Annotated in this window: 216 protein-coding genes and 3 pseudogenes (1 of these 219 cut by a window edge); 104 read left to right on the top strand and 115 right to left on the bottom strand. The window is 61.7% G+C overall.

Annotation, left to right across the window (positions count from 1 at the left end):
• A protein-coding gene (locus D906_RS05975; protein WP_019096652.1) for an ABC transporter substrate-binding protein crosses the window boundary here: on the top strand, positions 1 to 1293 show its 3' portion. 315 nt of this gene lie to the left of the window's left edge; 1293 of the gene's 1608 nt are visible here — the last part of the coding sequence; the start codon falls outside the window, past its left edge; the stop codon is at positions 1291 to 1293.
• Positions 1294 to 1421: 128 nt separating this feature from the next.
• On the opposite strand, the gene radC is transcribed toward D906_RS05975, so the two are convergent.
• Positions 1422 to 2102: a DNA repair protein RadC gene (radC, locus tag D906_RS05970; protein WP_025754242.1), complete on the bottom strand. Its 681-nt coding sequence runs from the start codon at positions 2100 to 2102 to the stop codon at positions 1422 to 1424.
• Positions 2103 to 2229: 127 nt separating this feature from the next.
• On the opposite strand from radC, the gene coaBC reads away from it, so the two are divergent.
• From coaBC to argB, 4 genes and pseudogenes are all read left to right on the top strand, one after another.
• Positions 2230 to 3441: a bifunctional phosphopantothenoylcysteine decarboxylase/phosphopantothenate--cysteine ligase CoaBC gene (gene coaBC, locus D906_RS05965; RefSeq protein WP_016712699.1), complete on the top strand. Its 1212-nt coding sequence runs from the start codon at positions 2230 to 2232 to the stop codon at positions 3439 to 3441.
• A 5-nt stretch (positions 3442 to 3446) separates the two neighbouring features.
• Positions 3447 to 3902: a dUTP diphosphatase gene (dut, locus tag D906_RS05960; RefSeq protein ID WP_016712700.1), complete on the top strand. Its 456-nt coding sequence runs from the start codon at positions 3447 to 3449 to the stop codon at positions 3900 to 3902.
• A gap of 144 nt (positions 3903 to 4046) precedes the next feature.
• Positions 4047 to 5414, top strand: a pseudogene (locus D906_RS05955) (phosphomannomutase/phosphoglucomutase); the annotation flags it as partial.
• 30 nt (positions 5415 to 5444) lie between these two features.
• Positions 5445 to 6350 (top strand): acetylglutamate kinase, encoded by a 906-nt coding sequence (gene argB, locus D906_RS05950; RefSeq protein ID WP_004575216.1) that lies wholly within the window; start codon positions 5445 to 5447, stop codon positions 6348 to 6350.
• A gap of 70 nt (positions 6351 to 6420) precedes the next feature.
• Here the strand turns inward: argB and pyrE are convergent, their stop codons facing one another.
• Positions 6421 to 7062 (bottom strand): orotate phosphoribosyltransferase, encoded by a 642-nt coding sequence (gene pyrE, locus D906_RS05945; RefSeq protein WP_016712702.1) that lies wholly within the window; start codon positions 7060 to 7062, stop codon positions 6421 to 6423.
• Positions 7063 to 7142: 80 nt separating this feature from the next.
• Here pyrE and D906_RS05940 point away from each other — a divergent pair, with 80 nt between their 5' ends.
• Positions 7143 to 7922, top strand: coding sequence for an exodeoxyribonuclease III (locus tag D906_RS05940; RefSeq protein WP_003253401.1), 780 nt, complete (start codon positions 7143 to 7145; stop codon positions 7920 to 7922).
• A 63-nt stretch (positions 7923 to 7985) separates the two neighbouring features.
• On the opposite strand, the gene rph is transcribed toward D906_RS05940, so the two are convergent.
• Positions 7986 to 8708 carry a ribonuclease PH gene (gene rph, locus D906_RS05935; protein WP_019096649.1) on the bottom strand — a complete coding sequence of 241 codons (723 nt, stop codon included), beginning with the start codon at positions 8706 to 8708 and terminating at the stop codon, positions 7986 to 7988.
• Positions 8709 to 8936: 228 nt separating this feature from the next.
• Here rph and D906_RS05930 point away from each other — a divergent pair, with 228 nt between their 5' ends.
• Positions 8937 to 9800 carry a YicC/YloC family endoribonuclease gene (locus D906_RS05930; RefSeq protein WP_019096648.1) on the top strand — a complete coding sequence of 288 codons (864 nt, stop codon included), beginning with the start codon at positions 8937 to 8939 and terminating at the stop codon, positions 9798 to 9800.
• A gap of 13 nt (positions 9801 to 9813) precedes the next feature.
• Positions 9814 to 10434: a guanylate kinase gene (gene gmk, locus D906_RS05925; RefSeq protein ID WP_016712705.1), complete on the top strand. Its 621-nt coding sequence runs from the start codon at positions 9814 to 9816 to the stop codon at positions 10432 to 10434.
• 35 nt (positions 10435 to 10469) lie between these two features.
• Here the strand turns inward: gmk and D906_RS05920 are convergent, their stop codons facing one another.
• From D906_RS05920 to D906_RS05910, 3 genes are all read right to left on the bottom strand, one after another.
• Positions 10470 to 12011, bottom strand: a complete 1542-nt coding sequence (locus D906_RS05920; RefSeq protein ID WP_016712706.1) for an APC family permease — start codon at positions 12009 to 12011, stop codon at positions 10470 to 10472.
• Positions 12012 to 12130: 119 nt separating this feature from the next.
• Complete coding sequence (locus D906_RS05915; RefSeq protein WP_019096647.1) at positions 12131 to 12898, bottom strand: gamma-glutamyl-gamma-aminobutyrate hydrolase family protein; 768 nt, start codon at positions 12896 to 12898, stop codon at positions 12131 to 12133.
• A gap of 4 nt (positions 12899 to 12902) precedes the next feature.
• Entirely contained in the window at positions 12903 to 14285 is a 1383-nt protein-coding gene (locus D906_RS05910; protein WP_003253387.1) for a glutamine synthetase family protein, read from the bottom strand.
• Between the two features lie 204 nt (positions 14286 to 14489).
• Between D906_RS05910 and D906_RS05905 the strand changes: the two genes are divergently transcribed.
• From D906_RS05905 to D906_RS05885, 5 genes are all read left to right on the top strand, one after another.
• A complete protein-coding gene (locus D906_RS05905) occupies positions 14490 to 15362 on the top strand; it encodes a LysR family transcriptional regulator (protein ID WP_019096646.1) in 873 nt (290 codons plus the stop codon).
• Positions 15363 to 15611: 249 nt separating this feature from the next.
• Entirely contained in the window at positions 15612 to 15875 is a 264-nt protein-coding gene (rpoZ, locus tag D906_RS05900) for a DNA-directed RNA polymerase subunit omega (protein ID WP_003253383.1), read from the top strand.
• A 59-nt stretch (positions 15876 to 15934) separates the two neighbouring features.
• Positions 15935 to 18043: a bifunctional GTP diphosphokinase/guanosine-3',5'-bis pyrophosphate 3'-pyrophosphohydrolase gene (gene spoT / locus D906_RS05895; RefSeq protein ID WP_019096645.1), complete on the top strand. Its 2109-nt coding sequence runs from the start codon at positions 15935 to 15937 to the stop codon at positions 18041 to 18043.
• A 23-nt stretch (positions 18044 to 18066) separates the two neighbouring features.
• Positions 18067 to 18447, top strand: a complete 381-nt coding sequence (locus tag D906_RS05890) for a RidA family protein (RefSeq protein ID WP_003253379.1) — start codon at positions 18067 to 18069, stop codon at positions 18445 to 18447.
• Between the two features lie 60 nt (positions 18448 to 18507).
• Positions 18508 to 19239 (top strand): hypothetical protein, encoded by a 732-nt coding sequence (locus D906_RS05885; protein ID WP_019096644.1) that lies wholly within the window; start codon positions 18508 to 18510, stop codon positions 19237 to 19239.
• Positions 19240 to 19363: 124 nt separating this feature from the next.
• Here the strand turns inward: D906_RS05885 and D906_RS05875 are convergent, their stop codons facing one another.
• On the bottom strand, positions 19364 to 20221 hold the full coding sequence (locus D906_RS05875; RefSeq protein ID WP_027614808.1) for an SDR family oxidoreductase: 858 nt from the start codon (positions 20219 to 20221) through the stop codon (positions 19364 to 19366).
• A 189-nt stretch (positions 20222 to 20410) separates the two neighbouring features.
• Here D906_RS05875 and exbB point away from each other — a divergent pair, with 189 nt between their 5' ends.
• The 6 genes from exbB to D906_RS05845 all read left to right on the top strand — a co-directional run bounded on the left by exbB (position 20411) and on the right by D906_RS05845 (position 27145).
• A complete protein-coding gene (gene exbB, locus D906_RS05870; protein WP_019096642.1) occupies positions 20411 to 21400 on the top strand; it encodes a tonB-system energizer ExbB in 990 nt (329 codons plus the stop codon).
• A 3-nt stretch (positions 21401 to 21403) separates the two neighbouring features.
• Positions 21404 to 21832, top strand: a complete 429-nt coding sequence (exbD, locus tag D906_RS05865) for a TonB system transport protein ExbD (protein WP_003253367.1) — start codon at positions 21404 to 21406, stop codon at positions 21830 to 21832.
• Complete coding sequence (locus D906_RS05860) at positions 21829 to 22560, top strand: energy transducer TonB (RefSeq protein ID WP_016489831.1); 732 nt, start codon at positions 21829 to 21831, stop codon at positions 22558 to 22560. Before exbD ends, D906_RS05860 begins: the two co-directional genes overlap by 4 nt.
• Positions 22561 to 22654: 94 nt before the next feature.
• Complete coding sequence (locus D906_RS05855) at positions 22655 to 23581, top strand: hydrogen peroxide-inducible genes activator (RefSeq protein ID WP_016712714.1); 927 nt, start codon at positions 22655 to 22657, stop codon at positions 23579 to 23581.
• A 3-nt stretch (positions 23582 to 23584) separates the two neighbouring features.
• Complete coding sequence (gene recG / locus D906_RS05850) at positions 23585 to 25663, top strand: ATP-dependent DNA helicase RecG (RefSeq protein WP_019096641.1); 2079 nt, start codon at positions 23585 to 23587, stop codon at positions 25661 to 25663.
• A 78-nt stretch (positions 25664 to 25741) separates the two neighbouring features.
• The gene (locus D906_RS05845; RefSeq protein WP_019096640.1) at positions 25742 to 27145 is read left to right on the top strand and encodes an aminoacyl-tRNA deacylase and HDOD domain-containing protein; all 1404 of its coding nucleotides are present in this window, start codon (positions 25742 to 25744) and stop codon (positions 27143 to 27145) included.
• Between the two features lie 33 nt (positions 27146 to 27178).
• On the opposite strand, the gene D906_RS05840 is transcribed toward D906_RS05845, so the two are convergent.
• The 4 genes from D906_RS05840 to rubA form a co-directional block, all read right to left on the bottom strand.
• Positions 27179 to 27553, bottom strand: coding sequence for an SCP2 sterol-binding domain-containing protein (locus tag D906_RS05840; protein WP_010955807.1), 375 nt, complete (start codon positions 27551 to 27553; stop codon positions 27179 to 27181).
• Between the two features lie 148 nt (positions 27554 to 27701).
• Positions 27702 to 28001, bottom strand: a complete 300-nt coding sequence (locus D906_RS05835; RefSeq protein WP_027609974.1) for an HU family DNA-binding protein — start codon at positions 27999 to 28001, stop codon at positions 27702 to 27704.
• A gap of 187 nt (positions 28002 to 28188) precedes the next feature.
• Positions 28189 to 29337 (bottom strand): NAD(P)/FAD-dependent oxidoreductase, encoded by a 1149-nt coding sequence (locus D906_RS05830; RefSeq protein WP_027614807.1) that lies wholly within the window; start codon positions 29335 to 29337, stop codon positions 28189 to 28191.
• Between the two features lie 16 nt (positions 29338 to 29353).
• Positions 29354 to 29521: a rubredoxin RubA gene (rubA, locus tag D906_RS05825; protein WP_019096637.1), complete on the bottom strand. Its 168-nt coding sequence runs from the start codon at positions 29519 to 29521 to the stop codon at positions 29354 to 29356.
• 129 nt (positions 29522 to 29650) lie between these two features.
• Between rubA and D906_RS05820 the strand changes: the two genes are divergently transcribed.
• Together D906_RS05820 and ubiA are read left to right on the top strand one after the other, a co-directional pair.
• On the top strand, positions 29651 to 30208 hold the full coding sequence (locus D906_RS05820) for a chorismate lyase (RefSeq protein WP_019096636.1): 558 nt from the start codon (positions 29651 to 29653) through the stop codon (positions 30206 to 30208).
• A complete protein-coding gene (gene ubiA / locus D906_RS05815) occupies positions 30208 to 31098 on the top strand; it encodes a 4-hydroxybenzoate octaprenyltransferase (protein ID WP_016712720.1) in 891 nt (296 codons plus the stop codon). The genes D906_RS05820 and ubiA overlap by 1 nt, the downstream gene beginning before the upstream one ends.
• Before the next feature lie 33 nt (positions 31099 to 31131).
• Here the strand turns inward: ubiA and D906_RS05810 are convergent, their stop codons facing one another.
• Positions 31132 to 31500, bottom strand: coding sequence for a hypothetical protein (locus D906_RS05810; RefSeq protein ID WP_016712721.1), 369 nt, complete (start codon positions 31498 to 31500; stop codon positions 31132 to 31134).
• A 171-nt stretch (positions 31501 to 31671) separates the two neighbouring features.
• On the opposite strand from D906_RS05810, the gene phoB reads away from it, so the two are divergent.
• The 3 genes from phoB to D906_RS05795 all read left to right on the top strand — a co-directional run bounded on the left by phoB (position 31672) and on the right by D906_RS05795 (position 35231).
• Positions 31672 to 32361 (top strand): phosphate regulon transcriptional regulator PhoB, encoded by a 690-nt coding sequence (gene phoB, locus D906_RS05805; RefSeq protein ID WP_003253341.1) that lies wholly within the window; start codon positions 31672 to 31674, stop codon positions 32359 to 32361.
• Between the two features lie 48 nt (positions 32362 to 32409).
• On the top strand, positions 32410 to 33717 hold the full coding sequence (phoR, locus tag D906_RS05800; protein ID WP_019096633.1) for a phosphate regulon sensor histidine kinase PhoR: 1308 nt from the start codon (positions 32410 to 32412) through the stop codon (positions 33715 to 33717).
• Between the two features lie 173 nt (positions 33718 to 33890).
• Positions 33891 to 35231, top strand: coding sequence for a hemolysin family protein (locus D906_RS05795; RefSeq protein WP_016712723.1), 1341 nt, complete (start codon positions 33891 to 33893; stop codon positions 35229 to 35231).
• Positions 35232 to 35243: 12 nt separating this feature from the next.
• On the opposite strand, the gene D906_RS05790 is transcribed toward D906_RS05795, so the two are convergent.
• The 8 genes from D906_RS05790 to D906_RS05755 form a co-directional block, all read right to left on the bottom strand.
• Entirely contained in the window at positions 35244 to 36140 is an 897-nt protein-coding gene (locus tag D906_RS05790; RefSeq protein WP_019096632.1) for a M23 family metallopeptidase, read from the bottom strand.
• A 114-nt stretch (positions 36141 to 36254) separates the two neighbouring features.
• A complete protein-coding gene (locus D906_RS05785; RefSeq protein WP_027614806.1) occupies positions 36255 to 37151 on the bottom strand; it encodes a response regulator in 897 nt (298 codons plus the stop codon).
• Between the two features lie 163 nt (positions 37152 to 37314).
• Positions 37315 to 38085: a phosphate signaling complex protein PhoU gene (gene phoU / locus D906_RS05780; protein ID WP_019096631.1), complete on the bottom strand. Its 771-nt coding sequence runs from the start codon at positions 38083 to 38085 to the stop codon at positions 37315 to 37317.
• A gap of 59 nt (positions 38086 to 38144) precedes the next feature.
• Positions 38145 to 38978 (bottom strand): phosphate ABC transporter ATP-binding protein PstB, encoded by an 834-nt coding sequence (pstB, locus tag D906_RS05775; RefSeq protein ID WP_012274853.1) that lies wholly within the window; start codon positions 38976 to 38978, stop codon positions 38145 to 38147.
• A gap of 72 nt (positions 38979 to 39050) precedes the next feature.
• Entirely contained in the window at positions 39051 to 40667 is a 1617-nt protein-coding gene (gene pstA / locus D906_RS05770) for a phosphate ABC transporter permease PstA (RefSeq protein WP_156866896.1), read from the bottom strand.
• A gap of 71 nt (positions 40668 to 40738) precedes the next feature.
• Positions 40739 to 43027 (bottom strand): ABC transporter permease subunit, encoded by a 2289-nt coding sequence (locus D906_RS05765; RefSeq protein WP_019096629.1) that lies wholly within the window; start codon positions 43025 to 43027, stop codon positions 40739 to 40741.
• 139 nt (positions 43028 to 43166) lie between these two features.
• A complete protein-coding gene (locus D906_RS05760; RefSeq protein ID WP_019096628.1) occupies positions 43167 to 44165 on the bottom strand; it encodes a phosphate ABC transporter substrate-binding protein PstS in 999 nt (332 codons plus the stop codon).
• 153 nt (positions 44166 to 44318) lie between these two features.
• On the bottom strand, positions 44319 to 45608 hold the full coding sequence (locus tag D906_RS05755) for an MFS transporter (RefSeq protein ID WP_019096627.1): 1290 nt from the start codon (positions 45606 to 45608) through the stop codon (positions 44319 to 44321).
• Positions 45609 to 45970: 362 nt separating this feature from the next.
• On the opposite strand from D906_RS05755, the gene D906_RS05750 reads away from it, so the two are divergent.
• Together D906_RS05750 and D906_RS05745 are read left to right on the top strand one after the other, a co-directional pair.
• On the top strand, positions 45971 to 46369 hold the full coding sequence (locus D906_RS05750) for an acyl-CoA thioesterase (RefSeq protein WP_016712731.1): 399 nt from the start codon (positions 45971 to 45973) through the stop codon (positions 46367 to 46369).
• Positions 46370 to 46440: 71 nt separating this feature from the next.
• Complete coding sequence (locus D906_RS05745) at positions 46441 to 47337, top strand: D-hexose-6-phosphate mutarotase (RefSeq protein ID WP_016712732.1); 897 nt, start codon at positions 46441 to 46443, stop codon at positions 47335 to 47337.
• Positions 47338 to 47399: 62 nt separating this feature from the next.
• On the opposite strand, the gene D906_RS05740 is transcribed toward D906_RS05745, so the two are convergent.
• From D906_RS05740 to D906_RS05720, 5 genes are all read right to left on the bottom strand, one after another.
• Positions 47400 to 47933 (bottom strand): DUF3299 domain-containing protein, encoded by a 534-nt coding sequence (locus D906_RS05740; RefSeq protein ID WP_161751323.1) that lies wholly within the window; start codon positions 47931 to 47933, stop codon positions 47400 to 47402.
• A 48-nt stretch (positions 47934 to 47981) separates the two neighbouring features.
• Positions 47982 to 48227 carry a GlsB/YeaQ/YmgE family stress response membrane protein gene (locus tag D906_RS05735; RefSeq protein ID WP_010955824.1) on the bottom strand — a complete coding sequence of 82 codons (246 nt, stop codon included), beginning with the start codon at positions 48225 to 48227 and terminating at the stop codon, positions 47982 to 47984.
• A gap of 99 nt (positions 48228 to 48326) precedes the next feature.
• Positions 48327 to 49409, bottom strand: a complete 1083-nt coding sequence (locus D906_RS05730) for a 5-(carboxyamino)imidazole ribonucleotide synthase (protein ID WP_016502259.1) — start codon at positions 49407 to 49409, stop codon at positions 48327 to 48329.
• Between the two features lie 10 nt (positions 49410 to 49419).
• The gene (gene purE, locus D906_RS05725; protein WP_009684500.1) at positions 49420 to 49911 is read right to left on the bottom strand and encodes a 5-(carboxyamino)imidazole ribonucleotide mutase; all 492 of its coding nucleotides are present in this window, start codon (positions 49909 to 49911) and stop codon (positions 49420 to 49422) included.
• A 171-nt stretch (positions 49912 to 50082) separates the two neighbouring features.
• Positions 50083 to 51015 carry a LysR substrate-binding domain-containing protein gene (locus D906_RS05720; protein ID WP_161751324.1) on the bottom strand — a complete coding sequence of 311 codons (933 nt, stop codon included), beginning with the start codon at positions 51013 to 51015 and terminating at the stop codon, positions 50083 to 50085.
• Positions 51016 to 51197: 182 nt separating this feature from the next.
• Between D906_RS05720 and aspA the strand changes: the two genes are divergently transcribed.
• The 4 genes from aspA to D906_RS05700 all read left to right on the top strand — a co-directional run bounded on the left by aspA (position 51198) and on the right by D906_RS05700 (position 56058).
• Entirely contained in the window at positions 51198 to 52622 is a 1425-nt protein-coding gene (gene aspA, locus D906_RS05715) for an aspartate ammonia-lyase (RefSeq protein WP_025754235.1), read from the top strand.
• A 180-nt stretch (positions 52623 to 52802) separates the two neighbouring features.
• Positions 52803 to 53795, top strand: coding sequence for an AraC family transcriptional regulator (locus tag D906_RS05710; RefSeq protein WP_019098451.1), 993 nt, complete (start codon positions 52803 to 52805; stop codon positions 53793 to 53795).
• 116 nt (positions 53796 to 53911) lie between these two features.
• On the top strand, positions 53912 to 54955 hold the full coding sequence (locus tag D906_RS05705; protein ID WP_027614805.1) for a histone deacetylase family protein: 1044 nt from the start codon (positions 53912 to 53914) through the stop codon (positions 54953 to 54955).
• Positions 54955 to 56058, top strand: coding sequence for a polyamine ABC transporter substrate-binding protein (locus D906_RS05700; RefSeq protein ID WP_016712740.1), 1104 nt, complete (start codon positions 54955 to 54957; stop codon positions 56056 to 56058). Before D906_RS05705 ends, D906_RS05700 begins: the two co-directional genes overlap by 1 nt.
• Before the next feature lie 101 nt (positions 56059 to 56159).
• Here D906_RS05700 and D906_RS05695 read toward each other — a convergent pair whose 3' ends face one another.
• Positions 56160 to 57689 (bottom strand): PLP-dependent aminotransferase family protein, encoded by a 1530-nt coding sequence (locus D906_RS05695; protein WP_019098450.1) that lies wholly within the window; start codon positions 57687 to 57689, stop codon positions 56160 to 56162.
• A gap of 91 nt (positions 57690 to 57780) precedes the next feature.
• On the opposite strand from D906_RS05695, the gene D906_RS05690 reads away from it, so the two are divergent.
• From D906_RS05690 to D906_RS05680, 3 genes are read left to right on the top strand one after another with little or no spacing between them, the layout of a single operon-like run.
• A complete protein-coding gene (locus D906_RS05690; protein ID WP_016712742.1) occupies positions 57781 to 58410 on the top strand; it encodes an FMN-binding negative transcriptional regulator in 630 nt (209 codons plus the stop codon).
• 11 nt (positions 58411 to 58421) lie between these two features.
• A complete protein-coding gene (locus D906_RS05685; RefSeq protein ID WP_019098449.1) occupies positions 58422 to 58868 on the top strand; it encodes a GNAT family N-acetyltransferase in 447 nt (148 codons plus the stop codon).
• A gap of 7 nt (positions 58869 to 58875) precedes the next feature.
• Positions 58876 to 59547 carry a GNAT family N-acetyltransferase gene (locus D906_RS05680; protein WP_019098448.1) on the top strand — a complete coding sequence of 224 codons (672 nt, stop codon included), beginning with the start codon at positions 58876 to 58878 and terminating at the stop codon, positions 59545 to 59547.
• Between the two features lie 85 nt (positions 59548 to 59632).
• Here D906_RS05680 and oadA read toward each other — a convergent pair whose 3' ends face one another.
• Both oadA and D906_RS05670 read right to left on the bottom strand, forming a co-directional pair.
• Positions 59633 to 61441 (bottom strand): sodium-extruding oxaloacetate decarboxylase subunit alpha, encoded by a 1809-nt coding sequence (gene oadA, locus D906_RS05675; protein ID WP_019098447.1) that lies wholly within the window; start codon positions 61439 to 61441, stop codon positions 59633 to 59635.
• 11 nt (positions 61442 to 61452) lie between these two features.
• Positions 61453 to 62868, bottom strand: coding sequence for an acetyl-CoA carboxylase biotin carboxylase subunit (locus tag D906_RS05670; RefSeq protein WP_016712746.1), 1416 nt, complete (start codon positions 62866 to 62868; stop codon positions 61453 to 61455).
• Positions 62869 to 63072: 204 nt separating this feature from the next.
• Here D906_RS05670 and D906_RS05665 point away from each other — a divergent pair, with 204 nt between their 5' ends.
• Positions 63073 to 64020: a LysR family transcriptional regulator gene (locus D906_RS05665; protein WP_161751335.1), complete on the top strand. Its 948-nt coding sequence runs from the start codon at positions 63073 to 63075 to the stop codon at positions 64018 to 64020.
• On the opposite strand, the gene D906_RS05660 is transcribed toward D906_RS05665, so the two are convergent.
• Entirely contained in the window at positions 63962 to 64180 is a 219-nt protein-coding gene (locus D906_RS05660) for a PA3496 family putative envelope integrity protein (RefSeq protein WP_080578095.1), read from the bottom strand. The genes D906_RS05665 and D906_RS05660 overlap by 59 nt on opposite strands.
• A gap of 132 nt (positions 64181 to 64312) precedes the next feature.
• Positions 64313 to 65179, bottom strand: coding sequence for a transcriptional regulator HexR (hexR, locus tag D906_RS05655; protein ID WP_003253273.1), 867 nt, complete (start codon positions 65177 to 65179; stop codon positions 64313 to 64315).
• A gap of 103 nt (positions 65180 to 65282) precedes the next feature.
• Between hexR and zwf the strand changes: the two genes are divergently transcribed.
• The 4 genes from zwf (at position 65283) to D906_RS05635 (ending at position 70499) form a co-directional block, all read left to right on the top strand.
• A complete protein-coding gene (gene zwf, locus D906_RS05650; protein ID WP_019098445.1) occupies positions 65283 to 66725 on the top strand; it encodes a glucose-6-phosphate dehydrogenase in 1443 nt (480 codons plus the stop codon).
• Between the two features lie 96 nt (positions 66726 to 66821).
• Positions 66822 to 69008 carry a DNA helicase II gene (gene uvrD, locus D906_RS05645; protein ID WP_019098444.1) on the top strand — a complete coding sequence of 729 codons (2187 nt, stop codon included), beginning with the start codon at positions 66822 to 66824 and terminating at the stop codon, positions 69006 to 69008.
• A gap of 110 nt (positions 69009 to 69118) precedes the next feature.
• On the top strand, positions 69119 to 69976 hold the full coding sequence (locus D906_RS05640) for a Tim44 domain-containing protein (protein WP_016712750.1): 858 nt from the start codon (positions 69119 to 69121) through the stop codon (positions 69974 to 69976).
• Between the two features lie 115 nt (positions 69977 to 70091).
• Complete coding sequence (locus tag D906_RS05635) at positions 70092 to 70499, top strand: SMI1/KNR4 family protein (RefSeq protein ID WP_019099164.1); 408 nt, start codon at positions 70092 to 70094, stop codon at positions 70497 to 70499.
• Between the two features lie 154 nt (positions 70500 to 70653).
• Here the strand turns inward: D906_RS05635 and D906_RS05630 are convergent, their stop codons facing one another.
• Positions 70654 to 72414, bottom strand: a complete 1761-nt coding sequence (locus D906_RS05630) for a cation:proton antiporter (RefSeq protein ID WP_019099165.1) — start codon at positions 72412 to 72414, stop codon at positions 70654 to 70656.
• 342 nt (positions 72415 to 72756) lie between these two features.
• Here D906_RS05630 and D906_RS05625 point away from each other — a divergent pair, with 342 nt between their 5' ends.
• Positions 72757 to 73242 carry an acyl-CoA thioesterase gene (locus D906_RS05625; protein ID WP_016712753.1) on the top strand — a complete coding sequence of 162 codons (486 nt, stop codon included), beginning with the start codon at positions 72757 to 72759 and terminating at the stop codon, positions 73240 to 73242.
• Here D906_RS05625 and pdxY read toward each other — a convergent pair.
• Positions 73239 to 74111 (bottom strand): pyridoxal kinase PdxY, encoded by an 873-nt coding sequence (gene pdxY, locus D906_RS05620; RefSeq protein ID WP_019099166.1) that lies wholly within the window; start codon positions 74109 to 74111, stop codon positions 73239 to 73241. The two genes, D906_RS05625 and pdxY, sit on opposite strands and share 4 nt — an antisense overlap.
• Before the next feature lie 120 nt (positions 74112 to 74231).
• Here pdxY and D906_RS05615 point away from each other — a divergent pair, with 120 nt between their 5' ends.
• Complete coding sequence (locus D906_RS05615; RefSeq protein ID WP_016712755.1) at positions 74232 to 74624, top strand: DUF3301 domain-containing protein; 393 nt, start codon at positions 74232 to 74234, stop codon at positions 74622 to 74624.
• On the opposite strand, the gene D906_RS05610 is transcribed toward D906_RS05615, so the two are convergent.
• The 3 genes from D906_RS05610 to zigA are packed head-to-tail and all read right to left on the bottom strand — an operon-like array spanning position 74625 to position 77468.
• On the bottom strand, positions 74625 to 75596 hold the full coding sequence (locus D906_RS05610) for a GTP-binding protein (RefSeq protein ID WP_027614804.1): 972 nt from the start codon (positions 75594 to 75596) through the stop codon (positions 74625 to 74627).
• Positions 75597 to 75636: 40 nt separating this feature from the next.
• Positions 75637 to 76263 (bottom strand): DUF1826 domain-containing protein, encoded by a 627-nt coding sequence (locus tag D906_RS05605; RefSeq protein WP_019099168.1) that lies wholly within the window; start codon positions 76261 to 76263, stop codon positions 75637 to 75639.
• Entirely contained in the window at positions 76260 to 77468 is a 1209-nt protein-coding gene (gene zigA, locus D906_RS05600) for a zinc metallochaperone GTPase ZigA (protein ID WP_019099169.1), read from the bottom strand. The genes D906_RS05605 and zigA overlap by 4 nt, the downstream gene beginning before the upstream one ends.
• Positions 77469 to 77582: 114 nt before the next feature.
• Between zigA and D906_RS05595 the strand changes: the two genes are divergently transcribed.
• Positions 77583 to 77963 carry a hypothetical protein gene (locus tag D906_RS05595; protein ID WP_019099170.1) on the top strand — a complete coding sequence of 127 codons (381 nt, stop codon included), beginning with the start codon at positions 77583 to 77585 and terminating at the stop codon, positions 77961 to 77963.
• A gap of 25 nt (positions 77964 to 77988) precedes the next feature.
• On the top strand, positions 77989 to 78894 hold the full coding sequence (gene folE2, locus D906_RS05590; RefSeq protein ID WP_019099171.1) for a GTP cyclohydrolase FolE2: 906 nt from the start codon (positions 77989 to 77991) through the stop codon (positions 78892 to 78894).
• Here the strand turns inward: folE2 and D906_RS05585 are convergent.
• Positions 78878 to 79405, bottom strand: a complete 528-nt coding sequence (locus D906_RS05585; protein WP_016712761.1) for a DUF3617 domain-containing protein — start codon at positions 79403 to 79405, stop codon at positions 78878 to 78880. The genes folE2 and D906_RS05585 overlap by 17 nt on opposite strands.
• A 132-nt stretch (positions 79406 to 79537) precedes the next feature.
• Between D906_RS05585 and cls the strand changes: the two genes are divergently transcribed.
• A complete protein-coding gene (cls, locus tag D906_RS05580) occupies positions 79538 to 80977 on the top strand; it encodes a cardiolipin synthase (RefSeq protein ID WP_019099172.1) in 1440 nt (479 codons plus the stop codon).
• A 36-nt stretch (positions 80978 to 81013) separates the two neighbouring features.
• Here the strand turns inward: cls and cfaB are convergent, their stop codons facing one another.
• A complete protein-coding gene (gene cfaB / locus D906_RS05575; protein WP_025754226.1) occupies positions 81014 to 82198 on the bottom strand; it encodes a C17 cyclopropane fatty acid synthase CfaB in 1185 nt (394 codons plus the stop codon).
• A 207-nt stretch (positions 82199 to 82405) separates the two neighbouring features.
• On the opposite strand from cfaB, the gene lpdA reads away from it, so the two are divergent.
• Positions 82406 to 83806 carry a dihydrolipoyl dehydrogenase gene (lpdA, locus tag D906_RS05570; protein ID WP_016712764.1) on the top strand — a complete coding sequence of 467 codons (1401 nt, stop codon included), beginning with the start codon at positions 82406 to 82408 and terminating at the stop codon, positions 83804 to 83806.
• 54 nt (positions 83807 to 83860) lie between these two features.
• Here the strand turns inward: lpdA and glmS are convergent, their stop codons facing one another.
• The 21 genes from glmS to rpmH form a co-directional block, all read right to left on the bottom strand.
• Positions 83861 to 85696 carry a glutamine--fructose-6-phosphate transaminase (isomerizing) gene (gene glmS, locus D906_RS05565; protein ID WP_016712765.1) on the bottom strand — a complete coding sequence of 612 codons (1836 nt, stop codon included), beginning with the start codon at positions 85694 to 85696 and terminating at the stop codon, positions 83861 to 83863.
• Between the two features lie 3 nt (positions 85697 to 85699).
• The gene (locus D906_RS05560; RefSeq protein ID WP_016712766.1) at positions 85700 to 86476 is read right to left on the bottom strand and encodes a DeoR/GlpR family DNA-binding transcription regulator; all 777 of its coding nucleotides are present in this window, start codon (positions 86474 to 86476) and stop codon (positions 85700 to 85702) included.
• 189 nt (positions 86477 to 86665) lie between these two features.
• Entirely contained in the window at positions 86666 to 88033 is a 1368-nt protein-coding gene (glmU, locus tag D906_RS05555) for a bifunctional UDP-N-acetylglucosamine diphosphorylase/glucosamine-1-phosphate N-acetyltransferase GlmU (protein ID WP_027614802.1), read from the bottom strand.
• Between the two features lie 122 nt (positions 88034 to 88155).
• A complete protein-coding gene (locus D906_RS05550; RefSeq protein WP_010955886.1) occupies positions 88156 to 88575 on the bottom strand; it encodes a F0F1 ATP synthase subunit epsilon in 420 nt (139 codons plus the stop codon).
• A gap of 43 nt (positions 88576 to 88618) precedes the next feature.
• Positions 88619 to 89995, bottom strand: a complete 1377-nt coding sequence (gene atpD / locus D906_RS05545) for a F0F1 ATP synthase subunit beta (protein ID WP_027614801.1) — start codon at positions 89993 to 89995, stop codon at positions 88619 to 88621.
• A 27-nt stretch (positions 89996 to 90022) separates the two neighbouring features.
• Positions 90023 to 90883 carry a F0F1 ATP synthase subunit gamma gene (atpG, locus tag D906_RS05540; RefSeq protein WP_003253195.1) on the bottom strand — a complete coding sequence of 287 codons (861 nt, stop codon included), beginning with the start codon at positions 90881 to 90883 and terminating at the stop codon, positions 90023 to 90025.
• 48 nt (positions 90884 to 90931) lie between these two features.
• Positions 90932 to 92476, bottom strand: coding sequence for a F0F1 ATP synthase subunit alpha (atpA, locus tag D906_RS05535; RefSeq protein ID WP_016712768.1), 1545 nt, complete (start codon positions 92474 to 92476; stop codon positions 90932 to 90934).
• A 21-nt stretch (positions 92477 to 92497) separates the two neighbouring features.
• Positions 92498 to 93034, bottom strand: coding sequence for a F0F1 ATP synthase subunit delta (locus D906_RS05530; RefSeq protein WP_003253191.1), 537 nt, complete (start codon positions 93032 to 93034; stop codon positions 92498 to 92500).
• 12 nt (positions 93035 to 93046) lie between these two features.
• Positions 93047 to 93517: a F0F1 ATP synthase subunit B gene (locus tag D906_RS05525; protein ID WP_003253189.1), complete on the bottom strand. Its 471-nt coding sequence runs from the start codon at positions 93515 to 93517 to the stop codon at positions 93047 to 93049.
• A 56-nt stretch (positions 93518 to 93573) separates the two neighbouring features.
• A complete protein-coding gene (gene atpE, locus D906_RS05520) occupies positions 93574 to 93831 on the bottom strand; it encodes a F0F1 ATP synthase subunit C (protein WP_003097235.1) in 258 nt (85 codons plus the stop codon).
• Between the two features lie 142 nt (positions 93832 to 93973).
• Positions 93974 to 94843 carry a F0F1 ATP synthase subunit A gene (gene atpB, locus D906_RS05515; protein WP_003260030.1) on the bottom strand — a complete coding sequence of 290 codons (870 nt, stop codon included), beginning with the start codon at positions 94841 to 94843 and terminating at the stop codon, positions 93974 to 93976.
• Positions 94844 to 94859: 16 nt separating this feature from the next.
• Positions 94860 to 95267, bottom strand: a complete 408-nt coding sequence (locus D906_RS05510; protein WP_011536507.1) for a F0F1 ATP synthase subunit I — start codon at positions 95265 to 95267, stop codon at positions 94860 to 94862.
• 149 nt (positions 95268 to 95416) lie between these two features.
• Positions 95417 to 96289 (bottom strand): ParB/RepB/Spo0J family partition protein, encoded by an 873-nt coding sequence (locus tag D906_RS05505; protein WP_016712770.1) that lies wholly within the window; start codon positions 96287 to 96289, stop codon positions 95417 to 95419.
• 9 nt (positions 96290 to 96298) lie between these two features.
• The gene (locus D906_RS05500; protein ID WP_012274913.1) at positions 96299 to 97090 is read right to left on the bottom strand and encodes a ParA family protein; all 792 of its coding nucleotides are present in this window, start codon (positions 97088 to 97090) and stop codon (positions 96299 to 96301) included.
• Positions 97091 to 97108: 18 nt separating this feature from the next.
• Positions 97109 to 97759 (bottom strand): 16S rRNA (guanine(527)-N(7))-methyltransferase RsmG, encoded by a 651-nt coding sequence (gene rsmG, locus D906_RS05495; protein WP_027614800.1) that lies wholly within the window; start codon positions 97757 to 97759, stop codon positions 97109 to 97111.
• Positions 97756 to 99648, bottom strand: coding sequence for a tRNA uridine-5-carboxymethylaminomethyl(34) synthesis enzyme MnmG (gene mnmG / locus D906_RS05490; protein WP_027614799.1), 1893 nt, complete (start codon positions 99646 to 99648; stop codon positions 97756 to 97758). The genes rsmG and mnmG overlap by 4 nt, the downstream gene beginning before the upstream one ends.
• 546 nt (positions 99649 to 100194) lie before the next feature.
• Entirely contained in the window at positions 100195 to 101565 is a 1371-nt protein-coding gene (mnmE, locus tag D906_RS05485; protein WP_027614798.1) for a tRNA uridine-5-carboxymethylaminomethyl(34) synthesis GTPase MnmE, read from the bottom strand.
• Positions 101566 to 101653: 88 nt separating this feature from the next.
• Positions 101654 to 103336: a membrane protein insertase YidC gene (gene yidC, locus D906_RS05480; protein WP_019099414.1), complete on the bottom strand. Its 1683-nt coding sequence runs from the start codon at positions 103334 to 103336 to the stop codon at positions 101654 to 101656.
• Between the two features lie 2 nt (positions 103337 to 103338).
• A complete protein-coding gene (gene yidD, locus D906_RS05475; protein ID WP_015268406.1) occupies positions 103339 to 103584 on the bottom strand; it encodes a membrane protein insertion efficiency factor YidD in 246 nt (81 codons plus the stop codon).
• Complete coding sequence (gene rnpA, locus D906_RS05470; protein ID WP_016712775.1) at positions 103577 to 103981, bottom strand: ribonuclease P protein component; 405 nt, start codon at positions 103979 to 103981, stop codon at positions 103577 to 103579. Before rnpA ends, yidD begins: the two co-directional genes overlap by 8 nt.
• A gap of 13 nt (positions 103982 to 103994) precedes the next feature.
• On the bottom strand, positions 103995 to 104129 hold the full coding sequence (gene rpmH, locus D906_RS05465; protein WP_003253163.1) for a 50S ribosomal protein L34: 135 nt from the start codon (positions 104127 to 104129) through the stop codon (positions 103995 to 103997).
• 595 nt (positions 104130 to 104724) lie between these two features.
• Here rpmH and dnaA point away from each other — a divergent pair.
• From dnaA to gyrB, 4 genes are read left to right on the top strand one after another with little or no spacing between them, the layout of a single operon-like run.
• A complete protein-coding gene (dnaA, locus tag D906_RS05460) occupies positions 104725 to 106251 on the top strand; it encodes a chromosomal replication initiator protein DnaA (protein ID WP_019099413.1) in 1527 nt (508 codons plus the stop codon).
• A gap of 40 nt (positions 106252 to 106291) precedes the next feature.
• Positions 106292 to 107395, top strand: a complete 1104-nt coding sequence (gene dnaN / locus D906_RS05455) for a DNA polymerase III subunit beta (RefSeq protein ID WP_019099412.1) — start codon at positions 106292 to 106294, stop codon at positions 107393 to 107395.
• Positions 107396 to 107410: 15 nt separating this feature from the next.
• Positions 107411 to 108514, top strand: coding sequence for a DNA replication/repair protein RecF (gene recF / locus D906_RS05450; RefSeq protein ID WP_016712778.1), 1104 nt, complete (start codon positions 107411 to 107413; stop codon positions 108512 to 108514).
• Positions 108515 to 108518: 4 nt separating this feature from the next.
• The gene (gene gyrB / locus D906_RS05445) at positions 108519 to 110939 is read left to right on the top strand and encodes a DNA topoisomerase (ATP-hydrolyzing) subunit B (RefSeq protein ID WP_016712779.1); all 2421 of its coding nucleotides are present in this window, start codon (positions 108519 to 108521) and stop codon (positions 110937 to 110939) included.
• 60 nt (positions 110940 to 110999) lie between these two features.
• Here gyrB and D906_RS05440 read toward each other — a convergent pair whose 3' ends face one another.
• Both D906_RS05440 and D906_RS05435 read right to left on the bottom strand, forming a co-directional pair.
• On the bottom strand, positions 111000 to 111407 hold the full coding sequence (locus tag D906_RS05440; RefSeq protein ID WP_016712780.1) for an RcnB family protein: 408 nt from the start codon (positions 111405 to 111407) through the stop codon (positions 111000 to 111002).
• Positions 111408 to 111535: 128 nt separating this feature from the next.
• Complete coding sequence (locus tag D906_RS05435; RefSeq protein ID WP_019099411.1) at positions 111536 to 112828, bottom strand: sigma-54-dependent Fis family transcriptional regulator; 1293 nt, start codon at positions 112826 to 112828, stop codon at positions 111536 to 111538.
• A gap of 222 nt (positions 112829 to 113050) precedes the next feature.
• Here D906_RS05435 and D906_RS05430 point away from each other — a divergent pair, with 222 nt between their 5' ends.
• From D906_RS05430 to D906_RS05420, 3 genes are read left to right on the top strand one after another with little or no spacing between them, the layout of a single operon-like run.
• Positions 113051 to 113935, top strand: a complete 885-nt coding sequence (locus D906_RS05430; protein WP_027614797.1) for an MBL fold metallo-hydrolase — start codon at positions 113051 to 113053, stop codon at positions 113933 to 113935.
• A gap of 39 nt (positions 113936 to 113974) precedes the next feature.
• On the top strand, positions 113975 to 115246 hold the full coding sequence (locus D906_RS05425) for an FAD/NAD(P)-binding oxidoreductase (protein ID WP_019099409.1): 1272 nt from the start codon (positions 113975 to 113977) through the stop codon (positions 115244 to 115246).
• On the top strand, positions 115243 to 116061 hold the full coding sequence (locus tag D906_RS05420) for a sulfite exporter TauE/SafE family protein (RefSeq protein WP_019099408.1): 819 nt from the start codon (positions 115243 to 115245) through the stop codon (positions 116059 to 116061). Before D906_RS05425 ends, D906_RS05420 begins: the two co-directional genes overlap by 4 nt.
• On the opposite strand, the gene D906_RS05415 is transcribed toward D906_RS05420, so the two are convergent.
• Positions 116050 to 116937 carry a LysR family transcriptional regulator gene (locus D906_RS05415; RefSeq protein ID WP_019099407.1) on the bottom strand — a complete coding sequence of 296 codons (888 nt, stop codon included), beginning with the start codon at positions 116935 to 116937 and terminating at the stop codon, positions 116050 to 116052. The genes D906_RS05420 and D906_RS05415 overlap by 12 nt on opposite strands.
• A gap of 162 nt (positions 116938 to 117099) precedes the next feature.
• On the opposite strand from D906_RS05415, the gene D906_RS05410 reads away from it, so the two are divergent.
• Positions 117100 to 118746 (top strand): GMC family oxidoreductase, encoded by a 1647-nt coding sequence (locus tag D906_RS05410; RefSeq protein ID WP_025754221.1) that lies wholly within the window; start codon positions 117100 to 117102, stop codon positions 118744 to 118746.
• A gap of 96 nt (positions 118747 to 118842) precedes the next feature.
• Positions 118843 to 120462, top strand: a complete 1620-nt coding sequence (locus D906_RS05405) for an MFS transporter (RefSeq protein ID WP_027614796.1) — start codon at positions 118843 to 118845, stop codon at positions 120460 to 120462.
• A 177-nt stretch (positions 120463 to 120639) separates the two neighbouring features.
• On the opposite strand, the gene D906_RS05400 is transcribed toward D906_RS05405, so the two are convergent.
• Genes D906_RS05400 through glyQ form a run of 4 tightly spaced genes read right to left on the bottom strand, consistent with a single transcriptional unit; the run spans position 120640 to position 124998 of the window.
• Positions 120640 to 121425, bottom strand: a complete 786-nt coding sequence (locus tag D906_RS05400; protein ID WP_027609961.1) for a 1-acyl-sn-glycerol-3-phosphate acyltransferase — start codon at positions 121423 to 121425, stop codon at positions 120640 to 120642.
• Between the two features lie 46 nt (positions 121426 to 121471).
• The gene (gmhB, locus tag D906_RS05395; protein ID WP_016712789.1) at positions 121472 to 121999 is read right to left on the bottom strand and encodes a D-glycero-beta-D-manno-heptose 1,7-bisphosphate 7-phosphatase; all 528 of its coding nucleotides are present in this window, start codon (positions 121997 to 121999) and stop codon (positions 121472 to 121474) included.
• Positions 122000 to 122002: 3 nt separating this feature from the next.
• Positions 122003 to 124054 carry a glycine--tRNA ligase subunit beta gene (gene glyS, locus D906_RS05390; protein WP_019099403.1) on the bottom strand — a complete coding sequence of 684 codons (2052 nt, stop codon included), beginning with the start codon at positions 124052 to 124054 and terminating at the stop codon, positions 122003 to 122005.
• Positions 124051 to 124998, bottom strand: a complete 948-nt coding sequence (gene glyQ, locus D906_RS05385) for a glycine--tRNA ligase subunit alpha (protein WP_003253126.1) — start codon at positions 124996 to 124998, stop codon at positions 124051 to 124053. The genes glyS and glyQ overlap by 4 nt, the downstream gene beginning before the upstream one ends.
• 83 nt (positions 124999 to 125081) lie before the next feature.
• Between glyQ and D906_RS05380 the strand changes: the two genes are divergently transcribed.
• Together D906_RS05380 and D906_RS05375 are read left to right on the top strand one after the other, a co-directional pair.
• Entirely contained in the window at positions 125082 to 125633 is a 552-nt protein-coding gene (locus D906_RS05380) for a DNA-3-methyladenine glycosylase I (RefSeq protein WP_016712791.1), read from the top strand.
• 41 nt (positions 125634 to 125674) lie between these two features.
• A complete protein-coding gene (locus D906_RS05375; protein ID WP_016712792.1) occupies positions 125675 to 126562 on the top strand; it encodes a lysophospholipid acyltransferase in 888 nt (295 codons plus the stop codon).
• A 120-nt stretch (positions 126563 to 126682) separates the two neighbouring features.
• On the opposite strand, the gene D906_RS05370 is transcribed toward D906_RS05375, so the two are convergent.
• From D906_RS05370 to def, 5 genes are read right to left on the bottom strand one after another with little or no spacing between them, the layout of a single operon-like run.
• Complete coding sequence (locus D906_RS05370) at positions 126683 to 126991, bottom strand: tetratricopeptide repeat protein (RefSeq protein WP_019099402.1); 309 nt, start codon at positions 126989 to 126991, stop codon at positions 126683 to 126685.
• 11 nt (positions 126992 to 127002) lie between these two features.
• The gene (gene trkA, locus D906_RS05365; RefSeq protein WP_016712794.1) at positions 127003 to 128376 is read right to left on the bottom strand and encodes a Trk system potassium transporter TrkA; all 1374 of its coding nucleotides are present in this window, start codon (positions 128374 to 128376) and stop codon (positions 127003 to 127005) included.
• Between the two features lie 23 nt (positions 128377 to 128399).
• Entirely contained in the window at positions 128400 to 129710 is a 1311-nt protein-coding gene (rsmB, locus tag D906_RS05360; RefSeq protein WP_019099401.1) for a 16S rRNA (cytosine(967)-C(5))-methyltransferase RsmB, read from the bottom strand.
• On the bottom strand, positions 129707 to 130639 hold the full coding sequence (gene fmt, locus D906_RS05355; RefSeq protein WP_027614795.1) for a methionyl-tRNA formyltransferase: 933 nt from the start codon (positions 130637 to 130639) through the stop codon (positions 129707 to 129709). The genes rsmB and fmt overlap by 4 nt, the downstream gene beginning before the upstream one ends.
• A gap of 60 nt (positions 130640 to 130699) precedes the next feature.
• Positions 130700 to 131206 carry a peptide deformylase gene (def, locus tag D906_RS05350; protein ID WP_016712797.1) on the bottom strand — a complete coding sequence of 169 codons (507 nt, stop codon included), beginning with the start codon at positions 131204 to 131206 and terminating at the stop codon, positions 130700 to 130702.
• Positions 131207 to 131487: 281 nt separating this feature from the next.
• Here def and dprA point away from each other — a divergent pair, with 281 nt between their 5' ends.
• From dprA to D906_RS05325, 5 genes and pseudogenes are all read left to right on the top strand, one after another.
• Positions 131488 to 132519, top strand: a complete 1032-nt coding sequence (dprA, locus tag D906_RS05345; protein WP_371262224.1) for a DNA-processing protein DprA — start codon at positions 131488 to 131490, stop codon at positions 132517 to 132519.
• 42 nt (positions 132520 to 132561) lie between these two features.
• On the top strand, positions 132562 to 133119 hold the full coding sequence (locus D906_RS05340) for an L-threonylcarbamoyladenylate synthase (RefSeq protein ID WP_016712799.1): 558 nt from the start codon (positions 132562 to 132564) through the stop codon (positions 133117 to 133119).
• Positions 133120 to 133197: 78 nt separating this feature from the next.
• A pseudogene (locus D906_RS26745) lies at positions 133198 to 133479 on the top strand (hypothetical protein); the annotation flags it as partial.
• Between the two features lie 283 nt (positions 133480 to 133762).
• Complete coding sequence (locus D906_RS05330) at positions 133763 to 134047, top strand: type II toxin-antitoxin system Phd/YefM family antitoxin (RefSeq protein WP_019099397.1); 285 nt, start codon at positions 133763 to 133765, stop codon at positions 134045 to 134047.
• Entirely contained in the window at positions 134013 to 134321 is a 309-nt protein-coding gene (locus D906_RS05325; protein WP_081735815.1) for a Txe/YoeB family addiction module toxin, read from the top strand. Before D906_RS05330 ends, D906_RS05325 begins: the two co-directional genes overlap by 35 nt.
• A gap of 153 nt (positions 134322 to 134474) precedes the next feature.
• Here D906_RS05325 and D906_RS05320 read toward each other — a convergent pair whose 3' ends face one another.
• On the bottom strand, positions 134475 to 135452 hold the full coding sequence (locus tag D906_RS05320) for an NADPH:quinone reductase (protein ID WP_025754217.1): 978 nt from the start codon (positions 135450 to 135452) through the stop codon (positions 134475 to 134477).
• Positions 135453 to 135587: 135 nt separating this feature from the next.
• Here D906_RS05320 and hemF point away from each other — a divergent pair, with 135 nt between their 5' ends.
• Together hemF and aroE are read left to right on the top strand one after the other, a co-directional pair.
• The gene (hemF, locus tag D906_RS05315; protein WP_027614794.1) at positions 135588 to 136499 is read left to right on the top strand and encodes an oxygen-dependent coproporphyrinogen oxidase; all 912 of its coding nucleotides are present in this window, start codon (positions 135588 to 135590) and stop codon (positions 136497 to 136499) included.
• A 25-nt stretch (positions 136500 to 136524) separates the two neighbouring features.
• Positions 136525 to 137349: a shikimate dehydrogenase gene (gene aroE, locus D906_RS05310; protein WP_019098073.1), complete on the top strand. Its 825-nt coding sequence runs from the start codon at positions 136525 to 136527 to the stop codon at positions 137347 to 137349.
• A gap of 304 nt (positions 137350 to 137653) precedes the next feature.
• Here the strand turns inward: aroE and D906_RS05305 are convergent, their stop codons facing one another.
• The 3 genes from D906_RS05305 to betC form a co-directional block, all read right to left on the bottom strand.
• Complete coding sequence (locus D906_RS05305) at positions 137654 to 139219, bottom strand: SulP family inorganic anion transporter (protein ID WP_025754215.1); 1566 nt, start codon at positions 139217 to 139219, stop codon at positions 137654 to 137656.
• Between the two features lie 158 nt (positions 139220 to 139377).
• Positions 139378 to 140301 (bottom strand): choline ABC transporter substrate-binding protein, encoded by a 924-nt coding sequence (gene choX, locus D906_RS05300; RefSeq protein ID WP_027609958.1) that lies wholly within the window; start codon positions 140299 to 140301, stop codon positions 139378 to 139380.
• Between the two features lie 14 nt (positions 140302 to 140315).
• On the bottom strand, positions 140316 to 141833 hold the full coding sequence (betC, locus tag D906_RS05295) for a choline-sulfatase (RefSeq protein ID WP_019098076.1): 1518 nt from the start codon (positions 141831 to 141833) through the stop codon (positions 140316 to 140318).
• Positions 141834 to 141941: 108 nt separating this feature from the next.
• On the opposite strand from betC, the gene D906_RS05290 reads away from it, so the two are divergent.
• A complete protein-coding gene (locus D906_RS05290) occupies positions 141942 to 142841 on the top strand; it encodes a LysR family transcriptional regulator (protein ID WP_025754213.1) in 900 nt (299 codons plus the stop codon).
• A 23-nt stretch (positions 142842 to 142864) separates the two neighbouring features.
• A complete protein-coding gene (locus D906_RS05285; RefSeq protein WP_016712807.1) occupies positions 142865 to 143197 on the top strand; it encodes a DOPA 4,5-dioxygenase family protein in 333 nt (110 codons plus the stop codon).
• Positions 143198 to 143308: 111 nt separating this feature from the next.
• Here the strand turns inward: D906_RS05285 and trpA are convergent, their stop codons facing one another.
• The gene (gene trpA, locus D906_RS05280) at positions 143309 to 144118 is read right to left on the bottom strand and encodes a tryptophan synthase subunit alpha (RefSeq protein ID WP_027609957.1); all 810 of its coding nucleotides are present in this window, start codon (positions 144116 to 144118) and stop codon (positions 143309 to 143311) included.
• The gene (gene trpB, locus D906_RS05275; protein WP_015268451.1) at positions 144115 to 145332 is read right to left on the bottom strand and encodes a tryptophan synthase subunit beta; all 1218 of its coding nucleotides are present in this window, start codon (positions 145330 to 145332) and stop codon (positions 144115 to 144117) included. The genes trpA and trpB overlap by 4 nt, the downstream gene beginning before the upstream one ends.
• Before the next feature lie 110 nt (positions 145333 to 145442).
• On the opposite strand from trpB, the gene D906_RS05270 reads away from it, so the two are divergent.
• Positions 145443 to 146339, top strand: a complete 897-nt coding sequence (locus D906_RS05270; RefSeq protein WP_027614793.1) for a LysR family transcriptional regulator — start codon at positions 145443 to 145445, stop codon at positions 146337 to 146339.
• Here D906_RS05270 and D906_RS05265 read toward each other — a convergent pair.
• A complete protein-coding gene (locus D906_RS05265) occupies positions 146336 to 146659 on the bottom strand; it encodes a YqjD family protein (RefSeq protein ID WP_016712811.1) in 324 nt (107 codons plus the stop codon). The genes D906_RS05270 and D906_RS05265 overlap by 4 nt on opposite strands.
• Before the next feature lie 151 nt (positions 146660 to 146810).
• Here D906_RS05265 and D906_RS05260 point away from each other — a divergent pair, with 151 nt between their 5' ends.
• Positions 146811 to 147026 (top strand): dodecin, encoded by a 216-nt coding sequence (locus tag D906_RS05260; protein WP_003253076.1) that lies wholly within the window; start codon positions 146811 to 146813, stop codon positions 147024 to 147026.
• 101 nt (positions 147027 to 147127) lie between these two features.
• Positions 147128 to 147349, top strand: coding sequence for a DUF1161 domain-containing protein (locus tag D906_RS05255; protein WP_025754212.1), 222 nt, complete (start codon positions 147128 to 147130; stop codon positions 147347 to 147349).
• Positions 147350 to 147386: 37 nt separating this feature from the next.
• On the opposite strand, the gene D906_RS05250 is transcribed toward D906_RS05255, so the two are convergent.
• A complete protein-coding gene (locus D906_RS05250; RefSeq protein ID WP_025754211.1) occupies positions 147387 to 148391 on the bottom strand; it encodes an LLM class flavin-dependent oxidoreductase in 1005 nt (334 codons plus the stop codon).
• A gap of 154 nt (positions 148392 to 148545) precedes the next feature.
• Between D906_RS05250 and D906_RS05245 the strand changes: the two genes are divergently transcribed.
• Both D906_RS05245 and D906_RS05240 read left to right on the top strand, forming a co-directional pair.
• The gene (locus tag D906_RS05245) at positions 148546 to 148971 is read left to right on the top strand and encodes an OsmC family protein (RefSeq protein WP_027614792.1); all 426 of its coding nucleotides are present in this window, start codon (positions 148546 to 148548) and stop codon (positions 148969 to 148971) included.
• A gap of 73 nt (positions 148972 to 149044) precedes the next feature.
• A complete protein-coding gene (locus D906_RS05240) occupies positions 149045 to 149278 on the top strand; it encodes a DUF1161 domain-containing protein (protein ID WP_016712815.1) in 234 nt (77 codons plus the stop codon).
• A gap of 35 nt (positions 149279 to 149313) precedes the next feature.
• Here D906_RS05240 and D906_RS05235 read toward each other — a convergent pair whose 3' ends face one another.
• Together D906_RS05235 and D906_RS05230 are read right to left on the bottom strand one after the other, a co-directional pair.
• Positions 149314 to 149727 (bottom strand): hypothetical protein, encoded by a 414-nt coding sequence (locus D906_RS05235; RefSeq protein ID WP_019098083.1) that lies wholly within the window; start codon positions 149725 to 149727, stop codon positions 149314 to 149316.
• Between the two features lie 55 nt (positions 149728 to 149782).
• Positions 149783 to 150196: a hypothetical protein gene (locus D906_RS05230; RefSeq protein WP_016712817.1), complete on the bottom strand. Its 414-nt coding sequence runs from the start codon at positions 150194 to 150196 to the stop codon at positions 149783 to 149785.
• 85 nt (positions 150197 to 150281) lie between these two features.
• Between D906_RS05230 and D906_RS05225 the strand changes: the two genes are divergently transcribed.
• The gene (locus tag D906_RS05225) at positions 150282 to 151355 is read left to right on the top strand and encodes an aminopeptidase (protein WP_027614791.1); all 1074 of its coding nucleotides are present in this window, start codon (positions 150282 to 150284) and stop codon (positions 151353 to 151355) included.
• A gap of 33 nt (positions 151356 to 151388) precedes the next feature.
• Here D906_RS05225 and D906_RS05220 read toward each other — a convergent pair whose 3' ends face one another.
• Positions 151389 to 152039 carry an HAD family hydrolase gene (locus D906_RS05220; protein WP_025754209.1) on the bottom strand — a complete coding sequence of 217 codons (651 nt, stop codon included), beginning with the start codon at positions 152037 to 152039 and terminating at the stop codon, positions 151389 to 151391.
• 59 nt (positions 152040 to 152098) lie between these two features.
• A complete protein-coding gene (locus tag D906_RS05215) occupies positions 152099 to 152647 on the bottom strand; it encodes a gamma carbonic anhydrase family protein (RefSeq protein ID WP_016712820.1) in 549 nt (182 codons plus the stop codon).
• 102 nt (positions 152648 to 152749) lie between these two features.
• Here D906_RS05215 and prlC point away from each other — a divergent pair, with 102 nt between their 5' ends.
• The 6 genes from prlC (at position 152750) to D906_RS05185 (ending at position 161029) form a co-directional block, all read left to right on the top strand.
• The gene (gene prlC / locus D906_RS05210; protein WP_232889095.1) at positions 152750 to 154801 is read left to right on the top strand and encodes an oligopeptidase A; all 2052 of its coding nucleotides are present in this window, start codon (positions 152750 to 152752) and stop codon (positions 154799 to 154801) included.
• On the top strand, positions 154798 to 155079 hold the full coding sequence (locus D906_RS05205; RefSeq protein WP_019098084.1) for a YheV family putative zinc ribbon protein: 282 nt from the start codon (positions 154798 to 154800) through the stop codon (positions 155077 to 155079). Before prlC ends, D906_RS05205 begins: the two co-directional genes overlap by 4 nt.
• Positions 155080 to 155189: 110 nt before the next feature.
• Positions 155190 to 157184 carry a M3 family metallopeptidase gene (locus D906_RS05200; RefSeq protein ID WP_027614790.1) on the top strand — a complete coding sequence of 665 codons (1995 nt, stop codon included), beginning with the start codon at positions 155190 to 155192 and terminating at the stop codon, positions 157182 to 157184.
• Positions 157185 to 157254: 70 nt separating this feature from the next.
• Positions 157255 to 158313: a PA0069 family radical SAM protein gene (locus D906_RS05195; RefSeq protein WP_019098086.1), complete on the top strand. Its 1059-nt coding sequence runs from the start codon at positions 157255 to 157257 to the stop codon at positions 158311 to 158313.
• 273 nt (positions 158314 to 158586) lie between these two features.
• The gene (locus D906_RS05190) at positions 158587 to 159306 is read left to right on the top strand and encodes a carbonic anhydrase (protein WP_016712825.1); all 720 of its coding nucleotides are present in this window, start codon (positions 158587 to 158589) and stop codon (positions 159304 to 159306) included.
• 190 nt (positions 159307 to 159496) lie between these two features.
• Positions 159497 to 161029 (top strand): SulP family inorganic anion transporter, encoded by a 1533-nt coding sequence (locus D906_RS05185; RefSeq protein WP_027614789.1) that lies wholly within the window; start codon positions 159497 to 159499, stop codon positions 161027 to 161029.
• A gap of 76 nt (positions 161030 to 161105) precedes the next feature.
• On the opposite strand, the gene D906_RS05180 is transcribed toward D906_RS05185, so the two are convergent.
• Positions 161106 to 161747: a hypothetical protein gene (locus D906_RS05180; protein WP_019098088.1), complete on the bottom strand. Its 642-nt coding sequence runs from the start codon at positions 161745 to 161747 to the stop codon at positions 161106 to 161108.
• A gap of 369 nt (positions 161748 to 162116) precedes the next feature.
• Between D906_RS05180 and coxB the strand changes: the two genes are divergently transcribed.
• The 4 genes from coxB to D906_RS05160 are packed head-to-tail and all read left to right on the top strand — an operon-like array spanning position 162117 to position 166358.
• The gene (gene coxB, locus D906_RS05175) at positions 162117 to 163244 is read left to right on the top strand and encodes a cytochrome c oxidase subunit II (protein ID WP_019098089.1); all 1128 of its coding nucleotides are present in this window, start codon (positions 162117 to 162119) and stop codon (positions 163242 to 163244) included.
• A gap of 43 nt (positions 163245 to 163287) precedes the next feature.
• Complete coding sequence (gene ctaD / locus D906_RS05170; RefSeq protein ID WP_016497403.1) at positions 163288 to 164877, top strand: cytochrome c oxidase subunit I; 1590 nt, start codon at positions 163288 to 163290, stop codon at positions 164875 to 164877.
• 10 nt (positions 164878 to 164887) lie between these two features.
• Positions 164888 to 165454, top strand: a complete 567-nt coding sequence (locus D906_RS05165) for a cytochrome c oxidase assembly protein (protein ID WP_016712829.1) — start codon at positions 164888 to 164890, stop codon at positions 165452 to 165454.
• A 16-nt stretch (positions 165455 to 165470) separates the two neighbouring features.
• A complete protein-coding gene (locus D906_RS05160) occupies positions 165471 to 166358 on the top strand; it encodes a cytochrome c oxidase subunit 3 (protein WP_019098090.1) in 888 nt (295 codons plus the stop codon).
• A 110-nt stretch (positions 166359 to 166468) separates the two neighbouring features.
• Here D906_RS05160 and D906_RS05155 read toward each other — a convergent pair whose 3' ends face one another.
• Positions 166469 to 166672, bottom strand: coding sequence for a twin transmembrane helix small protein (locus tag D906_RS05155; RefSeq protein WP_019098091.1), 204 nt, complete (start codon positions 166670 to 166672; stop codon positions 166469 to 166471).
• A gap of 52 nt (positions 166673 to 166724) precedes the next feature.
• Here D906_RS05155 and D906_RS05150 point away from each other — a divergent pair, with 52 nt between their 5' ends.
• The 5 genes from D906_RS05150 to D906_RS05130 are packed head-to-tail and all read left to right on the top strand — an operon-like array spanning position 166725 to position 170608.
• Positions 166725 to 167462: an SURF1 family protein gene (locus D906_RS05150; RefSeq protein ID WP_027614788.1), complete on the top strand. Its 738-nt coding sequence runs from the start codon at positions 166725 to 166727 to the stop codon at positions 167460 to 167462.
• Entirely contained in the window at positions 167431 to 168012 is a 582-nt protein-coding gene (locus D906_RS05145) for a hypothetical protein (protein ID WP_025754204.1), read from the top strand. Before D906_RS05150 ends, D906_RS05145 begins: the two co-directional genes overlap by 32 nt.
• A gap of 9 nt (positions 168013 to 168021) precedes the next feature.
• Positions 168022 to 169101, top strand: coding sequence for a heme A synthase (locus D906_RS05140; RefSeq protein WP_025754203.1), 1080 nt, complete (start codon positions 168022 to 168024; stop codon positions 169099 to 169101).
• Complete coding sequence (gene cyoE, locus D906_RS05135) at positions 169086 to 169979, top strand: heme o synthase (RefSeq protein WP_019099212.1); 894 nt, start codon at positions 169086 to 169088, stop codon at positions 169977 to 169979. Before D906_RS05140 ends, cyoE begins: the two co-directional genes overlap by 16 nt.
• Entirely contained in the window at positions 169976 to 170608 is a 633-nt protein-coding gene (locus D906_RS05130; protein WP_019099211.1) for an SCO family protein, read from the top strand. Before cyoE ends, D906_RS05130 begins: the two co-directional genes overlap by 4 nt.
• 67 nt (positions 170609 to 170675) lie before the next feature.
• Here the strand turns inward: D906_RS05130 and D906_RS05125 are convergent, their stop codons facing one another.
• From D906_RS05125 to D906_RS05115, 3 genes are all read right to left on the bottom strand, one after another.
• Complete coding sequence (locus D906_RS05125) at positions 170676 to 171446, bottom strand: MetQ/NlpA family ABC transporter substrate-binding protein (protein ID WP_016712836.1); 771 nt, start codon at positions 171444 to 171446, stop codon at positions 170676 to 170678.
• Positions 171447 to 171510: 64 nt separating this feature from the next.
• Complete coding sequence (locus D906_RS05120; RefSeq protein WP_010951513.1) at positions 171511 to 172182, bottom strand: methionine ABC transporter permease; 672 nt, start codon at positions 172180 to 172182, stop codon at positions 171511 to 171513.
• Positions 172182 to 173189 (bottom strand): methionine ABC transporter ATP-binding protein, encoded by a 1008-nt coding sequence (locus D906_RS05115; protein WP_019099210.1) that lies wholly within the window; start codon positions 173187 to 173189, stop codon positions 172182 to 172184. The genes D906_RS05120 and D906_RS05115 overlap by 1 nt, the downstream gene beginning before the upstream one ends.
• A gap of 226 nt (positions 173190 to 173415) precedes the next feature.
• On the opposite strand from D906_RS05115, the gene katE reads away from it, so the two are divergent.
• Positions 173416 to 175551, top strand: coding sequence for a catalase HPII (gene katE, locus D906_RS05110; protein ID WP_019099209.1), 2136 nt, complete (start codon positions 173416 to 173418; stop codon positions 175549 to 175551).
• Between the two features lie 114 nt (positions 175552 to 175665).
• Here katE and D906_RS05105 read toward each other — a convergent pair whose 3' ends face one another.
• From D906_RS05105 to zur, 4 genes are all read right to left on the bottom strand, one after another.
• Complete coding sequence (locus D906_RS05105) at positions 175666 to 176373, bottom strand: PA5502 family lipoprotein (RefSeq protein ID WP_019099208.1); 708 nt, start codon at positions 176371 to 176373, stop codon at positions 175666 to 175668.
• Positions 176374 to 176500: 127 nt separating this feature from the next.
• Positions 176501 to 177283 (bottom strand): zinc ABC transporter permease subunit ZnuB, encoded by a 783-nt coding sequence (znuB, locus tag D906_RS05100; RefSeq protein ID WP_019099207.1) that lies wholly within the window; start codon positions 177281 to 177283, stop codon positions 176501 to 176503.
• Positions 177276 to 178049, bottom strand: coding sequence for a zinc ABC transporter ATP-binding protein ZnuC (gene znuC, locus D906_RS05095; protein WP_019099206.1), 774 nt, complete (start codon positions 178047 to 178049; stop codon positions 177276 to 177278). Before znuC ends, znuB begins: the two co-directional genes overlap by 8 nt.
• The gene (zur, locus tag D906_RS05090; protein ID WP_019099205.1) at positions 178046 to 178531 is read right to left on the bottom strand and encodes a zinc uptake transcriptional repressor Zur; all 486 of its coding nucleotides are present in this window, start codon (positions 178529 to 178531) and stop codon (positions 178046 to 178048) included. The genes znuC and zur overlap by 4 nt, the downstream gene beginning before the upstream one ends.
• Positions 178532 to 178549: 18 nt before the next feature.
• Between zur and D906_RS05085 the strand changes: the two genes are divergently transcribed.
• A complete protein-coding gene (locus D906_RS05085; RefSeq protein ID WP_050587716.1) occupies positions 178550 to 179506 on the top strand; it encodes a zinc ABC transporter substrate-binding protein in 957 nt (318 codons plus the stop codon).
• Between the two features lie 112 nt (positions 179507 to 179618).
• Here D906_RS05085 and D906_RS05075 read toward each other — a convergent pair whose 3' ends face one another.
• Entirely contained in the window at positions 179619 to 180569 is a 951-nt protein-coding gene (locus D906_RS05075; protein ID WP_016712843.1) for a homoserine kinase, read from the bottom strand.
• A 69-nt stretch (positions 180570 to 180638) separates the two neighbouring features.
• The gene (locus tag D906_RS05070) at positions 180639 to 180926 is read right to left on the bottom strand and encodes a DUF2782 domain-containing protein (RefSeq protein WP_013970316.1); all 288 of its coding nucleotides are present in this window, start codon (positions 180924 to 180926) and stop codon (positions 180639 to 180641) included.
• A 75-nt stretch (positions 180927 to 181001) separates the two neighbouring features.
• Between D906_RS05070 and polA the strand changes: the two genes are divergently transcribed.
• Positions 181002 to 183749, top strand: coding sequence for a DNA polymerase I (polA, locus tag D906_RS05065; RefSeq protein ID WP_025754201.1), 2748 nt, complete (start codon positions 181002 to 181004; stop codon positions 183747 to 183749).
• A gap of 412 nt (positions 183750 to 184161) precedes the next feature.
• Here the strand turns inward: polA and yihA are convergent, their stop codons facing one another.
• A complete protein-coding gene (yihA, locus tag D906_RS05055) occupies positions 184162 to 184794 on the bottom strand; it encodes a ribosome biogenesis GTP-binding protein YihA/YsxC (RefSeq protein ID WP_019099202.1) in 633 nt (210 codons plus the stop codon).
• Positions 184795 to 184995: 201 nt separating this feature from the next.
• Here yihA and D906_RS05050 point away from each other — a divergent pair, with 201 nt between their 5' ends.
• The 7 genes and pseudogenes from D906_RS05050 to D906_RS05020 all read left to right on the top strand — a co-directional run bounded on the left by D906_RS05050 (position 184996) and on the right by D906_RS05020 (position 192107).
• Positions 184996 to 185298, top strand: coding sequence for a cytochrome c5 family protein (locus D906_RS05050; RefSeq protein WP_016712845.1), 303 nt, complete (start codon positions 184996 to 184998; stop codon positions 185296 to 185298).
• A gap of 31 nt (positions 185299 to 185329) precedes the next feature.
• Complete coding sequence (locus D906_RS05045; RefSeq protein WP_016712846.1) at positions 185330 to 185947, top strand: cytochrome c; 618 nt, start codon at positions 185330 to 185332, stop codon at positions 185945 to 185947.
• Between the two features lie 151 nt (positions 185948 to 186098).
• Entirely contained in the window at positions 186099 to 186731 is a 633-nt protein-coding gene (dsbA, locus tag D906_RS05040; RefSeq protein ID WP_019099201.1) for a thiol:disulfide interchange protein DsbA, read from the top strand.
• 34 nt (positions 186732 to 186765) lie between these two features.
• Positions 186766 to 187598: pseudogene (locus D906_RS05035) on the top strand (endonuclease/exonuclease/phosphatase family protein).
• Between the two features lie 27 nt (positions 187599 to 187625).
• Positions 187626 to 189554, top strand: a complete 1929-nt coding sequence (locus D906_RS05030) for a GGDEF domain-containing protein (RefSeq protein WP_019099199.1) — start codon at positions 187626 to 187628, stop codon at positions 189552 to 189554.
• Between the two features lie 81 nt (positions 189555 to 189635).
• Positions 189636 to 190424 carry an N-acetylmuramoyl-L-alanine amidase gene (locus tag D906_RS05025; RefSeq protein WP_019099198.1) on the top strand — a complete coding sequence of 263 codons (789 nt, stop codon included), beginning with the start codon at positions 189636 to 189638 and terminating at the stop codon, positions 190422 to 190424.
• A 78-nt stretch (positions 190425 to 190502) separates the two neighbouring features.
• Positions 190503 to 192107, top strand: coding sequence for an EAL domain-containing protein (locus D906_RS05020; protein ID WP_019099197.1), 1605 nt, complete (start codon positions 190503 to 190505; stop codon positions 192105 to 192107).
• Positions 192108 to 192146: 39 nt separating this feature from the next.
• Here the strand turns inward: D906_RS05020 and D906_RS05015 are convergent, their stop codons facing one another.
• A complete protein-coding gene (locus D906_RS05015) occupies positions 192147 to 193928 on the bottom strand; it encodes a KinB sensor domain-containing domain (protein WP_019099196.1) in 1782 nt (593 codons plus the stop codon).
• Entirely contained in the window at positions 193925 to 195271 is a 1347-nt protein-coding gene (gene algB, locus D906_RS05010; RefSeq protein WP_019099195.1) for a sigma-54-dependent response regulator transcription factor AlgB, read from the bottom strand. The genes D906_RS05015 and algB overlap by 4 nt, the downstream gene beginning before the upstream one ends.
• Before the next feature lie 211 nt (positions 195272 to 195482).
• Between algB and D906_RS05005 the strand changes: the two genes are divergently transcribed.
• The 6 genes from D906_RS05005 to D906_RS04980 all read left to right on the top strand — a co-directional run bounded on the left by D906_RS05005 (position 195483) and on the right by D906_RS04980 (position 200871).
• Positions 195483 to 196304 carry a BON domain-containing protein gene (locus D906_RS05005; protein ID WP_019099194.1) on the top strand — a complete coding sequence of 274 codons (822 nt, stop codon included), beginning with the start codon at positions 195483 to 195485 and terminating at the stop codon, positions 196302 to 196304.
• A gap of 174 nt (positions 196305 to 196478) precedes the next feature.
• Positions 196479 to 196769: a hypothetical protein gene (locus tag D906_RS05000; protein WP_019099193.1), complete on the top strand. Its 291-nt coding sequence runs from the start codon at positions 196479 to 196481 to the stop codon at positions 196767 to 196769.
• Positions 196770 to 196811: 42 nt separating this feature from the next.
• Positions 196812 to 196973, top strand: coding sequence for a DUF1328 domain-containing protein (locus tag D906_RS04995; protein ID WP_003252966.1), 162 nt, complete (start codon positions 196812 to 196814; stop codon positions 196971 to 196973).
• A gap of 2 nt (positions 196974 to 196975) precedes the next feature.
• The gene (locus D906_RS04990) at positions 196976 to 197446 is read left to right on the top strand and encodes an inhibitor of vertebrate lysozyme family protein (RefSeq protein WP_016712856.1); all 471 of its coding nucleotides are present in this window, start codon (positions 196976 to 196978) and stop codon (positions 197444 to 197446) included.
• Positions 197447 to 198191: 745 nt separating this feature from the next.
• Positions 198192 to 199520 carry a glutamate/aspartate:proton symporter GltP gene (gene gltP, locus D906_RS04985; RefSeq protein WP_016712857.1) on the top strand — a complete coding sequence of 443 codons (1329 nt, stop codon included), beginning with the start codon at positions 198192 to 198194 and terminating at the stop codon, positions 199518 to 199520.
• Positions 199521 to 199641: 121 nt separating this feature from the next.
• On the top strand, positions 199642 to 200871 hold the full coding sequence (locus D906_RS04980; RefSeq protein ID WP_027614786.1) for a nucleoside recognition domain-containing protein: 1230 nt from the start codon (positions 199642 to 199644) through the stop codon (positions 200869 to 200871).
• Here D906_RS04980 and D906_RS04975 read toward each other — a convergent pair.
• The 9 genes from D906_RS04975 to D906_RS04935 form a co-directional block, all read right to left on the bottom strand.
• Entirely contained in the window at positions 200853 to 201488 is a 636-nt protein-coding gene (locus tag D906_RS04975; RefSeq protein WP_019099191.1) for an ABC-type transport auxiliary lipoprotein family protein, read from the bottom strand. The two genes, D906_RS04980 and D906_RS04975, sit on opposite strands and share 19 nt — an antisense overlap.
• On the bottom strand, positions 201485 to 202423 hold the full coding sequence (locus D906_RS04970; RefSeq protein WP_019099190.1) for an MlaD family protein: 939 nt from the start codon (positions 202421 to 202423) through the stop codon (positions 201485 to 201487). The genes D906_RS04975 and D906_RS04970 overlap by 4 nt, the downstream gene beginning before the upstream one ends.
• A 3-nt stretch (positions 202424 to 202426) precedes the next feature.
• Entirely contained in the window at positions 202427 to 203218 is a 792-nt protein-coding gene (locus tag D906_RS04965; protein ID WP_027614785.1) for an ABC transporter ATP-binding protein, read from the bottom strand.
• Complete coding sequence (locus D906_RS04960; RefSeq protein WP_027614784.1) at positions 203215 to 204348, bottom strand: ABC transporter permease; 1134 nt, start codon at positions 204346 to 204348, stop codon at positions 203215 to 203217. The genes D906_RS04965 and D906_RS04960 overlap by 4 nt, the downstream gene beginning before the upstream one ends.
• 114 nt (positions 204349 to 204462) lie before the next feature.
• Positions 204463 to 205485, bottom strand: a complete 1023-nt coding sequence (locus D906_RS04955) for a DUF5924 family protein (protein WP_019099188.1) — start codon at positions 205483 to 205485, stop codon at positions 204463 to 204465.
• Positions 205486 to 205580: 95 nt separating this feature from the next.
• Positions 205581 to 206987, bottom strand: coding sequence for a pitrilysin family protein (locus D906_RS04950; protein WP_027614783.1), 1407 nt, complete (start codon positions 206985 to 206987; stop codon positions 205581 to 205583).
• Positions 206988 to 207015: 28 nt separating this feature from the next.
• A complete protein-coding gene (locus D906_RS04945; protein WP_019099186.1) occupies positions 207016 to 208674 on the bottom strand; it encodes a Na/Pi cotransporter family protein in 1659 nt (552 codons plus the stop codon).
• A 198-nt stretch (positions 208675 to 208872) separates the two neighbouring features.
• Complete coding sequence (locus tag D906_RS04940; RefSeq protein ID WP_016712866.1) at positions 208873 to 209643, bottom strand: TerC family protein; 771 nt, start codon at positions 209641 to 209643, stop codon at positions 208873 to 208875.
• 71 nt (positions 209644 to 209714) lie between these two features.
• Positions 209715 to 211022 (bottom strand): CitMHS family transporter, encoded by a 1308-nt coding sequence (locus tag D906_RS04935; RefSeq protein ID WP_016712867.1) that lies wholly within the window; start codon positions 211020 to 211022, stop codon positions 209715 to 209717.
• A 267-nt stretch (positions 211023 to 211289) separates the two neighbouring features.
• Here D906_RS04935 and D906_RS04930 point away from each other — a divergent pair, with 267 nt between their 5' ends.
• Positions 211290 to 211691, top strand: coding sequence for a GFA family protein (locus D906_RS04930; protein WP_019099185.1), 402 nt, complete (start codon positions 211290 to 211292; stop codon positions 211689 to 211691).
• 6 nt (positions 211692 to 211697) lie between these two features.
• Here the strand turns inward: D906_RS04930 and D906_RS04925 are convergent, their stop codons facing one another.
• From D906_RS04925 to D906_RS04880, 10 genes are all read right to left on the bottom strand, one after another.
• Positions 211698 to 213653 carry a DUF4105 domain-containing protein gene (locus D906_RS04925; RefSeq protein ID WP_019099184.1) on the bottom strand — a complete coding sequence of 652 codons (1956 nt, stop codon included), beginning with the start codon at positions 213651 to 213653 and terminating at the stop codon, positions 211698 to 211700.
• Complete coding sequence (locus D906_RS04920; RefSeq protein WP_012316830.1) at positions 213650 to 213970, bottom strand: DUF2388 domain-containing protein; 321 nt, start codon at positions 213968 to 213970, stop codon at positions 213650 to 213652. The genes D906_RS04925 and D906_RS04920 overlap by 4 nt, the downstream gene beginning before the upstream one ends.
• A 36-nt stretch (positions 213971 to 214006) precedes the next feature.
• Positions 214007 to 214300, bottom strand: coding sequence for a DUF2388 domain-containing protein (locus D906_RS04915; RefSeq protein WP_027614782.1), 294 nt, complete (start codon positions 214298 to 214300; stop codon positions 214007 to 214009).
• An 87-nt stretch (positions 214301 to 214387) separates the two neighbouring features.
• Positions 214388 to 214705, bottom strand: coding sequence for a DUF2388 domain-containing protein (locus tag D906_RS04910; RefSeq protein ID WP_016712871.1), 318 nt, complete (start codon positions 214703 to 214705; stop codon positions 214388 to 214390).
• Between the two features lie 304 nt (positions 214706 to 215009).
• Positions 215010 to 215225 carry a DUF1127 domain-containing protein gene (locus tag D906_RS04905; protein WP_003256968.1) on the bottom strand — a complete coding sequence of 72 codons (216 nt, stop codon included), beginning with the start codon at positions 215223 to 215225 and terminating at the stop codon, positions 215010 to 215012.
• 403 nt (positions 215226 to 215628) lie between these two features.
• Positions 215629 to 217122, bottom strand: coding sequence for an acetyl-CoA hydrolase/transferase family protein (locus D906_RS04900; protein ID WP_016712872.1), 1494 nt, complete (start codon positions 217120 to 217122; stop codon positions 215629 to 215631).
• A gap of 186 nt (positions 217123 to 217308) precedes the next feature.
• Positions 217309 to 218745, bottom strand: a complete 1437-nt coding sequence (locus D906_RS04895) for an NAD(P)(+) transhydrogenase (Re/Si-specific) subunit beta (protein ID WP_019099183.1) — start codon at positions 218743 to 218745, stop codon at positions 217309 to 217311.
• 2 nt (positions 218746 to 218747) lie between these two features.
• The gene (locus D906_RS04890) at positions 218748 to 219062 is read right to left on the bottom strand and encodes an NAD(P) transhydrogenase subunit alpha (RefSeq protein WP_016484308.1); all 315 of its coding nucleotides are present in this window, start codon (positions 219060 to 219062) and stop codon (positions 218748 to 218750) included.
• Positions 219063 to 219073: 11 nt separating this feature from the next.
• On the bottom strand, positions 219074 to 220195 hold the full coding sequence (locus D906_RS04885) for a Re/Si-specific NAD(P)(+) transhydrogenase subunit alpha (RefSeq protein WP_019099182.1): 1122 nt from the start codon (positions 220193 to 220195) through the stop codon (positions 219074 to 219076).
• A 434-nt stretch (positions 220196 to 220629) separates the two neighbouring features.
• Entirely contained in the window at positions 220630 to 221529 is a 900-nt protein-coding gene (locus D906_RS04880; protein ID WP_026020486.1) for a LysR family transcriptional regulator, read from the bottom strand.
• 161 nt (positions 221530 to 221690) lie between these two features.
• Here D906_RS04880 and D906_RS04875 point away from each other — a divergent pair, with 161 nt between their 5' ends.
• Together D906_RS04875 and D906_RS04870 are read left to right on the top strand one after the other, a co-directional pair.
• Positions 221691 to 222872 carry an acyl-CoA dehydrogenase gene (locus tag D906_RS04875; protein ID WP_019099181.1) on the top strand — a complete coding sequence of 394 codons (1182 nt, stop codon included), beginning with the start codon at positions 221691 to 221693 and terminating at the stop codon, positions 222870 to 222872.
• A gap of 14 nt (positions 222873 to 222886) precedes the next feature.
• On the top strand, positions 222887 to 224107 hold the full coding sequence (locus tag D906_RS04870; protein WP_019099180.1) for a CaiB/BaiF CoA-transferase family protein: 1221 nt from the start codon (positions 222887 to 222889) through the stop codon (positions 224105 to 224107).
• Positions 224108 to 224311: the final 204 nt, after the last annotated feature.

Genomic DNA, 224311 nt, shown 5'->3' with positions numbered 1-224311 from the left:
TTCAAGCCAAGTCGCGAACTGAATGCCGACGACGTGCTGTTCAGCTTCCAGCGCATGCTCTACCCGGCCCATGCCTGGCACAAGACTGCACCGGGCGGCTACCCGCATGCCCAATCGCTGCAGCTGGGTAGCCTGATCAAGGCGATCGAGGCACCGACACCGAATACCGTGCGCTTCACCCTCAGCCACCCGGACGCCACCTTCCTGGCCACCCTGAGCATGGGCTTCGCCTCGATCTATTCCGCCGAATATGCCGACAAACTGCTGAAGGCCGGCACGCCGGAGAAGCTCAACAGCCAGCCAATCGGCACCGGGCCTTTCGTGTTCCAGCGTTTCCAGAAGGACGCCGTGGTGCGCTACCGCGCCAACCCGGACTACTTCGCCGGCAAGCCGGCGGTCGACCCGTTGATCTTCGCCATCACCACCGACGCCAACGTGCGCCTGCAGAAGCTCAAGCGCGGCGAATGCCAGGTCGCCCTGTCACCCAAGCCACTGGACATTGCCGAAGCGGGCAAGGACGGCACCCTCAAGGTGGCCAGCACCCCAGCGTTCATGACCGCCTTCGTCGCCATCAACAGCCAGCACCCGCCGCTGGACAAACCGGAAGTGCGCCAGGCCATCAACCTGGCTTTCGACAAGCAGGCCTATCTCAAGGCCGTGTTCGAAGATTCCGCGGTGGCCGCCAACGGACCCTACCCGCCCAATACCTGGAGCTACGCCAAGGACCTGCCCGGCTACCCGCTGGACCTGAAGAAAGCCAAGGCGTTGCTGACCAAGGCTGGCTTGGGTGAAGGCTTCAGCACCACGATCTGGACCCGCCCGTCCGGCAGCCTGCTCAACCCCAACCCCAGCCTCGGCGCGCAGATGCTGCAGGCTGACCTGGCCAAGATCGGCATCAAGGCTGAAATCCGCGTGATCGAGTGGGGCGAGCTGATCCGCCGCGCCAAGGCCGGCGAGCATGACCTGCTGTTCATGGGTTGGGCAGGCGACAACGGCGACCCGGACAACTTCCTCAGCCCGCAGTTTTCCTGTGCGGCGGTCGAGTCGGGGACCAACTTCGCGCGCTTCTGCGACAACCGCCTGGACCAGTTGATCAGCGCCGGGCGTACCACCAACGACCAGAGCGTGCGCAGCCGGCTGTACCAGCAGGCGCAGACGCTGATCCAGCAGCAGGCGTTGTGGGTGCCACTGGCGCACCCGACGGCGGCTACCCTGCTGCGCCAAGGGGTTGAGGGGTACCAGGTGAACCCGTTCGGGCGGCTGGATTTCAGCAAGGTGTCGGTGACACGGTAGGTATTGGGGTGCCCGCCTTGAGGGGTGTGGCGCCTGGGAGATCGAGCGCCGCACGGGCGGCGCTCGATCTCCCAGGCGCCACACCCCTCATGACGGAAACCTGACAGCCCTGCCCCCATTGACCTGCCTCAGGCCACAATCCACCCATGCTCAACCATCGACAACGGCTCCCCATCGCCAATGATGATGTGATCCAGCACCCGCACATCGATCAATGCCAACCCGCGCTTCAGCAACAAGGTCAGATGCACATCGTCCTGGCTCGGTTCACTGTTGCCTGAGGGGTGGTTGTGGCAAAGGATCAACGCCGCCGCGTTATGCAGCAAAGCCCGCCGCACTACCTCCCGCGGGTAAACACTCGCCCGGTCTATCGTGCCCCTGAACAGGATCTCGAACGCCAACGGCCGGTGCTTGGTGTCCAGAAACAGGCACCCGAACACTTCACTGGCCTCATGCCGCAGCATGGCCTTGAGATAACGCCGCACCGCCGCTGGCCCATCCAGAGCCTCTGCGCGCTTGATGTTCTCACCCAGATAACGCCGGCCGATCTCCAGCAGCGCCTGTAACTGTGCATACTTCACGGCCCCGATGCCCGGCTCGCGCAGCAGCGCGTCGCGCTCGGCCTCCAGAAACTGCCTCAGCCCGCCAAAACGCATCAGCAGCCCCCGCGCAAGGTCCAGTACATTGCGCCCGGCCACCCCTGAGCCCAGCAGCACGGCAAGCAATTCGGCATCCGTGAGTACCGCCGCACCACGCTGCAACAGCTTCTCCCTCGGCCGCTCTTCAGCCGGCCACTCCCTGATATTCATCCCCGCCCCCTGCCCTTGCTGCGGCCCATTTCGACCCTGTGTTAATCTATTTCGCCTCGTACATGCGACGTTCTGCCGCAGGCATTTCGAACGTCGCCGCCCGCTCTCACTGGAAAAAGGCAAGCCTATGCAGCGGCTGTATCGCAAGCGCATCGTTCTCGGCGTGGGTGGCGGCATTGCCGCCTACAAAAGCGCCGAGCTGATTCGCCGACTCCTGGAGCACGGCGCGCAGGTGCGCGTCGTCATGACCCGTGGTGGTGCCGAGTTCATCACCCCGCTGACCCTGCAGGCGCTGTCGGGCCACCCGGTGCACATGGACCTGCTCGACCCTGCCGCCGAAGCAGCCATGGGCCATATCGAACTGGCCAAGTGGGCCGACCTGGTGCTGATCGCCCCGGCCACCGCCGACCTCATGGCGCGCATGGCCCAGGGCATGGCCGACGACCTGCTGACCACCCTGGTACTGGCCACCGACGCCACCGTCGCCGTGGCCCCGGCCATGAACCAGGCCATGTGGCGCGACCCGGCCACCCAGGCCAACCTTGAGCTGCTCAAGAGCCGTGGCATTCAGGTATTCGGCCCGGCCTCCGGTAGCCAGGCCTGTGGCGACGTGGGCCTGGGCCGCATGCTCGAAGCCACCGACCTGGCCTGGTGCGCCGCAGAAAGCTTCAAGCGCCAGGCACTCACCGGCAAACACGTATTGATCACCGCCGGGCCGACCCAGGAAAACATCGACCCGGTGCGCTACATCACCAATCATAGCTCCGGCAAGATGGGCTTCGCCCTGGCCGAAGCGGCTGCCGAAGCCGGGGCTCGGGTGACCCTCGTCACGGGCCCGGTGCACCTGCCAACCCCCGACCGGGTCAGCCGCATCGACGTGGTCAGCGCGCGGGACATGCTCGCGGCCTGTGAAGCAGCCATGCCATGCGACCTGTTCATCGCCTCGGCAGCGGTCGCGGACTACCGCCCGGAAGTGGTTGCCACACAAAAACTGAAGAAAGATCCTACGACCGGCGACGGCATGCTGCTGCAGATGGTGCGCAATCCCGATATCCTTGCCACCATTGCTGGCCGCAGCGACCGCCCGTTCAGCGTCGGCTTCGCCGCCGAAACCGAACACCTGCTCGATTACGCCACGCGCAAGCTCAAGGACAAGAACCTCGACCTGATCGTCGCCAATGATGTGGCCAACCCCAGCATCGGCTTCAACAGCGAAGAAAACGCCTTGACCGTGATCGACCGCCAGCAGCACCAGACCCTCTTCGCGCAGACCAGCAAGGGCAAGATCGCCCGGCAACTGGTCGCCTTCATCGCCGAACGGCTCAACCAGGTTCAATAAGTTACATGCACGCTCTTCAAGCCAAGATCCTCGACCCACGCCTGGGTTCCGAATTCCCCCTGCCGACCTACGCCACCCCTGGCTCCGCGGGCCTGGACCTGCGCGCCCTGCTCAAGGAGGACACTGTCCTTGAGCCAGGCCAGACCCTGCTGATCCCTACCGGCCTGTCGATCTACATCGGCGACCCGGGCCTGGCGGCGGTGATCCTGCCGCGCTCGGGCCTGGGCCATAAGCACGGCATCGTGCTGGGCAACCTGGTCGGCCTGATCGACTCGGATTACCAGGGCGAGCTGATGGTGTCGTGCTGGAACCGCGGCAACACGCCATTCACCATCGCCGTTGGCGAGCGTATCGCCCAGCTGGTGCTGGTGCCGGTGGTACAGGCCCATTTCGACATCGTCGAAGCCTTCGATGAAAGCCAGCGTGGTGCTGGCGGCTTCGGTCACTCCGGCAGCCACTGAGCCGGCAAATGACCGTTCAGGCCAAGGATGGCGAACTCTCTGGCGAAAGCACCGTCCAAGCGTTCAGTTTGCGCCTGCCCAGAAAGCCTTTGACTAATGGAGCTTCCAGAGATGAACGACATGGCCCACCTGGTCCCCGCCGCATTGCCCGACAGCATTTTCCGCGCGTATGACATCCGCGGCGTGGTCGGCAAAACCCTTCACGCCGAAACCGCCTACTGGATAGGCCGCGCCATCGGTGCGCAAAGCCTGGCCCAGGGCGAACCGCAGGTTTCGGTCGGCCGTGATGGCCGCCTGTCCGGCCCGATGCTGGTCGAACAGCTGATCAAGGGCCTGGTCGATGCCGGCTGCCACGTCAGCGACGTCGGCCTGGTGCCCACCCCGGCCCTTTACTACGCGGCCAACGTGCTGGCAGGCAAGTCGGGCGTGATGCTGACTGGCAGCCACAACCCGTCGGACTACAACGGCTTCAAGATCGTCATCGCTGGCGACACGCTGGCCAACGAACAGATCCAGGCCCTGCTCACCCGCCTGAAAACCAACGACCTGACCTTGGCCGAAGGCCGCGTGGAAAAGGTCGAGATCCTTGACCGCTATTTCCAGCAGATCGTCGAGGACGTGAAGCTGGCGAAAAAGCTCAAGGTGGTGGTGGACTGCGGCAACGGTGCCGCTGGCGTGATCGCACCGCAATTGATCGAAGCCTTGGGCTGTGAAGTGATCCCGCTGTTCTGCGAAGTAGACGGCAACTTCCCCAACCACCACCCGGACCCGGGCAAGCCGGAAAACCTTGAAGACCTGATCGCCAGGGTCAAGGAAACCGGCGCCGATATCGGCCTGGCCTTCGACGGCGATGGCGACCGCGTCGGTGTGGTGACCAATACCGGCAGCATCGTCTACCCCGACCGCCTGCTGATGCTGTTTGCCCAGGACGTGCTGGCGCGCAACCCTGGCGCCGAAATCATCTTCGACGTCAAATGCACCCGTCGCCTGACCCCGCTGATCGAACAGCATGGCGGCCGCGCACTGATGTGGAAGACCGGTCATTCGTTGATCAAAAAGAAGATGAAACAGACAGGCTCGCTGCTGGCCGGCGAGATGAGCGGTCACATCTTCATCAAGGAACGCTGGTACGGTTTCGACGACGGCATCTACAGTGCCGCACGCCTGCTGGAGATCCTCAGCAAGGCCGGGCAAAGCGCCGAAAACCTGTTTGCCGCCTTCCCGAACGATATTTCCACGCCGGAAATCAATATTGATGTGACCGACGAGGGTAAATTCAGCATCATTGATGCACTGCAACGCGACGCCGACTGGGGCGAAGCCAACCTGACCACCATCGACGGTGTGCGGGTCGACTACGCCCACGGCTGGGGCCTGGTTCGCGCCTCCAACACCACCCCGGTGCTGGTACTGCGCTTCGAGGCCGACAGCGACGCCGAATTGCAACGTATCAAGGATGTTTTCCGTACCCAGTTGCTGCGGGTTGCCCCTGAGCTGCAACTGCCGTTCTGACCGACTATCTGTTCCTTACAGGAGCCCTGCATGACCCTCGATCGCGATGCCGCTTCCCATGTAGCCGAGGTTTTGTCCGAAGCACTGCCTTACATCCGCCGCTTTGTCGGCAAGACCCTGGTGATCAAGTACGGCGGCAACGCGATGGAGAGCGAGGAGCTCAAAACCGGCTTCGCCCGTGACATCGTGCTGATGAAGGCTGTGGGCATCAACCCGGTGGTGGTCCACGGTGGTGGCCCGCAGATCGGCGACCTGCTCAAGCGCCTGTCGATCGAAAGCCACTTCATCGACGGCATGCGCGTCACCGACTCGGCGACCATGGACGTGGTGGAGATGGTGCTGGGTGGCCAGGTCAACAAGGACATCGTCAACCTGATCAACCGCCACGGCGGCAGCGCCATCGGCCTGACCGGCAAGGACGCGGAACTGATCCGCGCCCGCAAGCTGACCGTCAGCCGCCAGACGCCCGAGATGACCACCCCGGAAATCATCGACATCGGCCACGTGGGCGAAGTGGTGAGCGTGAACACCGATCTGCTGAACATGCTGGTGAAGGGCGACTTCATCCCGGTCATCGCGCCGATCGGCGTGGGTGCCAACGGAGAGTCGTACAACATCAACGCCGACCTGGTAGCAGGCAAGGTCGCGGAAGCGCTGAAAGCCGAGAAGCTGATGCTGCTGACCAACATCGCCGGTTTGATGGACAAGCAAGGTCAGGTTCTGACCGGCCTGACCACCGAACAGGTCAACGAACTGATCGCGGACGGCACCATCTACGGCGGCATGCTGCCGAAGATCAAGTGCGCACTGGATGCGGTGCAGGGCGGCGTGAACAGCTCGCACATCATCGACGGCCGTGTGCCGAATGCTGTGCTGCTGGAAATTTTCACCGACAGCGGCGTGGGTACCCTGATTACCAACCGCAAGCCGCGCTGATCGGCCGAAACGGGCGACAAAAAAAGGCGACCTTCACAAGAAGGTCGCCTTTTTCATTTCCAGGCCAGGATCAGATCCCGTACTGCGCGCGGTAAGCCTCGACAGCCGGCAGATGCTGCTTCAGCTGAGGGTCATCTGCCAGGAACTCCAGCACCTGGGTCAGCGAAACGATGCTGACCACCGGGATACCGAAGTCGCGTTCCACTTCCTGGATCGCCGACAGCTCGCCATTGCCACGCTCTTCGCGGTTCAGCGCGATCAGCACGCCGGCGGCCTTGGCCTGCTGGGCGTTGATGATCTGCATGACCTCACGGATGGCAGTACCGGCGGTGATCACGTCGTCGATGATCAGCACGTCACCGGCCAGTGGCGCACCCACCAGGCTGCCGCCTTCGCCGTGGTCCTTGGCTTCCTTGCGGTTGAAGCACCAAGGCACGTCGAGCTTATGCTGGTCTGCCAGGGCCACGGCAGTGGTCGCCGCCAACGGAATACCCTTGTAGGCCGGGCCGAACAGCACGTCGAACGGGATCTTGCTGTCGACAATGGCTGCGGCATAGCACCGCCCCAGTTCGGCCAATGCAGAACCGGTGTTGAACAGGCCGGCATTGAAGAAATACGGGCTGGTACGCCCCGATTTCAGGGTGAATTCACCGAAACGCAGTACCCCGCGATCGATGGCAAAACGGATAAAGTCGCGCTGATACGGCTGCATGAATAGTCCCGGACACCACGGATTTAGCTAAATGGGTTGAGCTCGGGTATCATACACGCACGAGATTTTTGGGGCCATTTATGCGGATCATCAGTGTGAACGTAAATGGCATTCAGGCTGCGGCCGAGCGTGGTTTGCTCAGCTGGCTGCAAGCCCAGAATGCCGACGTCATCTGCCTTCAGGATACCCGCGCCTCGGCCTTTGAACTCGATGACCCAGCTTTCCAGCTCGATGGCTATTTCCTTTATGCCTGCGACGCGGAGGTGCCTGCCCAAGGTGGTGTGGCCCTTTATTCGCGCATGCAGCCCAAGGCAGTCATCACCGGCCTGGGTTTCGAGACAGCCGACCGCTACGGGCGTTACCTGCAAGCAGATTTCGACAAAGTCAGTATTGCCAGCCTGCTGCTGCCTTCGGGCATGAACGGCGACGAAGACTTGAACCAGAAGTTCAAGTTGATGGACGACTTCGCCAAGTACCTGGACAAGCAGCGTCGCAAGCGTCGCGAGTACATCTATTGCGGCTCGTTCTACGTGGCGCAGCAGAAGCTCGACATCAAGAACTGGCGTGACAGCCAGCAGTCGCCGGGCTTCCTGGCGCCGGAGCGCGCCTGGATGGATGCGATCACTGGCGAGATGGGGTACGTCGATGCCCTGCGCGAAGTCAGCCGTGAAGGCGACCAGTACAGCTGGTGGCCGGACAACGAGCAGGCCGAGATGCTCAACCTGGGCTACCGGTTCGACTACCAGATCCTCACGCCAGGCCTGCGCCGTTTCGTGCGTAACGCCCGCCTGCCGCGTCAGCCGCGCTTCTCCCAGCATGCGCCGCTGATCGTGGACTATGACTGGACGTTGACCATCTAAGCGCGTTGCTCAGATACAAAAAAGCCGACAGTAATGTCGGCTTTTTTGTATCTACGAAATCAGTCAGTCCGCCAGTGCAGCCTGCTGCAGCTCGAAGATTTCGGTCATGCCCTTGTGCGCCAGCGCCAGCATGGCGTTGAAGTCTTCAGGCTGGAACGGCGCACCTTCGGCAGTGCCCTGCACCTCGATGAAGCCACCGGCGCTGGTCATGACCACGTTCAGGTCGGTTTCGGCGGCGGAGTCTTCCAGGTAGTCCAGGTCGAGCACGGCTTCGCCCTGGTACATGCCCACCGACACGGCAGCGATCATGTGCTTGAGCGGGCTGCCGGCCTTCAGGCCACCACGCTTCTTGATCACCGCCAGCGCATCGCACAGGGCGACCATGGCACCGGTGATGGACGCGGTACGGGTACCGCCATCGGCCTGGATCACGTCGCAGTCGACGTACAGGGTGATGTCGCCCAGCTTGCTCATGTCCAGCGCGGCGCGCAGCGAACGGCCGATCAGGCGCTGGATTTCCAGGGTGCGGCCACCCTGTTTGCCACGGCTGGCTTCGCGCTGGTTACGCTCACCGGTAGCACGCGGCAGCATGCCGTATTCGGCGGTCAGCCAGCCTTGGCCTTGGCCTTTCAGGAAGCGCGGTACACCGTTTTCAACGCTGACCGTGCAGATGACCTTGGTGTCACCGAACTCGACCAGTACCGACCCTTCGGCGTGCTTGGTGTAGTTGCGGGTGATGCGGATCGAGCGGAGCTGATCGGCGGCGCGACCACTTGGACGTTTCATCTGGGATACCTGTACTGGGACCTTGAATCTGCCGAGCATTATAGAGCCCGCAGCCCGGGGAAGACATGCCTATTGTCGTACCCGCCACAGCCCGTCGCCTTTTCCTACTGGCGCGGCCGCCCGTCGGTAACATAGGCAGATTGGGCGCCACGGCCCCACTGCGCTACAATCCTGCGCCTTGCAGCCGAGAGGCTCCCACCGTTCATTCAACTAAGCGAGGTACTCCCCATGGTGCACAGCATGACCGCTTTTGCTCGTGTCGAGCGCGCCGGCAGCCAAGGCACCCTGATCTGGGAGCTGCGTTCGGTCAACCACCGTTACCTGGAACCGCACCTGCGCCTGCCAGAGGCCCTGCGCGACCTCGAAGGCGCCGTACGTGAAGGCCTGCGCCAGGGCTTGTCGCGGGGCAAGGTGGAATGCACCTTGCGCCTCAACGAAGACAGCAACGGCAAGCCACTGAAGGTAGACCGCGAGCGCGCCGCGCAGCTGGTTGCCGCCGCCGAGGAAGTGGCCGGCCTGATCAAGCAGCCAGCACCCCTGAACCCGCTGGAAGTGCTGTCGTGGCCTGGCGTGCTGGTGGCCGACACCAGCGACCCGCAGGCACTGAACGCCGAAGCCATGGCGCTGTTCGACGAAGCCCTGGCCGAACTCAAGGCCGGTCGCCTGCGCGAAGGCCAGGAACTGGCCCGGCTGATCAACGAACGTCTGGACAGCATGTCCAGTGAAGTCACCACCCTGCGCGCCTTGGTGCCGCAGATGCTGGCGGCGCAGCGGCAGAAAATTCTCGACCGTTTCGGCGACATGCAAGCCGAGCTCGACCCACAGCGCCTCGAACAAGAGATGGTGCTGCTGGCGCAGAAGAGCGACGTGGCCGAGGAGCTCGACCGCCTCAGCACCCACGTCACTGAAGTGCGCCGGGTCCTCAAGGGTGGCGGTGCCGCAGGGCGTCGCCTGGACTTCCTGATGCAGGAACTCAACCGCGAAGCCAACACCCTCGGCTCCAAGGCCTTCGACCCACGCAGCACGCAAGCGGCGGTCAACCTGAAGGTATTGATCGAACAGATGCGTGAACAAGTACAGAACATCGAGTAAGGCCACCCCGACCATGAACCACAGCAGCGGCACCCTCTACATCGTTTCGGCCCCTTCGGGCGCCGGCAAGACCAGCCTGGTAACGGCCCTGACCAAGGACGACCGGCAGATCCGCGTTTCGGTCTCGCACACCACCCGCGCCATGCGCCCGGGCGAGGAACACGGGGTGAACTACCACTTCGTCGTCCACGAAGAATTCAAGGCGCTGATCGCGCAGGGCGACTTCCTGGAGCATGCCGAAGTGTTCGGCAACTTCTACGGCACCTCGCGCAGCGCGCTGCAGCAGACGCTGGATCAGGGCTACGACCTGATCCTGGAAATCGACTGGCAAGGCGCCCAGCAGGTGCGCAAGCTGATGCCACAGGCACTGTCGGTGTTCATCCTGCCACCGAGCCAGGAAGCGCTACGCCACCGCCTGGACGGCCGTGGGCAGGACAGCGAAGAAATCATTGCCGGGCGCATGAAAGAAGCGGTCAGCGAGATGGTGCACTACGACGAGTATGACTACGTGATCATCAATGATGACTTCGACGTGGCGCTGGAGGATTTGAAGGCGGTGTTCCGCTCGAATCGCTTGCTGTTGAAGAAACAGCAACAACGTCATGCGACGCTTCTGAAGCAAATGATCGGCTGAAAAACGAGTTGGGGCCGCAGAGCGGCCCCAACTATTTATTCCTGCAGTGGCAAGGTAGCCTGCTGACGCAGAGTCGCCCCCAGGAAGTAAGCCGGCGCGCGCATGCGCGACAGCATCATCAGCCCGATGCCCAGCACCGAGATGATCGCGGCAATCACGAACACCAGCCCCAACCCACCCACATGCGAGCCACTGCCGAAGTCCGGCGAGGCGCTGTCGATGGCAGTCCGTACGAAGATCACCGACAGGATCACCCCACCCACCAACGGGCACAGGCCGCGCATGATGAAGTGGCGCAGGCTGTCGAACAGGCTGCCACGGAAATACCAGACGCAGGCAAATGCGGTCAGCGAATAATAGAAGCAGATCATCATGCCCAGCGCGGTGATGGTATCTGCCAACACGTTCTCGCTCAGGCTACGCATGGTCACGTAGAACAGACCTGCTGCCAGGCCTGCGCAAATAGTGGCGTAGCGCGGGGTTTGCGAACGTGGGCAGACGCTGGCGAACTTCGGCGGCACCGCACCGTAGTACCCCATCGCCAAGAGGGTCCGCGCCGGCGCCACGAAGGTCGACTGCAACGACGCCGCCGTACTGGCCAGCACGGCAATGGACATCAGGATCGCCAGCGGCCCCATGACCGGGCCGGCCAGGTGGGCAAAGACGTTCTCCTGGATGCGCGGGTTGTTCAGGCCAAGGCCCGTTTCGCTGATACCGGCAAACTGCAGGGTGGCGATGGCGGTGAACAGGTACAGGCCGAGGATCAGCATCACGGTCCAGGTGGCGGCCTTGCCCGGCACCTCTTCGCTGCCCACCGACTCCTCGCTGACGGTCAGGCATGTGTCCCAGCCCCAGAAGATGAAGATCGAAAGCGACAGCCCGGCGGCAAAGGCCGAGAACGACTCGACACCGAACGGGTTGAACCAGGCGAAATCAAACGCCAGCGGTGGCGGCGCGGTGGTACCGCCGAAGGCGGCGACGGCAAAGCCGATCAACACCACCAACTGCAAGGCCACCAGGCCATACTGCACGGTCATGGTGGTGGCGATGCCGCGACAGCAGATCCACACCGCCAGGGCGATGAACACGCAACAGGTAACGATGTTGATCAACAGGTTATCGGCCAACGCCGCCAGCTCATGTTTGCCGGTGATCTGGCCCAGGAACAGGTAGAAGAAGTCGACTGCAACCCCTGCCAGGTTCGACAGCACGATGGTGGTGGCAACCACCAACCCCCAACCGCCAATCCAGCCGATCATCGGGCCGAAGGCACGTGCCGACCAGGTGAACGATGTACCGCTGTCCGGTTCTGCCGAGTTCAGCTCGCGGTAGCCCAAGGCCACCAGCAACATCGGCAGGAAGCCGACGATGAACACGGCTGGCAGGTGGGCACCGACCTCGCGCACGGTCGGGCCAAGGGCGCCGGTGAGGGTGTAGACCGGGGCGATGGTGGAAATGCCCAGCACCACGCTGGCCAGCAAGCCCAAACGGCCCTTGGCCAGGCCTTTGCTGCGCTGAGTGTTGCCCGCGTCGGCTGCCACGTCGGGTGGGCGGCCGGCTTCTGTGTAATTGCTCATGAGTATTTGCCGTAAATTTTGGAATTGTTTTCACAGGCCTTGCGTACAAGGCCCGCTTTCACTCATTGAAAGCTTGCTGTCGGGGACAAGTCATCCGAGACCTTCGGCTGACGTCAGAATCATTCCTGCCGTGCGCCCTCCCGTGCTGCGTAGGCAATGCAGGCCTCGCGAAACGCCTGAAACAGGCGTAGCGAGACCGGGTTTTCGTTGAAGCGCCACTCCGGGTGCCACTGCACACCGAGCACAAAGCCCGGCGCATCGGGCATGGACACTGCTTCGATCAGGCCATCCGGGGCCCGTGCCTCGACGCGCAAGCCGGGGGCCAGGCGGTCGATGCCCTGGCTGTGCAACGAGTTGACCTCGAACTGCGCCGCCAGACCCAGGCGCTCGAACAACCCGCCAGGCTCGATGCCGACCGGGTGACGAGGGCCGTATTGCACCTCCAGGGGTGCGTCCTCAGGTTCGCGATGATCAAGGTAGCCAGGCAGCTCCTGCACGCGTTGGTGCAGGCTGCCGCCAAGGGCCACGTTCAGTTCCTGATAGCCACGGCAAATGCAGAACACCGGCACACCGGCGGCAATCGCCGCCTGCAGCAGTGGCAAGGTCAGCCGATCACGCGCCAGGTCGTGCCGGGTACCCGCCACGCTGGGGGCGCCATTGTAATGATGCGGTTCGATATTTGAAGGCGAGCCTGTAAAAACAATGCCGTGCAGACAGGCCAGCAGCGCCTGTGGGTCGCTGCCTCCGTCGCGGGCCGGCAAGATCAGCGGCAAGCCGACAAAGCCGGCCGCCTCGACATACTTGTCGCCTACCGTGTGCGACGAGTTCTTCCCCACCTGCTGGCGGCAGGCGCTGACACCGATCAAGGGGACCGCAGTTGCGCTCATGGGCTTACACCGTGTGCAGGTACCAGTTGTACTCAAGGTCGGAAATCGACACTTCGAACTCGGCCAGTTCGCTTTCCTTGCAGGCCACGAAGATATCGATGTAGTCCGGGCTGATGTATTGGTTGAGGACTTCGCTGTCGTCCAGCGCGCGCAGGGCATCGCGCAGGTTGTTCGGCAAGCTTTGCTCCAGCTGTTCGTAGGAGTTGCCTTCGATCGGCGCCTCCGGCTCGACCTTGTTGGTCAGCCCGTGATGCACGCCGGCCAGAATGGCTGCCAGCATCAGGTACGGGTTGGCGTCGGCGCCAGCCACACGGTGCTCCAGGCGCACGTTGTCGCTGCTGTCGGTGGGCACGCGTACGGCCACGGTGCGGTTATCCAGGCCCCAGCTTGGCGCATTGGGCACGTAGAACTGCGCGCCAAAGCGGCGATAAGAGTTGATGTTCGGGCACAGGAACGCCATCGACGCCGGCATGGTTTCCAGCACACCACCGATGGCGTGGCGCAGCGTGTCGCTTTGCAACGGATCATCACTGGCAAAGATGTTCTTGCCGGTTTTCTTGTCCAGCAACGAAATGTGTACGTGCAGGCCATTACCTGCCTGGCCCGGGTAGGGCTTGGCCATGAACGTGGTGTCCATTTCATGGTCGTAGGCCACGTTCTTGATCAGGCGCTTGAGCAGGATCGCGTAATCACAGGCCTTCAGCGGGTCGGCCACGTGGTGCAGGTTGACTTCGAACTGCGCCGGGGCGCTTTCCTTGACGATGGCGTCGGCGGGCAGGCCTTGTTCCTTGGCGGCTTCAAGCATGTCCTGCAGGCAGTCGGCGTATTCATCGAGATCGTCGATCAGGTACACCTGGGTCGACTGCGGGCGTTTGCCGGAAATGGGCGAACGCGGCGGCTGCGGGCGACCGTTGAGGTTGTCCTGGTCGATCAGGTAGAACTCCAGCTCGAACGCCGCGCAGATATCCAGGCCCAAGTCGTCGAACTTGCTCACCACCTGGCGCAACACTTCGCGCGGGTCGGCGAAGAACGGCTGGCCATCCAGCTCGTGCATGGTCATCAGCAACTGGGCCGTGGGGCGCTTCTGCCACGGCTCATCCGACAACGTGCCCGGGATCGGGAAGCAGATGCGGTCGGCATCGCCGATGTCCAGGCCAAGGCCGGTGCTCTCGACGGTGGAGCCATTGATGTCCAGGGCGAACAGCGATGCGGGCAGGTTGATGCCCTTCTCGTACACCTTGTGCAGGCTGGCCCGCTCGATGCGCTTGCCACGTACCACGCCATTCATGTCGGAGATCAGCAGGTCGACGTACTGCGTGTCCGGATGGGCCTGGAGGAAGTCATTCATCTCGCTGGAAGAACTGGCGCACGGGGTTACCGACGTCATGGTGTACATCCTTTGATGTGCTGCGGCGATGTGGGATACGGCTGGCGCCTCACGGGCGACGATGGTTGCAGCTGTTGTTCTTTTCACTTTCCCATCGTGGGGACTGGTTACCCGACCGGGCGCATTGATTCCGGGGGGCCGTTTCACTATAAAATGGCCCTGACGCAACAGACATTGGCAATTCGGCAAGCAGAGCGTGCACCAATGCAATATCAGATCACCCACGCGGACCTCTCCCTGGTCCTGGCACTGGAGCGGGGCCGCTCGCTGGCCAAGGCCGCCGAGCTGCTGAAAGTCGATGTTTCGACAGTATTCCGCTCGATCCGCCGGCTGGAGTCGGCGCTGGGCACCGCCTTGTTCGTCAAGAGCCGCAAGGGCTACCTGCCGACCGACACCGCTCAGGCGCTGGCCGAGCAGGCCGAACGCGCGGAACAGGCACTGGAGGCGGCGCGCATTGCCATGACCAGTGGCGAGCAGGTGGTAAGCGGCACGGTGCGGCTGACCTGTACCGAGGCGGTGATGCACAGCCTCTTGCTGCCGGCGCTGGCCGAGTTCATGCCCAACTACCCGGCGTTATCGCTGGAGATGGGCACCTCCAACACGTTTGCCAACCTCAGCCGGCGCGATGCCGACATCGCCCTGCGCCTGACCAACACGCCACCGGAGCACCTGGTGGGCCGCAACCTGGGTTCTACCTCCTATGTCGTCTGCGGCCAGCCACAGTGGCGCGAGCGTCTGGCCGAGTCGCCCGCCAACGTGCCGTGGATCGCCCCCGATGACTCGATGGTGGACCACCCTACGGTGGTCTGGCGCAACCAGCAGCACCCGGGGCTGAGTCCGCGCTATCAGTGCAGCAGCATGTCGACCATCGCCCAACTGGTGACCGCTGGCCTAGGCGTGGCGGCGCTGCCGGATTATATGGTGCATGCCCTGCCGGGCGTGGATGCGCTGAGTGGGCCGCTACCGGGTTGCGACACCCAATTGTGGCTGCTGACCCGGCCGGACTGCCGGGCGCTGCGCTCGGTGCAGACCTTGTTTGAAGAGCTTACGCCGCGGTTGCGTGGCGCGATGCTCTGAGGTTATCGTCGAGTTCAGGTTTGAGGCTGTCTGTTCCGGCCCTTTCGCGGGCTTGCCCGCTCCCACAGGTAAAGCGGCGGCGGTGAGAAATGGGCAGAACTTGTGGGAGCGGGCATGCCCGTGAAGAATTCCACACCGATCCACCCGACAAAACAGCGCTTCCCTATTGGCTGGTGAATTTTTATACTATCGAGTCCGCCTGCCCATTACTGGGCTGCACGCCCACCGCATTTGCTACTGAGGAAGACCATGGCCCGCGTAACTGTTGAAGACTGCCTGGAACACGTGGATAACCGCTTTGAGCTGGTCATGCTCTCGACCAAGCGCGCTCGCCAGCTGGCGACCGGCGGCAAAGAGCCACGCGTTGCGTGGGAGAACGACAAGCCAACCGTTGTTGCCCTGCGTGAAATCGCCGAAGGCATTGTCACCAACGAGTTCATCGCCGCTGAAGAGATCGTCACCGAGGATCCGGTGTTCGCCGCGTTCGAGGACGAGAACAACGAGGCTGTCTGATTGATGCCAGGTCGACGTCGCACGGCGCAAGGCCCTCTTCCTCCGCAGGAGGTGAACCCATGCCGGGTATAGAAGCCTTGGCCGAACGGCTGTCGACCTATCTTGGCCCCGAACAGGTCAACCTGGTCCGCCGCGCCTATTTCTACGCCGAACAGGCCCACGACGGGCAGCGCCGCCGCAGCGGCGAGCCCTACGTGACCCACCCGCTGGCCGTGGCCAGCATCCTCGCCGACATGCACATGGACCATCAAAGCCTGATGGCGGCCATGCTGCACGATGTGATCGAAGACACCGGCATCGCCAAGGAAGCCCTCAGCCAGCAATTTGGCGAGACCGTGGCCGAACTGGTCGATGGGGTCAGCAAACTGACCCAGATGAACTTCGAGACCAAGGCCGAGGCGCAGGCCGAAAACTTCCAGAAGATGGCCATGGCCATGGCTCGCGATATCCGCGTGATCCTGGTCAAGCTGGCCGACCGCCTGCACAACATGCGCACCCTGGAAGTGCTGTCTGGCGAAAAGCGCCGGCGCATCGCCAAGGAAACCCTCGAAATCTACGCCCCCATCGCCAACCGCCTGGGCATGCACACCGTGCGCGTGGAGTTCGAGGACCTGGGCTTCAAGGCCATGCACCCGATGCGCTCGTCGCTGATCCACCGGGCGGTGAAAAGCGCACGCGGCAACCGTAAAGAGATCGTCGCCAAGATCGAGCACTCGCTGGCCAACTGCCTGGCCGCCGACGGCATCGAGGGCGAGGTCAGCGGCCGGCAGAAACACCTCTATGGCATCTACAAGAAGATGCGCGGCAAGCGCCGTGCCTTCAACGAGATCATGGACGTGTACGCCTTCCGCATCATCGTCGACAAGGTCGACACCTGCTACCGCGTGCTCGGCGCCGTGCATAACCTGTACAAACCGCTGCCCGGTCGCTTCAAGGACTACATCGCGATCCCCAAAGCCAACGGCTACCAGTCGTTGCACACCACGCTGTTCGGCATGCACGGCGTGCCCATCGAAATCCAGATCCGCACCCGCGAAATGGAAGAGATGGCCAACAACGGCATCGCCGCGCACTGGCTGTACAAGTCCAACGACGACGAGCAGCCCAAGGGCAGCCACGCCCGTGCCCGTCAGTGGGTCAAGGGCATCCTTGAACTGCAGCAACGTGCCGGCAACTCGCTGGAATTCATCGAAAGCGTGAAGATCGACCTGTTCCCGGACGAGGTCTACGTGTTCACGCCCAAAGGTCGCATCATGGAGCTGCCCAAAGGCTCCACGGCTGTCGACTTCGCCTACGCGGTGCACACCGACGTGGGCAACAGCTGCATCGCCTGCCGCATCAACCGCCGCCTGGCGCCGCTGTCCGAGCCGCTGCAAAGCGGCTCGACGGTGGAAATCGTCAGCGCACCGGGCGCACGGCCGAACCCGGCCTGGCTCAACTTCGTGGTCACCGGCAAGGCGCGCACGCACATCCGCCACGCCCTCAAGCAGCAGCGTCGGTCCGAGTCCATCAGCCTGGGCGAACGCCTGCTGAACAAGGTGCTTACCGGCTTCGACAGCAGCCTGGAGAAAATCCCCCAGGAACGCATCCAGTCGATCCTCGCCGAGTACCGCCTGGAACTCATCGAAGACCTGCTCGAAGACATCGGCCTGGGCAACCGCATGGCCTACGTGGTTGCACGTCGCCTGCTGTCGGCCGAAGGCGAGCAGTTGCCGGCGCCGGAAGGCCCGCTGGCGATCCGTGGTACCGAAGGCCTGGTGCTGAGCTACGCCAAGTGCTGTACGCCGATCCCGGGTGACCCGATCGTCGGCCATCTGTCGGCTGGCAAAGGCATGGTCGTGCACCTTGAGAACTGCCGCAACATCAGTGAAATCCGCCACAACCCGGAGAAGTGCGTGCAGCTCTCCTGGGCCAAGGACATCGCGGGCGAGTTCAATGTCGAACTGCGTGTCGAACTGGAGCACCAGCGTGGCCTGATCGCCCTGCTGGCCAGCAGCGTCAACGCCGCCGACGGCAACATCGAGAAGATCAGCATGGACGAACGCGACGGCCGTATCAGCGTGGTCCAACTGGTGGTCAGCGTGCACGACCGCGTGCACCTGGCGCGTGTGATCAAGAAGCTGCGTACCCTGACCGGTGTGGTCCGCATCACCCGCATGCGTACGTAGTCCGCCAACCGCAAGGAGTCATCATGAGCAAGACCGTCATCAACAGCGACAAGGCCCCAGCTGCCATCGGCACCTACTCGCAGGCGATCAAGGCCGGCAACACCGTGTACATGTCTGGCCAGATCCCGCTGGACCCGAAGACCATGGAGCTGGTCGAAGGCTTCGAAGCTCAGACCGTGCAAGTGTTCGAGAACCTCAAAGCCGTGGCTGAAGCCGCTGGTGGTTCGTTCAAGGACATCGTCAAGCTGAACATCTTCCTCACCGACCTGAGCCACTTCGCCAAGGTCAACGAGGTGATGGGCCGCTACTTCGAGCAGCCTTACCCGGCCCGCGCCGCCATCGGCGTTGCCGCGCTGCCGAAAGGCTCCCAGGTCGAAATGGACGCCATCCTGGTCATCGAATGATGCCCTTGGTGACGGGCACCCCGCCCGTCACCCCTCCCTCTTCTGCAAGGTTATTCCCTCATGCGTCAAGCACTGCCCCTCACACTGGCAGCCCTGCTTCTGGGCGGCTGCGCCAGCCACAAACCCGAAGACTTCAACGGCACCTGGATCAACCAGGACGCCATCACTGCGGCCGTCAAGGGCAGCAGCCTGCGCCAGGCGCTGAACGAGCACGGCCCGGTGTTCGAGTGGAAACTCGACGTTGCCAGCCAGCAGGCCAGCTACAGCAATGGTTTCGAGGCCGCTGACGGCCAGTTGAGCGCCAACGACAAGCAGTGGCAGGCCAGCTTCGAAGGTGGCCAGACCGAGCAGTTGTCGCTTGATGGCGATGAACTGCTGACCGTTGATCAAAGCGGAGCCAAGCAGACCTTCGTACGCGCGAAGGCACCGGCTACCGCCAATGCCCCGCTGGGTAGCAGCTTCGAGAAGGCGCTGTACCAGGCCTACCTGGGCGGCGACTGGAAGATCACCGAAGGCCAGGGCAAAGGTGCCAGCGTGCGCTTCAGCGACACCGGTAACGTTACCGGCCTGCCCGGGCCGGACCGTTTCGCCCTGTGCCTGGCGGGCGATTGCGCGACCATGGGCGGCAGCAATGACAGCCTGTGGCTGGAGCGTAACCAGCGTGGTGCGCCGTTCATCATCAAGCGTGATGGCGGCAAGCTGGAGATTTTCCAGGCAGTGAACCGTGCACAACCGGATGAAATGCCGGAGCTGGCGGCAGGTAAGCGCCAGTGGGTGCTGGAGCAGAATTGAAGTCGAACGCGGTCCCTGTGGGAGCGGGCTAGCCCGCGAACACCGGCGAAGCCGGTGCCATACACCGCGTTGCATTCTTCGCGGGCTTGCCCGCTCCCACAGAGACTCGCATCAACCTCGGCGATTAGCCCTTCCCTTCCAGAATCGCGGCATACCCTTCCTTGTAACTCGGATACACCGGTACCCACCCCAACGCCCGCGCCCGGGCATTGCTGCAGCGTTTGCTGCCAGTACGCCGCACCCGCTGCTCATCAGACCACTCGGTAACCCCCATGTACGCCCTCAGCCAAGCCACCACATCGGCCAGCGGTGCCGGGTCGTCATCGACGCCAATGTAATAGTCGTCCAGCGCCTTGCCGTCGGCATCGGCCTGCAGCAGGTGGGCCAAAAGGCTGGCAGCATCCTCAGCATGAATACGGTTGCCATACAGCGGCGGCTCCTCGGCGACGCGGTAACCCTGGCGCGCCTGGCTCAGCAGCCACTCGCGGCCTGGGCCATAGATGCCGGTCAGACGCACCACGCTTGCCGGAATGCCGCTGGCCAGCGCCAGCTGCTCGGCCTCCAGCATCACCCGCCCGGAATAACCTTCAGGCTCGGTGGCTGCACCTTCTTCGATCCATTCACCGTCTTTTTGGGCATACACGCTGCTGCTCGATACAAACAGCAGGCGACGCGGGCGCTGGCCTCGCTCGGCCAGCCACGCCAGCACATGGCGCAAGCCGTCGACGTAGGCCGCCTGGTAACCCGCCTCGTCGTGCTGGCTGGCCGCCACGCAGTACACCAGGTAGTCCAGCGAGCCCTGCGGCCAGGCTTGCGGAATTGCAGGTTCCGCCAGGTCGGCGGCAACCGGTGCAATACCCGCAGGCAGTTGCCCGACAGAACGGCGCAGGCCGCTTACCTGCCAGCCTTTGGCCAGCATCTGCTTGGCAAAACGCCCGCCTACATCACCACATCCCACCACCATCACGGATAGGTCTGACATCACAAAACTCCCTAGACCAATTGATCAGCCCGGCCACGCTACACGATGGGCGGCTAGACCATAGGCGAAAAAAGCAACAAGATTACTTTTGTTAACAAGAATTACTTGCAATAATGGCGACCAATTTGTTCTCGGCCTATCTCGAGGCCTTGGAGAACGTCCACTTTTTCTTCATCAGGTCCGGCCAGCATGACACGTACTCAACCTTCCGCTTCGCCAACCCCGTCGCGCGCCTGGCGCGCCATCGCCGCGCTGACACTCAGCCTGGTGCTGGCCCCGGTGGCCATGGCCGATGAGCCAACCGCCAATGCCGCTACACCAGCCGCTGCTTCCGCTCCGGCTGCTAAAGCTGCCCCGGCGGCACCGGCTGTGGAAGGCCAGGCTCCCGCTGGCGAAGTACAAGCTGCCGCCCCGGCAGATTCGCAGGTTGTGGGTGATCCCGCTACCGATGCACTGGTTGAAGACACGTCCCTGGGCATGGCCCACGACCTGTCCCCGTGGGGCATGTACAAAAACGCCGACATCGTGGTGAAGATCGTCATGATCGGCCTGGCTATCGCCTCCATCATCACCTGGACCATCTGGATCGCCAAAGGCTTCGAGCTGATGGGCGCCAAACGTCGCCTGCGTGGTGAAATCGCCCAGCTGAAGAAGTCCACCACCCTGAAAGAAGCCAGCGAAGTCTCCAAAAAGGAAGGCACCCTGGCCCACACGTTGGTTCACGACGCCCTCGAAGAGATGCGCCTGTCGGCCAATGCCCGCGAAAAAGAAGGCATCAAGGAGCGCGTCAGCTTCCGTCTGGAGCGCCTGGTGCACGCCAGCGGCCGTACCATGAGCAGCGGCACCGGCGTACTGGCAACCATCGGTTCCACCGCGCCGTTCGTAGGTCTGTTCGGTACTGTATGGGGCATCATGAACAGCTTCATCGGCATCGCCAAGACCCAGACCACCAACCTGGCCGTGGTCGCCCCCGGCATCGCCGAAGCCCTGCTGGCCACCGCCCTGGGCCTGGTCGCAGCAATCCCGGCCGTGGTCATCTACAACGTCTTCGCCCGCTCCATCGCCGGCTACAAGGCCCAGGTGTCCGACGCCTCCGCCCAGGTACTGCTGCTGGTCAGCCGTGACCTGGACCACCAGGGCAGCGAGCGCGCCGCCCCGCACATGGTGAAAGTGGGGTAAGCCATGGGCCTGCATCTCAACGAAGGTGGCGACGACCTCGCCGAAAACCACGAAATCAACGTTACGCCGTTCATCGACGTGATGCTGGTGCTGCTGATCATCTTCATGGTCGCAGCCCCCTTGGCCACGGTCGACATCAAGGTCGACCTGCCGGCCTCAACCGCCAAACCGGCGCCGAGGCCTGAAAAACCGGTGTTCGTCAGCGTCAAGGCCGACCAGAAGCTGTACGTCGGCGACGATCAGGTTGCTGCACCCGACCAGCTTGGCCCGATGCTCGATGCCAAGACCAAGGGTGACAAGGAAACCACCATCTTCTTCCAGGCTGACAAAGGCGTGGATTACGGTGACTTGATGGAAGTGATGAACAACATGCGCGCGGCCGGCTACCTCAAGGTCGGTCTGGTAGGTCTCGAGACGGCAGCCAAGAAATGACAAAAACGCGCTCTAACATGGCGCGCTACGGTGGCAGCCTGGCGATCGTGCTGGGCGTGCACGTGGTCGCCGTGCTGCTGACGCTCAACTGGTCGGTGCCCCAGGCCATCGAACTGCCACCGGCAGCCATGATGGTCGAGCTGGCGCCATTGCCGGAGCCTGCGCCACCACCGCCCCCGAAAGCGGCGCCGCAGCCACCGGCACCGGTCGAGGAACCGCCGCTGCCGAAGCTGGCCGAGGCACCCAAGCCCAAGATCGCCATTCCCAAGCCGCCCAAGCCGAAGGCCAAGCCACAGCCGCCCAAGCCCGAGAAAAAGCCTGAGCCGCCGAAGGAAGCACCACCGACCGAACAAACGGTAGACGCACCGCCCAGCAACACGCCGCCGCAGAAGTCCGCGGCACCGGCGCCGAGCATTGCGTCCAACAGCAACGCCCTGCCGACCTGGCAGAGCGACCTGCTGCGTCACCTGGCCAAGTACAAGCGTTACCCGGAAGACGCGCGCCGTCGCGGTCTGCAGGGCATCAACCGCCTGCGCTTCGTGGTCGACGCCGAAGGCAAGGTGGTGTCGTACTCCATGGCTGGTGGCTCGGGTAGCGCCGCACTGGACCGGGCGACGCTGGAAATGATCCGTCGGGCCGGCACTGTACCCAAGCCGCCACCCGAGTTGCTGAACAATGGCACGATCGAAGTCGTGGCACCGTTCGTCTACTCGCTGGACCGCCGCTGAGACTTTTGTTTCTGTCACAAATCGGCAAGTCTGATAACGTGCGTCTATCGATTGCAGCCGCTATGCTGGGCCCGCAACTTCATGGACGCACGTTATGACCCTCACAGAATTACGCTACATCGTCACACTCGCCCAGGAACAGCACTTCGGCCATGCCGCCGAACGCTGCCACGTGAGCCAGCCGACCCTGTCGGTCGGTGTGAAGAAGCTCGAGGATGAGCTTGGCGTTCTGATCTTCGAACGCAGCAAGAGCGCGGTGCGCCTGACCCCGGTCGGCGAAAGCATCGTCGCCCAGGCGCAGAAGGTACTGGAGCAGGCCCAAGGCATTCGCGAACTGGCCCAGGCCGGCAAGAACCAGCTGACCGCCCCGCTCAAGGTCGGTGCCATCTACACCGTCGGCCCCTACCTGTTCCCGCACCTGATTCCGCAACTGCACCGCGTAGCGCCGCAGATGCCCCTGTACATCGAAGAAAACTTCACCCACGTACTGCGCGAAAAGCTGCGCAATGGCGAACTGGACGCGGTGATCATCGCCCTGCCGTTCAACGAAGCCGACGTGCTGACCCTGCCGCTGTACGATGAGCCGTTCTGCGCCCTGATGCCGGCCGACCACCCGTGGACGGCGAAAAAGACCATCGACACCGCCATGCTCAACGACAAGAGCCTGTTGCTGCTGGGTGAGGGCCACTGCTTCCGCGATCAGGTACTGGAAGCCTGCCCGACCCTGAACAAGGGCGGTGAAGGTTCCAAGCACACCACGGTCGAGTCCAGCTCGCTGGAAACCATCCGCCATATGGTGGCATCAGGCCTTGGCGTTTCGATCCTGCCGCTGTCGGCGGTGCACAGCCACCACTACGCCCCTGGCATCATCGAGGTCCGCCCGCTGACGGCGCCGGCGCCGTTCCGCACCGTGGCCATCGCCTGGCGTGCCAGCTTCCCGCGGCCGAAGGCCATCGAGATCCTCGCAGATTCGATCCGCCTGTGCTCGGTCGCCAAAGCCCCTGCGGAACAACCGGCCTGAGTCATGAGTGAGCTGTCGAAGGTCCCGGTCACGGTACTCAAGGGTGTTGGCGAGGCCATGGCGGAAAAACTCGCCAAGGTCGGCCTGGAGAACCTGCAGGATGTGCTGTTCCACCTGCCCCTGCGCTACCAGGACCGCACCCGCGTGGTGCCGATTGGCCAATTGCGCCCCGGCCAGGATGCCGTGATCGAGGGCGTGGTCAGCGGCGCCGACGTGACCATGGGCAAGCGACGTAGCCTGGTGGTGCGACTGGGAGATGGCAGTGGCGTGCTGAGCCTGCGCTTCTACCACTTCAGCAACGCACAGAAAGAAAGCCTGAAACGCGGCACCCACTTGCGCTGCTACGGCGAAGCCCGCCCCGGCGCTTCGGGCCTGGAAATCTACCACCCGGAATACCGTGCACTGAATGGCGACGAACCACCGCCCCCGGTCGAGCAGACGCTGACACCGATCTACCCGTCCACCGAAGGCCTCACCCAGCAACGCCTGCGCCTGTTGTGTCAGCAGAGCCTGGGCCTGCTTGGCCCGCGCAGCCTGCCTGACTGGCTGCCTGACGAGCTGGCCCGGGACTACCAACTGGCGCCGCTGGACGATGCCATCCGCTACCTGCACAACCCGCCGGCCGATGCCGACCTCGACGAGCTCGCCGAAGGCCAGCACTGGGCCCAGCACCGCCTGGCCTTCGAAGAACTGCTGACCCACCAGCTGTCGCAGCAACGCCTGCGCGAAAGCCTGCGTAGCCTGCGCGCACCGGTACTGCCCAAGGCCAAGCGTCTGCAAGCGCAGTACCTGGCCAACCTGGGCTTCCAGCCGACTGGCGCGCAGCAGCGGGTGGCCAACGAAATTGCCTATGACCTCAGCCAGCACGAGCCGATGATGCGCCTGGTGCAGGGCGATGTGGGGGCAGGCAAGACCGTGGTCGCCGCGCTGGCCGCGCTGCAGGCGTTGGAAGCCGGCTATCAGGTGGCCTTGATGGCACCCACCGAGATCCTCGCCGAACAGCACTACATCACCTTCAAGCGCTGGCTCGAACCACTGGGCATCGAAGTGGCCTGGCTGGCCGGCAAGCTCAAGGGCAAGGCCCGGGCAGCTTCCCTGGAACAGATCGCCAACGGCGCACCGATGGTGGTCGGCACCCACGCGCTGTTTCAGGAAGAGGTGAAGTTCAAGCACCTGGCCCTGGCGATCATCGATGAACAGCACCGTTTTGGCGTGCAGCAACGCCTGGCCCTGCGCAAGAAGGGCGTGGCCGGCGAGCTGTGCCCGCACCAGTTGATCATGACCGCCACGCCTATTCCGCGCACCTTGGCGATGAGCGCCTACGCCGACCTGGACACCTCGGTACTCGACGAGCTGCCGCCTGGGCGCACCCCGGTGAACACCGTGCTGGTAGCCGATAGCCGCCGCTTCGAAGTGGTCGAACGGGTACGCGCCGCCTGCGCCGAGGGCCGCCAGGCTTACTGGGTTTGCACCCTCATCGAAGAGTCTGAAGAGCTGACCTGCCAGGCGGCCGAAAGCACGTATGAAGAACTTGGCAGCGCCTTGGGCGAACTGCGTGTGGGCCTGATCCACGGTCGCATGAAGCCTGCGGAGAAAGCCGAGATCATGGCGCAGTTCAAGGCCGGTGAATTGCAGTTGCTGGTTGCGACCACGGTCATCGAGGTAGGCGTGGACGTGCCCAACGCCAGCCTGATGATCATCGAAAACCCCGAGCGCCTTGGCTTGGCCCAGTTGCACCAGCTGCGCGGCCGGGTTGGCCGGGGCAGTGCCGTGAGCCATTGCGTGCTGCTGTACCACCCGCCACTGTCGCAGATCGGCCGCGAGCGCCTGGGGATCATGCGCGAGACCAACGACGGCTTCATCATCGCCGAAAAGGACCTGGAGCTGCGCGGCCCGGGCGAGATGCTGGGGACCCGCCAGACCGGCCTGCTACAGTTCAAGGTCGCCGACCTGATGCGTGACGCCGACCTGTTGCCAGCGGTGCGCGACGCCGCCCAGGCCCTGATCGCGCGCTGGCCGGAACATGTCAGCCCGTTGCTCGACCGCTGGCTGCGTCATGGCCAGCAATATGGGCAAGTGTGACGCCAGTCCCAGAATGGATCCAGATTTGCTCGCAGGCTGGTTATACTTCGCGTTTAAAAGAATCAGTGGATACGGACCATGACTGAAGTTGCCCTGGACACCGCAACCCCACACGCACCCTCTGTCATCAGGCTGCTGCTCGACAAGGTCGGCGTCGCCTACCGCGAGGTGGCCGAGCACCCGCACCTTCCTGCGACTTCGCGGGTGCAAGCAGTGCTTCTCGACGACGAGGTCGGCGCCCTCATGGTGCTGTTCCCGCAGAGCCAACTGCTGGACCTCAACCGCCTGGCCGAACTGACCGGGCGCAAGCTTACCGCCGTGTCGGTGCCGCGCTTGAAGCAGATGCTCGACAAACACCAGCTCAAGGCCCTGCCAGGCATTCCGGCGCTCACCAGCTCACCGTGCCAGTACGAGAAGAGCCTGCTCGACGCCGAAACCGTCTATATCCAGTCGGGCGAAACCGGCCTGCTGCTGGAAATCGAACGCGCGCACTTCAAGCGCATGCTGGCCAAAGCCAGCGCCAGCAGCTTCGGTCAGGAAATCGAGGCCATCAGCCCCAACCTCGACCGCCCCGATGACGACACCCGGGAAATCACCAATGCCGTGCAGGCCTTCACGGCCCGACGCATCCAGAAGCGCCTGGAAGAAACCATCGAGATCCCACCGCTGGCCGATACCGCGCAAAAGATCATCAAGCTGCGGGTAGACCCCAACGCCAGCATCGATGACATCACCGGCGTGGTCGAAACCGACCCGGCGCTGGCGGCCCAGGTGGTGAGCTGGGCGGCTTCGCCGTACTACGCCTCACCCGGCAAGATCCGCTCGGTGGAAGATGCCATCGTGCGCGTGCTGGGCTTCGATCTGGTGATCAACCTGGCCTTGGGCCTGGCGCTGGGCAAGACGTTGAGCCTGCCTAAAGACCACCCGCAGCAGGCCACACCGTACTGGCAGCAGTCGATCTACACCGCCGCAATCATCGAAGGCCTGACCCGTGCCATGCCGAGGGCAGAACGCCCCGAGGCCGGGCTAACCTACCTGGCCGGGCTGCTGCACAACTTCGGCTACCTGCTACTGGCGCACGTGTTCCCACCGCACTTCTCGCTGATTTGCCGCCATCTGGAGGTGAACCCGCACCTGAACCACACCTACGTGGAACAGCACCTGCTGGGCATCAGCCGCGAACAGATCGGCGCTTGGCTGATGAAGTTGTGGGACATGCCGGAAGAACTGTCGACCGCGCTGCGTTTCCAGCACGACCCGGCCTATGACGGCGAGTACTCGGCATTCCCCAACCTGGTGTGCCTGGCCACCCGGCTGCTGCGCTCGCGAGGCATTGGTTCGGGGCCGATGGAGGAGATCCCTGACGAGTTGCTGGAGCGCCTGGAGATTACCCGGGACAAGGCGGAAGATGTGGTGAACAAAGTGCTCGAGGCCGAGAACCTGTTGCGCGAACTGGCTTCGCAGTTTCACGCACCGCATTGATTTTTCTGGGGCTGCTTTGCAGCCCCGGCAATTTCAGCCTTTCTTCTTCGGCTTCAGGTACTTCATCAACCCCTGGAACCACATCACCAACGCCGGATTGCCCTTGATCTGGATGTGCTTGTCCTGAATCCCCTGCATGAACGCCAATTGCTTGTTACCCGCCTGCATCGTGGCAAAGCCATAGGCCGCGTCCTTGAAGGCAATGGCGAAGGCAGGCTGCGGGTGTGCGCCGCCCTTGCTGCTGATGCGTTCGTTATTGACGATGAAGTGCCGGGCGACCTTGCCGTCCAAGGTCTGCATCTGGAACACCAGGTCCTTGCCCTTGAGCTGCTGCTGGAATGCCGGGTTGTTACGGCTGGCCCTGGCCATCAACAGCCCCATGGCCCAGAGAAGAAAGCGGAACTTCATCAACGCGCCTCGAATGAAAAGTGACTGAGGCGCGCAGTCTATACTTTTCCAGAACTATTTATGCAAGTTCGAAACATTTTGCCTACAGAAAGCACAACGGGCGCCCTGAGGCGCCCGCTTGGCTGACACTGGGTTTGTCAGAAGGCGATCACTTGCCTTTTTTGGCCGGCTTGACCGGGGTGTTGACGCTGTCGCGCAGGTTTTTGCCTGGCTTGAACGCCACGGTGTTGCTGGCTTTGATCTTGACCGGCTCACCGGTTTGCGGGTTCTTGCCGGTACGCGCGCCGCGATGACGTTTTTCAAAAGTGCCGAAACCGACCAGGGTCACGGTGTCCTTGTCCAGGGCGCCGGTGATGCTGTCGAGAATCGCGTTCAAAACCTGATTGGCCTTTTCCTTGGTCAGATCGGCCTTATCGGCGATGACGGCGGCGAGTTCTGGTTTGCGCATAGTGAAGCCTCTTTGACGGAATTCTTGTTGTTATGCCGTGCTGCCTTTGGGAGCAGCGCTCAAGGCACCGCAGGCTCTAATCTGCGGCAGACGGAAGTGAGAATGGCACGAGCTCCGGGGACGCGCCAGTATCTGGGCGGCCATTGTGTGGGCAACAACAGGATAAAACCGACAGAACACCCTCTATTTACGCCATTAGGGCTGGCAACTGACGATTCAGCGCCAGCTTCTCCATCACCGCTTTCCCGGTCAGGGCGTAGCCCAGCAAGTTGCCGTCTGGGCCGTGGCAGAGCACCTTGAGGTCACTGCCCTGACCATCCACCTGCCAAGTGCCTTCGTGGCCCATGGGCGGCGGCGAAACCACCAGCGGGCAGGCCGGGGTTTTTACCGTGACCGGCATCGGCCCATACGCGACCGCCGTCGGCTTGCCGGCCAGGGTTTGCGCCAGCGCCCGGGCACAGCTCATCAGTGGCATCACGTAGAGCAGGTTGATGCCATCGACCTCGGCACAGTCGCCGAGGGCGAAGATGTTGGCGTGGGATGTACGTAACTCGCGGTCTACGCTGACGCCACGGTTGGTCTGCAAGCCGGCTGCGGCAGCCAGGTCGGTGCGCGGGCGAAGGCCGATGGCCGAAACCACCAGGTCGCAGGCGATCACGCTGCCATCCGACAGGTGCGCCTCCAGGCCTTGGGGCACCTGCTGCAAGCGGGTCAACACCGGGCCCAGGTGGAAGCACACCCCCAAGCCCTCCAGCCCGGCTTGCACAGCCGCCGCAGCGGCCGGGTGCAGCAGGGTCGGCATCACTTGCTCACATGGCGCCACTACCTCCACCTGGAAGCCACCCAGGCTCAGGTCGTTGGCGAACTCGCAGCCGATCAGGCCGGCACCGAGAATCAGCACGCGCTGCTTGCCGACAGCGGCAGCACGGAAGCGCGCGTAGTCTTCGAGGTCGTTGATCGGGAATACCAGATGGCCGCCGTCGCCTTCTATCGGCACCTGCACGGTCTGCGCCCCCCAGGCCAGCACCAGGTCGCGGTACTCCACGGCCTCTTCGCCGATCCACAGGCGCTTGTGGCCTGGGTCGATGCCGCTGATACGGGTATGGGTGCGGATCTCGGCATTCAGCTGTTCGGCCATTGCGCCTGGCTCGGCCATGACCAGGCCGTCGGCGTCTTTCTGCTTGGCAAAGCCCATGGAGAGCATGGGCTTGGAGTAGGAACGACCATCGTCGGCGGTGATCAGCAGCAACGGCGTCTGCGTATCGAGCTTGCGAAATTCACGCGCCAGGTTGTAACCCGCAAGGCCGGTACCGATGATTACCACAGGGGACGTCATGTCGTGCTTTCCTCGGTTAGCCGATGAAGATCATTTCAAAGTCGCTTTTGCCAACCCCACAGTCAGGGCACAGCCAGTCTTCAGGCACATCTTCCCAACGGGTGCCGGGGGCGATGCCGTCGTCGGGCCAGCCTTCGGCTTCGTCGTAGATCAGGCCACAGACAATACATTGCCACTTTTTCATCAGGTCTTTTTCCTTGGTGGAACTCAGGCTTTATCGGGCCGGTAGCTGGCCCTGTTTCATGCATTATGCAAGCAGTCAGGGCAATCATGCTAAGCTCGCCGCCTCTCTGGTTGTAACAAGCAGACCGACGTGTCGTACGAATCCCCGCAAGCAGCCGCTGTCGCGTGGCTGCCGTATTCACAGCTGGCGACCGGCATCGACCAGCCCACCCTTGACTGGCTGTTCGACGAGGGCTCGCTGACCCGCCGCCTGACCCGCCTCTCCAACGATCACTTTTCCGTCACCCCGCTGTTCGAGGGCTGGCAGCCACTGCGCGATGACGAATGCCAGGCGCTGGGCATTGCCGCTGGCGCCGAAGGCTGGGTGCGCGAGGTGTACCTGCGTGGCCATGGCCAACCTTGGGTGTTCGCCCGCAGCGTCGCCAGCCGCAGCGCCCTGGAGCGCGGCGGGCTGGACCTGGAAACCCTGGGCAGCCGCTCGCTAGGCGAATTGCTGTTCTGCGACCAGGCGTTCATCCGCCACCCGATTGAAGTGTGCAGTTATCCACAGGCCTGGCTGCCGACCGAAGCCACCCGCGCAGCACTGTGGGGCCGCCGCTCGCGCTTCGAACGGGGCGGCCTGGAGCTGTTGGTGGCAGAAGTGTTCCTGCCGGCATTGTGGCAAGCGGCCAAGGAGGACAACCGCTGATGTACCTGCAACTGCTCAAGTCGCTCAACCGCCTGCACCCGCGGGCCTGGGACTTCGTCCAGCTCAGCCGCATGGACCGGCCGATCGGTATCTACCTGCTGCTGTGGCCAACCCTGTCGGCGGTATGGATTGCCGGCAACGGTTCACCTACCGTGGCCAATGTGCTGATCTTCGGCCTTGGCGTGGTGCTGATGCGCGCTGCGGGCTGCTGCATCAACGATTTCGCCGACCGTAAGGTGGATGGCCACGTCAAGCGCACTGCCGACCGGCCTCTGGCCAGTGGTCGAGTACGGCCACGCGAAGCGCTGGCGCTGTTCGCCATCCTGGTCGGGGTGAGCTTCCTGCTGGTGCTGTGCACCAACAGCCGCACGGTATGGCTGTCGTTCGGCGCGGTGGCGCTGGCGTTCTGTTACCCGTTCATGAAGCGCTACACCTATTACCCGCAGGTGGTGCTGGGGGCGGCGTACTCCTGGGGCATTCCCATGGCGTTCACGGCAGCGGGTGGCGAACTGCCGGCCAGCGCGTGGCTGCTGTATATCGCCAACCTGCTGTGGACGGTGGGTTATGACACCTACTACGCCATGGTCGACCGCGATGACGACCTGAAGATCGGTGTGAAGTCGACCGCGATCCTGTTTGGCGACGCCGACCGCACCATTATCCTGACCTTGCAGCTGCTGTCGCTGGGCTGCCTGTTGCTGGCAGGCAGCCGCTTCGACCTGGGGGGCTGGTTCCACCTGGGACTGCTGGGTGCGGCAGCGTGCTTTGCGTGGGAGTACTGGTCGACGCGCAAGCTGGACCGGGAGTCGTGCTTCAAGGCGTTTCTGCACAACCACTGGGCGGGGATGCTGGTGTTCATTGGCGTAGTGTTGGATTACGCGTTGCGCTGAATATGTCGGGGCCGCGAAGCGGCCCCGACAATCTCAAGGCTTGGCGACGTGCCAGACGTCCTTCACGCCATCACCGGTCATGTCACCGGCCTTCTTGTCCTTGACGAAGGTGTACAGCGGCTTGCCGTCGTAGGCCCACTGCATCGAACCGTCATCACGCTTGATCTGCGTCCACTTGCCCTCGGCCTTTTCGCCATCCATCACCTTCAACGGCGGCCAGTTGGTGGCGCAATCGCCATTGCACATCGACTTGCCTCCCGCATCCTTGTCAAAGGTGTACAGGGTCATGCCGGCATGATCGACCCACATGCCGTCCTTCTCCATGGCATGTTGGGCCGACGCCACCCCCGGGAGCGCCAGCGCAGCGAAAAGGGCCATCCAGCTCAGCGTTTGTCGTGTCATTGGATTCACCATTATTTCGGGGGGATTGAGTTCGAGTCGCCGCAACTGCGGCCCTCTCAAGCCTAGTTCAGTCACGGAATGTCGCCAGAACGGCCAACACCCTGTCACACAGCTGCAATAATTCCGTTATCTAATGCGGGCCAAGACACCGTATCCAGGAGAGGTTTGAGCATGGTAGGCAGGAACATTCTGATCGTCGACGACGAAGCGCCCATTCGCGAGATGATCGCCGTTGCCCTGGAAATGGCCGGCTATGACTGCCTGGAAGCGGAAAACTCCCAACAGGCCCATGCGATCATCGTCGACCGCAAACCGGACCTGATCCTGCTCGACTGGATGCTGCCAGGCACCTCCGGCATCGAGCTGGCCCGCCGCCTCAAGCGCGACGAGCTGACCGGCGACATCCCGATCATCATGCTTACCGCCAAGGGTGAAGAGGACAACAAGATCCAGGGCCTGGAAGTGGGTGCCGACGATTACATCACCAAGCCGTTCTCGCCGCGTGAGCTGGTGGCGCGCCTGAAAGCCGTGTTGCGCCGTACCGGTCCGAGCGACAGCGAGGCGCCGATCGAAGTTGGCGGCCTGCTGCTGGACCCGATCAGCCACCGCGTCACCATCGACGGCAAGCCGGCCGAGATGGGCCCGACCGAATACCGCCTGCTGCAGTTCTTCATGACCCACCAGGAGCGTGCCTACACCCGCGGCCAGTTGCTGGATCAGGTATGGGGCGGCAACGTCTATGTCGAGGAACGCACGGTCGACGTGCACATCCGTCGCCTGCGCAAGGCGCTGGGTGAAGCCTATGAAAATCTGGTACAAACCGTCCGGGGCACTGGCTACCGCTTCTCGACCAAGAGCTGATCGAGTTCAAAAGCGCCACGCTGCACGTTGTTGTACAAGGACCGTCAATTGAACCAAAACTGGCACGCGACCCTGATTCGCCATCTGCTGTTGCTGATTACCGTCTGCCTGATCGGCGGGCTGGCCAGCGGCTACTATGGCTGGAGCCTGGCCATTGGCCTGGCCCTCTACCTGGGCTGGACCCTCAAGCAACTGCTGCGCCTGCACGACTGGCTGCGCAATCACCAACCCGATGAGGCACCGCCCGATGGTTACGGCCTCTGGGGCGAGGTGTTCGACAGCATCTACCACCTGCAACGCCGCGACCAGCGCGTGCGTGGCCGCCTGCAGGCCGTGATCGACCGGGTACAGGAGTCCACCGCCGCGCTGCGCGACGCCGTGATCATGCTCGACAGCGATGGCAACCTGGAGTGGTGGAACCGCGCCGCCGAGACCCTGCTGGGCTTCAAAACCCCACAGGACGGCGGCCAGCAGGTAACCAACCTGGTGCGTCACCCGCGCTTCAAGGAATACTTCGAAGCGGAGAATTACCTCGAACCGCTGGAAATCCCCTCGCCCATCAACGACCGCATGCGCGTGCAACTGCACATCACCCGCTACGGCAACAACGAACACCTGATGCTGGTGCGCGATGTCACCCGCATTCACCAGCTGGAGCAGATGCGCAAGGACTTCGTCGCCAACGTGTCGCACGAGCTGCGCACGCCGCTGACGGTCATCACCGGCTACCTGGAAACCTTGCTGGACAACGTCGAGGACGTGAACCCGCGCTGGAGCCGCGCCCTGCAGCAGATGAGCCAGCAAGGCTCACGCATGCAAACGCTGCTCAACGACCTGCTGCTGCTGGCCAAGCTGGAAGCCACCGATTATCCGTCGGACAACCAGCCGGTGGCCATCGATGCCCTGCTCACCGCCATCAAGAATGACGCCCAGGCTCTGTCCGGGCCACGCAACCAGCGCATCAGCCTGGAAGCTGCGCCCGGCGTCAAACTGAAGGGCAGCGAGTCGGAGCTGCGCAGCGCCTTTTCCAACCTGGTATTCAACGCCGTCAAGTACACCCAGGACGAAGGCAACATCCGCATCCGCTGGTGGGTCGATGCCCAGGGTGCGCATTTGTCGGTGCAAGACTCGGGGGTGGGCATTGACGCGAAGCACTTGCCCCGCCTGACCGAACGCTTCTATCGGGTGGACTCCAGCCGCGCGTCGAATACCGGTGGCACCGGGCTGGGGCTGGCGATTGTGAAGCATGTGCTGATGCGCCATCGCGGCAAGCTGGAAATCAGCAGTGTGCCGGGGCATGGCAGTACCTTTACCTGTCACTTTGCGCCGGCACAATTGGCCAACGGCGAGGTTTGATATTGGGGCTGCGGTGCAGCCCTTCGCGGGCGCGCCCGCTCCCACAGCGACCGCAATAAATCCGCCACCCTTTGCTTTTACGGCTCCAGCCGCTACATTGGATCCCCTGTGCCAGCAAAAGCTGGCACTTTTTTTCTCTCTATCTCTAAGACGGACCCCGTAAAAACTCCATCATGGACCCTTCCCCTGGTATCAGCCTCACCTCGTTATTCGCCGATTTCGGCATGATCATCTTTGCCTTCCTGCTGGTGCTGCTCAACGGCTTCTTCGTTGCCGCCGAGTTCGCCATGGTCAAGCTGCGCGCCACCCGCGTCGAGGCCATCGCCGAGCAGCACGGCTGGCGCGGTAACATCCTGCGCAAGGTTCACAATCAGCTCGACGCCTACCTGTCAGCCTGCCAGTTGGGCATTACCCTCGCCTCGCTGGGCCTGGGCTGGGTCGGTGAACCGGCGTTTGCCCACCTGCTCGAGCCGCTGCTGGCGTACTTCGGGGTCGACTCGCCCGAGCTGATCAAAGGCGTCTCGTTCTTCGTCGCCTTCTTCGTCATCTCGTACCTGCACATCGTGGTCGGCGAGCTGGCGCCCAAGTCCTGGGCCATCCGCAAGCCAGAGCTGCTGTCGCTGTGGACCGCGGTGCCGCTGTACCTGTTCTACTGGGCAATGTACCCAGCCATCTACCTGCTCAATGCCAGCGCCAACACCATTTTGCGTATTGCCGGCCAAGGCGAGCCTGGCCCGCACCACGAGCACCATTACAGCCGTGAAGAGCTGAAGCTGATCCTGCACTCCAGCCGTGGTCAGGACCCAAGCGACCAGGGTATGCGCGTACTGGCGTCGGCCGTGGAAATGGGCGAGCTGGAGGTGGTCGACTGGGCCAACTCGCGTGAGGACATGGTCAGCATCGACGCCCATGCGCCGTTGAAGCAGATCCTGGCCCTGGTGCGCCGCCACAAGTTCAGCCGCTATCCGGTGTATGACGCCGAGCGCGAAGAGTTCACCGGCCTGCTGCACATCAAGGACCTGCTGCTGGAGCTGGCCGAGCTGGAGCACTTGCCCGAAACCATCGACCTGGAAGACCTTGCCCGCCCCCTGGAGCGCGTGTCGCGGCACATGCCGCTGGCCCAGTTGCTGGAGCAGTTCCGCAAGGGCGGCGCGCACTTCGTGCTGGTGGAGGAAGCCGACGGCAAGGTTATCGGCTACCTGACCATGGAAGACGTGCTGGAAGTGCTGGTAGGCGATATCCAGGACGAGCACCGCAAGACCGAACGCGGCATCCTCGCTTACCAGCCAGGCAAACTGCTGGTACGCGGCGACACACCGCTGTTCAAAGTCGAGCGCCTGCTGGGGGTCGACCTCGACCACATCGAGGCAGAGACCCTGGCCGGGCTGGTCTACGAAACGCTCAAGCGCGTGCCTGAAGAAGAGGAAGTGCTTGAGGTCGAGGGGCTGCGCATCATCATCAAGAAGATGAAAGGGCCCAAGATCGTGCTGGCCAAGGTGCTGAAGCTGGACTGATGACGATATCGGTCAGGGGTTGCCGGCAGTGAAGTCCGGTAACCCGCTGATCGGCCTGTCGAACCGGTAAGGTATCGACTCCAGCGCCAGCCCCACATTGCGCTGCACCACGAAATGCAGGTGCGGCCCGGTGCTGTTGCCAGTATTGCCCGACTTGGCCAGTACCTGCCCCTGCCGTACCCGCTGCCCCTGCGCCACCACCACTGAACCGCGCATCAGGTGCAAGTACACGCCCATGGTGCCGTCCGGGTGCAGGATCCTGACGAAATTCCCTGAAGGGTTGGTTCCCCGCCCGCTCTGGGTGTTTTCCGTCTTCACCACCACGCCTTCGCGCGCCGCAATGATGGTGGTGCCTTCAGGCATGGCGATGTCCATGGCGTAGCGCCCCTTTGGCCCAAAGTGGCTGACACGCCCGTTAGGGCCCTGAGTGACGCGGAACGGCCCGCCAATCCAAGGGAATGTGTAACGGAAGCCCTGTGGCCGCATGCCCGGGTCCCCCATGGCCTGCAGCAGGGTCGAGCGGTAGTTCAGCAGCAGCCCGGGGCGCCCCCGGAGCACACTGAGCATTTGCGTGGTACGCGGCGGCAGCAAGCGGCGCACGATGCGCGGAGCATCACCGCCTTGCGCGTTCACCAGATTGTCCAGTCGCAACTCGACCTCCACGGGTACATGCAGTTCGTTGCGCGCCGAAAAGCTCACGCCACCGTCGAAGGTCCTGGCGTTCAACAGCACCTGGCCCTCCAGCGTTTCGACCATGGGCTCGCGCAGCACCAAGGGCTTGGCGCCCGGGCCTGGCCGGTCGGAATAGGAGACCACACCGGAATCGTCGGTGATCTTGTAGAGGGTCACACCCAGGCTCGACGCCGAGACCATGAGCAATGCACAGAACAGCAGCAGGCGCGTGGGCATGATGGTGGCTTTTTGACAGTTTTGATGTCTCGAAGCCTAGCAGCGGGTTTTGCGGCGGGTATTGCAGTTGGTCGGATGGCGCAGGAGCAGCACTGTGCTGCCCCTGCTTTGGCGTCAAGCGCCGGGGGTGAAATGCTTCTGTGCAGTGCCACGGGCAATCAAGCGCGACAGGTAATCGAGCTTCTGGGCGTCCTGATCGACGAACTTGAAGGTCAACTGCAGCCAGTCGCTGTCGGGCTTGGGCTCCAATGCCGCGACAGCATGCAGGTAGCCGTTCAACCGCGCGACTTCAGCGCTCTCACCCTGCTCCAGGTCCAGCACCGCACCTTCCAGCACCTGCGGCAGCGCTTCGCTGCGGCGTACCACCAGCAAGGCCTCCTTCAAGCTCAGTGCCTTGATCACACAGGGCTGCATGCCGCTGGCCAGTCGCAACTGGCCCTGGCCACGCCCGGTCGGTGCGGGGGCAGGTGGCGTGGGGGCTGCGGCAAATGGCTTGATGGCAGCCGGGGCCGGTGCGGGGGCCGACACCTTGGCCGCTTCTGGTTTGCCCCCTGTCAGGGCACTCAGCGAATCATTGGCAAACGCCGAATTCACCCGCGCCGGGCCGCTGGCCATCAGGCTGTCGAGCTTGCCGATCTTGGTCAGGGCCTTTTTTACCTTGGTCAGCAGTTGCTCGTTGGTGAACGGCTTGCCGACAAAATCGGAAACACCCGCCTGGATCGCCTGAATGACGTTTTCCTTGTCGCCACGGCTGGTCACCATGATGAACTGCAGGTTTTTCAGCGCAGGCTGCTGGCGGCACCAGGTAAGCAGTTCCAGGCCCGACATTTCCGGCATTTCCCAGTCGCACAGGACCAGGTCGAACGCTTCCTTGTCCAGCATGGCCATGGCCTTGCGACCGTTGACCGCGTCGTCGATGGCCATGCCCGGGAAGGCACTGCGCAGGCATTTGCGGACCAGGTCACGGATAAACGGCGCGTCATCCACGACCAGCACATTCACTTTACTCATCGATACTCCTTCTGAACCCCGACTAGCCTACTGCCAAATAATGGCCATTTGCTACAACCTGGTCACGCCGGGACTTCTTCACATCGTTCGCGGGTGCCTGCAGGCGCTCGACCGCAAACGAAAACGCCCGGCCAAGGCCGGGCGTCGATGCTCGGGAGCAACCTTAGTTATCGTCAGATTCGCCCGAAACATTAGCCTTTTCGCCATCAGCGACAGCTGTGCCCTGCACTTCTGCTGTCATGCGCTTGAGGCCCATGTGACGTACGTCGGTGCCGCGCACCAGGTAGATCACCAGCTCGGAGATGTTGCGCGCATGGTCGCCAATTCGCTCCAGCGAGCGCAGAACCCAGATCACGCTCAGCACCCGCGAAATAGAGCGCGGGTCTTCCATCATGTAGGTCACCAGCTCGCGCAGCGCGGTCTTGTATTCACGGTCGATGGTTTTGTCGTACTGAGCCACCGACAACGCCAGGTCGGCGTCGAAGCGGGCAAAGGCGTCCAGTGCATCACGGACCATGTTGCGCACCTGGTCACCAATATGACGAACCTCGACGTAGCCACGCGGCGACTCACCTTCTTCGCACAGCTGGATGGCGCGACGGGCGATCTTGGTCGACTCGTCACCAATACGCTCCAGGTCGATCACCGACTTGGAGATGCTGATGATCAGGCGCAGGTCCGAGGCGGCCGGCTGGCGGCGGGCAAGGATACGCAGGCACTCCTCATCGATGTTGCGCTCCATCTGGTTGATCTGCTCGTCAACCTCGCGCACTTGCTGGGCCAGGCCAGAATCGGCTTCGATCAGCGCGGTGACCGCGTCGTTGACCTGCTTTTCAACCAGCCCGCCCATGGCCAGCAGGTGGCTGCGCACCTCTTCGAGCTCGGCGTTGAACTGCTGGGAAATGTGGTGCGTAAGGCTTTCTTTGTTGATCATCGTTTTGTCCTTTGGTAACGCAGCCCTGTAGGAGGCCAGGTGCTCATCACGAGCGCCGCTTAACCGTAGCGACCGGTGATGTAGTCTTCGGTCTGCTTCTTCGCCGGGTTGGTGAACAGGGTGTCGGTATCCCCGAATTCGACCAGTTTGCCCATGTACATGAACGCGGTGTAATCCGAAACACGGGCCGCCTGCTGCATGTTGTGGGTCACGATGACGATGGTGTACTTGGATTTCAATTCGTAGATCAGCTCTTCGACCTTCAGGGTCGAAATCGGGTCCAGCGCCGAGCACGGTTCGTCGAGCAGCAGCACTTCCGGCTCCACGGCGATGGTGCGGGCGATGACCAGACGCTGTTGCTGGCCACCGGACAGGCCCAGCGCCGACTCATGCAGGCGGTCCTTGACCTCGTCCCACAGGGCTGCGCCCTTCAGCGCCCACTCGACGGCTTCGTCGAGCACACGCTTCTTGTTGATGCCCTGGATACGCAGGCCGTAGACCACGTTCTCGTAGATGGTCTTGGGGAACGGGTTGGGCTTCTGGAACACCATGCCCACACGGCGGCGCAGCTCGGCCACGTCCTCGCCCTTGCGGTAGATGTTGTTGCCGTACAGGTTGATGGCGCCTTCCACGCGGCAGCCGTCAACCAGGTCGTTCATGCGGTTGAAGGTGCGCAGCAGGGTAGACTTGCCGCAGCCGGACGGGCCGATGAAGGCGGTCACGCGTTGCTTGGGGATGTTCATGCTGACGTCGAACAACGCCTGCTTGTCGCCGTAGAACAGGCTCAGGCCAGGTACTTCGATGGCCACGGTTTCTTCGGCCAGGCGCAGGCTCTGCTTGTTGCGGCCCAGGGCAGACATGTCGATGCCGTGGGTATGGGAATCTTGCTGCATGGTCTACTCCATACGCTATCAATTCGTTTCAAAGGGCCGCCCGGCTGGTGGGCGGCACGCTTGCAATCAGGGTCAGCTGTCGAGGGCCTTGTACTTCTCGCGCAGGTGGTTACGGATCCACACGGCCGAGAGGTTGAGGGTCGCGATCACCAGCACCAGCAACAGCGCAGTGGCATACACCAGCGGCCGCGCGGCCTCGACGTTCGGGCTCTGGAAGCCGACGTCATAGATGTGGAAGCCCAGGTGCATGATCTTCTGATCCAGGTGCAGGTACGGGTAGTTACCGTCCACCGGCAGCGACGGCGCCAGCTTCACCACACCCACCAGCATCAGCGGCGCGACTTCACCAGCGGCGCGGGCCACGGCGAGGATCATGCCGGTCATCATGGCCGGGCTGGCCATGGGCAAGACGATCTTCCACAGCGTTTCGGCCTTGGTCGCGCCCAGGGCCAGCGAGCCTTCGCGCACGGTACGCGGAATACGCGCCAAGCCTTCTTCGGTGGCCACGATCACCACCGGCACGGCCAGCAGTGCCAGGGTCAGCGATGCCCACAGCAGGCCCGGGGTACCCAGGGTCGGTGCCGGCAGCGCTTCAGGGAAGAACAGGCGGTCGATCGAGCCACCCAGCACGTAGACGAAGAAGCCCAGGCCAAACACGCCGTAGACGATCGCCGGCACGCCGGCCAGGTTGTTCACGGCAATGCGGATCAGCCGTGTCACCGGCCCCTGCCTGGCGTACTCACGCAGGTAGACCGCAGCCAGCACGCCGAACGGGGTGACGATCACGGCCATGATCAGGGTCATCATCACGGTGCCGAAAATGGCCGGGAAGATACCGCCCTCGGTGTTGGCTTCACGCGGGTCGTCGCTGAGGAACTCCCAGACCTTGGCGAAGTAGGTACCCAGCTTGGTGAAGCCGGACATGCCGTTCGGCTGGATGGCATGCACCACCTTACTCAGGTTGATTTCCACTTCACGGCCGTTGCCATCGCGGGCCACCAGGCTGTCGCGGGCAAAGGCCTGGTGCAGGCCGGTCAGGCGGTCTTCGATGGCCTTGTAGCGGCTGTTCAGCTCGGCGCGGTCGGCGTCCATGTCGGCCTGGGCAGCGGCGTCCAGCTTGCCGTCCAGCTCCAGCTTGCGGGCCTGCAGGCGCAGGCGCTCAAGGCCATGGTTGATGGCGCCGATGTCCTTCTTCTCAAGCTGCTGCAACTCGCCGTTGAGCTGGTTGGCGCGCTTGAGGCGGGCCTGCAGTTCGTGCCAGGCGGCAGGGCCTTCGGCCACCACGCGCCCTTCTTCCTTGACGCTGACCAGGTAGCCGTAGAAGTTGCCCCACTCGCGGCGTTCCAGGGCGATCAGGTCGGCCGGGCGTTTTTCGTCAACCAGCCAGTCGCCGACCACCCAGGTAAAGTCGCTGCCATTGAGGTCGCGGTTACCAATCTTGATCAGTTCACGGGTCATGAACTCCGGGCCCTGGTCTGGTACCGGCAGGCCGGCACCCTTCAGGCGGGCGCGTGGCACTTCTTCCTTTTGTACCACTTCGCCGATGACGACGTGGTCAGCCTGGCCCGGCACCTTGTAGGTGGCCTGTACAAGATCGGCCGGCCAGAAGTGGCCCAGGCCGCGCACGGCAATCACCGCCAGCAGGCCGACGGTCATGATCACCGCCATGGCCACCGCGCCGCCGCTCATCCAGACGCCGGGGGCGCCGCTCTTGAACCAGCCTTTGAGGGAATCCTTTTTCACGGATCGCTACCTTTCTATCAAAGCGACGAGTATTTCTTGCGCAGACGCTGGCGAATCAGCTCGGCCAAGGTGTTCATCACGAACGTGAACATCAGCAGCACCAGAGCGGCCAGGAACAGCACGCGATAGTGGCTGCCGCCGACTTCCGATTCCGGCATTTCCACGGCCACGTTGGCGGCCAGGGTGCGCATGCCCTCGAACAGGTTCATCTCCATCACCGGGGTGTTGCCGGTGGCCATCAGCACGATCATGGTCTCGCCCACCGCACGGCCCATGCCGATCATCAGCGCCGAGAAGATACCCGGGCTGGCGGTGAGGATGACCACGCGGGTCAGGGTCTGCCAGGGCGTCGCGCCCAGGGCCAGCGAGCCCAGGGTCAAGCTGCGCGGCACGCTGAACACGGCGTCTTCGGCAATGGAATAGATGTTCGGGATGACTGCAAAGCCCATGGCGATACCCACGACCAGGGCGTTGCGCTGGTCATAGGTGATGCCCAGATCGTTGGTGATCCACAGCCGCATGTCGCCGCCGAAGAACCAGCTTTCCAGGTGCGGGCTCATGGTCAGGGCGAGCCAGCCGGTGAACAGAATGACCGGAATCAGGATCGCCGCCTCCCAGCCATCCGGCACACGCAGGCGAATCGACTCCGGCAGGCGGGTCCAGGCGAAGCCGGCCAGCAGGATGCCAACCGGCATCAGCAGGAACAGGCTGAACACGCCCGGCAGGTGGCCTTCCAGGTACGGGGCCAGGAACAGGCCGGCGAAGAAGCCAAGGATTACCGTGGGCATCGCTTCCATCAGTTCGATCACCGGCTTGACCTTGCGGCGCATGCCCGGGGCCATGAAGTAGGCGGTGTAGATGGCGGCGGCGATGGCCAGCGGGGCGGCCAGGATCATCGCGTAGAACGCGGCCTTCAAGGTACCGAAGGTGAGCGGCGACAGGCTCAGCTTGGGCTCGAAGTCTGTGTTCGAGGCGGTCGACTGCCAGACGTATTTCGGCTCGTCGTAGTTCTCGTACCACACCTTGCCCCACAGCGCGCTGAAGGAAATTTCCGGGTGCGGGTTGCGCAGGCTCAAGGGCAGCAGTTTGCCGCCTTCTTCGATGATGATGCGGTTGGCGCGTGGCGACAGGGCCAGGATACCTGGGCCTTCGGCAGCCGGCTCGACCAGCAGGGTGCGGTGCGCGGTGCTGTGGAACACGCCCAGCTTGCCGTCTGCGTCCAGCGCGATGAAGCCTTTGCGGCGCTCTTCCGCGTCGATCTGCACGATAGGCGCCTTGCCCATCTGGAAGGTACGAATTTGCTTGAAGCGCGACTCGCCGTCCGGGTCGCGGGCCATGAACCACTGGGCCAGGCCGCCTTTGGAGTCACCGATGATCAGCGAGATGCCGCCAACCAGCTGGGCCGTGGCGGTGATTTCGGTATCGCCGCTTTCAGACAGCTTGTAACGGCCGTTGAGGCTCTTGTCGCGCAGGCTGAACACGTCGGCAGTGGCGCGGCCGTTGATCACGTAAAGCCACTGCTGGCGCGGATCGATGAAGATGTTCTTCACCACTTCGGTCATTTGCGGCAGTTCGATGCGGTTCTGCTCGGTGGTGACCTCTTCGGTCATCATGTTTTCCGTGCGGGTCAGCTCCAGCACCTGCAGATGCGCGCCGGTGGAGCCGGCCAGCAGCAAGGTGTCGCCATTGACGTTGACGCTGACGTGCTCCAGCGCACGGCCCTGTTCGTCGAGCACGAACGGCTGCTCGCCGTACGGGTAGTCGATGCCTGGGCTAATGGTTTTCTTGTTGTCCGGGTAGGTGATCTTGTAGGTGTGGTGGAACACCAGCGCCTGGCCATTGGACAAGCCCAGCACCACCAGCGGGCTACCCGGCTGGTCGGCACTGATCGACGTAACCTGGGTGCCTGCCGGCACAGGCAGGTCGACACGTTTGAGCTCGTTACCGGTCTTGGTATCGAAGAACAATGCCTGGCCCTTGTCCGAAACTCGCATCCCCACCAGGTTCTGCTCTTCTAGCGCGATCATCAGCGGCTTGCCGGCATCCTGCTGCAGCCAGGTTGGCGCCAGGGCTTTCTTGCTGGTCAGCTCGGCGCCCTGGAACAGTGGCAGCACCACATAGGCCAGGTAGAAGAAGATCAGGGTGATGGCCGCCAGAACGGCAAGCCCGCCCACCAGTACATACCAGCGGGTCAGGCGGTCCTTGAGCGCACGCATGCGGCGCTTGCGTTGCAACTCGGGCGTATTGAAATCAATGCGCACGGGCTGGGAGTTTTGGGTCATGTTGGAATTGGCCAGATCATTCATGCGCACACCCTAGCGGTCCCGTGTGACAAAAACATTACAAAGTGGTGACGCGCGAAAGCCCGCCGCACAGGGAACCTGGCTTCGGACTGGAATTTCGTGGAAGAGGCCGGGCATCGGCACCGGCCTCTTCTTCAGTTACTTACTTCTTTGCAACGCTACCGGCGTGCGACAGGCCCAGGTCAGCCAGGGTCTTGTCGACGACTTTGGCCGGCAGCGGGATGTAGCCATCCTTCACCACGACCTGCTGGCCAGCTTGCGACAGCACCAGCTTGACGAACTCGGCTTCCAGCGGGGCCAGAGGCTTGTTCGGGGCCTTGTTGACGTACACGTACAGGAAGCGCGACAGCGGGTAGGTGCCGTTCAGAGCGTTGGTTTCGTTGTCTTCAACGAACTCGCCGCCTTCTTTCTTGGCCAGGGCTACGGTTTTGACGCTGGCAGTCTTGTAACCGATACCCGAGTAGCCAATGCCGTTCAGCGAAGAGCTGATCGACTGCACCACCGAAGCCGAGCCAGGCTGTTCGTTGACGTTAGGCTTGAAGTCGCCTTTGCACAGGGCTTCTTCCTTGAAGTAGCCGTAGGTGCCCGATACCGAGTTGCGGCCGAACAGCTGGATTGGCTTGTTGGCCAGGTCGCCGGTCACACCCACGTCGCCCCAGGTCTTGATTTCGGCTTTGCCACCGCACAGGCGAGTGGAAGAGAAGATGGCGTCGACCTGAGCCATGGTCAGGCCCTTGATCGGGTTGTCCTTGTGCACGAACACGGCCAGGGCGTCGACAGCAACCGGGATGGCGGTCGGCTTGTAACCGTACTTCTGCTCGAAGGCCTGCAGCTCGACGTCCTTCATCTTGCGGCTCATCGGGCCGAGGTTGGCGGTGCCTTCGGTCAGCGCGGGTGGCGCGGTGGAGGAGCCGGCCGCCTGGATCTGGATGTTTACGTTCGGATATTCCTTCTTGTAGGCCTCGGCCCACAGCGTCATCAGGTTCGCCAGGGTGTCGGAGCCAACGCTGGAGAGGTTGCCCGAAACACCGGTGGTCTTGGTGTAGGTCGGGATCGCAGGATCGACAGCGGCTACCGCGTTGGCGGTTGCAACGCCAGCGGCGGCAAAGGTGAGGGCCGCCATCAAACGCTTCAGTTTCATGCCTTGCTCCTAGCAGGAATATGGGGGTGTTGGATGGAACGGGCCCAAGTATCGGCAGGCCGCATGAACACGATATGACTTCATTGTGACAATTGGATGAAAGGCCATCACTGTAAGCAGGTCTGGCCTTTTCGCGGGTAGCCTCGAAGCAGATCAGCGCTTATTGGCGAGCAAGTACAGGCCCACGGCCAGACCAACGGCACACAGCCCCGCCACGTAGTAGGCCGGCGCCATCGGGCTCACCTTCAGCAGCGCCGTCACCACCATCGGTGTCAGCCCGCCGAAAATCGCGTAGGCCACGTTGTACGAGAACGACAGCCCGCTGAAGCGCACCGCCGCCGGGAACGCCTTGACCATCACATAGGGCACAGCGCCAATCACGCCCACGCACAGGCCAGTCACCGCGTACAGCGGGAACAACAGCTCAGGCCGGGTCGGCAGGCTGTGGTAGAAGGCCCAGGAACTGGCCAGCAGCAACAGGCTGCCAATCACGAACACGCGGCCCGCACCAAAGCGGTCGGCCAGGCTGCCGGCGCCGATGCAGCCAAGGCTGAGCAGCACGATCGCCAGGCTGTTGGCCTTGAGCGAGTCGGTCGGGCTGATGTGGTAGAAGCTCTGCAACAGCGCCGGGGTCATCAGGATGACCACCACGATGCCGGCCGACAGCATCCAGGTCAGCAGCATCGACAGGATGATCGGGCCACGGTGGTCACGCAGCACGGCCCGCAGCGGCAATTCCTCGGCCAGCGCCTTGCGCTGCTGCATTTCGGCGAACACTGGCGTTTCGTGCAGCCAGCGGCGCAGGTACACCGAGAACAGGCCGAACACACCGCCGAGCAGGAACGGAATCCGCCAGGCGTAATCGGCCACTTCTTCGGCGCTGTACACGCTGTTAATCAGGGTCGCCACCAGCGAACCCAGCAGAATGCCCGCCGTCAGGCCTGCAGTCAGGGTGCCGCAGGCGTAGCCGGTGTTGCGCGCAGGCACGTGTTCGGACACGAACACCCAGGCGCCCGGCACCTCGCCACCGATGGCCGCGCCCTGGATCACGCGCATCAGCAGCAGCAGGATCGGCGCCCACATGCCAATTTGGGCATAGGTTGGCAGCAGGCCCATGATCAGGGTCGGCAGGGCCATCATGAAGATGCTCAGGGTGAACATCTTCTTGCGCCCCAACAAATCACCGAAGTGGGCCATGATGATGCCGCCCAGCGGCCGCGCCAGATAGCCGGCGGCGAAGATGCCGAAGGTTTGCATCAGGCGCAGCCACTCGGGCATGTCGGCCGGGAAGAACAGCTTGCCGACCACTGTGGCGAAGAACACGAAGATGATGAAGTCGTAGAACTCCAGCGCACCGCCCAGGGCGGACAGTGAAAGGGTCTTGTAGTCACTGCGGGTCAGCGGCCGCGAGGGCTGCTCGATACTGCTGGGCACGGAAGTCATCGCTCGTTGTTCTCTTTGTAGGGCATGCAGGCCGCTTGGCACGCGGCTTCTGGATTAGGGGACACGCGAAGATAGCAAATAGCCGAGCTGCGCTGAAAGCGATACAAAATCCCTACACATATTCATGAATGCGCGGTCGTCGCTGGCCGTTATGCTCTATATACTGGCAGTTCGTAGGAAAAGGTTGCCCCTAACGTGGGATGATGTGCGAAAACGCCGGTCAGTATTGTCAGACGGTTTCGCAGAGTTTCCCTACGGCCGCCCAGTGAAACGAAATCGGCGTAGTATGTTTCAAGCTGAATCGTTTACCCGGCCTTTGCGCCACACCAACGAAAAGCGTCACGGGTCAGAGGCCCCATCGCATGATTGAGCTCGAACAAGAAGATCCAATCCCACAAGGCGACCTGGCCTTGCAGATCACAGCATTGCCGCGCGAGACCAACGGCTTCGGCGACATCTTCGGCGGCTGGCTGGTTGCCCAGATGGACCTGGCCGGCACCGCCATGGCCAGCCGCGTCGCCGGTGGCCGCGTGGCTACCGTGGCCATCGACCGCATGGCCTTCCTGGTACCGGTCGCGGTCGGCGCGCAGCTGTCGTTCTATACCCAGACCCTGGAGATCGGCCGCAGCTCGATCCGGATGATGGTCGAAGTGTGGAGCGACGACCCGCTGTCCAGCGAATGGCGCAAGGTTACCGAAGCGGTATTCGTCTTCGTCGCCATCGACGGCAGTGGTCGTACCCGGTCTGTGCCTCGTCGCTAAGCCTCGCCGGCGGTAAACTCATTGCATGTGCCCGGGTCCAAGGCCCACTGGCAACCAATGAGATGAATGCAATGGCTACCTACCAGGTCGTAACCGAGCAACATGGCGAACTGAACTGCTGGCGTATCAGCAGCGACCGCGCCGAACTCCTGATCGCCCAGCAAGGCGCACAGATCCTCAGCTACCAGCGGGTCGGCGAGCCGCCGCTGCTGTGGCTGAGCGACCAGGCCATCTTCCGCCAGGGCAAGTCGGTTCGCGCCGGGGTGCCGGTGTGCTGGCCGTGGTTTGGCAACTTGCAGCGCAACCCCCAGGCCGTGCAGGCCATGTACCACGGCGAGCAGGCACCAGCTCACGGGCTGGCGCGCTCACGTGACTGGCAGTTGCTGGGTATAGAGGAAGCGGGCGACGGCCTGCGTATCGAGTTCGAGCTGCCTGAGGCGCAGGGCGACCTGCCCGGGTGGCCCCATGACGTCGAGCTGAAGCTGGTGGTGGAGCTGGGTGACGAGCTGAAGCTGAGCCTGACCAGCCGCAACATGGGTAATACCCCGGTTACCATCAGCCAGGCGCTGCATAGTTACTTTGCAGTTAGCGATGTGCGTCAGGCGCGGGTCGAAGGGGTCGAGGGGCTGGGCTATATCGAGACCCTGGCTGACTGGGAACAGCGCCAGCAGCAAGGGCCGCTGGCGTTTGCCGGGGAGACGGACCGGATCTACCTCGATACCCCGCAGACGCTGAGCATTGTCGACCCGCATTGGAGCCGGCGGATTACCTTGACCAGCAGCGGGTCGCGCTCGGCGGTGATCTGGAACCCATGGACCGAGCGGGCCAAGGAGCTGGCAGACATGGCTGATGACGGCTGGCAGCGGATGCTGTGCATCGAGACGGCGAATGTGTGGGATGACCTGGTGGAGCTGAGGCCAGGGGCGAGTCACTCGCTAGGCGTCGTGATCGGCTGTGAAATGATCTGAGTTTTACAGTGGTTTTGCCGGCCTCTTTACGGGCTTGCCCGCGAGGAGGCCGGTGCAGGCAATCAGAGGTCTGCATCCTCCACCACCCTCACCTTCCCCGCATCCAGCGCATAGGCCGCGTCGGCCAGGTCATTGCTGACCTTTTCCACCTTAAGCGTGCCGCTGACCCACAGCGGTGTGTAGATGTCATCGATCTTCAGTCCTTTCGGGTAGCGCACCAGCACCAGCTGGTTCGGCGGCGGTGGCGGCACATGGATGCACGCCCCAGGGTACGGCACCAGGAAGAACAGCGTGCTGTTGCCCTTGGCGTCGCTTTCCAACGGCACGGGGTAGCCGCCCAGGCGAATGTCCTTGCCGTTCATGGCTGCCACGGTCTTGGTCGAGTACATCACCGCCGGCAGGCCCTTGCTCTGTTTCAGGCCACCCTTGTCGGTAAAAGTGCCCATGGCTTCCGGTGAGTTGTGGTCGATTTCGGGCATTTGCTCGAGCGCCTTCTGGTCCGACTTGGGCATCAACTCCAGCCAGTCGGTTTCAGGCAGTTCGGCATGGGCCAGGGCGCTGGCCAACAGCAGGGGGACAAGGAAAAAGGCACGCATGGAAATGCTCGGCAACTCGGATGAATTGCCGGGCATTCTAACCAGTATTCAGCGTTTCTTGATGAATCCGTAGATCACCAGAAGGACCACGGCACCGACCAGCGCGCCAAAGAAGCCCGCTGCCTGTCCGGCCTGATAGATGCCCAACGCCTGGCCGCCATAGGTGGCCAACAGGGAGCCGGCAATACCCAGCAGGATGGTCATGATCCAGCCCATGCTGTCGTCGCCCGGCTTGATGAAGCGGGCCAGCAGGCCGACGATGAGGCCGATGAAGATGGTTCCAATGATGCCCATGGCAATCCCTCTGCAGTTCGAAGATGGAACAAGCCAAAGCCTAGGCAGCGTTTTGGCTTGTTGCCATCTTCAGAGGGCAAGCCGGTGGTAGAAGTTCGATCAGTTGCTGATCAGGGCTTCTACTTCGGCAATCTTGCGCTCAAGGGTAGCCATGTCGTGGCAGCGCAGGGTGGCGTGGCCAACTTTGCGGCCGACCTTGAAGGCCTTGCCATAGTGGTGCAGGTGGCAGTCACCAATGGCGACCACTTTATCTACAGCTGGCACTTCACCGATGAAGTTGAGCATCGCACTTTCGCCCACCTTGGCAGTCGAGCCCAGCGGCAGGCCGGCAACGGCGCGCAGGTGGTTCTCGAACTGGCTGCATTCGGCGCCTTCGATGGTCCAGTGCCCGGAGTTGTGCACGCGCGGGGCGATTTCGTTGGCCTTGAGGCCACCGTCGACTTCGAAGAACTCGAAGGCCATCACACCTACATAGTCCAGTTTTTGCAGCACGCGGCCCACGTAGTCTTCGGCCAGGGCCTGCAGCGGGTGCGCCTGGCTGGCCACCGAAAGGCGCAGGATGCCGCTTTCGTGGGTGTTGTGCACCAGCGGGTAGAAGCGGGTTTCGCCATCGCGGGCACGCACGGCCACCAGCGACACTTCGCCGGTGAACGGCACGAAGCCTTCCAGCAGGCACGGCACGCTGCCCAGCTCGGCGAAGGTGCCTACCACGTCTTCAGGCGTACGCAGTACCTTCTGGCCCTTGCCGTCGTAACCCAGGGTGCGGGTTTTCAGCACGGCCGGCAGGCCGATGCTGGCCACTGCGGCGTCCAGGTCTGCCTGCGAGAGAATGTCGGCGAAGGCCGGGGTCGGGATACCCAGGTCGCGGAACATGCTTTTTTCGAACAGGCGGTCGCGGGCGATGCGCAGCGCTTCGGCGCTGGGGTAGACCGGCACGAACTGCGAGAGGAAGGCCACGGTCTCGGCCGGGACACTTTCGAACTCGAAGGTGACCAGGTCGACTTCGTCGGCCAGCTGGCGCAGGTGATCCTGGTCGCCATAGTCGGCACGCAGGTGCTCGCCCAGGGGCGCGGCGCAAGCGTCCGGCGCCGGGTCGAGGAAGGCGAAGTTCATGCCCAGCGGGGTGCCCGCCAGAGCCAGCATGCGGCCCAGCTGGCCGCCACCGATTACACCGATCTTCATGGGTTGAGCCTCAAGCCTGGCGCGGGTCTGGGTTGTCCAGCACGGTGTCGGTCTGCTCCGTGCGGAACTGCTTCAACGCCGCGTGGAACTGTGGGTACTTGGCGCCCAGGATGCTGGCCGACAGCAGCGCAGCGTTGACGGCACCGGCACGGCCGATGGCCAGGGTGGCAACCGGCACGCCGGCTGGCATCTGCACGATCGACAGCAGCGAATCGACGCCCGACAACATCGACGACTGGACGGGTACGCCCAGCACTGGCAGGTGGGTCTTGGCGGCGCACATGCCTGGCAGGTGAGCTGCGCCACCGGCACCGGCGATGATCACCTCGATGCCACGGCCTTCGGCCTCCTCGGCATACTGGAACAGCAGATCCGGGGTGCGGTGGGCGGAAACCACCTTCACTTCGTAGGGAATGCCGAGTTTTTCCAGCATATCGGCGGTGTGGCTAAGGGTGGACCAATCGGACTTGGAGCCCATGATCACGCCAACCAGTGCACTCATCGTCGAGCCTCTTCGCTTGTGCGCCCTTGGGCGCGTCAAAAAACAACAAGCCACGCGGGACGACCGGCGTGGCTTGTTTGCTGATCAGGACCGGACGCATCCGGTCGAAAGGCCGCGCAGTATACCGTAAGGTGTTGCGTTTAAGGCACCCCGGCGACCAACTGTCGCCCCTTATTTTTCGGGGCTTTGGCTGACTTTTGGGTCAACCGCCGCCGCACCTTCCAGCTTGCGCCACAACAGCCGTACGTTGGCCTTGCGTACCAGGGCGCAGCGGTACAGGCGGATCTCCAGCGGCACATGCCACTGACTGCCGCCGCAGATGGCCAGTTCGCCCCGCTCCAGCTCGCCGCGCATCGACAGGCGCGGCACCCAGGCGATGCCCATGCCTTCCAGCGCCATGCTCTTGAGACTGTCGGCCATGGCGGTTTCGTAGACGGTGGTATAGCGCAGGTTACGCTGGCGCAGCAGCAAATTGACCGAACGCCCCAGGAACGCGCCTGCGGTATAGGCCAGCAGCGGCACGCTGCCCTCGCCTTCCAGATCGAACAACGGTTTGCCTTCGGCGTCCACGGCGCACACCGGCAACATTTCGGTGGTGCCCATGTGCAGCGACGGGAAGATCTCGGCATCCATCTGCAAGGCCGCGTCCGGGTCATAGAACGCCAGCATCAGGTCGCAGCCACCTTCGCGTAATGCATGCACGGCATCCCCGACGTTAGTCGCAACCAGGCGGGTGGCGATGTTCAAACCGTCGTTGCGCAACTGGGCCACCCAGCGGGGGAAAAAGCCCGATGCAAGGGAGTGCGCCGCCGCCACCTGAACGACCTCGCCCTGCCCACCTTCAAGGTGATGCAAATGGCGGAGAATCTCGCTCAACTGGTCGACAACCGTACGCGCCGTGACAAGAAAAAGCTGCCCGGCCTCAGTCAGTTCGATCGGTGTGCGGGAACGATTCACCAACTGCAGGCCCAACGCCGCCTCCAGGCTGCGAATGCGCCGGCTGAAGGCCGGTTGGGTGACGAAACGCCGCTCTGCAGCCTGGGAAAAACTGCGGGTGGCAGCCAGCGCGCTGAAATCTTCCAGCCATTTGCTTTCAAGGTTCACGAAGCACATCTCCCGGCATGCACCAAAATGGAACACGCTCGAATGTCAATTGGCGTCACATGAAACACTATGCCGTTTGTGCATAGGTTAGCGTGCAACAGCATTGGCCGCAAAATCACCTTCAGGCCTAGGATTGGCGCCATTCCGGCATGTGCCGGGTCAAAATCGAGATGATATACATCATGTCCTCCGCTGCATCGTTCCGCGTCGAAAAAGATCTGTTGGGTACCCTTGAAGTTCCTGCTGATGCCTACTACGGCATCCAGACCCTGCGCGCTGCCAACAACTTCCACCTCTCCGGCGTTCCGCTGTCGCACTATCCGAAACTGGTAGTCGGCCTGGCGATGGTCAAGCAGGCAGCTGCTGACGCCAACCGTGAGCTGGGGCACCTGAGCGATGCCAAGCACGCCGCGATCAGCGCAGCCTGCGCACGACTGATCAAGGGCGACTACCACGAGCAGTTCGTGGTGGACATGATTCAAGGCGGTGCTGGTACTTCCACCAACATGAACGCCAACGAAGTCATCGCCAACATCGCGCTGGAGGCCATGGGCCACCAGAAGGGTGAGTACCAGTACCTGCACCCGAACAACGATGTGAACATGGCGCAGTCGACCAACGACGCCTACCCGACCGCTATCCGTCTGGGCCTGCTGCTGGGTCACGACGCGCTGCTGGCCAGCCTCGACAGCCTGATCCAGGCCTTCGCTGCCAAGGGTAAGGAATTCGACCACGTACTGAAGATGGGCCGTACCCAGCTGCAGGACGCCGTGCCGATGACCCTGGGCCAGGAGTTCCGCGCCTTCGCCACCACCATGACCGAAGACCTGCAGCGCCTGCGCTCGCTGGCTCCGGAACTGCTGACCGAAATCAACCTGGGTGGTACTGCCATCGGTACCGGCATCAACGCCGACCCTGGCTACCAGGCCCTGGCCGTACAGCGCCTGGCAATCATCAGCGGCCAGCCGCTGGTGCCGGCTGCCGACCTGATCGAAGCCACTTCCGACATGGGCGCCTTCGTGCTGTTCTCCGGCATGCTCAAGCGTACCGCCGTCAAGCTGTCGAAGATCTGCAACGACCTGCGCCTGCTGTCCAGCGGCCCGCGCACCGGCATCAACGAGATCAACCTGCCAGCACGTCAGCCAGGCAGCTCGATCATGCCAGGCAAGGTCAACCCGGTTATCCCGGAAGCCGTCAACCAGGTGGCCTTCGCCATCATGGGCAACGACCTGGCCCTGACCGTCGCCGCCGAAGGTGGCCAGTTGCAGCTGAACGTGATGGAACCGCTGATCGCCTACAAGATCTTCGACTCGATCCGCCTGCTGCAACGCGCCATGGACATGCTGCGCGAACACTGCATCGTCGGCATCACCGCCAACGAACAGCGCTGCCGTGAACTGGTCGAGCACTCGATCGGCCTGGTCACCGCCCTGAACCCGTACATCGGCTACGAAAACGCCACCCGTATCGCCCGCGTTGCCCTGGAAACAGGCCGTGGCGTACTGGAACTGGTGCGCGAAGAGAAGCTGCTGGACGAAGAGATGCTCAACGACATTCTGCGTCCGGAAAACATGATCGCTCCCCGTCTGGTTCCGCTGAAGGCGTAACCCGGCTGCTGCAAACAGTCTCACCAGGTTAAGGGACTAGACACCTCTCAACCTTTCAAGGCCCGAGCCTATGCTTCGGGCCTTTTTTTTGCCCGCAAAACAAGCGGCGCGAAGACCGCTTGCCGATATCGGCACACTACTTGCTCGATAATGCGTCCCAGCCCAACGGGATTACCCAGCATGCTGCACAGCCACCTCACCACCCTCAACGCGGTTTCGCTGATCCTCAACGTCTTCCAGGCAGACGGTTGCGAGGCATCAGCGCTGCTGGCCGGCAGCGGCATTGGCCCGTCAGACCTGGGGCACGCCGATGCGCGCATCACCACCCAGCAGGAACTGCAGGTGTGCGCCAACGCTGTGGCCCGGCGCGAGGACATCGGCCTTGAACTGGGCCGGCGCATGCACGTGTCGTGCTACGGCATGCTCGGTTACGCATTGCTCTCCAGTGCCACTTTGGGTGACGCCTTGCGCCTGGCGCTGGCATATCCGGCACTGCTGGGAACAGTGTTCAAGCTACGTTTGATCGAGGACGGCCAGCGGGTCTGGCTAAGTGCCAGCGACTGCCACGACAGCCCGGCGCTGAGCGCATTCAACGCGGAGTTCTGCCTGGTGTCGCTGAAAGTCATCTGCGACGACTTGCTTGGGCGCCCACTGCCTCTGCTAGGCGCCCGTTTCGAACACTCGCGGCCCGGTTACCACGCGCTCTATGCCGGTGCATTCCAGTGCCCGGTGGGTTTCGACGCTCAGGACAATGCCTTGGCGTTTGAACGGCGCTGGCTGGACAGGCCACTGCCGCTGGCCGATTCGATTACCCACAAGGCCATGAGCGAACGCTGCCGGCGCCTGAACCTTGAGTTCACGGGCCGGCAGGCCTGGCTGGGGCGGATTCGCCAGCTGCTGGCACAGCAACTGGACGCCGCGCCTGGGCTGGAAGGGTTGGCGCGGCAGATGAATTGCTCGTCGCGCACCCTGCGCCGGCATTTGCAGGCGCTGGGCAGCAGTTATCAACAGCTGCTGGACGAGTTGAGGTTCGAGCGGGCCAAGCAGTTGTTGGCTGATGAACAGATGCCGATCTATCGCATTGCTGAGACCTTGGGGTTCAGCGAGACCGCCAGTTTTCGCCATGCGTTCCAGCGTTGGAGTGGTGTAGCGCCCAGCCACTTCCGTGGTTGACCAGCTACGGCCAAAGAGCTTGGCCACATCGATCCCCTTTTGGCCGTTTGCGTCGTTCTCCGCTATTGACCTGCCCATGACAATGGACCCACGCCAGTATCCAACGGAGAACAACAATGCTGACGATCTATTCCGATGATCACCGCCTGCACCACGGCCGCTGCGAGCTGATCGACGGCAAGCTGATGCCCTGCTTCGAAATGCCTTCGCGCGCTGACCATGTGCTCGACCAGGTAAAAAAACGCAACCTTGGCGACATCCAGGGGCCTACCGACTTCGGCCGCGCGCCGTTGCTGCGCATCCACAGCGCCGACTATCTCGACTTCTTCGAAGGCGCCTGGGCGCGCTGGGCCGCACTGGGCCAGGAAGGCGACCTGCTGCCGTTCACCTGGCCTGCTCGCACCTTGCGCCAGGTAAAACCCACCGGCCTGCATGGTGAGTTGGGCTACTTCAGCTTCGATGCCGGCGCGCCGATCACCGCCGGTACCTGGCAGGCCGCCTACAGCGCCGCCCAGGTCGCCCTCACGGCCCAGGCGGCAATCCAGCAGGGCGCCCATTCGGCCTTTGCCCTGTGCCGCCCACCGGGGCACCACGCCGCCGGCGAAGTCATGGGCGGTTATTGCTACCTGAACAACGCCGCCATCGCCGCCCAGGCCTTCCTGGACCAAGGCAAGCGCAAGGTCGCCATCCTCGACGTCGACTACCACCACGGCAACGGCACCCAGGACATCTTCTACAGCCGCGACGACGTATTCTTCGCTTCGATCCATGGCGACCCGCAGGACGAATTCCCGTTCTTCCTAGGCTATGCCGACGAAACCGGCGAAGGTGCCGGTGAGGGCTGCAACATCAACTACCCGCTTCCGGCCGGCAGCGACTGGGCGGCCTGGAGCGCAGCCCTGGAGGATGCCTGCCAGCGCATTGCCCGCTATGACGCCGACGTACTGGTGATCTCGCTGGGTGTGGACACCTTCAAGGACGACCCAATCTCGCAGTTCAAGCTGGACAGCCCGGACTACCTGGAAATGGGCAAACGTATCGGCCAGCTCGGCAAGCCGACCCTGTTCGTGATGGAGGGCGGCTACGCTGTGGAAGAAATCGGTATCAACGCGGTCAATGTGCTGGAAGGCTTCCAGCGCGCCCAGCCAGGAGCCCGGTAATGGTCCGACTCAAGCGTCTACTCGCCCCGTTCATCGCTGCCACCTTGTTCACCGGTGCCCTGCATGCTCAAGCCGAGCAGCGCACACTGCGTGTGTATAACTGGTTCGACTACATCACCCCGCAGACCTTGACCGATTTCAAGCAGGACAGCGGGGTCAAGCTGATCTACGACATCTTCGATACCAACGAGGCGCTGGAGGCCAAGCTGCTCACCGGCAACTCCGGCTATGACGTGGTGGTGCCGTCCAACGTGTTCCTCGCCAAGCAGATCGAAGCCGGGGTGTTTCAGCCGCTGGACCGCAGCAAACTGCCGAACTGGCAACACCTGGACCCGGCGCTGATGAAGCTGATCGAGGCCAACGACCCGGGTAACAAGTACGCGGTGCCCTACATGTACGGCACCGTGCTGATCGGCTTCAACCCGGCCAAGGTCAAGGCAGCGCTCGGCGACAACGCCCCGGTGGACAGCTGGGACCTGATCTTCAAGGAGGAGAACATCGCCAAGCTCAAGCAGTGCGGCGTGGCGCTGCTCGACTCGCCTTCGGAGATTCTGCCGCTGGCCCTGCAGTACTTGGGTTTACCGCCGAACAGCGACAAACCGGCCGACTACAAGAAGGCCGAAGCGTTGATGCTGAAGATCCGCCCACACATCACCTACTTCCATTCTTCGAAGTACATGGCAGACATCGCCAATGGCGATATCTGTGTGGCGGTGGGTTACAGCGGCAGTTTCTCGCAGGCCGCCAACCGCGCGCGCGATGCCAAGAACGGCGTGGTGGTGGACATGCGCCTGCCCAAGGAGGGTGCGCCGATCTGGTTCGACATGCTGGCGATTCCAAAGAATGCGGCCAACCCGGAAGATGCCCACACATTCATCAATTACTTGCTACGGCCTGAGGTGATTGCGCCGATCAGCGACTTTGTCGGTTATCCGAACCCGAACAAGGATGCGACTGAAAAGGTCAGTCCGGCGATTCGCAACAATCCCAACCTGTACCCGACGGCGGAAGCGATGGCCAAGCTTTATACCCTCAAGCCCTTGGCGCGGGACGCAGAGCGGGCCAGAACCCGGGCCTGGACCAGGATCAAGTCCGGAACCTGAGTCGCCTGCTTCGCGGGCATGCCCGCTCCCACATTGATCGCATTACAACCGGACTCTGTGGGAGCGGGCGTGCCCGCGAAGGGCCGCACAGCGGCCCCAATTCACTTTTTCCAAACCTTTCGCAATTTCATCAAGGCTTCGGCAATCTCCCCCTCCGGCACCGCCGCAAACCCCAGCACCAGCCCCGCTCGCTTATCCACAGGCACCTCGCTGTCCGCCAACCAGAAATTACTTAGCGGCGTCACCTCTAAACCCACTGCTTCAGCCTTTGCCACCAGTTCCTGCTCCCGCGCAAAGTTATCCACATCCACCTTCACATGCAGCCCCGCCGCCACTTCCGGCATCTCGCCCAACCCGGGAATATCCACAGGCCAGCCAGCCTTGAGTACGTTACGTCGACTCAAAGCGGCCTTGCGCATACGGCGGATATGCCGCTGGAAATGCCCGCGCGCCATGAATTCGGCCATCACGCACTGGCTGCTGACTTCCGAATGCCGCACGGCCAACGCCTTGCCCTGACTGAATCCCTGCACCAGTTGCGGCGGCAGCACCAGGTAACCCAGGCGCAACGCGGGGAACGCAATCTTGCCGAAGGTGCCGACGTACAGCACCCGACCGTGCCGGTCGAGCGCCGCCAACGGAGCCAAGGGCGCACCGCTGTAGCGGTACTCGCCGTCATAGTCGTCCTCGATGATCCAGCCATCGTTGCGTTCGGCCCACGCCAGCAACGCCAGGCGCCGCGCCAGGCTCATGGTGACCCCGGTCGGGTATTGATGGGCCGGCGTGACATACGCCAGCCGGCAGTTCGCCTGCTGACCGAGCAGACGGCAGTCCATGCCCTCTTCGTCCACAGGCACGCCATGCAACGTGGCGCCAGCCAGCGCAAAGGCATGCCCGGCCGCGCGGTAGCCGGGGTTTTCCACAGCCACACCGTCACCCGGCTGCAACAACAGCTGTGCACAAAGGCTGATGGCTTGTTGTGCACCACTGGTGATCACAATTTGTTCAGCCATACAACTTAGCCCACGCGAACGGCGCAGGTAGGCCGCGATCAACTCGCGCAAAGCCGGCTCGCCTGCCGGGTCACCGTAACCCAGCTGCGCAGGGGATGGTTTACGCCAAAAACCCGCCTGCAGCTTGGCCCAGACGTCAAAAGGGAACAAGTCGAATGCCGGAATGCCGACCCGAAAGGCACGGGGCGCACCACTTCTTGGGGAGGGTAAGTGGTTACTTTTCAGGCGCTGTAAAGGCGCAGATAAACGCCGTTCGCTGGATAAATCCTCAGTATTTTCTGCGGAAAATGTGGATAAACCTGTTGATAAGCCTCGGGATAACCCTGTGGATATTTGTGTGGATATTTTTGGCAGCCGACTTACGTAAGTACCATCTCCAACTCGGCTTTCGATGTAGCCCTCCGCATACAATTGGTCATAGGCGCGCACCACACTGTTGCGTGACAGCGCCAGCATGACGGCCAGGTCGCGAGTGGCTGGTAGCCGTGTTCCACTGCTCAGGCGCCCATCCAGCACCCGCGCACGCAATGCCTGGTACAGCTGCTGACTCAGCCCACGGCGTCGATCAAGGGCGATCCCGGCAGGGTCGAATGGCAGTGTGAAGGGGCGCTCGCTCATGGCATTGGACCTATCAAATCAGGCAGTAATGGCTCTTACCCAGAACCAATAGCCTGCCTAGGATGGAACCATTCGACAAGGACCAAGCCCTATGTACAACAGCAAGCCGCATCAGGAGCACGACCTCGGCCGCCTGCACCAGCATATGCTCGACACCCGCCTGGCTGTCCTGGTCAGCCACGGCGATCAGGGGCTGCTGGCCACGCACCTGCCAGTGCTGGTCGATACCACCGAAGGCGAATTCGGTACGGTCTATGCCCACCTGGCCCGGGCCAACCGCCAATGGCAGGACCTGGCACAGGGTGTCGAAGCCTTGCTGGTATTCCCCGGCGCCGATGCCTATGTCAGCCCCGGCTACTACCCGAGCAAGGCTGATAACCCCAAAGTCGTACCTACCTGGAACTATCTGGCCGTGCACGCCTACGGCACAGCCGAGGTGATCCATGATACCGAGCCGCTGCTGGCGATCGTCAGCCGCCTGACCGACCGCCATGAACAGGGCCGCAGCGAACCGTGGAAAGTCACGGACGCCCCTGCCGACTACCTCGATGGCATGCTCCGCGCCATCGTCGGCATCCGCCTGCCCGTCGCCCGTCTGCAAGGGGCACGCAAGCTCAGCCAGAACCGTTCCGATCAAGACATCGCTGGCGTGCGCGAAGGCCTTAGCGCCAGCGCCGATCAGCTGGACAACCAACTCGCGGCGCACATGCGCCAACTCTGAAGGAATAGCCCATGTCCAGCGTTACCCTACGCCCTGTCACTGCCCAAGATCACGCGGCCTGGCTCGCCCTGTGGCAGGCCTACCTGCACTTCTACGAAAGCGAACTGGCCGATGAAGTCAGCCTGAGCACCTGGCAACGCCTGCTCGATCCGAACGAGCCCACCCATTCGACCCTGGCCTGGGCCGATGGCAAGGCGGTAGGCATGGTCAACTTCATCTACCATCGTTCCAACTGGAGCATCGAGAATTCCTGCTACCTGCAGGACCTGTACGTGGACAGTGCGCAGCGGGGCCTGGGCATTGGCCGCCAGCTGATCGAGCACGTCTACGCCACAGCCAAGGCCAACGGCTGCATCAAGGTGCACTGGCTGACCCACGAAACCAATGCCACCGCCATCAGCCTGTATCAGCAGGTTGCCGAACGCTCGGGCTTCATCCAATTCCGCAAAGGTTTGTAGGCCGAACATGACAGACGCATTGAACTGGAAACCCGCCGCAACGCCCCAGGCCGAACCCATTGAAGGCCGCTTCATCCGCCTGGAAAAGCTCGACCCGGCGCGCCATGGCGACGCCCTTTGGGACGTGCTGCAAGGCCCGGCATCCGACCCGGTGCTATGGGACTACCTGCCTTATGGGCCGTTCACCGAGCGTGCCGCCTTCGACCGTTGGCTGGAGGGCAACGCCGCAGGCCGCGATCCGCTGTTCTACACCGTCATCGACCGCCCCAGCGGCCAGGCACAGGGCATTCTGAGCCTGATGTCCATCGTACCCGACCACGGGCGTATCGAAATCGGCCATATCGCCTTCGGCGCCGCCATGCAGCGCACACCTAAAGGAACCGAGGCGGTGTACCTGCTGGGCAAGTTGGCCTTCGAACTGGGCAACCGCCGGCTGGAGTGGAAGTGCAACAACGCCAACGCCCGCTCCAAGCGGGCGGCGGAGCGGTTTGGCTTTGTTTACGAAGGGGTGTTCCGCAAGCACCTGGTGGTGAAGGACCATAACCGCGATACGGCCTGGTATTCGATTACCGATGAAGAGTGGCCAGCGGTGGCTGCCGGATTCGAGCGGTGGCTGGGAGAGGAAAACCAGCAGCCGAGTGGGCAGGTGCAGACACTTGAGGCATGCCGCAAAGGCTGAGTCTTGTATGGGCCATCAGGTTCAGCACAAAAAAAGGGGAGCATTCGCTCCCCAGAGGTAAACCGCTTGTAGATGAGCGCTTAAATCAGCCCTCGATCTCGATCAGGATTTCACCCGGCGTTACACGGTCGCCCTTGGCCACATGAATGGCGACGACCTTGCCGGCGATGGCCGCCTGCACTTCGGTTTCCATCTTCATGGCTTCGGTGATCAGCACGGCCTGGCCGGCCTTGACCAGGTCGCCTTCCTTGACCAGCACATCGACGATGTTGCCTGGCATGGTGGTGCTGACGTGGCCTGGGTCGGTGGCTTGCTTGCGCTTGCTGCCGCCGCCGCCAACGAACTCGTTGAGTGGCTCGAACACCACTTCTTCCGGCATGCCGTCGATCGACAGGTAGAAGTGACGCTTGCCTTCGGCCTTAACGCCCACGCCGGTGATATCGACGCGGTAGGTTTCGCCGTGCACGTCGATGACGAACTCGGTCGGCACGCCTTCACCGCCCGGGGCGGCTACGGCGCCGGCCTCCGGAATCGGCAGCAGGGCTTCTGGCGTCAAGGTGCCGGCTTCGCGCTCTTCGAGGAACTTTCGGCCAATGTCAGGGAACATGGCGAACGTCAGCACGTCTTCTTCACAATGAGCCAGGGCGCCGATGTCGGCACGCAGCTTGGCCATTTCCGGCTTGAGCAGGTCGGCCGGGCGTACGTCGATCACTTCTTCGCTGCCGATTGCCTGACGGCGCAGCTGCTCATTCACCACGCCCGGGGCCTTGCCGTAACCGCCTTGCAGGTACAGTTTCACCTCGTTGGTGATGGTCTTGTAGCGCTCGCCAGCCAACACGTTGAAGAATGCCTGGGTGCCAACGATCTGCGAGGTCGGGGTTACCAGCGGCGGGAAGCCAAGGTCTTCACGTACACGTGGGATCTCGGCCAGCACTTCGTTCATGCGGTTAAGCGCACCCTGCTCTTTCAGCTGGTTGGCCAGGTTGGAGATCATGCCGCCCGGCACCTGGTTGACCTGCACGCGGGTGTCCACGGCGGTGAACTCGCTTTCGAACTGGTGGTACTTCTTGCGCACGGCGTAGAAATACAGGCCGATTTCCTGCAGCAGTTCCAGGTCCAGGCCGGTGTCGAATTCGCTGCCCTTGAGCGCAGCCACCATCGACTCGGTGCCTGGGTGGCTGGTGCCCCAGGCGAAGCTGGAGATGGCGGTGTCGATGTGGTCGGCGCCGTTTTCAACTGCCTTCAGCTGGCACATGGCAGCCAGGCCGGCGGTGTCGTGGGAGTGGATGAATACCGGCAGGGATTGCTCGGCCTTCAGCGCCCTGACCAGCTCGCCAGTGGCGAACGGCGTCAACAGGCCGGCCATATCCTTGATCGCGATCGAGTCGCAACCCATGGCTTCCATCTGTTTGGCCTGGGCTACAAAGGCGTCGATGGTGTGCACGGGGCTGACGGTGTAGGCGATGGTGCCCTGGGCGTGCTTGCCAGCGGCCTTGACCGCTTCAATGGCCACGCGCAGGTTACGCACGTCGTTCATGGCGTCGAAGATGCGGAACACGTCGATGCCGTTGACCGCTGCCTTGGCGACGAAGGCCTTGACCACGTCGTCGCTGTAATGGCGGTAGCCCAGCAGGTTCTGGCCGCGCAGCAGCATTTGCAGGCGGGTATTGGGCAGGGCTGCGCGCAGCTTGCGCAGGCGCTCCCACGGGTCTTCTTTCAGGAAGCGCACACAGGCGTCGAAGGTGGCGCCGCCCCAGACTTCCAGCGACCAGTAGCCGACTTTGTCGAGCTTGTCGCAGATCGGCAGCATGTCTTCGGTGCGCATGCGGGTGGCCAGCAAGGACTGGTGGGCGTCGCGCAGGATCGTGTCGGTAACGTGGATTTTCTTGGACATTATGGGGTTCCTCACAGGCCTGCGTGGGCGGCGATGGCGGCGGCGATGGCCAGGGCCAGCTCTTCGGGTTTGCGCTTGATCGAGTAGTTGGTCAGTTCAGGGTGGCTTTCGACGAAGCTGGTATTGAACTGGCCGCTACGGAATTCCGGGTTGCGCAGGATTTCCTGGTAGTACGCGGCAGTGGTCTTCACCCCTTGCACGCGCATGTCGTCCAGGGCCCGCAGGCCGCGGTCCATGGCTTCTTCCCAGGTCAACGCCCACACCACCAGCTTCAGGCACATGGAGTCGTAGAACGGCGGAATGGTGTAGCCGGTATAGATTGCCGTGTCGGTACGCACGCCCGGGCCGCCGGGGGCGTAGTAACGGGTGATCTTGCCGAAGCTGGGCAGGAAGTTGTTTTTCGGGTCTTCGGCGTTGATGCGGAACTGCAGCGCGTATCCGCGGTGCTGGATATCTTCCTGCTTGACCGACAGCGGCAGGCCCGAAGCAATGCGGATCTGCTCACGGACGATGTCGATACCGGTGATTTCCTCGGTGATGGTGTGCTCCACCTGCACCCGGGTGTTCATTTCCATGAAGTACACCTCGCCATCGGCGAGCAGGAACTCCACGGTACCGGCGTTCTCGTAGTTCACGGCCTTGGCCGCACGCACTGCCAGGTCGCCGATGTAGGCGCGCTGCTCGGGGGTGAGCTGCGGGCTTGGGGCAATTTCGATGAGCTTCTGGTTACGGCGCTGGATCGAGCAGTCGCGCTCGAACAGGTGCACCACGTTGCCAAAGCTGTCACCGAGGATCTGCGCCTCGATGTGCTTGGGGTTGACGATGCACTTTTCCAGGAACACCTCGGCCGAACCAAAGGCCTTGGTGGCCTCGGAAATAACCCGTGGGAAGTTCTGTTCCAGTTCTTCACGGCTGTTGCAGCGGCGGATACCACGGCCGCCACCACCGGAAGTGGCCTTGAGCATCACCGGGTAACCGATGCGGTCACCTTCGCTCAGGGCTTCATGAATATCGGCAACGTTGCCTTCGGTACCCGGGGTTACCGGCACACCGGCGGCGATCATGGTGCGGCGCGCTTCGGTCTTGTCGCCCATGCGGCGAATCACGTCGGCAGCCGGGCCGATGAACTTGATCCCGCGCTCTGCGCAGATCTCCGCCAGTTCGGCGTTTTCCGACAGGAAACCATAGCCTGGGTGCAGGGCATCGCAGCCGGTTTCCACAGCCAGGTTCACCAGCTTGCGCGGGTTCAGGTAGCCAGCCAGCGGCTCGGCACCAATGCTGTGTGCCTCATCGGCGCGCTTGACGTGCAAGGCGTGACGGTCGGCGTCGGAATAGATCGCTACCGAGCGAATGCCCATCTCGGCGCAGGCACGCACGATCCGAACTGCGATTTCACCTCGGTTGGCGATCAGGATTTTTTTTATCACTGGAGTCTTCCCAAAGCCGTAGGAACAGTCGAGCCGGTTCTACCGGTCGGCGCGTGACCAGACGTTGCTGGCCAGTCGCGTATTCACCCTAGCGCTGTAGGTCGATAAACAAAAATCAATATTTGTTAGAGGCTGTATTAGCAAAAGCTTATAGTGCGGTTACAAGGTGTTGCCAACGAGTCGATAAAAATGCGTAAGTCCTTGATGCGTATGACTTTGCGTCAATTGCAGATCTTCAACGAGGTGTGCGATTTGCGCTCGTACAGCCGCGCGGCGGAAGAGATGGCACTGACGCAACCCGCCGTTAGTCTACAGATCCGCCAGCTCGAAGAGCTGATTGGCCAGCCACTGTTCGAGTACGTAGGCAAGAAGCTGTACCTGACCGAGGCGGCCGAAGCCTTGCAACGCGCCAGCCGCGACATCTTCGGGCGGCTGGAGAGCCTGGACATGCAGCTGTCGGACATGCAGGGCTCACTGCAGGGGCAGCTGAAACTGGCGATCGAGTCCAGTGCCAAGTACTTCGTGCCACACCTGTTCGCCGCCTTCAAGCAGCGTCACCCGGAGGTCAACCTGACCCTGACGGTGGTCAACCGCGCCCAGGCCATTCGTCGCCTTTCGGATAACCGCGACGACCTGATCATCATGTCGATGGTGCCGCAGGACATGGGCCTGGAATTTCTGCCATTCCTCAACAACCCAATCGTGGCGGTGGCACCGCCCGAACATCCGCTGTGCAAACTGGAGCAGTTGCGCCTGCAGGACCTGGAGCCTCATACCCTGCTGGTCCGCGAGCAAGGTTCGGGCACACGCAAGGCGTGCGAGGAGTACTTCAAGGACAAGCGCGTACACTTTACGCAGACGCTGGAAGTGGCCTCTGCCGATGCCCAGCGCGAATGCGTGATCGCCGGCCTGGGTGTCGCCTTGCTGACCCGCCATGCAGTCAACCTGGAGCTGGCCACTGGTGTGTTGAGGGAGCTACCCGTAGAAGAACTGCCGCTATACCGGAGCTGGTGCGTGGTGCAGGCCAAGGCCAAGCGGCAGTCGCCGGTGGCCTTGGCGTTTTTGGCGTTCATCCGCAGCGAACGTGCGTTGATCAGCGCGCTTGTTGAACGTTTTTCGGGGAAGCTGCCGACGACGTCTGCCATACCGTGAGCGCTTGCAGCTCGGGGTAGTCTGCCAGGTCGCGGAGCAATTGGCGTTGGTCGCAATAGACCTCGATCGCGCGGCGGTACTCCATGCGGCGCTGATCCTTTTCCTGCTGTTTGCGAGCCTTGGCGTTGGGTTGGTAAGTACCTTCGTGGTCGCGTGCCATTGCCTGTCTCCCAGATAGGATGCGGGAGTTTCAGACTGGCCTGGATGGTTTACGGTTTGGCGGTGGAATGGTGACAAAACAATGAATTTTTACTGCCTGTGCCGGCGACAGGGCCAGTACAGGCAATGCAGATCAGTCGTCTGTAGCCTTGATCGACTTGGGCGACAAACGCAGGCTGCGCAAGCTGCGTTTAACGCTTTTCAGGTGGTTGACCAGGCTCGGCCCACGCGCCATCGCCACGCCCATGGCCAACACGTCGATCACCACCAGGTGAGCGATACGCGAGGTCAGCGGCGTGTAGATTTCGGTGTCTTCATGCACGTCGATCGCCAGGTTGACCGTCGACAACTCGGCAAGAGGTGTCTGGCTGGGGCACAGGGTAATCAGGTTGGCACCGCTCTCACGCACCAGGTTGGCGGTGATCAGCAAGTCCTTGGAGCGGCCCGACTGGGAAATGCACACCGCCACATCACCCGGTTTCAGGGTAACCGCCGACATCGCCTGCATGTGCGGGTCGGAATACGCGGCGGCGCTGAGCAACAGGCGGAAGAACTTGTGCTGGGCATCGGCCGCCACCGCACCGGACGCGCCAAAGCCATAGAACTCCACGCGTTGCGCCTGGGCCATGGCACTCACCGCCTGCTGCAGCGCCTGCGGGTCGAGGTGCTCACGCACTTCCATCAGGGTATGCAGGGTGGTGTCGAAGATCTTCAGGCTGTAGTCGGCAACCGAGTCGTCTTCATGAATGGCGAACTGCCCGAAACTGGCCCCCGCTGCCAGGCTCTGCGCCAGCTTCAGCTTGAGGTCCTGAAAGCCCGAGCAACCGATAGCCCGGCAGAACCGCACGATGGTCGGTTCGCTGATACCCACGCTGTGTGCCAGGTCGGCCATGGAACTGTGCATGACGGCAGCCGGGTCGAGCAGCACGTGGTCGGCCACTTTGAGTTCCGATTTGCGCAGCAGGTGGCGCGATTGGGCGATATGTTGCAACAGATTCACAGGCTGGACTCGGTTATGATCGGCTGGCCGGGTTGTAGCTTTCTTGTAGTTATACTACATGGACGCCAACCCGCCCAGTTAAACGAACGTGGAGAGTGGCGGTTTGACTATTCCTTGCGACATTCTGGTCTTCGGCGGCACCGGCGATCTGGCCCTGCACAAGTTGCTTCCGGCGCTCTACCACCTGTTTCGCGAGGCCCGTCTTGACCCTGCCGTGCGGATCATCGCGCTGGCGCGCCGCAACTTGCCACGTAACGATTATCTCAAGCTCGCCGAACGCCATTGCCGGGCACAGATCGCCCGCAACGACTTCGAAGAAGAGGTCTGGCAGCGGTTTTCCGCGCGGATCGACTATTTCGCCATGGATGCTTCGCAAAGCGCCGACTTTGGCCGCCTGGCGCGCTACCTGGGCGAGCCCGGCGGCTTGACGCGCATCTTCTACCTGGCCACCGCCCCCAACCTGTTCGTACCGATTGCCAAGCACTTGCATAACGCCGGCCTGGCCGACGCCGAAGCGCGCATCGTGCTGGAAAAGCCGATCGGCCACTCGCTGGAATCGGCTACCGCCATCAACGAAGCGATTGGCGCAGTGCTGGAGGAAAACCAGGTATTCCGGATCGACCACTACCTGGGCAAGGAAACCGTGCAGAACCTGATGGCCCTGCGCTTCGCCAATGCCCTGCTGGAGCCGGTGTGGCGCAACAATCAGGTCGACCACGTACAGATCAGTGTTTGCGAGACGCTGGGTGTAGAGAACCGGGGCGCCTACTACGACCGCGCCGGGGCAATCCGCGACATGCTGCAGAACCACCTGCTGCAGCTGCTGTGCCTGGTGGCCATGGAGCCCCCCGCCCAGTTCGAGGCCGAAGCGGTACGCGACGAAAAAGTGAAGATCCTGCGCGCCCTCAAGCCGATCACCGGCCAGGATGTGCAGGACAAGACCGTGCGCGGCCAGTATGGCGCCGGGCACATCGGCGGCCAGGAAGTACCGGCCTACTACTTCGAAAAGGATGTCGACAACGACAGCGATACCGAAACCTTCATCGCCATCGAAGCGCACATCGACAATTGGCGCTGGGCGGGCGTGCCATTCTATCTGCGCACCGGCAAGCGCATGGCACGGCGCTCGTCGCAGATCGTCATTCAGTTCAAACCGGTACCCCACGAGCTATTCAACGGTGGCCAGGTCAACCAGTTGCTGATCCAGTTGCAACCGGAGGAACGCATCAGCCTGCGCATGATGACCAAAAGCCCGGGCAAGGGCATGCGCCTGGAACCGGTGGACCTGGACCTGAACCTGGCCCAGGTGTTCAGCCAGACCCGCCGCTGGGAAGCCTACGAACGCCTGCTGCTGGATGTACTGGAGGGCGACTCGACGCTGTTCATGCGCCGCGATGAAGTGGAAGCAGCCTGGGCCTGGACCGACCCGATCATCAGGGGTTGCGAAGAGCACTTTCAGGCGCCACGCCCTTACCCGGCGGGCAGTAACGGGCCAGAGCAAGCCAACAGCCTGCTGGCGCGTCATGGCAGGCACTGGCAGGGCTGACCCACTGTCATCGGGTCGATGAACGGCCATGCGCCAAGGTGAATATTTATACAGTGGAGGTTTGCCCCATTTCCTGCCGCGCCCTAGAATGGCCCGATGCACACAGACGACCTCTCCCTCCTGCTGAATTCCCTCAACGATGCCCAACGCCAGGCCGTAGCGGCCACGCTTGGGCGTCAACTGGTGCTTGCCGGCGCCGGTTCCGGTAAAACCCGCGTGCTGGTGCACCGCATCGCCTGGCTGATCCAGGTGGAGCAGGCATCGCCGCACTCGATTCTGTCGGTGACCTTCACCAACAAGGCTGCAGCAGAAATGCGCCAGCGAATCGAACAACTGCTGGGGATCAACCCGGCGGGCATGTGGGTAGGGACCTTCCACGGCCTGGCCCATCGCTTGCTGCGGGCCCACTGGCAGGAAGCGCGGCTGGTGCAGAACTTCCAGATTCTCGACAGTGACGACCAGCAGCGCCTGATCAAGCGGGTGATGCGCGAGCTGGGCCTGGATGAACAGAAATGGCCGGCACGCCAGGCACAGTGGTTCATCAACGGGCAGAAGGACGAAGGCCTGCGCCCGCAGCATATCCAGGCCGGTGGCGACCTGTTCCTGGCGACCATGCGTGACGTCTATACCGCCTATGAACAGGCGTGTGAGCGTGCCGGGGTCATCGATTTCTCCGAACTGTTACTGCGTGCCCTGGACCTGTGGCGCGACCACCCGGGCCTGCTTGAGCACTACCAGCGGCGCTTCCAGCATGTGCTGGTAGACGAGTTCCAGGACACCAACGCCGTGCAGTACGCCTGGCTGCGCCTGCTGGCGCGCGGGGGTGCCAGCCTGATGGCGGTGGGTGATGACGACCAGTCGATCTACGGCTGGCGCGGTGCCAAGATCGAAAACATTCACCAGTACACCGCCGACTTCCCCGACGCCGAAATGATCCGCCTGGAGCAGAACTACCGCTCTACCGGCGGCATCCTCAAGGCGGCCAACGCCCTGATTGCCAACAACAGCGATCGCCTGGGTAAAGAGCTGTGGACCGACATGGGCGAAGGCGAACCGCTGACCCTGTACGCGGCCTACAACGAGCACGACGAAGCGCGCTACGTGGTGGAAACCATCGAGAGCCTGGTCAAGCAGGGCAATGCGCGCAACGAAATCGCCATCCTGTACCGCTCCAACGCCCAGTCGCGCGTGCTGGAAGAAGCCCTGCTGCGCGAGCGTATTCCCTACCGTATCTATGGCGGCCAGCGCTTCTTCGAACGTGCCGAAATCAAGAACGCCATGGCTTACCTGCGGCTGATCGAAGGGCGCGGCAACGATGCTGCCCTGGAGCGGGTAATCAACGTACCGCCACGCGGCATTGGCGAAAAAACCGTCGAAGCCATCCGCGAGCATGCCCGCCACAGCCAGGCATCGATGTGGGACGCCATGTGCCAGCTGCTCGCCGCCAAGGCCCTCAAAGGCCGCGCCGCCAGTGCGCTGGGGGCTTTCATCGAGCTGATCGAGGGGTTGGCCGCCAAGGTCGTGGACATGCCGCTGCATACCATGACCCAGACCACCATCGAGCAATCCGGGCTGATCATCTATCACCAGGAAGAAAAAGGTGAAAAGGGCCAGGCACGGGTAGAAAACCTTGAGGAACTGGTCAGTGCGGCGCGCAACTTCGAATCCACCGACGAAGACGCCGACCTTTCGCCCTTATCGGCCTTCCTCGGCCATGCCTCGCTCGAAGCCGGCGATGCCCAGGCCGACGAGCACGAAGACAGCATCCAGCTGATGACCCTGCACAGCGCCAAGGGCCTGGAGTTCCCCTACGTGTTCCTGGTGGGCATGGAAGAAGGCCTGTTCCCGCACAAGATGAGCCTGGAAGAACCCGGCCGCCTCGAAGAGGAACGCCGCCTGGCCTATGTGGGAATTACCCGTGCCATGCGCCAGCTGGTCATGACCTACGCTGAAACACGTCGCCTGTATGGCAGCGAGACCTACAACAAGGTGTCGCGTTTCGTACGTGAAATTCCGGCGGGCCTGGTCCAGGAGGTGCGGCTGTCCAACAGCGTCAGCCGGCCGTTCAGTGGGGTCAAGACGGCGACCAATAGCAACTTGTTCGCCAATGCCAGCATTCCGCAGACCGCGTTCAACCTGGGCCAGCGTGTGCAACATGCGGTATTCGGGGAAGGCGTGATCCTCAACTTCGAGGGATCCGGCGCGCAGGCGCGGGTACAGGTGAACTTTGCCGAAGGCAGCAAGTGGCTGATGCTGGGGTATGCCAAGCTCGAAGCCCTGTAGCAGCCTTGTAACATTCAGGCAAAAGCTCGAAACACTCTGTCGCTGGTCATGTGCACGGGAACCTGTGCAACATGACGCGCGTGCAATCCACAACAGGGGATATCCCACTTATGCAACGTTTTCTTAGCATCGCTCTGGCGCTCTGCGTCGGCCTGACGCTGAGCCTGGACGCCAACGCCAAGCGTTTCGGCGGCGGCAAGAGCTCGGGCTCCGCGCCTATCCACCAGACCCGTCAGGCTACGCCAACCACGCCTGCCGCCGCGCCGGCCGCCGCACCTGGTCGTGCGGCCCCGGCCGCCAGCGGTGCTTCGCGCTGGTTGGGCCCACTGGCAGGCCTGGCCGCCGGTGGTCTGCTGGCATCCATGTTCATGGGTGACGGTTTCGAAGGCTTCCAGATCATGGACTTCCTGATCGTGGCGCTTATCGCCTTCCTGGTGTTCCGTTTCATCGCCGCTCGCCGCCGCCAGCAGCAGCCGCAAATGGCCATGCCAGGCCATGCGCCAATGCAGCGTGAGGCTCACGCTCAGCCTGCCCAGCCTTCGATCTTCGGTGGTTCGGCCGCACCTGCTGCCGCTGCCGCCCCGGTGATCAATGCCCCGGCCTGGTTCAACGAGCAAAGCTTCCTGGCTGCTGCCCGTAACCACTTCCAGTCGCTGCAGCAGCACTGGGATGCCAACGAGATGGACAAGATCGCCGAATTCGTCACCCCGCAAATGCTCGAGTTCCTCAAGCGTGAACGCGCTGAACTGGGTGATGGCTTCCAGTCCACCTACATCGATAACCTCGAAGTGCAGCTGGACGGTGTAGACGATCGCAGCGATCGCACCGATGCCACCCTGACCTTCCGTGGCGTGTCTAAGAACTCGCGCTTCGACCAGGGCGAAGTGTTCAGCGAAAGCTGGCACATGGTTCGCGCCCAGGGCGAAAACCAGCCTTGGCTGGTTGCCGGTATCCGTCAAAACGGCTAACCGCTGCAGGCTGCACAAAAAACCCCAGGCGCTGTCCTGGGGTTTTTGCTTTTGCCAGAGTGGCCTACTAGGGTATAACGCGCAGCGTTGTCATCTAGGTCAGAGGAAGTGAACCGTGGAAGAAGTGATCGAACAACTCCGTGAAGCCAACCAGCCAGTACCGGTGCCCCTTGAGCTTCCCGACGAGGACCAGTTGGTCGAGATCGAAGAAGAGCTGTTCATCAACATTCCGTTCGTGTTCAAAGAGTTTCTACTGACTGTCAGTGACGTGGTGTACGGCTCGCTGGAACCGGTGACTGTCACCGATCCACAGTCGCATACCTACCTGCCCGACGTCGCCGCCAACGCTTGGGATGCCGGCGTGCCGCGCGACCTGATTCCGCTGTGCCAGGACGGCGACAACTACTATTGCGTCGAAGAAGACGGCACCGTGGTGCTGTGGGAGGCGGAAGACGAAATTGTCGGCGAAGACAGCTGGGAGTCGGTGTGGCACTGGGCGCGGGATGTCTGGCTGGAGAGCTGATTCCAGCCGTTGCTGGAATGCCACCGGCACAGGAAAAATAATGGCCTAGCGCCATCAATGCGGTTAAAATCGCCAGGCTTTCTGCGCCTGGCGACATCGCTACCGCTCCATCCCCTCGGACGACGGTGAAATCTTGCGCAGGGAGCATTGACCCTCAGTGTGAATTCTCGCGGCTGTTCTCCAGTGTCTCCAGCAAGGCAATCTGCATGCGCGTGTGCACGCGGATAAACCAGCGCCACAGCAAGGCCACCACCACCGCAGCCACCACGGCAATCACCAGCAGCAACTCGCTGGTTGGCAGAATGCTTGCCGAAAGCGCCGACAGCAGCAGGAAAATCACCAACAGCGACAATAGCGGGATCACCTCGGCGATCACTCGCCGCACCCGCTGGGTATGCCGCCCGGCCATTTCCGGCTTGACGCCCATCTCTGCCAGCAGCATCGACAGTGCCTTGAGCTTGCGATAGGCCGCGATCAGGAAAGGCAGCGACAGCAACAACGCCGCCCCCCAGATAAGCGCCTTCTGTTGGCTGGCATCGCTGACCCACTCACTGAGCCAGTTGCCAATACGCCCTGCGAAGTAACCACCGCTGAAGAAAATGGCGATCACCAGCGCCAGGTTCACCCCCACCTGCAACAGGATGCGCCGAATCATCGCCGCCAGCATGGCACCCTCGCCCTGCGGCTGAATGTTGCGTAACCACTCGCCATACAAGGAAAGTACCCGCGCCAGGCGGCCAGGCACCACATTGCCCAGCTTCTGCGACAAGGGGTCGGCCGCGCGAATCAGGTACGGTGTCAGCAGCGTGGTGATTGCCGATACCGCGACCGCGACCGGGTACAGGAAATCGCTGGTCACCTGCAGGGTCATGCCCAGCGCGGCGATGATGAACGAGAACTCGCCAATCTGCGAAAGCCCCATGCCCACCCGCAATGACGTGCGCCCGTCATTGCCGGCAATGAACGCCCCCAAGCCACAGGACAGCATCTTGCCCAATACCACCGCCAAGGTAATGACCACGATCGGCCAGGCGTAGTCGATCAGCACCTGCGGGTCGATCATCAAGCCAATCGCTACGAAGAAGATGGCGCTGAACAGATCGCGTACCGGCTCGATCAAGCGTTCGATCTTCAGCAACTGGCGCGATTCAGCCATGATTGCGCCAATCAGGAAGGCGCCCAGCACCATGCTGTATTCCAGCTTTACCACCAGCAGGCAGAAGCCAAAGCACAGGCCCAGCACGGTAATCAGCAACATCTCGTTGCTTTCGAACTTGGCCACATAGGCCAGCAGCCGTGGCACCAGCAGGATGCCGATGACCAAGGCAACGATCATGAAAAGCGACAGCTTGCCGACGGTGGAGAACACTTCACCGGAGCTGACCGTGCCACTGACAGCGATGCCCGACAGCAGGGCGATGATGCCGATACCGAGGATGTCTTCCACAATCAGCACACCGAAGATCAGCTGGGCGAAACGCTCGTTCTTCATCTTCAGGTCGTTGAGCGCCTTGACGATGATGGTGGTCGAAGAAATGGCCAGGATAGCGCCAAGGAATAGCGAATCCATGGTGCTCCAGCCGAACCAGCGGCCGATTTCGAAGCCGATCCATATCATCAGCACGATTTCCAGGAACGCCGCGATAAACGCCGTCGCGCCCACCTTGAACAGCTTGCGCAGGCTGAACTCGAGGCCCAGGCAGAACATCAGGAAGATCACCCCCAACTCGGCGAGGGTCTTGATGGTGTCTTCATCATGGATCAGGCCGAACGGCGGAGTGTGCGGGCCAATGATGAAGCCGGCGACGATGTAGCCCAGCACCACCGGCTGCTTGAGACGATGAAAAAGAATGGTGACCACGCCAGCGACCAGCATGATGACTGCCAGGTCCTGGATGAAACTGATGGCATGCATGGCGTGATACTCCTTTTCTCGTCGTTTTCTGGATGCCTGGGCAGACCGCTCCTCTGCCAAGGCAAACCCGAGCGAGCAGCAAGTACATACTGTATTGAATGCAGGAACGCCCATGTTGCATGGGCGTACTCAGGTTAACATCGCACCCCGCCGCAAAAAGCCGGTGCAATATGCAGAAACAGATCGGCTGGAAAAGCGCCGCTGATGGCATGATCAGCGTGACGGCGGGGCGTCAGGCAACGTCCCGTATCAGCAAGGCAAATTCAAAAGAGGGGAACAGAAGTGTCAGCAGATAACGCCCCCCATTCGCCCGATTCAGCGCAACCTCACCGTGAGCACACTATGGAACCTGGAAACGCCCAGCTGAGCATGACCGTCCTGATGACCCCGGACATGGCCAACTTTTCTGGCAACGTACATGGCGGCACCCTGCTCAAATACCTCGACGAAGTGGCCTATGCGTGCGCCAGCCGTTATGCCGGCAGCTATGTGGTGACGCTGTCGGTCGACCAGGTAATCTTCCGTGAACCCGTACACGTGGGTGAACTGGTGACCTTCCTGGCGTCGGTCAACTACACCGGCAACACGTCGATGGAGGTTGGCATCAAAGTGGTGACCGAGAACATCCGTGAGCGCTCGGTACGCCACTCCAACAGTTGCTTCTTCACCATGGTCGCGGTCGACGACAACCGTCGCCCGGTAGCGGTGCCGCCGCGCCAGCCGCAAAGCAGTGAAGAAAAGCGCCGCTTCCTGCAGGGCCAGCAGCGCCGGCAGATCCGCCAGGAGCTGGAAAAGCGCTACCAGGACCTGAAGACCGACGCCATTTAAAGCGCCAGCAATTGCGCCTCGAAGCGCACCCGCGGGTGGGCGATGCGGTCCTGGGCCCGCACCAGTTGCAGTTCGTAGCTGGCGCAGGCCTGGGTTTCCAGCAGCACTTCATGCACCGCCGCCGCGGTGAACTCGAGTGCCTGTACCCAGCTGTCGCCGAGCAGCACGCGGGCCAGAAACAAGCCCGAGGTCAGGTCGCCCACCCCCACCGGCTGACGTGGAAACGCCAGCAGCGGGCGGCGCAGGAGCCAGCTGTGCTCGGCAGTCACCAGCAGCATCTCGAACTGGTCCTCCGCACGCCCTGGATAAGCCAGGTGCTTGACCACCACCACCTGCGGCCCCCGCTGCAGCAGGCTGCGCGCCATATTCACGCAGTCTTCCAGCGACTGCGCACGGCGCCCACAGAAGCTGTCCAGCTCCAGCTGGTTCGGGCACAGGATATCCGCGCGGGCGGCCGCCTCCTCGAGCAGGAACTCGCTGACTTCCGGCGGCACGATGCAGCCCTTCTCCGGGTGCCCCATGACCGGGTCGCACACATACAACGCTTTCGGATTTACTGCCTTGATCCGCTCGACGCCGGCCAGTATCGCTCGCCCTTGTTCGGCACTGCCCAGGTAGCCGGAAAGCACCGCATCGCAGTGACCCAGTTCGCCGATGTTGGAAATGCCTTCCACCAGCGCAGGAATTTGCGCCGGAGCAAGCACTTCGCCGGCCCACTGGCCATACTGAGTGTGATTGGAGAACTGCACGGTATTGAGCGGCCAGACATTGACCCCGATACGCTGCATGGGAAATACCGCGGCACTGTTGCCGGCGTGGCCGAACACCACATGGGACTGAATGGCGAGCAGGTGCGGGGTACGTTTCATGCGGGAGGTTTCCAAAGCTGTTTCAAGGATTGTGCGCAGCGCAGTATGAACTCGATTGCCACCTGTACGACAGGCCAGGGACGCAGTTAAGCTGGATCTACCTGTTTGGAGCATATGCAAATGTTGACCCTGGAGAACCTCTTCGTCCTGATGCTGGTAGCCACGGCAGGCGCCTGGTTGTGGCACAACCATGGGTTGCGCGAAAAAGCCCTGGAACGGGTGAAACAGCATTGCGCCAAGCTTGACCTCGAATTGCTCGACGACGCCGTCGCGCTCAAGCGTATCGCCTTTGTGCGCGATGCCAACGGCCGCAAGCGCCTGGCGCGCATCTACGCCTTCGAGTTCACCGTTACCGGCGAGCAGCGCCATCCCGGCACGGTGACCCAGTTCGGCGCCCACAGTGTGCAGATCGAACTCGCACCCTATCCGTTCGAAATCAAGACACCACCGCGCACCGACAACGTCATCGAAATGCAGCAGTGGCGCCAGGAGCACAACCGCTGGCGCAATTGATCAACTGACGCGGGACTCGCTCAACCCGGCTTGCAGTGCGGGTTGCGATTGCGGCTGATCGAAAATCAGCTCGATACGGGAGTCCCTGCGCCAGTCGCTAGGCTGCCAGGCGGGCATGTCTCCCCTCAGCCCATTGAATGATTGCCAGCCATCCACGCTGTGGATAACACCCTTGGCGCGACGCCAGGGCCATGCGCGCAAGAACGCCTGTACCCGCTGTGGATAAAACTGTTGGCCCGGGTGCCAGCGCCAGCCAATACTCCAACCACCCTCCCCCTGCTGGGCAAGACAGATAGGCTGACCTGGGTCTGTCCACAATATTCCTGGGCTACTCTCAAGATTGTCGACAATCCGGTCCTCCTCAAATGGGCTGTCGACAATCTGCTCAGGGCTGCCGGGTAGGCTTGAGAATGGCACTTTCCCCTGCACGGCCCAGATGATTTTCTTGTCTTTAAATTTATTAGTTATCAACAACTTACATTTTTCATCCACAACTTCTGATTTGTTGAAAACCACGCTTTCAGACACATCGAAAGCCTGCTGTTGAGCCTCTGGAAGCGGCTCGTCACGCGCTATGGATTGCGCATCCACCACCATCAGGAATGGCTTGATTGTCAGCACTCCGGCCCAAGGAGCCTGTTGCAGCTGAGCAAGCAACTGCAATGGGTGACCCAGCCCGGAAGGTTCGATAAACAGCCGATCAGGCCGGGATTTGCGCAGTAACCGACCCAAGCCCACCTGAAACGGCATGCCATTGACACAGCACAGGCAGCCGCCTGCGACTTCCCCGATGGCGATGCCATCTTCGTCACGGCTGAGCAAGGCCGCATCCAGCCCTACCAGGCCAAACTCATTGATTAATACAGCCCAACGCTCATGGGCTGGGCGCTGAGCCAGCAGATGACGGATCAGGGTGGTTTTGCCGGCCCCCAGCGGGCCGGCTATCACGTGGGTGGGTATGTTCTGCAGCATGGCATGGCTTCAAGCGGTGGCGATGCCTCACTATGCGCTGTCAGGCAAGCCAGTCAAGGCTGAGCAACAGACGCCCCTGCTGGCCCGAAGGCGAACGATGCACCAGCCCTGCGCCTTCGTTACCTTGCCACTTCTCACCTTTAAGTATGGCCACTTCGCCAGCGTGCAGATGCTGAATGTTACCCACAGGAACTTGGGCTGTGTGTAACTCCCCACGCGGGCTTTCCTGCTCTCGCAACCACTCGCTGCCTGGGCCGACGTAAGTGGTGAGCAACCGCAACGGCACGTTATCCACATGGAAACGCGGGCACATGGGGCCAGCCAGTACCCGCAGACGCAAGCCAACCCGTCGAGCGCCAACCAGGCAGGTGTAAGCCGCCACCAGCCAGGTCACATCAGCAACGAACGCCTCGTAGCCGTGTAAATCTGCCGCTTCACGCATCAGGTCGGGCAATACCGGTGTTTGCTGCTCATCCACATCGATTACCCGTTGATCAGCCAAGGGCTGACCAAGACTTATCAACAGGTCCGCAAAGTCTTCCAGCTGCGCCGGCAACCGTCGGCGCCAAACGGCCAGGTTCACACCATCCTGCAGTACTTCTGTCAGCACTTGCGGGGTTTCGCCGAACACCTGAAAGATATCCACAGGCCGGTGTGCCAAGTTCATGCTGCCACCTCTTCGTGCCATGGGCCGAACGGGTCGGGCAAACGCAACCAGCCCATGTGGCCCAAATCCATTTCCTGGTCCGTCAACAGGCAGGCATCAAGGGCTGTGGATAATTTTTCGAAGTCGATGTTTTGCCCGATGAACACCAACTCTTGGCGGCAATCACCGGTCTCAGCCGTCCAGTGTTTCAAGATCGCGCCAGTGTTATCCACATCCTGCGGCCATTGCTCGCGAGGCACGAAACGCCACCAGCGGCCAGCCAGACCGTGGCGCATCATTCCGCCCGCCTGCGACCAGCTACCGGCTTCCTGGTACTTGCTGGCCAGCCAGAAAAAACCTTTGGAACGCAAAAGCCGCCCATTGCTCCATTGCGTGTGGATAAAGTCGAAAAAGCGCTGTGGATGAAGCGGACGTCGGGCCTGCCAGGTCATGGCCGCGATTCCATACTCTTCGGTTTCCGGCACATGCTCACCACGCAGCTCCCGCAGCCAGCCCGGCGCTTGGGCTGCCTGGTCAAAGTCGAACAGGCCAGTGTCGAGGATACGCGCCAGCGGTACCTGGCCCATGACCATGGGCACGATCTGCGCCCGTGCATTGAGGCTGCGCAAGATGGCGATGAGTTCTTCACGCTCATGCTGGCTGATCAAGTCGATCTTGCTCAGCAACAGCACATCGGCGAACTCGACCTGTTCGATCAGCAGGTCACTGATCGACCGCTCGTCTTCTTCACCCAACGTTTCGCCACGGCTGGCCAGGCTGTCTGCTGCCTGGTAATCGCGCAAGAAGTTCAAGCCATCGACCACCGTAACCATGGTGTCCAGGCGCGCCATATCGGACAGGCTACGGCCCTGTTCGTCACGGAAGGTGAATGTCTCTGCCACCGGCAGTGGCTCCGAGATGCCAGTAGACTCGATCAGCAAATAATCGAAACGCCCTTCTTCGGCCAGCCGCGCCACCTCCTCAAGCAAGTCTTCACGCAATGTGCAGCAGATGCAGCCGTTGCTCATTTCGACCAGTTTCTCTTCAGCGCGGTTGAGGCTCACATTGCGCTGCACCTCGCTGGCATCAATGTTGATTTCACTCATGTCGTTGACGATAACCGCGACCCGCAGGTTCTCACGGTTACGCAATACATGGTTGAGCAAAGTGCTCTTGCCGGCGCCAAGAAAGCCGGACAGCACGGTGACGGGGAGACGATTGGGCATGGCGAACCTCTTCAGGCGGACGCATTCGAAACGATGCATTGCACAATGTTATAAAGTAACAATACAATTTCGCCAAGCCGTTCTCGACGGACGAGTGCTTACCGGGGATAAAACATGTATCTGTCACGCGCCATGGCGTTGCTGCTGCTCGCTGTGCCCAACGTGCTGTTGGCCATGCCACAAGCCAGTACGCTGGCGCTTTGTACGCGAAGCGCCACACTGCTCGCCTGCCAGGACAGCAAAGGTAGTTACTACAGCGTGCGCACCGACGGCAGTACGTTCTACCTGCGCGGCTACGACCACGCCACCCGGCGACTATGGGCACAAACCAACAGCCGCTACGGCACGTTGACCTTTTTCACCGGCCTGGCCAGCGATGGTGAGGCCTGGGTGGGCCACAGCCGCCGTGTTGGCTGGACCACTTTGAACCGCGTATCCAGCTCCAGCGGGCAGCGCTTCAACCTGCATTGCAGCTTGATTGGCGGTTGCCGTTGATGCCTCTTTTTATCTGGAAAGCCAAATGACCCAGCTCAAGCTCCCCGATATCGCCGCACAAACCCAGAAGCACACCTTGCCGTTGAGCTGGGTTGGCATGTGCGGAATTGCCCTGCCTGTGCAGTTCGAAGGGCGTACCGCAGCTGCCAAAGTCGATGCAGGGGTAAGCCTGGTGGATGGCAGTTCACGCGGCATCCATATGTCGCGGCTTTACCTTGCACTGGAGTCATTGGAACACCAGCCACTCACACCGCTGGCAATGAGGCAGCTCCTGGAAGATTTTCTGTCCAGCCATGACGGTCTGTCTTCCGCTGCCTACTTGCGAATCAGCTTCGAGCATCTGCTGAAAAGACCTGCGTTGGTCAGCCCCTTGGCAGGCTGGAAAAGCTATGCCGTAACCGTCGATGCGCGAATCGAAAATGAAATGTTCCACGTGGAACTATCGGTTTCCGTGCCTTACTCCTCGACCTGCCCTTGCTCGGCAGCACTTGCAAGGCAGCTGATTCAACAACAGTTTCAGGCGAGCTTCAGCGAGCAGCAGGTTGATAAATCTGCCGTTCTGCAATGGCTTGGCAGTGCCGAAGGAATTGTAGCTACACCTCATAGCCAGCGAAGCAAGGCTCAGATTCAGGTGCGCCTGCACAGCAGTCAGCAGGTGCTGCCAATTACCGAACTGATCGATCGTATAGAGGCGAGCTTGGGTACAGCGGTGCAGACAGCAGTGAAGCGCGCAGATGAACAAGCCTTCGCCTTGGCCAACGGGCAAAACTTGATGTTCTGTGAGGACGCCGCCCGACGCCTGCACAAGGCACTACGGCAAGTTGAATGGAGTACCGCTTTCAAGCTGCGTGTGGAACATGCAGAAAGCCTGCATGCCCACGACGCGGTTGCCACCAGCCAGTGGCAATGGAATATCAGCTGCGCGGTTTAACCGCGCCGCAGTCATTGCCTAACCACACCGCACGGGTGTTCATGCTGCCTTGCTGCTGCACCCCTGAAGCGTTGAACGTACCACTGACCTGGGTGGTGAATTCACGATCACTGAGGAAAGTAGCCTGGCCACTGCCCTGAGCCTTCGGGCAGCTGAACTGGAACTTCCACACATTACCGGTTCGGTCGGTGATCTTCTGAGTGCAGCCGGATTTCGGGTCTTGCAGCGGGATGTCATTGGTTGCCACCTGCTCTGGCGTCAGGCACGAACGCACGCCATTTCCTCCAACGGTCACCCCCTGTTTGGCCAACACCCCTTCCATCATGGCACGCTGCTCGGGCGGCAGGTTTTTCAGCTGGCCGAGCATGAACGCCATGTCAGGTAACGGCTTGCCATCGACCTGCATGTTGCTGGTGGTCAGCTCCCACAAACCCGGCTGCAGCATCTGGGCATGCACCAGCGGGCTGCTCATACCTAGGGCCAACGCCAACAGTGGCAGACGAATCTTCATGGATGAACGCTCCTGAGAAAAGCCGGCCAAACGGGCCGGGCTGAGCCTTAGACGCCAAATCCACCTGCGGGTTGCAAGGCGGGCCGGGAACGTGTTCTGTTACCCCAAGTGTACTCGGCAAGCAGGATGCATATGGATTACCACAGCCCCTACTTTTTTGGTTACCTACTCGGCCTTATCCACCTGTTGGGTGTCGTCGCCGCGCTCCACGCACTGTTCACTGTACGCACCGCCCAAGGCGCGATTGCCTGGGCCATGCCCCTGTTCTTCATCCCTTACCTCACCTTGATCCCCTACCTGATCTTCGGCGCCCGCTCGTTCTATGCCTACATCAAGGCCCGGCGCCAGGCGAACCAGGAAATGCACGTGGCCATGGCCAACCTAAACTGGCGGCCTTGGGTGGAAGAAGCTCTCACCGCCCGCGAGTCGGAAAGCTACACAGCCTTGCGCGCCATGCCCAAGCTGGGGCGCATGCCTTGCCTTGCGAACAACCAAGTAAAGCTATTGGTCAATGGCAAAGCCACATTCGATGCCATCTTCGCGGCTATCGAAAAGGCACGCGATGTGGTGCTGGTGCAGTTCTTCATCATTCATGACGACACCCTCGGCAAGGCACTGCAGCAACTGCTGTTGCGCAAGGCCGCCGAGGGGGTACAGGTGTTCGTACTGTATGACCGCGTCGGCAGCCATGCCTTGCCGGCCAGCTACAGCCAGCAACTGCGCAACGGTGGTGTGCAGATCCATGCCTTCGCCACCCGCCGCGGCTGGTTCAACCGCTTCCAGGTGAACTTCCGTAACCATCGCAAGATTGTGGTGGTGGATGGCCTGCTCGGCTTTATCGGCGGCCACAACGTGGGGGACGAATACCTCGGAGAGCATCCTCAGCTGTCGCCCTGGCGCGACACCCATGTGCAGATCAGCGGGCCGGTGCTGGCCTGCCTGCAGGAGTCGTTCGCCGAGGATTGGTATTGGGCCACGCGCCAGCTACCGCCGCTGATTCTGCCGGATGCCTACCCGGATAACGGCGTGCTGTGCCAGGCGTTGGCCAGCGGCCCCGCCGACCCGCAGGAAACCTGCTCGTTGTTCTTCCTCGAGGCGATCCATTCCGCTACCCGGCGGGTATGGATCACCAGCCCTTACTTCATCCCGGACGAAGCGGTCTTTGCTGCACTGCGCCTGGCGGTACTACGGGGTGTCGATGTGCGGGTACTGATCCCGTCACGGCCAGACCACCGCATCGTCTATGCCGCCTCCAGCCTGTTCGCCTTCGAAGCCGTGCGCGCGGGTGTGCGCATGTTCCGCTACCAGCCCGGCTTCCTGCATCAGAAGGTGGTGCTGGTAGATGATGAGGTAAGCGCAATCGGCAGTGCCAACCTGGACAACCGTTCGTTCCGGCTGAACTTCGAGATCACCCTGCTAACGGTCGACCGCAACTTCGCCGACCAGGTCGAACACATGCTGATCAAAGACTTTGAACAGGCGCGGGAGATTACTGCGGAGGACAGCCGCGATACACATCGGCTACAGCAATTGGGGATGCGGATTGCGCGACTGATTTCACCCATTCTGTGAGAAAGGCCGCCTCCCTTGCAGAGGCGGCCATGGGGTTCAGCGATACATGTCCTCCCGCGTCCATGGCAAATCGTGGTGGCCATCCGCATAAGGCTTCACTGCCAAAATCTGGTGCAGGTTGATCCAGCCTTTCTCAAACGCATAGGCACAGCCTGCAAGGTAGAGGCGCCAGATACGCAGGGTTTTTTCCGGCACCAGCGCCGCGGCTTTGTGCAACTGGTTCTCCAGGTTTTCGCTCCAGTGGTGCAAGGTCTTGGCGTAGTGCAGACGCAGGCTTTCCACGTCTACCACCTCCAGCCCCGCTTCACAGATACTGGCGCTGATCATCGACAAATGAGGGAGCTCGCCGTGGGGGAATACATAACGGTCGATGAACTCACCTGCACCCCGCCCTACCGGACGGCCATCGACGTGTTTGGCGGTGATACCGTGGTTCATCACCAGCCCGCCTTCCCTGACAGCACCGAACAGTTTCTGGCAATACAGCGCCAGGTTGGCATGCCCGACATGCTCGAACATGCCCACGCTGACCACTTTGTCGAAGCGACCATCTTGAGGCAAATCGCGGTAATCGAGAATCTGCAGGTCCACTTTGTCGGCCAAGCCCTCGGCTTTGACACGCTGCCGGCCGAGCTTGAGCTGCTCCTTGCTCAGGGTAATACCGAAAACCTTGGCGTCATATTCGCGTGCTGCAAAACGCGCAAGCCCACCCCAACCACACCCAACGTCTAGCAGGTAGTCACCGGCATTCAGCCGCAGCTTGCGGCACAGGTGATCGAATTTATCCTGCTGCGCCTGGTCGAGCGTGTTGTCCGGTTCACGGAAGTAGGCACAGGAATAGGCCATATCCTGATCCAGCCACAACTGGTAGAAGGCGTTGGATACGTCATAGTGGTAAGAGATGGCTTCGGCGTCAGTGCGCTTGTCATGAGATCGGCGTTCCGGCGGCTGTTCGTCTTCGTCCGTGAACAGCGCTTCGCTCAGCTCATCGCACACACGAATGGCTTCACCGATATCGCCTTCCAGTTCCAGCTTGCCTTCAACGAATGCTGTGCCCAGCTGTTCCATGCTTGGGTGGGTCAACTGGCCAATAAGCTGAGGCTCCTTGACCAGGATCGTGACCTGCGGGCTCGGCCCCAGATCGAACTGGTTTCCGTCCCACAGTTTCAGCCGCAGCGGCAGATGCAAACTCTGCAGTGCCGGTGGAAGTTGAGCAAGCATGAACGACCCTCCTGTCCGTATATGGCCACGACGCCTGATATTTCGAACGTCGCCGGATCAGAGTAGTTCATTCGTGGAAGGTTTCCCCTATACGAGACCATGGTCTAGAACCAACTGATCTTATCCACATAGAGGATTGTATACAATTCTAACATCTCAGCTTAACCTTGTGCCCCTCTCGCGCTTCTTCATCCTGGAGTTGAACCCATGAAATCCTATGACGTGGTGATCATCGGCGGTGGCCCTGGTGGCTACAACGCCGCCATCCGCGCCGGCCAGCTGGGCCTGACCGTTGCCTGTGTGGAAGGCCGCTCGACCTTGGGCGGCACCTGCCTGAACGTGGGCTGCATGCCGTCCAAGGCGTTGCTGCACGCTTCCGAACTGTACGAGGCTGCCAGTGGCGACGAGTTCGCCCACCTGGGTATCGAAGTAAAACCCACCCTCAACCTCGCCCAGATGATGAAACAGAAGGACGAGAGCGTAACCGGGCTGACCAAAGGCATTGAGTATCTGTTCCGCAAAAACAAAGTGGACTGGATCAAGGGCTGGGGCCGCCTGGATGGCGTTGGCAAGGTTGTGGTCAAGGCCGAAGACGGCAGCGAAACTGCGCTGCAGGCCAAGGACATTGTCATTGCCACCGGCTCCGAACCCACCCCGCTGCCGGGCGTGACCATCGACAACCAGCGCATCATCGATTCGACCGGTGCGCTGTCCCTGCCCCAAGTGCCCAAGCACCTGGTCGTCATCGGTGCCGGTGTGATCGGCCTTGAGCTGGGTTCGGTCTGGCGCCGCCTGGGAAGCCAGGTCACGGTCATCGAATACCTCGACCGTATTTGCCCGGGCACCGACACGGAAACCGCCAAGACCCTGCAAAAGGCACTGGCCAAGCAGGGCATGGTGTTCAAGTTGGGTAGCAAAGTGACCCAGGCCACCGCCAGTGCCGACGGCGTGAGCCTGGTGCTGGAACCTGCCGCCGGTGGCACGGCAGAATCACTGCAGGCCGACTATGTGCTGGTGGCTATCGGCCGCCGCCCTTATACCAAAGGGCTGAACCTGGAAAGCGTAGGCCTGGAAACCGACAAGCGCGGCATGCTCGCCAACGAACACCACCGCACATCCGTGCCGGGTGTCTGGGTGATTGGCGACGTCACCTCCGGCCCGATGCTGGCACATAAAGCCGAAGACGAAGCGGTGGCCTGTATCGAGCGCATCGCCGGCAAGCCACACGAGGTCAACTACAACCTCATCCCGGGCGTGATCTACACCCGCCCGGAGCTGGCCACCGTGGGCAAGACCGAAGAGCAGCTCAAGGCTGAAGGCCGTGCCTACAAGGTCGGCAAGTTCCCCTTCACCGCCAACAGCCGCGCCAAGATCAACCACGAAACCGAAGGCTTCGCCAAGGTTATCGCCGATGCCGAAACCGATGAGGTGCTGGGTGTGCACCTGGTAGGCCCAAGTGTCAGCGAAATGATCGGCGAATTCTGCGTGGCCATGGAGTTCTCGGCCTCGGCGGAAGATATCGCCCTCACCTGCCACCCGCACCCGACCCGCTCCGAGGCATTGCGCCAGGCGGCGATGAATGTGGACGGTATGGCAATGCAGATCTGACAGGAACAAAAAGCCCTCCGTGTGGAGGGCTCTTGAACAGCGACTGTCCGCTACTTACTCAACCGTAACCGACTTGGCCAGGTTACGCGGCTGGTCAACGTCGGTACCCTTGAGTACGGCGACATAGTAAGACAGCAGCTGCAGCGGAATGGTGTACAGGATTGGCGCCAAGGCATCGGCAATGTGCGGCACCTTGATCACATGGGTGCCTTCCCCATTGGTCATGCCAGCCTGCTCGTCGGCGAACACGACCAGCTCGCCACCACGGGCACGCACTTCCTGCAGGTTGGACTTCAACTTCTCCAGCAGCTCGTTGTTCGGCGCAACGGTAACCACCGGCATGTCGTTGTCCACCAGCGCCAGCGGGCCGTGCTTCAGCTCGCCTGCCGGGTAGGCTTCAGCGTGGATGTACGAGATTTCCTTGAGCTTGAGTGCACCTTCCATCGCCACCGGGTATTGCGCACCACGGCCAAGGAACAGGGTGTGGTGTTTATCGGCGAACAGCTCGGCGATCTTCTCGACAGTGGCGTCCATCGCCAGTGCTTCGCCCAGGCGGGTCGGCAGGCGACGCAGTTCTTCAACCAGTTCGGCTTCGACACCGGCTTCCAGGGTACCGCGCACTTGGCCCAGGGCCAAGGTCAGCAACATCAGCGACACCAGCTGGGTGGTGAAGGCTTTGGTCGAGGCCACACCGATTTCCGGGCCAGCCAAGGTCAACAGGGTCAGGTCCGACTCGCGTACCAGCGAGCTGATGCCCACGTTGCAGATCGCCAGGCTGCCGAGGAAACCCAGCTCCTTGGCGTTGCGCAGCGCGGCCAGGGTATCGGCGGTTTCGCCGGACTGCGAGATCGAAACGAACAGGGTATCCGGTTGCACCACCACCTTGCGGTAACGGAACTCGCTGGCCACTTCCACCTGGCACGGGATGCCGGCCAGGCTTTCCAGCCAGTAACGGGCGACCATGCCTGCGTGGTAGCTGGTGCCGCAGGCAACGATCTGCACATTGCGCACCTTGGCGAACAGTTCGGCAGCCTTCGGGCCGAAGGCCTGGACCATCACGTTGTCCTTGCCCAGGCGGCCTTCCAGGGTGCGCTGAACGACGCTTGGCTGCTCGTGGATTTCCTTGAGCATGAAGTGGCGATAGTTGCCCTTGTCAGCAGCCTCGGCACCTTCATGGTACTGCACGGTTTCGCGCTGGACCTTGTGGCCGTTCTCGTCCCAGATGGTGACCTGATCACGGCGAATTTCAGCGATGTCGCCTTCTTCCAGGTACATGAAGCGGTCAGTGACCTGGCGCAGGGCCAACTGGTCGGACGCCAGGAAGTTTTCGCCAAGGCCCAGGCCAATGACCAGAGGGCTGCCGCTGCGTGCAGCTACCAGTCGGTCGGGTTGCTTGGCGCTGACCAGTGCCAGGCCATAAGCGCCATGCAGGCGCTTGACGGCGGCTTTCAGCGCATCGGCCAGGTCTGGAGTGCTCTTCAGGGTGTTGTGGATAAGGTGGACGATCACTTCGGTGTCGGTCTGCGAGGTGAAGGTGTAGCCCAGGCCTTTCAGCTCTTCACGCAGCTCTTCGTGGTTCTCGATGATACCGTTGTGCACCACCGCCACTTCATTGCCCGAGAAGTGCGGGTGGGCGTTGCCTTCGGTCGGCGCACCGTGGGTAGCCCAACGGGTATGGGCGATACCCAGCTGGCCAGCCAGTGGGTCAGCCGCTACAGCGGCTTGCAGCTCACTGACCTTGCCGATACGGCGACGGCGCTGCAATTCACCGCCTTGGGTAAGAACAGCCAGGCCTGCGCTGTCGTACCCGCGGTACTCCAGACGCTTGAGGCCTTCGATCAGGATGGCTGTGATATTGCGCTCGGCGATGGCACCAACGATTCCACACATGTTTTATTGCTCCTGGCTGATCGCGGCGCAGATCAGGTTGATGCCGCGGGCTTGAATTTGTTCACGTGCCGCTGCGGGCAGTCGTTCGTCTGTAATAAGGGTGTGCACGCTGCTCCAGGGCAGCTCGAGGTTAGGGATCTTGCGCCCCACCTTGTCCGACTCGACCATCACGATCACTTCGCGGGCAACTTCAGCCATGACCCGGCTAAGCCCCAGCAGTTCGTTGAAGGTGGTGGTACCCCGGCCGAGGTCGATGCCATCGGCACCGATGAACAGCTGGTCGAAATCGTAAGAGCGCAAAACCTGCTCGGCCACCTGGCCCTGGAACGACTCGGAATGCGGGTCCCAGGTACCGCCGGTCATCAGCAGCACCGGCTCGTGTTCAAGGTCGCTGATGGCACGGGCCACATTCAGCGAATTGGTCATTACCACCAGGCCAGGCTGACGCCCCAGCTCGGGGATCATGGCTGCCGTGGTGCTGCCGCTGTCGATGATGATGCGCGCATGTTCGCGGATTCGACCAACAGCGGCACGGGCGATGGCCTTCTTGTAGGAAGACACAGGCTGGGCCGGCTCACCGAGCAGTTCTTGCGGCACGGGTACCGCACCACCGTAGCGGCGTAGCAGCAGGCCGTTGGTTTCGAGAGCGGCGAGATCTTTGCGAATGGTTACTTCCGAAGTCTCGAAACGTTTAGCCAAAGCGTCCACGCTCACCTCGCCCTGCTCACTGAGCAACGCCAGGATGTTGTGCCGCCGCTGCGGGGTATTTCGTTTCGACATGAGTGCTTAAGTTTCGTTTCGAAAGATAATGGTTGCAATCAAAACCTAAGATGAACGATTCGTCAAGCTGTCGCTGCCCTGTGGATAGTTTTTACCGGTTCGCTGCAGCCCTACAGGCACCGCAAAAAACCAAAAAAAAGCCGACTTACTCACATAAGTCGGCTTTCGATCGAAACAGCTGTGAATAAATCAGCTCTTCTTGATTTTCTCCGGGCGCTTCCAGCCCGAGATGTTGCGCTGGCGCGCACGGGCCACCGCCAGGTCACCGGCTTCGACGGCCTGAGTAATGGTCGAACCGGCTGCGGTGGTCGCGCCAGCCTGAATTTCCACAGGCGCTACCAGCGAGTTGTTCGAACCGATGAACACGTCCTCACCCATCACGGTCTTGAACTTGTTCGCACCATCGTAGTTGCAGGTGATAGTACCGGCGCCAATATTGGTACGCGCACCGATTTCGGCATCGCCCAGGTAGGTCAGGTGACCGGCCTTGGCGCCTTCGCCCAAGTGGGCGTTTTTCAGTTCCACGAAGTTACCCACATGGGCTTTGGCATCCAGCACGCTGCCTGGGCGCAGGCGGGCGAACGGGCCAGCATCGCTACCCTCGCCCATCACGGCGCCTTCAAGGTGGCTGTTAGCCTTGACCACCGCGCCTTTGCGCAGGGTGGTGTTCTTGATCACGCAGTTAGGGCCGATCTGCACATCGTCCTCGATGACCACCTTGCCTTCGAGAATCACGTTGATGTCGATCAGCACGTCACGACCAACGGTCACTTCACCCCGTACATCGAAGCGTGCCGGGTCGCGCAGGGTTACACCCTGGGCCATCAGGCGGCGGCCTTCACGCAGCTGGTAGTGACGCTCCAGCTCGGACAGCTGGCGGCGGTCATTGGCGCCCTGCACTTCCATCGGGTCGTGCGGCTGTTCGGTTGCCACTACCAGGCCATCGGCCACTGCCATGGCGATGACGTCGGTCAGGTAATACTCGCCCTGGGCGTTGTTGTTCGACAGACGGCCCATCCAGTCAGCCAGGCGCGCAGCTGGCAACGCCAAGATACCGGTGTTGCCTTCCTTGATCGCTTTCTGCACGTCGTTGGCGTCCTTGTGCTCAACGATGGCAGTTACCTTGCCCTGCTCGTCACGGACGATACGGCCATAACCTGTCGGGTCGTCCAGGGTAACAGTGAGCAGGCCCAGCTGCTGGTCGTTGGCCTTGTCCAACAGGCGCTGCAGGGTCTCCACTTCGATCAATGGCACGTCACCGTACAACACCAGCACGGTGTCGGCAGTCAGCGCCGGCAGAGCCTGGGCAACAGCATGGCCGGTACCCAGTTGCTTATCCTGCATGACGAAGTTCAGGTCGTCAGCGGCAAGGCGCTCGCGAACCAGCTCGGCACCATGGCCAATCACAACATGAATACCTTGCGGCTGCAGTTGGCGCGCACTGTGGATAACATGGCCGAGCATGGAGTTGCCGGCTACCGGGTGCAGCACCTTGGGCAGCGCCGAACGCATGCGGGTGCCTTGGCCGGCGGCGAGAATAACGATATCGAGTGACATTACTGGCTACCAATCCTGGGCGGTCAGTGGAATGACCGGGGGGGGAAAATCAGAAAAAGAAAAAGGGTAGCCGAGGCTACCCTTTTACTCAATCGCAACAGAAGTTATCAGCCAAAGGCCGATTACTTGCCTTTGCGCATTTGCTGGACGGTACGCAGCTGGGCTGCGGCCTCGGCCAGACGTGCGGCGGCGGCACCGTAGTCGAAGTCCGCGCCTTTCAGATTCAGGGCGTTCTCAGCAGCCTTGAGGGCTTCCTGAGCCTGAGCTTCATCCAGGTCTGCAGCACGTTGCACGGTATCGGCAAGCACCTTGACCATGTTTGGCTGAACCTCGAGGAAGCCACCAGAGATGTAGAACACCTCATGGGCGCCACCCTGCTTGGTCAGCGTGATCGGACCAGGCTTGAGATTGGTGATCAGCGGCGCGTGGCCTGGAGCGATACCAAGATCACCCAGGTTACCGTGCGCAACTACCATCTCGACCAGGCCGGAGAAAATCTCTCCTTCCGCGCTGACGATATCGCAATGGACTGTCATAGCCATCTGCTTGCCTCAACCTGATAGCGCCCCTTGCGGGGCGCAGGAATTACAGTTTCTTGGCTTTCTCGATCGCTTCGTCGATGCTGCCGACCATGTAGAACGCTTGTTCTGGCAGGTGGTCGTAGTCACCTTTGAGGATGCCGCTGAAGCCAGCGATGGTGTCTTTCAGGGAAACGTACTTGCCTGGCGAACCGGTGAAGACTTCGGCCACGAAGAACGGCTGCGACAGGAAGCGCTGGATCTTACGAGCGCGGGCTACCAGTTGCTTGTCGGTCTCGGACAGTTCGTCCATACCCAGGATCGCGATGATGTCTTTCAGCTCTTTGTAGCGCTGCAGAACATACTGAACGCCACGAGCGGTCTCGTAGTGCTCGTTGCCGATCACGTTCGGGTCCAGCTGGCGCGAAGTCGAGTCCAGTGGGTCGACCGCTGGGTAGATACCCAGGGAGGCGATGTCACGGGACAGAACGACGGTGGCGTCCAAGTGGGCGAAGGTGGTCGCTGGCGACGGGTCGGTCAAGTCGTCCGCAGGTACGTATACGGCCTGAACGGAGGTGATCGAACCTTCCTTGGTGGAGGTGATGCGCTCTTGCAGAACGCCCATCTCTTCAGCCAGGGTCGGCTGGTAACCTACTGCCGAAGGCATACGGCCCAGCAGTGCGGATACTTCGGTACCGGCCAGGGTGTAACGATAGATGTTGTCGACGAACAGCAGAACGTCGTTACCTTCGTCACGGAACTTCTCGGCCATGGTCAGGCCAGTCAGCGCTACGCGCAGACGGTTTCCTGGTGGCTCGTTCATCTGACCGTAGACCAGCGCTACCTTGTCGAGAACGTTGGAGTCCTTCATCTCGTGGTAGAAGTCGTTACCCTCACGAGTACGCTCACCCACACCAGCGAACACGGAGTAACCGCTGTGTTCCATGGCGATGTTACGGATCAGTTCCATCATGTTTACGGTCTTGCCAACACCGGCACCACCGAACAGACCAACTTTACCACCCTTGGCGAACGGGCAAACCAGGTCGATAACCTTGATGCCGGTTTCCAGCAGGTCGTTGCCGCCTGCCTGGTCAGCGAACGATGGCGCTGGCTGGTGGATACCGCGACGCTCTTCTTCGCCGATCGGGCCGGCTTCGTCGATCGGGTTGCCCAGTACGTCCATGATACGGCCCAGGGTGGCCTTACCAACAGGAACGGAAATGGCAGCGCCGGAGTCAACGACTTCCAGACCGCGCTTCAGGCCTTCGGTCGAGCCCATCGCAATGGTACGAACCACGCCGTCGCCCAGCTGCTGCTGAACTTCCAGGGTGGTTTCCGCGCCTTGTACTTTCAGCGCGTTGTAAACACTCGGCACGACGTCACGTGGGAATTCCACGTCGATGACGGCGCCGATGATTTGAACGATACGTCCGCTACTCATAGCTGGATCCTCTGAATATGTGAACCGTTAAACCGCGGCAGCGCCGCCGACGATTTCCGAGATCTCCTGGGTGATCGCAGCCTGACGCGCCTTGTTGTAGATCAACTGAAGCTCTTTGATCAAATCACCGGCGTTGTCTGTGGCGTTCTTCATGGCGATCATCCGGGCCGCTTGTTCAGCAGCGTTGTTCTCGACCACCGCCTGGTACACCTGCGACTCCACGTAACGCACCATCAAGCCGTCCAGCAGCTCTTTTGCGTCGGGTTCGTACAGGTAATCCCAGTGATGCTTGAGATCCTGATCCGGGGTTGCCACCAACGGTACCAATTGCTCGACCGTTGGCTTCTGGGTCATGGTGTTGATGAACTTGTTCGAAACCACCGAGAGGCGATCGATACGGCCGTCCAGGTAGGCGTCCAGCATCACTTTGACGGAGCCGATCAGGTCGTTGATCGATGGCTCTTCGCCCAGGTGGCTGATCGCGGCTACGACGTTGCCGCCAAAGATGCGGAAGAAAGTCGCACCCTTGCTGCCGATCACGCACAGGTCGATTTCCACGCCCTGTTCGCGGTTTGCGCTCATGTCCTTGACCAGGGCCTTGAACAGGTTGGTGTTCAAGCCACCGCACAGACCACGGTCACTGCTCACCACGATATAACCGGCGCGCTTTACAGGGCGCTCGATCATGAACGGGTGGCGGTATTCGGGGTTGGCGTTGGCCAGATGACCGATCACCTGGCGGATACGCTCCGCGTAAGGACGGCTAGCAGCCATGCGCATTTGTGCCTTGCGCATTTTGCTGACCGCCACTTTCTCCATGGCGCTGGTAATTTTTTGCGTGCTTTTGATGCTCGCAATCTTACTGCGAATCTCTTTTGCGCCTGCCATGTATCACCTATCAGGTTAGCAAGCGGGGGCCACGGCCCCCGCTGCGGCTTACCAGGTCTGGGTGGCCTTGAACTTCTCGATACCGGCTTTCAGGCCTGCGTCGATTTCGTCGTTGAAGTCACCCTTCACGTTGATCTTCGCCATCAGTTCGGCGTGATCACGGTTGAAGAAGGCGATCAGTGCTTGCTCGAAGCTGCCGATCTTGGAGACTTCTACGTCAGTCAGGAAGCCACGCTCAGCGGCGTACAGCGACAGGGCCATGTCTGCGATGGACATTGGCGCGTACTGCTTCTGCTTCATCAGCTCGGTAACGCGCTGACCATGCTCCAGCTGCTTGCGGGTCGCTTCGTCCAGATCGGACGCGAACTGGGCGAATGCAGCCAGTTCACGGTACTGAGCCAGCGCGGTACGAATACCACCGGACAGCTTCTTGATGATCTTGGTCTGAGCGGCACCACCTACGCGGGATACCGAAACACCGGCGTTCACTGCAGGGCGGATGCCCGAGTTGAACATGGCCGATTCCAGGAAGATCTGACCGTCGGTGATGGAAATCACGTTGGTCGGAACGAACGCGGAAACGTCGCCAGCCTGGGTTTCGATGATCGGCAGGGCGGTCAGGGAACCGGTTTTGCCAGTGACTGCGCCGTTGGTGAACTTCTCGACGTACTCTTCCGAAACGCGCGAAGCACGCTCCAGCAGACGGGAGTGGAGATAGAACACGTCGCCTGGGTACGCTTCACGTCCTGGTGGACGGCGCAGCAGCAGGGAGATCTGACGGTAAGCAACGGCCTGCTTGGACAGGTCATCGTAAACGATCAGGGCGTCTTCACCGCGGTCACGGAAGAACTCGCCCATGGTGCAGCCGGCGTATGGCGCCAGGAACTGCAGTGCGGCGGATTCCGAAGCACTGGCAACGACCACGATGGTGTTGGCCAGGGCGCCGGCTTCTTCCAGCTTGCGAACGATGTTGGCAACGGTGGAACGCTTCTGGCCGACAGCAACATAAACACAGAAAATACCGGAGTCTTTCTGGTTGATGATGGCGTCGATGGCCATGGCGGTCTTGCCGATCTGACGGTCACCGATGATCAGCTCGCGCTGGCCACGGCCGACAGGGATCATGGCGTCGACGGACTTGTAGCCAGTCTGTACAGGCTGGTCTACCGACTTACGCCAGATGACGCCTGGAGCCACTTTCTCGACTGCGTCGGTCTGGGTGTTGCCCAGAGGACCTTTGCCGTCGATCGGGTTGCCCAGTGCGTCAACGACGCGACCCAGCAGTTCCTTACCAACAGGAACTTCCAGGATGCGGCCGGTGCACTTGGCGCTCATGCCTTCGGCGAGGGTGTCGTATGCACCCAGGATCACTGCACCTACGGAGTCTTGCTCCAGGTTCAGGGCCATGCCGAATACGCTGCCAGGGAACTCGATCATTTCGCCGTACATGACGTCGGCCAGACCGTGGATCCGCACGATACCGTCGGATACCGAAACAACGGTACCTTCGTTACGGGCTTGGGAGCTCACATCGAGGTTGTCGATGCGGCCCTTGATGATTTCACTAATTTCGGAAGGATTGAGTTGCTGCATTGCTCTGCTGCCCCTTCAAACTCAAGATTTCAATGCTTCGGCCAGTTTCGCGATTTTGCCGCGAACAGAGCCATCGATTACCAGGTCACCAGCGCGGATGACGACGCCGCCAATCAGGCTGGCATCCTCCGACGCGTGCAGGCGCACTTCCTGGCCTAACCGTGCACTGAGAACCTTGGCGAGTTTGTCTTGCTGTTCTTGGTTCAACGCGAAGGCACTGGTGACTTCCACGTCCACGGATTTCTCTTGCTCGGCCTTGTACAGGTCGAACAGGGCGGCAATCTCCGGCAGAAGCAGGAGACGGTCGTTTTCCGCGGCAACATGAATGAAATTCTGTGCCTGTGCATTGAACTTGTCACCGCACACGTCAATGAACGTGGCGGCCTTTTCTGCGCTCGTCAGTCGCGGGGCCTTGAGCAGGCGCTGCATGGTGTCGTCTTGCGACACCGCAGCAGCCAGGCCGAGCATGGCTGACCAATTGGCCAGTTGCTGATGGGCCTGGGCATGCTCAAAGGCAGCCTTAGCGTAAGGTCGGGCCAACGTGGTCAGTTCTGCCATGATCGCCCTCGCTTAAATTTCAGCGGCCAGTTTGTTAACCAGCTCCGCATGCGCGTTTTGATCGATTGTGGCGCCAAGGATCTTTTCGGCACCGCCAACGGCCAGGGCACCCACTTGGGCACGCAGGGCGTCTTTAGCGCTGTTCAGTTCCTGTTCGATCTCGGCCAGAGCCTGAGCCTTCACACGGTCAGCTTCGACGCGGGCCTGTTCACGGGCTTCCTCGACAAGCTGAGCAGCGCGTTTCTTGCTTTGCTCAATGATTTCGGCTGCCTGTGCTTTAGCTTCACGCAGTTGCTGACCCGCTTTTTCTTGGGCCAGCTCCAGGTCGCGAGCTGCGCGGTTGGCAGCGTCCAAGCCGTCGGCAATCTTCTTTTGGCGCTCTTGCAGAGCAGTGATGACCGGAGGCCATACATACTTCATGCAGAAGAGTACAAAAATCAGAAAAGCAACGGATTGGCCAATCAGGGTTGCATTAATGTTCACGCCAACACCTCGCTCGGTCTTAATTCATACAGCCATCAACTCGTGGTGACGAGTGATTAGCCGGCGATCTGACCAACGAACGGATTCGCGAAGGTGAAGAACAGAGCGATACCAACACCGATCATGGTTACGGCGTCGAGCAGACCGGCAACGATGAACATTTTGACCTGCAGCATCGGAACCATTTCTGGTTGACGAGCAGCGCCTTCCAGGAATTTGCCGCCCAGCAGGCCGAAACCAATGGCGGTACCCAGAGCACCCAGGCCGATCAGCAGAGCAACAGCGATAGCGGTCAGACCAACTACAGTTTCCATCTTTCCTCCCGACTTTTACGTCGTATTGGTTAGGTTTTTAGTTTGAAGCGGTAAAACAAATCGTGAGTACAGCTGCCCTTGCGGACTTTTTAAGCCCTCCCCCCGAACAGGCGAGGAAGGCTATCAGACACGCCAGGCGGTCTTAATGGTTATCTTCGTGCGCCATCGACAGGTAGACGATGGTCAGCATCATGAAGATGAAAGCTTGCAGGGTGATGATCAGGATGTGGAACACAGCCCACGCCCATTGCAGCACCACACCCAGGCCGCTCAGCCACAGCAGGCCGGAGCCGAACATGACTGCGATCAGGATGAACACCAGTTCGCCGGCATACATGTTGCCGAACAGACGCAGTGCCAGCGAGATCGGCTTGGCGATCAGGGTGACGAATTCCAGCAGGAAGTTGACCGGAATCAGCAGGATCTGAACGAAGATGTTCTTGCTGCCGAACGGGTGCAGGGTCAGCTCACCGATGAAGCCGCCCAGGCCCTTGACCTTGATGCTGTAGAAGATGATCAGGGCGAACACACAGAAGGCCATGGCCAGGGTCGCGTTCGGGTCGGTGGTCGACACGGCGCGGAACGGAATGTGCGGGTCACCGGAAATCAGGATGGCCAGCTGAGGAATCCAGTCGACCGGTACCAGGTCGACGGCGTTCATCAGGAATACCCAGACGAAAATGGTCAGCGCCAGCGGAGCGATTACCGGGCTACGGCCGTGGAAGGAGTCCTTCACGCTGCCGTTGACGAAGTCGACCATCACTTCAACGAAGTTCTGCAGACCGCCAGGTTGACCGGAAGTCGCCTTCTTGGCCGCCATGCGGAAGATGAACAGGAAGATCAGACCCAGCGCGACGGACCAACCCAGGGTGTCCAGGTGGAACGCCCAGAAGCCCATTGCCTTGGCTTCTGCAGCCGAATGGGCGAAGCCCCAGCTGCCGTCTGGTAGTTGACCGTAGGTCAGGTTCTGCAAGTGGTGCTGGATATAGCCCGAAGCGGTTTCTGCTGCCATGGTTGCCTCAAACGCCCTAAGGTCTCGAAAGTCTTTTATTCATCAGCAGGGGCGCGAACCAGCTGACCAAAAGGGTCAGCACGAAGACGCCGAATACTGCTAACGGCGCCAATGGCTTCACTCCTGCAAAGGTCAGTGCAAAAAGCACTGCCGTCAAAATCATCTTGCCTGCCTCGCCAGCGTAAAACGACTTGACGATGGCTTGTGCCGCCCGAGCTCCGCTGAAGCGAAAAGCCTTCCAGGCGAAGTACACATTGGGCAGCCAGGCAATCAAACCTCCGCAAAGGCCTGAATATCCACTGACCACCCCTTTCCACTGCCACAACACCAAGGTTGCCAGCAGTAGTACGACGAATTGAGCCAGCAGTACCGGAAAAACCGCCCAGCGATGGAAAGGCAGGCGGTTTGGCGTGCGGATTTCCATCACAACTGCTCCTCGGAAGTCGACCAACAAGTCAGTTATGACTTGGCATAATTTGTGCCGACAAAATGCGCGCAGAGTATAGGGGTGGATTAACCCCTATTCAACTCTTCGGTAGTGATTTCCGACTGCGCGCTACAACAGGAATTGTTTCAGCGGATGTGAGCAAGCACGCCCTGCAACTCGTCAAGGGAGTTGTAACGAATAACCAACTGGCCTTTGCCCTTGTTGCCATGACGGATCTGGACAGCCGAGCCCAGGCGCTCTGCGAGCCGCTGTTCAAGGCGTGCGATATCCGGATCAGGTTTGCTCGGCTCGACCGGATCAGGCTTGTCACTGAGCCACTGACGCACCAGTGCCTCAGTTTGGCGCACGGTGAGGCCACGTGCGACAACATGACGCGCCCCCTCCTCCTGACGGTTTTCTTCCAGACCGAGCAATGCACGGGCGTGGCCCATCTCCAGGTCACCGTGGGCGAGCATGGTCTTGATCGCCTCAGGCAGCGTAATCAGACGCAGCAGGTTGGCCACGGTCACCCGCGACTTGCCTACGGCGTCGGCCACCTGCTGCTGGGTGAGCTCGAATTCCTGCTGCAGGCGCTGCAGGGCCAGGGCCTCTTCCAGCGGGTTGAGGTCTTCGCGCTGGATGTTCTCGATCAGCGCCATGGCAATGGCCGCTTCATCGGCCACTTCCCGGACCATGGCCGGGATCGTGTCCAGGCCGGCCTGCTGCGTGGCGCGCCAGCGGCGCTCACCGGCGATGATCTCGTAGCGGTTGTCGCCAATCGGGCGCACCACGATCGGCTGCATCACGCCATGGTTGCGGATCGAGTGCGCAAGCTCTTCCAGCGTCTCCGGGTCCATGTCCCGGCGCGGCTGGTACTTGCCACGCTGGATCAGCTCGACCGGCAGGTGTTGCAGTTCTTTCTGGTCGATCTTCACAGCCTGCTCTTCGAGCGCGCTGACGGAAGGACCACTGAGCAGTGCATCCAACCCACGTCCGAGACCCCGTTTCTTGACGGCCATACGGATTCCTTAAGTTGTTTGTGCAGTGCGTGATTGACGGCGTTGACGGCGTACCAGTTCCCCGGCCAGGGCCAGATAAGCCAGCGCGCCTCGCGATTGCTTGTCGTAAGCCAGTGCCGGCATGCCGAAGCTCGGGGCCTCGGCCAGGCGAATGTTGCGCGGAATGACCGTGTCGTACAGCTGCGGGCCAAAGTGCTCCTTCAGCTGCGCCGAAACATCGTTGTTCAGGCTCAGGCGCGGATCGTACATGGTCCGCAACAGGCCCTCGATCTTCAGTTCCGGGTTCAACCGGGCAGCGATGCGCTTGATGTTATCCACAAGGTCGCTGAGACCTTCCAGTGCGTAGTACTCGCACTGCATGGGGATGATCACGCCATCGGAAGCGACCAAGGCGTTCAGCGTCAGCATCGACAGCGACGGTGGGCAGTCGATGAGGATGTAGTCGTAGTTCTCGCGGATGGGCGCCAGCGCGTTGCGCAGACGGCTTTCCTTGACCTGCATTTCCAGCAGCACCACCTCGGCGGCGGTCAGGTCGCGGTTGGCCGGCAGCAACTGGAAACCGCCGTGCTCGGAGTAATGCATGGCCTGGGCCAAATCGCATTCTCCGATCAGCAGGTCGTAGACCGAGTGCTCGAGCTCGTGCTTGTCCACACCGCTGCCCATGGTGGCGTTGCCCTGCGGATCGAGGTCGATCAGCAGCACACGACGCTTGGTCGCCGCCAGCGAGGCGGCGAGATTGATACAGGTGGTTGTCTTGCCCACACCACCTTTCTGGTTCGCGATTGCGAATACCTTAGCCATTGTTGCGTGTGTTCCCAGTCATGCCTTGCGGCGCAGTATCAGCAGATGGCGCTGGCCCTGGCAACCCGGAACGGTCAGGGCCTGTTCGCTTTCCACTGTGAAGTCTGCGGGCAATGCTACCAGTTCATCGGCAGGATGCAGCCCCTTCATTGCAAGCCATTGCGTCCCGGTGTCGCCCAGGTGGCGGGTCCAGTTGGTGAAGTTCTCCATGCTGCTGAAGGCACGGGAGATGATGCCGTCGAACGGCTGCGCTGGCTGGAAGGCCTCGACCCGGCTGTGGATAACCGTGAGGTTGTCCAGCTTGAGCTCCATTTTCACCTGGGTCAGGAAGCGGGTCTTCTTGCCATTGGCGTCAAGCACCGTCACGCGCTTGTCCGGATGCAGGATAGCCAAGGGAATACCAGGCATGCCTCCGCCGCTGCCCACATCCAGCCAGTTGACACGCTCGCTGTGGATAAACGGCATGACGCTGAGGCTATCCAGCAGGTGGCGCGACACCATCTCGTCGGGGTCGCGCACGGCGGTTAGGTTGTAGGCTTTGTTCCATTTGATCAACAGGGCCAGGTAGCCGAGCAGCTTTTCGTGATGCTCGGTGCTCAGCTCAACGCGAAGCTGGCGGGCACCTGTGGACAACTCTTCGGCGTGTTGCGGGGTGACCAGGGAACTCAAGCGCTTTGCTCCAATTCGCGGCCAGCGCCGCGTTTTTTCAAGTGAATCAGCAACAGGGAAATCGCCGCCGGGGTCACCCCCGGGATGCGCGAAGCCTGGCCCAACGTTTCCGGACGGGTCTGGCCAAGCTTGCCCTGGATTTCCTTGGAGAGGCCGGAAATGGTCGAGTAGTCGATATCCACAGGCAGGCGGGTATCTTCGCTGGCACGCAGGCGGGCGATTTCGTCTTGCTGGCGATCGATGTAACCGGCGTATTTGGTACGAATCTCGACCTGCTCGGCAACGTGTGGATCGATCGCATCACCGCCGGTCGCCTCGATCAGGCCGGCGTAGTCGATTTCCGGGCGCGCCAGCAGATTGAGCAGGCTGTACTCGTGGCTAAGCGGGGTACCGAACTTATCCACAATGGCTTGGCCTTGCTCGGTGTTCGGGCGCACCCAGGTCGACTTCAGGCGCTGCTCTTCGCGCGCGATACCCTCGCGCTTGGCGCAGAAGGCGGCCCAGCGTTGGTCATCGATCAGGCCCAGTTCGCGGCCTTTCTCGGTCAAACGCAGGTCGGCGTTGTCTTCGCGCAGGATCAGGCGGTACTCGGCACGCGAGGTGAACATGCGGTACGGCTCTTGAGTACCCAGGGTAATCAGGTCGTCGACCAGCACGCCGATGTATGCCTCGTCGCGGCGCGGGCACCAGCTGTCGCGGCCCTGCGCACGCAGCGCGGCGTTGGTACCGGCCAGCAGGCCCTGGGCACCGGCTTCTTCGTAACCGGTGGTGCCGTTGATCTGCCCGGCGAAGAACAGGCCACCGATGACTTTGGTTTCGAGGCTGTACTTGAGGTCGCGCGGGTCGAAGTAGTCGTATTCGATGGCATAGCCCGGGCGCACGATGTGGGCGTTTTCCATGCCACGGATCGAACGCACCAGTTCCAGCTGCACGTCGAACGGCAGCGAAGTGGAAATACCGTTGGGATACAGCTCATGGGTGGTCAGGCCTTCCGGCTCGATGAACACCTGGTGGCTTTCCTTGTCGGCGAAGCGGTGGATCTTGTCTTCGATCGACGGGCAGTAGCGCGGACCGACACCTTCGATCACGCCCGAGTACATCGGCGAACGGTCGAGGTTCGAGGCGATGATCTCGTGGGTGCGCGCATTGGTGTGGGTAATCCAGCAGCTCACCTGACGTGGGTGCATTTCGGCATTGCCCATGAACGACATGACCGGGATCGGCGTATCGCCTGGCTGCTCGGTCATCACCGAGAAGTCCACCGAGCGGCCATCGATGCGTGGTGGCGTACCGGTTTTCAGGCGGCCGACGCGCAGCGGCAGTTCACGCATGCGGTGGGCCAGGGCGATCGAAGGCGGATCACCGGCGCGGCCGCCGGAATGGTTTTGCAAACCAATGTGGATAAGGCCGCCAAGGAAGGTACCTGTGGTCAGTACCACCGATTCGGCGAAGAAACGCAGGCCCATCTGGGTCACCACGCCTTTGACCTGGTCCTGCTCGACGATCAGGTCGTCGCAGGACTGCTGGAATATCCACAGGTTTGGCTGGTTTTCCAGGATTTCACGCACCACTGCCTTGTAGATGGCGCGGTCGGCCTGTGCTCGGGTGGCGCGTACGGCCGGGCCCTTGCGGTTGTTCAGAACGCGGAACTGGATGCCGCTCTTGTCGGTGGCCAGCGCCATGGCGCCACCGAGGGCATCGATCTCTTTGACCAGATGGCTTTTGCCAATACCGCCGATGGCGGGGTTGCAGCTCATGTGACCGAGGGTTTCCACGTTATGGGTCAGCAGCAGGGTTTTCACACCCATGCGTGCAGACGCAAGCGCAGCCTCGGTACCGGCATGGCCGCCGCCGATGACGATCACTTCAAAACGGGAAGGGAAATCCACCACGCACCTCGTGCCTGTTTTTGCGAATAGAGAAGGTAAGCGGACAAGTATAGGGACTTCACCCCCTTTAAAGAAACCGTCTGAGCAAATTTTGACCAGTCTGTGGATGAGTGGCAAACAACAGAAAACAAAGAGGAAAAATTTAAAAAAGCTTTGTTTTTATGTTTATTCTTATGCACAGCCTTGTCTGTGGATAAGGTTCTGTAGCCCTTTGTTCATGCATTGTAGAGAGAAATTAAACCCTGTGGTTAGAGTGCCATGAGGGTTATGGATAACACGGTTTAGCCTGTGGATTAAATGGCTCCTTACCCACAGGCCAGATTATCCTCAGCAAAAAAGCCTGCTTATCAACGGAGCTGAAGGCGAGTTTTCCACAGGGCTCCTGAGCACAGATTGCCTTCTGTGGATGAGTGATGTGTGAATTTCGAGGGCCTCGTCACGGGTAAACCCGCTCCCACAGCGATCTGCTCGAGGCTTGAGATGAGAAATTGCAGGCAAAAAAAAGCCGCTCCCGAAGGAGCGGCTCTTGATCTTGCCTGTTGTGGATTATTTGCCGATGCAGAAGCTGGAGAAAATCCGCCCCAACAAATCATCCGAGCTGAATGCCCCGGTAATTTCGCCCAAGGCATGTTGTGCCTGGCGCAAGTCCTCAGCCAGCAGCTCTCCAGCGCCCGCCAGGGTCAACTGAGCACGGCCGTGCTCAAGGTGTTCGCTGGCTTGGCGCAAGGCATCCAGATGGCGCCTACGGGCACTGAAACCACTCTCTGCAGTCTGTTCGTAACCCATGCAGGCCTTCAGATGGTCGCGCAGCAGTTGCAGCCCTGCATCGTCCCCTTTGGCGCTGAGGGTGATCGTCACATGGCCGTCATCACACTGCTCCAGCGCTACCCGCTCACCACTCAGGTCGGCCTTGTTGCGAATCAGCGTGACCTTGGCCGGGTCTGGCCGCTGGTCGAGAAATTCCGGCCACAAAGCGAACGGGTCGCTGGCCTCGGGCGCGGTGGAGTCGACCACCAGCAACACACGGTCAGCCTCGCCAATGGCCTTCAGGGCGCGTTCCACGCCGATCTTTTCCACATGGTCGTCGGTATCGCGCAAACCGGCCGTATCGACGACGTGCAGTGGCATGCCGTCGATGTGGATATGTTCCCGCAGGATGTCCCGGGTGGTACCGGCAATGTCGGTGACAATGGCCGCTTCCCGGCCAGCAAGCTGGTTCAGCAGGCTCGACTTGCCCGCATTCGGCCGGCCGGCGATGACCACCGTCATGCCGTCACGCAGCAAGGCGCCCTGCCCGGCCTCGCGCTGCACAGTGGATAACTCGCTGCGTACGGCATCGAGCATCGACAGCACGTGGCCATCGGCAAGGAAGTCGATTTCTTCTTCCGGGAAGTCGATAGCCGCCTCGACGTAGATGCGCAGGGCAATCAACGCTTCGGTAAGGCTGTGCACACGTTTCGAGAACTCCCCTTGCAGCGAACGCAGGGCGTTACGCGCCGCCTGGCTGGAACTGGCCTCGATCAGGTCGGCAATGGCTTCGGCCTGGGCGAGGTCAAGTTTGTCATTGAGGAACGCACGCTCGCTGAATTCGCCCGGGCGGGCCAGGCGGCAGCCGACTTGTACACAGCGCTGCAGCAACATGTCCAGGACAACTGGTCCGCCGTGACCCTGCAGTTCGAGCACATCCTCACCTGTGAAGGAATTCGGCCCAGGGAAGAACAGCGCGATCCCCTCATCCAGTACAAGCCCTTCATCGTTGCGGAACGGGCCGTAATGGGCATGCCGAGGGGTGAGTGTACGGCCGGTGATCAACTGGCCGGCCTTGGCAGCCAGAGGCCCGGACAACCTGACAATACCCACCCCCCCGCGGCCTTGGGCGGTAGCGATGGCGGCGATGGTTTCACGCACAGTGTTCATGCTCGAAAGCCTCTACGACAAAAACGACAGATAGCAAAAACGCCCCACTAGGGGGCGTTTTTTATTCACAGGCTAGCGCAGCAGCCTGTCAAGCAGCAGCTTTTTTGCTGGCTGCCTCGATGCTGCGGGTGATGTACCACTGCTGAGTGATCGACAGGCAGTTGTTCACAACCCAGTACAGCACCAGACCAGCCGGGAACCACAGGAAGAAGAAGGTGAAGATGATCGGCATCATTTTCATCACCTTGGCCTGCATCGGATCCGGTGGGGTCGGGTTCAGGCGCTGCTGGATGAACATGGTGGCGCCCATGATGATCGGCAGGATGAAGAACGGATCCTTGATCGACAGGTCGGTAATCCACAGCATCCATGGGGCCTGGCGCATTTCAACGCTTTCCAGCAGTACCCAGTACAGGGCCAGGAATACCGGCATTTGTACCAGGATCGGCAGGCAGCCGCCCAGCGGGTTGATCTTCTCTTTCTTGTACAGCTCCATCATCGCCTGGGACATCTTCTGGCGATCGTCACCGAAGCGTTCCTTCAGCGCGGCGAGCTTCGGCGCCACAGCACGCATACGTGCCATCGAACGGTAGCTTGCAGCCGACAACGGGAAGAACAGGCCTTTGATCAGCATGGTCAGTACGATGATCGACCAGCCCCAGTTACCCAGCAGGCTGTGGATATGTTGCAGCAGCCAGAAGATCGGCTGGGCAATGAACCACAGGAAGCCGTAGTCGACGGTCAGTTCCAGGCCTGGGGACAACTCTTTCAGCTTGGACTGGATTTTCGGACCGGCGTACAGCATGGCGCTGGTTTCGACCTTGCCGCCAGCAGGCACGCTGATGACTGGGCCGGTGTAACCGATGATGTAGTTGCCCTGGCTGTCCTTGCGGGTCTGGACAACGTTGTTGTCCGACTTGGCCGGAATCCAGGCGGTCACGAAGTAGTGCTGCAGCCAGGCAACCCAGCCGCCGGACACATTTTCTTTCAAACTACCTTTGTCGATGTCCTTCATCGAGACCTTTTTGTAAGGCTCGGAAGCTGTCCACAGGGCGGCGCCCAGGTAGGTTGCGGTGCCGGTAGCGGTGCTCGACGACGGATCGGAGCTGGCGTCACGCTTGAGCTGGGCAAACATGTTGCCGCTCCAGGCCTGACCGCTCTGGTTGTCGATCAGGTAGCTGACATTCAGGTCGTACTCACCCCGCTTGAAGCTGAAGCGCTTGATGTAGTTGACGCCGTTGTCGCTGAACTTCAGGTCGACCACCAGTTGATCCTGGCCATCAGCCAGCTGGTAACCCTTCTGGTCGGCTGCGTAAAGCGGGCGACCGGCAGGGCGGGCATCCGGGCCATTGGCACCGGTCAGGCCGCTTTGTGCCAGGTAGACACGCTCACCACCGTTGTCGAACAGCTGGAACGGAATGTCCGGGTGGTCCTGGCGACGTGGGAACTTCGGCAGGTTCAGCTGGACGATGTCACCACCGACCGGATCGATAGCCAGGTCCAGAACATCGGTCTTGACCCGGATCAGGTCCTTGCTGACTGCAGCGGGTGCCAGTTCGGCTGTGCTGGTTTCGGCGTTGGCGCTCGGTACATCGGCGCTGGCACCGGCATTACCGGCCGGTACGCCATCCGGCAAGCCCGGGGCAACAGTGCTGGCAGCAGTATTCTGAGTCGGCAGGGCAGCCTGGCCGTAGTCCTGGTTCCACTTGAGGACCATGACGTAGGACACGATTGCCAGGGCGACGATCAGGATCGTGCGTTTAATATCCATGATTACTCGGCTATCGAAGAAGTTCGGGAGGAAGGAGCAGGTGGAACGGGATCGAAACCGCCGTCGTTCCACGGATGACAACGCCCCAGGCGACGAACGGCTAGCCACCCACCACGCCAGAGGCCGTGGTTTTCGATGGCTTCATAAGCGTAACAGGAGCAGCTGGGGAAGAAACGACAGTGGTTGGCCATCAGGGGGCTGATGGCATAACGGTAAAACTGGATCGGAACGAGCGCCAGTTTACGCATCTTGGCTGTCTACCCCTGCGGAATTGGCGGTGACTGCTGGTGTTGGCCGGCTGCGCGCCAGGCGTTTCCAGAGTTTGCCAAAGTGTTGGTGCAATTCCGGGTTTTCTACTTCACCCAATCCCTTGCGCGCGACGATCACGATGTCCAACCCGGCGAGCATTTGCTGGTTCAGACGAAAGGAATCGCGCATCAAGCGCTTGAGGCGGTTGCGTTGAACGGCGAGCTTGACGCTCTTCTTGCCAATCACCAGGCCGAGCCTTGGGTGATCAAGGCCGTTCTCGCGTGCAAGGATCAGCAGGTTTTTCCCTGGAACCTTGCCGGTTGGGGAGTCGAAGACCGCTTTGAAGTGTCGGGGTGTAAGCAGTCGCTTTTCCCGACTGAAGTCCTGACTCACCACCTGTGCCGAAAAATCAAATGGCCAGACGCTTACGGCCTTTGGCACGACGACGCGACAGAACAGCGCGGCCGTTCTTGGTAGCCATACGGGCACGGAAACCGTGGGTGCGGGCGCGCTTGATGGTGCTTGGTTGGAAAGTACGTTTCATGGCGTGTTACCTGGTTTGTCGACGACGGGCCGGGATGGCCCCCTTTTTAAGAGACCGGCGATTCTAGAGAAAGCAAGCCCATAGGTCAATTTCCAACCAGTCTTTCCATCTAGAGCACAGGATGGACGGTGCCTTCCGGTTCATCCCCAAGGGGTGCTTGATCGGACACACGAATCGGGGACAACATGAAAAAAAAGAAGAGACATATAAAAAGCTTTTCTGAAGAACTTATAAATCTTATGTGGGTAACCTTCTGTGGATAACCTGCTGTAACCCACAAATAGCGCCATGTACAGCGTTTTACAACCGTGTTCTCAACCGGTGCTGCGCCTGTTTTCTTCGTGCGGGCAAGCTGTGGATTAAAATGCCACTTACCCACAGGTGAGTTATCAACAGGCCTGACCTCAGGGTTGTGCATAGCCCTCATGGTCGGTTATCCACAGACCTTATTCACAACGCGACAAAGCCGTTTTGGTCGATAAATGGCTGTTTTGTCATGGCTCCTAACGTGTCCACATGTGGATAACTGGGCGCCCGACCGGTACAATGGCGGTTTGTTTTTGCCTCATCCGGCTTTCAAACTCAGGGGATATCCGTGTCAGTGGAACTTTGGCAGCAGTGCGTGGAGCTTCTGCGCGATGAACTGCCTGCCCAGCAATTCAACACCTGGATCCGTCCGCTACAGGTCGAAGCCGAAGGCGACGAGTTGCGCGTCTATGCGCCCAACCGTTTCGTTCTCGATTGGGTCAATGAAAAGTACCTGGGTCGCTTGCTTGAGCTGCTAGGTGAAAACGGCAGCGGTATTGCGCCTGCCCTTTCCTTGTTAATAGGTAGCCGTCGCAGCTCGGCTCCGCGTGCCGCGCCCAACGCACCGGTCAGTGCGGCCGTGGCGGCCTCGCTCGCTCAAGGCCAGCACAAGCCTGCTCCGGTGGCAGCGGTCGAACCTGTTGCAGTGCCATTGACCGAGCCGGTATTGGTGGAGGATCTTGCCGAACCGTCCGTACGCGACAGCTTCGATGCCATGGCCGAAACGGCTCCGGCACCCGCCGTTGGTGGTCGGGCCGAGCAGCGCACCGTGCAGGTTGAAGGTGCGCTCAAGCACACCAGTTACCTGAACCGTACCTTCACCTTCGAAACCTTCGTCGAAGGTAAGTCGAACCAGTTGGCACGTGCGGCTGCCTGGCAGGTCGCGGACAACCCCAAGCATGGCTACAACCCGCTTTTCCTCTATGGCGGTGTGGGCCTGGGTAAAACCCACCTTATGCATGCTGTGGGTAACCACCTGCTGAAGAAGAACCCGAACGCCAAGGTCGTGTACCTGCATTCGGAGCGCTTCGTCGCGGACATGGTCAAGGCTCTGCAATTGAACGCTATCAACGAATTCAAACGCTTCTACCGCTCGGTCGATGCGTTGCTGATCGACGATATCCAGTTCTTTGCACGTAAAGAGCGTTCGCAGGAAGAGTTTTTCCACACCTTCAACGCCCTGCTTGAGGGCGGCCAGCAGGTAATCCTGACCTCTGACCGTTACCCCAAGGAGATCGAAGGCCTGGAAGAGCGCTTGAAGTCGCGCTTTGGCTGGGGCCTGACGGTGGCCGTCGAGCCACCCGAGCTGGAAACCCGCGTGGCCATCCTGATGAAGAAGGCCGACCAGGCCAAGGTCGAGCTGCCGCATGATGCGGCCTTCTTCATTGCCCAGCGTATCCGCTCCAACGTGCGTGAGCTGGAAGGTGCCTTGAAGCGGGTGATCGCCCACTCGCACTTCATGGGTCGCGATATCACCATCGAACTGATCCGCGAGTCGCTGAAAGACCTGCTGGCGCTGCAGGACAAACTGGTCAGTGTGGATAACATTCAGCGAACCGTCGCCGAGTACTACAAGATCAAGATCTCTGATCTGTTGTCCAAGCGGCGTTCCCGTTCTGTCGCACGTCCACGCCAGGTGGCCATGGCCCTGTCGAAGGAGCTGACCAACCACAGTCTGCCGGAAATCGGCGACATGTTTGGTGGCCGCGACCACACGACGGTGCTGCACGCCTGCCGCAAGATCAACGAACTGAAGGAATCCGACGCGGATATCCGCGAGGACTACAAGAACCTGCTGCGGACGCTGACGACCTGATGGCCGTCTGCGCAGCTAATTGAAGGCAAGGGACTAGACCATGCATTTCACCATTCAACGCGAAGCCCTGTTGAAACCCCTGCAACTGGTCGCCGGTGTCGTCGAGCGCCGTCAGACCTTGCCGGTCCTGTCCAACGTATTGCTGGTTGTGCAAGGCCAGCAACTGTCGTTGACCGGTACCGACCTGGAAGTCGAACTGGTAGGCCGCGTGCAACTGGAAGAGCCGGCTGAGCCCGGCGAAATCACTGTCCCGGCACGCAAGCTGATGGACATCTGCAAAAGCCTGCCGAACGACGTCCTGATCGATATCAAGGTCGACGAGCAGAAACTGTTGGTCAAGGCCGGCCGTAGCCGCTTCACCCTGTCTACCCTGCCAGCCAATGACTTCCCGACGGTGGAAGAAGGCCCGGGCTCGCTGACCTGCAACCTGGAACAGAGCAAGCTGCGCCGGCTGATCGAGCGCACCAGCTTCGCCATGGCCCAGCAGGATGTGCGCTACTACCTGAACGGCATGCTGCTGGAGGTGTCCCGCAACACCCTGCGCGCAGTGTCCACCGATGGTCACCGCCTGGCGTTGTGCTCCATGACCGCGCCGATTGAGCAAGATGATCGCCATCAGGTCATCGTGCCACGTAAAGGTATCCTGGAGCTCGCGCGTTTGCTCACGGACCCGGAAGGCATGGTCAGCATCGTGCTTGGCCAGCATCACATCCGTGCCACCACCGGTGAATTCACGTTCACCTCCAAGCTGGTGGACGGCAAGTTCCCGGACTACGAGCGCGTACTGCCCAAGGGCGGTGACAAGCTGGTGGTCGGTGACCGCCAGGCCTTGCGTGAAGCCTTCAGCCGTACTGCGATTCTTTCCAACGAAAAGTACCGCGGCATTCGTCTGCAACTGGCTGCTGGCCAACTGAAAATCCAGGCCAACAACCCCGAGCAGGAAGAAGCAGAGGAAGAAATCAGCGTGGACTACGAAGGTAGCTCGCTGGAAATCGGCTTCAACGTCAGCTACCTGCTCGACGTGCTGGGCGTAATGACTACTGAGCAAGTTCGTCTGATCCTCTCGGATTCCAACAGCAGTGCCCTGCTGCAGGAAGCGGGCAATGACGATTCTTCCTATGTTGTCATGCCGATGCGTCTGTAACCCATAGCAGGCGACATGTCCCTTCGACGTATCATGGTCACCGCGGTGCGCAATTTGCACCCGGTGACTCTCTTACCCTCCCCCCGTATCAACATACTTTATGGCGCCAACGGCAGCGGCAAGACCAGCGTGCTTGAGGCCGTGCATTTGCTGGGGCTGGCGCGCTCTTTCCGCAGCACACGCCTGAACCCGGTGATCCAGTACGAACAGGCTGCCTGTACCGTGTTTGGTGAAGTGCAGTTGACCGAGGGGGGCACCAGCAACCTGGGCGTCTCCCGGGAGCGCCAGGGGGAGTTCACTATTCGCATCGATGGGCAGAATGCGCGCAGCGCGGCGCAACTGGCGGAGTTGTTACCGCTTCAGCTCATCAACCCAGACAGTTTCCGCCTGTTGGAAGGTGCCCCGAAAATTCGTCGCCAGTTTCTGGATTGGGGGGTGTTCCACGTGGAACCTCGCTTCTTGCCAGCCTGGCAGCGGCTGCAGAAGGCGCTGCGGCAGCGGAACTCATGGTTGCGTCATGGTACACTTGATCCAGCTTCGCAAGCCGCCTGGGACCGGGAACTGTGCCTGGCCAGCGCGGAAATAGATGAATACCGTCGCAACTACATCAAGGCCTTGAAGCCCGTCTTCGAGCGAACCCTGAGCGAACTGGTCGAGCTGGACGGGTTGACCCTGAGCTACTACCGAGGCTGGGACAAGGACCGGGAACTGCAAGAAGTACTCGCCTCCTCTCTCCTTCGCGATCAGCAGATGGGCCATACCCAAGCCGGTCCGCAGCGTGCTGATTTGCGTCTTCGTCTGGCTGCCAACAATGCAGCCGACATCCTGTCGCGTGGTCAGCAAAAGCTGGTGGTGTGTGCATTGCGCATTGCCCAGGGCCACCTCGTTAGTCAGGCTCGCCGCGGTCATTGTATTTATCTCGTGGATGACTTGCCGTCCGAACTGGACGACCAGCATCGCCGCGCGCTGTGCCGCTTGCTTGAAGAATTACGCTGCCAGGTGTTCATCACCTGTGTAGATCACGAATTACTGAGGGAAGGCTGGCAGACGGAAACGCCAGTTGCTTTGTTCCACGTGGAACAAGGCCGTATCACCCAGACCCACGACCATCGGGAGTGAAGGCATGAGCGAAAATCAAACGTACGACTCCTCCAGCATCAAGGTGCTGAAAGGTTTGGATGCCGTACGCAAGCGTCCCGGCATGTACATTGGCGACACCGATGATGGTAGCGGCCTGCACCACATGGTCTTCGAGGTGGTCGACAACTCCATCGACGAAGCCCTCGCCGGCCACTGCGATGACATCACTGTCATTATCCATCCGGACGAATCCATCAGTGTGCGCGACAACGGTCGCGGCATTCCGGTCGACGTGCATAAAGAAGAAGGCGTTTCCGCAGCCGAGGTCATCATGACCGTGCTGCACGCCGGCGGTAAGTTCGACGACAACTCCTACAAGGTGTCCGGCGGCCTGCACGGCGTAGGTGTTTCGGTCGTGAACGCCCTGTCCGAGAAGCTGGTGCTGACCGTTCGCCGTAGCGGAAAAATCTGGGAACAGACTTACGTTCACGGTGTTCCTCAAGCGCCTATGGCGGTTGTCGGTGACAGTGAAACCACCGGTACCCACATTCACTTCAAGCCTTCGGCTGAAACCTTCAAGAACATTCACTTCAGCTGGGACATCCTGGCCAAGCGTATTCGCGAGTTGTCGTTCCTCAACTCGGGCGTGGGCATTCTGCTGAAGGATGAGCGCAGCGGTAAGGAAGAGTTCTTCAAGTACGAAGGCGGCCTGCGCGCATTCGTCGAGTACCTGAACACCAACAAGACACCGGTCAACTCCCAGGTGTTCCACTTCAACGTCCAGCGTGACGATGGGGTGGGTGTTGAAGTTGCTCTGCAATGGAACGACAGCTTCAACGAAAACCTGTTGTGCTTCACCAACAACATTCCGCAGCGTGACGGCGGTACTCACCTGGTCGGCTTCCGTTCCTCGCTGACCCGTAGCCTGAACAGCTACATCGAGCAGGAAGGCCTGGCCAAGAAGAACAAGGTGGCAACCACTGGCGATGATGCCCGTGAAGGCCTGACCGCGATCATCTCGGTGAAGGTGCCGGACCCCAAGTTCAGCTCGCAGACCAAAGACAAACTGGTCTCCTCGGAGGTGAAAACCGCCGTGGAACAAGAGATGAACAAGTACTTCGCCGACTTCCTGCTGGAGAATCCGAACGAGGCCAAGGCTGTCGTTGGCAAGATGATCGACGCTGCCCGTGCCCGTGAAGCCGCACGTAAAGCCCGTGAGATGACTCGCCGCAAAGGTGCGCTGGATATCGCCGGCCTGCCAGGCAAACTGGCGGACTGCCAGGAGAAGGACCCTGCCCTTTCCGAACTGTACCTGGTGGAGGGTGACTCCGCCGGTGGTTCGGCCAAGCAAGGCCGTAACCGTCGTACCCAGGCAATCTTGCCGCTGAAGGGTAAGATCCTCAACGTTGAGAAAGCACGTTTCGACAAGATGATCTCGTCCCAGGAAGTGGGCACGCTGATCACCGCGCTGGGCTGTGGTATCGGCCGCGAAGAGTACAACATCGACAAGCTGCGTTATCACAACATCATCATCATGACCGATGCTGACGTTGACGGTTCGCACATCCGCACCCTGCTGCTGACCTTCTTCTTCCGTCAGCTGCCGGAGCTGGTCGAGCGCGGCTACATCTATATTGCTCAGCCACCGCTGTACAAGGTGAAGAAAGGCAAGCAGGAGCAGTACATCAAGGACGACGAGGCCATGGAAGAGTACATGACCCAGTCGGCCCTGGAAGATGCCAGCCTGCACTTGGACGAGTCGGCGCCGGCGGTTTCCGGTGTGCAGCTGGAAAGCCTGGTGAATGAGTTCCGCAGCGTGATGAAAACCCTCAAGCGCCTGTCGCGCTTGTATCCGGAAGACATCACCGAGCACTTCATCTACCTGCCGGAAGTGACTGTGGAGCAGTTGGGTGACCACGCTGTGATGCAAGCCTGGCTGGTCAAGTTCCAAGAGCGCCTGAGCAACAGCCAGAAGTCCGGCCTGGTTTACAAAGCCAGCCTGCGCGAAGACAAAGAGCGCAACGTATGGTTGCCAGAAGTGGAAGTCACCTCCCACGGCCTGGCTAGCTATGTCACCTTCAACCGGGACTTCTTCGGCAGCAATGACTACCGTACCGTAGTCAACGTTGGTGCCAAGCTATCCAGCTTGTTGGGCGAAGGTGCTTACGTTCAGCGCGGTGAGCGCCGTAAGGCAATCGTCGAGTTCAAGGAAGGCCTGGACTGGCTAATGAACGAAACCACCAAGCGCCACACCATCCAGCGCTATAAAGGGCTGGGTGAGATGAACCCTGAGCAGCTGTGGGAAACCACCATGGACCCGACCGTGCGCCGCATGCTCAAGGTCACCATCGAGGATGCGATCGCAGCCGACCAGATCTTCAACACCCTGATGGGTGATGCTGTCGAGCCGCGCCGAGACTTCATCGAAAGCAACGCGCTGTCGGTATCGAACCTGGACTTCTGATCAGGTGTGATCCGCACGCACTAAAAAGCCCGCTGATGCGGGCTTTTTAGTGTCTGAAAATCAGTAACCGCTGAGAATGTTAACGATCACACCACTGGCAATAGCCACCAGCACGTAGTCGCCATTCACATACAACCAGCGATGGTCACGTGGTGGCGCATACAAGTGGCGTGCTTTCCAGTCAGTCACCCAGTAGCGGTCGCCACGGTAGTGTGGGTCAACCACATGCCCTCGTTGCCACTGCTGGTGAGGCACAGGCATGCCCTGCTGCGGGCGGAAGTTCGGGTTGCGGTACTCGGGTGCACGGCCGTTGTCATGGCGGCCTTGCTGCTTTGGCTGGCCATGCGGCGGGTTGCCTTGGTGCGATGGGCCATCATCATGCCGGTCGGGTGGGCCCGGTTGTGCGAAGCTGGCCAACGGTGCGCTGAGCATGAGCGCGGCGCAGATCACGGTTAGGGTTTTCTTCATTTGAGAGGGGCCTCTGCCTGTTAACGCCTGGCGTTCACTGACTGCCAGATTCGGATAACTGATCAGACCACGATTTTTGCCCTTTTATGTCAGGGCGCAGGTAAAGGTCCGGTAAAGTCTGGGCACGCTTAGTTCAGCCCGAGCGACTTCAAGCGGCGATACAGCGTGCGCTCACTCATGCCAAGCTGACTGGCCAGCTCACTGCGTGAGCCCTTGAACTGCTCCAGCGCCTGCGCCAGTTCACCCAGGTCATTGCGACGGCCGCGTCCCTTGACCACCTCGGTAGGCCCGATATCTTCCGGCAAATGCTCTGGCCGAATCAGCCCGTCATCGGCAAACAAACGGGCGCGCTCCAGAATGTTACGCAACTCGCGGATGTTGCCCGGAAATGGATGTAACCCAAGCTGCTGCAAGGCATCCTCACTCAGGCTGGGCGTAGGCTTGCCAGCCATTCGCTGTAACAGGCTTTGCGCGAGCAGCGGCAGATCTTCTACACGCTCGCGCAGCGCTGGCAGGCGAATGGGGAAACCACTGATGCGGTAATACAGGTCTTCACGGAAGGTGCCCTGCGCAACCATTTGCTTGAGCGGTTTGTGTGTGGCCGAAACCAGGCGGAAGTCCGAGTGCACCGTGCGCAGGCTGCCCACCGGGCGGAAGCTGCCGGACTCGATAAGGCGTAACAGTTTCACCTGCATCGCTAACGGTACTTCGCCAATTTCATCGAGGAACAGGGTACCGCCATGCGCGGCCTCAGCCAGGCCAATCTTGCGCTGATTGGCGCCGGTGAATGCGCCCTTCTCATAGCCGAACAACTCACTCTCGAACAACGACTCGGTCAACCCGGTGCAATCGACCACTACCAATGGGCCGTTGGCCCTGGGGCTGCCCATGTGCAGCGCGCGCGCGAACAGCTCTTTACCGGTACCTGACTCACCCTGCAATAAAACCGGGATCTGCGCCGGCGCTGCGCGCTGCAGGCTGGACAAGGCAACCTTGAATGCTGGGGCCCGGCCGACCAGGCCTTGTTCCTGGGGCTGAGCCGATGCGAGGGCGATGGTAGTCAGGCGCTCGACAAAGGCCACCACCCTACTCTGCTCATCCAGGATGGGGCGCAGTTCGACATCGACATGCTCGGGGCCACGTGGCGTGTGATGAATGTGCAATACCCGCTCCGGCACCTTGCTGTCCCAGGCTTTGCGCATCGGGCAATGCTCGCCGGCCTGGTCGCAGGGGACGGCGTAGTGATGCGAGACCTTGTGGCATTTTTCGCCCAACGGGGCTTGCTCGTGGTGGCCGAACTGGCGGCGATAGGCGGCGTTGGCGGCCAGGATGTTGTAATCGGTGTCCAGCACAATGGTCGGCAGGGCATCGTGCTCAAGGTAGGAAACCAGCGCTAGGATGAGGGGATGGGTTTGAGGCATGACGGCACCGTATGGAGTACCGGCGCAGGGTAACAAGGACTGCCAAACACTGCCATTGGCTGTCAGTCGACTGCCATTTGGGGTGTCAGTATTGCTGTCAGTTATTGGCACCTGGCCGATTTCATTGGCCCATACGCAGTAAAAAGCCTGGCATGCATCTTGATAAACCTCCTGTCACTGCCTACGCCTGTAAAAGGCGCGGTGGATAATCTGGAGAACGTGATGATCATCGGCAACAACCTTCACGTGGAAGCCTTCTTCGACAAGGCGACCTCAACCATTAGCTACTTGGTCATGGATGGCGAAACGCGCAAGTGTGCATTGATCGACAGCGTCCTCGACTATGATCCCAAATCAGGGCGTACCTGCACCGTCTCGGCGGATCAGTTGATCGACCGGGTGAAGGCGCTGGGCGCTGAGGTTCAGTGGGTGCTGGAAACCCATGTGCATGCCGACCACCTCTCGGCGGCTGCCTACCTGAAGCAAAAGCTGGGCGGCCACACCGCTATCGGTGCTCACATCACTCAGGTGCAGAAAGTATTCGGTGCGTTGTTCAACGCTGAGCCTGGCTTTGCCCGGGATGGCAGCCAGTTCGATGTACTGTTCGTAGACGAGGAAGGTTTCCGCATTGGCAACCTGCATGCCCGTGCCCTGCACACTCCGGGGCACACGCCCGCGTGCATGAGCTTCATGATCGAAGACGCTGGCGAAATTGCGGTGTTTGTCGGCGATACCCTGTTCATGCCCGACTACGGTACTGCCCGCTGTGACTTCCCGGGTGCCGATGCCCGCACCCTGTACCGCTCGATCCGTCGATTGCTGGCTTTCCCCGACCAGACACGGCTGTTCATGTGTCACGACTACCTGCCGGGTGGCCGCGACATGCAGTACGTCACTACCGTGGCCGAACAGCGCGCCAGCAACATCCACATTCATCAGGGCATCGACGAAGACAGTTTTGTCGCCATGCGTGAAGCGCGCGACAAGATCCTCGACATGCCGGTGCTGATCCTGCCTTCGGTGCAGGTGAACATGCGCAGCGGCCAGTTCCCCGCGCCGGAAGAGAATGGCGTGAGCTACCTGAAGATTCCGCTGAACAAGCTGTAACCGCCCTGCCCCATAATCAGATTTCCAGGATTTACCGCCATGCCTGCCTTGTTGTCCCCTGCCAATACCGACCATCACAAGGTGGTCATCGTCGGTGCCGGTGCCGCCGGTATCGCTACCGCTTCCAGCCTTATCAGCCGTGACCCGTCGCTGGACATTGCCTTGATCGATCCCGCCGAAGTGCATTACTACCAACCCGGCTGGACCATGGTCGGTGCCGGTGTGTTCAAGGCACCGAGCACTGCCCGCACCATGGCCTCGACCATTCCGCGCGGGGTACGCTGGGTCAAGGCGCGGGTGCAGGCTTTCGATCCGTTGGGCCAGTTGGTCGTCCTCGAGGACGGTCGCGCCATCAGCTATGAGCAGCTGGTAGTCTGCCCCGGCCTTACGCTGGACTGGGCGGCCATTGACGGGCTCAGCGAAACCCTGGGCCGCAACGGTGTCACCTCCAACTACCGCTACGACCTGGCGCCCTATACCTGGGAGCTGGTGCAGAAGCTCAAGCGAGGCCGTGCCATCTTCAGCCAGCCGCCCATGCCGATCAAATGTGCGGGCGCGCCGCAGAAGGCGTTGTACTTGTCTTGCGACCACTGGTTACGCCACGGCCATCTGGGGGCGGTGAAAGCCAGTTTCTTCAATGCTGGTGCTGTGTTGTTCGGTGTGGCGGACTATGTGCCCGCGCTGATGAAGTACATAGACAAATACGCCGTGGACCTCCATTTCTCCCACCGACTGGTGGCCGTGGATGGCCCGAACAAGCGCGCCACCTTCGTGTGCACCCTGGCCGACGGCAGCAGCGAAACGCACATCGAGGCCTTTGACATGCTCCATGTGGTCCCTCCCCAGGTGGCGCCGGCCTTCATTCGTGAAAGCCCGTTGGCCGATAACGCTGGCTGGGTCGATGTCGACCCGCATACCCTGCGCCACCGCAAGTACATCAACATCCATGCCCTGGGTGATGTGGCCAACACCAGCAATGCCAAGACTGCTGCGGCTGCCCGTAAGCAAGCGCCGGTCGTGGCCAACAACGTGTTGGTGGCATTGGGCAGGTTGCCTACCCTCGCCCAGTACGACGGCTATGGCTCGTGCCCGCTGACTGTAGAGCGCGGCAAAATCGTCCTGGCCGAGTTTACCTATGGCGGCAAGCTGGCGCCGAGCTTCCCCAGCTGGTTGCTGGATGGCCGCAAACCAACGCGCCTGGCCTGGTTGCTGAAGGCGCAAGCGCTGCCACCGTTGTACTGGCAAGGCATGCTGAAGGGCCGCGAGTGGCTGGCTCGGCCGCAGCCGTTGGGTGCAGAGGGTGGGAAGTGATCGAACATCAATTGTTGGGGGCGGGCCTGGGCGCGATCATCGGCGCGGTCCTGGCATTGACCGGCGCAGGCGGTGGCATTCTCGCAGTGCCTTTGTTGGTGTTCGGGCTGGGGCTGTCGATGGTCGAGGCCGCTCCGGTTGGCCTGCTGGCCGTAGGCCTGGCTGCAGCGGTTGGCGCGGTGCTGGGCCTACGACAGGGGCTGGTGCGTTATCGGGCGGCGCTGTTCATTGCGATGGTGGGTGTGGTTGCCGCGCCGTTCGGGCTGATGCTGGCGCACCGCTTGCCGAACACACCCTTGCAGTTGGTGTTCGCGGGTGTGTTGGTGTACGCCTGCCTGCGTATCTGGCGCAAGGCTGCCAAGGAGCTGCGCGGTGAGGCCAATGACGCCCATCGCTATATCGAACCCTGTGTGTTGAACCCGTTGCAGGGCCGCTTGCGCTGGACCCTTCCCTGCGCGCGTGCCCTGGCTTTCACCGGGGCGTTGTCCGGGTTAATGTCCGGCCTGTTGGGTGTGGGTGGAGGGTTCGTCATCATCCCTGCGCTGAACCGCTATACCAACCTGCGCATGGCCAGCATCGTTTCCACTTCGCTGGCAGTAATCGCCCTGGTATCCACCGGCAGTGTGGTCAGCGCCAGCCTGGCGGGGGTCATGCATTGGCAGGTAGGCGCCCCATTCGCCGCCGGCGCGGTGCTGGGTTTGCTGCTGGCACGGCCATTGACGGCCAGGCTGGCCGGGCCGCGTTTGCAGCAGATGTTTGCAGTGGCTGGTTGGGTGGCGGCCTTGCTGCTGGCCGGCAAGGCACTACTGGGCTAGCAATTCGTGCTGTTCTGCCGCACATAGCGCCAGCAGGTAGTCCCACACCACCCGCAGGCGCACCGATTTGTGCAGCTCGCGGCGGGTGCAGATCCAGTAGCTGCGCTGGATGGTCTCGCTCGGCAGCACGCGCACCAGCGTCGGGTCGTGGCGAGCCATGTAGTTGGGCAGCACGGCGATGCCTAGGCCGGCACGGGCAGCGGCCTGTTGGGCGATTACGCTGGTGCTGCGAAACACTACATTCGGGGCCCGGCAGAAACTGTTGAGAAACAGCAGTTCCTGGCTGAACAGCAGGTCGTCTACGTAGCCGATCCAGCTATGCCTGGCCAGGTCTTCGCGGTTGCGCAGGGGGGGCGCGCGGTCCAGATAGTTCTGGCTGGCGTACAGCGCCAGGCGGTAATCGGTAAGTTTGCGGGTGATCAGCAGGTCGGCATTGGGCCGTTCCAGGTGGATGCTGATTTCTGCTTCGCGATTGAGGATGCTGACGAAACGCGGTACGGCTACCAGCTCCACTTCCAGGCCGGGGTAGCGCTCGAACAACGCGTTCATGCGTGGGGTGAAGAACATGATGCCGATGCCTTCGGTCACCCCCAGGCGAATCTTGCCCAGCGGGGTGATGGCCTGGGTGATTTCTTCCTGCGCCAGCAGGGCGACATTTTCCATGGCCTCGGCGTGCTTGAGCAGGGCCTGGCCTGACGGCGTCAGCTCATAACCTTGGGCATGCTGTACAAACAGTGCGGTACCCAGGCTTTGCTCGATACTCTCGATGTGCCGGGCTACGGTGCTGTGGGTAGTGTTGAGGCGCTTGGCGGCGGTCAACAGACGGCCGCTGCGTTGCAGCTCAAGAAAAAACCGTAGATCGTTCCAGTCGAACATGCTGATCCTTTTTGGCAGTTCGTTCCGGCCCGCGAATGGGCCTGTCCAGGCTTGCTCCTGTGCTAAAACGCACAGCGGTTGCGCGAAATCTCGTGTTTCCTCCACGAAATTACTCACTAAGATGGATCGGGACAAGAATAAAAAACAGGCCCGAGGTTGCACATGCCATCAGCCGATTCTGTCTTCGACTACGTGGTCGTAGGGGCCGGTCCCGCCGGTTGCCTGCTGGCCAATCGTTTGTCCGCCGAACCTTCCTGCCGCGTTCTGCTGCTGGAAGCGGGTGGTCGCGACAACTATCCCTGGATTCACATTCCCGTCGGCTATCTCTATTGCATCGGCAACCCGCGCACCGACTGGTGCTTCAAGACCGAGGCCCAACCTGGCCTTGGCGGTCGCGCCCTGGGCTACCCGCGTGGCAAGGTTCTCGGTGGTTGTTCTTCGATCAACGGCATGATCTACATGCGTGGCCAGGCCGCTGACTATGACCGCTGGGCCGAGCAAGGCAATGACGGCTGGGCGTGGAAGGATGTACTGCCGCTGTTCAAGGCCAGCGAGAACCACTTTGCCGGCGCCAGCGAGCACCATGGCGGTGGAGGTGAGTGGCGGGTCGAACGCCAGCGCTACAGCTGGCCGATCCTCGATGCTTTCCGCGATGCCGCTGAGCAAAGCGGCGTCGGCAAGGTCGATGACTTCAACACCGGTGACAACCAAGGCTGTGGATACTTTCAGGTCAACCAGCGCAGCGGCGTGCGCTGGAACGCCTCCAAAGCCTTCCTGCGACCGATCAGGGACCGCGCCAACCTCACCGTGCTGACGGGCGTACAGGTTGACCAGGTACTGCTCAACAATACCCGGGCGCGCGCCGTGAAAGCGTTTTGGCAAGGCGCGTGGCACGAGTTTGCGGCGCGCCGCGAGATCATCCTGTGTGCTGGCGCCGTCGGTTCACCTGGCATTTTGCAGCGCTCAGGTATCGGCCCGCGTCAGCTGCTGGAAGGCCTGGGGATCGGTGTACGCCACGATATGCCGGGGGTGGGCGGCAACCTTCAGGACCACCTGCAACTGCGTCTGATCTACCAGATCCGCAACACCCGCACCTTGAACCAGATGGCCAACAGCCTGTGGGGCAAGATGGGTATGGGCCTGCGCTACCTCTATGACCGCAGTGGCCCGTTGGCCATGGCGCCGAGTCAACTGGGTGCATTTGTCCGTTCAAGCCCGGATCAGGCCACTGCCAACCTGCAGTACCATGTGCAACCGCTGTCACTGGAGCGCTTCGGTGAGCCGTTGCATCAGTTTCCGGCTTTCACCGCTTCGGTGTGCAACCTGCGCCCGGCCAGCCGCGGGCGTATCGACATCCGCAGCACCGACATGAACAGCACGCCGCTGATCGACCCCAATTACCTCAGCGACCCACAGGACCTGCGAGTCGCTGCCGATGCCATTCGCCTTACCCGGCGTATCGTCCAGGCCCCTGCCCTCGCGGCGTTCGAGCCCAAGGAATACCTGCCGGGCCCGGGCCTGCAAACCGAGGAAGAGCTGTTCGAGGCCGCTGGCAAAATCGGCACCACCATCTTCCACCCGGTCGGTACCTGCCGCATGGGCTCCGGCGCACTGGATGTTGTGGATAACCAGCTGCGCGTACACGGCATTCCCGGCCTGCGCGTAGCGGATGCTTCCATCATGCCGCAGATCACTTCCGGCAATACCTGCTCACCCACCCTCATGATCGCCGAAAAGGCGGCGCAACTGATTCTCAAAGGAGCTGCGACCCAAACCTATCTGAATGAAGACGCCTTACCGACGCCCTGACCGGGTGCGTGCAGTACCGGCGGCTTGCGGTCAGAGGCTGCCGACAGTGGAACAACAAGAATAATCACTGTGGCCTGCGGGCCGAGGACAGCAACGATGTCGGATTACATCCAAGAGCAGGGTGCGGCGGCCAGCAGCTCCAGCCGCCGTGAAGAACGCAAGATCATTTTCGCGTCATCCCTCGGGACGGTTTTCGAGTGGTATGACTTTTTTCTCTATGGCGCGTTGGCAGCGGTCATCAGCAAGCAGTTCTTCGCTGGGGTGAACGACACCACCGCCTTTATCTTCGCCCTCATGGCCTTTGCTGCCGGCTTCCTGGTGCGGCCATTCGGGGCGCTGGTGTTCGGCCGCCTGGGCGATATGATCGGGCGCAAGTACACCTTCCTGGTCACCATCGTGCTGATGGGCCTGTCCACCTTCGCGGTGGGGCTGTTGCCCACCTATGCCAGCATCGGCATCGCAGCACCGATCATCCTGGTGATTCTGCGGATGTTGCAGGGGCTGGCGCTGGGCGGTGAGTACGGCGGTGCTGCCACTTATGTGGCGGAGCACGCACCGCCCGGCAAGCGTGGCTTCCACACCGGTTTCATCCAGTCCACCGCCACCCTTGGGCTGCTGCTTTCGCTGCTGGTGGTGCTGGGCAGCCGCTACATCAGCGGCGACCAGTTCGAAACCTGGGGCTGGCGCCTGCCGTTCCTGCTGTCGATCGTGCTGCTGGCCATCTCGACCTGGATTCGTATGAGCATGCACGAATCGCCGGCGTTCGTGAAAATGAAGGCCCAAGGCAAGATCAGCAAATCGCCGATCCGTGAGTCGTTCACCTCCTGGCCAAACCTGAAGGTGGTACTTACCGCCCTGTTCAGCATCAACGCCGGGCAAGCCGTGACCTTCTACACGGCACAGTTCTACGTGCTGTTCTTCATGACCCAGATGCTGAAGATGGATCCGGCCCAGGCCAACACCCTGCTGATCATCAGTGTGGTGATCGGTGCGCCGTTCTTCGTGTTCTTCGGCTGGTTGTCCGACCGTATCGGCCGCAAGCCGATCCTGATGCTCGGCCTGCTGCTGGCCACCGTGCTGTACTTCCCGCTGTTCAAGGCGCTGAGCCATTACGCCAACCCGCAGATTGATGCCGCCAGCCGACAGGCGCCGATCGTGGTAACCGCCGACCCTAAAGGCTGCACCTTCCAGTTCGACCCGGTGGGCAAGGCGCGTTTCGACAGCCCGTGCGACAAGGTCAAGACGTTCCTGGTCAAGCAGGGCTTGCCGTACAAATCGGTGAGCGTGGCGGGCAGTGATGTAGTGGTGAATATTGGCGACAAGGCCATCAATGGCTTCGATGAAGCGGCCATGCGCTCGGCAGTGGAACAGGCGGGTTACCCGGCCAAGGCCGACCCGGCGCAGGTCAACCAGGTGTTGGTGGTGGTGCTGATCGTGGCGATGATCCTGATCGCGACCATGACCTACGGCCCCTTGGCGGCGGTGATGGTCGAACTGTTCCCGACCCGTATCCGCTACACCTCGATGTCACTGCCCTACCACATTGGCAACGGCTGGTTCGGCGGCTTCCTACCGACGGTCTCGTTCGCGTTGGTGGTGTACACCGGGGATATTTTCTACGGGCTGTGGTACCCGATTCTGGTGACAGGGGTGAGCCTGGTGGTGGGGATTTTCTGCCTGAAAGAAACCAAGGATGTGGATATCGACAAGGTGTGATGCTGTCCCCACGCCATAAAAAAACCGGCTGTAAAAGCCGGTTTTTTTATGCCCCGAAAAAACTTATGCACGATTTTAAGAAAAATGTCATACGTAGAAATAAACAGATAATTCAACTACTTAGAGATCACTTGAAGCATCTGATCGAAAAACTGCTCACAAGTTATCCACAGAACATCAAACTGTCTGTTCCTGGGGTTTTTCCGCTGCTGGTGGCAGCGAACCCATGGCCCGCTGAGTCGCCTCGTTCCACGCTGCGGCGCGGTCGTTGAGCTCTGCAATGGCACGTGGCCCGCTGCCATTGGCGTACATGGGTTCGCCAATGACCACCTCGATGGTGCCGGAGCGTTTGCCCCAACCCGTCTTTGGCCAGAACTTGCCCGCGTTGTGGGCAATCGGCAGTACCGGCAGCCCGGCATTTACCGCCAGAGCGGTACCGCCACGGGAAAACTTGCCCACAGTGCCGAAGGGCACGCGGGTGCCTTCGGGGAAAATCAGCACCCAGGTCTTCTGCTTGAGCAGTTCGTCACCCTTGCTCGCCACTTGGCGTAGGGCTTCCTTGGGGTTGTCGCGGTTGATCGCGATCGGTCGCAGCATGGCCATGGCCCAGCCGAAGAACGGCACATACAGCAGTTCGCGCTTGAGCACTTGGCTCAACGGCGAGAAGTACTGGGACAGGAAGAAGGTTTCCCAGGTGCTCTGGTGGTTCGACAGGATCACGCAAGGCTCATTGGGCACGTTCTCGGCGCCGGTGATCTTGTAGTCGATGCCGAGGATGGTGCGCACCAGAAACAGCGCGCAGCGGCACCAATATACGTTGATGAACTTGTAGCGCTTGGGGAACGACAGGAACGGCGCGACGAAAAAGCTCAGCGAGCACCACAGCAGCGAACTGGTGCCCAGCAGCAGGTAAAAAAGAAAGATTCTGATCGCCTGCAGGATCGACATAGTGGCTTGTACCATTGCGGGGCATGCCCGCCTGAGAAAAGTGCGCCCGAAGGCGCACTGATTAAATTAGTTCTCTGGCGATAGCTGCCAGATCGTCGAAAATCAGTGTAGTTTCAGGGACACCTTTTTCCAGGGTCCGCTCGCCCTTGCCGGTTTTCACCAACACGGGTTGTGCACCGACGGCCAGGGCGGCCTCCAGGTCACCTTTGCTGTCGCCAACAAACCAGATGCCCTCAAGGCCGACCTGATAATGCTCGGCGATGGCCCGCAGCATGCCAGGCTTGGGCTTGCGGCAATCGCAGCCCTCGTCCGGCCCGTGCGGGCAATACACGATATGGCCCACTTCGCCGCCCTGCTCTGCCACCAGCGCGCGCAGGCGCGCGTGCATCGCCTCGAGGGTTGCCAGTGTGTAATAGCCACGGGCAATACCGGACTGGTTGGTGGCCACGGCCACCGTCCAGCCCGCCTTGCTCAACTGCGCGATCGCTTCGACCGAACCTGGGATCGGTACCCACTCTTCCAGCGTCTTGATATAGGCGTCGGAGTCATGGTTGATCACCCCGTCACGGTCGAGAATCAGCAGTTTCAAGGCTTACCCCAGCAGCGAAATGTCGGCCACACCCAGGAACAGACCGCGCAGGCGGCTGAGCAGGGCATAACGGTTGGCGCGTACCTTGGCGTCTTCGGCGTTGACCATCACCGCCTCGAAGAAGGCGTCGACCGGGTCACGCAGGGCCGCCAGGCGGGCCAGCGATTCGCTGTACTGGCGTGCAGCAGCCATCGGTTGCACGGCCTGGTCGGCCTGCTGGATGGCCGAGTACAGGGAGAACTCGTTGGCATTGTCGAAGTACTTCGGCTCGACCTGTTCGGCGATGGCGCCTTCGGCTTTGCTCAGCAGGTTCGACACACGCTTGTTCACCGCAGCCAGGGCTTCGGCTTCCGGCAGCTTGCGGAAGGCCTGCACGGCCTGTACGCGCTGGTCGAAGTCCAGGGCAGAACCAGGCTGCAGGGCACGCACCGACAGGTAGGTGGCCACATCGATACCTTCGTCTTCGTAACGTGCACGCAGGCGGTCGAAGATGAATTCAAGCACCTGCTCCGACAAGCCGGCAGCCTTGACCTTGGCACCGAACTGCTTGACCGCGAACTCGACCGCACCGGTCAGGTTCAGGTCCAGCTGCTTCTCGATCAGGATACGCAGCACGCCCAAGGCAGCACGGCGCAGGGCGTACGGGTCTTTGCTGCCGGTTGGCAGCATGCCGATACCGAAGATACCCACCAGGGTATCGAGCTTGTCGGCGATGGCCACAGCAGCCCCGGTAAGGGTCTGCGGCAGCTCGGCGCCAGCACCGCGCGGCATGTACTGCTCGTTCAGGGCCAGGGCCACATCTTCCGGCTCACCGTCGTTGAGCGCGTAGTAGTAACCGGCAACACCCTGCATTTCAGGGAACTCGCCAACCATCTCGGTGGCCAGGTCGCACTTGGACAGCAGGCCGGCACGGCCAGCACGCTGGGCGTCGCCGCCGATCAGCGGGGCGATGAAGGCAGCCAGCCTGGAAACGCGCTCGGCCTTGTCGTACACAGTGCCCAGCTGGGCCTGGAACACCACGTTCTTCAGGCGCTCGTTGAAGGTTTCCAGCGGCTGCTTCTTGTCTTGCTTGAAGAAGAACTCGGCGTCGGTCAGGCGTGGGCGCACGACCTTCTCGTTGCCTTGCACGATCTGCTTCGGGTCGCGGCTTTCAACGTTGGCCACGGTGATGAAGCGCGGCAGCAGCTTGCCTTCGCTGTCCAGCAGGCAGAAGTACTTCTGGTTGTCCTGCATGGTGGTGATCAGGGCTTCCTGCGGCACTTCGAGGAAGCGCTCCTCGAACGAGCACACCAGCGGCACTGGCCACTCGACCAAGGCAGTCACTTCGTCCAGCAGCGCCGGTGGCACGATGGCAGTGCCTTCCTGCTGCATGGCCAGCTCGGCGGTACGCTTGCTGATCAGCTCGCGACGCTCGGCGAAGTCGGCCAGCACGTAGGCTTTGCGCAGGTCTTCGACGTAGTTGGCCGGGGTGGTGATGACCACGTTCTCCGGGTGGTGGAAGCGGTGACCACGGGATTCACGGCCGGCCTTCTGCGACAGGATGGTGCAGTCGACCACCTGGTCGCCCAGCAGCATTACCAGCCATTGGGTCGGGCGCACGAACTCTTCACGGCTGGCCGCCCAGCGCATGCGCTTGGGAATGGGCAGGTCGTTGAGCGAATCTTCGACGATGGTCGGCAGCAGGCCGGCAGTCGCCTTGCCCGGGATGTGCTGGGAGAAGCGCAGCTTGGGGCCGCTCTGGTCGATTTCGGCCAGCTCCACGCCACACTTCTTGGCGAAGCCCAGGGCAGCCTGGGTCGGCTCGCCGTCTTTGAAAGCAGCCTGCAGGGGTGGGCCGTCGATATTGATGCTGCGGTCAGGCTGCTGCACGTCCAGCTGGCGAATCAGCACGGCCAGGCGACGCGGTGCGGCATAAACCTGCTTGCCGGTGTAGTTCAGGCCAGCAGCCTGCAGGCCCTTCTCGATACCGGCCAGGAAGGCTTCGCCGAGGCTGGCGAGGGCTTTCGGTGGCAGCTCTTCGGTGCCCAGTTCTACCAGGAAATCTTGAGCACTCATTGTGCAGCCTCCAGCTTAGCCAACACTTCGTCACGCAGTTCAGGGGTGGCCATCGGGAAGCCCAGGCGTGCGCGGGCTTGCAGATAGCTTTGCGCCACGTCCCGGGCCAGGGTACGTACACGCAGGATGTAACGCTGGCGCTCGGTTACCGAGATGGCGCGGCGGGCGTCCAGCAGGTTGAAGGTGTGCGAGGCCTTCAGGACCATTTCGTAGGTCGGCAGCGGCAGCTCCAGCTTGATCAGGCGGTTGGCTTCGCTTTCGTAGAAGTCGAACAGTTCGAACAGCTTGTCGACGTTGGCGTGTTCGAAGTTGTAGGTCGACTGCTCCACTTCGTTCTGGTGGAACACGTCGCCATAGGTGACCTTGCCGAACGGGCCGTCGGCCCACACCAGGTCGTACACCGAGTCGACGCCCTGGATGTACATGGCCAGGCGCTCCAGGCCATAGGTGATTTCACCGGTGACCGGGTAGCACTCGATGCCGCCTACCTGCTGGAAGTAGGTGAACTGGGTGACTTCCATGCCGTTCAGCCAGATTTCCCAGCCCAGGCCCCAGGCGCCGAGGGTTGGCGATTCCCAGTTGTCTTCGACGAAGCGGATGTCGTGCACCAGCGGGTCCAGGCCGATGGCTTTCAGCGAGCCGAGGTACAGCTCCTGGAAGTTGGCCGGGTTTGGCTTGAGCACCACCTGGAACTGATAGTAGTGCTGCAGGCGGTTGGGGTTCTCGCCATACCGCCCGTCGGCAGGGCGACGGCTGGGCTGCACGTAGGCGGCGTTCCAGGTTTCTGGACCCACGGCGCGCAGGAATGTTGCGGTGTGGAAAGTGCCGGCGCCTACTTCCATATCGTAGGGCTGAAGCACCACACAACCTTGAGCTGCCCAGTAGTTTTGCAGGGCGAGGATCAGGTCTTGGAAGGTACGCACGGCTGGCGTAGGCTGGCTCACGAAATTCACCTGTATCTGGGGATGCGGATGTAAAGAGCGGGAGTATAACCTGATTCGCCTCGCCCTCTACTCATTGGAGCCTTATGCCACGCTGCTTTTGGTGTACCGACGATCCGTTGTACCAGGCCTATCATGACCAGGAATGGGGAACGCCACAGCGCGACCCGGCGTTGCTCTTCGAGATGCTTTTGCTTGAAGGGTTCCAGGCGGGGCTTTCGTGGATCACTGTTTTGCGCAAACGCGAGCGTTATCGCGAGGTGATGTACGGCTTCGACCCTGTGCAGTTGGCCGCCATGAGCGACGAACGCATCGAAGAACTGATGCAGGATGCCGGCATCATCCGCAACCGGCTCAAACTCAAGGCCGCCCGGCGCAACGCGCAGGCCTGGCTGGCTGTGGATAACCCTGCCGAGTGGTTATGGTCGTTCGTTGGCGGGGAGCCGAAGGTCAACCATTTCGCGGGCCGTAGCGATGTGCCGGCGGTCACCGATGAAGCCAAGGCCATGAGCAAGGCCCTGCAGAAAGCCGGCTTCACTTTCGTCGGCCCGACCATCTGCTACGCCTTCATGCAGGCCACCGGCATGGTCATGGACCACACCACCGATTGCGATCGCTACGCCGCCTTGTTGCGTTGAGGGGTTACAATGCGCGCCTTGCTGAAATAAGGAATTCGCCTGTGGAAAAGTTCAAGGGCGCCCTGATGGTCGGGGTGCTGCGCCTGTTTGCCAAGCTGCCCTGGGGCGCTGTGCAGCGCGTCGGCGCGGGTATTGGCTGGCTGATGTGGAAGATCCCCAACAGTTCGCGCAACGTGGTGCGCATCAACCTGGCCAAGTGTTTCCCGGAGATGGACCCGGTTGCCCGTGAGCAACTGGTTGGCCAGGCACTACGGGATATTGGTAAGTCCTTTGTCGAAAGTGCCTGTGCCTGGATCTGGCCGCCGCAGCGCTCGCTGGAGCTGGTCAAGGAAGTGCACGGCCTGGAAGTGCTGGAACAGGCCCTGGCTTCGGGAAAGGGTGTGGTGGGCATTACCAGCCACCTGGGCAACTGGGAGGTTTTGAACCACTTCTACTGCAACCAGTGCAAACCGATCATCTTTTACCGCCCACCCAAGCTCAAGGCAGTGGATGACCTGCTGCGCGAGCAGCGCGTGCAGATGGGCAACCGGGTGGCGCCTTCCACCAAGGAAGGCATTCTCAGCGTGATCAAGGAAGTGCGCCGAGGTGGCCAGGTAGGCATCCCTGCCGACCCGGAGCCAGCGGAATCGGCGGGCGTGTTCGTGCCGTTTCTCGGTACCCAGGCGCTGACCAGCAAGTTCGTGCCGAACATGCTGGCCGGTGGCAAGGCGGTGGGGGTGTTCCTGCATGCGCTGCGGCTACCGGATGGCTCGGGCTTCAAGGTGTTCCTGGAGGCGGCGCCGGAGGCGATGTATAGCACCGACGTGACCGAGTCGGCGGCGGCGATGAGCAAGGTGGTCGAGCGCTATGTGCGCGAGTACCCGAGCCAGTACATGTGGAGCATGAAGCGCTTCAAGAAGCGCCCGGCGGGCGAGCCGCGCTGGTACTGAGATTTTGGGGGCGCTTCGCGCCCCATTTGCAGGCAAGCCAGCTCCCACTCGGTCCCTGTGGGAGCTGGCTTGTCGTGGCGACGAACCGCTGCGATGGGCTGCAAAGCCGCCCCGGCAATTTCAGACTTTGTTGAGCTTCTTCAGAAACACGGTCATCTCTTTCTCGGCCTGCTTGTCCCCATGGGCCAGAGCTGCCTCGATCCCCTCCTCCCAGGCTTTGCGCGCCGCCGCCAGGTCACCCTGCAACTGATACGCCTTGCCCAGCAGCTTCCAGGCTGCGGAGTACTTCGGATCCTGCTCAACACACCGGGCTAGGTGCTCCGCCGCTTCAGCGCCGTTGCCTTCATCCAGCCAGGCCTTGCCCAAGCCAAACCTCAGCAGCGGGTTATCCACACCCTTGGCCAGCATCTTCTCCAGCGATTCGCGCATGCCCTCTTCTCCTAGAAGAAACTCAAGCCGACGTGGAACAGCTTTTCCACATCCCGAATATGCTTTTTATCCACAACGAACAGGATCACATGGTCACCCGACTCGATCATGGTGTCGTCGTGGGCAATCATCACCTCTTCGTCACGAATGATCGCGCCAATGGTGGTGCCCGGCGGCAGGGCAATATCCTCGATCGCCTTGCCCACCACCTTGCTCGACTTCGAATCCCCGTGCGCCACTGCTTCGATGGCCTCGGCCGCGCCACGGCGCAGCGAGTGCACACTGACAATGTCGCCACGGCGCACGTGCGCCAGCAGGGTGCCGATGGTGGCCAACTGCGGGCTGATGGCGATGTCGATATCGCCGCCCTGCACCAGGTCGACATAGGCCGGGTTGTTGATGATGGTCATCACTTTGCCCGCGCCCAGGCGCTTGGCCAGCAGCGACGACATGATGTTGGCTTCGTCGTCGTTGGTCAGGGCCAGGAAAATATCGGCGTCGGCGATGTTCTCTTCGAGCATCAGGTCCTTGTCCGACGCGCTGCCCTGCAGCACCACAGTGCTTTCCAGGGTATCGGAGAGGTGCCGGCAACGGGCCGGGCTCATCTCGATGATCTTCACCTGGTAGCGGCTTTCGATGGCCTCGGCCAAGCGTTCGCCGATCTGTCCGCCCCCGGCGATGACAATGCGCTTGTTGGTTTCGTCGATGCGGCGTAGCTCGCCCATCACGGCGCGAATGTCCTTCTTCGCGGCAATGAAGAACACTTCGTCGTCAGCTTCGATTACCGTGTCGCCCCGTGGGGTGATCGGCCGGTCGCGGCGGAAGATGGCCGCCACGCGGGTATCGACGTTGGGCATGTGCGCACGAATCTGGCGCAGTTGCTGGCCGACCAGCGGGCCACCGTAGTAAGCCTTTACCGCCACCAACTGGGCCTTGCCTTCGGCGAAATCGATCACCTGCAGCGAGCCCGGGTGTTCGATCAGGCGCTTGATGTAGTTGGTCACCACCTGCTCGGGGCTGATCAGCACGTCGACCGGGATATGGTCGTTGTCGAACAGCTCTTCGCGGGTGAGGTAGGCCGACTCGCGTACCCGGGCGATCTTGGTCGGGGTGTGGAACAGCGAATAGGCTACCTGGCAGGCGACCATGTTGGTTTCATCGCTGTTGGTCACCGCTACCAGCATGTCGGCGTCGTCAGCGCCTGCCTGGCGCAGCACCGTCGGCAGCGAGCCGCGGCCTTGCACGGTGCGGATGTCCAGGCGGTCGCCCAGGTCGCGCAGGCGGTCGCCATCGGTGTCGACCACGGTGATGTCGTTGGCTTCGCTGGCCAGGTGCTCTGCCAGCGTACCGCCTACCTGGCCTGCGCCGAGGATGATGATCTTCATCCGCTACTCCCTACCTTTTGTTCTTATCCGCGCGAGGCGGCGATCTTGATCAGCTTGGCATAGTAGAAACCGTCGTGGCCGCCTTCCTGGGCCAGCAACTGACGACCGTGGGGCTGGCGCAGGCCGGCCTCGGTGGCCAGGTCCAGCTCACGGGCGCCCGGGGTGCGGGCCAGGAAGGCGTCGATCACTTCGGTGTTCTCGGTCGGCAGGCTGGAGCAGGTGGCGTACAGCAGCATGCCGCCCACTTCCAGGGTCGGCCACAGGGCATCCAGCAGCTCGCCTTGCAGCGAGGCCAGGGCAGGAATGTCGTCGGCCTGACGGGTCAGCTTGATGTCCGGGTGGCGGCGGATCACGCCAGTGGCCGAGCACGGGGCGTCGAGCAGGATGCGCTGGAACGGCTTGCCGTCCCACCAGCTGGCGGTGTCGCGGGCATCGCAGGCGATCAGCTCGGCGTCGAGTTTGAGGCGGTCGAGGTTCTCGCGTACGCGGGTCAGACGCTTGGCTTCAAGGTCGATGGCCACTACGTGGGCCAGGCCAGATTCGGCTTCGAGCAGGTGGCAGGTTTTGCCTCCGGGTGCACAGCAGGCGTCCAGCACGCGTTGGCCGGGGGCCAGTTCAAGCAGATCGGCAGACAGTTGCGCGGCTTCGTCCTGCACGCTCACCCAGCCTTCAGCAAAGCCTGGCAGGGCGCGTACGTCGCAGGCTTCGGCCAGCACGATGCCGTCACGGCTGAACTGGCAGGCACTGGCGGCCACGCCAGCTTCGGCCAGCAGGGCCAAATAGGCATCGCGGCTGTGATGACGGCGGTTTACTCGCAAAATCATCGGTGGGTGGGCGTTATTGGCGGCGCAGATGGCTTCCCACTGCTCCGGCCAGAACGCTTTCAGCGATTTCTGCAGCCAGCGCGGGTGGGCGGTGCGTACCACCGGGTCGCGCTCCATGCTTGCCAACAGCTCCTCGCCTTCGCGCTGGGCGCGGCGCAGTACGGCATTGAGCAGCCCTTTGGCCCACGGTTTCTTCAGCTTGTCGGCACAGCCGACGGTTTCGCCGATGGCGGCGTGGGCGGGAATACGGGTGTAGAACAACTGATACAGGCCGACCAGCAGCAGCGCCTGCACATCGGCATCGGCGGCCTTGAACGGCTTTTGCAGCAGTTGCGCGGCCAACAGGTCGAGGCGAGGCTGCCAGCGTGCGGTGCCGAACGCCAGGTCCTGGGTCAGGCCACGGTCGCGCTCGTCGACCTTGTCCAGCTGCGCCGGCAGCGAGCTGTTCAGCGAAGCCTTGCCGCTAAGTACAGCGGCAAGGGCACGGGCGGCGGCGAGGCGTGGGTTCATTGGCCCAGCACCTTGCCGCTGGCGAATTTCTCGCGACGGCTGTTGAACAGGTCGCTGAAGTTCAGCGGCTTGCCGCCGGGCAGTTGCAGGCGGGTCAGGCTCAGGGCCTGGTCACCGCAGGCGACCACCAGGCCGTCCTTGGTGGCGGAGAGGATCTCGCCGGGGGTGCCTGTCGCTGTGGACAAGTTGGCGGTCAGCACTTTCACGCTTTCGCCATCGAGGGAGCTGTGGCAAACCGGCCACGGGTTGAAGGCACGGATCAGGCGTTCCAGCTCGACGGCCGGGCGGCTCCAGTCGATGCGTGCTTCGTCCTTGTTCAGCTTGTGCGCGTAGGTGGCCAGGGCGTCGTTCTGAACTTCGCCTTGCAGCGAACCTTCGGCCAGGCCGGCAATGGCCTGGACGACTGCTGGCGGGCCCATCTCGGCCAAGCGGTCGTGCAGGCTGCCGCCGGTGTCTTCGGCGCTGATCGGGGTGGCTACCTTGAGCAGCATCGGGCCGGTGTCCAGGCCTGCTTCCATACGCATCACGGTCACACCGCTCTCGGCGTCGCCGGCTTCCACGGCGCGCTGGATCGGTGCGGCACCGCGCCAGCGTGGCAGCAGGGAGGCATGGCTGTTGATGCAGCCCAGGCGGGGGATATCCAGCACCACCTGCGGCAGGATCAGGCCATAGGCGACCACCACCATCAGGTCCGGCTTCAGCGCGGCCAGTTCGGCCTGGGCTTCGGCGTTGCGCAGGGTCGGCGGCTGGAACACCGGGATGTCATGGGCCACAGCCAGTTGCTTGACCGCGCTCGGCATCAGCTTCTGGCCGCGGCCGGCCGGGCGGTCGGGCTGGGTGTAGACGGCCACGATCTCGTAGGGGCTGTCGAGCAAGGCCTTGAGGTGTTCGGCGGCAAACTCTGGAGTGCCTGCAAAGACGATGCGCATGGAGTTCTCGCTTCAAAAAAGAAAAAGGCTTGCCGGAGCAAGCCTTCTGGAAGGTGGGGATCAGGCTTGCTGGCGGTGCTGCTTTTCCAGCTTCTTCTTGATCCGGTCGCGCTTGAGCTGCGACAGGTAGTCAACGAACAGCTTGCCGTTGAGGTGATCGAATTCGTGCTGCACGCACACCGCCAGCAGGCCTTCGCATTCCAGCTCGTACGGCTTGCCGTCCCGGTCCTGGGCCTTGACCCGTACGCGCAGCGGGCGGTCGACGTTCTCGTAGAAGCCCGGTACCGACAGGCAGCCTTCCTGATACTGGCCCATGTCATGGGTCAGCTCTTCGACCGTCGGGTTGATGAAGACGCGCGGCTCGCTGCGGTCTTCGCTGAGGTCCATGACCACGACCTGCAGGTGCACGTTCACCTGGGTGGCGGCCAGGCCGATGCCAGGGGCTTCGTACATGGTTTCAAACATGTCGTCGATCAGCTGACGCAGGGCGTCGTCGAACACCGTCACCGGCTTGGCGATGGTGCGCAGGCGCGGGTCCGGGAATTCGAGAATGTTCAAGATGGCCATAAGGTCAGGCAGTCACTGTGCGTTCGGTTGAAAACTGAGCACACATAATAAAGGGAAACGAGGATTTCGGCACCTGGCAAGCTCGTCTAGGGTGTTTATGGGCTTGATAGCCTTCAATCAATGGACAGCTTTTCAAAGTGTTACTCACAGAGTTATCCACAAGTTGTGCCACGTAAATGGCCCTGTTTCGATCAAGGATGATCCCTATGCCAATTCACCATTCGTCGCTCTGTTCGCCTGCCGAACTGGATGCATGATTACGCCTGCACTGCCTGAACGGGATGGGACTGCGACGTTTTCGCACATTGTTCGATGCCTTTGGCAGTGCCTCCTCTGCACTCAGTGCACCGGGTTCGGCCTGGCGTGCATTGGGCATCCCACAGATCACCATTGACGCGCGGCGCAGTGCCGAAGTGCGCGATGGCGCACTGGCCGCAATGGCCGCAATGGCCTGGCTAGAGCGACCTGGCCAGCATTTACTGATGTGGGACGGCCCCGATTACCCTGCATTGCTGGCGGAAATCGACGATGCGCCACCGCTGCTTTTCGTGGCTGGCGAACCTGCGTTGCTCGAACGTCCACAGCTGGCTATTGTGGGCAGCAGGCGTGCCACACCACCGGCGCTCGACACCGCTGCGGCATTTTCCCGCTACCTGGTGCAGGCCGGTTTTACTATCACCAGCGGCTTGGCTGTGGGTATCGATGGTGCCGCTCATCGGGCTGCGTTGCAGGCTGGTGGGGGGACGATTGGCGTGCTTGGCACGGGGTTGCAAAAACTTTATCCACAGCGGCACCTGGAGCTTGCACAGGCGATGATCGACCATGGCGGCGCACTGGTTTCCGAGTACCCGCTGAATGCCGGGCCATTGCCCGGCAACTTCCCACGGCGCAATCGCATCATCAGTGGGCTGTCGCTGGGCGTGCTGGTGGTCGAAGCCAGCCTGGCCAGTGGTTCGCTGATCACCGCCCGCCTGGCGGCTGAGCAAGGCCGCGAGGTGTATGCGATTCCGGGCTCCATTCACCACCCGGGTTCGAAGGGCTGCCACCAGTTGATCCGCGATGGCGCGCTGCTGGTGGAAAGCGTGGATCAGATCCTCGAAAGCTTGCAGGGCTGGCAAAACCTGCCGCCCGCCGTTGTGGACAAATTCGACCATCCCCTGCTTGCCCTGCTGCATGCCGCACCGCAAACCAGCGAAAGCCTGGCGCATTGCAGCGAGCTGCCGCTGGCCGAAGTGCTGGCGCAACTGACCGAGCTGGAGCTGGAAGGCCGGGTCAGCAATGAAGCCGGGCGTTGGTTTGCCCGTGCGGGCTAAGTACACTGCACACAAGCAAGGTATATAGGCGGAGAGACAGCAATGGTGAGCAGTTTTCGTGTGCAACAAGCCGCACGTGAGGTACGGGCGGGCGCAGTGATCGCCTACCCGACGGAAGCGGTCTGGGGCCTGGGCTGCGACCCGTGGAACGAGGACGCGGTGTATCGCCTGCTGGCGCTGAAATCGCGGCCTGTGGATAAAGGGCTGATTCTGATCGCCGACAACATCCGCCAGTTCGATTTCCTGTTCGAGGACTTCCCCGAAGACTGGATCGACCGCATGGGCAGCACCTGGCCGGGACCGAACACCTGGTTGGTGCCCCATCAGGACCTGTTGCCTGAATGGGTGACCGGGCAGCATGACACCGTGGCGCTGCGGGTCAGCGACCACCCGGTGGTGCGTGAGTTGTGTGCGTTGGTGGGGCCATTGATTTCCACCTCGTGCAACCCCGGCGGGCGCCCGGCGGCGAAGACCCGGTTGCGGGTGGAGCAGTACTTCCACGGCCAGTTGGACCTGGTGCTCGGTGGGGCGCTGGGCGGGCGGAAGAACCCGAGTGTGATTCGCAACCTGGCAACCGGCGAAGTCGTTCGCCCGGGCTGATACCGCTGGCGAGGCCTTCGCCCTCGATCGCAGGCAAGCCAGCTCCTACAGGTACTGCAGATGGCTTGAAACCGGTGCGGTCGGTGTGGGAGCTGGCTTGCCGGCCATGACCCGCTCTTCACCGTCAACCCGAACATTTCCGCCGAGGACGCTCTGGTCCATGTAGCCCTGTACCTGCGCAGCGCCTACGAAACCGGCTACAAAGCCCTGGACTACATGCGCGAAGAAGGCCGTGGCATGTTCTGGTCGAACCTGCATGCGATTGAAATGGCGGAGGGGGTGATTGAGGCGATACTCGATGGCATCGAGTCGACCCCACCACCGACAAGCTGTTCACCCCAAAACGGCGGGGTCCCTTAATTCAATGCATTGCTGTGGGAGCAGGTAGGCCTGGTTTCACAGCAATTTCCTACAAGCGCTGCCGGCAGCAATCACCTGCCCACCAGAAGACATCCAATTTATGCTTTGCATTCTCAAGGTTCCCGACCATGGGATGTTGAGGTTTGTACCTAGGCTTGTACAATGTTTGAGTTGGTATCTGCCAAATTAACTATCGGAAGCCACCAAGCCTAGCGCCCATTCAGCAGAACTGAATGGGTCGAGAAAAACCTGATCCGGGCCCTGCCTGGGAGGGATTTGAGAAATGCATGTACTGACTTTTAGCCAGGCTCGCGCCGACCTGAAGCAGACGATGGATGATGTATGTCGGGATCACGAACCTGCGATCATTACCCGCCAGCGCGGTGAGCCGGTGGTTATGCTCTCGCTTGAAGACTACAACGGCATGCAAGAAACCATGTACCTGCTGGGTTCTTCAGCCAATGCCAAGCGTTTGCGAGCATCCATTGATCAGCTGCGGTCGGGTAAAGCTGCTACCCATGAGCTGTCCATAGATGAACATGAAGTCAAAACAACGCAACAAGACTGAGGCTCGCAACTCTGTAAGCGTTGCGTTTACTTCAGAGGGTTGGGAAGACTACTGCCATTGGAAAGATGCTGACCCGGATGTGTTCGCAACGATCAACGCACTGATCAGGGAGTGCCTTCGTACTCCTTTCAAAGGTACTGGCAAGCCTGAACCGCTCAAGGGCGACCTTTCAGGATTCTGGTCTCGCCGCATTACTCGCGAGCATCGGTTGGTCTACCTCTTCGAAGGTGGGCAGATGACAATCTTGCAGTGCCGATATCACTACGACGATTAATCAAGGCAAAGCAATCTAAATGGGATTGCTGTAATCCGGGCCGACTCAACACCTGGGGGAGCTGGTTCACCCGCGAACACGGGCACAGCCGGTGCCATCAATCGCGGTGGCTTCTTCGCGGGCATGCCCGCTCCTACAGGGAATGTGCCCGGCTCAGGGGATCAGTACAGTCGACCCCACAGTCCTGCGCGCCGACAGCTCCGCCTGCGCCTTGGCCGCCTCACTTAATGGATACCGCTGCTGGATATCCACAACCAGCTTGCCACTGCCAATCATCGCAAACAGGTCATCGGCCATGGCCTGAGTGTTCTGGGCATTGTTGGCATAGCTCGCCAACGTGGGGCGTGTGACATACAGCGAGCCCTTCTGCGCCAGAATCCCCAGGTTCACCCCGCTCACCGCGCCCGAGGCATTGCCGAAGCTCACCATCAATCCACGCGGTTGCAGGCAGTCAAGCGAAGTCAGCCAGGTATCGGCGCCCACGCCGTCGTACACCACCGGGCATTTCTTGCCATCGGTCAGCTCCAGCACGCGCTTGGCGACATCTTCACGGCTGTAGTCGATGGTTTCCCATGCCCCCAGCGCCTTGGCCCGCTCGGCCTTTTCGGCAGAACTCACGGTACCGATCAGCTTGGCGCCCAAGGCCTTGGCCCACTGGCACGCCAGCGAACCCACACCGCCAGCCGCCGCGTGGAACAGAATCACGTCACCCGCCTTCACCTCATAGGTCTGCTTCAGCAGGTACTGCACGGTCAAACCCTTGAGCATCACCGCCGCCGCCTGCTCGAAGCTGATGCTGTCGGGCAGCTTGACCAGGTTGGCCTCCGGCAACGTATGCACCTCGCTGTACGCACCCAGGGGGCCGCCGGCATGGGCCACACGGTCACCTACCTTCAGCCGGGTGACGCCTTCGCCCACGGCCTCGACGACACCGGCAGCCTCGGTGCCCAGGCCTGAAGGCAGGGACGGCGGCGCATACAACCCACTGCGGAAGTAGGTATCGATGAAGTTCAGGCCGATGGCATGGTTACGCACGCGCACCTGCTGCGGCCCCGGTGGGGCGGGTTCGAATTCCACAAACTGCAGCACTTCCGGGCCGCCATGCTGGCTGAACTGGATACGCTTGGCCATCTCGCACTCCTGTCGTCGGGATCGGGGAAAGGCCTTCTATCGGACGCCTTTGCTTGATCGCCGTCAACTGCGGCGCGCGCGCTGGCGGTGGTATGCTACGCGGCGAATTCTTCCCTGCCCGTTCCTGGTGACCCGATGACTAGCCGCACCGAGGCCGTGAAAGCCTACCTGCTCGACCTGCAAGACCGCATCTGCTCTGCCCTCGAAGCTGAAGACGGCGGTGCTCGCTTCGTCGAGGACGCCTGGGTGCGCGAAGCCGGTGGCGGGGGCCGCACGCGGGTGATCGGCGACGGCAAGGTGATCGAGAAAGGCGGGGTCAACTTCTCCCATGTGTTCGGTGCGGGTCTGCCGCCCTCGGCCAGTGCCCACCGCCCTGAGCTGGCGGGCCGTGGTTTCGAGGCCTTGGGCGTGTCGCTGGTGATTCACCCGCACAACCCGCATGTGCCTACTTCCCACGCCAACGTGCGCTTCTTTATCGCCGAAAAGGAAGGTGAAGAAGCTGTGTGGTGGTTCGGTGGTGGCTTCGACCTGACCCCGTACTACGGCAATGAAGAAGACTGCATCCACTGGCACCGCGTGGCCGAGCAGGCCTGCGCGTCCTTCGGCGCCGACGTGTACCCGCGCTACAAGGCCTGGTGCGACCGCTACTTCCACCTCAAGCACCGTGGCGAGCCACGCGGCATCGGCGGCCTGTTCTTCGATGACCTGAACGAGTGGGATTTCGACACCTGCTTTGCCTTCATCCGCGCCATCGGCGATGCCTACGTCAACGCCTACCTGCCGATCATCCAGCGCCGCAAGGACACGCCCTACACCCCGCAGCAGCGCGAGTTTCAGGAATACCGGCGCGGCCGCTACGTGGAGTTCAACCTGGTCTACGACCGTGGCACCCTGTTCGGCCTGCAGTCTGGTGGCCGTACCGAGTCCATCCTCATGTCGCTGCCGCCGCAGGTACGTTGGGGCTACGACTGGAAGGCTGCGCCCGGTAGCGAAGAAGCGCGCCTGACCGAGTACTTCTTGCAAGACCGCGACTGGCTTGGCCAGTAAGCCTGTGGACAACCAAGGAACCGCCATGGACCAGTACGTCGTTTTCGGTAACCCCATCGGCCACAGCAAGTCGCCGCTGATTCACCGCCTGTTCGCCGAGCAGACCGGCCAGGACCTGGAATACACCACCCTGCTGGCGCCGCTGGACGAGTTCAGCGATTGCGCGCGCGGCTTCTTCAAGCAAGGCAGTGGCGGCAACGTCACGGTGCCGTTCAAGGAAGAGGCCTATCGCCTGTGCGACAGCCTGACCCCTCGTGCACAGCGCGCTGGGGCAGTGAACACGCTGAGCAAGCTGGCCGACGGTACCTTGCAGGGCGACAACACCGATGGCGCTGGCCTGGTGCGCGACCTCACGCTGAATGCCGGCGTCGAACTGGCTGGTAAACGCATTCTCATCCTCGGTGCCGGCGGCGCCGTGCGCGGCGTGCTGGAGCCGATTCTGGCGCACAAGCCGCAGTCGCTGGTAATCGCCAACCGCACAGTGGAAAAGGCCGAGCAGCTGGCGCGTGAGTTCGATGAATTGGGGCCGGTGGTGGCCAGCGGGTTTGCCTGGTTGCAGGAGCCGGTGGATGTGATCATCAACGCCACCTCGGCGAGCCTGGCCGGGGAATTGCCGCCGATTGCCGACAGTCTGGTCGAGGCCGGGCGCACGGTTTGCTACGACATGATGTATGGCAAGGAGCCGACGCCGTTTTGCCAGTGGGCTACCAAGCTGGGGGCGGCCAAGGTGCTGGATGGGCTGGGGATGCTGGCTGAGCAGGCGGCTGAAGCCTTCTTCATCTGGCGGGGAGTGCGTCCGGACACGGCGCCGGTGCTGGCTGAGCTGCGGCGTCAACTGATGCGCAACTGACTCGACCTCCATTCGCCTGGAGGCGAGATTTCTCCAGGCGGATCTGCTCGTCATAGTGAGCAATTTTCTCGGCCGATTGCTTCTTGCCCGTGTAGGCCTCCCGTTCGTTCATCAGCAACTCGAGCCGGGAAATTCGCTGCTCCGCCTGGGTGATGCATTCGTCACTGGTTGCGCCGAAGGCAGTGGATGACAAAAGGATCAAGGCCATGAACCCTGTGTAAGACGCCATGAGGCAGTCCTTGCGCTGTTGATACCTCTGATTTTCCGCAGCCTTGTTTTTGGCACAACTGGCAAAATTGTCAGGTCATTCCTCAAACCGGATCGGGCACAATTCAACACCCTCCAGCTTTTGCAACTCCTCGACCACCTGCGGCCTGGCCCGGTGCAAGGTCAAACTCCCCCCCGTGCGCATCAACCGACGCGCCTCGCGGTGCAACATATCCACACCCGAGTAATCGATAAAATTCACCTGCCGCGCATCGATCACCACATGTGGCCCCTGGCAACGCTGCAAGCGCACCTGCAGGTAATGCGCCGCACCAAAGAAGATCGACCCGCCCACCCGCAATACATCCGCATCACCCTCACGGCTCTGCTGTACCCGTGGCCGTGACGTGCGCTTCAGATAGAAGAAGAGCGACGCCAGTACCCCGGCATAGATCGCCGTCTGCAATTCCAGCAACAAGGTCGCCGCTGCCGTCAGTGCCATTACCAGAAACTCCGAGCGGCTGACCCGGAACAGCGCGCGAATCCCCCGATGGTCCACCAACCCCCAACAGATCAGCAAAATGCTGCCGGCCATGGCGGGTATCGGCAGGTGTGCGATCAACCTGGCGCCGGTAACGGCGAACAACGCTACCCACAGCGCCGAGAACACCCCGGCCATGGGCGAACGGGCACCCGCTTCATAGCTCAGGCCCGAGCGGGTGAAGGAGCCGGCAGACAGGTAACCAGAGAAAAACGCCCCCGCGATGTTCGACAGGCCCTGGGCACGTATTTCCTGATCCGGGTCGATCAGTTGTTCTGAGCGTGCCGAGAGAGAGCGGGCAATCGACAGGCTGGTGACCAGCCCCAGCATACCCACTGCCACGGCGCTGGGCAGCAGGCGCAACATCAGTTCCACGTCCAGCAGGGGCAGCGGGCTAAGCGGGGGAAGTTGCCCGGTGAAGGCTGCTACTCGTGGTACATGGCCAAAGAAGCCTGGCAACAGCCACGCCAGCAGGCTGACCAGGATCAGGCTTATCAACAGGCTCGGCCAGCGTGGGCGCCAGAGTTTCAAGGTCACGCCGAGCAGCACGGTGGCCAGGCCAAGCACCAGTGAAGGCAGGTCGACTTCTCCGGCATGGCTGGCCAGATCCTGCACGGTCTTCAGCGCAGTGGCCTGGCTGGGCAGGTCCATGCCCAGCAGGTTGGGCAGTTGGCCCAGGGCGATGACGATGGCGGCGCCCAGGGTGAAACCGAGCACCACGGAATGGGAGACGAAATTGACCAGCGCGCCAAACCGCACAAGCCCCAGCAGTAGCTGGAAGATGCCGCCGAGGAACGTCAACAGCAGCACCAGGGTGATGTAGTCGGCGCTGCCCGCCACGGCCAGCGGGCTGATGCTGGCGTAGAGGACGATGGAAATGGCAGCGGTCGGGCCGCAGATCAGGTGCCAGGATGAACCCCATAGGCAAGCGATCAGCACCGGCACGATGGCGGCATACAGGCCATATTCGGCGGGCAGGCCGGCGATCAGGGCGTAGGCGATGGATTGCGGCAGGGCAAGGATGGCACCGCTCAGGCCCACCAGCAGGTCCTGGCGCAGGCTGCGGCCCGATTGGCGGGGGAGCCAGGTGAGGAAGGGCAGCAGGTGAGTGAGGCGATGCATGGTTTATCCACAATCCTTAAGGTTTCGCCAAACCCTGTGGGAGCGGGCATGTCGAGGCGTCGAACCGCCGCGAACACCGGCAAAGCCGGTGCCATCCACCGCGCTGGCCTCTTCGCGAGCTTGCCCGCTCCCTCAGGGGAGGTGTGTTGCTTGCGAGATTACAGTTTGGCTTTGACGGCCTCCAGGGCATTGCCGTCAGATTTGGTGGTGACCCCAGCCAACCACCCATCCAGCAACTCGGGATGCGCCTTCACCCAGCCCTTGGCTGCTTCATCAAAGCTGATCTTCTTGTCCACAACCTCGGCCATGATGCTGTTTTCCATGTCCAGCGTGAACCTAAGGTTACCCAGCAGCTTCGCCGCATTCGGGCAGGCCTGTGGATAACCCTTGCGGGTCAGCGTATACACCTCGCCTTTGCTGCCGAACCACTTCTCCCCGCCGGTCAGGTAATGCATCTTCAGCTTCACGTTCATCGGGTGCGGTGTCCAGCCAAGGAAGGTGATGAACTGCTGCTTCTTCACTGCCCGGTCGACCTGCGCCAGCATGGCCTGTTCGCTGGATTCCACCAGCTTCCACTGGCCGAGGTTGAAATCATTCTTGTCGATGATTTCCTTCAGCGACAGATTGGCCGGTGCGCCGGAGCCGATGCCGTATAGCTTCTTGTCGAATTGGTCGGCATGCTTTTGCAGGTCGGCAAAGTCCTTCACCCCGGCATTCCACACATGATCGGGCACGGCCAGGGTGAACTCGGTGCCTTCCAGGTTGCGCGACAGTTGCTGCACATCGCCGTTGGCGATGAACTTTTCATGGAAGCCTTGATGCGCCGGCATCCAGTTGCCGAGGAAGGCATCCACACGGCCGTCCTTCAGGCCACCGTAGATGATCGGTACGGCCAGGCTGTCGATTTTCACCTGGTAGCCCAGGCTTTCCAGTAGCAGGCGGGCCACGGCGTTGGTCGAAGCGATATCGCTCCAGCCGGGGTCGGCCATTTTCACGGTGCTGCATTGCGCGTCGCTGTCGGCGGCGTGGGCCGTGGCGGTGCCCAGGGCCAGGGCGAACACGGCGGCGGAGAACTTGTGCATGGCGGCCTCTCTTCTCAATCCATGGGTGCGGGCTGTGGATAACGTGCCTTGCGCTCGAGGTCATCGAGATCGATGTGGTTGCGCATGTACTGTTGACTGGCATCCACCAGCGGTTGGTGGTCCCAGCTTTTCAGCTTGCCGATGGCCAGCGCTTCGGCCACCAGGCGGCGGCGGCGCTGGCTGGCCAGCACCTGCTGGCGCAGGCTGGGGATGTCCCAACGCTGCTGTGCTTCATCGACCAATGCCTGCAGCAGCGCCTGATGGTCCGGGCTGCCGGTGAGGTTCTCCCGCTCGTGCGGGTCGCGGCTCAAATTATAGAGTAGGCATGGGTCGTCTTCGCTGTACACGAACTTGTACGGCCCACGGCGGATCATCATCAGCGGGCCGACGGTGCCTTCGGCCATGTATTCGCCGATCACTTCGTCGTGGCCGCCCTGCCCTTGCAGGTGGCTTACCAGTGAGCGGCCGTCCAGGTGCAGGTGGTTATCCACAGCGCCGCCAGCGAGTTCGACCAGGGTTGGCAACAGGTCGCAGGTGGAGACCGAGGCGCTGACCCGGCCTGCTGCGAAGCGCTTCGGCGCATGAACCAGCAACGGCACCCGTGCCGACATCTCGAACCAGTGCATTTTGTACCAGAGGCCACGCTCGCCGAGCATGTCGCCGTGGTCGCCGGAGAACACGATCACGGTATTGTCTGCCAGGTTGCATTCCTCCAGGGTTTGCAGCAGCTGGCCGATGTTGTCGTCGATATAGCTGCAGGCGCCGAAGTAGGCGCGGCGGGCATCGCGGATCTTTTCCACAGGCAGCGGCTTGTTCCACAGGTCGTAGACCTTGAGCAGGCGCTGCGAGTGTGGGTCGAGTTCCGACTGGCTGAACCCGGCGTGGGGCATGGGGATATCCACACCCTCGTAGCGGTCCCAGTAGCGCTTGGGGATGGTGTACGGGTCGTGCGGGTGGGTCATGGACACGGTCAGGCAGAACGGCCGGCCATCGTTCCCGCGCACATGGTCGTACAGGTACTGGCGCGCCTTGAACACCACCTCTTCGTCGAAATCCAGCTGGTTGGTGCGTACGCATGGGCCGGCCTGCAGCACCGAGGACATGTTGTGGTACCAGCTGGGGCGCACATCCGGTTCGTCCCAGTTCACCGCCCAGCCGTAGTCGGCGGGGTAGATATCGCTGGTCAAGCGTTCTTCGTAGCCGTGCAGCTGGTCCGGGCCGCAGAAGTGCATCTTGCCCGACAGTGCTGTGCGGTAGCCCAGCCGGCGCAGGTAGTGGGCATAGGTCGGTACGTCTGCGGGAAAGTCGGCGGCGTTGTCGTAGGCACCTATGCGGCTGGGCAACTGGCCGCTGACCAGGGTGAAGCGCGACGGCGCGCACAGCGGGCTGTTGCAGTAGGCCGAGTCGAACACCACCGCCTGCTCGGCCAGACGGCTCAGGTGCGGCATCTGGATGGGCGAGCGGGCGTAGATCGGCAGCAAAGGTGCGGCCATCTGGTCGGCCATGATGAACAGGATATTCGGGCGCGTCATGGTGGCTTCCATCGTTGAGGGTTATGCGAACCGCTTGCCTACCAAGATGCGACTGTGGCTAACATGGGTAAAGCCCATGGCGGGCAATGACTGGGATTATCTGAGCTTATGTTTGATCACCTCGCCGAGCTGTCACTGGATACCTTGCGCGTGTTCGAGGCAGCAGCGCGCTTGCGTAGCTTTACTGCCGCCGCGCTGGAGCTGGGTACCACACAACCGGCCGTGAGCCAGCAGGTGAAACGCCTGGAAGCCCAGCTGGGCACGCGCCTGTTCGACCGTATTTACCGGGGCATCGAGCTGACCGAAGCCGGACAGGTGCTGTTCGAGCAGGTGCATCAGGGATTGCAGGCGATGGATGACGGCATTGCCCAAGCCAGCGGGCGTGGTCAGCGCGAGGTGCTGCAGGTGGCCACCGACTTTGCCTTTGCCGCGTTCTGGCTGATGCCCCGGTTGCAGCGCTTTCACGAAGCTTATCCACAGGTGGATGTGAGCCTGGTGACCGGTGAGCGCAGCCAGGGCATGTTGCGGCCGGACATCGATGTGGCGGTGCTGTTTGGCGATGGGCGCTTTCATCAAGGCGAAAGCCGTTGGCTGTTCGATGAGGAAGTTTTCCCCGTGTGCAGCCCCCGGCTGACCCATGGCAAACCCTTGTCAGCCGTGGCTTTGCAACAATTGCCCTTGCTTCATTTGAAGGGCGAGCAGGCCAGCCGCTGGTTTGATTGGACGGGGGTGTTTCGCGGGTTTGGCGTGGCCAGCCCGCCACCGGCGGGGCAGTTGCGCTTTGACAACTACACCTTGCTGATCCAGGCGGCGATTGCCGGTCAGGGTGTGGCGATCGGTTGGCGGCACCTGGTGGATGGCCTGGTGGATCAAGGCTTGCTATGTCGGCCATTAGAGGGGAGCCTGACGTCGAGTCGGGGCTATTATCTGGTTTTGCCACCGCGCAAGCGGCGCGGGGCGTTGATCGAGCGGTTCGTCAGCTGGCTGGAGCAGGAACGCAGTGGCTGATGGCGGTGTAATCGGGAGTTATTGTGCAAAGAATCAAGGGCTACCACGCACACGTTTATTACGACGCGGCAACGATGGAGCAGGCACGTGAGCTGTGTGAGGAGGCGGCGCGGCTGTTCCCTGTGACCATGGGGCGTATGCACCAGAAGCCGGTGGGGCCGCACCCGGACTGGAGTTGCCAGCTGGCGTTCGAGCCGGAATTTGTCGGGGTGGTGTTGCCTTGGTTGGCGCTGTACCGCAAGGGGTTGGTGGTGTTCATGCACCCGCTGACCGGGGATGAGCTGGCGGACCACCGGGACCATGCGATCTGGATGGGTGCTGTGCGGCCTTTGAAACTGTCGATTTTTGGTGGGTAGATTTGTATTGCCTGTGCCGGGCTCTTCGTGGCACAAGGCCGCTCCTACAAGGTGATCGCAATACCTTGTAGGAGCGGCCTTGTGCCACGATCGAGGGCTGAGCCCTCGCAATCAATGGCGAGCCGAGCGTACCCCATCAGCCAGTGCCGAGCACAAGCTCAACACATCATTCACTGCCTGGTCCGCACTAGTGGCCTGGGCAATCTTGTCGACCAGCGCCGACCCCACCACCACACCATCCGCCAAGCGGGCGATGTTCGCGGCCTGCTCCGGGGTGCGAATGCCGAAACCAACGCTGATCGGCAGATCGGTATGCCGACGCAGGCGGGCAATGGCCTCGGTCACGTGCTCGGTGGTCGCCGAGCCGGCACCGGTCACACCGGCCACCGACACGTAGTAGACGAACCCGGAGCTGCGCTCCAGCACGCGCGGCAGGCGCGCATCGTCGGTGGTCGGGGTGGTCAGGCGGATGAAGTCGATGCCTGCAGCCTGGGCCGGGGTGGCCAGTTCGGCGTCGTGTTCGGGCGGCAGGTCGACGATGATCAGGCCATCGACGCCGGCTTGCTTGGCTTCAGCCACGAACTTTTCCACGCCAAAGCGGTGGATCGGGTTGTAGTAGCCCATCAGCACGATCGGCGTGGTGTGGTTATCCACACGGAATTCGCGAACCATCTGCAGGGTCTTGGCCAGCGTCTGGCCAGCCTCCAGGGCGCGCAGGGTGGCCAGCTGGATGGCCACGCCGTCGGCCATCGGGTCGGTGAACGGCATGCCCAGTTCGATCACGTCGGCGCCAGCGGCCGGCAGGCCCTTGAGGATCTGCAGCGAAGCGTCGTAGCCCGGGTCGCCTGCGGTGACGAAGGTGACCAGTGCCGAACGGCCTTCGGCCTTCAGTTCGGCGAAGCGTTGTTCAAGACGGCTCATGCCTGTTTCTCCTGGGCGGCCATGTGGTTCATGACGGTTTGCATGTCTTTGTCGCCGCGGCCCGACAGGCACACGACCATCAGGTGGTCCTTGGGCAGCTTCGGTGCGCGCTTGATCGCTTCGGCCAGGGCGTGGGAGCTTTCCAGGGCCGGGATGATGCCTTCCAGGCGGCAGGTGGCGTGGAACGCATCCAGCGCTTCGTCGTCGGTGATGCTGACGTACTCGACGCGCTTCACTTCGTGCAGGTAGGCGTGCTCCGGGCCGATGCCCGGGTAGTCCAGGCCTGCGGAAATCGAGTGGGCGTCGGTGATCTGGCCGTCTTCATCCTGCAGCAGGTAGGTGCGGTTGCCGTGGAGCACGCCCGGTACACCGCCGTTCAGGCTGGCGGCGTGCTTGTCGGTGTGTACGCCGTGGCCACCAGCTTCGACGCCGATGATCTGCACGCTTGGTTCTTCGAGGAACTCATGGAACAGGCCCATGGCGTTGGAGCCACCCCCCACGCAGGCAACCAGGCTGTCTGGCAGGCGGCCTTCCTTTTCTTGCAGCTGGGCGCGGGTTTCCTTGCCGATGATCGACTGGAAGTCACGGACCATGGCCGGGTACGGGTGTGGGCCGGCCACGGTACCGATCAGGTAGAAGGTGTCTTCGACGTTGGTCACCCAGTCGCGCAGGGCTTCGTTCATGGCGTCTTTCAGGGTGCCGGTGCCGGCAGTGACCGGGACGATCTCGGCGCCCAGCAGCTTCATGCGGAACACGTTGGCCTGCTGGCGCTCGATGTCGGTGGCGCCCATGTAGATCACGCAAGGCAGGCCGAAGCGGGCAGCGACGGTGGCGGTGGCCACGCCATGCATGCCGGCGCCGGTTTCGGCGATCAGGCGCTTCTTGCCCATGCGCTTGGCCAGCAGCACCTGGCCGATGCAGTTGTTCACCTTGTGCGCGCCGGTGTGGTTGAGCTCTTCACGCTTGAAGAAGATCTTGGCGCCGCCACAGTGTTCGGTCAGGCGCTCGGCGAAGTACAGCGGGTTCGGGCGGCCGATGTAGTCGCGCTGGAAGTAGGCCAGTTCTTCGAGGAACTTGGGGTCTGCCTTGGCCGCTTCGTATTCGCGGGCCAGGTCCAGCACCAGTGGCATCAGGGTTTCGGCCACGTAGCGGCCGCCGAACGAGCCGAACAGGCCGTTGGCGTCGGGGCCGGGGCGGTATTGGGACTGGGTCATGGGGCGCTCCAGGGCGTAATGAATGAGTGATGGGCTTTACTCTAACCACGGCAAGCCCGGCTGAAAACCGATAAGATTGCGCAAACTTGTCAGAAAAACTCACAGGTAAAATGGCCCACGACCTCCCTCCCCTCAATGCACTGCGAGCCTTTGAAGCCGCTGCCCGGCTTAACAGCGTCAGCCAGGCGGCCGAGGCCCTTCATGTGACCCACGGTGCCGTCAGCCGGCAGATCAAAGTGCTTGAAGAGCACTTGGGCGTGGCCCTGTTCGTCAAGGACGGGCGCGGCATCAAACTCACAGATGCCGGGGTGCGCCTGCGCGATGCCAGTGGCGAAGCCTTCGACCGGCTGCGCAGCGTGTGTGCCGAGCTCAGCCGTGATGTCAGCGAAGCGCCGTTCGTGTTGGGCTGCTCCGGTAGCCTGTTGGCGCGCTGGTTCATCCCACGGCTGGGGCGGCTACAGGCGGATTTGCCCGAGCTGCGCTTGCACCTGTCGGCGGGTGAAGGTGACCTCGACCCGCGGCGGCCTGGGCTGGACGCGCTGCTGGTGTATGCCGAACCCCCGTGGCCTGCGGACATGCAGGTGTATGTACTGGCCGAGGAACGTATCGGGCCAGTTGTGAGCCCCCATTACGCCGGCTTTGAACGCTTGCAGGGAGCGCCTGCCAAGGCGTTACTGGGCGAAGCCTTGCTGCACACCACCTCGCGCCCGCAGGCCTGGCCTACCTGGGCGCAGGAACAGAGACTGGACCCTGCAGCCATTCACTATGGCCAGGCGTTCGAGCACCTGTATTACTTGCTGGAAGCCGCTGTGGCGGGGTTGGGTGTGGCGATTGCGCCACAGCCATTGGTTGCTGATGACTTGCGTGCGTGCCGCTTGAGTGCGCCGTGGGGCTTTTCCCCTACCCCTGCCGCGTTGGCATTGTGGGTGCCCAGGCGCGCCGCAGACGGGCGCGCCGAGCAGTTGGCGCAGTGGCTACGTGCCGAATTGGCGCGGCAGAGCGCCTAGTTTCGTTTGCACATCAGGTAGGCCGCCAGCAGGCCCAGTGCCCCAATGGCCACGCCAGCGGTGGTGTACGGGTGTTCCTGGGCGTAGTCGCGGGTGGCGATGCCGGTCTGACGGGTGCGCTGCTTCACTTCTTCATAGGCATCGCTCAGCAGGCTGCGCGAATGACGGAGGGCACTCTCAGCGTTGCTGCGGATTGCCTTCACCGACTTCTGGGACTCTTCCGACGCATCGTGCTTGAGGTTCTCCAGGCTTTTCAGAAGGCTCTCGATCTCTGCTTCCATGCTTTCCAGGGACGTTTTACGCAGCGAGTTACGGTGCATGTTGACTCTCCTTTGCAGTATGGGCTGTAAGGAGTGCGACCGTTGGTATGCGTGAAAGTGCGATCGAACTTTGGCCGTGGGTGACGGCTCGCAGATAAACCAGGCCTGCGCTGCTAGGCTAAAAAATCACCGTCACCCAAGGAGAACGCTCATGACCGATCATCACACGTACAAGAAGATCGAACTGGTGGGGTCTTCGCCTACCAGCATCGAAGAGGCGATCAACAATGCCCTGGCCGAAGCGGGCAAGAGCATCAAGCACCTGGAGTGGTTCGAAGTGGTCGATACCCGTGGTCATATCCGCGATAACAAGGCCGCGCACTTCCAGGTCACGCTGAAAGTCGGTTTCCGTATCGCCAACAGCTGATGCTGCGCCGGGGTAGATGATCCCGGCTTGATGGGGTATTTAGGAAGGGGGCGCCTTGGCGGGCGCCCTTTCTGATTTCATCTGCACAAGGAAAGCGATCGATGAACAAACTGATTCTGGCCCTGGGCCTTATGACCCTGGCTGGCGGCGCCATGGCGGCGGGCAAGCCGTGCGAGGAGCTGAAGGCGGAGATTGCGGCCAAGCTGGATGCCAAGGGCGTCACCGGATACAAGCTGGAGATCGTCAACAAAGGCGAGCCGGCCGGCAAGGTGATTGGCAGCTGTGAGGCCGGTACCAAGGAGATTGTGTACCGCCGCGGTTGAAGTGTTGGCTCCTTCGCGGGCAAGCCCGCGAAGGAGGTCACTCGGTTTTCAAGGCCTGCGCCAACAGTTCATAGGACCTCACCCGGTCCGCATGCTCATACAAGTCACAGGTAAAGATCAGCTCATCCGCTCCGGTTTGCTCCAGCAGCACCTCCACCTTGGCCCGTACTTTCTGCGGGCTACCGATCATCGCCAGGCCCAGGAAGCTACCCACAGCATCCCGCTCATGCGGCAGCCATAGCCCATCCATGCTTTCCACTGGCGGCTTTTGCATCAGGCTCTGCCCGCGAATCAGCGCCAGGATGCGCTGGTACACCGAGGTAGCCAGGTACTCGGCCTTTTCATCGGTTTCGGCCACCACCATGGGAATGCCCAGCATCACATACGGCTTGTCCAGCGTGGTCGATGGTTTGAAGTGGTTGCGGTAAACGCGGATGGCTTCGTGCATGTAGCGCGGTGCGAAGTGCGAGGCGAAGGCGTAGGGCATGCCGCGCATCCCGGCCAGCTGGGCGCTGAACAGGCTGGAACCCAGCAACCACATGGGTACGTCGGTGTCATGCCCCGGTACGGCGATCACTTTTTGATCATCGGTGCGTGGGCCGAGGTAGCGCGAAAGCTCCTCGACATCGTCCGGGAAGTCGTCCGGGCCACCGGCGCGATCTCGGCGCAAGGCGTAAGCCGTCATCTGGTCGGAACCTGGCGCACGGCCCAGGCCCAGGTCGATTCGCCCGGGGTACAGGCTGGCCAGGGTGCCAAATTGCTCGGCGATCACCAGTGGCGCATGGTTGGGCAGCATCACCCCTCCTGAGCCCACGCGAATGGTCGACGTCCCCCCTGCCAGATAACCGATCAGCACCGAGGTGGCTGAACTGGCGATGCCGTCCATGTTGTGGTGCTCGGCCACCCAGAAGCGGTTGTAGCCAAAGCGCTCGACGTGTTGTGCCAGGTCCAGCGAATTGCGCAGCGACTGCGCGGGGCCGGCGTCGGCGCGTACGGGCACCAGATCGAGGGTGGAAATTTTCAGGTCGCGCAGTTGCGTCATTGGAGCCTCCGCAAAGGTGGTTGGCCAGAGGCCTTTTGATCTCTGTATGGGCATATTCGGGGGATTCAATGCTTGCTGTGAGATTGGTCTGAACTTGCTGTAGGCGGCTGGCCTCTGAACCCATAAGCACGTAACCGAAAGACAAGGAGGCAGCATGAAAAAGACAGCATCGGCGATCTGGCAAGGTGGCCTGAAGGACGGCACTGGCCTGCTTTCCACAGAAAGCGGCGCGCTCAAGCAGAACCCTTATGGCTTCAACACCCGCTTTGAGGGCTCGCCGGGCACCAATCCGGAAGAGTTGATCGGTGCAGCCCATGCGGGCTGTTTTTCGATGGCGCTGTCGATGATGCTTGGTGAAGCGGGGCTCACGGCGGACCGGATCGACACTGCTGCCGAGGTGACGCTAGACAAGCTGCCTGATGGCTTTGCCATTACAGCCGTGCACCTGGTGCTCAGGGCCAAGGTGCCTGGTACAAGCGAAGCGCAGTTTCTGGAGATAGCCAACAAGGCCAAGGAAGGTTGCCCGGTGTCCAAGGTGCTGAACGCGAAGATCAGCCTGGATGCCGCGCTGGTTGGCTGAAGCGGCGCAACGGTGGCGGTTTGCTGTAGTCTAAACAGCGTCGGCAGCACGCTGCCTCTTCAGGAGCCGTTCCATGATTCGCGTAGCAATCGCCGTGTTGGCTTCCCTGGCCGCCACCTCCACGTTGGCGGCAGTGAAACCGTGCGAGGAGCTGAAAGCCGAGATCGAGGCCAAGATCCAGGCGCAGGGCGTGCCTTCCTACACCTTGGAGATCGTGCCCAACAGCGAGGTCAAGGACCAGAATATGGTGGTCGGGACCTGCGATGGCGGGACGAAGAAGATCATCTACCAGAAGAATGACCGGTAGCCATGAGACCCGGGGCTGCGTGGCAGCCCCGGCTTTCACGGAATACAGAACACATTGCTAGGCTCGTTCACCAGCACCTTGCGGCTGGCGTCGTACAGCAGCACCTGCGGCTCCATCACCGGAGCCCGTGCCTCCAGGCGATAGCGCTCGCCGGCCTTGAAGTTGTCAAAGCGCACGGTCAGGTAGCAGGTGCGGTCCCGGGGCTCGCTCATGATGCCGCCGGAGTAGATTTCATAATCGAAGCGCACCACCAGTTCGTGCTTGCCGGGGGTTACCTGGAAGTAACGGCCATCCTCCAGGCGTTTCCCGTCAAGGCGGTCGGCCATGATCACCCGGCCGGGGGTCATGGTGTAGAGGTCGACCCAGGCCTGCTTGGGGTCGACGGGCGGCAAGGGGCTGGCGCAAGCCCCCAGTGCACTGAGGGCGATCAGCATCATGGGCTGGCGCATGGCAAGACTCCCACTTGCGATGTACAAGGTACAAGCATAGCGCCGTTTGCGGGGTTCAGGTGCGTTGGCAGCCTGCAGGCAGGCCTTGGCCGAGCAGTTTTTGCTGCTGGTCGTAGAGCTTGATCCAGGGGCGGAAGCCAATGCTGCCGGCTTGCAGCTGGTAGCGCTGCCCGGCGCTGAAGTCCTTGAAGGTCAGCTTGACCTGGCAATCGCGCCACAGCGGCTCATCGACCGGGCCGATATTGCTGGGGGTAACCGGAAACTGGTAGCGCACGGTCAGCTCGTGGCTGCCAGGCGGTACCTCAAAATAGCGGCTGTCGACCCACTCTCGTTCGTCGACCTGCACGGCGTGCAGCGACGTGTTGTCGTAGGGGGTGAGGTCGATCCAGGCCTGGTTCGGGTCCGGGTCTGGCAACGTTGAACAGGCACAAAGTAGCGACAGTGAACCGGCGACCAACAATGCACGCATGGCGAAACTCCCCCTTGGCGAGATAGTCTTGGAGTGAATCGGCCTTGAGCGAGTCAGACAGTCCCGGATGCTTCGACTTTTTCTTATGCAGCGCTCAGGCCCTGGGGCACTCGACCGCGTTTTCATCCCTTTGGTTCCCCTGCTGGCCGCGCTCCTGCTGAACGGTTGCAGCAGCGTTGCCTACTATGGGCAGTTGGCTGAGGGCCAGTGGCAATTGCTGCGTGCGCGGCAGCCTGTCGCGCAGGTGATAGCCGACCCGGCGACGCCCCCGCAATTACGATCGCACCTGGCACACGCTGAACAGGCGCGGGTATTCGCCAGCCAGCAGCTGAAACTGCCGGATAACCGCAGCTACCGGGTTTACGCCGACATTGGCCGGCCTTATGTGGTGTGGAATGTCTTCGCCACGCCCGAGCTGTCGTTGCAGCCTATTACGCACTGCTTCCCGATCGCGGGGTGCGTGGCGTATCGCGGCTACTACCAGCAAGGCGCGGCCCGTGGGGCGGCGGCGCTGATGCGGCAAGACGGGCTGGATGTGTACGTTGGCGGTGTGGAGGCGTATTCGACGCTGGGTTGGTTCGATGACCCGATTCTTTCTTCGATGGTGGGCTGGGGCGACGAGCGCCTGGCCACGCTGATCTTCCATGAACTGGCTCACCAGCGCTTTTATGTGCAGAACGACACCGAGTTCAACGAGTCGTTTGCCTCCTTCGTCGAGCAGGAAGGCACGCGGCAATGGCGCGTGGCGCGTGGGCTTGCCGCCATTGGCGGGGATCAGGGGCAGCAGCGTGAGCAGTTCATCCGGCTGGTGCTGGCCAGCCGTGAACGGCTGCAGGCGATCTATTCAGGCACACTGGACGAAGCGCACAAGCGGCAGGCCAAGCGGGCCGAGTTCGAGCGCTTGAGGCGCGAGTACCGGCAGGTGCGTGATGGCCAGTGGGGGGGGGACAAACGCTATGACGCCTGGGTGTATGGGCCGTTGAGCAATGCCAAGTTGTTGCCGTTCGGGCTTTATGACCAATGGGTGCCGGCTTTTGAGGCGCTGTTCCGCGAGGTGGGTGGGGATTGGGGGCGGTTTTATGAGCGGGTCGAGCAACTGGGACGGTTGCCGATTTCTGAAAGGAAGGCGGCGTTACAGGGGTTGATGGTTAGCCAGTGAGATTTTGGGGCTGCAAAGCAGCCCCCAGGGCCATCAAGCCTTGATAAATGCCTGATGCATCTCGGCCAAGGTCGCAAAATGATAGGCCGGTTCCTCCGCCATCAACTCCTCCTGGCTACCAAAACCATACCCCACCGCCACGGCCTGCAAGCCATTGCTGCGTGCGCCAATCAGGTCATGCTTGCGGTCGCCGATCATCAGTGTCTGGGCCGGGTCCAGCCCTTCTTCGTCCAGCAGGTGGCGAATCAGCTCGACCTTGTTGGTTCGGGTGCCGTCCAGTTCGCTGCCGTAGATCACCTTGAAGTGGTGGTCGAAGGCGAAGTGCCGGGCGATTTCACGGGCGAACTCCCAGGGTTTGGAGGTGGCGATGTACAGCGTGCGGCCTTGCCCGGTCAGGGCTTCAAGCAACTCCGGCACACCCTGGAACACAAGGTTTTCGTACAGGCCGGTTACGCGGAAGCGCTCCCGGTAGAAGTTCACCGCCTCCCAGGCCTTGGCTTCGTCGAAGCTGTAGAACTGCATGAAGGCCTGCAGCAGGGGTGGGCCGATGAAGTGCTCGAGGCGGGTAAGGTCGGGTTCGTCGATGCCCAGCTTGGCCAAGGCATACTGGATTGAACGGGTGATGCCCAGGCGTGGGTCGGTCAGGGTGCCGTCGAGGTCGAACAGAATGTTTTGCTGATGCATTTACTGAGTTCCACTTGAGTGCTGCATTGCCTTCTTCGCGGGCTTGCCCGCGAATGCGGTCATTCCGGTTGGTCGTAGCCTTCGGCCAGGTGCTGGTCCTTGAGCTTCACGTAGTTGCCGGCGCTGTAGGAGAAGAATGCGCGCTCGTTGTCGTTCAGCAGCCGGGCCTGTTTCACCGGGCTGCCCATGTACAGGTAGCCACTGACCAAGCGTTTGCCGGGCGGCACCAGGCTGCCGGCGCCGATGATCACTTCGTCCTCGACGATGGCGCCGTCCATGATGGTGCTGCCCATGCCGACCAGAATGCGGTTGCCCAGGGTGCAGCCGTGCAGCATCACTTTGTGGCCGATGGTCACTTCGTCGCCGATGATCAGCGGGAAGCCGTCCGGGTTGAAAGGGCCGGCATGGGTGATGTGCAGCACGCTGCCATCCTGCACGCTGGTGCGTGCGCCGATACGAATGCGGTGCATGTCGCCGCGCACCACGGTCAACGGCCAGACCGAGCTGTCTTCGCCAATCTCCACATCGCCCAGCACTACCGCCGAACGGTCGATAAAGGCCCGTGATCCAACTTTCGGAGTGTGTTGCTGGAAGCTTCGGATGGCCATGATAGCGTCTCTCATCTGTGCCGATAGGCAGGCTGCCTGCTGCGGTCGGCGTCGATTGTAATTAAGATGGGGCAGTGTTTCTTCTGCCAAGGTATCCAAACCGTGACTGCGAACAACCCGCTTCTGCAATCCCACGATCTGCCGCCCTTCTCGCAAATCCGTGCCGAACACGTGTTGCCGGCGATCGAAGCGATCCTGGCCGACAACCGTAAAGCCATTGCCGAGATCCTCGACAAGCAGGGCAAGAACCCCTCCTGGGCTGGCCTGGTACTGGCCATGGATGAACTGAACGACCGCCTGGGTGCTGCCTGGAGCCCGGTCAGCCACCTGAATGCGGTGTGCAACAGCGCTGAACTGCGCGAGGCCTATGAGTCGTGCCTGCCGGCGTTGAGCGCCTACTCTACCGAACTGGGTCAGAACCGTGCGCTGTTCGACGCCTACCAGGCTTTGATCAACAGCCCCGAAGCCGCCGGTTTCGACGTGGCGCAAAAGACTATCCTCGAGCATGCCCTGCGTGACTTCCGCCTGTCGGGCATCGACCTGCCGGCAGACAAGCAGCAGCGTTACGCCGAAGTGCAGAGCAAGCTCAGCGAGCTGGGTAGCCGCTTCTCCAACCAGCTGCTCGATGCGACCCAGGCCTGGACCAAGCACGTCACCGACGAAGCCGCGCTGGCTGGCCTGACCGACTCGGCCAAGGCGCAAATGGCCGCCGCTGCCCAGGCCAAGGGCCTCGACGGCTGGCTGATCACCCTGGAATTCCCCAGCTACTACGCAGTCATGACCTACGCCAGTGATCGCGCCCTGCGCGAAGAGCTGTACGCCGCCTACTGCACCCGCGCCTCGGACCAGGGCCCGAACGCCGGCCAGTTCGACAACGGCCCGGTGATGCAGGAAATCCTCGGCCTGCGCCAGGAGCTGGCCGAACTGTTGGGCTACAAGAACTACGCCGAGCTGAGCCTGGCCACCAAGATGGCCGAGTCCAGCGACCAGGTGCTGAACTTCCTGCGTGACCTGGCCAAGCGTTCCAAGCCATTTGCCGCCCAGGACCTGGAGCAACTGAAAGCCTACGCCGCCGAACAAGGCTGCCCTGAGCTGGCCAGCTGGGACGCCGGCTACTTTGGCGAGAAACTGCGCGAGCAACGCTACAGCGTTTCGCAGGAAGCCCTGCGTGCTTACTTCCCGATCGACAAGGTGCTGAGCGGCCTGTTCAGCATCGTGCAGCGCCTGTACGGCATTGAAATCGCTGAGCTCAAGGGCTTCGACAGCTGGCACCCGGACGTGCGTCTGTTCGAAATCAAGGAAAACGGCCAGCACGTCGGCCGCTTCTTCTTCGACCTGTACGCCCGTGCCAACAAGCGCGGCGGCGCCTGGATGGACGGCGCCCGCGACCGTCGCCGCACTGCTGCTGGCGAGCTGCAGAGCCCGGTGGCCAACCTGGTGTGCAACTTCACCCCGGCCGCACCCGGCAAGCCGGCGTTGCTGACCCACGATGAAGTCACCACCCTGTTCCACGAGTTCGGCCATGGCCTGCACCACATGCTGACCCGCATCGAGCATGCCGGTGTATCCGGCATCAACGGCGTGGCCTGGGACGCGGTCGAGCTGCCGAGCCAGTTCATGGAAAACTGGTGCTGGGAGCCGGAAGGCCTGGCGCTGATCTCCGCCCACTACGAAACTGGCGCCCCCCTGCCCCAGGACCTGCTGGACAAGATGCTGGCGGCAAAGAACTTCCAGTCGGGCATGATGATGGTGCGCCAGCTGGAGTTCTCGCTGTTCGACTTCGAACTGCATGCGACCCATGGCGACGGCCGCAGCGTGTTGCAGGTGCTCGAAGGCGTGCGCGACGAGGTGTCGGTGATGCGCCCACCGGCGTACAACCGCTTCCCCAACAGCTTTGCGCACATTTTCGCGGGCGGTTACGCAGCCGGCTACTACAGCTACAAGTGGGCCGAAGTGCTGTCGGCCGACGCCTTCTCGCGTTTCGAGGAAGAAGGCGTGCTGAATGCCGAAACTGGCCGCGCGTTCCGTGAGGCGATCCTGGCCCGTGGTGGTTCGCGCGAGCCAATGGAGCTGTTTGTCGACTTCCGTGGGCGTGAGCCTTCCATCGATGCGTTGCTGCGCCACAGTGGCCTCACCGAGAGCGCCGCAGCATGAGCGAGGTTGCCGTGAACAAGACCAAGAAACGCTTCATTGCCGGGGCGGTATGCCCGGCGTGCAGCGAGCCTGACAAGCTGATGATGTGGAGCGAAGACGACACCCCGCACCGTGAGTGTGTGGCCTGCGGCTTCACCGACACCCTCAACGAGCAGGGGCTTTCGGTGCCCAAGGAGCTTGGCACCCGGGTCAACCACCTGGCACCCAAGGCCACGCCGGCCAAGGTGCAGACGGTGCAGTTCTTCCCGAATCCGAAGCTGAAGAAACCGGCTGAGTAATGCTGTCGTGCCACCCGGGTGCAAAGCCCGGGTGGTAGATAGTCAGGCCCTCCGGCATACGCTGGCCATGCACGCTCTCTTGCTTCTTTCCACGAGCAAAGTGACGTGCCATGGACAACCCTCTGCTGCAAGCTAGCCACATCCCTATCGATTTCCCTTCCATCACCCTTGAAAGCATGCGTGCGGCTTTCGATCATGTGCTACTGGCGCACGAGCAAGGGATCGAGCGCATCATCCGTGATCAGCAGGCCATGCCCACCTGGGATGACATGGTGCTGGCGGTGGACGGCCTGGACAGCCAGCTACTGGCGGTGTTGTATGCCGCCTCGCCATTGGTTGGCCGGGATGAAGCCTGGGCCAACGCCATCATCGAGTTTTACGGTAAAGCGACGGCATGTTTCGAACAGAAGTTCGTCAACATGGGTTTGCATGCACTCTATGAGCGTTTGGCCAACAGTGACATTGGCAAGCAGTTGGATGCCCAGAAACGCGCCACCTTGCGTTGGCATCTGGACAAGTTCGCCTCCAGCGGGGCGTTGCTCGATGCCGCTGGCAAGGCGCGCCTGGCAGACCTTCAGGCGCAGATCGCTGTTGCCTGCAACGCATTTCGCAGCAACATCAACCGGCCAGGGCTGAGTATTGCCGATGAGTCCGAATTGAGCGGCATCCCACAGCGGATACGCGACACATTGGCTGCACGGGCGCAGGAAAGCGGTGAGCCGGGCTGGTTGATAGCCTGTGACAGCGTGACCACTGATGAGGTGCTCAAGCATGCCGCCAACCGCCAGCTACGTGAGCGTGTTTACCGGGCATTCCACGCCCGTGGCGTCAGCCAGGATCTCAAACTGGACAACCGCTCATATCTGCAGCACTTGGCCCAACTGCGCGAGGAAAAGGCCCTTCTGCTCGGTTTTTCCGGCCATCTGGAGCAGAGCCTGCATGTGAAGAGTGCGGGTTCCGTGGCTCAGGTGCGCGGCTTTCTTCATGCTTTGGCCGATGATGTGCGCCCGGCCATGTTGCGCTGGCGCTCACAGGTGGCGCGTCAGGCTGCCGATCACGGGCTGGAGAATCCGCAACCTTGGGACTACGACTACTTGCAGGCGTCTTCGCGCGGCGAGTTGTCCAGCGAAATCCTGCGTGACTACTTTCCGCTGAACACGGTTGTCAGCGCGCTACAGGCGCTGGCGCAGAGGCTGTTTGGTGTGGTGCTCCAGCCTAAGCCGCTCGCTACCTGGGATGAAAGCGTGCAGCCGTTCGAGGTGTGGCAGGACAACGCCTTCATCGGTTTTCTGTATCTGGATGCCGTGCAGCATGCCGGAAAGCAGCCAGACGCCGTGGTCACCACATACCTACGCAACCGCCGGGTCGATGCCGAGGGTATCTACCAGGCCGCGTCGGTGGTGGTTTTCAGCGATGTGCCGCAGGCACCGCCAGGTAGCCAGCCATTGCTCGACCACTTGTCACTGCGCAAGTTGTTCCATGAGTTCGGCCATGCCCTGCACCATTTACTGGTGCGTACGACGAACCACGTGATGTCCAACGTGACCGAACTGGGCACCGATGGTGTGGAGCTGTTTGGCAAGCTGTTCGAGCGTTGGGTCTGGGATGCTGATTACCTGGTGTCGATTTCGGCTCATGCAAGCGATGGCAGCCCGCTGACCCGGCGGCAAGCCGATGAATGCCTGGAGGCGCTGCGGCAGCAGGGCGTGGAGGAAATCGCGCGTCATCTGAGCCTGGCGCTGTTCGACATGGACCTGCATGCCGCACCGAACGATGGCAGGTCCTTTGAGCAGCGCCTGAATGAGGCCCGTGAGCGCTGTGGCTACTGGCCACTCGCTGATTTCGAGCACCCGGCGCATGCCTTCGAGCACCTGGTGAATGGCTACGATGCGGGTTATTACGCCTACCTGTGGTCGGATGTGCAGGCCTTTGACGTGTTCACACGCTTCGAGGCCGAGGGCCTGTTGAACCGGGCCACGGGCCAGGCCCTGCAGGACGCGTTGTTCGCCCCGGGTGCATCGCGCCCACTGCGCGAAGGCATCGAGGTGTTTCTGGGGCGGCAACCTGAACAGGCAGCGTACCTGAGCTGGCATGGCCTGAAGTAGCCAGACCAGAGGTGCTGGAAAGATTCTGGCGTGCATTATACTGTATATGGATACAGTATAGAGGTGAGCCATGATTGCTCCAGCACCGCGAAAGGGCCGTGGCACGGCGCACAACCCCCATAACCGCTTTGCCCCGAGCCATTCGGTGGCAGTGGATGATGGCTGGTACCAGGAAGTGCCACAGACGCAAGGCACTGAAGTGCGGGTCGAGACCGCCAAGTCGGTGATCAGTCGTAACACCTCGCCCGATCTGCCCTTCGACCGCTCCATCAACCCTTACCGTGGCTGCGAGCATGGTTGCATCTACTGCTATGCCCGCCCCTCGCACGCCTATTGGGACCTTTCCCCCGGCCTCGATTTCGAGACCAAGCTGATTGCCAAGACCAACGCCGCCGAGGTGCTTGCGCAACAATTGAGCAAACCGGGCTACGTGTGCGCGCCGATCAACCTGGGCTCCAACACCGACCCTTACCAACCGATCGAGCGGGAGCACATGCTCACCCGGCGGCTGCTTGAGGTTTTGCTGCGTTTTCGCCATCCGGTGACCATTGTCACCAAGGGTTCGCTGGTGTTGCGTGATCTCGACTTGCTGGCCGAGATGGCCCGCCAGCGCCTGGCGCGGGTAATGATCAGCCTGACCACGCTGGACGATGATCTCAAGCGGGTGCTGGAGCCACGCGCGGCCTCTCCCGGCGCTCGGTTGAGGGCTATCCGGGTATTGCGCGAAGCGGGTGTGCCGGTGGGTGTGTTGTGTTCGCCGATGATTCCGATGATCAATGACAGTGAACTGGAACGCCTGTTGGAGGCGGCCAAGGAAGCCGGCGCACAGAGCGCGGCCTACATGATGCTCCGCCTGCCGCTGGAGGTGGCGCCCTTGTTCGAGCAGTGGCTGCAGGACCATTACCCGCAACGGGCTGCGCATGTACTGAGCCTGATTCGCCAGAGCCGGGGCGGCGAGCTGTACGACAGCCGGTTTGGCGCGCGCATGCGCGGCGAAGGGGTGTTTGCCGAGCTGTTGGCCCAGCGTTTTGCCAAGGCCATGAAGCGGCTGAACTTTGAGGGGCGGGAAGCGCAGGCGCTGGATTGCTCGGCATTCTGCCCACCTGGGGGCCAGATGGCGTTGTTCTGATGCCTGCAACTCAGCTAATGACACCCAATAATTTTGCTAATCTATATTGGCAACTGATGCTTTTTTGCTATTATCCAGATCCCGCCTTTCCTGTCTGGAACGCCCGTTCTAGAGCCGTCGAATTAAGTTTCAGTTAAGTTTTCCCCGCTAGCGTAGGAAATCAGTCCACACCGACTGTGATCAATGGCCCGTGCGTGTCATCTAAATCCCTGCATAGCCAGAATCTTTCACCGGTAAAATGGATTTACCTACACACCGTCAAGAGGATGAATCATGCCCGTCAAGGACCCATCCAAGGTCGTTCCGGATGTACCCGCCGAGGGCGCCGATGCAGCCCTGAAGCACATCGTCGACGGCTTCCTGCGCTTTCACCATGACGTCTTCCCCGAGCAGCAAGAGCTGTTCAAGAAGCTCGCCACTGCGCAAACGCCGCGTGCCATGTTCATTACCTGCGCCGACTCGCGCATCGTCCCCGAGCTGATCACCCAAAGCTCGCCAGGCGACCTGTTCGTGACCCGTAACGTGGGTAACGTGGTACCGCCTTACGGCCAGATGAATGGCGGTGTTTCCAGCGCGATCGAGTACGCCGTACTTGCACTGAAAGTGCACCACATCATCGTATGTGGCCACTCCGACTGCGGCGCCATGCGTGCGGTACTCAACCCGCAATCGCTGACCAAGATGCCAACCGTTTCCGCCTGGTTGCGTCACGCTGAAGTGGCGCGCACCGTGGTCGAGAACAACTGCTCGTGCGGTAGCGAACACGAGACGATGCAGGTGCTGACCAAGGAAAACGTCATCGCCCAACTGCATCACTTGCGTACCCATCCTTCGGTTGCCTCGCGCCTGGCAGCCGGTGAGCTGTACATCCATGGCTGGGTCTACGACATCGAGACCAGCAAGATCGAAGCCTACGATGCCGCCAGCGACAGCTTCTTGCCCCTGGCTGCTGGCGAGCCGGTCCCCTGCGCTACCCCGAGAGGCCGCTACTAAGCGACCCATCCACCGCTAGAACTTTGATAGCCGGCTGCACCCTTCAGGGTGTGGCGCGGCCTTCTGCTGCCTTGAATTCCCTGACTGCCCTGCCGGCACGCCCGCTGGCGGCCCGCGCCTGCGCGCTCGTCAGGGGCAAACGTGCCCACGGCCAGGGGAATGGCCGTGTGACTGAGAATGGAGAAACACGGTGAACATTACACAGTTGAAAGCGGCCCTGCCGCGTGAGTTGCTGGCGTCGGTGGTGGTCTTTCTGGTGGCCTTGCCGTTGTGCATGGGCATTGCGATCGCCTCGGGCATGCCGCCGGCCAAAGGCCTGATTACCGGCATTATCGGCGGCATTGTCGTGGGTTTCCTCGCCGGTTCGCCGCTACAAGTCAGCGGCCCGGCCGCCGGCTTGGCGGTGCTGGTGTTCGAGCTGGTGCGCCAGCACGGCATGGCCATGCTGGGGCCGATACTGCTGCTGGCCGGGTTACTGCAGTTGCTGGCTGGGCGCCTGCGCCTGGGATGCTGGTTCCGCGTCACCGCGCCAGCGGTGGTGTACGGCATGCTGGCAGGGATTGGCGTGCTGATCGTGCTGTCGCAAGTGCATGTCATGTTCGACACCGCGCCCCAGCCTTCCGGCATGCAGAACCTGCTGGAGTTCCCGGCAACCGTGGCCGCAGCCTTGCCACAGGAAAGCGCTGGTACCGGCTGGATGGCCGGTGCGCTGGGCCTGGGTACCATCGCCATCCTGTGGGGCTGGGAGCGCTTGCGGCCGCAGCGGCTGCGCTTCGTCCCGGGTGCCCTGCTGGGTGTTGCGGCGATGACCGGCATCAGCATGTGGCTGGCCTTGCCGGTCAACCGGGTGCAGGTGCCGGCAGACTTGTCCGAGGCCATCGACTGGATCCGCCCGGAAGATCTGATGCAGTTGGCCGACCCTACCCTGCTGGTCGCAGCCTTCGCCCTGGCGTTCATTGCCAGCGCTGAAACCCTGCTGTCGGCTGCGGCGGTAGACCGCATGCACAGCGGCCAGCGCTCGGACTTCGACCGTGAGTTGTCGGCCCAGGGGATCGGCAACATGCTCTGCGGTGTGTTGGGTGCTTTGCCGATGACTGGCGTGATCGTGCGCAGTTCGGCGAATGTGCAAGCGGGTGCGCAAACCCGGGCTTCGGCGATCTTCCATGGCCTTTGGCTGCTGGCGTTCGTAGTGGCGCTGAGTAGCGTGCTGCAACAGATTCCGGTGGCGAGCCTGGCGGGTGTGCTGGTGTTTACCGGGGTAAAGCTTGTGGACTTCAAGGCGTTTCGCGGATTGGGCCGTTATGGCCGCATGCCGATGTTCACCTATGCGGCGACAGCGCTGGCGATCATCTTTACCGACCTGCTGACCGGCGTGCTGCTTGGCTTTGCCCTGACCTTGCTGAAGCTGGCGTTCAAGGCGGCGCGGCTGAAGATCAATCTGGTGAGCCTGGAGAAGGCTGGGCACATGGAGCTGCGGCTTAGCGGTGCGGCGACGTTCCTCAAGGTGCCGGCGCTGACTCAGGTGCTGGATAGTGTACCGGCGGGGACCACGCTGCATGTGCCGTTGGGTAACCTGAGCTACATCGACCACTCGTGCCTTGAGCTGCTTGAAGACTGGGGCCGCAGCAATGCGGCGAATGGGGCGCGGTTGCTGATAGAACAGCGGCGCTTGAAGCGGCGGATCGAGGGGCGGTTGCGGACTACGGCGGGGCTTGGTACCTGATACCGATCCTTAACAGGGTGATTTTTGTAGGAGCAGCCTTGTGCCGCTCCTACAGGGATCTCACCGGGCTCTGGATTCAGGCCGGCTGACCCAGCTCCACACCCAGCTGCCGCGACAGGCACGGCCAGCGCTTCCAGGCCTCGCCAGTTGCCGGGCTGCTCAGTTTTTCGCGATAAGCCTCCACTGACTCCACCGCAAAACTCTCGTCATTGAGCATTTCGTCAACCGAGTGATGCACCACTTCATCCAGCTGGTTGGCAAATTCCTCGCCAATCAGCTGGTGGGCAATCAGATTGGCGACGGTCGTATCGACCGGGATCAGCGGCTGCTGGAAGTGACGGATATACAGATCGTTCACCTCTTCCACCAGCCGGTGCGCCAGGTAGGCCTCGTCCAGCAGGCAGTCCAGGCCCACATGCCCTTGCATCACGCTGGGCGGCTGCAGGAAGTAGGCTTCGGCAATTTTCAGTACCGGCTTGATCTGCGACTCGATCCCGGCCTCGCGGGCAACCGCATGTGCGGCCTCCAGCAGTTCCGGAACCTGGTCGATGTAGGCGCTGACGAAGCGCGCCAAAGTACCCTGGGCGTCCTGCTCAGGCAGTTGGATCGAGGGGTGCAGGTGCGGCAGTTGCAGCTCGAGACGCTGTTTCAATTGGCCAGTCTGGCCTTCATGTTGATGGGCTTGGCTTACCTGCTCGCGTACAGCAGCGATGTTCATGACAACTCCAGGGACATTACGTTTCAAACGGAAGACACTAAATTAGCTCGGTATACAGAATACCTAAGACCTATTTGTTATAAATCTCGCAAACGTGTGCGCTCTCAGGCATATCAAGGTGCCATTATTGCGCCATGCCCCCTCAAGCGTGCGGTTTTCAGGCAATTTGGCCATTTCGTGAAGTTCATTTCACAGGCTTCATTGCGTGCCATTGGTCGCTGTCTATACTCCCGGTGAACGTGATTCGTTGATGAGGCCCGACTGCTTTTAGCAGGGGCTCGGTCGTCGAAGCCAGGCAGTCTTGACCGCCGTTCCCTCTTGCCGCAGGCCACGCCTCCGGGACAACAAGAATTAGAAGGGGAACCCGCAATGATGCGACATCCACATGTCTGGATGGGCCTCCTGTTGTGGTCGGTTTTTGGTCAGGCCAACGCCGCCTGGACCGTGAACATGCACCCGGGGGCGACGGAAGTCTCCAACGCCGTCTTCGACCTGCACATGACCATCTTCTGGGTCTGCGTGATCATCGGCATCGTGGTTTTCGGCGCGATGTTCTGGTCGATGGTCATCCACCGCCGTTCCACCGGTCAGCAGGCCGCGCATTTCCACGAGCATACCTGGGTGGAAATCCTCTGGACCGTGGTGCCCTTCCTGATTCTGGTGGCCATGGCCATCCCGGCCACCAAGACCCTGATCGACATCTACGACGCCAGCGAGTCGGACATCGACATTCAGGTCACCGGCTACCAGTGGAAGTGGCACTACAAATACCTGGGCCAGGACGTGGAGTTCTTCAGCAACCTGGCCACCCCCGCCGACCAGATTCACAACAAAGCCCCCAAGGACGAGCACTACCTGCTCGAAGTCGACCAACCGCTGGTGCTGCCGGTGGGTGCCAAAGTGCGCTTCCTGGTAACGGCCGCCGACGTTATCCACTCCTGGTGGGTGCCGGCTTTTGCGGTCAAGCGCGATGCCATCCCCGGCTTCGTCAACGAAGCCTGGACCCGTATCGAGAAGCCCGGCATCTATCGCGGCCAGTGCACCGAGCTGTGCGGTAAGGATCACGGTTTCATGCCGGTGGTGGTCGAGGTGAAATCCAAGGCCGACTACGACACCTGGCTGGGTGAGCGCAAAGCCGAAGCCGCCAAGCTCAAGGAGCTGACCAGCAAGGAATGGACCCTGGAAGAGCTGGTGGAGCGTGGCGACAAGGTCTACCACACCACCTGCGTGGCCTGTCACCAGGCCGAAGGCCAGGGCTTGCCACCGATGTTCCCGGCATTGAAGGGCTCGAAGATCGCTACCGGGCCCAAGGAAGGCCACCTGAGCATCGTCTTCCACGGCAAACCCGGTACCGCCATGGCTGCATTCGGCAAGCAGCTCTCGGAAGTGGATATTGCCGCCGTGGTCACCTACGAGCGCAACGCCTGGGGCAACAACAAGGGCGACATGGTCACGCCGAAGGACGTGCTGGCGCTGAAGCAGGCAGAAGCGCAATGAACCGGGTTACTCGCGGCAATCAATGGGTTGCAGGAGACAGGACATGAGCACAGTGATCGACGACCACGCCCACGGCCATGAGCACGCCCACGGCCCGGCCAAGGGCCTGATGCGCTGGGTGCTGACCACCAACCATAAAGACATCGGCACGATGTACCTGTGGTTCAGCTTCATCATGTTCCTGCTTGGCGGCTCGTTCGCCATGGTGATTCGCGCCGAGCTGTTCCAGCCCGGGCTGCAAATCGTGGAACCGGCGTTCTTCAACCAGATGACAACCATGCACGGCCTGATCATGGTGTTCGGCGCGGTGATGCCGGCCTTCGTCGGCCTGGCCAACTGGATGATCCCGTTGATGATCGGCGCGCCCGACATGGCCCTGCCGCGCATGAACAACTTCAGCTTCTGGTTGTTGCCGGCGGCGTTTCTGTTGCTGGTGTCGACCCTGTTCAGCCCCGGCGGCGGGCCGAATTTTGGCTGGACCTTCTACGCCCCGCTGTCCACCACCTATGCACCGGCCAGCGTCACCTTCTTCATCTTCGCCATCCACCTGATGGGCATCAGCTCGATCATGGGCGCGATCAACGTGATCGCCACCATCCTCAACCTGCGTGCCCCCGGCATGACCCTGATGAAAATGCCGCTGTTCGTCTGGACCTGGCTGATTACCGCGTTCCTGCTGATTGCGGTGATGCCGGTGCTGGCCGGTGTGGTGACCATGATGCTGATGGACATCCACTTCGGTACCAGCTTCTTCAGCGCCGCCGGTGGCGGTGACCCGGTGCTGTTCCAGCATGTGTTCTGGTTCTTCGGCCACCCCGAGGTGTACATCATGATCCTGCCCGCCTTCGGTGCGGTCAGCTCGATCATCCCGGCGTTCTCGCGCAAGCCGCTGTTCGGCTACACCTCGATGGTGTACGCCACCGGCGCGATTGCCTTCCTGTCGTTCATCGTCTGGGCCCACCACATGTTCGTGGTCGGCATCCCGGTGGTGGGCGAACTGTTCTTCATGTACGCCACCATGCTGATCGCCGTGCCCACCGGGGTGAAGGTGTTCAACTGGGTCAGCACCATGTGGGAAGGCTCGCTCACCTTCGAGACGCCGATGCTGTTTGCCATCGCCTTCGTCATCCTGTTCACCATCGGCGGCTTCTCCGGCTTGATGCTGGCCATCGCCCCGGCGGACTTCCAGTACCACGACACCTACTTCGTGGTCGCACACTTCCACTACGTGCTGGTGCCCGGGGCGATCTTCGGCATCTTCGCCTCGGCCTACTACTGGCTGCCGAAATGGACCGGCCACATGTACGACGAAACCCTCGGCAAGCTGCACTTCTGGCTGTCGTTCATCGGTATGAACATGGCCTTCTTCCCCATGCACTTCGTGGGGCTGGCCGGCATGCCACGGCGCATTCCGGACTACAACCTGCAGTTCGCCGACTTCAACATGGTGTCGTCGATCGGGGCCTTCATGTTCGGTGCCACGCAAATCTTCTTCCTGTTCATCGTCATCAAGTGCATCCGTGGCGGCGCGCCGGCACCGGCCAAGCCTTGGGATGGCGCCGAGGGCCTTGAGTGGTCGATCCCCTCGCCTGCGCCCTACCACACCTTCCAGACGCCACCGGAAGTGAAATAGGAAGCCCGCCATGAACGGCCTGTCGCTCAAACGCCTGGTAACGCGCCTGCTGATGCTGACGGTGGTGATGTTCGCCTTCGGCTTCGCCCTGGTGCCGATCTACGACGTGATGTGCAAGGCCTTTGGCATCAACGGCAAGACTGGCGGGCAATACGAAGGCAGCCAGGTCAGCGACCCGTCGCGTTCGGTGCGGGTGCAGTTCATGTCGACCAATGCCAGCGACATGGTCTGGGATTTCTACTCCACGGCTGACCAGTTGGAGGTCAACCCGGGTGCGGTGAACCAGATGATCTTCATTGCCCACAACCCGACCGACCGGCCGATGAGTGCGCAGGCGATACCCAGCATTACCCCGGCCGAGGCCGCCGCGTATTTCCACAAGACCGAGTGCTTCTGCTTTACCCAGCAGGTGCTGCAGCCCGGCGAACGCATCGAGATGCCGGTGCGCTTCATCGTCGACCGCGACCTGCCGGCCAGCGTGAAGCACCTGACACTGGCCTACACCTTGTTCGACATCACCGCTCGCCACCCGCCGGTCGCGCATGTTGCGGCCCAGGACGTTCAGGGCGCCCGTTAAGGGAAGGAGAACAGCAATGGCAAGTCATGAGCACTACTACGTTCCGGCGCAGAGCAAGTGGCCGATCATCGCCACCATCGGCATGTTCATCACGGTGTTCGGCCTGGGCACCTGGTTCAATGACATGAAGGCCGGCCACCCGGAATCGCACGGGCCGCTGATTTTCTTCGTGGGTGCATTGTTCCTGGCCTACATGCTGTTTGGCTGGTTCGGCGCCGTGGTGAAGGAGAGCCGCGCGGGGTTGTACAGCCCGCAGCTGGACCGCTCGTTCCGCTGGGGCATGAGCTGGTTCATCTTCTCCGAGGTGATGTTCTTCCTCGCCTTTTTCGGTGCGCTGTTCTACGTGCGTGTGCTGGCCGGGCCGTGGCTGGGGGGCGAAGGGGCCAAAGGGGTTGCGCACATGTTGTGGCCGACTTTCGAGTTCACCTGGCCGCTGCTGCACACGCCCGACCCGAAACTGTTCCCGCCGCCCAAGGAAGTGATCGACCCGTGGCACCTGCCGCTGATCAACACCATCCTGCTGGTCAGTTCCAGTGTGACCATCACCATTGCGCACCATGCGCTGCGCCGTGATCACCGTGGGCCACTGAAGTTCTGGATGGCGCTGACCATTCTTCTGGGTATCAGCTTCATTACGTTGCAGGCCTACGAGTACCACGAGGCCTATACCAAGCTGGGGCTGACGCTGGGTTCGGGGATCTATGGTGCGACGTTCTTCATGCTGACCGGCTTCCACGGCGCCCACGTGACGTTGGGGACGATCATCCTGATCGTGATGTTCGTGCGCATTTTGCGTGGGCACTTCAACCCGGAGAAACACTTCGGCTTCGAGGCGGCCAGTTGGTACTGGCACTTCGTTGATGTGGTTTGGGTGGGGTTGTTCATCTTCGTGTATGTGCTCTAGGGCCAATCGCCGGCAAGCCAGCTCCCACAGGGGGGCACTGACCCTGAGGCATGTGGGGTTCCTGTGGGAGCTGGCTTGCTGGCGATGAGGCCATCAAACCAACTGCACATTCAGAAGGGAGCATGCGAAACCAGCTGACCACTGATAAAGCCCCAGGCGACCAGGCCGACTGTCAGGGCCGCCAGGGTCACCCGCACGGTCAGCGCCTTGAGCAGGCGGGTCGAGTTTTCATCGTCTTTGACCAGAAACACCAGGCCACTGAACAGGCTGGCAATCGTGGCCAACAGCATCAGGACAATCGCGGCCTTGAGCATGGCGCTACTCCGGGGGGGATGCGGTGATGTGGATAAGTATAGCGAGGCGCCCGTGAGGCCGTTTCGCCCAGGCTGGGTACCGACCCTGGCGATGCTTGCGCTGCTGCCGGGCCTGATAGCGCTTGGCTGCTGGCAACTCGGCCGTGCCGAGGAAAAGCGTACGCTGCTGGCCAGCTATGCCGAACGGCGAATCGAAGCCCCGATCGCCACGGCCCAGCTCGTATCAAACGAAGACAACGCCTTCCGCCGCGTTCACCTCTATGGCCGCTTCGACGCCGGGCACAGCCTGTTGCTGGACAACCGCATGCGCGACGGCCAGGCCGGTGTGGAACTGCTGCAACCCTTCCATGACCAGGCCAGCGGCCTGTGGCTGCTGGTCAACCGCGGCTGGCTGCCCTGGCCAGACCGCCGCGTGCCTGTGCATTTCGATACCCCTTCCCAGGCCATGGCGCTGGACGCTTCAGTGTACGTATCACCCGGCAGCACGTTCCAGCTGCATCCCGACCCGGAAGGCGGCCAATGGCCGCATCTGCTCACGGCCGTTGATGCCGCACAGCTCTGGCCGCAACTGGACCGCGAAGGCTACGCCCATGAGCTGCGTCTGGAACCAGGCCCGGCAGCCTATCGCCTGGATTGGCCAGTAGTCGCCATGGGCCCGGAAAAACACCTGGGGTACGCCGTGCAGTGGTTTGCCCTTTCTGCCGCATTGGTTCTGCTCTACCTCTACTTTGGCTGGCACCACAACAAGGAGAAACGCCATGGCCACCGCCACTCCACTGGACGTGCCTGAACGTGGCAAACCCAGAGCCCGCGGGCGTTTGCAGCTATTACTGATTTTGCTGGTGGTGCTCGGGCCGATGATTTTGGCCACCAGCATGTACAAACTTCAGTTCTGGGTGCCGGATGGCCGCAGCTACCACGGCGCCATGATCGGCAATGGTGAAAGCCGTGCCGATATCGGCGTGGCGGGTGAGGACGAGCGCTGGCAGCTGCTGGTCAGCGCGCCTGAGGCCTGCGCCGAGGACTGCCAGCGCCTGGTGTACCTGGCCCGGCAGATCCAGGTCGGCCTGGGCCGCGATGCCAGCCGCGCCAGCCATGCGCTGGCCGCCGCCCAGCCGCTGAGCGCCGACTACCAGGCGCTGCTTGGCCGTGAGTACCCGCAACTGCAACGTTACCCGCTGGATGCCCAGCACTACCTGCAGAAGGTTGGCGAGCCTGGCCCGCAGCTGTGGATCGTCGACCCGCACGGCAACCTGGTGCTGCGTTACGACGGCAAGGTCAACGGCAAGCATGTGCTGGACGATCTGCGCCACCTGCTCAAGCTGTCCAACATCGGCTAGGAGCCTGCCATGGCCAGACCTGGATTCCGCTTGGCTGTATTCGCCACCCTGCTGGCACTGCTGGTCGTCCTGCTCGGTGCCTATACCCGCCTGACCCACGCCGGCCTGGGCTGCCCGGACTGGCCAGGTTGCTACGGCTTCATCAGCGTGCCCAAGAGCGAGGCCCAATTGGCCCATGCCGAGCTGCACTTCCCCGATCACCCCGTGGAAGAGGCCAAGGGCTGGGCCGAGATGGTCCATCGCTACTTCGCCGGCACGCTGGCCGTGGTGATTGCCCTGCTCGCCTTTCAGGCGGTGCGCCGGCATGCCCGCGATGGCCAGCCCTATCGCCTGCCTGTGTTGTTACTGGGCGTGGTGCTGGCCCAGGCGGCTTTCGGCATGTGGACAGTTACCCTGAAGCTGTGGCCACAGGTGGTTACCGCGCACTTGCTCGGCGGGTTCACTACGTTGAGCCTGCTGTTCCTGCTATCCCTGCGTCTATCCCGGGCTTTTGCGCCATTGCCCAAGTTGCCGTTGAGCTTGCGCCGGATCGCTGCATTGGCCCTGCTGGTGGTGATCGGCCAGATCGCCCTGGGCGGTTGGGTCAGTGCCAACTACGCAGCGGTCGCCTGCATTGACCTGCCCACTTGCCATGGCCAGTGGTGGCCGGCGGCGGACTTCAGCAACGGCTTCCATCTGACCCAACACGTCGGCCCCAACTACCTCGGCGGGCAACTGGACAGTGATGCACGCACGGCCATCCACATCAGCCACCGGCTGGGGGCACTGTTGGTGACTTGCGTGCTTTTGATGCTCAGCTGGAAGCTGCACCGCTGTGGCCTCCCCGGTCTGGCGCGGCTGGTACTGTTGGCGCTGGCCCTGCAAGTGGGCCTGGGCATCAGCAATGTGTTGTTCCACCTGCCACTGGTGGTGGCTGTGGCGCACAACGCGGGTGGGGCGATGTTGCTGCTGAGCATGGTGCTGGTGAACTACCGCATTCGCGTGGTCGACAAGTTGCGCGTGGGTGTCGGCCACGGCTGGCGCCTGCGGCCGGTGGCCGGCGTGGGCACTTCCCTTCACATGAGGAACGATTCGTGGCGACGCTTCTGAGTGCACGGCGGGCCAGCTGGCGCGATTACCTGGAGCTGACCAAGCCCAAGGTGGTGGTGCTGATGCTGATTACCTCGCTGGCAGGCATGTTCCTCGCTACCCGGGCCGGGGTGAGCTGGAGCGTGCTGCTGTTCGGCAACCTGGGCATCGGCTTGTGTGCAGGTGGTGCAGCGGTGGTCAACCATGTGGTGGATCGGCGCATCGATGCGCTGATGGCCCGTACCCACAAGCGGCCCCTGGCCCAAGGCCGGGTCGAGCCACTGCCCGCACTGTCGTTCGCCTTGGCGCTCGCAGTGTTGGGCATGGCGCTGCTGCTGGTGTTCACCAACGCCCTGACCGCCTGGCTAACCCTGGCGTCCTTGCTTGGCTATGCGGTGCTCTACACCGGCTTTCTCAAGCGTGCCACGCCACAGAACATCGTCATCGGTGGCTTGGCCGGCGCCGCCCCGCCGCTGCTCGGCTGGGTGGCCGTAAGCGGCCATGTCAGCGCCGAACCCTTGCTGCTGGTGCTGATCATCTTCGCCTGGACGCCACCGCACTTCTGGGCCTTGGCCATCCACCGCAAGGAGGAATACGCCAAGGCCGATATCCCGATGCTGCCGGTGACCCACGGCGAGCGCTACACCAAGCTGCATATCCTGCTGTACACCCTGGTATTGCTGGCGGTCAGCCTGTTGCCGTATGCCATCCACATGAGCGGCCCGCTGTACCTGGCCTGTGCCCTGGCGCTGGGCCTGCGCTTCCTGCATTGGGCCTGGGTGTTGTACCGTGGCAGCCGGCCGCACGCGGCGATCGGTACCTTCAAGTACTCTATCGGCTACCTGTTCGCGCTGTTCATCGCGTTGCTCCTCGACCACTACCTGTTGCTGAACCTATGACCCGAACCCAGAAAACCGTCTTTATCCTCGTTGCCCTGGTCGCGCTGATCATGGGCCTGACTGTCAACAAGGTGCTCAATGGCCGCGACCAGCCCAACCCTACCGAGCTGATCGACGCCGGCATCATCCTGCTGCCGCAGAGCCGTACCGTGGCGGATGTGACCATGACCAACCAGGACGGCCAGCCAGTGCGACTGGATGACCTGAAGGGCAAATGGTCGCTGCTGTTCTTTGGCTACACCTACTGCCCGGACATCTGCCCGACTACCTTGGCCCAGTTGCGCCAGGTGAAGAGTGAGCTGCCCAAGGAAGCCGTTGACCGGCTGCAGGTGGTGTTGGTGAGTGTGGACCCGAACCGCGACACGCCTAACCAGTTGAAGCAATACCTGGGCTATTTCGACAAGGACTTTGTCGGGGTGGCGGGGTCGATCGAGGATACCCAGAAGTTGGCTAATGCCTTGAGCATTCCGTTCATTCCGGCCGATACCAGCAAGCCGGGGTATACCGTGGATCACAGCGGTAACCTGGCGGTTGTGGGGCCGGATGGGCGTCAGCGTGGTTTCATTCGTGCGCCGTTCAACAACCAGAAGCTGGTGGCGCAGTTGCCCGGGCTTGTGAAGCGGGATTGAGATTTCGAGCCTGCTTTGCAGGCCTTGTGCCGCGAAAGGGCCGCAAAGCGGCCCCGGGGATTTCGGATCAGAACGCCGGAACCACAGCGCCCTTGTATTTCTCGACGATGAACTGCTTCACCTCAGGCGAGTGCAGCGCAGCGGCCAGTTTCTTCATGTCTTCCGAGTCTTTGTTGTCCGGGCGGGCAACCAGGATGTTCACGTAAGGCGAGTCGCTGCCTTCGATGGCCAGCGCGTCCTTCTCCGGGTTCAGCTTGGCTTCCAGCGCGTAGTTGGTGTTGATCAGGGCGGCATCGACCTGGGTCAGCACGCGCGGGATGGTGGCCGCTTCCAGCTCACGGAACTTGATGCTTTTCGGGTTCTCGGCAACATCCTTCACGGTGGACAGGATGTTCTTGTTGTCCTTCAGCTTGATCACACCGGCCTTGTCCAGCAGCAGCAGGGCGCGGCCGCCGTTGGTGGCGTCGTTGGGGATGACCACGGTGGCGCCGGAAGACAACTCGTCCAGCTTCTTGATCTTGGTCGAGTACACGCCCAGCGGCTCGATGTGCACGCCGGCTACGCTCACCAGTTGGGTGCCCTTGGCCTTGTTGAACTCATCCAGGTACGGCTGGTGCTGGAAGAAGTTGGCGTCCAGGCGCTTTTCGGCCACCTGCACGTTCGGCTGGATATAGTCGGTGAACTCCTTCACCTTCAGCTCCACGCCCTCTTTCGCCAGCTGTGGTTTGACGAAGTTGAGGATCTCGGCGTGCGGCACCGGGGTGGCGGCAACGGTCAGGGTATCGGCGTGGGCCGAGAAGGCCGCGACAGCGGCAGCGACAGCAAGCAGCTTCTTCATCAATCACTCCTTGTGAGGGCCGCGACGGCCCCCGAACGGGTCGGCCGGGCCGACCCCATTGGGGTTACTTACGGGAAAAATGCACGACCAGTTTGTCGCCCACGCTCTGCAGTACTTGAACCAGTACCAGCAGCAATACCACGGTCACTACCATTACATCGGTCTGGAAGCGCTGGTAACCGAAGCGAATCGCCAGGTCGCCCAGGCCACCGGCACCGACCACACCGGCCATGGCGGTGTACGACACCAGGGTGATGGCCGTTACGGTGATGGCCGCGAAGATGCCCGGGCGGGCTTCCGGCAGCAGCGCACTGGTGATGATCTGGCGGGTGGTGGCGCCCATCGACTGGGTAGCTTCGATGATGCCGCGGTCCACTTCACGCAGGGCCGTTTCCACCAGGCGCGCGAAGAACGGCGTGGCACCTACCACCAGCGGCGGAATGGCGCCGGCAACGCCCAGCGAGGTGCCGGTGATCAGTACGGTGAACGGGATCATCACGATCAGCAGGATGATGAACGGCAGCGAGCGCAGGATGTTCACCACCAGCGACAGCAGCGCATACACGCCCTTTTGCTCGAACATCTGCTTAGGCCCGCAGAGGAACAGCAGCACGCCCAGCGGCAGGCCCAGCAGCACGGTGAAGAACAACGAGCCGAACAACATGATCATGGTATCGACGGTGGCCAGCCAGATTTCGGCCCAGTCGACGTTTGCAAAGAAATTCAGGGCGTCCATCAACGCAGTACCTCCATATGTACGTCAGCTGCCTTGAAGCGGGCGAATGCCGCTTCCATGTCACCGCCGATCAGGGCGAGGGTGAGCTGGCCATAGGGGACATCCTTGATGCGGTCGATACGCCCGGCGAGGATGCTGTAGTCCACACCGGTTTCGCGGGCCACGGTGCCCAGCAGCGGCGCGTAGGTGGCGTCGCCCTGGAAGGTCAGGCGCACGATACGGCCTGGTACATGGGCGAAATCGTCGCGCTGTTCGCCTTCGTCGACTTGCTCGTCCTCCTGGACAAAGCGCTTGGTGGTGGGGTGCTGCGGGTGCAGGAACACATCGGCCACCGAGCCTTGCTCGACGATCTGGCCGGCGTCCATCACTGCCACGCGGTCGCAGACACGGCGGATCACGTCCATTTCATGGGTGATCAGCACGATGGTCAGCTTCAGCTCACGGTTGATCTCGGCCAGCAATTGCAGGACCGAAGCCGTGGTTTGCGGGTCGAGGGCACTGGTAGCCTCGTCGCACAGCAGGATCTTCGGGTTGGTGGACAGGGCGCGGGCGATGCCGACGCGCTGCTTCTGGCCACCGGACAGCTGCGCCGGGTACTTTTTGGCGTGGTCTTGCAGGCCTACACGGGCCAGCAGCTCGGTGACACGTTTGTCGATTTGGCTGCGCGACAGCTCGCCGGCCAGGGTCAGTGGCAGGGCGACGTTGTCGGCGACGGTCTTGGAGGCCAGCAGGTTGAAGTGCTGGAAGATCATCCCGACCTGCTGGCGGAAGCCGCGCAACTGGCTGGCGTTGAACGCGGTGACGTCTTCGCCGTCGACGATGATCTTGCCGCCGGAGGGCTCTTCCAGGCGGTTGATCAGGCGCAGCATGGTGCTTTTGCCGGCGCCGGAATGGCCGATCAGGCCGAACACCTGGCCATCTTCGATGGTCAGGCTGGTCGGATTCAGTGCGGGGATTTCCCTACCGGCAACGCGGTAGGTTTTATGTACCTGTTGGAACTCGATCACGTAGCGAACCTTGTGGGGCGCATGAAATTTGGGTCAGCGGTTAGCTGGGGTCGCGCATTTTAGCCTTTTCCCATAGCTGTTCTTAGCATTTATTTCGTAATGCACCAATCCATCGGGCATATCGCGACAACCGGTAATCCTGATTGAACGCTCGGCAAAGCCTTCCAGTCACTAGTTGAACAAGCCCGCAACGGGCACGCCTGAAGACTGATGAGGAGAGACGACCATGCCCAGCAAGAAAACGGACGCGCCCAAGCAGAGTGAAGCCGCTGGCACCCAGACCCCGGACCGGGCCAATACCAATGCCAAGTTGCAGAGCCTGGAAACCTTCCGCAGCGACGCTACCGGCCAGGCTCTGCGCACCAACCAGGGCGTGAAGATTGCCGACAACCAGAACAGCCTCAAGGCTGGCGCACGAGGGCCGTCGCTGCTCGAAGACTTCATCATGCGCGAGAAGATCACCCACTTCGACCATGAGCGCATCCCGGAGCGCATCGTGCATGCCCGTGGTACCGGGGCGCACGGCTACTTTCAGAGTTATGGCAACCATGCGGATCTGACCAAAGCCGGTTTCCTGCAAGATCCCGACAAGATCACACCGGTGTTTGTACGCTTTTCCACTGTGCAGGGTCCCCGTGGTTCGGGGGATACCGTGCGTGATGTGCGCGGTTTCGCGGTCAAGTTCTATACCGACGAAGGTAACTTCGACCTGGTCGGCAACAACATGCCGGTCTTCTTCATCCAGGATGCCATCAAGTTCCCCGATTTTGTGCATGCGGTCAAACCCGAGCCGCATAACGAGATTCCTACCGGTGGCTCGGCCCACGATACGTTCTGGGATTTCGTTTCGCTGGTGCCGGAGTCGGCCCACATGGTGATGTGGGCCATGTCCGACCGGGCTATCCCGCGCAGCTTGCGCATGATGGAAGGCTTTGGCGTGCATACCTTCCGCCTGATCAACGCCGAGGGCGTGGCCAGTTTCGTCAAGTTCCACTGGAAGCCGCGCCAGGGCGTGCATTCGCTGCTGTGGGACGAGGCGCAGAAACTGGCGGGCAAGGACACTGACTTCCAGCGCCGTGACTTGTGGGAGGCGATCGAGACCGGCGATTACCCGGAATGGGAACTCGGCGTGCAGATCGTGCCGGAGGCCGACGAGCACAAGTTCGACTTCGACTTGTTGGACCCGACCAAGATCATCCCGGAAGAACTGGTGCCCGTAACGCCCTTGGGCAAGATGGTGCTGAACCGTAACCCGGACAATTTCTTTGCCGAGGTCGAACAGGTGGCGTTCTGCCCAGGCCATATCGTGCCTGGAATCGACTTTACCAATGACCCACTGCTACAGGGCCGGCTGTTCTCGTACACCGATACCCAGATCAGCCGCCTGGGCGGGCCGAACTTCCACCAGATCCCGATCAACCGCCCGGTAGCGCCTAACCACAACAACCAGCGTGATGCCCTGCACCAGCACGTCGTGCACAAGGGGCGGGCGTCCTACGAGCCAAACTCGATCGACGGTGGTTGGCCAAAGGAAACCCCGGCAGCGGCGCAGGACGGTGGTTTCGAGAGCTACCAGGAGCGTATCGATGCGCACAAGATTCGTCAGCGCAGCGAGTCGTTCGGTGATCACTTCTCGCAAGCCCGGCTGTTCTTCCAGAGCATGAGCCCGACCGAACAGCAGCACATCATCAAGGCTTACAGCTTCGAGTTGGGCAAAGTGGAGCGCGAACATATCCGCGCCCGGGAAGTGAATGAAATTCTCGCCAATATCGATTTGAAGCTGGCGGCGGCAGTTGCAGCCAACCTGGGCCTGCCTGCGCCGAAAGCGGGTACGGTGCAGGTGAAGGGCAGCCAGCTGGCGCAATCACCGGCCTTGAGCCAGATGAACCACCCAGGTTCGGTGGGTATCAAGGGGCGCAAGATTGCCGTGCTGGTGGCCAATGGCGTGGACGCTGCAAGCGTGGACAAACTGATCAAGGCCCTGGAAGCGCACAGTGCCCGGCCGATGCTGTTGGGGCCGACCTCGGCGCCGGTAAAGGCGACGGATGGCAAGCAACTGCCGGTGGAGGCATCGATGGAGGGGATGCCATCGATCATGTTCGACGGGATTGTCGTGCCATCAGGTAAGGCTTCGACGGATGCCTTGGCAGCCAGCGGGCTAGCCAAACACTTCTTGCTGGAAGGCTACAAGCACCTGAAGGCTATGGTGTTGACCAAGGAACTGGCGACCGGCCTGGGACTTAAGGAAGACAAGGGCTTGCTGCTGGCGGATGACCAAAAAGCCGTGGATGCCTTTGTCAAAGCGGTTGAGGGGCATCGGGTGTGGGAGCGGGAAGCTGCTGCGGAGGCTGTGCCGGCCTAAGGGGCTGCTTTGCAGCCCATCGCCGGCAAGCCAGCTTCCACAGGTACTGCGCAGGCCTTGGGCGTTGTGCGCTACCTGTGGGAGCTGGCTTGCCGGCGATAGGGCTCTAAAGTTTTATTGCGGGTGCGGCACCAAAACCACTTGGGCCGGCAGCGAGCGCTGAATTTCATGCTTCTGCTTCAGCTCGAAACCACTGTCGATCTTGCGCACGCGTTTCTCCAGCAAGGTCTTCAGCCAAGGGGCATCGTCCGTACGCGGCACCTGGAACACCACTTCGCAGCCATAGCTCACCACGTCGGCGGCAATGTCATCGAGCTGGCGGCGCATGGCGCGGCTGTCGGTGGTCTTCAAGGCCACCACCGTGCTTGGCGCTGTAGGGTCGATGATGCGTGCCTTGGGCTTCGCTTCAGCAGCTTTCAAGGCAGCTTCTGCCTTCTCCAGCTCGGCCTTGCGTGCCTGGGACAGGGGATCGCCACCGGTCACCGCCGGGGCTTGCGGCATCAGTGCACGGGCACGGGCCAGGGCGGTAGCTGCTGCGTTCACATCGCCCTTTTGCAGGACGATCTGACTGCGTTGCAGATAGGCTTCGGCCAACTGACGCTGGTATTGCTCCAGGCGCGCGTCATCCGGCGACTGGGCCTGAAGGGCTGCCAGCTGGTCTTCGGCGGTGGCCAGCTCATTGCTGGCGATGTTTTGTTGCAACTGCTGCCAGGCATCGGCTTGGGCAGGTACAGCGGCCTGTTCGACCGGCGCGCTGGAGCAAGCAGCCAGGAACAGGGAAAACGCGGCAACAAGCAGATAACGGGAGGCGAACGGCTTCATTCCTGCGACTCTCTATTTGCGCAAAAAGCGAGCAAGTCTACACCCAGGTGCGCACGCTCGAAAACAGGTCTTACAGACCCTTTACCCGGCAAAAGGTTGCAAGGCGTGCCATCACACGCCCTGTCTTTCAGCGTTTTGGCAGGGCCAGGCTCAGCAAGAATAGCACCGCCGCGCAGACCACGATCGACGGGCCGGCGGGGGTATCCTTGAACCAGGACATGGCCAGGCCACCGCAAACGGCGGTAACGCCGAGCAGGCTGGCGCCCAGGGCCATCTGCTCGGGGGAGCGTGCGTGACGTTGCGCCGCAGCGGCGGGGATGATCAGCAGCGAAGTGATCAGCAATACACCGACGATCTTCATGGCGACGGCAATCACCACCGCAATCAGCAGCATCAATGCCATGCGCAGGCCCGCAACGGGCAGGCCTTCGACCATCGCCAGTTCTTCGTGCACGGTAACTGCCAGCAACGGCCGCCACAGCACGGCGAGCAGCAGCAGGACCAGCGCACTGCCGCCGAGAATCCAGGCGAGGTCGGTGGTGCTGATGGCTAGCAGGTCGCCGAACAGGTAGGCCATCAGGTCGATGCGCACATCGTGCATGAAGCTCAGTACCACCAGGCCCAGCGACAGGGTACTGGGGGCGAGGATGCCCAGCAGCGTGTCGGAGGCCAGCGGTTGGCGCTGTTGCAAGGTGACCAGCAGGATTGCCAGCAACAGGCAGCCCACGGTTACCGCCAAGGCCGGGCTTACGTCCAGCACGAAACCCATTGCCACGCCCAGCAGCGCGGCGTGGGACAGCGTATCGCCGAAATACGCCATGCGCCGCCACACCACGAAAGAGCCGAGTGGGCCCGCAACTACTGCCAGGGACAAACCCGCAAGCAAGGCGTAAAGAAGAAAATCAGCCATGCTTGCAGTGCTCTCCGTGAACATGGGTGCCGGGGGCGACGACCGAGCCGTGCAGGTCGTGGCTGTGGTCGTGATGGTGGTGGTAAACGGCCAGGCTCGGGGCGTTCTGGCCGAACAGTTCGACGAAGGCCGGGTCGTTGCTGACTTGCTCCGGGTGGCCCGAGCAGCACACGTGGCGGTTCAGGCACACCACCTGGTCGGTGGCGCTCATCACCAGGTGCAGGTCGTGGGACACCATCAGCACGCCGCAGCCGTGGCGGTCGCGCAGGCGGGTGATGAGGTTGTACAGCTCGGTCTGGCCGACCACATCCACGCCCTGCACCGGCTCGTCGAGCACCAGCAACTGAGGTTCGCGCAGCAGCGCACGGGCCAGCAGCACGCGCTGCATCTCGCCGCCGGAAATAGTCTGGATCGGGCTGTCGATGACCTGCTCGGCACCCACTTCCTGCAACGCCGACAAGGCTGCCGCGCGGTCTACGCCGGGCACCAAGCGCAAGAAGCGCAGCACCGACAGCGGCAGTGTGGCATCGACCTGGATCTTCTGCGGCATGTAGCCAATACGCAGTTTCGGCTTGCGCCACACCTTGCCGCGATGCGGCTTGAGCAACCCGAGCACGGCGCGCACCAGGGTGGTTTTGCCCGCCCCGTTGGGGCCGATCAGGGTGACGATCTGGCCGGGTGCCACCGACAGGTCGATGCTGTCGAGTACTGCCTCGCCGGCAAAGGTAACGCCCACCTGTTCCAGGCGGATCAGCGCATCGCTCATGCCGCGCTCCGGCAGTTGCCGCACAGGCCGACCACTTCTACGGTCTGGGTCTCGACCATGAAGCCCACGCCCTTGGCGCTGTTGATGATGGCCTCGCTGATGCTGCTTTGCTCCAGCTCGATGGCCACATGGCAGGCCCGGCAGATCAGGAACTGGCCTTGGTGCACGTGCTCGGGGTGGCTGCAGCCGATGAAGGCGTTGAGCGAGGCGATGCGGTGCACCAGGCCGTTTTCCAGCAGGAAGTCCAGCGCGCGGTACACCGTAGGCGGGGCGGCGCGGCGGCCGTCCTGCTCGCTGAGCACGGCGAGGATGTCGTAGGCGCCCAGCGGCTTGTGGCTTTGCCACACCAGTTCCAGCACACGGCGGCGCAGCGCGGTCAGGCGCAGGCCCTGGCGGGTGCACAAGGCGTCGGCTTCAGCCAGTGCGCTGTGTACGCAATGGGAGTGATCGTGAGGACGGTTGGCCAGCGGCGTGATGGACATGGGCAGCGACGGTTCTGGATGGAGACGTTATTATGTTACCTGTTTCTGACGACTCGAGTATCCACCGTGTCCCGATTCCTAGCCCTGTTTGTCGCTTTCATCGCATTTTCTGCCCAGGCCGATGTGCGTGTGCTCACCAGTATCAAACCCCTGCAGCAGATTGCCGCCGCCGTGCAGGATGGCGTTGGCAGCCCTGACGTGCTGTTGCCGCCAGGCGCTTCACCCCACCACTACGCGCTGCGCCCTTCCGACGTGCGGCGGGTAGGCGATGCCGACTTGCTGTACTGGATCGGCCCGGACATGGAGAACTTCCTGCCACGGGTGCTGGGCAGCCGCAGCAAGCCCACGGTGGCCGTGCAGTCGCTGACGGGCATGAAGTTGCGTCATTTTGGCGAGGACAGCCACTCCCATGAGGAAGAGGATCACGACGACCATGACCACGATCACCGCCCGGGCAGCCTCGATGCACATTTGTGGCTGTCGTCGGTCAATGCGCGGGTAATCGCGGCGAAAATGGCCACTGACCTGGCTCAGGTTGACCCGGCCAACGCTGCCCGCTACCAGAGCAACCTCAAGGCGTTCGATGCGCGCCTGGATGCGATGGATGGGCGAATCAAGGCGCGAGTGGCCAGTATCGCCGGCAAGCCGTACTTCGTGTTCCACGAAGCGTTCGACTACTTCGAGGCCGAGTACGGCCTGAAACACACGGGCGTGTTCAGCGTGGCCTCCGAGGTGCAGCCGGGCGCGCAGCATGTTGCTGCCATGCGCAAGCGCCTGCAGGAAGTGGGTAAAACCTGTGTGTTCAGCGAACCGCCGCTGCGACCACGACTGGCCGAGACCCTGACCGCCGGGTTGCCGGTGCGCCTGGCCGAGCTGGATGCCTTGGGCGGTACCGACCCGGTGGATGGCAAGGGCTATGAGCGCTTGCTGGAGAAGTTGGGCGGTGACCTGGTTGGGTGTCTGGAACAGCTGTAAGCCTGTTCCGGCCTATTCGCGGGTAAACCCGCTCCCACAGAGATAGCGCTAGTCTCAAGCCTATCGCTGTACCTGTGGGAGCGGGTTCACCCGCGAAGAAGCAGACCCGGTATCAGAGGGCGAACGGCAGGTGCAAAGCCACCTGCTGGCGCTGTGCCAGACGCACCTCGAACTCGCTCGGGTCATGGATCATCACATCCATCCCGGCAAACGATTCCGCCGCAATCAGGCGCGACAGCCAGAAGCGCACGCACCCTACCCGCAACATTTCCGGCCACAGCTCGGCCTCGGCCGCCGTGAACGGCCGCAGCGCCGCATAGGCCGCCAGCAGCGCCTGGGCGCGTGGCACATCGATCGCGCCGTGTTCATCCAGGCACCAGTCGTTCACGGTGATGGCGATGTCATACAGCATCGGCCCCGAGCAGGCGTTGTAAAAGTCGATCACACCGGTCAGGTGGGTGCCTTCGAACATCACGTTGTCGCGGAACAGGTCGGCATGCAGGTTGGCCCGTGGCAAGGCCAGGATCTGCGCCTTGTGCGCGGTGATTTCATCCAGCGCCGGCTGCAGCAGTGCGGCTTGCCCGGCAGTCAGGCGTGGCAGCAGCTCGGCACCCGAGGCCAGCATCCAGTCCAGGCCACGGTCGGTGCGGCGCTCGATGATGTGCTCGCGGGTGGCCAGGTGGATGTGCGCCAGCAGCTCGCCGACCTGGGCGCAGTGCTGGTTGTTCGGCGCTTTGATGTGCTTGCCCGACAGGCGTGGTTGCAACAGCGCAGGCTTGCCGCACAGCTCGCGCAGGCCATTGCCGTCGCGGTCACGAATGGCATAGGGCACCGGCATGTCGGCAGCGTGCAGGGTGTCGAGCAGCTCGATGAAGAACGGCATGTCCTCGCTCGGCCCACGCTCGATCAGCGTCAGGACGAACTCCCCCTGTTCGAGGCTGACGAAGAAATTGCTGTTCTCGGTGCCGGCGGCAATGCCCTGGAAGTCGAGCAAACGGCCCAGCTCGTACGGCGCCAGAAAGGTTTCCAGCTCAGGCCGGGTCACGGGGGTGAAGACTGACATGATGAAAAATTGCCCATACGGGCACTTCCGCCGGGAAGTGCCGGGTTGATGTGAACGGTGCGCGTCAGATTACCACTCGAAGATCTTCCAGGACGGAATCAGCATGTCCGGCTGGTCGGAACGAATGAAATTGCCATCAGAGCCATCGGCGCGTACCAGGAAATAAGGCTTGCCGTTTTTCGGCGTGATCTTGATCGCATACAGGAAGCCGTTCTGCCGGTATTCCTGGATGGTTTTGTCGCCTTCCGTGCGAATGGTCACCTCGGGATCGGCCGAGGGGGCGTCGTCCGCCGCCAGGGTAACGACAGGCATGGTTGCCAACAGGCCGAGCAGTAACAGGCGATTGAGTGTACGCATGATAACCTAGTCCCTTTGTCGTCAATGATTCTGGCTATTCTAGCGCCGGACCCGTCGAAAAGGTTGATTCTGCTCATGAGCCAAGCGCCCCTCGTCCTGGTGGACGGTTCCTCCTACCTGTACCGCGCTTTCCACGCGCTGCCGCCGCTGACCACGTCCAAGGGCATGCCGACCGGTGCGGTGAAGGGTGTGCTGAACATGCTCAAGAGCCTGCGCAAGCAATACCCCGACAGCCTGTTCGCGGTGGTGTTCGACGCAAAAGGCGGCACATTCCGCGATGCCATGTTCGCCGAGTACAAGGCCAACCGCCCCAGCATGCCCGACGACCTGCGCGTGCAGGTCGAGCCGCTGCATGCCAGCGTGAGGGCGCTGGGCTACCCGTTGCTGTGCGTCGAGGGTGTCGAGGCTGACGACGTCATCGGCACCCTGGCCCGCAGCAGCGCGGCCCAAGGGCGCCCGGTGATCATCTCGACCGGTGACAAGGACATGGCGCAGCTGGTGGACGGGCACATTACCTTGGTCAACACCATGACCGGAAGCGTGCTGGACGTGGCTGGCGTGCACGAGAAATTTGGCGTCGGCCCGGAACACATCATCGACTTCCTCGCCCTGATGGGCGACAAGGTCGACAACATTCCAGGCGTGCCGGGTGTGGGCGAAAAGACCGCCGTGGGCCTGCTGACCGGCATCGGCGGCGGCCTCAGCGACTTGTACGCCAACCTGGACAAGGTCCCGGCGCTGGCCATTCGCGGCGCCAAGACCTTGCCGGCCAAGCTGCAAGAGCACCGCGATGCGGCGTTCCTGTCCTATGAACTGGCCACCATCAAGGTCGACGTGCCGCTGGATGTCGAAGTGGATGCACTGGTGTGCGGCGAGCCGGACCGTGAAGCGCTGCTGGCGCTATACACCGAGATGGAGTTCAAGAGCTGGGTCGCCGAGGTGCAGCGTGACGCGGCCAAGGCCGGTGATGACGTGGCACCGGTAGAGGCGCCAGCCGCCAAGGCCGAGCCCAGGTACGAGACCATCCTCGACCAGGCCCGTTTCGATGCCTGGCTGGAGAAGCTGCGCCAGGCGCCGTTGTTTGCCTTCGACACCGAGACCACCGGCCTGGACGCCCAGCAGGCACAGCTGGTTGGCCTGTCGTTCGCCGTCGAGCCACATGAAGCAGCCTATGTGCCCTTGGCCCACGATTACGAAGGCGCGCCGGCCCAGCTGGACCGCGAGGCCGTGCTGCTCGCCCTGAAGCCGCTGCTGGAAGACCCGGCCAAGGCCAAGGTCGGGCAGAACGCCAAGTACGACATCAACATCCTGGCCAACGGCTCGCCTGCCATCGACATGCGCGGCGTGGCGTACGACACCATGCTCGAGTCGTATGTGCTGAACTCCACGGCTACCCGCCACGACATGGACAGCCTGGCGCAGAAGTACCTCGACCACACCACCATCGCCTTCGAGGATATCGCCGGCAAGGGCGCCAAGCAGCTCACCTTCAACCAGATCCACCTGGACAAGGCCGGTCCGTATGCCGCCGAAGATGCCGACATCACCCTGCGCCTGCATCACGCCCTGCAAGCGCGCCTGGCGCAGACGCCGAGTGTGCAGCCGGTGCTGATGGACATCGAAATGCCGTTGGTGCCGGTGCTGGCCAAGATCGAGCGCCAGGGTGCGTTGGTCGATGCCGCACTGCTGCAGGTACAGAGTGGTGAACTGGGCGTGAAGATGGCCGAGCTGGAACAGCGCGCCTATGAGCTGGCCGGTGAGGAATTCAACCTCGGCTCGCCCAAGCAGCTGGGTTCGATCCTCTACGACAAGCTGGGCATGCCGGTGCTGAGCAAGACGGCCAAAGGCCAGCCATCCACTGCCGAAGCCGTGCTCGACGAGCTGGCCGTACAAGGCTACCCGCTGCCCGAAGTGCTGATGCAGTACCGCAGCCTGAGCAAGCTCAAGAGCACCTACACCGACAAGCTGCCGGGCCAGATCAACCCGCGCACCGGGCGTATCCATACCTCCTACCAGCAGGCGGTAGCTGCCACCGGCCGGCTGTCGTCCAGCGACCCGAACCTGCAGAACATCCCGATCCGCACTGCCGAAGGCCGTCGTATTCGTCAGGCCTTCATCGCCAGCCCCGGTTACAAGCTGCTGGCGGCGGACTATTCGCAGATCGAGCTGCGCATCATGGCCCACCTCGCCAAGGACGAAGGCTTGTTGCACGCCTTCCGCAATGACTTGGACGTGCACCGCGCCACGGCCGCGGAAGTGTTCGGTGTGGCCCTGGAAGACGTCACAACCGACCAACGCCGCAAGGCCAAGGCCATCAACTTCGGCCTGATCTATGGCATGAGCGCCTTCGGCCTGGCCAAGCAGATCGGTGTCGACCGCAAACAGTCGCAGGATTACATCGACCGTTACTTCGCCCGCTACCCGGGCGTGCTGGCCTACATGGAGCGCACCCGCGCCCAGGCCGCCGAGCAAGGCTTTGTCGAAACCTTGTTCGGCCGCAGGCTGTACCTGCCGGACATCAACGCCAAGAACCCGGCCCTGCGCAAAGGCGCCGAGCGCACGGCGATCAACGCGCCGATGCAAGGCACCGCGGCCGACATCATCAAGCGGGCCATGGTCAATGTGGACAACTGGCTGAGCGAGAGCGGGCTGGATGCCCGGGTGATCCTGCAGGTACACGACGAACTGGTACTTGAGGTGCGTGAAGACCTGGTTCAGCAGGTGAAAGATGAAATTCGCCAGCACATGAGCAAGGCGGCGGAACTGGATGTGCCGCTGCTGGTGGAAGCAGGAATTGGCGCGAATTGGGACGAAGCTCACTGATTGAGCGGGGAAAGCTGTGTAGGATCTGCGACGTAGTGACGCGGATCCTGGCACCGCTCAGTGCCATGGGTGCTGAAGTTTCATGAAACTATCGCAAATAGTTTTCAAGGCTTTGGAACTAAACCGGTGAAGCGGAACTCAGAGTAACTGAATGGCTGGTGAAGCCCTTCGATGCTCCTATGTTGTGTTAAGTGTTGGCAGATATCTGGACCCCGCCCTAGCGGTCCGGACTTGGACCCCGAACTTCCCCCTCCCCATACGAAGTCCGGGGTTTTTTTTGCCCGGAATTTGACTTGAACCTGGCGAAGTACACTGTGGGAGCGGGCTGGCCCGCAAACCTGGGCGAAGCCCAGGCCATGCTCCGCGCTGGAATCTTCGCGGGCAAGCCCGCTCCCACAGGGATGCTCTAGTCTTAGGCTACCGGCTTGTCTTCCAGCTCCATCCAGTCTGCCAGCACCCTGTAGGCGTCTTCCACGCCCAGGCGCTTGGGCGCCGAGAACAGCTGGATGGTCACGCCATCACCCCAGCCCTTGCGGATTTCCGACTGCACTTTGAGCAGGGTGTTCTTGCCCGCGCCGTGGGTCAGCTTGTCAGCCTTTGTCAGCAGGATGTGCATCGGCATGCTGCTGGCCTTGGCCCAGTCGAGCATCATTTTGTCGAAGTCGGTCATCGGGTGGCGCACGTCCATCATCAGGATCACGCCACGCAGGCACTCACGGCTGCCCAGGTAGGCTTCCAGGTGTTTCTGCCAGTGCTGCTTGAGCGGAATCGGCACTTTTGCATAACCGTAGCCCGGCAGGTCGACCAAACGCCGTTCATCGTCCAGACTGAAGAAATTCAACAGCTGGGTGCGCCCGGGGGTTTTCGAGGTACGCGCCAGGCTGGCATGAGTCAGGGTGTTGAGGGCGCTGGATTTGCCGGCGTTGGAGCGGCCGGCGAAAGCCACCTCGTAACCCTGGTCGTCCGGGCATTGTTCGACCTTGGCTGCGCTGAGGGCGAATTTGGCTTTCTGGCAGAGGCCGAGGATGGGGTTCTTGACTTGCATGGGATATCCGATGTGGGTGTTGCCTGACTCTGAAGGCCCGAGCCTGGCAAGCGGTGTCGTTTCCGTTTGGATGGCGGAAGTATATAATGCCCCAGTTTTTGTGTGCTCATTCTCCCAGCGAAGGGGAAGGAGCATGGGGTGTCGAACAATAGCTCGCGCAACAGAACGCAGCGCGGCCCCCAACCCTGAAGGTCGTTCCGCATGGCGAAATGGCTGCTTGCTGTCGGTATGTTCCTGCCGGTTTTCAGCGCACAGGCTACACAGGATCCCGAGGTGTTGTACAACCGCACGTGTGCGGCCTGTCACACCGGGCAGTTGCCACAGGCACCCAGACGGGGTGACCGGGCAGCATGGGAGCCAAGGCTGGCGCAAGGCATGGAGGTACTGGTGAAGCACGTGACCCAGGGTTTCAAGGCTATGCCGCCGCGTGGATTGTGCATGGACTGCAGTGCCGAGGACTACCGTTTGGTCATCCTTTGGATGAGCGGCAGTCCCGATACATAACATTTCACCCTTAGCCGTGTTGGATTAGCTGATGAACAAACTAGTCGTGAGTCTGCTGTTGACCCTGGGTGTCGCAGGTGCGGCCACTGCTGCGCAACCTATCAAAGGCGATGCCGCCGCCGGCCAGGCCAAGACGGCCGTTTGTGGCGCCTGCCACAACCCCGACGGCAACAGCCTGGCACCGAACTTCCCTAAATTGGCCGGCCAAGGCCAGCGTTACCTGGAAAAACAACTGCACGACATCAAGTCGGGCAAGCGCACCGTGCTGGAAATGACCGGCATGTTGGCCGCGTTCAGCGACCAGGACCTGGCTGACATTGCCGCCTACTTCGCCAGCCAGAAAGGCAGCGTGGGGGCCGCCGATCCCAAGCTGGTCGAGCGTGGCCGTGCGCTGTTCAACGGCGGCGACCTGGAAAAAGGCATGCCGGCCTGCACAGGCTGCCACTCACCGAATGGCGCGGGCATCGCCCTGGCTGGCTTCCCGCACCTGGGCGGGCAGCATTCGCAGTACGTGACCAAGCAGCTCACGGACTTCCGCGAAGGCAACCGCACCAACGATGGCGATGCGATGACCATGCGCACCATCGCCGGCAAGCTGAGCAACCACGACATCGAAGCGTTGGCCAGCTACATCCAGGGCCTGCATTAACTTTCAGTTAATGTTGTAGGCCAATGATGAAAGGGCGGCCGGGCCGCCCTTTTTTCAGTCCGCAGCCGTTACACTACAGAACTCGAGCCCTTCCCGGCCTGTCCTAGTGCAGGTCGCGTCGTGGCGACCCATGACTGCTCAGGAGTAAAGCATGCGTAAACTGATTCTCAGCGCTGCGCTGGTCGCCGCCAGCGTGTTCGGTATGACTGCCGTCCAGGCCGCCGAGCCTGTCGCCGGCAAGGAATACATCGAGCTGAGCAACCCTGTTCCGGTTTCCGTGCCTGGCAAAGTCGAAGTGGTCGAGCTGTTCTGGTACGGCTGCCCACATTGCTACCACTTCGAACCGGTCATCAACCCATGGGTCGAAAAACTGCCCAAGGACGTCAACTTCAAGCGCGTACCGGCCATGTTCGGCGGCCCATGGGACGCCCACGGCCAGATGTTCCTCACCCTCGAAGCCATGGGCGTCGAGCACAAGGTTCACGCGGCGGTGTTCGATGCCATCCAGAACCAACACAAACGCCTGACCGACAAGAACGACATGGCCGACTTCCTCGCCACCCAAGGCGTGGACAAGGACAAGTTCCTCGCCACCTTCGACTCATTCGCCATCAAGGGCCAGGTCAACCAGGCCAAAGAGCTGGCGAAAAAGTACGAAATCACCGGCGTACCGAGCATGGTCGTCAACGGCAAGTACCGCTTCGACCTGGGCACCGCTGGCGGGCCGGAAGGCGTGCTGAACGTTGCCGACCAGCTGATCGACAAGGAGCGCGCCGCTAAGTAAGCGGCGTAACCCATGCCCCGCTTCCGAGCCACGCGTGGCATTGGCCTGCACCAGCCGCAGGTCAACGAGCATCACCTGCAGGCCTCTGGCCTGCCCGAGGATGGTCGGCTGCGGCTGCTCAGTTTCAATATTCAGGTTGGCATCAGCACCGAACGCTACCGGCATTATCTGACCCGCAGCTGGCAGCACTTGCTGCCGCATAACGGGCGTGCCGGCAACCTGCAGAAAATCGGCGAACTGCTGGGCGACTTCGACCTGGTGGCCTTGCAGGAAGCCGACGGTGGCAGCCTGCGCTCGGGTTACATCAACCAGGTCGAGCTCCTGGCTCAATTGGGGGCCTTCCCCTACTGGTACCAGCAACTCAACCGCAACCTCGGGCGTTTCGCCCAGCACAGCAATGGCGTGCTCAGCCGCCTGAAGCCGCAGGTGCTCGAAGACCACCCGTTGCCAGGCCCGGCCGGCCGTGGGGCGATCCTGGTGCGTTTTGGTGAGGGCGAGGATGCGTTGATCGTGGTGATGATGCACCTGGCGCTCGGCGCCAGGACGCGTGCCCTGCAACTGGGTTATATCCGCGAGCTGATTGGTGGTTATCGTCATCAGGTGCTGATGGGCGACATGAACACCCATGCCACCGACCTGCTGGAGCACTCGCCGCTGCGCGACCTGGGCCTGATTGCCCCGCAAGTCGAGGCCACCTTCCCCAGCTGGCGACCACAGCGTTGCCTGGACCATATCCTGCTCAGCCCAAGCCTCACGCTGGAGCGTGTCGAGGTGCTGGCGCGGCCAATTTCCGACCACCTTCCCGTTGCAGTCGAGATTCGATTGCCTGATGCATTGACTGTGGATACGCTGCCGGTCTTGAGCTAATTGCCATCACCGTTTGCGGACCCGGGCATGACTGAAGACGCTGAGCGCTGGAAAGAAAAATACCTTAAAAGCATCGAGCAGCAAGAAAAGCTCGAACGCCGGTGGGACGCCCGTCTCGACCTGCTTCGTCGTGGCCTGGTGCGCAGCAGCCTGGCTGCGGAAGGCAGTGACAAGGTGGTGGACGCGTGCATGAAGGAAATGCGCGAAGTCATCCGCAGTGACAACATGGACGCCGGCCTCGCCGGTTTGATCCCGCGCCTTGAAAAGGCGGTGCTGGACTCCGAACAGCGCCGCGAAACCCGCATGAACCAGGTCAGCGATGCGCTCGCCGCGCTGGTTGGCCAATTGCAAGGTCTGTCGCTGCCCAGCGATATCTCGCGTCCGCTGAAAAAACTGGCGAAGAAGCTCGAGGGTGGAGTTGCCCAGTCCCGCGATCTGCCGCCGCTGCTGGGCGAGTTGAGTGGTTTGCAGGGCCGTGCCCTGTCGGCGCTTGGTAAAACGGAGGATGAAGCCCGGCCTGGTTTCTTGCAGCGCTTGTTCGGTAGCCGCGAGGATGACCCGCAAGGCGAGCCAGTCCCTGAGCCGGTGGCAGTGCCTGCTGCCGAAGCGCCGCCTCAGGTTGCGCAGCCCCCTCTTGAAGCCCCGCAGCCCGACGATGTGGATGCGCTGCAACCGTTGCCGGCCCCTGTCACCGAAGCGACCGTAGCGGCGGAACCCGAGCCGGAGCTACAGGGCCCAGCGCTGATCGAAACGGCTGAAACACTCGCCGTCCCGCACCCGCTGCAGGAGGACGTACTGGAGCCTGACGCGACCGCCAGCGAACCTATGGCAGCAGCACAACCGGCACCCACGCTCGAAGAGACGTTCGGCGAAGATGGCCCCTATGCCCTGCCCTATGCCGTCGAGCCACCCTACAGCCAGGTTGCCGCGCACATCGAGCAGACCCTGATCGGCCTGCTTGATGACCTCAGCCTGCCCGAGCGGCACAAGGCCCAGGCGCTGGAAATGCGCGAGCGGGTTGCCCGTGGCCTGAACTGGTACGAGCTGATCCCGGTGCTGGATGACCTGGCTGTGCTGATGCTGGCAATAACCGACAGCGGCCAGCACGAATTCGAAACCTACCTGCAACAGCTCAACGAACGCCTGGAAGGCTTCCAGAGCCACCTGCAGGAGGCCAGCGCCGGCCATGCCGACAACAGCAGCGCTGCCCGCGAACTGGATACCCAGCTGCGCGAGCACGTCGACGGCTTGCAAAGCAGCGTGCAAGGCGCCGCCGATGTGGACAGCCTCAAGCACATCCTGGAAAACCGGCTGGAAGGCCTATTGGTCACCATGGACGAGCACAAGCTTGAGCGTGATCGCCGCGAGCAGGAGCTGGCAGGGCGCCTGCAAGGCTTGTCGGAACGGGTGGCGAACATGGAGCATGAAGCGCTCGGCTACCGTGAACACCTGGAAGAGCAACGGCAAAAAGCCCTGCTCGACCCGCTCACCGGCTTGCCCAATCGTGCGGCCTGGAGCGAGCGGGTAGAACGCGAAATACTCGAATGGCAAGAGGCCGGCGGCCATCTGGCCATGGCGATTCTCGACCTGGACCACTTCAAGCGCATAAACGACAGCTATGGGCACCTGGCCGGGGACAAGGTGCTCAAGATTGTTGCTGACCAGCTGCGCAAACGCCTGCGTGGTCGTGACTTCATTGCCCGTTTCGGGGGCGAAGAGTTTGTCCTGTTACTGCCGCAGACTTCACCCGCGGCAGCGGCCCAGATGGCGGAAGTACTGCGCGCCACGGTGGAGGCCTGCCCGTTCCACTTCAAGGGCGAGCGGGTGGTGATCACCACCTCTATCGGCCTGGGGGCGTTTCGCTCTGGCGAGCGTGGCGACCAGGTGCTCAAGCGCGCCGATGCGGCGCTGTACCGGGCCAAGGAGCTGGGACGTAACCGCGTCGAGCAGAGCTAGCGTTTGCTAACACTGATCCACGGTAAGCGCGGCCATGGGGAGCACGTTATACTGTAGCCCTCATTCGCTGAGGCCACTGACGTGCTTTCCACGCTTAAAAAAACGCTGATTTGCTTTTTGCTGTTGTCTGTTGCCGGATGTTCGACGGGGTTGCGCATCGACCGCAGCCACCCCTCGGCCAACCAGGACAACCGCATCCAGTTCGTTGTACTGCATTACACCAATGCATCCCTGGAGCGCTCCCTGGCGTTGCTTACCCAGGGTGAGGTCAGCAGCCATTACCTGATCGGCGACGGTCCGGCCACGGTGTATCAACTGGTGGATGAAAACCGTCGTGCCTGGCATGCCGGCGACAGCCAATGGCAGGGGCGCACCTGGCTGAACTCGTCGTCCATCGGGATCGAGATCGTCAACCCGGGCTTCACCGACACGCCGAATGGCCGGGTCTGGCACCCTTATAGCGAAGCGCAGGTTCAGTCGCTGATCGCGCTGCTCAAGGACATCGTCAAACGTAACAACATCGAGCCTCGGCACATCATTGGTCACAGTGATATCGCACCATCACGCAAGCTGGACCCGGGGCCGCTGTTCCCATGGAAGCGCCTGGCCGATGCCGGGCTGGGTATCTGGCCTGATGCCAATGCCGTGGCGCGCCAACAGGCCTACTTCAGCGTCAACCCGCCAAGCGTGGGCTGGTACCAGCAGGAACTGGCGCGGTTTGGCTACCAAGTCGAGCAGACCGGGGTGCTGGATGTCGCCACCCGCCACGTGATTGCTGCGTTCCAGATGCGCTTCCGTCCCCAGCGCTTCGACGGCATGCCCGATGCGCAGACGGCAGCGATGCTGCAGGTGCTCAACCGGATGCGTTGAGCCCGCAGCGAGGCGCTAAACGGCGAGGATGATTCTTGATCCAGTTGCTATACCTTGGTAATCAACTGGATGCCTTCGATGTCAGCTCTCATTTCTACGCTGCGCCAATTTTTTTACCGTCCCTGGATGCTGGCCACCTTGGCAGCATTGGCCAGCGCAGCACTTTTGCTTACTGCCAGCATCGGCATTGCCCTGCAGCAGATGAAGCAAAGCGAGAGCGAACAGATGAACGCCCAGGGCGAGCGTTTTCTCGACCGCCTCGAGCAGGTATTCGGCCAGTTGCGCGAAGGGGTCGACCTGCTGCAGGCCCAACCCTTGCGTGGCTGCAGCCCGGCGATGTTGGCGGCGTTGCAGCAGGTTGGCCTGAGTTCGCGGTTCATTTATGAAGCGGCCTATGTGGATGGTGACGTCGCCTGCTCCAACCGTGGCGATGAGCGGGCATTCGAGCCTTTGCGGGCACCCGACATCCAAGGGCCGACCTACAGCTACTGGTTGAACACCACGACCGAGCCGAACGAGAACCTGGCTGCGTTGATGCTGGGCCGGGGCAAGTTCGTGGTCTCCACCTCGCGTGGGCACCTGACCGACGTGGTCGACCTGCCACCGGGCGGCAGCCTGGTAGTGGTGCTGGACAACGGTGCCCGCGCCATACCCGTGCTCGGCCCGCCACAGGTGTGGCCGCCGCCCTCGGCCTGGTCGACCAGCCACAAGTCGTTGCTCGAACTCAGTGACCGGCTGATCTACCGCATGCCCACCAAGTCGCCGGATTACCAATTGGTGCTGATTGCCCCACGGGCCAGCCTGCCGTTGAGAATGAATGGCATGCTCTGGCTGCTGTTCCCTGGCAGCGTGTTGGCTGCCTGCTGCATCGGCTGGCTGGTGCTGCAGTTGATCCTGCAACGGCGGTCGATGAGCTCGGAGTTGCAGAATGCCTTGCGCCGTGGAGAGCTGCAGGTGCTCTACCAGCCGATCTTCGAACTCGACACACGGCGCTGTGTAGGCGCCGAGGCTCTGGTGCGCTGGCGCCGCCCGGATGGCACGCTGACCAGCCCGGACCTGTTTATCCCATTGGCGGAAAACACCGGGCAGATATGTCAGATCACTGACTTTGTCCTGCAGCGCGTCCTCGAACAGCTGGGGCAGCTGCTGCGGTCGCACCCCAAACTGTACATATCGGTGAACCTGGCCGCCTGCGATGTGATGGTGCCGCGTATTGGCCGGGTGGCGGCGCGCCTGCTGGCCCTGCACCGGGTGGCCGCTAGCCAGATTGCGTTCGAGGTGACCGAGCGCGGCTTGATCGACGTGGTGGTGGCACGTGACAACCTGCAGGCGCTACGCGCCGTGGGGCATCAGGTGCTGATCGACGACTTCGGTACCGGCTATTGCAGCCTGGCCTATCTGCAAACCCTGCCGGTGGATTGCCTGAAGATCGACAAGGCCTTCATCGATGCGCTGGGCCACGATGCCGCCAGCAGCGGGGTTGCCCCGCATATCATTCGCATGGCCCATGACCTGCACCTGCGGGTGATTGCCGAAGGCATCGAATGCGAGGACCAGGCGGTGTTGCTGAACAGTGAAGGGGTCAATTACGGCCAGGGCTGGCTGTTTGCCCGACCGCTAAACGCCCGGCAGTTTGCCGAGCTGGTGACCCGCGGGCAGTTGCCGCGTCGGGTTGAACATTGAGAAGTCCTGCGCCTGCGAAGAGGCCGGCACAGGCGATACTCAAACTGGCAGCGCCATGTAGAACTGTGTCCCCTGCCCTGGCCGGGAAAACACGCCCATGCGCCCGCCATGCAGCTGCACGATTTCCTTGCACAGCGCCAATCCTAGCCCTGCACCGCCCTTCTTGCGCCCTACCTGTACAAACGGCTCGAAAATGCGCCCTTGCTGCCCATAGGCAATCCCTTCGCCTGTGTCCTCGACGCTGATGATCACCCGCTCGGCATGCCGCCGCGCATGCAGGCGGATGCGCCCGCCGTTGGCGGTATGGCGGATGGCGTTGTGCAGCAGGTTGTCCAGAACCCGATCAAGTTGCGCAACGTCGGCCTGAATACGCGGGAGCGGTGGTTCAAGTGCCTTGACCAGTTCAACCTGCTTGTTTGCCGCCTGTTCGGCAAAACGCAGTTGTGCGCGCTCCAGCAATTCGTCGATGGCACAGGGGGCCAGGTCGAGTTTCTGCAGCCCGCTCTGGTAACGAGAGAAGTTGAGCAGGTCGTTGATCAGTTGGGTAAGCCGCTGCATTTCTTCGCCGATGGTTTCCAGCAAGTCATTCTCGCGTGCCTCAGGCGGAAACTTGACTCGCTCGCGCAACAGCCCGAAGGCCATGTGCATGCCGGTTACCGGGGTGCGCAGTTCGTGGGACGCGCGCAGTACGAACTCACTGCGCACGCGTTCGAAGGCCCGTTGCTCGGTCACATCGTGCAGCACCATCACCGCGCCAAGGATCGGCCCTTGCGGGTGGCTCACCGGGGTCAGGCTGTAGGTCAGCAAGCGCGTTTCTTCATCCACCTCCATGGTCAGGTCTTCCGGCGGGCGGTCCAGATTGCCACCGCGCAGCACCTGACGCAGCTGCTGCTCCAGCTCCGGCCGTCGCAGGGCTTCGGCCAGGCTGCTGCCCACGCGGCTATCATTCCAGCCCAGCTGGCGCTGCGCCACCGGGTTGAGGTGTTCCAGGCGGCCCTGGCGGTCGATGATCAGCAGGCCATCGTCGATGCTGTCGAGCACGGCCTGCAGGCGCTGCTGCCCGGCCAGCAGTTCGTCGACGTTGGTGGCCTGGTGCTTGCGCAAGGCATCGGCCATGATGCCAAAGCGGCGGGTCAGCTGGTTCAGCTCGGTGGCCTGGGTGACTGGCAGGGTGACGTCAAAGTTGCCCTTGCCCAGCTGGTCGGCTGCTTTGGCCAAGGCTTCGATCGGTTGGCCAAAACGTCGGGCGATGTTGTGCGCAGTAATGAAGCCCAGCACCAGCACCACAAGGCCCATCAGGCCAAGCACACCGCTGACCAGCAGGGCGCGGTCACGGCTGTATTCCTCGCTGCGGGTGATGAGGTCCAGCGCCTGTTTGTGGGAATCGATCAGGTCGGTACGCACCTGGTTGAAGGCGGCCCCCAAGGGGTGGTCGACACCCATGCTACGAGCGGGCGCGGGGCTGTCACGGTAGGCTTGCAGGAACGTCTGGTAGTTACTGCCGGCCTTGCTGAAGCCGGTGCGCTCTCCGCCTTGCTCCAGGCCTTGGTTCAGCAAGGCCTGGAAGTTTTCTTGCAGCAGCCGGAGGTTTTCCGGGGCCGTGCCTTCATCAAGGATCAGGGTCAACTGTTCGCCAAGGTTCTGCCGCAACTTCAGCCCCACTTCCAGGACGTGGGTGGTGTCACGCACCAGCTGCTGTTGCGCGGTAGCCATCTGCAGCACGCTGACCAGGCCCAGCAGCAGCCCGAGCAAGGCCACCGTGACCAGTGCCGAGATACTCAGGAAAAGCCGCGTGCGCAGCTTCATGGGCGGCCACTTCATAGGTTGTACTGCTTGCGCTTGCGGTACAGGGTGGAGGCGTCGATGCCCAAGGTTTTGGCGGCCTGGTCGAGGGTGTCGCTGGCAGCCAGCACCGCGCCGATGTGGGCGCGCTCCAGCTCGTCCAGGCTCAGCGCGGCACCGACACGCGGGGCATTGCCAGCCGGTTGTTCGCCCATCCCGAGGTGGCTGATTTCCACGCGCTCCTGCGGGCAGATGATACTGGCCCGCTCTACCACGTTACGCAGTTCGCGAATGTTGCCGGGCCAGCGGTAGTTGAGCAGGGCGTTGCGCGCTTCGTCGCTGAAGCCCCGGGCGGGGCGGGAGTATTCCTTGACGAAGCGGGCAAGGAAGCGGTCGGCCAGGGTCAGGATGTCTTCACTGCGCTCGCGCAGGGGCGGCAGGTGCAGGGTGATGACGTTCAGGCGGTATAGCAGGTCTTCGCGGAAGCGGCTTTCGCGCACCATCTCTTCCAGGTTGAGGTTGGTGGCGGCCAGGATGCGTACATCTGCACGCCGTGTCACGGGGTCGCCCACGCGCTCGTATTCCTTGTCCTGAATGAACCGCAGCAACTTGGGTTGCAGGGTCAGCGGGAAGTCGCCGATCTCGTCGAGGAACAACGTACCCCCATCAGCCTGGCTGACCCGCCCCAACGTGCTTTCGCTGGCACCGGTAAAGGCGCCACGGGTGTGGCCGAACAGTTCGCTTTCCATCAGCTCGGCGTTCAGCGACGGGCAGTTGATGGTCACGCAGGCTTTGCGGGCACGTTTGCTCCAGCCATGGATGGCCCGGGCCAACTCGCCTTTACCTGTACCGGACTCGCCAAGAATGAGGATGTTGGCGTCGGTGGTGGCGACCTGGCGGGCAGTTTCCAGCACCGCCATCATGGCCGGGCTGTGCGAGTCCAGGCCGTCCTTGGGTTTGCGCATTTCGCCTTCCAGGGCCTCCAGGCGCGCAGAAAGCTGGCGCACTTCCAGCTGCTTGGCGGTGGCCAGGCGCAACTGATCGGGGCTGCATGGCTTGACCAGGTAGTCGGCGGCGCCGGCCTGGATGGCATCCACCGCTGTATCGATTGCCGAGTGCGCGGTCACGATCACCACACGCATCCAGGGTGCCTGGATGCGCATCTGCGCCAGTACGTCCAGGCCGTTGTCCTCGCCCAGGCGCAAATCCAGGAAGCAAAGGTCGAACACCTGGCGCTGCAACAGCGTTTCGGCCTGGGCCGCGCTGTTGGCTGTGGCCACGCTGTAGCCTTCGTCTTCCAGGCAGTAGCGGAAGGTGCGCAGGATCGCGGACTCGTCATCCACCAGCAGAATGCGGCCTTGGTTGTCCTGGGCTGATTCCATTTCCTGCGCTCCTTAGGGATAGATCTTCATTTAGTGTGGGAAAAATCGGGCAAGTTGCATGGTCAATTCTGAAGGATTCTGCCCTTTGCATGCTAGCCAATGGCCTGATGCTTACTGCAGGCCGTGAAATACCATTGATTTGCTTAGAGGTATGCAGTGGCACATTGGTTGCGAAGGTTTTTACCTTTTGCCCAAAAAAGGAGGCACTGCCATGCTCTTTTCCTTGCGTACAGCCGTGTTCACAGCCGCCCTGCTGCCCGTTTTCACCCCGGCTATCGCCGACCCTGTGCGGGACGCGCGCCTGGAAGGCGCCCTGCAAACCGCCCTGTCTTTGAACCGCATGCTTGACCCGTTCCGTATCAGGGTTGATGTAGACGGCAAGCATGCACGGCTTTCCGGCGAGGTGGAGAACGAGGTAGAGCGGCAGCTGGCCGAAGATGTGGCCCGTGCCACACGGGGCATCGAACACGTGGAAAACCAGCTGCAGGTCAACGCCCGACTGGTTGAGCGTCCGTTGGCGCTACGTGCCTACGCCCAACGCCTGGAGGACGCCACCCTGGCGGCGGTGATCCGTGCCCGGCTGTTGTGGAGCCGCACCACCGAGAAGGCGCCTATAGAAGTACAAAGTAGCGAAGGCGTGGTGACCTTGCGCGGCAAGGTCGACAGCGCCGAAGCCAAGGAGCTGGCCGGCGTGATAGCGCGTACCACCGACGGAGTGTACCTGGTCAACAACCTGGTCAGCCTCGATACCGCCGCCATGGCCAAGGCCCGCGAAACACCGGTAGGGGCCCCAACGGGTCCACAGCCAGGCGACAGCTGGATCATCGACAAGATCCAGAACAGCTACCGCTTCAGCCGTAACCTCGATGGCCTGAAGCTGAAAGTTGCCAGTGAAGCGGGCATGGTGCGGCTGTCGGGCGAGGTTGTCAGCGCTGAGCAGAAAACCATCGCCGTGGAGATCGCCCGGCAGATCATTGGCGTGCGCGGGGTGGATGCCGACCTGCTCAAAGTGGCGACGAAAGCGGAAGGCTGATCGTGCAATTCGCACGACCCCTCGGGCGGCATCGTGCAGGATACGTCCCTGTCGAATGTTTATGTTAATTATAAGTTATTGATTTTAAACGTATTTTTTAAAATCAAAAGGCTGGCATGCAGGCTGCAATTACCTGTTCAGGTTTGAACAAAAATTACAGCAGGAGGAGCCGGCATGAACCGCCAATCCGTCAACCGCTCGCAGAACGTCGCCCTGCCCCTGCGCCAGATGTTGTCTGTCGGCATGGCGCTGCTGCTGACCTTGGCCGCTGGCCTTTTCTATTACAGCTGGCAGACCGCGCGTCTGGCTGAGCAAGTGGCAGCGCAGACTGCGCTGTTGACGCAGATTCAGGCGACCCGTGCCAATACCCTGGTCAAGGCAGCTGAGCCATCGCCTGCCGGCCAGGCCTCCGCCTCACCGGCCACCCTGGAAAATGTCGTACCCCAGGACCGTTGGGTCTTCTGACCTGCCGGCCGCACCGATTCTGAAAAAGAAAGGAGAACCACCATGCTGAGCTGGGCTATCACTTTCCTCATCATCGCCATTGTCGCTGCCGTACTGGGCTTCGGTGGTATCGCGGGCGCTGCGACGGGTATCGCGAAGATCCTGTTCATTGTCTTCCTGGTGTTGTTCGTAGCCTCCTTCTTCTTTGGACGTGGACGAGGTTGAAGATGGGCAGGAAGCTTTTTACAGCCCTGGCTGCCGCCCTGATGCTGGGTGGCAGCGCGGCGGCGATGGCGGCCAATGACGGCCAGGTCCGGGTCGACCAGTTGCTCGGCTCGGACCCGGAGTACCGGGAAACCTGGCAGGACACGATCAAAGGCGAGGAACGCCTGCCCGATTGGGTGGTCAATCTGACCGGCAGTTCCCAGCAGCAGATGTCCGCCACTACCGAAGATGGCGACAAGTACCTGGTCGGTGCGTTGTGCGAGGCACAGGACAACTGCACCTACAAGCGGCTGATCGTTGCGTTCAGCTGGGACAAGGAGGATGCCTACGGGATGCTCGTGGAGGTACCCGAAGGCTTGCCGAGCGACAAGTCGCCTACACGCCACGCGCAATATCGCTGGCTGGGCGACCCTGACGACGGCATGAAGGCGATGCTGCAGGAGCAGCTTAAGCGTGACCCGAACTGGTACTGAGCATTTATTGCCGGTACGGATGAAAGGTCATCGACTGTCACGTAATAGAAGCTGAACCTTTCTATATTTCAGCCTTCTATGATGCGCCGCCCCGAGGAGGGGCAGCACATGACCAAGGGGCCGGGCTGTTCTGATTGTTTCAGGATCGGAGTGGCCTAGGGGTACAGGGAGTGCCTCCAGCGATGGGCCGGGTCAGGAAAGGCGGAATCGGAAGTATCAGGTCGGCGGTGTCAAAGGGATACCTGACCAGACCTGACTTCCGAGGAGCCATGTAGGAAACGCCCTCTTCCTTGCGCGATTTCATCCTTGAGACACATTTTGTCTCGACCGTACATCAAATTTTTTTCGGCCTTGCGAGCCCTTCTTCAAGTGGTATTTCGGCCATTCGGATTGTCGAACAAGCCATCTTTCATGCCCTTTGTGTACCGTCAAATCTGCCGAAAAATGGCGGTTTGGTCTTGTTCGGGATTCCGAACGTTATAAATCAAGCACTTGCGAACCCTCTGTTTTGGCATGAAACACTATGCATGATCGGCATGGGTCATGCGCTTCCGGCATTAGATTTCCCCCTTTCCCATCGCAATAGTTGCCGCCTTTTTCGCTGGTCAGAGCGCCCTGTCGCTCGCCTGCGGTGTCCTTACATGAAGTCGCCAGATGGGTGCGCTTGAAGCCAGAGGCCTTGCCGATGGCTCTGTTACGCGTGTTTTCGTCGGGTGCCATGACCACTAGAACAAAGGGTAAAGACATGAAGAAGGCAAAACTGAGCCTCGCCTGGCAGATCGTCATCGGTCTGGTCCTGGGCGTTGCAATCGGCGCGCTACTGAATCATTTCAGTGCAGAAAAGGCATGGTGGATCAGCAACGTCCTCCAGCCCGCCGGTGACATCTTCATTCGCCTGATCAAGATGATCGTCGTCCCGATCGTGATTTCGTCGTTGATCGTGGGTATCGCCGGGGTTGGCGATGCGAAAAAACTGGGCAGCATCGGCCTGAAGACCATCATCTACTTCGAAGTGGTGACCACCATCGCCATCGTCGTGGGCCTGGTGTTGGCCAACCTGTTCCACCCGGGCGCCGGCATCGACATGAGCACCCTGGGTACCGTGGACATCTCCAAGTACCAGGCCACTGCGGCCGAGGTACAGCATGAGCACGCGTTCATCGAGACCCTGCTGAACCTGATTCCGTCGAACATCTTCGCAGCGCTGATGCGTGGCGAAATGCTGCCGATCATCTTCTTCTCGGTCATGTTCGGCCTGGGCCTGTCGAGCCTGCAGGCCGAGCTGCGCGACCCGCTGGTACGCACCTTCCAGGCCGTATCGGAAACCATGTTCAAGGTCACCCACATGATCATGAACTATGCCCCGATCGGTGTGTTCGCCCTGATTGCCGTGACCGTGGCCAACTTCGGCTTCAGCTCGCTGCTGCCGTTGGCCAAGCTGGTACTGCTGGTGTATTTCGCCATCGCCTTCTTCGCCTTCATGGTGCTGGGCCTGGTTGCCCGCGTGTTCGGCTTCTCGGTGATCAAGATCATGCGCATCATGAAAGATGAGCTGATTCTGGCCTACTCCACCTCCAGCTCCGAAACCGTGCTGCCGCGCGTGATCGAGAAGATGGAGAAGTACGGCGCGCCGAAGTCGATCTGCTCGTTCGTGGTACCGACGGGCTACTCCTTCAACCTCGACGGTTCGACCCTGTACCAGAGCATCGCGGCCATCTTCATCGCCCAGCTCTACGGTATCGACCTGTCGTGGAGCCAGCAGCTGCTGCTGGTGCTGACCCTGATGGTCACTTCCAAAGGCATCGCTGGTGTGCCGGGCGTGTCGTTCGTGGTGCTGCTGGCCACCCTGGGCAGCGTGGGCATCCCGCTCGAAGGCCTGGCCTTCATCGCCGGTGTCGACCGCATCATGGACATGGCCCGTACCGCGCTGAACGTTGTAGGCAACGCCCTGGCTGCGTTGGTCATCGCTCGCTGGGAAGGCATGTACGACGCTGCCAAGGGCGAGAAGTACTACGCCTCGCTGATGGCCGACAAACAGGAAGCCGCAGTGGTTGGCGAAGCCGCCAAGCGCTGAACCTGATTGCTGTCCCAAAAAGCCCCGACTTGTCGGGGCTTTTTGTTGTCTGTCTGGATCGCAGGCCCCGGTACAAGCAACTTCCGCTATCATTCGGGCATTTTTCAGGGGGAATACGCGGATGCTCAACGGCCTTTGGCTTGGCTTTTTCCTGGTGGCGGCAGTGTCCGCCCTGGCCCAATGGCTGGTAGGTGGTAATGCCGGGATCTTCGCGGCAATGGTCGAAAGCATCTTCGCCATGGCCAAGCTGTCGGTCGAGGTGATGGTGCTGCTGTTCGGCACACTGACCCTGTGGCTGGGCTTTCTCAAGATCGCCGAAAAGGCCGGTATCGTTGAATGGCTGGCCAAGGTGTTGGGCCCGCTGTTCGCCCGCCTGATGCCGGAAGTGCCGCCCGGCCACCCTGCCCTGGGCCTGATCACCATGAACTTCGCGGCCAATGGCCTGGGGCTGGACAATGCCGCCACGCCGATTGGCCTGAAGGCCATGCGTGCGCTGCAGGAGCTCAACCCCAGCAGCACTACGGCCAGCAACGCGCAGATCCTGTTCCTGGTGCTCAACGCCTCGTCGCTGACGCTGCTGCCGGTGACCATCTTCATGTACCGGGCCCAGCAAGGCGCGCCAGACCCGACCATGGTGTTCCTGCCCATCCTGCTGGCCACCAGTGTCTCGACCTTGGTCGGGCTGCTGTCGGTGGCGGTTATGCAGCGCCTGCGTCTATGGGACCCGGTGGTGCTCGCCTACTTCATTCCCGGCGCGTTGCTGCTGGGAGGCTTCATGGCGTTTCTCTGCACCCTGTCGGCCGCCGCGCTGGCCAGCCTGTCGTCGGTCCTGGGCAACCTCACACTGTTTGGCGTGATCATGCTGTTCCTGGTGATTGGCGCCCTGAAGCGGGTCAAGGTGTATGAAGCCTTTGTCGATGGGGCCAAGGAAGGCTTCGATGTGGCCAAGAACCTGCTGCCCTACCTGGTGGCGATGCTGGTAGCGGTGGGTGTACTGCGTGCTTCAGGCGCGCTGGAGCTGGCCCTGGACGGTATCCGCCATGCGGTGAACTGGCTGGGCCTGGACACCCGCTTCGTCGAGGGCCTGCCCACAGCGCTGGTCAAGCCGTTCTCCGGCAGCGCAGCGCGGGCCATGCTGATCGAGACCATGCAGACGCAGGGTGTAGACAGCTTCCCGGCCCTGGTAGCGGCGACCATCCAGGGCAGTACTGAAACGACCTTCTACGTGCTGGCCGTGTACTTTGGCGCGGTGGGTATCCAGCGCGTGCGCCACGCGGTCGGTTGCGCACTGCTGGCCGAGTTCTCTGGCGTGGTCGCAGCGATCTTCGTCTGCTACTGGTTCTTCGCCTGAACTTTGCGCTGTGCCTGGCTGGCCTGGTCGACGGTCCAGGTCACAACGTGCCCCACCAGCTGGTCGCTGGCCTGGCCGAAACCGGCGACCACCGCTGACACCTGCTTGTCGGCCAGCGGCTGGCGGACCTCGAAACGCTTGCTGGCGAGGATGCGCTGGTTACGGCCCTGAACCAGCCGAGCGTCATAGCGAATCACCACCTCCACCGCGCCGCCCGGGCGGTACTCACTCTGGAATGCCTGCAGCTCGCCAGCCAGCTCGTAGTCGGCCTGCAGGTTGCTGTCGTCGGCGCTCAGGCGCTGTACCTGGCCATCGCGCTGGAAGCCATCGAGCAGGCGATTGCGCAGCAGCACCGGGGCGGCATCGCTCCAGCGTGCACCTTTGTAGCTGCTGACCACATCGCCCTGTGGAATCACGGCAATGCGCGGGCCGGCCAGCACTTCACTGGCCAGCGGCTTGTTCAGCCGCAATGACCAGTCCAGCGGCGCTGCGGTGCGGCTGGGCTGGTTAACCGGCAAGCGATAGAGGTCGACGGGCTCGCTCTTGGGCAGGATCGAGCAGGCACTGGCCAGGCTCAGCGCGGCCGCCAGGGCCAGCAGGCGCAGCGACGGTTTCATGGCTGGAACTCCTTGTTGTTGTCGCGGCCGAGCAGGTAGCCGCTGGGGTCGGCCTCCAGTTGCCGGGAAATACCTTTGAGTGCGTTAAGGGTTTCGCGCAGTTCGCGAATGGCAGGTGTGAGCTGGTTCAGGCCCTGGGCGCCGTCGCCGATGGCCTCGCTGTTGTTTTTCAGCAGATTGTTGATGGTGGCAGTGCTTTCGGCCAGCGACTGCATGGCCTGCTCGGCGCTGCCGATCGCCTGTTTGCCTTCGCTGCCCAGCAGCCCGTTGGCATTGCGCATCAACGTTTGGGTTTCGACCAGGGTGGCGCTGGCCTGCTTGCCTACCTGCACCAGTTGCTCAATGGCCTCGGCGATGCTGCCGTGCTGGCCGGCGAAGGCGCCGGTGGTCTTGTCGAGGTTGGCCAAGGTGCTGCTGAGGTGGCCGATATTGTCTTCGGAGAACATCTGGTTGGCGTTGTGCAACAGCATGTTGATGTTGGTGACCAGGTCGCTGCTGTCATTGAGCAGGCGCGAGATGGGCGACGGCGAGGCGATGATGACCGGCAGCTTGCCGTCCTTGCCCTTCAGCTCGGGGCTCTGTGGCGTGCCGCCGCTGAGCTGGATGAACGCGTTGCCGGTCACGCCGGCCAGGGTCAGTTTGGCCTGGGTGTCTTCCTTCACCGGGGTATCGCCGCTCAGACGAACGCGGGCCAGTACCCGGCGCGGGTCTTTCGGGTCCAGGCGCAAGGTGGACACATCGCCCACCTTGATGCCGTTGTACTGCACCGGGCTGCCACGGGACAGGCCGGAAACGGCCTCGTTGAACACCACTTCGTAGTCCTTGAACGCGTCATCGACACTGGACTTGGTCAGCCACAGGCCAAACAACATGGCGCCGGCCACCACCAGGACGGTGACCAGGCCGATTAGTACGTGATGGGCTCGGGTTTCCATTGCTCAGCGCTCCTGCCCGGCACGGGTGGCGGCCTGCTCGGCTGCACGCCCGCGGGGGCCATGAAAGTATTCTTGAATCCAGGCGTCGTTGGTCTGCTCGACTTCAGCCAGCGGGCCGGCCACCAAAACCTTCTTTTGTGACAGCACCGCGATGCGGTCGGTGATGGTGTACAGGGTGTCGAGGTCGTGGGTGATGAGGAACACCGGCAGGCCAAGGGCATCGCGCAGGGTAAGGATCAGCTGGTCGAACGCGGCAGCGCCGATCGGGTCCAGGCCTGCGGTGGGTTCATCGAGGAACAGGATGTCAGGGTCCAGAGCCAGGGCTCGGGCCAGCGCGGCACGTTTGATCATGCCCCCCGACAGCGAAGACGGGTACTTGTCGGCGGCGGATATCGGCAGCCCGGCCAGGGCCAGCTTAACGCCTGCCAGGTGTTCGGCGTCGGCGCGGGACAGCCCGGCGTGTTCGATCAGCGGCAAGGCCACGTTCTCGGTAACGGTCAGCGAAGAGAACAGCGCGCCCTTCTGGAACAACACGCCAAAGCGCCGCTCGACCAGGGAACGCTGCGCTTCACGCAGGCCGGCGAGGTCCTGGCCAAACACCTTGATCTGCCCTTCGTTGGGCCGGCGCAGGCCAATGATGCTGCGCAGCAGCACCGACTTGCCGCTGCCCGAACCGCCTACCACGGCGAGGATTTCGCCGCGGTACAAGTCCAGGTCGAGGTTTTCATGCACCACCTGGCGGCCGAAGCGGTTGCAGATGCCGCGCGCCTCGATAACGGTTTCCTGGCCACTCACCAGCCCATCTCCATGAAGAACAGGGCAGCCACCGCGTCCAGCACGATGACCACGAAAATCGATTGCACCACTGCCGATGTTGTATGCGCGCCTACCGACTCGGCGCTGCCACTGACCTTGAAGCCTTCCAGGCAGCCGATGGCCGCGATAAGGAAGGCGAAGAACGGCGCCTTGGCCAGGCCCACCAGGAAGTGCTGCACGCCGATGTCGCTTTGCAGCAGTGAAAGGAACATGGCCGGTGAGATATCCAGCGTCAGGGCGCATACCACTGCGCCACCGACAATGCCGCAAATCATCGCGACGAAGGTGAGCAGTGGCAGTGAGATCAGCAGTGCAAGTACCCGTGGAACCACCAGCAGTTCCATCGGGTTCAGGCCCAGGGTGCGGATGGCGTCGATTTCCTCGTTGGCCTTCATCGAGCCGATCTGCGCGGTGAACGCGCTGGCGGTGCGGCCGGCCATGAGGATGGCGGTGAGCAGCACGGCGAACTCGCGCAGAAACGAGAATGCCACCAGGTCGACCGTGAAGACCGTTGCACCGAAGTCGGCCAGCACCGTGGCGCCGAGAAAGGCCACCACCGCACCCACCAGGAAGGTCAGCAAGGCGACGATAGGGGCGGCGTCCAGGCCGGTCTGCTCGATGTGGGCCACAACCGGGGTAATGCGCCAGCGGTGTGGTTGCAGGGCTCGACGCAGCAAGGTTTCGAGGATCACGCCGACAAAGCCCAGCAATTGCATGCTGTCCTGCCACAACGTGCCGACGGCGCGGCCGATGCGTTCCAGCAGCAAGATCAGCACATTGCGTTCGGGTTCCTTGACCGGGATGCAGTAGTCCTGCACCGAACAGTAAACGTTCTTGAGCAGCGCACGGCTGGCTTCGGGCAGGTCTTGGGTGCAGTGGGACAGGCGCTCGGAACCCAGCAGTTCGGCCAGCAACGAGGCGCCCGCAGTGTCCAGGCGGCCCAGCTGGCTGAGGTCGGCGACGGTGTCGGGGGTGGACTGCGCTCGCAGGCGTTCGCTCTCGCGCTTGAGGCTGGCGTAGTGCGCCAGGGTCCAGTCACCGGTTATACGCAGGCAGGCCGGTTGGCTGCTGGTGTCCAGGGTGGCACTGGGGGGGGTCATTGGCTCCATGCTACTGACTCGGCGCTAAGGCTTTGGGGCTGATCATAGCGCAGCAGCCATGGGCTGTTTGGTGATTATGTGCTGTCTGTTGGGTTTGGAGGCCGCAAAGCGGCCCCCATTCAATCACTGTGCCGGCGCGTCATCGACCACCTTGAAGCGCAGCACGCCAATCACCTGGCCATCCTCGGTCAACACCCGCACCTGCCATTTGCCCACCGGGTTTGGCGGGAAGTTCTGCTTGTGGGTCCAGGCCCGGTAGCCTTCCTTGCGCCCGCCGTGGATGTCCAGAGCGATGCGGTCGACCTCTTTGCCGTCCTTCTGCCACACGTGGTAAATCCGCTCGTTCAGGCCGCGTGGTGCGTTGATGGCGGTGTAGGCATACAGGCCGCTGCTGCGAATGCGGCTGGCGGCTATTTCGTCCAGCGAGTCGCCCGGTTGGCGATTCAGCACTTCGGTGCTCACCGCCACTTCGGTCATCCACAGGGTGGCCGGCGGCACCCAGGAACGCAGCAGCCAGCCCCCGGCACCCACCGACAGGGTAACCAGCACCAAGGCGACGCCGCGCCGCCAGGTATTGATCGGGAAGCTGCTGGCCAGGCTGGGGAACGACAGGGCCATGGCGGCGATCAGGGCCAGCTTGAAGCTTTGCGCGGTGGTCAGGTGCAGGATGATCGGCAGCGCGGTCAGCAGGGCGGCAAACAATGTCAGGGTATGCAGCGCCAGGAACAGCCAGCGCCGAGGCGCCAGCCACTTGTAGTACAGCGGGTCGATGATCGAAATCAGGCCTGCGGCGCCGAGCAAACCGGTAAACACCAGCTGGCCGCTGTTCCAGGTGGTGGTGATGAAGAAGAACGGCAGCACGAAAAACAGCGTTTCCTGGTGGATCATCTGCGTCGCGTAGCGCAGCAGCGGCTGCGGGATTTCGCGATTGAAGGTGCGGGCGAACAGGCCGGTCAGGGTGTTCTCCAGCATCAGCCAGACCCAGCTGATCAGCATGAGCACGGCTACCCAGCTGGCCAGGCCGGCTTGGCGGTCGACCAGGATGAAGCTGCCGATACCAGAGAGGAAACCACAGAGCGCGATGATGCCGGGGTAGCGTTTGAGCAGTTCGATGATGCGCAGGACTATGCGGGGTATTTGGGGCATTAGGGGCTACAACAGAAAGGATGAGGTGGCTGTGCCGGGCCTCTTCGCGGGCATGCCCGCGAAGAGGCCGGTACTGGCAAAAGGATACCGCTGATCTACCGTTCTCGTGTAGCACCACTCGGCCGTTGCGGGCCATGCCGCCGCCAGCGCAGCAACCCGGCCGCCAATATCAGCCCCACCACCAGCGCGGCCAGCCCGTACAGCTCGTCATAGCCAAGCAACGGCTTCTCGATACGCAAGTAACCCTCTTCCTTCAGCAATGCCTTCAGCGCCTCATTGGCCTGCTCCAGGCTAACCTGTCGCAACTTGCGCACCGGGTTGGCAAAGCGCCCGTCGGTGTAGTCGTTCAGCGCCCCCCAATAGTAGTCGGCCAAGGCACTGTTGCCCTGGGTGCTCCAGCTTTCCTTGGCAACGCTGGCGTCCTTGACGCGGGCGAAGGTGTCCGGGTCGAGGCCTTCCTTGCGCAGGTGCTCGAACAACGCCCGCATCACCTTCACCGCCTTGTCGATGTCGTCGCGTTCCAGGTCGGCATTGAGGCTGAGCAGGCCGGTATCGCCAAAGCTTTCACGCTGCACCGATGGCCCGTAGGACAGCCCGTTGCGCAGGCGTAGCTGGTCGTACAGCGCCCAGTCCAGGTAACGCGACAGCAGGTCGAGGGTGGCCTGATGGTCGTTGTCCAGGACCGGCTCGATGAACAACCAATGCAGCTTGACGCTATCGCCCAACCAGCCCCGGGTCAGGTCGCGGCGCTGCTCGGCCTGCTGGGTAATGCTTTCCAGGTTGCGGCGCTCTTCCGGCTCGGTGGCTGGCAGTTCGCCAAAGGTGCGTTCCAGGTAGGCTGGCAGCAAGCGATCGAGGCCGCCGACCATGATCAGGGTCATGTTGTTGGCGGCGTACCAGCGGTCACGCAAGGCTTGTACCTGCTCCAGGGTCATGTCGTCGATATTGGAGCGCTCCGGACATTTCAGGCCCAGCTCGGTCGCCAGCTGGTCACTGGCAGGGTGGCCGATATCCTGGCGGTCGAGCCAGCGCTGCAGGTGCCCATAGTGGCCACCATCTTCGCGCTCGATGATGCGCTTGGCGGTGACCAGGGCTTTGTCATCGATACGGGTGTCGCGGATTACCGCCAGCAGCAGGTCGAGCACTTTTCGCTGGTTGCGTGCGGGGGCTTCGATGACAAACGTGGTGTCGGCGCTGCTGGTGTAGGCATTCCACTCGCCGCCGAGCGATTGCAGGCGCTCTTCAAGGCCGCCCTCGCCGGTTTCGTCGATGCCGCTGAACAGCAGGTGCTCAAGCAGGTGCGGCAGCTCTTTCTGTTCGCAATCGAAGTCGTCCAGGCCCACCCCGACCACCAGGCGAATCGCCACATGGTCGCGCTCGTAGCCGTTTTTTAGAATGACCTGCAGGCCGTTGGGCAGCAGGTAGCCCTCAACCCGCGAGCGGTCGAGGGCCAATGAGGGCAGGCTGCAGATCAGCAGGCAAACGAACATCAGGCAACGCATGGGCGAGCTTCGGTCCTCAGGTAGGCATTCACGGCAGGCGGGCTTCGTCCGGCACACTGTCGAGCATCAGCCCGCCGGTGTCGGAGCCGCCCAGTACCACATAGGCACTGCTGCAGAACAAAGAGTTCAACCGCTTCATGTCGGCGATCAGCTCCAAGTGTAGCGAACTGGTTTCGATGCTTTGCACCACCTTACGCTGCAAGCGGCTGACGTGGGCATGCGCCAGGCGCCGTTCCTGGGCGCGAAAACGGCGTTTTTCCTTGAGCAGCAAGCGGGCGCTTTCCGGGTCGGCGCTAAGGAATACCGACAGGCCAAGGCGCAGGTTGGCTAACAATTGCTCCTGCAGCCCGGTCAGCTCTTCCAGCCCCACCTGGGAAAACTCCCGGCGCTGGCTGGTTTTCTGCTGCTGGACCTTGCGCAACATGCGCTCGATGAGGTCGCAGGCGAGCTTGAGGTTGATGGCCAGCTCGATGATCTCGGCCCAGCGGCGGTTGTCCTGCTCGCTGAGATCTTCGCGCGACATCTGCGCAAGGTAAAGCTTGATGGCGCTGTACAGGGCGTCGGCATCCTCACCCAGGGCGCGAACCTGCTGTGGCAGGGCAGTCTGGGTGCCGCGCAGGGCCCCCAGCATGGCTTCAAGCAGGCTGTCGACGATATCGCCCAGACGCAGGGTTTCGCGGGCAGCGTTGGCAAGCGCCAGGCTGGGTGTTTCCAGCGCCGAGGCGTCGAGGTGGCGCGGTCGGATCTGGCCGTTGCCGTTTTCCCGCTCGGGCAGCAGGCTGTTGCACAGCCGGCCCATGAGTTTGACCGTGGGCAGCATGAGCAGGCAGCGCAGGGTGTTGTAGAGCAGGTGGAAGCCGATGACCAGCTCTTGCGGGCTGAAGCTGAGCGAGTCCATCCACTCCACCAATGGGTGCAGCACAGGGATGATCAGCAGCAGGCCGATCAGCTTGTAGAGCAAGCTGCCCAACGCCACACGGCGCCCGGCAGTGTTCTGCATGCTGGTGCTGATGAAGGCCAGTAAGCCGCTACCGATGTTGGCACCGACCACAAGGCCAATGGCCACCGGCAGGCTGATGACCTCGGCACCGGCCAATGTTGCGGTAAGCAGCACGGCGGCGAGGCTGGAATAGGAAATCATGGCGAACATGGCGCCGACCAAGGCGTCGAGCATGATGTCGCCGGTCAGCGAAGCAAACAGCACTTTCACGCCTTGGGCGTGGGTGATCGGCGCAGCTGCCTGCACGATCAGCTCCAGTGCCAGGATGATCAGGCCAAGCCCGATACCGACACGGCCCAGTTGGCCAGCCCGTGTCTGCTTACGTGAGAGGAAGAAGATCACGCCCAGGAATATCAGCAGGGGTGATAACCAGGACAGGTCGAAAGTGAGTACCCGGGCCATCAGCGCGGTACCCACATCGGCACCCAGCATGATCGCCAGGGCCGGGGTCATGGCCATCAGGCCCTGGCCGACGAAGGACGTGACCAGCATGGCCGTGGCGTTACTGCTCTGCACCATGGCCGTGACCAGTATGCCGGCAATGAACGCCAGCGGGCGCTTGTCCATGTTCTGGCTGATGATGCGCCGCAGGTTCGAGCCGAACACGCGGAGAATGCCGGTACGTACGATGTGGGTGCCCCAGACCAGAAGCGTCACGGCCGAGAGCAGGTTGAGCAGGGTCAGCATGGCGAAAGCCCCCTGTTGCACTGGCCCAGCGGGCCAAGAAAAGAAACGTGAGCGTTTGAAGAATTTTCGGTGCTCACTCAAAGCTTTAGTTGTTTTGCGCAGCTGTCGCCAGCTTCGCATGGCTGTCATGTGTTTGAAACCGATCAGACATGAAAAAGGGCCCTGCGAAGGACCCTTTGTGGTTTGCGCTTCCTGGTCTTACTGACCCGGAATGTCCTTGCGCAGTTTCACCGGCTCATGCTCTTTGCCTTCCTTGCGGGCCAGGGCGGTGCGCATGCGGATGTTGATGGCTTCCACCGCCAGCGAGAAGGCCATGGCGAAGTAGACGTAGCCCTTCGGCACATGCACCTCGAACGCTTCGGCGATCAGCACGGTACCGACCACGATCAGGAACGACAGCGCGAGCATCTTCAGCGACGGGTGCTTGTCGATGAAATTGCTGATGGCGCCGGCGCACAGCATCATCACCAGCACGGCAACGACGATGGCGGCAATCATCACCGGTACGTGGGAAACCATACCCACCGCAGTAATTACCGAGTCCAGCGAGAACACGATGTCGATGATGGCGATCTGGATGATGGTGTAGAAGAACTTGCCGCCCGCACCTTTCGGCTCTTCGGCGTTTTCGTCCTCGCCTTCCAGGCCGTGGTAGATCTCTTGCGAGCTTTTCCACAGCAGGAACAGGCCACCGAAGAACAGGATCAGGTCACGTCCGGAGATGCCTTGGCCGAACACCACGAACAGGTCGGCGGTAAGGCGCATGACCCAGGTAATCGATAGCAGCAGCATGATACGGGTGACCATGGCCAGGGCCAGGCCGAAGATCCGGGTGCGTGGCTGCATGTGCTTGGGCATGCGGCTGACCAGGATCGAGATCATGATGATGTTGTCGATACCGAGGACGATCTCAAGCGCGGTAAGGGTGAAAAAGGCAACCCAGATTTCCGGGCTGGTCAGCCATTCCATGTGTTTTCCTTCGAACGATAAAGGCGACACGCCCCTGTCGAGGCGCGTCGCGTCAGACTAATACGCGTTTATTAAAGACTACTGAACAGCGGGAAAATGCCCATCAGCAGCGCGGCGAACATTATGCACAGGCATACCAGCACTGCCCACTTGAGCGTGAAGCGCTGATGATCGCCAAACTCGATGCCGGCCAGGGCCACCAGCAGGTAGGTCGACGGCACCAAGGGGCTAAGCAGGTGAACCGGTTGCCCGACGATCGATGCACGGGCCATTTCCACCGGGGTGATGCCGTAGTGGCTGGCGGCTTCGGCCAGTACCGGCAGCACGCCGTAGTAGAAGGCATCGTTGGACATGAAGAAGGTGAACGGCATGCTCACGATCGCGGTGATCACCGCCAGGTAAGGGCCCAGTGCTTCGGGGATGACGGCCAGCAGGCTCTTGGACATGGCATCGACCATGCCGGTACCCGACAGGATGCCAGTAAAGATACCGGCGGCGAAGATCAGCCCGGTCACGGCCAGCACGCTGCCAGCGTGGGCGGCGATGCGATCCTTTTGCTGCTGCAGGCACGGGTAGTTGACGATCATGGCGATGCTGAAGGCAATCATGAACAGCACGGGCAGCGGCAGCACACCGGCAATCAGTGCGACCATCAGGGCAGCAGTCAGGGCACCGTTGAAGTACAGCAGTTTGGGCCGGCGCGCGTCAGGGTACTGCGAAACGGTAATTTCGCTGTGGTCGATGTCGTCAGTCGGCAGGTGCAGTTCACCCAGGCGGGCACGTTCACGTTTACCGTACATGTAGGCGATGGCCAGAATTGCCAGCACGCCGAACAGCATGGCCGGGATCATCGGTACGAAAATGTCCGACGGGTCTACGTGCAGGGCACTGGCGGCGCGGGCGGTCGGGCCACCCCACGGCGTCATGTTCATCACCCCACCGGCCAGGATGATCAGGCCGGCCATGATCCGCGGGCTCATGCCCAGGCGGCTGTACATCGGCAGCATGGCGGCGCAGCAGATCATGTAGGTGGTGGCGCCGTCACCGTCGAGCGAGACCACCAGGGCCAGCACGGCGGTACCGACAGAGACTTTAAGCGGGTCGCCCTTGACCAGTTTGAGGATCTTGCGCACGGCCGGGTCGAACAGACCGGAGTCGATCATCAAGGCGAAATAGAGGATGGCGAACATCAGCATCACACCGGTGGGCGCGAGCTTGCTGATGCCTTCGAGCATCATGGGGCCGATCTTGGCGGAGAAACCGCCGAACAGGGCGAACAGGATCGGTACCAGAATCAGCGCGATCAAGGCCGACAGGCGCTTGGTCATGATCAGGTACATGAAGGTGATGACCATGGCAAAGCCGAGGAAGGTCAGCATGGCAATACTCCAGGCGTGGCGCGGCGAAAGGAATGTCGATTCGGGCGGATCAGCGCGTCGGGCGCTGCGCAGGGAGCATGCGGAGGGGGACTGCAGGAAGGCGGGCACAGGAATACATCAGAATCACCATTGTTGTTGTTGATTGGGCCGGGCTCGGTAATTACCGGGTGCCCTGGCTGACCGGTCTTGTGCCGGTAGTGGGGGCTATCCTATGAGCGCAAGCTTTCAGCCAGCTTTCGCCGAAGCAAAGGCGACGAGAGGTAGGTGATGCAGGATGTAACCGAAGGGGGCTGCCATTGTGGCGCCTTGCGTTACCGGCTGGTGGGTGACCTGACAGACATCGCCCACTGCCATTGTTCGATTTGCCGGCGGGTAAGCGGTGGGTTGGTGGTGACCTGGCTCACCCTGCCCCGCGCGGGGTTTCAGTGGTTGGCGGGTGAGCCGAACTGCTATGTGGCGCCGGCCAGTTGCAGCCGGTACTTCTGTGGGCAGTGCGGGGCGCATGTGGCGCTGATGACTACCCATAGCCCGGAAACGGTCGATGTGACGGTGGCGACGCTGGATCACCCGGAGCGGGTCAGGGCCAACCGGCATATCTGGGTGGGTAGCCGGTTGCCTTGGTTGCACCTGGATGAGGATTTGCCTTCGGAGGCAGAAGAGAAACTGTAGGCAACATCACAGCTGCAGGCCTCCCGCTGCCTTGTGCAGTGCCCGCAAATGTTCGCCAATCTGCTTCACATTGGCCTCGACAGCCGCAATTTCCTTGGCCCGAGACGGCTCCAGCAGCGCCCTCACCTCTTTGTCCAGGCTGGTGCTCAAACGCAACAACTGTGCCTGGCGTTCGCTGCTCACCTGCTCAAGGTGCTTGCGCTCGTCGGGCTGCGGCAGCCCGTAGCCCTTGGCATCGAGCAGTTCTGCCGGGCGGCTGAGAAAGCCGCTGTTGGCGAGCATCTGCTTGAGGGTCGCATCGGCCTTGCTGACGCTGCCATCTTTCAAGGCAGCGGCATTCAGGTAGCGCTGCTTGACCTCGTCCTGGGCCAGCAGCAGTTGCCGGCGCAAGCTGGCCTGTTCGAGCAGCAGTAACGCGGCGCTGGTGCGCAGGTCGGCCTTGGCAAACCATGGACGGCGCTGCTCGGCATCCAGTGCCAGCCAGTCTTCGACCAGGGCCTGCTTGATCGGCAGCTGTTTGCGCAGCACCTCGAACATGGCCTGGTAGCGGTCGCGATAGGAATCGAACCGGTAGCCCAGGCGCAGCGCCTCACGCGGGTCATCCAGCACGCTGGTGTCTGCCAGCCCCCTGCCCTTGAGCACTGCCAGCAAGCCGTTGGGCATGATGCTGTCGAGGTCGTTGAGGCGTGGGTTGGCGGTACCGCTGCGCAGCAATTTCAACGACTCCACGGCACAGTTGTTGGACAGGAACCAGTAATTGCCGTCGTAGCTCCAGTGCATTTCGGCGGCCTGGCGTACGAGGCGCTCGATTTCGTCGCGGTTTAGCCTCAAGGGCACGGAAGCCAGGCTGCGCAGCTCGGTCTTGGTGTACTCGTCGATTACCTGGCCCAGCGGCAACACGAATAGCCGCGAGGGGTAGTTGCCGACCAGGCCGTCCCAGCTGGACAGCTGCACATCGTTGACGAAAGCGCGATACGACAGCACCAGGCTCTGGTCGAGGTCCAGGCGGCAGTCCGGCCCGCGTGGGCGGCCCGGCTTGCAGATCACCAGACGCAGCATGCTGTGGCCCCAGCGGCTGACCAGATTCTGGTTGGCTTCGGCCAGCAGGTAGTCCACTTCATAGACCCGCTCAGGGTCGATTTCACCCAGCGGCTGGCGGGCAAAGTCGCTGCCGGCATTGATGAACGGCAGGCCCTTGGCGCAGGTGTCCTGTTGCGGTGCCCAGCCGAAGTGCTCGCGCAGGTACTGGTTCAGCGCCGGGCGGCGGCAACCGTAGCTCGGGTCGAGGAGGAAGTACTCCATGTTGACCGCGATGTACTCCTTGGGGCTGCTCAGTTCATAACTGTCGGGGCTGCGCACGAACTGACCATTGTGCTGCTCGCGCTCGCCACGACGGCCTACGTACTGTTGCCAACCCGCCAGGTCGAGCAAACGCGGGTCGTCGCTGAGGGTGAAGCGGCGTTCGGCCTGGCCCCGGCACGCTTCGGGCAGGCCGATTTTGCCCAGCGTGCCTTGCTGGCGCTTGCAGCGGGCAATCAGCGAATGCTCGGCAGCGGGCCACAGCCGGGCACGGTCGTAGATATGGGTAAGCTCGTGCAGCACGGTGGCCAGCAATTCTTCGCGCACCGTGCCATGGGGGCGGTTGGTGCGTTCGGTAGCAGCGCTGCCGTCGGTGAGACCGGGCAGCAGGCGTCGATTGAGCTCAAGGGTGGACACCAGCGATGCCTGGCCGTAGGCATCTGCCGGCATGCTGTCGCTCCAGCTGACCCGCACGCGGCGGTCCAGCTGCTGCTTGAATCGGGGGGGCAGCTTGCCCAAGGCCTCATCGAGCAGGGCCTGGGTGGCTTGGGTTTGCTGCGGGTCCAGGCCGGTTGCCTGCAGCTGAAGCTGCAGGTCGGCCAATACGGGCGTGCCGGGCAGCGTCAGGGCGCAGCCGAGCAGCCAGGCACGCACGCGTTTCACAGTGCGAGGATGGCTTCGGCCAATACCTGGTCGCTGGCGCCACGCGCTTCTGGCACGCGCTCGCGCAGGGTGTTGAAGGCCGCCTCAAGCTGGGCGCCGCGAATGTCACCGTTGCTGGCGACGAAGCTTGCAGCGTCGTCATGGGCTTCGCGCACCACTTTGGAGTCGCGAATCGAGGTGGTGGTGTCCGAGGTGAAGTCGATCGAGCGGCCAAAGGCACGCACGATGATATTGCTGGTGGCCACCAGGGTCTGTGCCTGGGCCAGGTCGGCCAGCAGCAGCATGCCGAGGGTAGCGGCAATCAGCGGTTTACGCATGGAGCATCTCCGAAAAATACAGGGAGTCAGATGTAGTTATTGGACGAGAATTGCCTGCGCCAGTTCCAGGTCGCCGACGGCGTGCCGTGCACAATTGTGGCGTAATGATTCCAGCGCAGCTTCCAGCCGCACACCGCGGATCTGGCCGTCGCTGGCCACGAAGGCCGCCGCATCGTCGCGCGCCTGGCGGACCAGTTTGCGATCGAAGGGTGCAGTGGTGACCTGGCTGGTGACATAGCCGGTAATGACCAGGCTTTGCGTGGTGGTATCCATGGCATGGACGCTGGCCATGCCTGCAACGGAAAACAGCAGCGGCAACAGATAACGCATGGGCTCTACAACAGCTGGAAAGGTGGGGCGCAAAGGCTGGATGGCTGTGCTGGTAGCCACCAGCACAGCCAGAGGGCTCAGCTGGCGTCAGAGTGCCAGGATGGCCTGGGCCAGTTGCGCATCGCTGGCCTGCAACGCGGGTGCTTGCGAGCGGATGTGCAAGAAGGCGCTTTCCAGTTTGGCACCGCGGATGTCGCCCTGGCTGCCAACAAAGGCAGCGGCATCGTCGCGGGCGGCCTTGACGATCTTGTCGTCTTTGAACGAGGAGGAGATATCGGAAGTGGCATCGGTGGACGCGGCTACCGCGCCAACGACGGCGTCGGTGGTGACAACGAAGCTGGTGGCGTTTGCGGTGCCGGCGAGGCTCAGCATCAGGGCGGCGCCAATCAGGTATTTACGGGACATGATCGTGGACTCCTGGACTAGGGTCGGGTGGTTCTGCTTATCGGACGCTCGCACAGCTCGTCACGGTACTTTTAACAGTGGGTTCTACCAGACTGTGAAGCCAAGCGTATCACGCGCCGGTGTTTCTGGATGTTAATGAAAAGCGCGCTAACAAACTGTATCTATGTTTTTTTGGATTATCAAAACTGTACCTATTTGTTTGCGAGAGGCTCTAGCATGCGGCCTGAATGCAAAAAACCCGTTGCAGTTACCTGCAACGGGTTTCGGGAATTCGCGGTGCCGGCCGAAGCCGGCAAGCCGGTGCTTAGCGCCAGAAAGGCTTGCTCAGCTCTTCGTAACGCTGCGACTCGCTGATACCGGCGTCGGCCAGCAGACGGGCGTCCAGGCGAGCCAATTGACGGCGGCTAGCCATACGGCGCTGCCAAAGCAGCAGGGTGGACAGTGCGCGCAGCGGCAGCGAGGCGTTGGATTGCTGGGCGTTGCTTTCAAAAACCAGACCGGAACTGAGGGTACGTTCCATGATGCTTCATCCTTCCGCTTATGGCGGGATTAGGTAGTGATTTAACTGATGCCAATGATCCTCCTCTGTCGTCCATAACAGTAGATACAGTTCAGTTGAAAGACGATGACTCAGTTAACTGTGTAACCCTACTGTTGCACCCGAAACAAGCGCAACTGTACTGGTCTGCACGCTATTGGTGCGTTTTTGGCTGATGGGGGAATTTCAGGAGGAAGGGACTGGCAGAAATACCAGTACAGTAGAACAGTTTTTAATGGAGATTGTAAGGGTGTTGCGGAAGCGGGCTTGCCCGCGGAACAGGCGACACGGAGGATGGCACCGGCTGTGCCGGTATTCCCGGCTAAAGCCGCTCCTGCAGAGCGCGTGACCGGAACAGCACACGCTGTTCCGGATCACGAATTGATCAGCTAGCCAGCATGCGCCCGGTTTCTTCCAGGTTTTCGTGCCAGCTCAGCGCTTCACGCAGAATGTGCGGGGTATGGCCGCCACGCTGGCAGGCACGATCGAAGTAATCGTTCAGCGCAGCGCGGTAGTCTGGGTGCACACAGTTGTCGATAATCGCCCGTGCCCGCTCGCGTGGTGCCAAGCCACGCAGGTCGGCCAGGCCTTGCTCGGTGACCAGGATGTCCACGTCGTGCTCGGTGTGGTCGACATGGCTGACCATCGGCACCACACTGGAAATCGCGCCGCCTTTGGCAATCGACTTGGTGACGAACACAGCGAGGTGGGCGTTACGGGCGAAGTCACCCGAGCCACCAATGCCGTTCATCATTTTGGTGCCGCACACGTGGGTGGAGTTGACGTTGCCGTAGATATCGAACTCCAGTGCGGTGTTGATACCAATGATGCCCAGGCGACGCACCACTTCCGGGTGGTTGGAGATCTCTTGCGGGCGCAGCACCAGCTTGTCCTTGTAGCGCTCAAGATTGCCGAATACGTCGGCATTACGGCGAGTGGACAAGGTGATCGAGCTGCCCGAAGCGAAGCTCAGCTTGCCGGCATCGATCAGGTCGAAGGTGGAGTCCTGCAGTACTTCGGAGTACATGGTCAGGTCTTCGAACGGCGATTCGATCAGGCCGCACATTACGGCGTTGGCAATGCTGCCGATACCGGCCTGCAGCGGGCCGAGCTTGTTGGTCATGCGACCAGCTTCAACTTCTTTCTTGAGGAAGTTGATCAGGTGGTCGGCAATGCCTTGGGTTTCGTCATCCGGCGGCAGCACGGTGGATGGGGAGTCCGGCTGGTCGCTGATGACGATGCCGACGATCTTGGCCGGGTCGATCGGGATGGCGGTGCTGCCGATACGGTCATCGACCTTGACCAGCGGGATTGGCGTGCGGGTCGGGCGGTAGGTCGGGATATAGATGTCGTGCAGGCCTTCCAGGTTGGGGTTGTGCGAGAGGTTGATCTCGACAATCACCTGCTTGGCGAAGATCGCGAAGCTGGCCGAGTTGCCTACCGACGTGGTTGGCACGATGTGGCCTTGCTCGGTAATGGCCACGGCTTCGATGACGGCGATGTCCGGCAGTTTCAGCTGCTGGTTGCGCAGTTGCTCGACGGTTTCCGACAGGTGCTGGTCGATGAACATCACCTGGCCGTCGTTGATGGCCTTGCGCAGGGTGCTGTCGACCTGGAATGGCATGCGGCGAGCCAGCACGCCGGCCTCGGTCAGTTGCTTGTCCAGGTCGTTGCCCAGGCTGGCGCCGGTCATCAGGCTGATTTTCAGTGGCGACTGCTTGGCACGTTCGGCCAGTGCATGCGGTACGGCTTTGGCTTCACCGGCGCGGGTGAAACCGCTCATGCCGACGGTCATGCCGTCCTCGATCAGACCAGCGGCATCAGCCGCACTCATTACCTTGCTGTGCAGGGAGGACAAGCGGATACGATCACGGTACATGGATTGTTATCTCGGGCTACTGAAACTACTGCAGCGCAGTCTAGAGATTTCGCCCATTGCCGTCCCACGACCATGGTCGTATGAGAAGCCCTGAAGTAGAGCCGTTGATCCGGATCAATAAAAGAAAAGCCCCGGCAGATTCTGACCGGGGCTTCCTTTATATCCGCTGGTTTTCAGCCGTGGGTATCAGTCCACAGCCTTGACCATGTCTTCGATCACTTTCTTGGCGTCACCGAACACCATCATGGTCTTGTCCAGGTAGAACAGTTCGTTGTCCAGGCCGGCATAGCCGCTGGCCATGGAGCGTTTGTTGACGATGATGGTCTTGGCCTTGAAGGCTTCGAGGATCGGCATGCCGGCAATGGGCGATTTCGGATCGTTCTTCGCCGCCGGGTTGACCACATCGTTGGCACCCAGCACCAACACCACGTCGGCCTGACCGAATTCGGCGTTGATGTCTTCCATTTCGAACACCTGGTCGTAAGGTACTTCGGCCTCGGCCAGCAATACGTTCATGTGCCCGGGCATGCGGCCTGCCACTGGGTGGATCGCGTACTTCACGGTTACGCCGTTGTGGGTCAGCTTTTCGGTCAGCTCCTTCAGCGCGTGCTGGGCACGGGCCACCGCCAGGCCATATCCCGGCACGATGATTACGCTGTCGGCGTTGCTGAGCAGGAAAGTGGCGTCGTCGGCCGAGCCGGACTTCACCGGGCGCTGCTCTTTGGAGCCTTGCGCCGCACCCGTATCGGTGTCACCGCCGAAGCCGCCAAGGATGACGTTGAAGAACGAACGGTTCATCGCCTTGCACATGATGTACGAGAGGATGGCGCCGGACGAACCTACCAGCGAACCTGCAATGATCAGCATCGAGTTGTTCAGCGAGAAACCGATGCCGGCCGCAGCCCAGCCCGAGTAGCTGTTGAGCATCGACACCACCACCGGCATGTCGGCGCCACCGATCGGAATAATGATCAGCACACCCATGATGAAGGCCAGAACCAGCATCAGGGTGAAGGCACTGTAGTGGCCGGTGAAGGTGAACAGCAGGCCCAGGGCAATGGTGGTCAGGCCGAGGATCAGGTTCAGCTTATGCTGGCCGGCGAACTGTACCGGTGCGCCCTGGAACAGGCGGAACTTGTACTTGCCCGACAGCTTGCCGAAGGCGATTACCGAGCCGGAGAAGGTGATGGCACCGATTGCAGCACCCAGGAACAACTCCAGACGGTTGCCGGTAGGGATCGGGTCGGTGATGGCGGCAACGATGCCCATCGACTGCGGCTCCAACACGGCGGCGATGGCAATGAACACCGCAGCAAGGCCGATCATGCTGTGCATGAAGGCGACCAGCTCCGGCATCTTGGTCATTTCGACGCGCTTGGCCATGATCGAACCGGCGGTACCACCAACCAGCAGGCCGACGATCACGTAGCCGATGCCGGCAGTAGCAAGCTCTGCCCCCAGCTTATAGATAAGGCCGACGGTTGTGAGGATGGCGATCCCCATGCCGATCATGCCGAACAGGTTGCCGCGCCGCGAAGTGGTCGGGTGCGACAGGCCCTTGAGCGCCTGGATGAAGCAGATCGACGCAACCAGGTACAGAAGTGTTACCAGATTCATGCTCATGCTTACTTCTGCCCCTCGTTCTTGGCTTTCTTCTTGAACATCTCAAGCATACGGCGGGTGACCAGGAAGCCACCGAACACGTTGACCGCGGCCAGGGCCACGGCCAGGGTGCCCATCAGCTTGCCTGCCGGGGTAACGGTCAGGGCTGCGGCCAGCATGGCGCCGACGATAACGATTGCCGAGATGGCATTGGTGACCGCCATCAATGGGGTGTGCAATGCCGGGGTGACGTTCCAGACCACGTGGTAGCCCACATAGATGGCCAGCACGAAGATGATCAGGTTGTAGATGCCGTGGGAAATCAGCATATCTTCCATTGTCGTGCTCCTTAGCCGTTCTTGCGGACGACCTGGCCATCGCGGCACATGAGGCAGGCCGCGACGATGTCGTCTTCGAGGTTGATGACCAGTGCGCCGTCCTTGTCGAACAGCAGCTTCATGAAGTCCAGCAGGTTGCGTGCATACAGCGCCGAGGCATCGGCACCCACTTGGGCAGGCAGGTTGGTCGGGCCGACAATGGTCACGCCGTTTTCCTGCACGACCTGGTCAGCAACCGTCAGCGGACAGTTGCCACCCTGGGCTGCAGCGAGGTCGATGACCACCGAGCCAGGCTTCATTTGCGCGACGGTTTCGGCGCTGAGCAAGGTCGGAGCCTTGCGGCCGGGGATCAGTGCGGTGGTGATGACGATATCCGCCTGCTTGGCGCGCTCATGCACGGCCTGGGCCTGGCGTTGCATCCAGCTGGCCGGCATCGGGCGGGCGTAACCACCCACCCCTTCGGCGCATTCGCGCTCCTCATCGGTCTCGTAGGGCACGTCGATGAACTTGGCGCCCAGCGACTCGATCTGCTCTTTCACGGCCGGGCGTACGTCGGACGCTTCGATCACAGCGCCCAGGCGCTTGGCCGTGGCGATGGCCTGCAGGCCGGCAACGCCCGCACCCAGAATCAACACGCGCGCGGCCTTAACGGTACCGGCAGCGGTCATCAGCATGGGCATGAAGCGCGGGTAGTGATGGGCCGCCAGCAACACAGCCTTGTAACCGGCGATGTTGGCTTGCGACGACAGCACGTCCAGGCTTTGCGCCCGCGATGTACGCGGTGCGGCTTCCAGGGCGAAGGCGGTAATGCCGCGTTCGGCCATTTTGCCGATCAGTTCGCTGTTGAAGGGGTTGAGCATGCCCACCAGAAGGCTGCCACTGTTGATCAGGGTCAGTTCCTGGTCGTTGGGGGCGACCACTTTGAGTACCAATTGGGCGCCGTAGGCGTCGGCGGCATTCCCCATGGAAGCACCCACGGCCTCATAGGCACTGTCCGGAATGGCGGCGTTAAGCCCTGCCCCCCGTTGGACGGTGACCTGATGGCCCTGGCCAATCAGTTTCTTGATGGTTTCCGGGGTCGCAGCGACCCTTGTCTCACCGGTCTGCGTCTCGAGAGGAACACCAATGTGCACGACTTTTCTCCTGCGGTGACCTTTTGTCTTTGTAGAAGCCAGCACACTTCGGATGGTGCACTGGGGCGGCTGTGGAGCGCCGACCCGCCAGTTCCCGGGCGGGCGAAGCATTTTGCAGACGAACCAAGGGGCCTTCAACCGGTTCTGGAGCGAAACGAAGTTAAAACTACAAGTCACCCTGTGACCGCTTGTCGCAGTAGTAAGGCTGTAGCCCGTCAAGCATGGGCTATTGGCAGATTAGGAGAAAAAAACAAAAATTTTTCAGTCATTTCGCTTACGGCACGCTGAGTGTCGCAAAATAACCCGCAAGGCCGCGCGCTTAGCAGGGTTAAAGGGTATTTTCTGGCTTGCATAACAGTTTACGGATATGCGACAAATCCATATATCTGTAGGTGTTTAAAATAATTGACTACAGGGTCAATTTGTCGCACTGCTCATTTTCTTGCGGTGTAGGCGTGGGCCTGGCTTACCAGCCAGTCCCGGAAGGCGCGTAGTGATGCCGATTCCACCTTGCGCTCCGGAATCATTAGATAGTAGGCCTTGTCGCTATCGAGGGCATGCCTGTTAGCGACCACCAGCCTACCCTCCTCCAGTTCGCGCTGGATCAGGAACGGCGGAATCAGCGCGATCCCCATTTCATGTATGGCCGCCTGGGCGAGCATCGAGAATAGTTCATAGCGCGGCCCTGTCATGTCGCGCTCCACATTCATCCCCAAGCTGCCGAACCATTGCCGCCAGGCATAGGGGCGCGTGCTTTGCTGCAGCAGAGGTAGTTGGGCGATGCGCTGTGCTTCAAGCATGCCCTGCCCGGCCAGCAATGCCGGGCTGCAGACGGGGACCGGGTTTTCCCCCATCAGCCGGTGAGACTGGGTGCCGGACCAGTCAGCATCACCGAAATAGATTGCGGCATCGAACGAAGTGTCGGCGAACAGGAATGGCCGGGTTCGGTTGGTGAGGTTGACCGTGACCTCCGGGTGGCGTTGCTGGAAGTCCTTGAGGCGCGGAAGCAGCCATTGAGTGCCGAAGGTAGGCACCACTGCCAGTTCGATCACGCTGGCCCCCTGCTGGCCCATCACCGACAAGGTATCGCGCTCCACGGCGTCCAGTTGGGCGGCAACCTGACGGCTATAGGAAAGGCCTGCTTCGGTCAGCTTCACGCCGCGGCGCGAGCGTCGGAACAGTTCCACATTGAGAAAGGCCTCCAGGCCGCCAATTTGGCGACAAACGGCGCCCTGGGTCAGGGCCAGCTCCTGGGCGGCCTTGGTAAAGCTCTCGTTGCGTGCTGCCGCCTCGAAGCAAACCAAGGCGGCGGTACTGGGGATCTTGCGGCGCATGTACGTCAACCTCACTTGTAAGGCTGTCAATATGGCGTTTTGCCGATTTACGAAGTGACAAATTATCACTAATTGGTGCGCAATCCTCGTTTGTCCCGGCGGCCGATCAGGCCTAGGCTCAAAGGCACAAGAAACTGCCCCCTATTTCGAGGATTTCGCTCATGGCCGGTAAAGCAAGCTTCAACTGGATCGACCCGCTGCTGCTGGATCAGCAGCTCACTGAAGAAGAGCGCATGGTGCGTGACAGCGCTTATCAGTTCGCCCAGGACAAGCTGGCCCCTCGTGTACTTGAAGCGTTCCGCCACGAGCAGACTGACCCGGCGATCTTCCGCGAGATGGGTGAAGTCGGCCTGCTGGGGGCCACCATCCCTGAGCAGTACGGCGGCAGCGGCCTGAACTACGTGTGCTATGGCCTGATTGCGCGTGAAGTGGAGCGTATCGACTCGGGCTACCGCTCGATGATGAGTGTGCAGTCGTCGCTGGTCATGGTCCCGATCAATGAGTTCGGTACCGAAGCACAAAAGCAGAAATACCTGCCCAAGCTGGCCAGTGGTGAGTGGATCGGTTGTTTCGGCCTGACTGAGCCTAACCACGGCTCTGACCCAGGCTCGATGATTACCCGCGCCAGGAAGGTAGATGGCGGCTACCGCCTGACCGGCAGCAAGATGTGGATTACCAACAGCCCGATCGCTGATGTATTCGTGGTCTGGGCCAAGGACGATGCCGGTGATATCCGCGGCTTTGTGCTGGAAAAGGGCTGGGAAGGCCTGAGTGCGCCGGCTATCCATGGCAAGGTTGGCCTGCGCGCCTCCATTACCGGTGAAGTCGTCATGGACAATGTGTTCGTGCCAGAAGAGAACATCTTCCCGGATGTGCGCGGCCTCAAAGGTCCGTTCACTTGCCTTAACTCAGCCCGTTATGGCATCTCCTGGGGGGCGCTGGGTGCTGCGGAAGCCTGCTGGCACACTGCGCGTCAGTACACGCTGGATCGCCAGCAATTCGGTCGCCCGCTGGCTGCCAATCAGCTGATCCAGAAGAAGCTGGCTGACATGCAGACCGAAATCACCCTGGCACTGCAGGGCTGCCTGCGCTTGGGGCGCATGAAGGACGAAGGGACGGCTGCGGTGGAGATCACTTCGATCATGAAGCGCAACTCCTGCGGCAAGGCGCTAGATATTGCCCGCATGGCGCGTGACATGCTGGGTGGTAATGGCATCTCCGACGAGTTCGGCGTGGCCCGTCACCTGGTCAATCTGGAGGTCGTCAACACCTACGAAGGCACGCACGACGTGCATGCATTGATCCTGGGGCGTGCGCAAACCGGTATCCAGGCCTTCTATTAATAAGGAGCCAGCCCATGGGCGCGCTATCACATCTGCGGGTGCTGGACCTTTCGCGCGTGTTGGCTGGCCCATGGTCTGGCCAGATTCTCGCTGACCTGGGCGCTGACGTGATCAAGGTCGAGCGCCCGGGCAGTGGTGATGACACGCGCGCGTGGGGCCCGCCCTTCCTGAAGGATGCTGCGGGTGACAATACCAGCGAGGCGGCTTATTACCTGTCGGCCAACCGCAACAAGCGCTCGGTGACCATCGACTTCACCCAGCCTGAGGGGCAGCGCCTGGTGCGTGAGCTGGCAGCCAAGTCCGATATCGTCATCGAGAACTTCAAGGTGGGCGGTCTGGCTGCTTATGGGTTGGACTACCAGAGCCTGAAGGCGATCAATCCGCAGCTTATCTATTGCTCCATCACGGGGTTTGGCCAGACCGGCCCCTATGCCAAGCGTGCGGGTTACGATTTCATGATTCAGGGGTTGGGCGGGCTGATGAGCCTGACCGGTCGCCCGGAGGGCGAGGAAGGTGCAGGGCCGGTCAAGGTGGGGGTGGCGCTTACCGACATCCTTACCGGGCTGTATTCCACGGTGGCGATGCTCGCTGCCCTCGCCCACCGGGATCAGGCCGGGGTGGGGCAACATGTCGATATGGCATTGCTCGATGTGCAGGTGGCTTGCCTGGCGAACCAGGCAATGAATTACCTGACTACGGGTGTCCCGCCTCGCCGGCTAGGTAATGCGCATCCCAATATAGTGCCCTACCAGGATTTCCCGACGGCGGATGGTGACTTCATTCTTACCGTGGGCAACGACAGTCAGTTCCGCAAGTTCGCCGAAGTGGCCGGGCAGCCACAATGGGCGGATGATCCGCGTTTCGCCACTAACAAGCTGCGGGTAGCCAACCGGGCGGAGCTGATTCCTTTGATCCGCCAGGCCACGGTGTTCAAGACCACGGCGGAGTGGGTAAGCCAGTTGGAAGCTGCGGGCGTGCCATGTGGGCCGATCAATGACCTGGCGCAGATGTTTCAGGACCCTCAGGTGCTGGCTCGGGGTTTGGCGGTGAGCATTCCCCATCCGTTGGCGGGTAGCGTTCCGCAGGTGGCAAGCCCGATACGGTTGTCGGAGACGCCAGTGGAGTATCGCCGGGCGCCGCCACTGTTGGGTGAGCACACTGAGTTGGTGCTGGAGGAAGTGTTGGGGCTGCAAGCGGGAGAGGTGCGGCGCTTGCGTGATGCGGGCGTGCTGTAGAGCTGTCCGGTGTTGCTGAAAAGCGGGGAGGCCGTCAGGCCTCCCCGCTTTGCTTTTCAGCGATGTTAAGGTTTCTTGAAATTAACGGTTGACGCGGTTTCGAATCCCCTTATAATGCGCCCCACTTCCAGCGACATCGGAACGAAAAACTCCTTGATATTCAATGAGTTAAATAGTTAAGGTGGCGTTGAAAGGGCTACGATC

Origin of the sequence: Pseudomonas sp. LAIL14HWK12:I1 (assembly GCF_003202095.1) — a bacterium.
GTDB lineage: Bacteria > Pseudomonadota > Gammaproteobacteria > Pseudomonadales > Pseudomonadaceae > Aquipseudomonas > Aquipseudomonas monteilii.
This window is presented reverse-complemented; position numbering and strand designations above follow the sequence as displayed.

What these genes read in the sequence shown, in the direction of transcription:
- betC (WP_019098076.1), bottom strand. Translation starts at nt 141,833, where the DNA reads ATGACGCGCCCGAATATCCTGTTCATCATGGCCGACCAGATGGCCGCA.
- D906_RS05840 (WP_010955807.1), bottom strand. Translation starts at nt 27,553, where the DNA reads ATGAAGTTCCGCTTTCTTCTCTGGGCCATGGGGCTGTTGATGGCCAGG.
- D906_RS04920 (WP_012316830.1), bottom strand. Translation starts at nt 213,970, where the DNA reads ATGCGTAAACCGCTGATTGCCGCTACCCTCGGCATGCTGCTGCTGGCC.
- def (WP_016712797.1), bottom strand. Translation starts at nt 131,206, where the DNA reads ATGGCCATCTTGAACATTCTCGAATTCCCGGACCCGCGCCTGCGCACC.
- algB (WP_019099195.1), bottom strand. Translation starts at nt 195,271, where the DNA reads ATGGAATCAGCCCAGGACAACCAAGGCCGCATTCTGCTGGTGGATGAC.
- D906_RS05505 (WP_016712770.1), bottom strand. Translation starts at nt 96,289, where the DNA reads ATGGCCGTCAAGAAACGGGGTCTCGGACGTGGGTTGGATGCACTGCTC.
- D906_RS05020 (WP_019099197.1), top strand. Translation starts at nt 190,503, where the DNA reads ATGTCAGCTCTCATTTCTACGCTGCGCCAATTTTTTTACCGTCCCTGG.
- uvrD (WP_019098444.1), top strand. Translation starts at nt 66,822, where the DNA reads ATGCACACAGACGACCTCTCCCTCCTGCTGAATTCCCTCAACGATGCC.
- trpA (WP_027609957.1), bottom strand. Translation starts at nt 144,118, where the DNA reads ATGAGCCGTCTTGAACAACGCTTCGCCGAACTGAAGGCCGAAGGCCGT.
- D906_RS05940 (WP_003253401.1), top strand. Translation starts at nt 7,143, where the DNA reads ATGCGGATCATCAGTGTGAACGTAAATGGCATTCAGGCTGCGGCCGAG.
- D906_RS05410 (WP_025754221.1), top strand. Translation starts at nt 117,100, where the DNA reads ATGCCATCAGCCGATTCTGTCTTCGACTACGTGGTCGTAGGGGCCGGT.
- zur (WP_019099205.1), bottom strand. Translation starts at nt 178,531, where the DNA reads ATGTCCATCACGCCGCTGGCCAACCGTCCTCACGATCACTCCCATTGC.
- D906_RS05695 (WP_019098450.1), bottom strand. Translation starts at nt 57,689, where the DNA reads ATGAGCGAGCGCCCCTTCACACTGCCATTCGACCCTGCCGGGATCGCC.
- D906_RS05595 (WP_019099170.1), top strand. Translation starts at nt 77,583, where the DNA reads ATGTATCTGTCACGCGCCATGGCGTTGCTGCTGCTCGCTGTGCCCAAC.
- D906_RS05790 (WP_019096632.1), bottom strand. Translation starts at nt 36,140, where the DNA reads ATGCCCACGCGCCTGCTGCTGTTCTGTGCATTGCTCATGGTCTCGGCG.
- D906_RS05030 (WP_019099199.1), top strand. Translation starts at nt 187,626, where the DNA reads ATGACTGAAGACGCTGAGCGCTGGAAAGAAAAATACCTTAAAAGCATC.
- gmk (WP_016712705.1), top strand. Translation starts at nt 9,814, where the DNA reads ATGAACCACAGCAGCGGCACCCTCTACATCGTTTCGGCCCCTTCGGGC.
- D906_RS05510 (WP_011536507.1), bottom strand. Translation starts at nt 95,267, where the DNA reads ATGGAAATCCGCACGCCAAACCGCCTGCCTTTCCATCGCTGGGCGGTT.
- gyrB (WP_016712779.1), top strand. Translation starts at nt 108,519, where the DNA reads ATGAGCGAAAATCAAACGTACGACTCCTCCAGCATCAAGGTGCTGAAA.
- D906_RS04945 (WP_019099186.1), bottom strand. Translation starts at nt 208,674, where the DNA reads ATGCTGACCCTGCTCAACCTGCTCTCGGCCGTGACGCTTCTGGTCTGG.
- D906_RS05230 (WP_016712817.1), bottom strand. Translation starts at nt 150,196, where the DNA reads ATGCGTGCATTGTTGGTCGCCGGTTCACTGTCGCTACTTTGTGCCTGT.
- D906_RS05910 (WP_003253387.1), bottom strand. Translation starts at nt 14,285, where the DNA reads ATGACGTCGGTAACCCCGTGCGCCAGTTCTTCCAGCGAGATGAATGAC.
- D906_RS05785 (WP_027614806.1), bottom strand. Translation starts at nt 37,151, where the DNA reads ATGAGTAAAGTGAATGTGCTGGTCGTGGATGACGCGCCGTTTATCCGT.
- atpE (WP_003097235.1), bottom strand. Translation starts at nt 93,831, where the DNA reads ATGGAAACTGTAGTTGGTCTGACCGCTATCGCTGTTGCTCTGCTGATC.
- D906_RS05245 (WP_027614792.1), top strand. Translation starts at nt 148,546, where the DNA reads ATGAAAAAGACAGCATCGGCGATCTGGCAAGGTGGCCTGAAGGACGGC.
- D906_RS04880 (WP_026020486.1), bottom strand. Translation starts at nt 221,529, where the DNA reads ATGCGCCGCAAGATCCCCAGTACCGCCGCCTTGGTTTGCTTCGAGGCG.
- D906_RS04970 (WP_019099190.1), bottom strand. Translation starts at nt 202,423, where the DNA reads ATGGAAACCCGAGCCCATCACGTACTAATCGGCCTGGTCACCGTCCTG.
- D906_RS04930 (WP_019099185.1), top strand. Translation starts at nt 211,290, where the DNA reads ATGCAGGATGTAACCGAAGGGGGCTGCCATTGTGGCGCCTTGCGTTAC.
- D906_RS05885 (WP_019096644.1), top strand. Translation starts at nt 18,508, where the DNA reads ATGCGTCAAGCACTGCCCCTCACACTGGCAGCCCTGCTTCTGGGCGGC.
- pdxY (WP_019099166.1), bottom strand. Translation starts at nt 74,111, where the DNA reads ATGAAACGTACCCCGCACCTGCTCGCCATTCAGTCCCATGTGGTGTTC.
- D906_RS05665 (WP_161751335.1), top strand. Translation starts at nt 63,073, where the DNA reads ATGCGTATGACTTTGCGTCAATTGCAGATCTTCAACGAGGTGTGCGAT.
- D906_RS05530 (WP_003253191.1), bottom strand. Translation starts at nt 93,034, where the DNA reads ATGGCAGAACTGACCACGTTGGCCCGACCTTACGCTAAGGCTGCCTTT.
- glyS (WP_019099403.1), bottom strand. Translation starts at nt 124,054, where the DNA reads ATGAGTGCTCAAGATTTCCTGGTAGAACTGGGCACCGAAGAGCTGCCA.
- D906_RS05235 (WP_019098083.1), bottom strand. Translation starts at nt 149,727, where the DNA reads ATGCGCCAGCCCATGATGCTGATCGCCCTCAGTGCACTGGGGGCTTGC.
- D906_RS05085 (WP_050587716.1), top strand. Translation starts at nt 178,550, where the DNA reads ATGGAGACGTTATTATGTTACCTGTTTCTGACGACTCGAGTATCCACC.
- purE (WP_009684500.1), bottom strand. Translation starts at nt 49,911, where the DNA reads ATGAGTGCACTGGTTGGCGTGATCATGGGCTCCAAGTCCGATTGGTCC.
- rph (WP_019096649.1), bottom strand. Translation starts at nt 8,708, where the DNA reads ATGAAACGTCCAAGTGGTCGCGCCGCCGATCAGCTCCGCTCGATCCGC.
- D906_RS05550 (WP_010955886.1), bottom strand. Translation starts at nt 88,575, where the DNA reads ATGGCTATGACAGTCCATTGCGATATCGTCAGCGCGGAAGGAGAGATT.
- D906_RS05660 (WP_080578095.1), bottom strand. Translation starts at nt 64,180, where the DNA reads ATGGCACGCGACCACGAAGGTACTTACCAACCCAACGCCAAGGCTCGC.
- D906_RS05680 (WP_019098448.1), top strand. Translation starts at nt 58,876, where the DNA reads ATGACAGACGCATTGAACTGGAAACCCGCCGCAACGCCCCAGGCCGAA.
- pstB (WP_012274853.1), bottom strand. Translation starts at nt 38,978, where the DNA reads ATGCAGCAAGATTCCCATACCCACGGCATCGACATGTCTGCCCTGGGC.
- katE (WP_019099209.1), top strand. Translation starts at nt 173,416, where the DNA reads ATGCCCAGCAAGAAAACGGACGCGCCCAAGCAGAGTGAAGCCGCTGGC.
- D906_RS05165 (WP_016712829.1), top strand. Translation starts at nt 164,888, where the DNA reads ATGAACGGCCTGTCGCTCAAACGCCTGGTAACGCGCCTGCTGATGCTG.
- dsbA (WP_019099201.1), top strand. Translation starts at nt 186,099, where the DNA reads ATGCGTAAACTGATTCTCAGCGCTGCGCTGGTCGCCGCCAGCGTGTTC.
- D906_RS05340 (WP_016712799.1), top strand. Translation starts at nt 132,562, where the DNA reads ATGGTGAGCAGTTTTCGTGTGCAACAAGCCGCACGTGAGGTACGGGCG.
- polA (WP_025754201.1), top strand. Translation starts at nt 181,002, where the DNA reads ATGAGCCAAGCGCCCCTCGTCCTGGTGGACGGTTCCTCCTACCTGTAC.
- D906_RS04940 (WP_016712866.1), bottom strand. Translation starts at nt 209,643, where the DNA reads ATGGAATGGCTGACCAGCCCGGAAATCTGGGTTGCCTTTTTCACCCTT.
- D906_RS05075 (WP_016712843.1), bottom strand. Translation starts at nt 180,569, where the DNA reads ATGTCAGTCTTCACCCCCGTGACCCGGCCTGAGCTGGAAACCTTTCTG.
- D906_RS05370 (WP_019099402.1), bottom strand. Translation starts at nt 126,991, where the DNA reads ATGCGCGAATCGCTGGAGAAGATGCTGGCCAAGGGTGTGGATAACCCG.
- D906_RS05425 (WP_019099409.1), top strand. Translation starts at nt 113,975, where the DNA reads ATGCCTGCCTTGTTGTCCCCTGCCAATACCGACCATCACAAGGTGGTC.
- D906_RS05160 (WP_019098090.1), top strand. Translation starts at nt 165,471, where the DNA reads ATGGCAAGTCATGAGCACTACTACGTTCCGGCGCAGAGCAAGTGGCCG.
- phoU (WP_019096631.1), bottom strand. Translation starts at nt 38,085, where the DNA reads ATGATCAACAAAGAAAGCCTTACGCACCACATTTCCCAGCAGTTCAAC.
- D906_RS04990 (WP_016712856.1), top strand. Translation starts at nt 196,976, where the DNA reads ATGGGCAGGAAGCTTTTTACAGCCCTGGCTGCCGCCCTGATGCTGGGT.
- D906_RS05585 (WP_016712761.1), bottom strand. Translation starts at nt 79,405, where the DNA reads ATGAAGATTCGTCTGCCACTGTTGGCGTTGGCCCTAGGTATGAGCAGC.
- dnaN (WP_019099412.1), top strand. Translation starts at nt 106,292, where the DNA reads ATGCATTTCACCATTCAACGCGAAGCCCTGTTGAAACCCCTGCAACTG.
- D906_RS05755 (WP_019096627.1), bottom strand. Translation starts at nt 45,608, where the DNA reads ATGACTTCCGTGCCCAGCAGTATCGAGCAGCCCTCGCGGCCGCTGACC.
- D906_RS05125 (WP_016712836.1), bottom strand. Translation starts at nt 171,446, where the DNA reads ATGAAGAAGCTGCTTGCTGTCGCTGCCGCTGTCGCGGCCTTCTCGGCC.
- D906_RS05810 (WP_016712721.1), bottom strand. Translation starts at nt 31,500, where the DNA reads ATGACACGACAAACGCTGAGCTGGATGGCCCTTTTCGCTGCGCTGGCG.
- D906_RS05625 (WP_016712753.1), top strand. Translation starts at nt 72,757, where the DNA reads ATGGAACCTGGAAACGCCCAGCTGAGCATGACCGTCCTGATGACCCCG.
- ubiA (WP_016712720.1), top strand. Translation starts at nt 30,208, where the DNA reads ATGTACCTGCAACTGCTCAAGTCGCTCAACCGCCTGCACCCGCGGGCC.
- D906_RS05795 (WP_016712723.1), top strand. Translation starts at nt 33,891, where the DNA reads ATGGACCCTTCCCCTGGTATCAGCCTCACCTCGTTATTCGCCGATTTC.
- D906_RS05835 (WP_027609974.1), bottom strand. Translation starts at nt 28,001, where the DNA reads ATGCGCAAACCAGAACTCGCCGCCGTCATCGCCGATAAGGCCGATCTG.
- D906_RS05705 (WP_027614805.1), top strand. Translation starts at nt 53,912, where the DNA reads ATGCTGACGATCTATTCCGATGATCACCGCCTGCACCACGGCCGCTGC.
- ctaD (WP_016497403.1), top strand. Translation starts at nt 163,288, where the DNA reads ATGAGCACAGTGATCGACGACCACGCCCACGGCCATGAGCACGCCCAC.
- D906_RS05915 (WP_019096647.1), bottom strand. Translation starts at nt 12,898, where the DNA reads ATGAGCGCAACTGCGGTCCCCTTGATCGGTGTCAGCGCCTGCCGCCAG.
- D906_RS05155 (WP_019098091.1), bottom strand. Translation starts at nt 166,672, where the DNA reads ATGCTCAAGGCCGCGATTGTCCTGATGCTGTTGGCCACGATTGCCAGC.
- yidD (WP_015268406.1), bottom strand. Translation starts at nt 103,584, where the DNA reads ATGCGTAAACTGGCGCTCGTTCCGATCCAGTTTTACCGTTATGCCATC.
- phoB (WP_003253341.1), top strand. Translation starts at nt 31,672, where the DNA reads ATGGTAGGCAGGAACATTCTGATCGTCGACGACGAAGCGCCCATTCGC.
- D906_RS05640 (WP_016712750.1), top strand. Translation starts at nt 69,119, where the DNA reads ATGCAACGTTTTCTTAGCATCGCTCTGGCGCTCTGCGTCGGCCTGACG.
- D906_RS05140 (WP_025754203.1), top strand. Translation starts at nt 168,022, where the DNA reads ATGGCCAGACCTGGATTCCGCTTGGCTGTATTCGCCACCCTGCTGGCA.
- D906_RS05225 (WP_027614791.1), top strand. Translation starts at nt 150,282, where the DNA reads ATGCAGCGCTCAGGCCCTGGGGCACTCGACCGCGTTTTCATCCCTTTG.
- recF (WP_016712778.1), top strand. Translation starts at nt 107,411, where the DNA reads ATGTCCCTTCGACGTATCATGGTCACCGCGGTGCGCAATTTGCACCCG.
- D906_RS05630 (WP_019099165.1), bottom strand. Translation starts at nt 72,414, where the DNA reads ATGCATGCCATCAGTTTCATCCAGGACCTGGCAGTCATCATGCTGGTC.
- D906_RS05045 (WP_016712846.1), top strand. Translation starts at nt 185,330, where the DNA reads ATGAACAAACTAGTCGTGAGTCTGCTGTTGACCCTGGGTGTCGCAGGT.
- D906_RS05610 (WP_027614804.1), bottom strand. Translation starts at nt 75,596, where the DNA reads ATGCTGCAGAACATACCCACCCACGTGATAGCCGGCCCGCTGGGGGCC.
- atpD (WP_027614801.1), bottom strand. Translation starts at nt 89,995, where the DNA reads ATGAGTAGCGGACGTATCGTTCAAATCATCGGCGCCGTCATCGACGTG.
- D906_RS05605 (WP_019099168.1), bottom strand. Translation starts at nt 76,263, where the DNA reads ATGAACTTGGCACACCGGCCTGTGGATATCTTTCAGGTGTTCGGCGAA.
- D906_RS05440 (WP_016712780.1), bottom strand. Translation starts at nt 111,407, where the DNA reads ATGAAGAAAACCCTAACCGTGATCTGCGCCGCGCTCATGCTCAGCGCA.
- D906_RS05380 (WP_016712791.1), top strand. Translation starts at nt 125,082, where the DNA reads ATGCCACGCTGCTTTTGGTGTACCGACGATCCGTTGTACCAGGCCTAT.
- fmt (WP_027614795.1), bottom strand. Translation starts at nt 130,639, where the DNA reads ATGCGCATCGTCTTTGCAGGCACTCCAGAGTTTGCCGCCGAACACCTC.
- gltP (WP_016712857.1), top strand. Translation starts at nt 198,192, where the DNA reads ATGAAGAAGGCAAAACTGAGCCTCGCCTGGCAGATCGTCATCGGTCTG.
- D906_RS05220 (WP_025754209.1), bottom strand. Translation starts at nt 152,039, where the DNA reads ATGCATCAGCAAAACATTCTGTTCGACCTCGACGGCACCCTGACCGAC.
- trkA (WP_016712794.1), bottom strand. Translation starts at nt 128,376, where the DNA reads ATGAAGATCATCATCCTCGGCGCAGGCCAGGTAGGCGGTACGCTGGCA.
- D906_RS05415 (WP_019099407.1), bottom strand. Translation starts at nt 116,937, where the DNA reads ATGTTCGACTGGAACGATCTACGGTTTTTTCTTGAGCTGCAACGCAGC.
- cls (WP_019099172.1), top strand. Translation starts at nt 79,538, where the DNA reads ATGGATTACCACAGCCCCTACTTTTTTGGTTACCTACTCGGCCTTATC.
- D906_RS04900 (WP_016712872.1), bottom strand. Translation starts at nt 217,122, where the DNA reads ATGTACCGTGATCGTATCCGCTTGTCCTCCCTGCACAGCAAGGTAATG.
- D906_RS05560 (WP_016712766.1), bottom strand. Translation starts at nt 86,476, where the DNA reads ATGTCGAAACGAAATACCCCGCAGCGGCGGCACAACATCCTGGCGTTG.
- rpoZ (WP_003253383.1), top strand. Translation starts at nt 15,612, where the DNA reads ATGGCCCGCGTAACTGTTGAAGACTGCCTGGAACACGTGGATAACCGC.
- D906_RS05265 (WP_016712811.1), bottom strand. Translation starts at nt 146,659, where the DNA reads ATGCACCGTAACTCGCTGCGTAAAACGTCCCTGGAAAGCATGGAAGCA.
- D906_RS05305 (WP_025754215.1), bottom strand. Translation starts at nt 139,219, where the DNA reads ATGCATCGCCTCACTCACCTGCTGCCCTTCCTCACCTGGCTCCCCCGC.
- exbD (WP_003253367.1), top strand. Translation starts at nt 21,404, where the DNA reads ATGGGCCTGCATCTCAACGAAGGTGGCGACGACCTCGCCGAAAACCAC.
- D906_RS05700 (WP_016712740.1), top strand. Translation starts at nt 54,955, where the DNA reads ATGGTCCGACTCAAGCGTCTACTCGCCCCGTTCATCGCTGCCACCTTG.
- atpA (WP_016712768.1), bottom strand. Translation starts at nt 92,476, where the DNA reads ATGCAGCAACTCAATCCTTCCGAAATTAGTGAAATCATCAAGGGCCGC.
- D906_RS04905 (WP_003256968.1), bottom strand. Translation starts at nt 215,225, where the DNA reads ATGGAACGTACCCTCAGTTCCGGTCTGGTTTTTGAAAGCAACGCCCAG.
- D906_RS04875 (WP_019099181.1), top strand. Translation starts at nt 221,691, where the DNA reads ATGGCCGGTAAAGCAAGCTTCAACTGGATCGACCCGCTGCTGCTGGAT.
- D906_RS05270 (WP_027614793.1), top strand. Translation starts at nt 145,443, where the DNA reads ATGGCCCACGACCTCCCTCCCCTCAATGCACTGCGAGCCTTTGAAGCC.
- znuC (WP_019099206.1), bottom strand. Translation starts at nt 178,049, where the DNA reads ATGAGCGATGCGCTGATCCGCCTGGAACAGGTGGGCGTTACCTTTGCC.
- D906_RS05730 (WP_016502259.1), bottom strand. Translation starts at nt 49,409, where the DNA reads ATGAAGATCGGTGTAATCGGTGGCGGCCAGCTGGGCCGCATGCTGGCT.
- D906_RS05215 (WP_016712820.1), bottom strand. Translation starts at nt 152,647, where the DNA reads ATGGCCATCCGAAGCTTCCAGCAACACACTCCGAAAGTTGGATCACGG.
- glmU (WP_027614802.1), bottom strand. Translation starts at nt 88,033, where the DNA reads ATGTCACTCGATATCGTTATTCTCGCCGCCGGCCAAGGCACCCGCATG.
- D906_RS05735 (WP_010955824.1), bottom strand. Translation starts at nt 48,227, where the DNA reads ATGGGCATCATTGGAACCATCTTCATCGGCCTCATCGTCGGCCTGCTG.
- rubA (WP_019096637.1), bottom strand. Translation starts at nt 29,521, where the DNA reads ATGAAAAAGTGGCAATGTATTGTCTGTGGCCTGATCTACGACGAAGCC.
- D906_RS04895 (WP_019099183.1), bottom strand. Translation starts at nt 218,745, where the DNA reads ATGAGCATGAATCTGGTAACACTTCTGTACCTGGTTGCGTCGATCTGC.
- D906_RS05765 (WP_019096629.1), bottom strand. Translation starts at nt 43,027, where the DNA reads ATGAATGATCTGGCCAATTCCAACATGACCCAAAACTCCCAGCCCGTG.
- folE2 (WP_019099171.1), top strand. Translation starts at nt 77,989, where the DNA reads ATGACCCAGCTCAAGCTCCCCGATATCGCCGCACAAACCCAGAAGCAC.
- D906_RS05070 (WP_013970316.1), bottom strand. Translation starts at nt 180,926, where the DNA reads ATGCGTACACTCAATCGCCTGTTACTGCTCGGCCTGTTGGCAACCATG.
- mnmE (WP_027614798.1), bottom strand. Translation starts at nt 101,565, where the DNA reads ATGAACACTGTGCGTGAAACCATCGCCGCCATCGCTACCGCCCAAGGC.
- znuB (WP_019099207.1), bottom strand. Translation starts at nt 177,283, where the DNA reads ATGGCTGATTTTCTTCTTTACGCCTTGCTTGCGGGTTTGTCCCTGGCA.
- argB (WP_004575216.1), top strand. Translation starts at nt 5,445, where the DNA reads ATGACCCTCGATCGCGATGCCGCTTCCCATGTAGCCGAGGTTTTGTCC.
- D906_RS05745 (WP_016712732.1), top strand. Translation starts at nt 46,441, where the DNA reads ATGGCTACCTACCAGGTCGTAACCGAGCAACATGGCGAACTGAACTGC.
- pyrE (WP_016712702.1), bottom strand. Translation starts at nt 7,062, where the DNA reads ATGCAGCCGTATCAGCGCGACTTTATCCGTTTTGCCATCGATCGCGGG.
- glmS (WP_016712765.1), bottom strand. Translation starts at nt 85,696, where the DNA reads ATGTGTGGAATCGTTGGTGCCATCGCCGAGCGCAATATCACAGCCATC.
- D906_RS05430 (WP_027614797.1), top strand. Translation starts at nt 113,051, where the DNA reads ATGATCATCGGCAACAACCTTCACGTGGAAGCCTTCTTCGACAAGGCG.
- D906_RS05260 (WP_003253076.1), top strand. Translation starts at nt 146,811, where the DNA reads ATGACCGATCATCACACGTACAAGAAGATCGAACTGGTGGGGTCTTCG.
- D906_RS05005 (WP_019099194.1), top strand. Translation starts at nt 195,483, where the DNA reads ATGCTCTTTTCCTTGCGTACAGCCGTGTTCACAGCCGCCCTGCTGCCC.
- D906_RS05905 (WP_019096646.1), top strand. Translation starts at nt 14,490, where the DNA reads ATGCAATATCAGATCACCCACGCGGACCTCTCCCTGGTCCTGGCACTG.
- coxB (WP_019098089.1), top strand. Translation starts at nt 162,117, where the DNA reads ATGATGCGACATCCACATGTCTGGATGGGCCTCCTGTTGTGGTCGGTT.
- dut (WP_016712700.1), top strand. Translation starts at nt 3,447, where the DNA reads ATGCACGCTCTTCAAGCCAAGATCCTCGACCCACGCCTGGGTTCCGAA.
- D906_RS04995 (WP_003252966.1), top strand. Translation starts at nt 196,812, where the DNA reads ATGCTGAGCTGGGCTATCACTTTCCTCATCATCGCCATTGTCGCTGCC.
- D906_RS04910 (WP_016712871.1), bottom strand. Translation starts at nt 214,705, where the DNA reads ATGTCCCGTAAATACCTGATTGGCGCCGCCCTGATGCTGAGCCTCGCC.
- D906_RS04915 (WP_027614782.1), bottom strand. Translation starts at nt 214,300, where the DNA reads ATGCGTTATCTGTTGCCGCTGCTGTTTTCCGTTGCAGGCATGGCCAGC.
- D906_RS05855 (WP_016712714.1), top strand. Translation starts at nt 22,655, where the DNA reads ATGACCCTCACAGAATTACGCTACATCGTCACACTCGCCCAGGAACAG.
- rsmB (WP_019099401.1), bottom strand. Translation starts at nt 129,710, where the DNA reads ATGAACCCACGCCTCGCCGCCGCCCGTGCCCTTGCCGCTGTACTTAGC.
- D906_RS05930 (WP_019096648.1), top strand. Translation starts at nt 8,937, where the DNA reads ATGGTGCACAGCATGACCGCTTTTGCTCGTGTCGAGCGCGCCGGCAGC.
- coaBC (WP_016712699.1), top strand. Translation starts at nt 2,230, where the DNA reads ATGCAGCGGCTGTATCGCAAGCGCATCGTTCTCGGCGTGGGTGGCGGC.
- spoT (WP_019096645.1), top strand. Translation starts at nt 15,935, where the DNA reads ATGCCGGGTATAGAAGCCTTGGCCGAACGGCTGTCGACCTATCTTGGC.
- D906_RS05710 (WP_019098451.1), top strand. Translation starts at nt 52,803, where the DNA reads ATGCTGCACAGCCACCTCACCACCCTCAACGCGGTTTCGCTGATCCTC.
- D906_RS05685 (WP_019098449.1), top strand. Translation starts at nt 58,422, where the DNA reads ATGTCCAGCGTTACCCTACGCCCTGTCACTGCCCAAGATCACGCGGCC.
- D906_RS05120 (WP_010951513.1), bottom strand. Translation starts at nt 172,182, where the DNA reads ATGGACGCCCTGAATTTCTTTGCAAACGTCGACTGGGCCGAAATCTGG.
- D906_RS05015 (WP_019099196.1), bottom strand. Translation starts at nt 193,928, where the DNA reads ATGAAGTGGCCGCCCATGAAGCTGCGCACGCGGCTTTTCCTGAGTATC.
- D906_RS05105 (WP_019099208.1), bottom strand. Translation starts at nt 176,373, where the DNA reads ATGAAGCCGTTCGCCTCCCGTTATCTGCTTGTTGCCGCGTTTTCCCTG.
- radC (WP_025754242.1), bottom strand. Translation starts at nt 2,102, where the DNA reads ATGAATATCAGGGAGTGGCCGGCTGAAGAGCGGCCGAGGGAGAAGCTG.
- D906_RS05325 (WP_081735815.1), top strand. Translation starts at nt 134,013, where the DNA reads ATGAACATGAAGTCAAAACAACGCAACAAGACTGAGGCTCGCAACTCT.
- aroE (WP_019098073.1), top strand. Translation starts at nt 136,525, where the DNA reads ATGGACCAGTACGTCGTTTTCGGTAACCCCATCGGCCACAGCAAGTCG.
- cfaB (WP_025754226.1), bottom strand. Translation starts at nt 82,198, where the DNA reads ATGCTTGCTCAACTTCCACCGGCACTGCAGAGTTTGCATCTGCCGCTG.
- D906_RS05890 (WP_003253379.1), top strand. Translation starts at nt 18,067, where the DNA reads ATGAGCAAGACCGTCATCAACAGCGACAAGGCCCCAGCTGCCATCGGC.
- D906_RS05750 (WP_016712731.1), top strand. Translation starts at nt 45,971, where the DNA reads ATGATTGAGCTCGAACAAGAAGATCCAATCCCACAAGGCGACCTGGCC.
- recG (WP_019096641.1), top strand. Translation starts at nt 23,585, where the DNA reads ATGAGTGAGCTGTCGAAGGTCCCGGTCACGGTACTCAAGGGTGTTGGC.
- D906_RS05000 (WP_019099193.1), top strand. Translation starts at nt 196,479, where the DNA reads ATGAACCGCCAATCCGTCAACCGCTCGCAGAACGTCGCCCTGCCCCTG.
- D906_RS05760 (WP_019096628.1), bottom strand. Translation starts at nt 44,165, where the DNA reads ATGAAACTGAAGCGTTTGATGGCGGCCCTCACCTTTGCCGCCGCTGGC.
- D906_RS05405 (WP_027614796.1), top strand. Translation starts at nt 118,843, where the DNA reads ATGTCGGATTACATCCAAGAGCAGGGTGCGGCGGCCAGCAGCTCCAGC.
- D906_RS05050 (WP_016712845.1), top strand. Translation starts at nt 184,996, where the DNA reads ATGGCGAAATGGCTGCTTGCTGTCGGTATGTTCCTGCCGGTTTTCAGC.
- D906_RS04960 (WP_027614784.1), bottom strand. Translation starts at nt 204,348, where the DNA reads ATGGAGCCAATGACCCCCCCCAGTGCCACCCTGGACACCAGCAGCCAA.
- D906_RS05400 (WP_027609961.1), bottom strand. Translation starts at nt 121,425, where the DNA reads ATGGTACAAGCCACTATGTCGATCCTGCAGGCGATCAGAATCTTTCTT.
- D906_RS04890 (WP_016484308.1), bottom strand. Translation starts at nt 219,062, where the DNA reads ATGGAAGATATGCTGATTTCCCACGGCATCTACAACCTGATCATCTTC.
- oadA (WP_019098447.1), bottom strand. Translation starts at nt 61,441, where the DNA reads ATGTCCAAGAAAATCCACGTTACCGACACGATCCTGCGCGACGCCCAC.
- exbB (WP_019096642.1), top strand. Translation starts at nt 20,411, where the DNA reads ATGACACGTACTCAACCTTCCGCTTCGCCAACCCCGTCGCGCGCCTGG.
- hemF (WP_027614794.1), top strand. Translation starts at nt 135,588, where the DNA reads ATGACTAGCCGCACCGAGGCCGTGAAAGCCTACCTGCTCGACCTGCAA.
- D906_RS04935 (WP_016712867.1), bottom strand. Translation starts at nt 211,022, where the DNA reads ATGCTGACCTTCCTCGGCTTTGCCATGGTCATCACCTTCATGTACCTG.
- D906_RS05320 (WP_025754217.1), bottom strand. Translation starts at nt 135,452, where the DNA reads ATGGCCAAGCGTATCCAGTTCAGCCAGCATGGCGGCCCGGAAGTGCTG.
- dprA (WP_371262224.1), top strand. Translation starts at nt 131,488, where the DNA reads ATGGGACTGCGACGTTTTCGCACATTGTTCGATGCCTTTGGCAGTGCC.
- D906_RS04980 (WP_027614786.1), top strand. Translation starts at nt 199,642, where the DNA reads ATGCTCAACGGCCTTTGGCTTGGCTTTTTCCTGGTGGCGGCAGTGTCC.
- D906_RS05845 (WP_019096640.1), top strand. Translation starts at nt 25,742, where the DNA reads ATGACTGAAGTTGCCCTGGACACCGCAACCCCACACGCACCCTCTGTC.
- atpG (WP_003253195.1), bottom strand. Translation starts at nt 90,883, where the DNA reads ATGGCAGGCGCAAAAGAGATTCGCAGTAAGATTGCGAGCATCAAAAGC.
- D906_RS05195 (WP_019098086.1), top strand. Translation starts at nt 157,255, where the DNA reads ATGATTGCTCCAGCACCGCGAAAGGGCCGTGGCACGGCGCACAACCCC.
- lpdA (WP_016712764.1), top strand. Translation starts at nt 82,406, where the DNA reads ATGAAATCCTATGACGTGGTGATCATCGGCGGTGGCCCTGGTGGCTAC.
- D906_RS05830 (WP_027614807.1), bottom strand. Translation starts at nt 29,337, where the DNA reads ATGACGTCCCCTGTGGTAATCATCGGTACCGGCCTTGCGGGTTACAAC.
- D906_RS05145 (WP_025754204.1), top strand. Translation starts at nt 167,431, where the DNA reads ATGGCCACCGCCACTCCACTGGACGTGCCTGAACGTGGCAAACCCAGA.
- D906_RS04950 (WP_027614783.1), bottom strand. Translation starts at nt 206,987, where the DNA reads ATGCGTTGCCTGATGTTCGTTTGCCTGCTGATCTGCAGCCTGCCCTCA.
- D906_RS05255 (WP_025754212.1), top strand. Translation starts at nt 147,128, where the DNA reads ATGAACAAACTGATTCTGGCCCTGGGCCTTATGACCCTGGCTGGCGGC.
- D906_RS04955 (WP_019099188.1), bottom strand. Translation starts at nt 205,485, where the DNA reads ATGCCCCAAATACCCCGCATAGTCCTGCGCATCATCGAACTGCTCAAA.
- D906_RS05205 (WP_019098084.1), top strand. Translation starts at nt 154,798, where the DNA reads ATGAGCGAGGTTGCCGTGAACAAGACCAAGAAACGCTTCATTGCCGGG.
- D906_RS05860 (WP_016489831.1), top strand. Translation starts at nt 21,829, where the DNA reads ATGACAAAAACGCGCTCTAACATGGCGCGCTACGGTGGCAGCCTGGCG.
- D906_RS04870 (WP_019099180.1), top strand. Translation starts at nt 222,887, where the DNA reads ATGGGCGCGCTATCACATCTGCGGGTGCTGGACCTTTCGCGCGTGTTG.
- D906_RS05615 (WP_016712755.1), top strand. Translation starts at nt 74,232, where the DNA reads ATGTTGACCCTGGAGAACCTCTTCGTCCTGATGCTGGTAGCCACGGCA.
- D906_RS05290 (WP_025754213.1), top strand. Translation starts at nt 141,942, where the DNA reads ATGTTTGATCACCTCGCCGAGCTGTCACTGGATACCTTGCGCGTGTTC.
- atpB (WP_003260030.1), bottom strand. Translation starts at nt 94,843, where the DNA reads ATGGCAGCAGAAACCGCTTCGGGCTATATCCAGCACCACTTGCAGAAC.
- aspA (WP_025754235.1), top strand. Translation starts at nt 51,198, where the DNA reads ATGTCCTCCGCTGCATCGTTCCGCGTCGAAAAAGATCTGTTGGGTACC.
- zigA (WP_019099169.1), bottom strand. Translation starts at nt 77,468, where the DNA reads ATGCCCAATCGTCTCCCCGTCACCGTGCTGTCCGGCTTTCTTGGCGCC.
- D906_RS05180 (WP_019098088.1), bottom strand. Translation starts at nt 161,747, where the DNA reads ATGAACATCGCTGCTGTACGCGAGCAGGTAAGCCAAGCCCATCAACAT.
- pstA (WP_156866896.1), bottom strand. Translation starts at nt 40,667, where the DNA reads ATGAGCGGCGGCGCGGTGGCCATGGCGGTGATCATGACCGTCGGCCTG.
- D906_RS05500 (WP_012274913.1), bottom strand. Translation starts at nt 97,090, where the DNA reads ATGGCTAAGGTATTCGCAATCGCGAACCAGAAAGGTGGTGTGGGCAAG.
- rpmH (WP_003253163.1), bottom strand. Translation starts at nt 104,129, where the DNA reads ATGAAACGTACTTTCCAACCAAGCACCATCAAGCGCGCCCGCACCCAC.
- D906_RS05200 (WP_027614790.1), top strand. Translation starts at nt 155,190, where the DNA reads ATGGACAACCCTCTGCTGCAAGCTAGCCACATCCCTATCGATTTCCCT.
- D906_RS05690 (WP_016712742.1), top strand. Translation starts at nt 57,781, where the DNA reads ATGTACAACAGCAAGCCGCATCAGGAGCACGACCTCGGCCGCCTGCAC.
- D906_RS05875 (WP_027614808.1), bottom strand. Translation starts at nt 20,221, where the DNA reads ATGTCAGACCTATCCGTGATGGTGGTGGGATGTGGTGATGTAGGCGGG.
- D906_RS05330 (WP_019099397.1), top strand. Translation starts at nt 133,763, where the DNA reads ATGCATGTACTGACTTTTAGCCAGGCTCGCGCCGACCTGAAGCAGACG.
- D906_RS05130 (WP_019099211.1), top strand. Translation starts at nt 169,976, where the DNA reads ATGACCCGAACCCAGAAAACCGTCTTTATCCTCGTTGCCCTGGTCGCG.
- yihA (WP_019099202.1), bottom strand. Translation starts at nt 184,794, where the DNA reads ATGCAAGTCAAGAACCCCATCCTCGGCCTCTGCCAGAAAGCCAAATTC.
- D906_RS05190 (WP_016712825.1), top strand. Translation starts at nt 158,587, where the DNA reads ATGCCCGTCAAGGACCCATCCAAGGTCGTTCCGGATGTACCCGCCGAG.
- D906_RS05740 (WP_161751323.1), bottom strand. Translation starts at nt 47,933, where the DNA reads ATGCGTGCCTTTTTCCTTGTCCCCCTGCTGTTGGCCAGCGCCCTGGCC.
- D906_RS05435 (WP_019099411.1), bottom strand. Translation starts at nt 112,828, where the DNA reads ATGCCTCAAACCCATCCCCTCATCCTAGCGCTGGTTTCCTACCTTGAG.
- D906_RS04975 (WP_019099191.1), bottom strand. Translation starts at nt 201,488, where the DNA reads ATGAAACCGTCGCTGCGCCTGCTGGCCCTGGCGGCCGCGCTGAGCCTG.
- trpB (WP_015268451.1), bottom strand. Translation starts at nt 145,332, where the DNA reads ATGACCCAGTCCCAATACCGCCCCGGCCCCGACGCCAACGGCCTGTTC.
- D906_RS05920 (WP_016712706.1), bottom strand. Translation starts at nt 12,011, where the DNA reads ATGAGCAATTACACAGAAGCCGGCCGCCCACCCGACGTGGCAGCCGAC.
- D906_RS05250 (WP_025754211.1), bottom strand. Translation starts at nt 148,391, where the DNA reads ATGACGCAACTGCGCGACCTGAAAATTTCCACCCTCGATCTGGTGCCC.
- yidC (WP_019099414.1), bottom strand. Translation starts at nt 103,336, where the DNA reads ATGGATATTAAACGCACGATCCTGATCGTCGCCCTGGCAATCGTGTCC.
- D906_RS05240 (WP_016712815.1), top strand. Translation starts at nt 149,045, where the DNA reads ATGATTCGCGTAGCAATCGCCGTGTTGGCTTCCCTGGCCGCCACCTCC.
- choX (WP_027609958.1), bottom strand. Translation starts at nt 140,301, where the DNA reads ATGCACAAGTTCTCCGCCGCCGTGTTCGCCCTGGCCCTGGGCACCGCC.